Origin of the sequence: Actinomadura rudentiformis, assembly GCF_008923185.1 — a bacterium.
Taxonomy (GTDB): domain Bacteria; phylum Actinomycetota; class Actinomycetes; order Streptosporangiales; family Streptosporangiaceae; genus Spirillospora; species Spirillospora rudentiformis.
In genome coordinates, this window is sequence record NZ_WBMT01000001.1 from 337,837 (window position 1) to 565,280 (window position 227,444).

Here is a 227,444-nt window from a genome sequence, read left to right on the forward strand (position 1 = left end):
AAGGCGACATCCCCGCCTGGTACGTGATCGGGTACCGGGAGGTCAACCACGTCACCGGCAACCCCGGCCTGTTCGCCCGCGACACGCGCCGCTGGAACGCCTGGGACATGGTCCCCGAGAACTGGTCTCTGCTGCCGTTCGTCGGATGGAACCCGTCGGTCCTGCTTGCCGAGGGGGAGGACCACCAGCGGCGCAGCGCGGCGATCAGCGACGCGCTGGACGCCGTCGACCGAACCGAGCTGGGCAACAGCAGCGAGCGCATCGCCGACGAGCTGATCGACGAGTTCGCCGGGGACGGTGAGGCCGACCTGATCGGCCAGTTCGCCGACCGGCTCCCACCGCTGGTGATGGCCGAGCTCTTCGGCGTTCCCGACGCCGAGGTGCCCGACATGATCCGGGACGTCCAGTACGTGGCGGGCTCCGATGAGAACGCCGTCCCGGCGCACCAGCGGCTCCAGGAGCTCTTCCGCGGGCTGGCCGAGGCCCGCAAGGCGCGCCCCGGGCCGGACGTCACATCCCGCCTGATGGAGCACCCCGCCAACTACACCGCTGACGACCTGCGCAACGACCTGCTGATCATGATGAGCGCCGGTCACCTGCCCACCGGCCACTGGATCGGCAACGCGCTGCGGCTGATGCTGATCGACGAGCGGTTCGCCGTGACGCTCCAGGGCGGCCGTGGCAGCGTCGTGCAGGCGCTCAACCAGGTGCTGTGGGAGGACACGCCGTCCCAGAACGTCATCGGCCGGTTCGCCGTGCACTCCTGCGAGCTGGCCGGACGCAAGATCCGTCCCGGCGACATGCTGATCATGGGGTACGCCGCGGCCAACGAAGACCCCCAGGTGCAGCCCTCCGCGCACGACGCCGGCGTCGGCAACCGCGCCCACCTGTCGTTCGGGCACGGCGACCACGGGTGCCCCTTCCCCGCTCCGGAGCTCGCCGAGGTCATCGCCAGGACCGCGGTCGAGGTGCTGCTCGACCGGCTGCCCGACATCGAGCTCGCGGTCAAACCCGACGAGCTCATGTGGCTCCCGTCGTTCTGGGTTCGTCGGCTGGCGGCCCTGCCGGTCACGTTCAGCCCGGCCACCGTCTCCCACCGAGGCGTCTGAACCGCGTCAGCCGAGACAACACAACGGCCTCTCACCAGCAGTGAACTGGTGAGAGGCCGTTGTGCCATCAGGCAGAGATCACTTCTGGCACTCGCGTCCCTTGCAGGTGGTGAGTTCGCGCAGCATGGACTTCAGCTTCCGCAGCTGACCTGGGGAGAGGCGCTGGACGGTGTTGTCGAGCTGGTGCGGGTCACGGCGGATGTCGTAGTACTCGCGCTGGCCGTTGGCATATTCCACGTACAGCTCACGGGAGGTGCGCAGCGCGTTGTAGGTCGGGGGATTGCCGGAGGGCGCGGCCTGGAAGTCCGGGTCGGAGGCGACGTTGTTGGGGCCGTGGTGCTCGATGAGCACGCCGTCCCGCTCGTTCCGCGGGCGCTTGCCCTTGAGATACGGCACCAGCGAGATGCCGTCCACCTGCGCCGGGGGCCGCGCGCGGCCGAGCTCGGTGAAGGTCGGGCACAGGTCGGTGTTCTGCGTGAGCGCGCTGACGGTGCGCCCGGCGGGCACGCCCGGTCCGGTGACGATCAGAGGCACCTTGATGTCGGTGTCGTACGCCGTCTGCTTCCCGCCCATGAGCCGGTGCTCGCCCATGTGGAAGCCGTTGTCGGAGGTGAACACGAAGTAGGTGTTCCGGTCGGCGCCACTGGCCCTGAGCGCGGCCTGCATGTCGCCGATCGCCTTGTCGATCGCCAGCACCGACCGGGCGCGCTTGCGGAACGTGGTGTCGAGCTGCTTGATCTGCTTCTTGGTGAGCTTCGGACGGCCCTTGATCCAGGCGGGCTTGTCCGACATGTCCGCCTCGTTGAAGGCGGGCGTGCGCGGCACCTTGGCCTTGGGGAACTTGCCCTTGTCGCGCGGGGCCGGGGTGGCCGGGCCGTGCGGCGTGAAGACCGAGAGCTCCAGCATGAACGGCTTCTTGGCGGCGACCGACCGCTTGGCGAAGTCGATGCTCTTCTGCGACAGCACGTCGGTGAGGTAGTCGGACGGCTTCTTGCCGTACGAGACGAGGCGGCCGTTCTCGTTCAGCTTGTAGTTGTAGTTCGGGTAGCCGTTGCCCGCGACGTACCACTCGGTCCAGCCGGGCGGAACCGGCATCGTCGGCTGGTAGCCGTTCATGTACTTGCCCAGCAGGGCCGTGTTGTATCCGGCGGCCTTCAGTGAGGTCGCGAAGGTCCGCTTGTGGTTGCCCTTCCGGTTGAACGTCGCGTACCCGCCGTCGGAGCCCTGATTGGTGAAGACCCCGGTGTTGTGCGGGTAACGGCCGGTGAGCATCGTGGCCCGCGAAGGGCAGCACAGCGAATCGGTCAGGAAGAAGTTCGAGAACGTCGTGCCGCGCTGCTGCATTCGCTTGACGTTGGGCATGTAGGGGAGCAGGTTCGAGTGCAGGTCATCGGTGAGGATGAAGACGATGTTCGGCCGGGTCTTCGGTCCTGCCGCACTCGCCTTCTCTGCAGCGGACTGTATGGGCGAACCGGTGCCGCAGGACGCCGCGGCGATGACCGCCGTGGCGGCGGCAGCGGCCACCGTGATTCTCCGAGAGGCCATGATGCGCCTTCCTGGTGTTACGAGGGGATGATCGTCCGGAAGTCTAGACACCAGATTTATGCGTCGCTTATGGCGAAACCTGGGAAAAGCCTGGGAAATCCGGACGTGTGATCATGCCCCGGGTCCTTTCGGGCGTCGTGCACCGTCGGATGGCCGGGATCGGCCGCTCGTCCCAGCGGTGACGCGGTTTCAACCGGTCCGGCGGGGGGCGGTGGAGTCCCGGACGACGAGGCGGCAGGGCATGCGGTGCACGCCGCCTCCTGCGCCGCCGTCGATGGCGGTGAACAGGTGCTGGGCCGCGGCGCGGCCGAGACGTTCGAGGTTCATGTCGACGGTGGTGAGGGGAGGCCGGGCCTCGGTGGCGAAGACGTCCCAGTTGTCGTAGCCGATGACAGCGAGGTCGTCGGGAATCCGGCGGCCGAGCTCGTGCGCGGCCTCGGCGACGCCGTAGGCGATCTGGTCGCTGCCGCAGAACACCGCGTCCAGCTCGGGGACGGTCGTCAGCAGCAGCTCGGCCGCCTGCCTGCCCCAGCGTTGTGACCAGGCGCCGTGCAGCACCTCGCCTCCGGCGAGCGGCAGGCCCGCCTCGTCCAGGACGGCGCGCATGCCGGCGGCGCGGTCCCTGGCAGCCAGGTATTCGACGGGACCTGTCACGTGCGCGATGTGACGGCGGCCCAGGGTGAGGAGATGGTTGACGGCCAGTCCGGCGCCGCCGACGTCGTCGGGTACGAACGACACGTCCGCGGGGTCGGTGGAGGGCCCGTACGCGTACACGACGGGAATGGGCAGATCGTCGGTGATGGACGGGCGGGGGTCGGTACTGTCCGCGACGACGATGAGGCCGTCGACGCGGCGGGCGAGCAGCGTCCGGATGTAGTGCTGCTCGCGGATGGAGTCGCCGCGGCCGTCGCAGAGCAGGACCGACATCTGGCCCGCGCCGAAGGCGTCCTCGGCGCCCAGCAGCACCGGCAGGCTGAACCGGTCGACCCCGTCGGTGAGCAGGCCGGCGGTCTGCGTCCGCCCGCTGAGCAGACCGCGCGCCAGGGCGTTGGGTTGGAATCCGAGCTCCTCGGCGACCTGGAGCACCCGGGCCCGGGTCTCGGCCCGTACCTGCTCGCGCCCGTTGAGCGCTTTGGAAGCGGTGGCGATCGACACTCCGGCGCCGGCCGCGACGTCACTGATCGTGACCGATCGCTTCCGTCCCATTGCAGAAAACCTTTCGTAAAGGCCGACATCGGCCGCACGAGACACGTTCCCGTAACAGGCCGTTGACAGGGTCTCCTACCAGGTTTATAGCTCTAATCAGTGTACCGAAAACCTTTTAGGTGTTTTCGGCACGAGGGTCCGTGTGACGCCTTACACACGTCCGGTCTCCAGAAGGAGGGGCCATGAAGAGCAATCGATGCGCCGTGGGAGTGCTCGCGCTCGGACTTGCGCTGGGCGCCTGCGGTGGCGACGGAGACACGGGGGATTCCGGCAACGGCACCACGATCACCATGTGGACCCGGTCGCCCACGGAGGCGCAGTCCCGCAGGCTGGTCGACGCCTACAACGCCTCGCACAAGAACAAGGTCAAGCTGACCGTCATCCCGGTCGACAACTACCAGCCCCGGATCGCCGCGGCCGCCGGGGCCCGCAACCTGCCCGACGTCTTCGCCGCCGACGTGATCTTCGTTCCGAAGTACACCTCTCAAGGGCTCTTCCTCGACCTCTCCGACCGGATCGCCAAGCTGCCGTACGCCGCGTCCATGGCGCCGTCGCACATGAAGCTCGGCACGCATGAGGGACGCAAGTACACCCTGCCTCACACCCTCGACCTGTCCGTTCTCTTCTACAACAAGGTGCTCTACAAGAAGGCGGGCCTCGACCCGGAGAAACCGCCGAAGACCCTCAAGGAGTTCGCCCAGCACGCCACCACCATCCGCAAGAAGGTCGGCGGCGACACCTACGGCACGTTCTGGGGTGGATCCTGCGGCGGCTGCTACGTCTTCACCTACTGGCCGTCGATCTGGGCCGCGGGCGGCGACGTCATGGACGAGCAGGGCACCCGTTCCACCATCGACAGTCCGCAGGCCCAGCAGGTCTTCCAGACCTACCGGACCTCTGGGCGAATGGCGTCGTCGACCCGGCCGCCAAGGACGAGAAGGGCGCCACCTGGACCGGCGTCTTCCCCAAGGGCAAGGTCGGCCTCCTGCCCATGCCGTCCACCACGCTCGGGACGATGCCGGACGACGACAAGGTGAAGGTGGGCGTCGCGCCCATCCCCGGGCCGGACGGCGGGGAGTCGACGTTCGTCGGCGGGGACTCCGTCGGCATCTCGGCGACCTCCAAGAACGCGGACGCCGCCTGGGACTTCATCGCCTGGACCATGTCCGACCAGGCCCAGACCGAGATCGTGGCCAAGAACAAGGACGTCGTGGCCCGCACCGACCTGGCCAGCAACAAGTACTCCGCCGCCGATCCCCGGGTCGTTCTGATCAACGGCATGGTGGCCAAGGGCAAGACGCCGTTCGCCATGAACTTCGGCCCCACCTACAACGACCCCAACGGACCGTGGTTGCAGGTCGCCAGGGGAGCGGTCTTCGGAAACGACGTCGGCGGCGCGCTGAGAACCGGAGCCGAGAAGCTGACCGCGGCGCTGAAGCAGGAGTGAGGATGAGCGTGACCACCGCCCAATCCCGCGCCGGAACGCCGGCCGGTCGTGCGCGGGATCGGCGGCCGGCGCCGCGGCGGCCGTGGTGGAGGTCGCGCGGCCTGGCGGGATGGGGATACGCCATGCCGACCGCCGTCGTCGTGGCCGTGTTCTTCCTGCTGCCCCTCGTCATGGTCTTCTGGATGTCGCTGCACCGATGGCCGCTGCTGGGCGACCCGACTGCGAACTTCCCGGACGACTACACGCGTGCGCGCGACAACCAGCTGTTCCGCGACTCGGTCTGGTTCACCCTCAAGTACACGGCGATCATCACGGTCCTGCTGTCCGGGGCGGCGCTCGGGCTCGCTCTGCTCGTCCAGGAACGGCGGCGTGGCACCGGCTTCTACCGCACCGCGTTCTTCCTGCCCTGCGCGGTCGGGTTCGCCTCCGCCTCGCTGCTGTTCTACGGGCTGTTCAGCAACAGCATCGGGCCGCTCGACCCCATGCTGCGCAAGCTGGGCGTCATCGACGAGCCGGTCGCCTGGACCGGCACCCCGAACATGGCCCTGTTCTCCACGATCGTCCTGGTCCTGTGGCGGTTCGCCGGGTTCAACATGCTGATCCTGCTCACCGGGCTGCAGGGCATCCCCATGGAGGTGTACGAGGCGGCACGGGTGGACGGCGCGTCCCGATGGGCCACGTTCCGGCACATCACCCTTCCGCTGTTGCGGCCCGCTCTCGCGCTGATGCTCACGCTCAGCGTCACGGGCTCGCTGCTGGCCTTCGACCAGTTCTTCATCCTCACCCAGGGCGGGCCGGACAACAGCACCATGTCGATGGTCATGGTGATCTACCGGGAGGCCTTCGTCCGCTTCGACCTCGGCGCGGCCGCGGCGCTGTCGGTCGTGGTGCTCGCCGTCCTCATCGTGCTGAACGTGGTCCAGCTGGGAGTGCTGCGGCGCCGGACTCGAAAGGAGAACGGATGAGGGCCCGATTCGGCTTCCACGGTGCCGGGGCGTCTCTCGCCATCTTGTTCCTGTTCCCGCTCCTGTGGAGCGGCTACTCCTCGCTCAAGGGCCAGCCGGGAAGCGGCCAGTCGTCCGGCTTCGGCGTGGGCAACTACACCAAGATGGCGGAGTACGGCGAGGGTCTGCCGACGTACCTGTTCAACAGCGTGGCCGTCTCCGCGATGACGGTCGCCGGCACCCTCGTGGTGTCCGGGCTCGGCGGGTACGCGTTCGCCCGGTTCTCCTTCCCCGGCAAGAACCTGCTCTTCCTGACCACCCTGGCAATCCTGATGGTGCCGTACGCGACGATCCTCATCCCGTTGTACGTGCTGCTCGGGTGGCTGCACCTGCAGAACACCCTCGTCGGGCTCAGCCTGGTGCTCATCATGTTCCAGCTGCCGTTCGCGGTGTTCATGATGCGCAACTCGTTCGAGGCCGTGCCCAAGGAACTGGAGGAGGCCGCGCTCGTCGACGGCTGCACCACGTTCACGGCCCTGCTCCGGGTCCTGCTGCACGCGGTCCGCCCAGGGCTGATCACGGTCGGGCTCTTCGCCTTCCTGACCGCGTGGAACGACTTCTTCGCGCCGCTGATCCTGATCAACGACGCCGCCAAGTTCACCTTGCCGGTCGCCACCGTGAGCATGCAGCAGCGCACGTTCGGCGCCATCGACTACGGCGCGCTGGAGGCGGGCGTGGTGGTCATGGCGCTGCAGTGCCTGGTGCTGTTCCTTGTCCTTCAACGCCACTACGTGCGGGGATTCATGTCGGGAGCATTGCGTGGTTAAGGGACCGGTCGTTCCGACCAGGGGCGTGCTGCGCCCGCTCGGTGTCGACGAAGTACGCCTCACCCCCGGATTCTGGGGCGACCGCCAGGAGTTGAACGCCTCGGTCATCCTCGGCCACTGCCGGGAGTGGATGACCCGTACCGGGTGGATCGGCAACTTCCGTGTCGCCGCGGAAGGTCGCCCGCCCAGCGAGCTCAACGGCCGGGAGTTCGCCGACTCGGAGGTCTACAAGCTGCTGGAGGGGCTCGCCTGGGAGTCCGCGCGCGCCGGCAAGGACATCGGCGGGCTGGAGGAGATCACCGGCCTCGTCGCCGCCGCCCAGGAACCGGACGGCTACCTCAACACCCGGTTCGGCCCGCACGGTCCCGGTCATCGTTACCGCGACCTCGAATGGGGCCACGAGCTCTACTGCTACGGGCACCTCATCCAGGCGGCCGTGGCGCGCGCCCGCACGCATGGCGAGGACGAGCTGACCGGGGTCGCACGTCGTGCGGCCGATCACGTGTACCGCGAGTTCGGACCGGACGGCCGGGCGGGGGTCTGCGGCCATCCCGAGATCGAGATGGCCCTGGTGGAGCTGTCCCGGCTGACCGGCGACGACCGCTACCTGGAACAGGCGCGGCTGTTCGTGGAACGGCGCGGCAAGCCGGCGCTGGCAGACATCGAGTTCGGCCGGACCTACTTCCAGGACGACGTCCCGGTCCGCCAGGCCCGCGTCATGCGCGGCCATGCCGTACGCGCCCTCTACCTGGCGAGCGGCGCGGTCGATGTGGCCGTGGAGACCGGCGACGACGAACTGCTCCAGGCCGTGATCGCGCAATGGGAGCGCACGGTGGCCGCCCGCACGTACATCACCGGCGGGATGGGCTCGCGTTACTCCGACGAGTCCTTCGGCGAGGACCACGAGCTGCCCCCGGAGCACGCGTACTCGGAGACCTGCGCGGCCGTCGCCTCGGTCATGCTCGCCTGGCGGCTGCTGCTGGCCACCGGCGAGCCTCGTTACGCCGATCTGGCCGAACGGACGCTCTTCAATGTCGTGGCCGCATCGCCCGCCACGGACGGACGCGCCTTCTTCTACGTGAACACCCTCCAGCAGCGTGTCCTGGGACCGCCGCGTGTCGAGGGACAGTGGCCTTGGGGGCGGCCTCCGGTGGGCCGGCGGGCACCATGGCTCGCCGTCTCGTGCTGCCCGGCCAATCTCGGCCGGACGCTGGCGAGCCTCTCGGCGTACGTGGCCACCGCGGACGACGACGGGGTCCAACTGCACCAGCTCACCTCGTGCGCGATCGAGACCGCCCTGTCCGCCGGTCGCGTGGGGCTCCGCGTCGAGACGGGTTATCCCTGGTCGGGCGCCGTGACCGTACGAGTCGTGGAGGCACCTGGCGGGCCGTGGCGGATCAGCCTGCGCGTCCCGGCGTGGGCCGGCGGCGCGTCGGTGTCGTACGGCGAGACCCGGCAGGCCGCGGATCCAGGGCTCGTCACGATCGAACGCGACTGGCGGCCGGGGGAGGAGCTCCGGCTCGACCTCCCGATGCGTCCCCGCTGGAGCCACCCCGACCCGCGCATCGACGCCGTGCGCGGCTGCGTCGCGGTCGAACGGGGCCCGCTGGTCTACTGCGCCGAATCCCCCGACGCACGGCTGGACTCGCTCGGCGTGGATCCCGCGACCCCTCCCGCCGAGACCACCGCCGCCGATCTCGGTTCGGCGGTGACGCTGACGGTGAACGCCCGCGAGACCCGTCCGAAGGAGACACCCTGGCCCTACGGCACCGAGCCGAGCCCTCCAGCGGGAGAACCAGAGCCCCTCACCCTCATCCCGTACCACCTGTGGGGCAATCGGGGTCCCGCCACCATGCGGGTCTGGCTCCCCGACATCTCCTGACCGCGCGCAAGAGCCAGCGCGCCGCCTTCGCGCTGGCCTTGGCCGTCCTGTGGCAACGCTACAGGCGGATCGCGGCCGCCAGTCGCTGGATGATCTCGGTCTCGGCCGGGCTTGGGTCCTCTGCGGGGGCGTGCTCGGTGATGGCCGCGCCGACCACGCCGTCCACCTGTGACACCAGGTCGATCAGGCGCTCCGCGCTCACCCCGTCCGGATAGGAGTAACACACCGAGCGGAAGTCGGCGGGATCGAGGACGTCCAGATCGACGTGCAGGTAGACAGGGCCGGTGAGGCCGTCGAGCGCCCGCTCGAAGTCGTCGACGCCGTACGTCCGGATGCCCTTCGCCCTGAGGTAGGCGTGCTCGGCCGGTTCGTCCGCCCGTTCTCCCGCGATCACCACCTGCGCGGGCGTCAGCGGCTCGGCCGGATTGAGCGGGGCCGGGCCGTCACCGAGCAGGGCCCGCACCACCATCCCGTGGAACGCCCCCGACGGCAGTTCCTCTGGCGCGAAGACGTCGGGGTTCGCATCGATCCACAGGAGTGTCAGGTCGTCGCCATGCTCAGCGCGGGCGGCGGCGATCGGCGCCAGGTCCACCGCGCAGTCGCCGCCCACGGTCAGCACCGTGTCATCGATCCCGGACAGCACCTTCTCCGTCAGCCGCAAGGTCTCGACGAGCACGTCCAGCGCCCGCACACCTTCACTCCTCGTCCCGATCCGTTCGGGCACGGGCACCGTGACCGTCTCGTCCGCCTCGACCAGCTCGGCAGTGCGAAGCGCGCCCTCCCGCAGATACGGAGCCCTGTCCGAAGCCGATCCCTGCCATTGCGGAACACACAACACCGTTGTCATGCCGCGAAATTACTAGCAGGGATTTTCGCGACGCCAACGGCCGGGACTCGGACCAAGCTTTAACGCTCGCCGGGGGAGGCGGCCGGGCCGTGGTCGAAGCGAGTCCGCGGTGTGGGGAAGGGGCCGCGGCGGGGTGGGTGGAGTTCGCGGCGGGGGGACGTGATGTCCATGATGGTCGCGACCGTGGCGCGCAGGGCCGGGAGCATCGCGTAGAGCTCGTCGCCGGGGCAGGCCGTGGCGACGTAGTCGCGGTGGCCGACGATGGCCTCGTAGGGGTCGAGGTCATAGGTGTCGCACAGCCAGGCGCAGGTGTACGCGAGCTTCCACCACAGGCGCTTGGTGGGTCGCTCGGTCAGGTAGGTGCCCTCGTTCTCGATGCCGATCGTGTGGTCGTTGTGGCCGAGGGTCTGGGCGCCCCTCACGTGCTGGCGGGCGGCGATGGCCTCCAGGCTGCGGTTGCGGCCCTCCATGAGGAAACCGCCGCGGCTGATGGTGAGCTGCTGGCCGGTGTCGTCCCAGCCGTTGTCGTCCATGTGGAAGTTCTGGATGGCTCTGGACAGGCCGAACGCGTGCTCCAGCGAGTAGTCCGTGGAGTTCTGGGAGGCGGTGTGGTGCACGACGATGTGGTCGGGGCCTTGGGGAAGCACGGTGGCCACGGCCTTCGGCGGGCGTGCCTTCCAGTCCGCCCGGGTGTACACGCGGGGAGCTGCCTGCGCCTCGCGAGAGGCGAACGGCAGAGCGCCCAGGACGACGCCGCCGGTCATCGCGGCGGTGCCGAGGAGAAGCCCTCGACGGTGAAGGCGGGGGGCTTGGGGCATGGCGGGGACTCCTTCAGCCGACAGTTGCTGATCTTGCTTAGTTGATCATTGTGGGGCCTCATCGGGAGAAGCGCATCCGGATCACGGTGGTCCCTCACGACAAGGTCGGCGAGGCCGGAACGCCATCGCGACCTGTCCCCCTGAAGTGCAACCTGGCGGTTGCAGTTATGAAGAGCCATGTGCAACCCTGTGGTTGCACTAGTTGGGGATGGTCTCAGCAGTTCACTGGCGCCGCAGCGCCCGCTGAGGCCAGGAAGAGGGAGAACGCCCGAATGGATCTGCAACTGGCAGGCAAGACCGCGGTCGTCACCGGCGGCAGCAAGGGAATCGGCCTGACGCTCGTCCGCACTCTGCTCGCTGAGGGGATGCGCGTCGTCACCGGCTCGCGCACCATCACGGCGGAGCTGAAGGAGACCGAGGCCGTGCCCGTGACGGTCGACCTCTCCACGACCGAGGGGCCGGCCATGCTCATCGACAGGGCCATCGACGAGCTCGGCGGCATCGATGTGCTCGTCAACAACGTGGGGGTCGGTGACACCGACGACTTCGCCAAGGGGGCGGAGCTCAACCTGATCGAGCTGCCGGATGACGCGTGGGAGCACACGTTCAACCTGCACTTCTACAGCGCACTGCGGGTCAGTCGCGCCGCACTCCCCAGCCTGATCGAGCGAAGGGGCACGGTCATCAACATCTCGTCCATCGGGGCGCGCAATGTGGCCGCCGGGCCCGCCGACTACAACGTCTCCAAGGCCGCGCTCAACGCCCTCACCAAGGTGATCGCCGAGCAGTTCGGGAGTCAGGGCGTGCGCGCCGTCACCGTGTCGCCGGGACCGGTCGACACCGGAGTGTGGACCGACCCCGACGGCTTCGTCGGCCGTCTCGCCAAGGAGCAGGGCGTCTCCCACGAGGCGTTCGTGGAGCAGGCGATGGGCGGGCTCGGCGTGACCACCGGCCGCATCAGCACATCGCAGGAGGTGGCGCGGCTGATCGCGTTCCTTGCCTCACCCAGCAACATCACCGGCAACGAGTACTTCATCGACGGAGGACTGATCAAGAGCGTGTGACGTCACTCGGCCCAGGGCCCGGGGGATCCTCGGCCCAGGGTCCGGGGGTCCTTGGCCCAGGGTCCGGGGGTCCTTGGGCCTCCGCCAAGAAAGGTGGGTGTGGAGCGACCAGTTTCCGGGGCTGGTGGTGTCTATCCATATGAGAGAGGTCTGGCCAGGAAGAAGGAGCCAACATGCGAGGGATCCCGCCGGCTGGGGAGTCCGACGTCTCGGCCTCGGCCGAGAGCTCGGCCGAGGATCTGCTGGGGCTGGCGCGGCACGGTGATGGTGAGGCGTTCCGCGAGTTGGTGGAGCCCTACCGGCGCGAGCTGCAGGTGCACTGCTACCGCATTCTCGGCTCGGTGCAGGACGCCGAGGATCTGGTGCAGGAGACGTTGCTGGCGGCGTGGCGGGGCATCGGCGGCTTCGAGGAACGCGCGTCGGTCCGGACGTGGCTGTATCGGATCGCGACCAATCGCTGCTTGAACGCCTTGCGGGCGGGCTCGCGTCGTCCGCAGGAGCAGCCGGCCTACAGACCGGAGGTCGTATTGCCTGAGCCATCGCGTCGCCGGGCGGAGCCCATCTGGCTGGAGCCGTATCCCGACCTGCTGCTGGACGAGATCGTCGATCACGTGCCGGGCCCGGAGGCGCGGTACGAGGCCAGGGAGTCGGTGTCGCTGGCGTTTCTGGCGGCGCTGCAGCAACTGCCGCCCCGGCAACGGGCGGTGCTGGTGCTGCGGGACGTACTGGGATTCCGGGCCGTCGAGGTGGCGGCCATTCTTGAGACGACCGAGAACGCGGTGACCAGCGCGCTGAAACGGGCACGTGAAACGCTGGCGCGCGAGCTGCCCGGGTCCGATTGGAAGAGTGCTCCGCTGCCGGATTCGCCCCAGGAGCGCCGGGTCGTGGATGACTTCGCCCGAGCCTTCCAGGCTGGGGACGTCGACGCGGTCGTGGCGATGCTGACCGACGACGCGTGGCTGTCCATGCCGCCGTTGCCGCTGGAGTACCACGGCTTGGAGGATGTACGGAATTTCCTGGCCACGACCGCGCTGCGCGGTGGTCGACGGCACGTGCTGATCCCGACGCGGGCCAACGGGCAGCCGGCCTTCGGCTGTTACATCCAGGACCCGCGGACATCGATCATGCGCGCGCACGGCGTCCTGGTGCTGACCCTGTCCGGTGCCCGCATCGCCGCGCTGACCCGGTTCGTGGACAACTCCCTTCTGGCGGCATTCGGCCTGCCGCGATCACTGCGCGCCTGAGCAACGCGGACAAGTGATCAAACAATCAGGAGAATCAAGAATGTCCTTGCCCCATCCGATGACTTGGAGAACCCATGACCGCTGATCTGAAGGTCCACGCCGACAGGCTTCGCGAGCTGCATCACGCCGGCGAGATGCTCGTGCTGCCGAACGTGTGGGACGCGGCCAGCGCCAAGATCGTGGCCGAGGCCGGATTTCCAGCGGTCGCCACCGCCAGCGCCGCGATCTCAGAGATGCTCGGCTACCCGGACGGCGAAGGCGCGCCCTGGCGGGAGATGTTCGCCGCGGCCGGGCGGGTCGCTCGGGCGGTGCCGGTCCCGGTGACCGTGGACGCCGAGGCGGGATACGGCATGGAGCCACGGGAACTGGTGGACCGGTTGCTGGAGATCGGCGCGGTCGGCTGCAACCTGGAGGACACCGACCACGGTGCGGGCGGACTGGTCGACGCCGGTGCGCAGGCCGAGCGGCTGGCGGCGATCCGGTCCGCGGCGGACGACGCCGGGGTTCCGATCGTCATCAACGCCCGCGTCGACACCTTCCTCCCGGCATCCGGGGTGTCCGAGGAGGAACGGGTCGCGGTGGCGGTGCGCCGAGGCCGCCTCTATCTGGAGGCAGGGGCCGACTGCATCTACCCGATCGGTGTCGGCGACGAGCGGGACATCGCCCGCCTCGTCGCCGAAGTACCCGGGCCGATCAACGGCAACACCAGGCCCGGAGGCCCGGACCTCGCCAAGCTCCGTGAACTGGGTGTGGCGCGCGTCTCTTATGGCCCGCGCCTCTATCGCGAGGCGCTGGCCAACCTGAAGGCCTCGGTTCATGAACTGCTGACCTGACCGTCTCGCTTGGCCGCCGTCGTGGTGACGGCCGCAGCAGCGGCCGTCACCTCCAGGCACTTGCATGGTAAAAGTGTCGAGTTCTAGGTTACTTGCATGATGCTAGTAACTCGGGAATCGGGAGCCCGCACATGACGGCCACTGGTGGCACAGCGGCGGCGCCCCAGGGTGTGCCAGGCAGATTCGACGGCCGTGTGGCCGTGGTCACGGGCGGCGGGAGCGGCATCGGCCTGGCGACGGCGAGCCGGCTCCACCAGGAGGGCGCCCGGATCGCCATCGCGGGCCGGGACGAGCAGCGACTTCGCCAGGCCGCCGCCTCGATCGGAGAAGACGTCCTCGCGGTACCCACCGACGTCGCCAAGCCGCAGGAGATCGACCAGCTGCTGTCCGCCGTCGCGCAGGCCTACGGCCGGATCGACGTGCTGTTCGTCAACGCCGGTCTCAAGACGTTCCGGCCGTTGCCCGACACCACTGAGGAGTTCTTCGACGAGGTCTTCAGCGTCAATGCCAAAGGTGTCTTCTTCACACTGCAGAAGGCGGCCCCGCACCTCAACGACGGAGCCTCGGTCATCCTGTGCGGTCTTGCGCCTGTGGATCCGGCCTGGCGCAGGCCGGGGACCGGCGTCTACACGGCGTCCAAGGCGGCCCTGCGGTCGTTCGCCCGGACCGCCGCGGCCGAACTCGCCCCCCGCGGCATCCGGGTCAACACCGTCAATCCGGGCCCGATCGACGTGCCGAGTGCCACGCATCTGCCGCCGGACCTGCTGGCCGACCGCATGCGCCGGATGGCCGATGCAGCGCCCATGAAACGCCTCGGCAGACCCGAGGAGGTGGCCGGCGTCGTCGCCTTCCTCGCCTCCAGCGACGCCTCGTACGTCACCGGCCAGGAGATCACCGTGGACGGAGGCATGTCCTGATCGAAGACGATGCGCACCTTCTCGCCCAGCCGTCCCGGCGGCGGATGAACCTCGGACGGCTCACCGGTCGTAGAACCGTGGAGGGATCTTCGTTTGCCCGGTGTGGCCGGGGAGTGGAAGGAGCTGCATCGAGATGGGTCTCTTTGGCGTGAGGGCCGGTGCGATTCCCGCTCGGACGGTGCCGGTGGTGATGGCTGGAGCGCTCGTCCTCTCCGTGGGGACGGCCGCGTCCGCCGGATCGCCGGGCGCCGCGCCACGCGCCGCGCCCGGCGATCCGGCGGACGTCGCACGGCTGACCCGCCAGATCAAGGCGCTGGAAGCGGCGTCCGGCGGAAGGCTGGAGCAGTTGCGCGACGCCCGCTTGGACGCCGCGACCTCACTGCGGCAGATGCAGGCCCTCGAAGCGGACCTCGAGCAGGCACAGGGTGAGGTGGCCTCGTTGGCGGCCTCGCAGTACATCAACAACGGCGTCGATCCGTCCGTCCAGGTGCTGAGCAGCGGTAATCCGCGGGAGATGCTCGACGGTGCGACGCTGGCGGCGCAGTTCGCCGAGCGGCGGGCGGCCAGGGTCAAGCAGATCGAGACCCTGCGCGGGCAGCAGGAACGGACGCGGAGCGAGGCCGAAGCCAAGATGAGGAAGCTGGGGTCGGACATCCGGGAGATCGCCGGCCAGAAGGAGCGGGTGCGCCGTCTTCTCCAGAAGTTCAAGCCGGAGTCTCCGATGGTCGGGTCCGGTGGCATGACCCCGCGGATGGTCCGGGTGCGCAACGAGATCGAGAGGGAGTTCGGGCCGTTCCTGACGATCGGGTGCACCCGGCCCGGCGACCCCCAGGACCACGGCACCGGCCGGGCCTGCGACTTCATGGAGAGCACGGGCGGCAAGGCGCCGTCCGCCGACCGTTCCGCCCACGGTGACCAGGTCGCGGCGTACGCGATCAAGCACGCCGAGCGGCTCGGGATCAAGTACGTCATCTGGAAGCAGCGGATCTACGACATGCGCAACCCCGGCTGGCGGGCGATGTCGGACCGGGGGAGCATCACGCAGAACCACTTCGACCACAACCACATCTCCGTCTTCTGACGACCGCCGCCTGGGCGCGACGTTCAGAAGCCCGCGAGAGAAAGGAGGAGGGACTTGACGTCGGTGGCGTCGTAGTGGTCCCGGTCTAGGCTCTCCGAGCACAGCAGGACCGGACCGCATGACGAGTCGCTGGGCAGCCGGCCGTGACTACCGCGTACCGGGGACGGGTCGAGCGGTACGACGTTGAGGCTGTAACGGAATCCCAGCTCTTTGCGGGCCAGGGCATAGGCCGCGCGGACCTTGACGAGGGAGTCGGCCGGGTCGAGGAACAGTTCCGCCGGGTCGTAGCCGGGCTTTCGGTGGATGTCCACCGTACGGGCGAAGTCCGGGGCGCGGGCGTCGTCCAGCCAGTAGTAGTAGGTGAACCACGCATCGGGCTCCGCGACGGCGACCAGCTCTCCGGCGCGAGGGTGATTCAGTGCGAGTTCGGCCTTCCCCGTGTCGTCGAGAACGTCGGCGACGCCGGGCAACGAGAGCAGAAGTGATCGGGTCTTCGGCAGGTCGGCCGGGTCGCGTACGTACACATGGGCGACTTGGTGGTCGGCCACGGCGAAGGCTCGTGAGGTCCACGGGTCGAGGTACTCCATGCCCGCCTGCCGGTGGACCGCCAGCAGGCCTTCCCTCCGCAGGGCCCGGTTGACGTCCACGGGCCGGGAGACCGGGGAGATGCCGTACTCCGACAACACGACGACGACGGCGTTCCGCGCGACGGCGTCGTCGATCAGCGGTTCGAGGACGTCGTCGACCTGGCCGGCGGCCGCCACCGCCTCGGGCCCGTCCGGTCCGAAACGCTGCAGGTCATAGTCGAGGTGCGGGATGTAGACCAGCGTCAGGTCGGGTCGTTCGCGGTCTTGAAGGATCCGGGAGGCGGCGACGATCCACTGGCTGGAGCTGATCCCGGCTTTCGGGCCCCAATAGTGGAACAGGGGAAAACGGCCCAGCTCGCGGGTGAGGTCGACGCGCAGTGAAGCCGGAGTCGTGTAGCAGTCAGGTGCCTTCCGGCCGTCGGCGTGGTAGATCGGTCGCGGGGTGACGGTCCAGTCGACATCGGCGCCCATCGCGTACCACCAGCAGACGTTGGCCACCGTGTAGCCCGGATGAACGCGGCGGGCGTCCTCCCAGATTTTGGAGCCCCCGACGAGCGCGTTGTGCTGACGCCACAGCAGGACCTCGCCCAGCTCGCGGAAATACCAGCCGTTGCCCACGATGCCGTGCACGGATGGCGGCTCCCCGGTGAGGAATGTGGATTGCACAGGGCAGGTGACCGCGGGCAGGACCGTGCCCAATGTCGCCTGGCCCCGCATGGCCCTGGACAGGGCAGGCATGTGCGCCAGAAGACGAGGGGTCAACCCCACCACGTTGATGACGACGAGAGGTGTGAGTGTCATGTGACGTCCTCTTCCTTGAGGCCGAGGCCGACGAGCCGGTCGCGAGTCCACGCCAGCTCGGCGGCAATGCCTTCGACCAGGTCCCGGCCGGCATGCGGAAGGACCTCCCAGGTGTACGTCTCGACCTCGACGTGGTGCGTCAGTGCACGAGGTCCGCCGAAGAGGGCGGTGAACGCGTCCATGAGCGTGTCCGTGGTGGCCGATAGCGGCGGGGGCGGGGATGCGTGCAGCGGTACGTGGAAGTGCACTCGCCATGAGTGTTCGCCGGGCAGCTCGCCCTCGAGGGCGAGGTCCAGGTCATCGGTCCCCACCGCATGGTCGCCTTCCCGCGTCTGGTGCAGAAAGCGCGGCTCGGCAAAGCGCGCCAGCGCGCGGCGCGCGGCCGGGTCCCGGGGATTCTCGACGTGCAGGGCACAGGACGCCTGCAGTTTGAAGATCTGGAGATCCGCGGCCGCCAGCTTGGCGACGGCGGAGGCCGGCTCCTCGAAGCCGACCGCGAGATGGCAGGCGTCCAGGCAGACACCCAGGTGATCGCCTGTGTCGGTGAGGTGCCGGACGGCCTGGTCCGTCGACTCCACCACGCAGCCCGGCTCGGGTTCGAACGCGACGCGGATGGACCTGCCCGTCTCCGCGGCCAGGTCGGTCAGTCCCTTGTTGAGCTGTTCGAGGTTGCGCGCGACGGAAGCCGCGGCGGCCGGGGTCCATGGTGTACGCCAGGCGAGCGGCAGGGTGGAGATGCTCGCGGCGTGAACGTCGTCCGGCAGAAGCCCCGCGAGAATCCGAGCCAGGTCGAGCGTGTGGCGGAGGCGCTCCCGCGTGGTCCAGTCCGGGTGGTACACCGCGTGTTTGACGACCTCCGAGTGGAATCCCCGATACGGAAACCCGTTGAACGTGACGACCTCCAGCCCGTGGTCGTCGAGAGCGCGCCGCAGTCTCAACGTTCGGCTGCGGTCACCGACCAGAGCGCTCGCGACATCGCGGGCCAGCCACAGGCCCACCCCGAGCCGCGGAACGCCGAGGCGCCTCCGGATCGGGCCCGCGTAACGGCCCAGCTGGGCGATGACGCCGTCGAGGCTCTCAGCAGCGTGCACGTTGGTGCAGTACGCGAGGTGGACGACGGTCCCGTCGGCATGATGGAAGCGCACGTCACGCTCCCCGCATCACGGTGTTTCCGGCGAAGTCACCGGCGGCGGGCGCTTCCGGCTCATCGAGTTGCAGCCGGCCGCTCTGGCCGTAGAACGCCGCCGGGTTGTGCCACAGAAGAGCCTCCACGTCGTGCGAAGAGAAGCCGCTCGCGAGCATCGCGAGGCCGACCTCGCGGGTCTTGAGCGGATCGCTGCGGCCCCAGTCCGCTGCGGAGTTCACCATCATCCGCTCAACGCCGTACTCGAGCAGGAGCGCCACCATCCGGCGCTCATCCATCTTTGTCTCGGGATAGATCGAGAAGCCCGCCCAGTGCCCCGCTTCCACGACCATCGCCACCGTGAGCTCGTTGAGGTGGTCGATCACGACCCGCTCCGGGGGCAGCCCGGCCTCCCTCAGCACGTCGATACTGCGGCGGGTGCCAGCGATCTTGTCGCGATGCGGGGTGTGCACCAGGACCGGCAGGTCGAACTCCCGGGCCAGGTCGAGTTGCCGCTGGAAGGCCTCCTCCTCGGCGGCCGTCATGGAGTCATAGCCGACCTCACCCACCGCCACCACGCCGTCCTTGACCAGATAGCGCGGCAAGAGGTCCAGCACGTCACGGCATCGGGGGTCCTCCGCCTCCTTGGGGTTCAGCGCGAGCGCGCAATGATGCCGGACGCCGAACTGAGACGCCCGGTACGGCTCCCATCCCAGCAGGGAGTCGAAGTAGTCGATGAACGTGGCCGGGGACGTGCGCGGCTGTCCCATCCAGAACGCGGGTTCGACGACGGCGCGGATGCCCGCCTCACGCATGTGCTCGTAGTCATCCGTGGTGCGTGAGGACATGTGGATGTGTGGATCGAAGATACGCATCAGTTCTCCCCTCCCAGCTCCTGGCCGGGGTCCGGTCGATGGTGGAGGCGCAGTGCCGCGGCTGCGACGTCCGGGCGTATCGACCGTCCTGCGGCGCGCCGCTCGCGGACCAGGTCGTTCAACATCCGGCCGAGTTCCTGGTCGGCCCGCCGCCACAGCCCGGCCACGACGTCGAGGGGCACGCCGACGAAGGCGCACTTGAGCACCCCCTGCCGATAGGCGGCGTTCTCCAGATGGTCAGCGGCGTACGGGCCCATCGCCGCCTGGATGATGCGGGTGTCGTTGGTGCGCAGCGCGTTCCGGACGAGCGGGAGACCGGCGGCGCCCAGTCTCCTGTGCCGGTCGAGTGGTGCGAGCGCGCGCAGGACGGCAATGCGCTCGGCGCTGTCCCCGTGGTGGTAGAGGTCGGACAACGTCGTCGCCAGGGCCTCGCCGCTCAGCGGAAGGGCCAGCAGCAGCCGTGTCCGTACGGCCTGGTCCACGCTCCAGTCAGGCCACCCCGGAACGGGGTTTCCGCCGCATGCCCGCCTTGCCGAGGGGAACAGTGTGGTGATCGCGGCATGGTCGGCGGCGCAGCGGGCGATCGCCAGTTCCAGCCAGTGCTCGGCGGGCTCCTCCAGCGCTCGATGGAGCACCGTGTGGAGCGTCTGCACGTCTGACACCAGATCAGGTCCCATGTCCGGCCCTTTTCAGCGAGTTGCTTGGTCCGGCCGCGTCCGGAGTCTGTTGCCGGGCGGTCGCCCAGGCCCGGCGGAGGTGGTCCAGCGATCGGCGGGCGACGTTGGGCGCGTCATGACCGTGCCTGGGCAGCTCCACCCCGACCAATCCGCCGTAGCCGGTCTCGGCCAGCGCGGCGAGGACCGGGGGGAAGTGGATCTCCCCGGCGCCGAACTCCAGATGCTCGTGCACGCCCCGCCGCATGTCCTCGATCTGCACGTTCACCAACTGCGCGCCGGCGCGCCGGACGCACGCGGGGACGGGCTCGGGCTCCAGGCAGCGGCAATGGCCGATGTCGAGCGTCAGGCCGAACAGCCGCGGCCCGTCCAGCAGGTCCCGCAGCCGTTCGAAACCGGCGATGGTCTCGACGAACATGCCGGGCTCCGGCTCGAACCCGAGGGGCACGCCATGCCGTCCGGCCTCATCGAGAACGGTCTCCACACCTGAGAGCAACCGGCCCCAGGCCAGCGGTCCCGGCAGCCCGGCGGGCGCGGCGCCGCTCCAGAACGAGACCGCTTCGGCCCCGAGGTCCGAGGCGATCCGCACCGCGCGCTTGAGCAGGTCGATCCTCCGCGCCGCCTCTTCGGGCGGGCAGAGCAAGGTGGGGTGGTGTTTGCGGCGGGGGTCGAGCAGATACCGGCCGCCGGTCTCCACGACCGTCCGCAGGCCGAGCCGGGACAGCCTGGCGGCCACCCGCTTCACCTCGTGCGCGATACCGGGCGCGTACGGATCCAGATGAACGGTGTCCAGCGTCAGGGCGACTCCGTCGTAGCCGAGATCGGCGAGCACGGCGAGAGCGTCGTCCAGCCGGTGGCTGCCGAATCCGTTCGTCCCGTACGCGAACCTCATGTCGGGGAGACCTTCCGGGTGAGGAGCCGGGCCAGCGGCCATGTCGCAGCCATCGCCATGGCGTGGAACGGGCGTCCCCGCGCCGCGATCAGCGCTGCCTGCAACAGCGGAAGCCCGAGGATGCCCGCGGACACCGCCGTGCGGATCGTGTACGCGTCCGGCGACCTGACGGCTCGTGACTGGGCCCTGCCCACGGCCAGCGAGTAGGCCGCCAGCGGCACCAGCGAGGACGTTCGCCGATCGCTCCGGAACAAGGCTCCGGCGGCGACGGCGGTGGCCACGGCGGTCGAGGCCAGTGCGGTCACCGCGGCCGAGGAACGCCCGCCGGTGACCTCGCCGCGGCTGAGGAGGGCGACGCCGTAGGTGTGCGCGGCGACCGAGACGGCCGCCTGAGGGGCACCCGGCCTGCCGCCGAGCAGAACGTCAAGTCCGCGGGCGGCAGCCATCGCGGCCGGGCCCGCCGTGGTGTCCTTGAGCTTCAGGTCGTACGCCCAGACCACAGCGGCGAGTGGAACGGCCGTCGCCAGCACCTGCCGCCGGCCGGACAGAGCGGCGACCGCCAGCCCGGCGCCGGTGAGGCCGGACGCAATCGCGAGGGCCTGGCGCGGGCGTACCCGCCCGGAGGGAATCGGACGTTCGGGGCGTTCCTCGGCGTCGACTACACGATCGGCGTAGTCGTTGAGCGCCATTCCCGCCCAGTAAAGGCACACCGCGGACACCAGGGGAGCAGCCCCGGTGGCTCCTCCCGCGAGGGCGTCACCCGGAACCGTCAGCGCCGCGGGAGCACGGAGCAGTTCCACGAGGTCCCTGGTGTTCACACGCCTTCTCCCGCCACGCCTTCGTTGAGGCCGTGCACCCAGCTCAGCAGCACCTCGTATTGCGGAAGCAACCGGTGCTCGTTCAGCCCGACCGGATCCTTGAAGAAGAAGCCGAGCTCGGGGAGAGGGCCGGTTCGTCCCGCTTCCTGTGCACGGGCCACAAGGCGCGCCAGGTCGAGCACCAGGGGGGCGGCCAGCGCCGAGTCACAGCCCTGCCAGGTGAACTGCAGCGTCATCGGGACGCCCAGGAATCCCTCGAACTGGATGTGATCCCAGGCCGTCTTCCACTCACCCATTGACGGGACGTTGTCGATATGCGTCTTGCCTTCGACCGGCCTGCCGAGAATCCCGGCCAAGGGCCGGTCCTTGGACAGGCTCTTGCTGCGCCTGGCGCCGGAGTCGGCCAGCGTCGCGCCGTCACCGCCGCCCAGCAGGTTGGTCCCTGACCAGGACCGTATGTGCAGAGCGCGGGCCGCGAACATCGGGGCCAGCGCGGTCTTCACCAGCGTCTCGCCTGTCTTGGCATCGCTGCCCGCATAGGGCACGCGGTGCGCGCGAGCAAGCACGTCCAGCGCTGGGACGCGCGCACCCGGCGATGGGGTGAAATCGACGTAACCGCACCCGGCCCGTAAGGCGGCGTACGCATAGAGGGAACTCGGCGGCAGCGGGCGACCTGGGCGCGCGAGCGCGTGTTCCAACTCCTCCAGGTCCGCGTACTGGCGGTGCTTGTCGAGCGGAGGCTCGCTCGAGGCCACGTTGATCACTACCGTCCTGGCCGTGCGATGGCGTTCACGGAACCGGACGATGTCGTCGACCAGCCGTTCCGCTGTTGCGGCCTGGCAGTCGATCTCGTCGTCAGCGTCGTACCCGGCGCGGATCTCAGTGTCGGCGTCCATGAGCCGGTCATGCACCGCGTCGAGCAGCCGCGGTGGAATGACCCCGCTCCGGGCGAGCTCCTCAGCCCGTTTCGGCAAAGGTGTCCCGACGACGTCGTGTCCGCCGAAGACCAGTTCGTTCAGGGGCGCGAGCGTCGTACCGGAGAAGTCGGCGCTCTCGGTCACACAGGCGGTCGGGTCCACCAGCCCAGCACCGACCGCGGCGGCGCCCACCGCCGTCGTCGTCGCCACGGAGCCGCGCGCGCCGATCAGCCACACACCGGTTCTGCTGTCGCCGCTCATGTCGTCTGCTGGGTCGGCCAGGGGAACCCGCGGAAATCGGTGTCGAGCCGTTCAGGTGTACGGGGCAGCCAGGACCGCGCCAGCCGGCGCACCGTCTCCCGGGGGAGCGGCGGATTGACGTGGTACATGTCCGGTTTCGCGGTGAGCTGGACGGCGCCGGCGAACGCGTTGAGCGGGATCATCGCGCGCCATCGCGACCGATCGATCCCCAGGAACATCATCGCCCTGGAGAAGATGTGCCAGGCGCGGTAGCCCATCGGCGGGTCGCCGTTCATCGTGTGTACTTCCTTACGGCGAGGGTCGTAGAGGACGCCCTGCCCGAACCAGGAGAACGCCGAGACCAGGCGGGAACTGCCCGGCCGGTAGAACGCGTCGAAGACGTCCAGCTGGACCCGGGACAGCACCTGGAGGGGCCAGCGCACAGCGGCCACGTAGTCGGTGAAGTCATCGGGATAGTCGCCCGACTCGAGCACTTCGAGCCACGTGAGGACGATGGCGCGCTGCCAGCGCTCGCCGAGTTCTGCGGCGAGGGCGGCGTAGGCGTCTTTCAGCTCCTGGGGCTGGTTGTAGAGCGTCACCTCGTCGAGCTGGTACCACAGCTCGTTGGCCCGGCGATCGCCGAGCATTCCCGGCACGGGTGGGAGCCGTGTGCCCGCTCGCGCCGGCGTGGCGGTGGTGAGGAGGCCGGTCGTTCCGAGGGCCGCGGCGGCGGTGATGCCGAGAGTGCTCTGGAGGATCTGCCGTCGTCCGAGTTCAGATTCAGGGAGCGACATGGTTCACCTGCCTCCGCCTTGCCGTGTGCTCCAGGGATAGGGGAACGACTGGAGGTCGGTGTCGAGCCGTTCGGGTGTGCGGGGAATCCAGGACGCCTTCAGTCGGCGCACGGTCTCCCGGGGAAGCGGCGGATTGACCTTCGTGACATCCGGCTTCGCGGTCGATTGCGTCGCCCAGGCGAGGGCGATGCGCGGTGCGAGCTCCCGCCACCGCTGCCGGTCGATGTCGTGGAACATCATGGCTCTCAGGTAGGCGTGCCATGTGTGGTAACCGCGTGGTGGGTCGCCGTTCATGGTGTGCGCCTGCTTGCGGCGAGGATCGTAGAGCACGCCCTGTCCGAACCAGGAGAACGCCGAGACGAGGCGGGGGCTGCGCGGGTGGTAGAACGCGTCGAAGACGCCCAGCTGGATGCGGGACACCACCTCAAGAGGCTGCTTGATGGGGGCTGCGAAGGCGGTGAAGTTGCCTGGGTAGGCGTTGGTCTTCACCATCTCCAGCCAGATGTCGGCGATGCTGCCTTTTCCGACCTGGTCGATGTAGGAGTAGATGGCCGCGTAGGCGTCCTTGAGCTCCGGAGGCTGGCTCACAAGGGTGATCTCGTCGAACTGGTACCAGAGCTCGTTGGCCCGGCGATCGCCGTGCATGCCGGGAACGGGCGGGAATTGCCGGCGGCCTCCGCCGTCGGCGGCGAGGGCGCGCGGAGCGTTGAGGAGGCCGGCCGTTCCGAGGGCCGCGGCGGCGGTGATGCCGAGAGTGCTCTGGAGGATCTGCCGTCGTCCAGGGTCAGAAGACGTCATGGTCAACCTTCCTGTCAGCCGTTCCGTTCAGGTCATTTCGCACGTCGTAACGCTGGATCCAGGACACGTCCTCGACGAGCGACCGCACGGCTCCATTCGAGTCGCGGTGCTCTGCCGGGGTCAGGCGCTGCGAGCCGCCGTCGCGGGAGGCTGCTTGGACTCGGGCCGCGTGAGGACGGCGGATCGACTCGTAGCGGCTCAGAGCGGCAGTGATCTGCCGGTGCCTCTCGCTCCCCGGATGCGCGTGGGTTCCGAGATAGGCGCCGTCTCCCGGATGAGTGGTGAAGGCTCTGGACAAGCAGTGAGCGAGCACGACCGCGTCCTCCAGGGCCTGGCTGGCGCCTTGGCCGTGGTGGGGAAGCATGGGATGAGCCGCATCACCCAGCAGGGTGACCCGGCCGGACCCCCAGCTCGGCAGGGGCGCCCGGTCGTAGAGCACCCAGCACCCGACCTCGCCGGCGGCGGCGAGGATCTTCCTGGCCTCGGGCGCCCAGTCGGCGAACGCCGCCCTGACCTCTTCCGGATGAACCGTGTGACTCCACGACTCGCCCCGGCGACCGGGAGCCGCGACGATCGCCACGAACGTCAGGAACCGTCCCCCTCGCACCGGGTAGCCGAGCAGCCGGGACGCAGGTCCAGGCCAGATCAGGATCGTGTCGCACGGCAGTCCGTCCAGGCCGCTGGTCGGGACGAGGCCGCGATATGCGCTCGTTCCCGAGAACACGGGTGTTTCCGGCCCGGCGACCGCCCGGCGGACCACCGAGTGGACGCCGTCCGCGCCCACCAACACATCCGCGTGTGCGGTCTCGCCGCCGGCGAAGGTGAGACGCACCCCGCCGTCTCCGCGCCCGCCATCGGCCTCGTGGTGGAAGCCGGTGACCTGGTGGTTCAGGTGCAGCCGTCCAGGCGGGAGCTGCTCAGCGAGAAGGCGATGCAGGTCCCTTCGATGAACGGTGTAGAAGGGCGCGCCGAAGTGTTCTTCCCAGGCATCGCCCATCGGCTGCCGGGAGAGCGTTCGTCCGCTGTTCCAGTCACGCACCTCCAGAGCGGCCGGTCGGACGGCGGCTTCCGCGAGCGGCTCTGAGAGGCCCCAGCTCTGCAGGATCCGGCTGCCGTTGGAGCCCAGATGAAGACCGACGCCGACTTCGCCGAGCTCCGGTGCCTGCTCGTATATGTCGGCTCTTACACCTTTACGAGCCAGCGCCAGTGCCGCGGCGAGACCGCCGAGTCCGGCGCCGACTATCGCCACCCTGGGGGTATGCATTGTCAGATCTCCCACGTCATGGTGTAAATGAGTCCAATCTAGAACTGAGCGCTTTCACTCCGCTTTCACAAGCACTATTAGGAGGTCAGAGGGGTTCTGAAAGGCGAATGTAAGCAGAGTGAAAGCGGTCGCGCATTAGCGTTTGGCTCAGTTCGGGTTCCGAGGCGTTCGGATCCCGGAGACGAGTCATCGAGGACGGGAAGGAGGCACCGCTATGGAGACGGTCTACACGCCCCCCACGCTGGCCGAGGTCGGAGACTTCGCCGAGGTCACCCTGCGCCAGGGCACCTGGGGCTGGGACGACTACGACCAGTGCTGGATCCTTTGCTGAGCACCGCAGATGACCCCGTGATCTGATCGCGGGGTCGCCGGTCACATCAGCGAGCCGCGCCGGCGCCGTGAAGGCGGTGCCGGCGCGGTGCCAGCGCGGTGCCAGCGCGGTGCCAGCGCGGTGCCGGCCCTTCTCTCGTGGAGCGCGGTCTCTTTGTGGTGCGGTACTCATGCCGCCGGACTGATACGGGATGCGTCGTGGAATTTTTTGTGCTGCCGGACAACGAGGCCGCGGGACCCGTCGTCTCATCCGCGTCCGATGAACGATCTCGATTGCAGGTCATTTCACACGCGTCCGGACGCCCCTGGGTCGTCGGCCGATGGCCGCGGGACGAATTCTCCTTCGTCGCGGCCGGGCAGCGGCGGCTTCTTGTTTTCGGATGCTTCTCCGCGTCCTACGAGATGCTCGAATCCGCATTGAAAAGAATGGACGACCTGAGCGATGTGGACCGGCTGGCCCGCTCCCTGGCCGGCAGCTTTCATCTGGTCGTCGCCATCGACGGATGGGTACGGGCACAGGGCAGCCACTCGACGGCCTGCCAGATCTTCCACACCAGGGTCGGATCGCTGGCTGTGGCGGCCAACCGGCCCGACAGCCTGGCTCGGCTCACCGGGGCCGGTATGGCGGAGGACGTGCTCGCCATCCACATGCTGGCGCCCTCCGCGCCCTATCCGCTGAACGAACGCAGCGTGTGGCAAGGAGTCGAGGCACTGCCCCTCGGTCACTACCTGGAACTGGCGCCGGGCGGCCAGGGCCGTCCGGTCCGCTGGTGGCGGCCGCCCTCACCGGACGTCCCACTGGAGGAAGGCGCCGATCGGGTGCGTGAAGCGCTTGAACAGGCTGTGGGGGCTCGTCTGGTCAGGGGCGGAACGGTCAGCGCAGACCTGTCGGGCGGTCTGGACTCCACCAGCATCTGCTTCCTCGCAGCACCTCGGGCGGAGTCCTTCATGACGATCCATCGGGAGTCCGGGGACACCGGCAACGACGACCGGCTCTGGGCCGACCGGGCCGTAGCGGCCATGCCCCGCGCCGAGCACATCGTTCTGCCCGCGCAAGGGGTACCGCCGATGTTCGCCGGCCTGAGCGGTCCTGACTCCGATGCGGAGGCTCCGTTCAGCAGACTGCACGTACGGGAGAAGATCCGGCATACCGCCCGGGTCATCTCCGACGGCGGCTCCAGCGTGCACATGACCGGCGACGGTGGTGACGAACTGTTCTTCGCCAGTCCGGCTTTCATCCACACGCTCGCGCGCAGGAGACCGCTCAAAGCGGCCCGGAAGATGCGTGTCGACCGTGCCATCTTCCGTTGGAAGCTCGGCGCCACCGTGCGCGAGATGCTGGACAACCGTTCCTATGGAACGTGGCTGGCGGAGTGTGCACGGTCGCTCACCGATCCGCTTCCCAAACCGTTCGAGAGTCCGGAGATCGGCTGGGACGCGTCGGTGCGGATGCCCACCTGGGCGGCACCCGCGGCCGTTGACGCCGTGCGCCGGATGGTGGCTGCGGCGTCCGGCTCCGAGCCGATGTCGCCGCTGCGAAGCGAGCACACCGCGCTTCGGGGCGTGCGCAAGGGGGGCGAGGTCATACGGCGCACCGGCCGCGTCACCTCGTTGTACGGGATCAGCTGGCAGGCACCGTTCCTCGACGATCGGGTCATTGACGCGGCCCTGTCGATCCGGATCGAGGATCGAGCCGGGAGCGGCGGCTACAAGCCCGCGCTCATCCGGGTGATGCGCGGTGCCGTCCCCGAGGAGATCCTCCACCGCGAGACGAAGGCCGAGTTCAGCCAGAGCGCGTACGCCGGACTTCGGAAGAACCGCGGCGAGCTGCTCGATCTGTGCGACGACATGAGGCTGGCCGAACTCGGGCTGATCGACGCTGACGCCTTCCGCGCGGCCGTGCTCGGCCTCTACCCGAACTCTCAGGGCATCCTCTTCCTCCTGCGCACCCTGTCGTGCGAGATGTGGCTCAGGTCCCTTCCCGGAGGAAAGCCGTCCCCCGAAGGAAAGCCGATCACCGAAGGAACCCCGATCATCGAAGGAGCGCCATGAGACTCGGCCTCTCCCCCCACGTCTCCATGACCGAGACGGAGCACGGCATGGTCCTCCTCGACGAGAAGACCGGCCGTTACTGGCAGACCAACGCCACCGGCGCCGCGGTCGTGCGGCTCCTCGCCGGAGGCGCGACCGTCGAGGAGGCGACCGAGGCGCTGGCACACCGGTACCCGTCGGCCGCCGACCGGGTGGCGGCCGACGTCGACACCCTCGTTCGATCACTGAAGGAGACCGGGATGGTGGCGTCATGACCATGCCTGTCGGCCTGGAGCCGTCAGTGCGCCTGTCGTGGCGCCGGCGGATCGCCGCCCGGTTCGCCGTCGCCTCGGCGAGTGTCCTGATGCGCCTGCCTCCTCGCCGGCTCCGGCAGGTGCTGGGCGTCCTGAGCCGTCGCGCGGCTCCCGCCACCAAGGACCAGGCCCTCGCCGCCCGCAACGCCGTGGTCAGCGTGAGCGTCCGCTGCGCGGGACAGGGCTGTCTGCAGCGATCGGTGGCGACGGTGCTGCTGTGCAGGCTCGGAGGCACGTGGCCCGACTGGTGCACAGGCGTGCTCACCGACCCGTTCCGGGCGCACGCATGGGTGGAGGCGGAGGGAATCCCGGTCGGCGAGGGAACAGGGATGCCGCCGTTCAGGAAGCTCATCACCGTCTCGGTTCGCCGCTGACCGCCGGACCGCAAGGAGTCGCTTCAATGAAGGACTACGTTCTGCTGGGTGCACAATGGTCGCTGGCCACCGTCTTCGCCCTGGCTGTGATCACCAAGGTGCGCAGTGCGGCGGGCTTCCGTGCTTACCGGACCACCGTGCGGACGTTGACCAAACTCTCCGAACGGACCGCGCTCGGCGTCGCGGTGGGAGTGCTGGCGTGCGAAGCGGGCGCCGTTCTCCTGCTCGCCCTGCCCGTCATGCCGTTGGCGGGCTTGCTCTTGGCCGCCGGCCTGCTTCTGGTCTTCATGGGTGCGGTCTTCCGTGCCGTACGGAAGGGTGTCTTCGCCGAGTGCGGTTGCTTCGGAGACCGAAGTTCGGTCCTGAGCTATCCCCTTCTCGTGCGGAACGCGCTGTTGCTGATGGTCGCGATGATGGGACTGGCTCTGGAGTCGTCGGCCGCGTCAGGGGACGTGGAGGCACTGCCCGCAGGGATCGCCGTGGCCGTCGGCCTCGCCTTGGGGACCGGCTTCGTCCGTTACTACGACGTCCTGGTCACCAAGGTCCTCATGAGGGTGGATCCCACGGCCGGCGGAGGAGCGGCGTCAGCCGGGGCACGGGCGGCGGACGCCAAATGAACCCGGCGGGCGGCGGCGAACCAATGATCGTGGCGCGGGGGATCGGCAAGCGCTACGGCTCGGTCACCGCGCTCGACGGCGTCGACCTCGATGTTCACCAGGGCTCCGTGCACGGCCTGCTCGGCCACAACGGCGCGGGGAAGACGACCTTGGTGAGGATCCTCACGGCGCAGACCAGACCGAGCGCCGGGCGGGCGACGGTGTCGGGCTTCGACGTGGTCGACCAGCCGGAACGGCTCCGTCGGAAGATCGGCTTGACCGGGCAGTTCGCCAGCGTCGATGAACAGCTGTCCGGCAGGGACAACCTGATCCTGATCGCCCGGCTGCTGGGGGCGGGCCGCCGCCAGGCCCGCGCACGCGCCGACGAACTGCTGGAGTCGTTCGGTCTGGTGGACGCGGCGGGCCGCCTCGCCCGGACGTTCTCAGGAGGCATGCGGCGGCGGCTCGACCTCGCGGCGAGCCTGGTGGGCCGTCCCGCCGTGGTGTTCTTGGACGAACCCACCACGGGCCTGGATCCGGCAGCCAGGTTGAACGTCTGGCAGATCGTGCGTGACCTCGTGCGGGACGGCGCGACGGTTCTGCTGACCTCGCAGTATCTGGACGAGATCGATCGGCTTTCAGAATCACTCACCGTGCTGTCGGACGGCCGGATCCTCGCCGCGGGCTCGCCGATGGAGCTCAAACACCAGGTGGGGAGGCGTACGGCCGTGGTGCGGTTCGAGGCCGTCGCAGATCTCAAGGTGGCCGGCCCGGTGTTGTCCGGGAGCGGCCTGCGTCCCGCGCTCGACGAGGCGCGTACTTCCGTGACCGTTCCGGTGGAGACCTCCCGCGACATCGCGACGATCGTGCGCGCGCTCGACGACGCCGGTCTTGAGCTGAGCGAGTTGCAGGTGGCTGAGCCGACCCTGGACGAGGTCTATCTCTCCTTGATGTCCGCGGCGGCACAGTCGGCCGGGTCAGAACGAGCGGAGGCGGTTAAATGACCATCGCCGGAGGGACGATCGGCGGCGGCCCGCGGGCGGCTGACGCCGGGACCTGGGAGGGAAGCGGTGTCGCGACCCAGATATGGGTACTGGCACTGAGGTCCCTGCGTGCTCTGGTGCTCGATCCGCGGATCCTGGTGAGCAGCCTTCTGGCGCCGTTCCTCATGTTGCTGGTGTTCAGCCAGATATTCGCGGGCATCGCGAACACCCCGCAGTTTCCCGCCGGGGTGGGCTACACCGATTTCCTCGTACCGGCGATCATGGTGAACACCGCGATGCAGTCGGCCATGCAGACCGGCATCGGGCTGACCCAGGAGACGCAGAACGGGATCATCGCAAGGCTCCGTTCCCTGCCGATCTGGCCGGGATCCATCTTGGTGGGGCGCAGCATCGCCGAACTGATCCGGAGCCTGCTCAGGCTGGTCGTCCTGCTGGCGTCGGCGCTCCTCATCTTCGGATTCCGCCCGGCGGGCGGAGCCGGGGGAGTCCTCGCCGGAATCGGGCTCGCCGCCCTCCTGGGCTGGGGACTTGGATGGATCTTCATCGCCCTCACCTGCTGGCTGCGTGAGGTGGAACTGATCCAGAACGTCTCGGGCATCCTGCTGTTTCCGCTGATGTTCGCGTCCAACGCCTTCGTCCCGGTGGAGGCTCTGCCCCGATGGCTTCAGGTCGTCGCGGTGATCAACCCGATGACGCACGGCATCGACGCGGTGCGGGACCTCACCCACAGGGGGGACGCGGGGGGAAGCGCCGCGGTCGCGGTGGCCACCGCCCTGGCGGTCGCGGTCGTCGCCGGATTCACCGCCGTGAAGGGTCTCGAACGCGACAGCTGAAACGCCGAGATCCGGAACCGCAGAGTTCCCTGCGGCCCGATCTGGTTGCCATACGGCCCGATCTGGCCAGCTCCCTTGCCAATCTGTCAGGCGTCAAGCAGCCTTTTGGCACTGAATAACCATGAGTCTGGAGGACTGTCAAGGAGACCATCAACGCGTCCGGGGCCTGGCCTGAGGACGGCGGCGGCGCCCAGGCCCTGCCCGGGACGCGATGGGTCCCTGACGGCGTCACCTGTGGGCATCGGATCGCGTGCAGCTCCCGTTCTTCTAGCGGTCCGCTCTTCATCGAGCAGACGATGCCATCCGCGCTGGGAAACCACACATGTTGCATATCGTTTTCACCACCGAGGACCTCGCCAAGATCCGTATGGCAGCCGAGCCCGATTACCTGTGGGAGGTCGCCAACAGTGTGCAGACCTTACGCCGCCGCGATGGTGTGCGCATGTTCCGAGAGTGGCGACGGTGGGCCCGGTCGCGGATTCCCAAGACATTGACGCGACTGGCACCGCTGTTGCCCCCACAGGGTTACTCGCCTGACTTCCTCACGCCGGCGTCGCCTGATCCCGCAGTACCCGATGTGGCGCTCAACGCCTTGCTCAGCACTCCCCGAACACGGTTGCGGACGGACCTGGCGAGGCTTGCCGAGTCGCAGCGGCGGCTTCCCCGCTGGACCGGCCGGCTGGCCGAAGGGGATCTCGACACCCTCCGGCAGCTGGAGGAGTCCATTCGCCTCTATCACGCCAGGGTGCTCGCGCCGATCTGGCCACGCGTACAGTCGCATGTCTACGCCGACCGGATCATCAGGATGCGGAGCTTCTTAGAGGAGGGAGTGGACGGGCTGCTTTCCGGACTGGGTCCCCAAATCCAGTGGAGCCGCCCAGTGCTGGAAGTCGACTACCCCTTCGACCAAGTCCTGCATCTGGAAGGCCGGGGAATCACCCTTCAGCCGTCCTATTTCTGTTGGCCGACGCCGGTGAAACTCGCGGATCCCCAGCTGCCGCCGGTGCTGGTCTACCCGGTCGAACGCGACGACATCCTCTCCCCATCGCCCCCCGCACTCACCTCCACCCAGCAGGCCGACCCGGTCGGAGCGCTCATCGGGCGCACCCGCGCCGGCGTGCTGCGTGCCGCCGCCACTGGCAGCTCGACCGGCGAGCTCGCCCGCCTTCTGGACATTTCTCCTTCAGCGGTGAGCCAGCACGCCGCGATCCTGCGCGAAAACGGCCTGCTGCAGACGTTCCGCAAGGGTGGACGCACAATGCACACGCTCACGGCACACGGACGTGCTTTCCTGCAGGACACAGAACGAGTCGTTCATTTGTAATGCCGATCTTGGCCGGGCTCACCGGCGGAGAGTCCTGGCACCCTGCCTGACGAGGGGGTTTAAGCTCTGACTGTCGATGCTTGAAAGTCCTTGATGAAACGACGCAAACTGAGATCATCTGTTCGAGTACGTTTGATCGTGTCCGAAATCTGCCCCTCGCCATTCAGATCCGGTGCCACCGCTCGATGCCAGGCTGCAGCGACCCCGGGCGCCGAGGCGGACATGGTCAAGCGCGTCTTTGCCCGGCCATTCCACCGGCCGGACAGAAATTGTTCATTCACCAGAGGTGAGCATATATGAATCGGGAGATGGAGTTTCGCGTTCTGGGAAAATTGGAGGTGATGGCACGAGGCCGGCGGATCAAGATTCCCAGGGGTAACCAGCGCTCCCTGCTCGCCTCGTTGGTGCTCAATGCGAACAAGGACGTTCCGGTCGATGACCTGGTGGAGTACCTATGGTGCGAGAGGACTCCGCGCAGGCCCCGGAGTGCCCTGCACACCTGTGTCACCAGGCTGCGGAACACCTTCGACGCCTATGGCGTGTCGCTGTGCGACACGCTGCACACGACATCGGTCGGCTACATGCTTGAGGCTGATCCGGCCAGCGTCGACCTTCTTCGGTTCAGGGCGTTCATCGTGAAGGCGGAGGCCGCAGCGGACCAAGGTGACACCATGTCGGAGTTCACCTGGCTGGCCAAAGCCCTTTCGCAGTGGCGCGGGCCGGCTCTGCTAGATGTGCAGTCAGACTTACTGCACCGTGACCTGGTGCCGAGGCTGACCGAGGAATGTGGCAATGCCCTGGAGCGCCGCTTCGAAATCGCAATTTCCCTCGGACGTCATGGGGACGTCGTCGGAGAACTGCGCACCCTGACGCACCGGCATAGATTCCGTGAGGGATTCTGGCGGCTGTTGATGACGGCGCTGTACCGGTCAGGCCGCCAAGCCGAGGCGCTGGAAGCCTACGGAGAGATAAGCGCCCAGCTGAATGACGAGCTCGGGATCGATCCAAGTCATGAACTGCAGGACCTGCGGATGACGATTCTGCGCAACGAGACCGTCTGAAAAAGGAGGTGAACGGCTACTGCACGTCGTGGTCGCCGCCGCCTGCGGGCACCTCGTTCAGCAGGGTGCGGGCCGCGTCGGAGATCTGCTGCTCGGTGAGCGGTCCGATCCAGATGTCGAGAGTGTGCTCGCCTCCGTTCTCGGCCGGTGAGGCCGCGCGGGCGAGCAGGTGGTCGCCGTCGAGGGCGAGGTCCAGCCGGTAGCGGTCGGTGTGCACCATCGGGCATGGCCCGGCGCCTGGATTCAGCAGGACGTTGGCGAGAACGCGGACGCTCTCATGGTGGACGGGCGCGGTCAGGAGGCCGGTGATGGTGATCTGCCAGGCGCCGTCGTCTCCGAGCCGTTGCACGAGCAGGGTCTGGCGGGCTCGGAACGAGACGATGGTCTGCGGGACGGCCGGCGCCGGCGGTGGCGTCTCCGGCGGCGTGGTCTCCAGGCGTTCGAGCAGGGCCCGTGCTGACGTCGCGAGGCGTTCCTCGTCGGGAACGGGACCGGAGAGCGGCAGCAGGGACCAGCCCGTGTGGTTCTGGTAGAGCGCCTGGCCCCTGGGGCCGACCCCGGCGAAGTCCTGCTGGCTGTCGTACCAGGCGAAGAGGGTCAGTTCGACCGGGCCGTCCGCGGTGTCGAAGCCGGCACCGGCTTCGACCCGCGCATAACCGTCGTTGGACAGTTCGACGTCCCAGTCGCCTCCGCGGGTCCGCACGGCGGCCAGGATCCCTTCCGCGAACGTGCGCAGGGCCTCGGCGGTGGTGATGTCGCGCTCATAGAGCGCGTCGTACAGCCACTGCCGCCGCCCGGCATGCCAATGGACGGTGAAGGGGACCAGATCCCCCAGCCCGGTGCGCAGCCCCTCGAACTCGGCGACGAGTTCGGCCGCTTGCAGATCCTCATGGCCGATCATGGCGGCAGGCTAGCGATCCGCTCTCCACCGGGTGTTGTCGGGGGTCGGAGACTGTACCGGCATATGCTGGCACGGTTGAGATCCTGTCGATCCCCGGCGTCACGGTCGTGGAACGAGGTGACTTACCGCCGGCGTTCCGGGTGATGCGGCCCGGCGTCGATGTCGACGCCGGGCCCGACTCCGCACCGCGACGGGACATCGCGGTGCGGAGGCTCACCACGTGGTTGCCCTCGGCCTGCTGGTGATCACATCTTCTTGAGCAGGTCCCGCATCGTGCTGATCTCGGCGGTCTGCGAGGTGATGATGGAGCCCGCCATGGTCTTGGCGGCGGGGAACTGCCCGGAGGACTGTTCCTTCTTGGCCATGGTGACGGCGCCCTGGTGATGCTTGATCATCATTTCCAGGAAGGCCTTGTCGTAGGCCATGCCGGACAGCTTGTTGAGCTTGGCCATGTCCTTGGCGGACATCATCCCTTCCGCTCCGCCGTGACCGCCGTGGTCCATGCTCGCCCCCGGGGACGGCACGTTGGCGCCCCAGCTGGTGAGCCACTCGGTCATCTGCTTGATCTCCGGGCCCTGGGCCTTTTCGATGTCGGCGGCCAGTTTCTTGACCTCCGGCATGGAGGCCTTGGTCTTGGCCGGCTTCGCCATTTCCAGCGCCTGCTGGTGATGCGGGATCATCATCTGGGCGAACATGACGTCCTGGTCGTTGTGCTGTCCCGCCTGCTGACCGGTGGTCGGCGTCGCGCTGGTGGACATCGAGTGGCCCGGCTTGGAGCCGCCGGATTCCTTGTCGTCTCCTCCGCATGCGGCGAGCGCCAAGGCAAGGACAGGCGTGATGATGAGCGGGATCGTGCGCTTCATGGTGGAACCTTCCGTGTTGTGGGAGATGACGGGGGGAACGCGGACGCCACAAGGCGCCGCGTGGTCGCCGTCACAGCCGCAACACGGCCGATCGGAATGCCGGCGGAGGGGGTGAGCGGCCCGCGTCCGGAGGCCGCGGCCGCACGTTGCTCCGCGGAATGAGGACCACAGGCCTCCATGCTCGCCACGCGGCTCGGAGGAGCACGGCGAAGGAGGCCAGCACCAGCAGGGCCAAGCAGATCTCGCCACCCGGGTGATGCTCCGGGGCATGGGCGCCGCCGCTCTGCGTCCCGCCGTCGTGGGCCCCGCCGTGGTCGGAGCCGCCCAGGTCGGAGCCGCGGTGCCCGGAGCCGCCGTGTCCGGCGGGAACCTGCTCGACGCCGATGGCCGGCATGCCTGAGGTGTCCCCGGGGCTGTTGGACGCTTGGAGGCCGTGCATGGCCATCACGCCACAGATCACGGCAAGCGCGAGGAGCAACCTCGATGAGCCGCCGAGCCGTCCTGAGATCGGCGTCGGAGCGGGCGCCCCTCGCATGGATCTACTCGCCCTTCCAGAGACATCAGCATGTACCGGGATCAACTAACTATAGAGCTTAGTAGATCAAGGTTCGGCTCTTTTGAGGTAGGTGGTAGCTGGCGTGCCAGATTTTTACTGCACCACTTAGTAGTGCTCAGGGTGGCGTCAGGAGCGACTGGACCGTGGCGGTGACCACGCGGCCGGCTTCGTCCGCCTTCAGACGGTCGCCGCGTGTCTCTTCCGCGGCGGTGACCAGGACCGAGTGGATGACGCTGACGAGCCAGCTCATCGGAAGATCGGTGCGGAACGCTCCTTCGTCCTGGCCGCGGCGGATCAGGGCTTCGACGCGCTCAGCGGGGGCGCCATGGAGTTCGAGGACGCGTCCTGGCGGCAACGTGCCCTGAGCTGCGGTCAGCAACGCCGTGGACTCGGCCGTGAGTGACCAGCTGGAGGCGAGCAGCCTGGAGAGCGCCGCCTGTGCGTTCCCGCCGAGGTCGACGGCGGACAGGACCTTCTCGCCTTCGTTGAGGGCGTCGACCAGGGCGGCTTCGATCAGCTCCGCGCGTGTCCGGAAGTGGCCGTAGAGCGTCATCCGTCCGACGCCGGCGGTCTTGGCGATGTCGTCGGTGCTCGCGTTCGGATCGCCGCTCAGGCACTTGCGAGCTGCGGAGACGATGCGGGCGATGTTGCGTTCGGCGTCGGCGCGCCGCCGCGGGCCAGGAGAGGCGGTAGGCATGCTCCGATCTTAACTCGTACGGGAATATACGTGTTACGCTCGCCGCTAGAAGTCGTATATGCACATACGAGTTATGGCGGGAGCCCCTCGATGACACACACGAACCCCGGCGCATCCGCGCACCACCCCTCACCCCATCCGCTGCGATGGCGCATCCTTGGTTTCCTCGGCATAGCGCAGCTGATGCTGATCCTTGACGTCACCGTCGTCGCCATCGCGCTACCGCACATCGAGACCGATCTGGCCCTCAGCCGCCAGGCCGTGACCTGGACGGTCAGCGCCTACACCTTGGCCTTCGGCGGCCTGATGCTGCTGGGCGGCCGGGCCGCCGACCTGTTCGGGGCCAAACGCGTCGTCCTCACCGGCTTGCTGATCTTCACCGCGGCCTCACTGGCGACCGGCCTCGCCGACACGGCCGGCCTCCTGCTGGGCGGCCGTGTCGCACAAGGAGTCGGCGCGGCGCTGCTGTCTCCGGCGGCCCTGTCGCTCGTGGTCGGCCTCTTCGACGGTGACGAGCGGAACAAGGCGCTCGGTGTCTGGTCCGCGCTCGGCGGTGGCGGCGCGGCGCTCGGTGTCCTCGTAGGAGGCCTGCTCACCGCCGGCCCAGGCTGGCCGTGGGTCTTCTACGTCAACGTGCCGATCGGACTGGTCATCATCGCCGCCCTCGCGCGGATGCTGCCGTACCAGACCGCGCCCGCGCCCCGTCCTCGGCTGGACGTCCTCGGCGCGGTGCTGGCCACCGCCTCGTCCGTCGCCTTGATCTACGCACTCATCCGTGCCGGAGACCACGGATGGCTCACCGCCGTCAGCGGGTGGCTCGTCCTGGCGACCGCGATCGGCTACCTCGCCTTCGTGGTGCGGCAGAAGACCGCAACGTCGCCCATGATGAACGTCGCACTGCTCGTTCGACGACCTGTGGCCACCGGCACGTTCCTCATCCTGATGGCCACCGCCTTGATGATCGCCGTGTTCTTCCTCGGCACGTTCTACTTCCAGCACGGGCGAGACTACGGTGCGCTGCGCACGGGTCTGCTGTTCCTCCCGGTCGCCGTCGCCACGATGGCCGGGGCCAATCTGACCGGCCGGGTCATCGGCAAGCTGGGAGCGCGCGTGCTCGCCGTGGTCGGACTGCTCGTCGCCGCGATCGGCCTGGCCCTGCCCGCACTCGCGATGGAGCCCGCCGTCGTCGCGATCGGCACGGCGATCGCCGGTGCCGGGACCGGCGCCGTCTTCGTGGTCGCGTCGGCGACCGCGCTCGGGCAGGTGGCACCGCACGAAGCCGGGATCGCATCCGGCATCGTCAGCACGTTCCACGAGTTCGGCGCGTCCGCAGGAGCCGCCGTCATCTCCAGCGTCGCAGCGGCCAGCCTCGTCAGCGACACGCTCTCTGGGTTCACAGACGGCTTCATCCTGGCCGCCGTCTCCGCAGCGGTCGCGGCGCTCGTGGCCGCCGTCCTGACCCCGGGCATGCCCGCGAAGACCGACTCATGACGACCATCCTCAAGAATCTCGTAGGCCGCTCCCGTGGGGGAGCGGCCTACGGGTCATGTTCAGTGTGCGTGCGGCATGGCGCTCATCTGGGGCTTGCCTCCCGGGACCAGGACGGCCGAGAGGGCGGCTGCCACGGCGGCGGCGATCGCGGTGGCGGTGTAGGCGTCGGTGAACCCGTTGATGGACGGCGCGGCGGTGAGCCCGGCCGCGGCGAGCGTGGACGCGGTCGCGACGCCGATCGCCCCGCCGAGTTCGTGGAAGGTGTTGACGACACCAGAGGCCAGGCCCTCTTGGCCGTGCTCGATGTGGGCGAGGGCCGAGGTGGTGGCGGTGACGAAGACGGGACCGACTCCGGCGGCGGCGATGACGAGGCCGGGCAGCAGGCTCGTGTAGATGCCGCCCTCTGCCGAGAGCCGGGTCAGGAGTCCCGTGCCCACAGCCACCAGGGCAAGGCCCGTCGCCGCGACGGTCCGGGTGCCGACCACGCTGACGAGCCGTCCCGCCAGATGCGCGCCCACCCCGGTGGCCAGCGCGGCGGGCAGGAACAACAGGCCCGTCTCCAAGGCGCTGATGTGACGCAGGTGCTGAAGGTAGAGCGAGCCGAGGAAGAACAGTGAGATCAACAGGCCCGAGCCGGCGAGCATCAGGAACGCGCCCACGGCGACCGGCCGCCGCGCCAGCATCCCGACATGCATCAGCGGTGTGCGCGTCGCTTGTTCGACGCCCGCGAACACCGCGTACAGCACGACGGCGGCGGCCAGCGGGATCAGCGTCCCGGAGTCGCTCCATCCCTCTTCGCCCGCGGTGACCAGGCCGTAGATGAGCGCGGCGGTCGCGGTGGTCACGGTCACCGCGCCGAGGAAGTCGATGCGCGGCCGGTCCCGGCGGGTGTGGAGAACGGCGGGCACGGTCGCCGGGAGCGCGGCCAGCACGGCGACGCCGACCGGCACGTTCACGAAGAACACCCACCGCCAGCCGGGCCCGGCGGTCAGGACACCGCCGACCAGGACCCCCGCCGCGAACCCGATCCCGCCCAGGCCGGCCCACACGCCGAGTGCCTTGTTGCGCTCCTCGCCGTGGAACGCCGTGGTGATGATCGCCAGGGCGGCGGGGGAGAGGAGTGCCGCGCCGACGCCCTGGGCGACACGTCCGCCGATCAGCAGCGCCTCGTTCTGCGCCAGACCGGTGGCCAGCGAGGCGAGCGTGAAGACCGCGAGGCCGATGAGCGCCATGCGCCTGGCTCCGAAGAGGTCGGCCAGGCGGCCGCCGAGCAACATCAGGCCGCCGAAGAACAGGGTGTACGCGGTGACGGCCCAAGTGAGTGCCGTACGGCCCAGTTCGAGGTCGGCGCCGATGTCGGGCAGCGCGACGTTCACCACCGTGACATCGAGGATCAGCATGAACTGGGCGACGCTGACCAGGGCGAGCGCCGTCCAGCGGCGCGGTGCGCCGTCGCCCGGCTCCTCTGGAGGGGCGGCCGGATGGTGCGTGTGGTGTGAAGGACGAGACATCGACGGCTCCTAACCCGAACATATCTGTTCGGCTTATATAAACCCCTGGCCCGTATTAAGTCAAACAACATTGTTCGTGATACGGCTATGATCGATCGCATGGCACAGAGCAGTGGGCAGGCCGTGGCGCGGCGTGGCGGTGGACGCAAGCGGGCCGACGCCGAGCGCAACATCGCTTTGATCCTCTCGGCGGCGACCGAATGCCTCGCCCGGGACCGCAACGCGTCCATGAGCGACATCGCCAAGGCGGCCGGGCTCGGGCGGGTGACCCTGTACGCGCACTTCGCGTCCCGGGAGGACCTGCTGCGAGCCGTGCTCGCCGAGACCATCGCCGAAGGAACGGAGGTCATCACGGCGGCCGCGCCCGAGGAGGGGCCACCCGCCGAGGCGTTCGCACGTGTGATCCGTTCCTGCTGGCCGTTGCTGAGCCGCTTCGGCAGCCTGCATGCCGCCGCGCAACGCGCGCTGCCGCCCGAGGAGGTGCGCGGCTATCACGATGAGCCGATGGCCCAGGTCGAGCGGCTCATCGCCCGTGGCCGGAAAGAGGGTGCCTTCCGCGCCGACCTGCCGCTCGAGTGGCTGGTCACGTCCGTGTACACACTCCTCCACGCGGCCGCCGACGAGGTCGCCGACGGGCGCCTCACCGGCGAGGACGTCGGAGAGATCCTCGTCAAGACCCTGCTCGGCGTGCTCGAACCCGAATGAACGGCGCCGTGATCGCTCGTCGATCATGGCGATCAACACGCGGAGATCTTGGGCGCGCGGGAGTTCCCGGCGGCAGAATGAGGAGGTGGAGGTGGAGGTGGAGGTGGTGCCGTGGCGGCCTTGAGCGGCTCCCTTGAACGTGCCGTGATGGACGTGCTGTGGTCGGCGTCAAAGCCGCTGCGGGTGCGTGAGGTGCTGAAGACGCTAAACGGCGGAGCGGCCAAACCGCTGGCCTACAACACCGTCCAGACCGTGGCCGAACGACTCGTGGCCAAGGGGATGGTCGAGCGTGCACCCGACGGATTGGCCTTCAAGTACGCGCCGAAGCGGGCCCGCGAGGACTACGTGGTCGAACTGATGCTGGGAGCATTGACCGAGAGCGGCGACCATGGCGCGATCCTCACGCGGTTCGCCGAGAGCATGGCCTCCGAGGACGCCCGCGAGCTGTTGGAGGCGCTGCGCAGGCGCACCAGCGGCAAGCCGGTACCGTGAGCGCATGTCCGCGCTGTTGATCGGCATGATCGCCGCCACCGTCCTGCTGGGCTACCTGGCCGGGCCGATGCTGGTGCGGTTCCGCCCGCTGGCCGGCCATCCCGGTGCCCTGGTCGCATGCTGGGCAGGGCTGCTGCTGAGCACGGTCACCGCGGCCGCCGCCCTGATCGCGGTCGCGCTGCTCGCACCGCCCATGCCGGGGCACGGACTCCTGGAGTGGGTGCGGGACTGCCTGCCCCACCATTCGCCCGTTGCCTTCGTCCTGGGCGGTCTGGCCGGCCTCGCGATCCTGTTCGCATGCGGGGCGCGGCTTGCCCGGGGGGTTCCGCGGCTGTGGCGCGCCGTCCGCAAGCGGCGTGACCACCGTTCGATGCTGCGCCTTGTGGCGCGTGAGGACAGCCGGAACGCCGACGTGCTCCTTCTCGACCATCCCCTGCCCGTCGCGTACTGCCTCCCGTCCCGCTGGCGCCCGATCGTGCTGAGCACGGGAGCCCAGACCCGGCTCACCGGCCTCCAACTCCAGGCCGTCCTCGCACATGAGCGCGCCCACCTGCGCCAGCGTCACCACGCCCTGCTGTTCTTCCTGGACCTGGCGCACACCTTGCTGCCGTGGCTGCCCACCGTCCGGCTCGCGAAGACGATCTTGCCGACGCTTCTGGAAATGTCCGCCGACGACGCCGCGGCGCGCAGGTGGGGACGGCGTACGCTCGCCGACGCTCTGCATAAGGTCGCTTCCGCGCCCGGGCTTGCCGGAGCGCTCGCGGCGGCCGGCACCGGTGACGGCCAGTTGTCGCTTCGCCTTGCCAGGCTCGCGACTTCCACCCCTGTCGGCCAGGCTCACCGCACCTGGCGAGCCTTCGCCTGGACGGTGGCCGCGGCCACCGCCACGGTGCCGATCATCACTGCCGCCGCCACCGTCTCCTCGCTGGCCGGCGTCTGCTGACGCCGCTGCGACAGCAGACGGCCGGGGCCCTCCCGTGGGAAGGGCCCCGGCAATGGACCTTCAGCGATCAACGCGCCCTATCGTGAGCTTCGGACTTCGGCCTCCCTGGGTGCGGAGACTTCGGCGGATGTGGCCTTGGGCGTTCGCAGGGTCAGGCCGGCGACGGCGGCTCCGACCAGGGCGACGAGGGCCGCGCCGATGAAGGCCGCCTGAAATCCGTCGGTCAGAGCGGGGAGGTCGCCGAGCCTGCCGGCACCCTGCGACGTCGCGATGGCGGTCATCGCGGCGAGGCCGATGGCCGAGCCGACCTGGTAGGTGGTGTTGACGATGCCGGACGCCAGCCCGGCCTCCTCCGGTGCGACCCCTCCGACCGCGGCCATCATCGCCGGGATGAAGACCAGGGACATGCCGACGGCGGAGACGAGCGACCCGGGCAGCACGTCGGTGAGGAAGTCACCCGAAGGGCTGATGGCGGAGAGGATGCCCAGACCGCCGGCGAGGACGGCCAGGCCCGTGGCGATGAGCGGCTTGGTGCCGAACCGGCCGATGAGCCGTCCGGTGACGCCGACCATCAGCACCATCATCAGCGCGGTCATCGGCACCAGGGCCGCGCCGCTGGAGAAGGCGCCGTAGCCCAGGACCTGCTGCAGGTAGAGGTTGAGGAAGTACCACATCGGAATCCAGGCGGCTCCCAGCAGGGTCATCGCCAGGTTGGCGGCGGCCAGGTTGGGGGTGCGCCACACGCGCAGCGGCATCAGCGGGCTGCGCAGCGCACGCTGGACACCGACGAACGCGACCAGGAGCAGGACGGCTCCGGCCAGCTCCAGCAGCGTCGACGCCGCCGTCCAGCCCTTCTCGGGGGCCTGGACGATGGCGTAGACCGCCAGGGCGAGTCCGCCGGTCACGGCTGCGGCACCGGCCAGGTCGAGGCCGCTCCGGCGGCCGGGGACGGCGGGCAGCAGGGCGGGGACGACCGCGAGGGTCAGCAGGCCGATGGGCACGTAGATCACGAAGACCCAGGGCCAGCTCAGCCATTCGGTGATGACGCCGCCCAGGAAGACGCCCGCTGTGCCTCCGGCGGGCGCGGCCGCTCCGTAGAAGGCCATCGCCTTGGGGAGTTCCTTGGGCTGCCCGCCGAACAACACCATGAGCAGGGTCATCGAGGACGGTGCGATGAGGGCCGAGCCGACCCCCTGGACGGCGCGTCCGGCGATCTCGGTGCCCGCGCCCGTGGCGGCCGCGGCGATGACGGAACCGGCGATGAGGACGACCCAGCCCGCCGCGAACACGCGGCGGGCGCCGAACAGGTCCGACAGCCGGCCGCCCAGCAGGAGCAGCCCGCCGAGCGCGACGACGTAGGCGTTGAACACCCATTGCAGGCCACCGGGGCTGAAGCCCAGGTCACGCTGCATCTCCGGAAGGGCCACGCCGATGATCGACGTATCCATGATGACCATGAACTGCGCCCCGGCGAGGACCGCGAGGGCCCACCAGCGGCGGGGGAGGGGGGAAGACATGGGGGATTCCTTTCACGCCCGCGGCGCCGGTCCGGCGTAGATGGGTGCCGGTCCGGCACCGCGGGCGACGACGAGCCGCTCGCGCGGCTAGAGAGTCGAAATCTGGTAACCGGCGCCTTCGACGGCCCGGTGGATGTCGGTGTCGGTCGCCGACCCCGAGACGGTGAGCCGGCCGTTCGCGAGGTCCACGTCGACTCCGGTGACGCCGTCGACCTGCGATACGGCGTTCGTCACCTTCGTCGCGCACGCCTGGCACGTCATGCCCGCGACGAGGTAACCGGGGTCGGCGATGTCGGCCTGCACGGCGTCGGCGGTCTTGGCCTGACAGGTGCACATGCGGGAACTCCCTTTCTCGTACCCCAGGGGGGTATGTGTGATGATCGGGAAGGTACCCCATGGGGGTACACGTTTGTCAAGTCCCTCGCCGAGCTGGGCTCGCGCGGCCCTGGGCGCCATACGATGGCTGCATGTCAGAGCGCGATCATCCTTCGCCTCCGGTCGTTCACCGGCACGAGTGGACTCCAGACCGGAAACAGCTGGAGGCGGCGAGCTCGGTGTTCGCTCTTCTGTCCGACCCCACGCGGCTGCACCTGTTGTGGCTGCTGGCCGAGGGTGAGGCCGATGTCTCCGAGCTCACCGCGGCGAGCGGGGCTGCCAGGACAGCGGTCAGCCAGCATCTGGCCAAGCTCCGCCTCGCGGGCCTGGTCGAGTTCCGCAAGGAGGGGCGGCGCGTGGTGTACTCCCTGCGTGACGGCCACTTGCGAGGCCTTGTCATGGAGGCTCTGAACCACGCCGACCACCGCATGACCGGCGAACCCTGGCACTCCTGAATCGATTGCCCTGCCCGCACGGGAATTCCTCTCGGATTCCCGCCGTTCGTCATGTGCGCAAGTGAGCACATATGAACGCGAGTTCTCAGGCGAGAGGGCAGGGTCATGTTCTTCGTACTCCGCAATCGCACCTACCGGCATCTGTTCGCCGCGCAGGCCATCGCCCTGGTGGGCACCGGGCTCGCCACCGTGGCGCTGAGCCTGCTCGCCTACGATCTGGCCGGATCCAGCGCCTCGGCGGTGCTCGGCACCGCGCTGGCCATCAAGATGGTCGCCTACGTCGGCATCGCCCCGGTGATCGGTGCCTACGCCGACCGCCTCCCGCGCCGGGCCCTCCTGGTGTCCACCGACCTCGTCCGCGGCGGCGTCGCCCTGGCTCTGCCGTTCGTGACCGAGGTGTGGCAGGTCTATGTCCTGATCTTCCTGCTGCAGTCGGCCTCGGCGGCCTTCACCCCGACGTTCCAGGCGACCATCCCCGAGGTTCTCCCGGCCGAGCGCGACTACACCCGTGCGTTGTCGATGTCACGGCTGGCCTATGACCTGGAGAGCCTGTTCAGCCCGGTTCTCGCCGCTGGATTGCTCACCCTCATCACCTACAACTGGCTGTTCTTCGGCACGGTCGTCGGCTTCCTCGCCTCAGCGGCCCTCGTCATGTCCGTCGTCCTGCCCAAGCCGGCGCCCGTTCAGCGCAGCGGTGGCGCTTTCGCCAAGGCCACCTATGGGGCCCGGCTCTTTGGTGCCACACCGCAACTGCGAAGCCTCCTCGCGCTGAACGTGGGCATCGCCGCCGCCGGCGCCATGGTCATCGTCAACACCGTCGTCCTCGTCCGTGACCACCTGGAACGCGCCGCCGGGGACGTCTCGCTGGCGTTCGGCGCGTTCGGTGCGGGCTCGATGGTCGTCGCTCTGCTGCTGCCCCGCGTGCTGGACAGGCTCAGCGGCCGCACCGTGATGCTGCCTGCGGCGGTGGTCCTCTTCATGGTCCTGGCCGCTCTCACCCTCGGCATCGCCTTGGACGTCAGGTCCTGGCCGTCGCTGCTGATCGCATGGGCGGTACTGGGCGCGGCCTCGTCCGCCGTGCTGACCCCGACCGGCAGCCTGATCCGCCGTTCGGTCCCCTCGGCTGACCTGCCCGCCGCGTTCGCCGCACAGTTCTCGCTGTCCCACGCCGCCTGGTTGCTCACCTATCCGCTGGCGGGATGGCTGGCCGCCGAGCTCGGCATGACCGCGGCCGCCGGCGCCCTCACCACGATCGCCCTCGTCGCCGCAGCGGCAGCCTGGATCCTGTGGCCGGCCAAGGCGACGGTCCACCCCGTCCCCACCCCGCTGACCGCATCAAGCCACCAGTCCACCCAAGAGGACACCGCCCTCGCGGCCTGACCTCCAATGCCGCCTGGGCGGGCAGTGCACGTCTTCGCGCGTTACGGAGAAGAGGAATCGGCGATGTGAAGGCGACCGCCCAGGCGGTTGCGCAGGGGCTGGAGCAGCTGCGGGGTTGAGACGACGATCCACCGCGTGCCGACCAGGTAGGCGCCTCCGTACATCTGGGAGTGCCGTAGCCAGTCCTGCTGGCCTTTGTCGGTGTCGAACGTGTTGAGCATGTACTTGCCCGTGGCGGTCACGCAGACCGCCTGCCGGTAGTCGGCGGGCCTGCCGCGCAGCGAGGGGGTGCAGCCCATGGTGGCCGCGAGCTGCTCGATGCTCATGAACGGGGCCGGGCCCGACCGGGCGCCGACCGGCCCGGCGGACGTGCTCGACCGTGCGGATGCCGGACGAGGCTCATCGCCGGAGCAGCCGGTCACGAGCGAAGCGGCCAGTCCTGCGGCCACGGTGACGACGACCTTGGAACGCCGCCGGCGGTGAAGCATGGTCCTCCCCATCAGTGCCCTCACCGTCCGGCCTGACGGCCGCGCCGGACCGCCAGGACACCGCCGACCAGCAAGCACACGACGACGGCACCGAGTCCGATCTGCACCCACGTTGTTCCCGATGACGATGGTTCGTTCGACTCAGATGCCCTCAGGCTCGTGGCGCTTCGCATGTCGGCGCCCTGGAGCGGGGACGGCGCGGCAGTGGAGGCGCTGCCTGAAGCCGCAGGCTGGAAGGTGAACGCGCGTGACCCACTGATCACATGGCCGTCCACCGAGACCGTCCGGTACGCCACTTGGTAGCGGCCCGGCCGGGACAGCGGCATGAGTCCCTGGCGGGCCACCTCCTCGCTGACAACGGCACTGCCCGACTCGGCCCGTTCCCCTCCCGGACCGGTCACTCTGATCACGGTGAACCGTTTGTTCACGGACTGGTTGAACGTCAGCACCACCTGCGACGGCGACGATGTCTGCGTTGACCTGTGGTCGGGCGAGATGCTCGTGAGCTCCGCGTGCGAGGCGGCCGGAGCCGCGGCCAGGGCGACCGTCCCGCCGGAGATCGCGAGGACCGTCAGCGCCTTCGCCGTTCCTCGCACCTGACAGCGAATCACTCCATGCCCTCCCGGCCTCGGCGGTCTGCCCTACACCCCAGGTACGGATCCGGCCGGTCCGTTCGTTCGATGAAGATCCCACTTTCTTCTACGCGATGTAGAAGCAGCCGGCCTGGAAGGCGTCGCGTTCCGGCGAGCGTCCGGACGGCCTAGCCGCCTCGGACGGGTCGGTAGGTGAGGTGGGTGATGTCGCCGTCAAGCTCCTGCTTCAGCTTGGAGACTTCGTTCACCACGTCCGTCGAGCGCGACGTTCTCGCTGATGATGATCTTCCCCATGACGGCTCTCCTCGGAGTCGGGTCATGCCCGCCGCCCGGCGGACTCATCCTCAGGTGTTCGGCCCTGGAGGCCGCGGGCCAGATCGGTGAGGGCCGTGATGAGCTCGTCGGCGGAGGTGTCGGTCAGGCTTGCGACGGTCTCGTCCGCGAGTTCCCGCCAAAGCTCCTTCATCCGCAGGATGACCTTCTCGCCCTCGGCTGTCAGCCGGACGACATTGGCGCGTGCGTCTTGGACGGCGGGTGCCCGGCTGACCAACCCCGCGGCCTCCAGCTTGCGCACCATCAGAGTGATGCTGGGTGGTTCGCAGTCCGCTCCGGCGGCAAGCTGCCGCTGAGTCTGCGGGCCTTTGGCGCTGAGCAGGAACAGGACGGCCTCGTGTCCGGGGTGCAGGCCCAGCTCCGCGAGCTTGACGGCTGCCCGCGCCCGATGCTTGAGGGCGATGGTCCGGATCGCTCCGTTCAGCGTGTCAGCCCGTTCGAAGTCCACCAGGCCCCCTCAGCCGCGAGTGATCGTTACGCGCGTGCGTTCAAACGTTATGCGCTTAATCAAGTCTACTGCCGCCAGGCATCCCCCGGTTCGGTGGTCCCTTGCAGGTTGAGTTGAGCTCAACTTAGAATCCGCTCATGGACAATGATGGTGATCGCGGGGAGCGACGGTGGTCCGCGCAGGGCGCGTCAGCCCGGCAACGGATCCTCGCGGCGGCCGCTGAGGAGATGGTCGAGACCGGCGACCTCGAGGTGGCGGCCGTGGCGCGGCGGGCCGGAGTGAGCGTGGGCCTGCCCTATCGCTATTTCGGCACCCGTAGTGGCCTGCTGGCCGCGGTCGTCTCCGGTTTCTACGACCGGCTGGACGAGGCCGCGGTCAACAGGGAGTTCGACGGCGACAGCTGGTACGAGCGGGAGCAGTCGCGCGTCACCGCGTGGGTGGAGCATCTGTACGACGATCCGCTCGCCCCCGTCGTACTCGGCCGGGTGGGCGGCGACGCCGAGACCGCGAGCGTGGAGAGGCAACGCCTGCACGCCGCCATCGAACTGGGTGCCCGGAACATGGCGCGCGGTCAGCGCGACGGCGACCTTCCCTCCGACCGCGACCCGGAGCTGCTCGTGGCGGCGGTCCTGGGCGGAGTGCACATGGCCGTCATGGTGGCCCTGACCCGGACTCCTCGTCCAGACCGCACGCAGGTGGCCGCGCAACTGTGGGCCTTTGTGGCCGGAGCCGCCGGAGCCGCTCGAGACCGACGGAGGACACCATGACCGAGCCGAGCACCAATCCCGAAGTGCACCGGCTGGAGGATCTGGCCGGCGATCTCGCCCGCACCCACCGCGTCACCAGCAAGGACCGTGGTGTCCAGACCGCGCGGATCGAAGCCGACCTGGCGGCCCTGGAACGCGACGGCTACGTCATCCTGAGGGATCTGCTCAGCCAGAAGGAACGCGAGGACCTGCGTGCTGAGCTCACACCGTTGCTCGGGCCGGTGGGCCGCAACAGTTTCGAAGGCCATCACACCCAGCGGATCTACAGCGTGCTCAACAAGACGCGCGCCGTCGACCGCCTGGTCGACCACCCCCGGGTGCTTGCCCTGCTCGACAGGCTCCTGCTGCCCAACTACCTGTTGTCCCAGCTCCAGGTCATCAATATCCAGCCTGGTGAAGACGCCCAGTTGCTCCACCCCGACGACGGTTTCTACCCCGTTCCCCGCCCCCGCGCCGCACTGTCGGTGGCGACGGTCTGGGCGATCGACGAGTTCACCGAAGACAACGGCGCGACGGTGCTGCTACCGGGAAGCCACCGTTGGCCGGACGGCAGAACCCCTACCGACGCGGACCCGCGCGTGACCGGCCTCATGCCCGCCGGTTCCTGCGTGTTGTTCCTGGGCACCCTTTGGCACGGCGGCGGCGCCAACCGCAGCACGGCGCCGCGGTTGGCCGCCACCGCCCAGTACTGCCAGCCCTGGCTACGCACACAAGAAGCGTTCACCCTGTCGACCAGCCCCGAGGTGGCAACGGAGGTCTCCGACGACATCCGGCGCATGCTCGGTTACAGCATCCATCCGCCCTTCCTCGGGATGGTCGACGGCATGCATCCCAAGCGCCTTCTGGACATCAATGACTCCTAGAGGCACTGGTCTTCGGACGGCGCGCAGCCGGATCAGTCGATGATGATCGCTGAGCTCGACAAAGGCCTGGGATCGCGACGATATTCCCGGTGCTTGTCAGCCGCCTTCGGCAGCCGGTGTGCCAGGAGTTCTTTGCCGGCGTTTCCGTTGTGGCCTGCCTGCGGGTGAGGTGCGGTGCCCCGGTCAACGATCCGTGCTGAGGTGATGGTGAGCTCGTAGTGAGCCCACACCATGGCGGCGTTGACCAGGCGGCGCGCCGTGGCGTGGACGAGATGGACGTCGGAGAGAGCGGTGACGATCAGCAGGACGGATCCGTCGTGGTCCAGGTTGGCCGCGGTGGGGTCGGAGGGCCAGACCGCCACGCGCAGGCGCCGATCGTCGATCACGCGCAGCTCTCCCCAGTCCGGCACAAAGACTCGGGACTTCCCGCCGGCAGAGTAGGTGATCATGACGACGGGGTGCTGACGTGCTTGGGAACTGGTGATCGCCTTAACGGCGGTGGAGAGCGTGTCGGGCGAGGTGGTCATCGGCATGTCCGCCTTACGTCGAAGGATCGGCCGGCTCGCGGGGAGTGCCCGAACAGATCACTGCGCCGATCCGCTCGGGGGAGAACCACTCGTGCTCGTGTCGAACATATATTCGATAATAGTCGAGGGGTCTGACATCCGCACCGCCGGGCGCGGTTCATCGCCGCGCCGAAGCCGCCAGTAGGGCGGGCAACGCACAAGAACGCCCCGAGCCGCTGGGCGGGCTCGGGGCGTTATCGGGTTTCCGCGGTTGAGGTGTCCCGGACTATCGGGGCTGGACGTTCGTCCACTCGGTGGTGAGCGTGTACGTGCCGGAGGTGATCCACTCACCGCCGTCGGTCCACACGAGGATGTTGGTCTGGCGCAGCTGCGAGGTCGCGGGATCGATGACCATCCTGACCGTGTCCCCGGTCTCCGAGGGGAATTGCAGGCCCTGCCCGCCGGGCACCTTCCCCGTGCTCTTCACATGGGGGTACGAGGCGATCGCGCGGAAGGCGGCAGCGCGGGTCTTCGACGGTGTCGGCAGCGTGCTGATCAGGGAGACCAGCCCCTGGAAGACGGCTTGCTTCTGCTGGGCCGCGGTGAGCCTCCCGGCGCTGGTCCTGATATCGCTGCGTTTCACGGCGTCGGTGATCCAGCCCTTGAGGTCCTCGGGCTTGGACGGCAGGCGTCGGAGCTGGTCGAGGCTCACATCGAGGGGGCCGATTCCCCATCGCTGATCGCCGATCTGGATGAGCCGGCCGTCGGACTTCCTGCCCTTGAACCAGACCCGGCCGTCACGCTTGATCCAGCTTTCGCTCATGTCCGGCGCCGCGCCCGGGCGCTCCCTCTGCTCCAGCTTGATGTGCCAGTAGACGCCCTTGTCCGGCAGTCTTTCCGCGGTCGTGGCCGCCGCGAGCAGTACCTGCCGCGCGGTCATCTGCGGATCCGGCGGGCTGTTGGGCGCGTGCGGGTCGCCCGTCCCGGCGGAGACCAGCACGACTGCGGCCGCGGTGGTGGCGGTCAGGCCGAATCCGCCGGCCAGCCAGGCCTTCTTGTGCTTGCGGGCCGGGGAGGGATTGAGCATGGCGTTCTGCAGCTTGTGGCGGCCGTTGTCGACCGCCTCGCGGGGTGGTTCGGGCTTGGCCAGCAGAGTGGCGAGATCCTGAAGGTCATTCATTGACTTCCTCCGGGTTGATGGCGTTCTGGAGCTTCTTGCGGGCACGGCTCAGCCGGGAGCCCACCGTTCCGTACGAGATGCCGAGGGCCACGGCCACCTCCTCGTGCGTGAGCTGCGCGAGGGCCACGAGCAGAACGACGTCGCGCTCGCCCTGGGAGAGCTTGGTCAGGGCCATCGCGAGCTGCGGCTGCAGGCGCTGGGCGTTCACCGACGTCAGGACGCGGTTCTCGTGGCTGTCGGACGCGCGCTCGTGCGTCCCCCGCGCGAGCGTCCGGTAGTGGCGGGCCTCCTTGCGCCGATGCCGGGCGACCAGGTTGGTGGCGATGCCGAACAGCCAGGGCCGAAGCCCTCCGCGTCCGGGATCGAACCGGTCGCGCTCGCCGAACGCCGTCAGGAACGTCTCGGCCGCGACGTCGTCCGCCGCCTGAACGTCCAGGCGCCCGGCCACATACAGATAGATGTCGCGGTGATACCGGTCGTAGACCGCGTGGAACTCCTCGGGATTCCGCCGGAACCGGGTGACAAGCTCGGCGTCGGTCGCGGGCTCGTCCACACTGGCCCTCAAGTCCCTGCCTCCGTCATGCGGACGCCTCCAAGGGGATGGAAAGTGGTCGGTTCACACCAACACTTCGCGATTCGCGCGAATCACTTTCCCGGAACGTCTGTGTCGGTGCTGCGCGAGGGTGGAGGCATGCGCGTCGCCGTCCTCTCCAGGCGGGCTGGATCGCCGGGGCTCCACGGGGCTCCCCGCAAGGCGTGCGGGCACGGCCCCGGGAGCGGTGGCCAGAATTAACAAGGAGTCCAGTAAAGGAATTCTCGGTTCTCAGGCGGTTGATGCCGATTCGAGGCGCACATATGTGAAAATTGGACAGATTTACTGTGCGACGGGGGATATGCCGGATGAGCTCGTTTGACGAGAAGTTCGACCCGACGACTCCTGCCGACGCCCGGATCTACGACTACATCATCGGGGGCAAGGACCACTACGGGCCCGACCGCGGTGTGGCCGAGGGGTTGCCGGAGGGCCCTTGGGGCGATGACGCCGAGCGCCGTCCGGCCGTGGAGAACCGGCGATTCCTGCGGCGCGCCGTGCGCTTCCTGCTGGACGAGGGGATCCGGCAGTTCGTCGACATCGGCTGCGGGCTGCCCACCTCCAAGAACGTCCACGACCTCGCCCACGACGCCGACCCGGCGGCCCGGGTCCTGTACGTCGACCACGATCAGGTCGTGGTCAACCACTACCGGGCGCTGCTGTCGAGCTCGTCGACGGCGACGGTGATCAGCGCGGACGCGCGGCACCCGGAGGAGATCCTGGGCCACATCCGGGAGACGTCCTTCCTCGATCTTCAGCGTCCGCTGGGAGTGCTCCTGGTCGGCCTGCTGCACCTGATAGCCGACGAAGACGACCCGGCCGGGATCGTGGCCCGATACCGGGACGCCGTCGCCCCCGGGAGCCACGTGGTGATGTCCCACATGACGGGTGACGGCCAGAACCCGGAGCACGTCGCCCAGTTCGTCGAGATGTTCCAGACCGCACGCGAGCCGATGGTCATGCGCTCGCGTGAGCGGATCCGCTCCTTCTACGACGGCATGGACCTCGTCGAGCCAGGCGTGGTCAATGCACCGGACTGGCGCCCCAACCGTCCCTTTCCCGAGGCCTCCGGATGGCTGGTCGCCGGCGTGGCGCGCAAGAACTGACCCCCGGCCACGTCGTGAGCATGGCGCCGGAGCCGTCATCGGGTGCTCCGGGGATCACCGGCCTCGTCAGGCGGGCTGGAGGCCGGGGTTGCCGTTCTCGGTGACATAGGAGGTGCGGGTGCTGATCGGTGCGCCCGGCCGGGTGACGTACGGCAGGACGCGGAAGTCGGTGCGGAACGCCTCCTCGTCCAAGGTGCAGCGCAGGTAGCCGCGCTGGTAGCTGGTGAACTTGATGTGCTCGTTGGCGGCCAGCAGGTTGCGGCCGCCCTGGTCGAGGTCCTCGCCGTCCATCTTGGTCGAGATGGAGGTCGCGACGAACTCCACGCCGATCGTGCGGGATCCCGGGTCGTCGAAGTCGAGCTTGAGATCGGCGGCCATATGGCGGTGCATGTCACCGGTGAGGACGACCGCATTGCGCACGTCGCGCTCGGCGATCTCGGCGAAGAGCCGGTCGCGGGCGGGCTTGTAGCCGTCCCAGAAGTCCATGACGAACGCGCGCCCGGCACCGGGGACGGTGTCGACCTGCGTCACCGGGATCTGCTGGGGGATGACGTTCCAGGTGGCGCGGGAGTCCCCGAGCCCCTCGTACAGCCACTTCTCCTGCTCGGGGCCCAGCACGGTCCGGCCGGGGGTGAGCCGGTCGGCGCAGTCGCTGGTGCGGTCGCCGCACGCCTGGTCGGCGCGATACTGCCGGGTGTCCAGGACATGGAAGTCGGCGAGCCTGCCGTACCGCAGCCTGCGGTACAGGCGGGTATGCGCGCCCTGTGGCTTGGCGGGCCGGCGCAGCGGCAGGTTCTCGTAGTAGGCCTGGGCGGCGGCGGCCTTGCGCCGCCGGAAGACCTCCGGGTCCACATCGGGCTCGCCGTCGGCCTTGGAGATGTCGCTCACCCAGTTGTCGTCGATCTCGTGGTCGTCCCAGACCATGACGAACGGGTGCGCCTGATGCGCGGCGATGATGTCGGGGTCGTAGCGGTGCAGGGCGTGCCGCAGCCGGTACTGCGTCAAGTCGAAGGGCTTGGCCTGGATCTCCGGGGCGAGGGCGACGTTGCGGATTCCACCGGTGGGGCTGATCTGGTTCTCGTAGATGTAGTCGCCCAGGTGGAACACGACCGCCAGGTCCTCCTCGGCCATGTGGCGGTATGCCGTGTAGAACCCCTCGAACCACGCCTGGCAGGAGGCCACCGCGAAGCTCAACCGACGCGTCCTCGCCCAGGGCGCCGGTGCGGTGCGGGTGCGGCCGACCTGGCTCAACGTGCCTCTGACACGGAAGCGGTAGAAGTACTCGCGGTCGGGTCGCAGTCCGTGCACCTCGACGTGCACGGAGTGAGCCAGCTCCGGGACGGCGAAGGCGCGGCCACGGCGGACGACCGTGCGGAAGCGCTCGTCGGCGGCCACCTCCCAGCCGACCTCGACCTTGCGGGCCGGCATGCCGCCGGAGCCGTCCAGGGCCAGTGGTTCGGGTGCGAGCCTGGTCCACAGCACGACTCCGTCCGGCCACGGATCGCCGGACGCCACCCCGAGTGCGAAGGGGTGGTCCTTGAACGTCGGGGCCGCCCACGCCGGGGCGGCGGACAGGCCGGCCGCCACGGCGCCGACTCCGAAGGCACCTCCGGTGAGGAGCAGATCACGTCTTCCGATCATCGGGCTGTCGAGGGCCGCGCGCTGGGGCATCCGCTCTCCTTGGGGGTCAACGTGGAGCAGCTTCCGGGGAGCAGCCCGTCCCCGGACGTCCGGAGGATCACAGGTCCCAGCAGCCCGGATGTGCGCTGGCCGGAGAAGACGAAGTGGGTGGGGCTGGCCTCGTCGAGGTAGGGGGCCAGGGTGCCGTAGACGACGATCTCGATCTCGTTGCGGTCGCCGTGCAGGGACGTGCCGAGGTCGAAGGTGTACGGGGCGCAGATCCGGATGCCTGCCGGTCTCCCGTTCACCGTCACTTCGGCGGTGCCGCGAACGCGGCCGAGGTCGAGTTCGGCCTTTTCCGGAGCCGACGGCAGGGTCAGGGCCTGCCGGTAGCGGATCCCGCCGCTGTATCCGCCGAGCCCCACGTCCTCCCAGTCGCCCAGCTCGATCACGCCGGTGCCGATGGCGAACGTGACCGGACCGGCCAGAGCGGCGCCTTCCTGGTGTTCCGGCCGGGTCAGCAGGTGCAACTCCGCAGTCCTGGCGGGCCGCTGGCCTTCGGGGAGCTCCACTTCGACGGCCCCCTCCTGCTCGGTGGCCGAGACCGGAACGCCGTCGAGGCGGACGTCGGTGACTTCGGCGCGTGGCGTGAAGCGCATCCGGGTCGCGCCGGGCGGCACCGTGAAACGGAGCCGTTCGGACCGGGGTAGGGCATCGGGGACGGTGAAGAGCGCGGGCATGACGGCGCCGTCTCCGCCGTCGTCCTCCAGCCAATGGGCACCGGGCAGCGGGTGCGGGCGACGCCGCAGGTGGAAGGCGGCGGGATCGCCGGACTGCGCACGCCTGGGCACGACGGGCACCGTGGCGCCGTCACGGGTGGCGTGCCATCCGGTGCCCGACATGAGCGGGCCGTCGACGAGGACCGCCGCGGGGTTCTCGTTCTCGGTGAGGACGAGAGTGAGCCGGGTGCCGGACACCTCGTAGCGGCCGACACGGGGGGACTCCTGCTCGGCGTACGGGTCGAAGCCGCCTTGGCGGCCGATCTCCACTCCGTCGACCAGGATGCGGCACGGGGACGCCGTCGTCACCTGGAGGACGGACGGGCGGGCGGCGCGCGGCAGTTCGGCGCTGAAGGAGACCTGCCCACCGGCACGGGAAGGACCCGCAGCTGTGATCCATTCGGGGCGGGCGCAGCGGGCGGGGTCCGTCACGATCGACAGGTGACCGCGCAGCCGCACGTCCTCGTCGGGCACAAGGCGAAGCTCGAGAGCGTGCTCACCCGGTGGGAGCGGCGTCCTGGCCACCGCCAGATAGCCGCGGTCGTCGAGCGGCACCTCGGTCCCGTCGACCAGAAGCGTCTTGGCGGCGGCGCTGCCGAGCATGACGAAACCGCCCTGGGCGGGAACGGCCACGCGGGTGCGCAGGACCACCTGTCTCCCCGCCGCGACTTCCCCGAAGTCGAGAAACTCCTCCGGGACATGCCCCTTCGGGCCGAGCACGGCTCGGTGGATCGGGTCCTTATGGATGCCACGAGTGTCGGAGTAGACCACCGGACGCCAGCCATCTCCGCCGGGTCCGGACCAGAGGCCGTGGGGACCGAAGGTCGCGTGGACCGGTGTCCATTCTCCACCGTCAACCTGGTGCCACAGCTGCCAGCGCTCCAGGGACGCCATGTCACCAGCCGGGTGGGCGAAGTCGCCCCAGGTGTTGTCGAGTGTCGGCACCAGCTCCATGTCCCACGTCGAACCGAGGTCCATCTCGTCCAGCGGACGCGGCTGTCGCGACGGCTCCTGCGGCGGGCCTTCGCCGCCCGGGAAGACCAGGAGCGCGGCGGGCCCGTCATCGAACGGGACGACGACCTCAGCCGACGCCCCTCGCTCGTCGCTCGCCGAGGCGACCGGCAGTGCTCGGGGCGGGCCGCCGAAGGGGCTCACCAGGAACGCCGGACCCGTGACGCCGTGGACCCGGACCCGCATGTCGCGGTGGTAGCGGCCGGGGTCGAAGTCGTAGGTCACGTCCAGCCAGCCGAGGTCCGCTCCGCGTTCGTCCGGGCGCCCTACCGACACCCGGCTCGCCATGGACTCGGCCGCCGTCAGGAACACCACCGTGGCGCCGTCGATCTCGCGGACCAAGGCGGGGACCGGTGCCTCGACCCGCCGGGAGCCCTCCAGCACAGCACCGAGCGAGCCCGCGTCCGGCACGGTCTCCAGCAGCGCGCCCAGCCTGGCCACCACCTCGTCGGCGTCCGGGGCGCCGACGCCGTGCCGCGGCGGCGGCCCGACGGCGATGACGCGGCCGCCCTGCTCGGCGAGCGAGATCAGCCGCCGGGCGGTCTCCGCTTCGAGAACGGTGCAGGCGGGCAGCAGGACCGTGCCGTACGACTCCTCCGCGACGTTCAGCCGTCCCGCCTCCACCGCGGCCCGGTGAACGGAGTCGTCGTCGATGACGTCGGCGTCGACGCGGAGCCGGTCGAGCTCGCCGGGGACCATCTGGAACCACGCCATGTCGCCCACCAGCGCCCGGTAGGTCTCCTGGGCCAGCGCGGCCGACGGATCCACGCCGTCGAGCCGGGTGCCCGCCTGGGCGGTCGCGGTCGGGAACAGCACGGCCACGTCACAGACGTGACGTCCCAGCGACAGGGCCGCGCACAGCCGCGTGACCGCCTCGGCGAAAATCCGGTGGTGCGCCCAATAGGGCTGACGCCAGTCGGTGGCGGGCGGTGCCCACTCCCACCAGCCGGCCTTTGTCGTGTAGTAGACCGCGTGCGGGTTGTAGAGAGTGGCTCCGGCGCGCAGCCACGGGAGCAGCCAATCGAAGGTCTCCTCCAGCGTGCCGCCCCAGCCGCTGGAGTGGAACGCCTCGATCCACACGCGGTCCCTGCCGTAAAGGTGCGCCAGGGAGGAGTGGATGCGCGCGTCGCCGTGGTGGTCAGAGCCGGGAGCGCCGAACCAGCGGTGGGTGCGGGCGTAGTCGGCGTACAGCCGCACACCGTCGGCCGGATGCCCGGCGCGGGCCGGATCCTGCTGGTCGCAGCCATGCAGGAGCCCGTGCCGGGTGTGCCAGTCGGTCAACGGCCGGAAGAACGCCTCTTCGGCCAGCTCCGCCCGGGTGAGCTGGTAGTCACGCCGGACCCGATAAGCCTCGTCTCCGCCTTTCCACAGATACGAGAGGCGGGGCGTCAGGTCGTAGCCGCGGCGCGCGGCGAACTCCTCCGCGAAGCCCTCCGTCCAGGTCGGCAGCGCGGGCAGCTCATCCTGGAACGAACCGACGATCACATTGCCGAGCCTGTGCCCGAGCCGCCGTTCGAACTCCCCGTGCACACGGTCGAGCAGCCCCGCGCACGCCCGCGCCGACAGGTAGTCGAACCCGCGAGTCGTGGCGCGCCCGTCCGGCTCCAGCCATTGCCCGGCGAACGCGGGGACGTCACGCACCAGCCGCGCCTGGAGGTCGGCCCCGGAGAAGCCGAGCTGGTCGTAGAACCACAGCGACACCCCGAGCCGGGCGGCGTCGTCGCACACCCCGTCGAGCAGTTCCCACCACTCGTCGCTGAAGAACGCCGGCTCGTCGGCGTCCGCCCCGAACATGGGCCCGGACGGCGCGAGGTTGAGGATCACCAGGTTGTAGACGCCGCCCGCCGCGAACCGTTCGAGCTGGTCGCGCAGCCGCCGGCGGTCGAGCCGTTCGCCGCTCCACCACCAGATGGGCGCGGGGGAGTACGCGCGGGGCGGCTCGTCCAGCGCCGCCCGCAGGCGACGGGGGATCATCCCTTCAGCCCGCTCGCGAAGCCCTTGATCACGTACCGCTGCAACACCAGGAACACGGCGAGGATCGGCAGCGCGGCCAGCACCAGCCCGGCGAACACCAGCCCGTTGTCGGAGACGTACTGGCCGACGAAGGCGAAGATCCGCACCGGGACCGTCTCGCGGGTGGAGCCGCCCAGATAGAGCAGGGGCGTGAAGAAGTCGTTCCAGATGAACACCGCGTTGAGGATGAGCACGGTGCCGGTGATCGGCCGCAGCAGCGGGAACACCACCCGGGTGAACGCCTGGAAGTGCCCGGCGCCGTCGATCAGCGCCGCGTTGGCGTAGTCGGCGGGCAGCGCCCTGATGAACCCGGTGTAAAGGAAGATCGTGAAGGGCAGCTGGATGCCGGTGTAGAAAATGATCATCCCCTGCATGGTGCCGAGCAGTCCCGCCTCGTCCACCAGCTTGAACAGCGGGATCATCCCGAGCTGGAACGGCAGCACGATGCCCAGCAGGAACAGCACGTACAGCCCGTAGCCCAGCCGCGAGGCGCGGCGCGACAGGAAGTACGCGGCGAACGAGCCGATCGCGATCAGCGCCACCAGGCTGCCGACCGTGATCACCGTGCTGTTGAACAGCGCCGGGCCGAGCTCGGCGCGCGTCCAGGCGTTGGAGAAGTTGTCGAACGTCGGGCTGGACGGCAGCGCCAGCGGCGACTCGGCGACCTGCTTCTGGTCCTTGAGCGACATTGTGACCAGCGCGTACACCGGGAACAGGAAGGCGACCGCAACCGCGATCATCACCAGTTCCAGTCCCAGCGTGCGCAGACCGTACCTGATGTTCACGCGACCTCCCGCCCACGCAGGTAATGGATCTGAATCATCGACACCGCGGCCACGAACAGCGCCAGCACCAGTGCGATCGCGGTGCTGTAGCCGTAGTTGCCGAACACGAACGCCTGCTTGTAGAGCACCGTGGACAACGTCTCGCTGGCGTGCCCGGGCCCGCCGTTGGTCGCGGCGTAGACCTGGTCGAACAGCTTGAGGCCGCCGATGGTCGACAACATCAGGTTGATGGTGACCGCGGGGGCCAGCAGCGGCCAGGTGACGTGCCGGAAGCGCTGCCACCGGCTCGCGCCGTCGATCATCGCGGCCTCGTGCAGCTCGGCGGGCACCCCCTCCAGCCCGGCCAGGAAGATCACCATCGAGTAGCCGGCGAACTGCCAGACCACCATGCCCGCGATCGACCAGATCGCCAGGTCGGGGTTGCCCAGCCAGTCCTGCCGCAGCCCGCCCAGGCCCACCGCGCCGAGGATGCCGTTGAGCCCGGCGTCCGGCGAGGGGTTGTAGATGTACTTCCACAGGAACGCCACCATCACCGGGCTGACCACGGCCGGGGCGAAGAACACCACCCGCAGCACGGTCCGCGACTTGATCTTGGCGTGCACGCCGAGGGCCAGCAGCAACCCGACGGCGTTCTGCACGAGCACGATCGCCACGGTCAGCAGCAGCGTGTTGACCAGCGAGCCGCGTGCCGCCTCGTCATCGAACAACTTGCTGAAGTTGGCCAGGCCGTTGAAGCTCCGCTCGCCCAGGCCGTTCCAGTCGGTGAAGGCGTACACGATGCCGCTGAGGCTCGGGTACAGCACCACCAGGGCGTAGATGGCCAGAGCCGGGGCGGCGAACCACCACGGCGGCGACAGGAAGCGGGCGCCCCGCCGCCGGCGGCGGGCCGCGGCGCCTGGCGGCGCGGCCCGTTTCGCCGGGGCGGGACGAAGGGTGGAGGTCACGGTCACTTCTTCCGGTAGGTCTCGTCCAGCTTGGCCAGCGCCTTGGCCACCGTCGTCCGCCCGCCCAGCAGCTCCTGCACCACCGCGAAGTGGGCGGGCTGGATTTCGGCGTTCGGCCAGTTCTGGTCCATGAACGGCACGGCCTTGTTGGCGTCGATGAACGGCAGGAACGACTTCAGCACGGGGTCGATCTTGGAGGCGGAGTCACGGGTGAGCGGCACGCAGGCGACGGCCTCGGCCCAGCGGTTCATGTTCTGCTGCTGGCCGAGGAACTCCAGGAACGCCTTGGCCTCGTCGACGTTCTTGCCACGGGCGCTCACGCCCAGTCCGACGACCACGCCCGCCGGGACCCAGACCTGGTTCGCGTCGTCGGCGCCGGGCACCGGGAACATGTCCAGGTCGTCGGCGTTGGAGGCGGCCTTGCGGAAGTCGGGCAGCACCGCCGACACCTGGATCGCCATCGCGGCCTTGCCGGTGGCGACCATCGAGGTCTGCTGCTCCAGCGTGGTGCCGTTGGGGTTGTCGTTGAAGTACCCGCGCTTCTGCAGCTCCAGGTACATGTCGAACGCGTCCTTCCAGCCCGAGTTCGCGAAGCTGGCCGAGCCCGCCCGCATCTGCTCGTCGAACTTGGGGTTCTTGGCGTAGACGGTGGAGGGGACCAGGGCGTACGTGATCAGCTGGGTGACCCACTGGGTCTGGGCGCCGAGGGCGATCGGCACCTTGCCCTTCTTCTTGATCTTCTCGCAGACGTCCAGGAACTCGCTCCAGGTGGTGGGCGGCTCGACGCCGGCCTCCTGGAAGACCTTCTTGTTGTAGATCGCGCCGATGACGCTGGAGCCCGCCGAGTAGAGGAAGGTCTTGCCGTCCTTCTGGAACGCGGGCTTCAGGCCGGGCGGGATGCGCTTCGTCCAGGCCTGGTCGCTCAGATCGGCCAGCAGCCCGGCCTGGGCGATCTGGGCCATGCTCATCGCCGAGCCGTCACCGGGGAACACCACGTGCACGTCGGGGGCGTTGCCCGCGCCGAGCTGGGTGCGCACCGAGGTCTGCACCTGGTCGGTCGGGGCGTACGAGGCGCTGAACTTGCTCTTGGTGTACTCCTTGAGCAGCAGTTCGAGCGGCTTCTGCTGGTCGGCGACGGCGACCAGGCGCAGCGTCGCGCCCCCACCCCCGCCGCCTCCGCTGCTTCCGCCGGACGTCCCGCCGCAGGCCGCGAGCGCGCCCATGGCGGCGACGCCGCCGGTCAGCCCGAGGAATCCGCGGCGGCTGAGGGCTGCCGTTCCGTACGACGATGTCATGAGTCCTCCTCGAAACCGCGGCCCTGCGCCGCGATGATCTATGTGGCTGCGGATACCGCCGCTAGGGGGCGGCAAGCCGCGGATCGGCAGCGGTGAAGCGGTAGTTCCCCGAGGTCACCCGGCACAGGAGCGTCCTGGCCTCGGTGCCGATGACCTGGACCCCGGTGGCGTCGGCCACCGCGACCCCGCTCTCGCGCACACCGCCGGGATCGCCGGTCGGGACGTGCACGATCGCGGTCGCGCCCGGCGGCACGCTCACCTCCAGCCGCAGCACGCCGTCCGCCCGGGTCCAGGACGTCCGGATCATGCCGCGCACCGATTCGTACGAGGCGCGCGCCCAGGTCAGGTCGCCGGGCCTGGGACGGACCAGCAGCTCGCGATAACCGGCGGAGCCGGGTGTCTGGGCGAGCCCGGCGACGCCCTGGTAGAGCCATTCGCCGATCGAGCCCAGCGCGTAGTGGTTGAACGAGTTCATCGCCGCGGCCTGGAAACCGCGCCCGGGGATGTAGCCGTCCCAGCGCTCCCAGATCGTGGTCGCGCCATGCCGCAGCGGGTACAGCCAGGACGGCGGATCGGTCCTGCGCAGCAACGCGTGTGCCAGGTCAGGCCGTCCGCAGGCGTCCAGGACCGGCGCGACCAGGCCCACACCGAGGAACCCGGTGGTGACGCCGGGGCCCGCCGCCTCGACCAGCCCGGCCAGGCGCTCCGCGGCTCGCGGCACCAGGTGCTCCGGCAGCAGGCCGAACGCGAGGGCCAGGAGATATCCGGTCTGGGTGTCGCCGGCGACCACGCCTTCGGGTGTGACGAAGTGCTCGGCGAACGTTTTAACGATGTGCCTGCCGAGTGCCCCGTAGCGCTGCGCCGTCTCGGTCCGGCCGAGGATCTCGGCGGCGCGGGCCGTGAGGTCGGTGCTACGGGCGAAGTAGGCGGTGGCGACGACGTCGCGCGGGGTGGGCGCAGGGGCGAGCCAGTCGGCGAAGTGCGGGCCGACGCGGTGCCGCCACACCAGGTCGGGGTTGTGCCGGTGCACGTGGTCGACCCAGGCGGTCATGGCGTCGAGATTGCGCTCCAGGATCCGTTCGTCCCCGTATGCCTGGTAGAGATGCCAGGGCACCAGCACACCGGCGTCGCCCCAGCCGGGCGCGCCCTCGTCGGCGACGCCGGCCAGCCTCGGTGCCACGTTGGTGAAGCAGCCGTCGGAGGACTGGGCGCCGCGCACCTCGCGCAGCCAGCCCTCGAAGAAGGCCGCGACATCGGCGTTCAGGCAGGCGGTGGGCAGGAACACCTGCGCGTCGGCGAGCCAGCCCAGCCGCTCGTCGCGCTGCGGGCAGTCGGTGGGGACGCTGACGAAGTTGGACCGCTGCCCCCAGCAGATGGCCTGGTACAGGCGCTCGACGTCGGGATCGGAACAGGCGAAGTCGCCGGCCCACGGCGTGTCGTTGTGGAGGACCACGCCGGTGATGTCGGCGGCGTCCAGCGCGGGCAGTCCGGTGACCTCCGCGTAGCGGAAGCCGTGGTAGGTGAAACGCGGTTCGAAGACGGTCTCGGCGTCGCCCCCGGCGATGAGCACGTCGGTCGCGTCGGCGGTGCGCAGGTTGTCGGTGTAGAGCGCGCCGTCGTCGTCCAAGGCCTCGCCGTGCCGGATGGTCACCCGGGCACCCGGTGTGAGACCGCGGGCGACGAGGCGTACCCGGCCGGCGAAGTTCTGGCCGAAATCGACCAGATGACGGTCGCCGCCGATGCGGGTGACGGTACGGGCGGGCAGATCCCGCATGGCGCGGACCGGTGGCGCCACGGCGGCGGTGATCAGGTCGTGGTCGGCACCGGTGACCATGGCGGGCAGCCAGCCGTCCGCGTCGCCGAACCCGGGACGATCCCAGCCGGGCGTGTCGCGGCGCAGGTCGTGACACTCGCCCATCAGCAGGTCGGCGTACCGGATGGGGGAGCGGCGGGTACGCCACGACCCGTCCGTGGCGATGACCTTCCGATCACCGTTCGCGTGGTCGAGGTGCAGCTCCGCCAGCAGCTCCGGGAACGCTCCATAATGTGCACCGGAACGGCGCGGGTCGAAGCCGACGAAACCACTCCACCAGCCGTCGGCGAGCGTGGCGGCCAGGACGTTCTCGCCCTCGCCGATGAGCGCGGTCACGTCGTGGACCTGGTAGTCGATGCGGTCGCGGTAGTCAGTCCAGCCTGGAGCGAGCTCGGCGTCGCCGACGCGGTGGCCGTTCAGCCGCATCTCATAGAGCCCGCGGGCGGTGACGTACAGGCGGGCGCGGACGGGAGAGCCGGGGGCCTTGCGTGAGGCGGTGACCTCGGGCGAGGCGGTGACCTCGGAGGCGGTGACCTCGAACGTGCGGCGCAGCCGGACGGCGGGCTGCAGGCCATGGTCGGTGAGAGCGACCTCGCCCTCTTCCGGCGCGTCCACCACGTCGAGATCACTGGTGTCATGGGTGATCCAGCACGCCTGCCAGGCCGCCGGGGAGAGCTGCCCGGTCTCGAACCATGAACCGGCCTGACCGGTCGTGCCGTCCTCGGCGGTGACGACGACTTCCCAGCGGTAGCGCGTGCGGGGAGTCAGCGGGGCGCCCGAGTAGCGGACGGACACCGCCGCCGGGTCGGCCACCTCGCCGGTGTCCCAGACCTGCTCGCCGGCCTCGGTCCGCACCCGGACCCGGTAGAGGGCGGGCGCGTCGCCCCGGCGGCCTGAGGCGAGCCGCCACGAGAGCAGCGGTGCCCGCTCGTCCACGCCCAGTGGCTCGGCCAGTCGCTCACACCGCAGGGCGTAAGGCGCCAGCCCGGTCGTGTGGTGGCCGGTCATGAGCCGCTCCGATCCCTGCATGTACGTGCTGTGAATTAACACTAAAAAGTGTGAGTTGGAGCGTAGGGATGCCCAAGTTGGGTGTCAAGATGTCAGATACACCACGTTTCGTCGGCCCTCGCTGCTGCGGGGAGGGCGTACGCGGCCTGCCCGGTTCCGCTGTTAGCGTGCGGTGTTCGCACTGCTCAACGGCTATGTTTGGGCGTTCGGACGGCGTCCGTCGAGCCCATGGCGTGGGTGAGTCCGGCACGGCAGGCCGAACGATAGTTCACGTGGGATAAGAACCAGAGTGAACGTTACGAAGTTGTGCCCGCATCGACTCCGGCTTTTGCTCAGGTGGCGGCGACCTCGTAGGTGACCTTGTGCTCGTCCAGCTCGCGCAGCGCCTCGGAGCTCGCGCCGTCATCGACGATGACCCGGTCGAACACCGACAGCGGCGCCACCCTGTGCAGCGCGACCCGGCCGAGCTTGGAGTGGTCCACCAGCAGCACGTTGCGTGCGGCGGCCTCCAGCATGGCCCGCTTGACCGAGACGATGTGCTGCTCCTGGTGGTAGGCGAACCCGCCGGAGACGGCCGAGGTCGACACGAAGCACAGGTCGACCTGCAGCGCCGCGATGGCGTCCACGCACGAGACCCCGAGGAAGGAGTCGTGCAGCGAGTCGTACTCCCCGCCCAGTGCCATCAGCCGGATCCCGGGTTCGCGGGCCAGGAGGGTGGTGGTCTCCAGGAAGTTGGTGATCACGGTCAGCGGGGTGACGTCGCCGAGCCTGCGGGCCAGCGCCAGGGTGGTGGTGGAGTCGTCGAGCATCACCGCCATGCCGGGCTCCACCAGGCGGACTGCCTTCTCGGCGATGGCGTCCTTGGCGGGCTGCATGGACTTCATGCGGTAGGCGACATTGCTCTCGAACACGCCGGACGGTTGCGCGGTCACCCCGCCCCGGTACTTGCGGACGATGCCCTGCCGTTCGAGTTCGTCCAGGTCACGGTGGATCGTCATGATGCTCACGCCGAACCGTTCGGCCAGGTCTCCGGCGGTGACCGATCCCACCGAGAGAACGTGGTCGGTGATGGCCTGGCGGCGCACCTCGGGCCCGCGCCGGCCGCTGAACTCCTTGGTCATGCTGCGATCCTCTCGTGGCCGGGCATGAGCCGGAGGCGGTGAAGAGAGCCCCTGAATGAGCTGACTGGCGTTGAAAGTTAACACTACCAGTTGATAAAACCGCCGTCCGGTGGAGCGGAAGGCCGGGGACGCGTCGTCACCGGCGATCCTCCGCGTCCACTCCTGGCCATCAGCTGTTCGCCCATGGGGATCTTGACGCTGTTCCGGGCCACCCTTACGCTCAACTTCACATTTCTGAAGTTATGTTCACACATTTGCTCGTGATCGGAGATGGTGAGTGGACCCGAGACGTGTTCAGATGTCTTCGGACGACAACAAGGTGTCGCGGCGACGGTTCATCGGGGCCGGCGGGGTCGGCGCCGCGGCGGTCATGCTCGGCACCGGCGCCCTCGGGGCCTCGGCCGCCCACGCTTACACGTTGCGGAAGGCGGGTCTGTTCACGCTCGGCGTCGCCTCCGGCGACCCGTCACCCGACGGCTTCGTGCTGTGGACGAGGCTGGCGCCCGAGCCGTTCGCCGCGGACGGCAAGGGCGGGATGCCCGACCGCCGCATCCGGGTCGAGTACGAGGTCGCGCGGGACGAGAGATTCCGTCACGTGGTCAGGCGGGGTTCGGCGGTGGCGGCGCCGGAGCTCGGCCACTCTGTCCACCCTGAGATCGCCGGGCTGAGGCCGGGCCACGAGTACTACTACCGGTTCCGTGCGGCCGGTGAGATCTCCCCTGTGGGCCGGACCCGCACGATGCCCCCGAGGGGCTCGCAACCGCGGCAGCTGAATTTCGCGGTCGCGTCCTGCCAGGCCTGGCAGGACGGCTTCTATACCGCCTACGACCACATGGCCGAGGAGAACCTCGACCTGGTCGTGCACCTCGGCGACTACATCTACGAGTACGAGATCGCGGCCAACAACAGGCGCGGTGTTCCCGTACCCGGCCCGCAGTTCACCACCGAGACCTTCGACCTGGCGCGCTACCGGCTGCAGTACTCCCTCTACAAGGCCGAGGCGCCGCTGCAGAAGGCGCACGCCGCCTTCCCTTGGATCCACACGCTCGACGACCACGAGGTGGTCAACGACTGGGCCGACGACACGGTCATCATGGGCCGCCACCCGAACCCGGATCCGGCCGCGTTCGCACAGCGCAAGACGGCGGCGTTCCAGGCCTTCTACGAGAACCTGCCGCTGCGCCGGTCGCAGCTGCCGGCGGGTCCCGACATCCGGCTGCACCGCAGGATCTCCTACGGCCGCCTCGCCGACTTCACGATGCTCGACACCCGGAGCCACCGGGACATCCAGGCCTGCTCGTACGGCAACGGCACCGGCCGGACGAAGAACTGCGACGAGCGCTTCGACGCCGCCCGCACCGTGCTGGGCGACCAGCAGCGGCGCTGGCTCCAGGACGGCTTCCGCACCTCGCGCGCCCGCTGGCACATCCTGGGGAACCAGATGCCGATGGCCGAGACCGACTGGGACCCGGGGCCGGGCAAGGACGTCTGGGTGGACCCGTGGGACGGATACGCGGGCGAGCGCAACCGGGTACTGGCGGCCGCACACGATCTCGGCGTGCGCAACCTCGTGGTGATCAGCGGAGACCGGCACCAGAACTACGCCGTCGACCTGAAGCGCGACTATGACGACCCGGACTCGCCCACCGTGGCGTCGGAGTTCGTCGGCACATCGATCACCAGCGGCGGCGACGGGGTGGACGTCGACGCCCTCGGCCGTACGTTCCTGTCGGCCAACGCGCACATGAAGTTCTACAACGCCCAGCGAGGCTACTTCCGGGTCAACGTCGACCGGCAGCGGTGGCGCACCGACTTCCGGGTGCTGCCGTACGTGCAGAAGCCGGGCGCGCCGATCTCCACCCGCGCCAGCTTCGTGGTCGAGGACCGCAGGCCGGGCGTCCAGGAGGCCTAGCACCCGCTCCCGGTGCTCAGCCCGCCTGCGCTTTCACCCCCATCCGAGGAGGACACCATGACCGGACTTCCGCTCGACCGCGTCACTGCGCCGCGCGTCAAGGTCGGCCTCGTCGCCGGCGGCCTGGGCGCGTACTGGCCGCAGTTCCCCGACCTGTTGCCGCAGCTTCGCGCGTCCGCCGAACGGGTGTCGGAACGCATGCGCGGGCTGGGCGCCGACGTGGTCGACGTGGGCTTCATCTCCGACGCCCAGGAGGGAGCGGTGGCCGCGGAGAAGCTGCGCGCGGCGGGCTGCGACCTCATCGTCGGCTTCCTCACCACCTACATGACCGCGACCATGCTGGTCCCGATCGCCCAGCGCAGCGGCGCCCCGGTGCTGCTGATCAACCTTCAGCCGACCGAGTCGATGGACCACGAGTCCTTCGACACCGGGCAGTGGCTCGCCTACTGCGGCGCCTGCCCGCTGCCGGAGATGGCGAACGCGTTTCAGCGGTGCGGCGTCCCGTTCCGCTCGGTCAGCAGTCACCTGGAGGACGAGCGGGCCTGGACGAAGATCGGCCGCTGGGTCCGCGCCGCCGGGGTGCGGGGCGCGCTGCGCCACGGCCGGCACGGCCTGATGGGGCATCTCTACCCGGGGATGCTGGACGTCTCCACCGATCTGACCCTGGTCAGCGCGAACTTCGGCGGCCACGTCGAGGTCCTGGAGTTCGACGACCTGCGGGTCCGGGTGGAAAAGGTCACCGACTCCGAGGTCAAGGCCAAGAAGGACCAGACGACGGAGATCTTCGAGCTGGCCGACTCGGTCAACGACGACGACCTCACCTGGGCGGCCAAGGTATCGGTCGGCCTGGACCGCCTCGTCGAGGACTTCGAGCTCGACAGCCTCGCCTACTACCACCGCGGCCTGGACGGTGAGATGCACGAGCGGCTGGGCGCCGGGATGATCCTCGGCGCCTCGCTGCTCACCGCGCGCGGCATCCCGGCCGCGGGGGAGTACGAGCTGCGCACCTCACTGGCGATGCTCATCGCCGACCGCCTCGGCGCGGGCGGCTCGTTCACCGAACTCCAGGCCCTGGACTTCCACCGCGGCCACGTCGAGATGGGCCACGACGGCCCCGCGCACCTGGCGATCTCCGCTCGCCGCCCCCTCCTGCGCGGGCTGGGCGTCTACCACGGCAAGCGCGGCTACGGCGTGTCGGTGGAGTTCGACGTCAAGCACGGCCCGGTCACCGCGTTCGGCATCATCCAGCGCCGCGACGGCCACTACGCGTTCGTCGCCTCCGAGGGCGAGACCGTCGACGGCCCGCACCTCCAGATCGGCAACACCACCTCCCGGGTCGACTTCGGCTGCGACCCCGGCGAGTGGACCGACGCCTGGAGCGCCACCGGCATCTCCCATCACTGGGCCCTCGGCACGGGCCACCGGATCGCCGACCTGCGTGCTCTGGCCGACCTGATGGAGACCGATCTCGTCGAGGTGCGCCTCTGACGGGAATCCGGAATGTCCTCCGCCGCCAGGCGCGCACGCCGGCCAGGCGCTAAGGCGCCAGGCCTGTTAGCTGCGCCGATCGTTCCCACAGTTGCCGGGCCAGGTTCGGGTCGCGGGCTTGTTCGTTCTTGGGCTCCTCACGGGCGAGCCGGTGGAAGTAGGCGCCGTTCGCCGTCTGCGGGTCGGTAAGGGTGGCCAGGTGAAGCAAGGGCTCGGCGCCCTGCTCGGCGGTGGAGATCATGACCTTGGCCAGCCGGGACTTCATGAACGTGCGTACCAGGGCGCTGTCACGGCCGATGTCGGTTGCGACTGTTCCGGGGTGGAAGGCCGAGGCGGTGACGCTCGTGTCCTGGAGGCGTTGAGCGAGTTCCCGGGTGAACAGGATGGTGGCGAGCTTGGACGTCGCGTACGTCTGCATGCCTCGGTAGCGGCGGCGGGTGCCGTCCAGGTCGTCCAGGTCGAGGTGCGCCGTGCGGTATTTGGCGCTCCCGGTGTTGATCACCTGTGCTCCCTCTGGAGCGGACGCCAGCCGGTCCAGGAGCAGGTTGGTCAGCAGGAACGGCGCGAGGTGGTTGACCTGGAAGGTCAGCTCGTGGCCGTCGGTGCTGGTCTGGCGGCCGGTGAAGATGGCACCGGCGTTGTTGGCCAGAATGTCGATCCGCTCGTGGGCGGCGAGCAGGTCGGCGGCGAGCCTGCGCACGTCGTCCAGCGATCCGTAGTCCGCCAGGTGCGCTTCGCCGCCGACCTGTGCCGCGATCGCCTTGGTCTTCTCTTGCGATCGGCCGACCACCGCCACGGTGGCCCCCAGTTCGCCGAAGCGGCGCGCCGCCGCGGCGCCGATCCCGGCACTGGCACCGGTGATCACCACTGTCCTGCCCTGCAGGTTCCGCGCGTTCATGAGGGCACGGTATCGGACACTTGTCGGAAAACCTACATGTGTAGGGCTTGGGTAGGCTGACAGGCGTGGCCTCGACCAAAGACATTCCTGCGGGCGACCGGCGCGTGCGACGTAGCCAGGCGGCGTTGCAGGGTGCGCTCATCCAGCTGGTCGAGGAACGGGAGCTGGCCCAGGTCAGCGTGGCCGACGTCGCCGAACGGGCCGGAGTGAGCCGCTCGACCTTCTACGACCACTACCGCGACGTCCATGAGCTGGCCGAGGCCGCCTGCACCACGATGATCGACGACTTGATCGGCTCCCTGCCCGCCTTCGGTTCGCCGGACCAGGCGCAGGACCCCACTCGTCCGCTGCGGGCCTTTTTCACCAGCCTCGCCGCCCACGCCGGCCTTTACCGCAGCCTGCTGGGGCCCCAGGGAAGTGCGCGCGTCATCGACCACGTGCGCCGTCGCATCACCGTGGCCATCCACCTTGGCGTGCGCCGGGCGCTGACCGGCGACACGTGCTCGACGGACACCTCGCATGATGTGCCCGCCGCGTTCACCGCCGGCGCGCTCATCGGTGTGGCCGCCGACTGGCTCCAGCGGGGCTGCCCGCGCACGCCGGCCGAGATGGCCGCGCTGACCTGGCCGCTCCTGACCGCGTCCTACCTCAACGCGGGCATGTCGTGTTCGCCGCCGCCGACCTCTTGACAGGTCGTTTGATCCCGAACATTCTTTAGGGCACGCCGGCCGGTTCGACCACATCAGCGACGTCCCGACACTCCTTTTCTCGACGGCCACAGTGGCCTACGACGCTGCCCAGAACGGCCGGCGCGACGCTGCCGTGAGCCGTGACCGATCCCCAGTTCCGTTTCCCACCGCCGAAGGGAATTCCGATGAACGCTGGAATCAACCGCCGTCGCTTTCTGGGTCAGGCGGCCGGGGTGGCGGCCGGTGCGGCAGCCGCTCCGGTACTGTCCGCGGGCCCTGCGTCCGCCGGTGGCCGAGGTCCCGCGGATCTGATCGTCTACAACGGGCGTGTCCAGGTCATGGACAGGCACATGCGCCGCGCGGAGGCGGTCGCCATCCGTGACGGCGTGGTGATGGCGGTCGGGCGGGAGCGTGACGTGCGCCGTCTGGCCGGCCGGGGCACGGAGTCGATCGACGCCGGAGGCGGCACCGTGCTCCCCGGCATCAACGACTCGCATGTCCATCTGGGGGGCTACGGCCTGGACTTCCCGCCGTACACCATCGAGGTGGACGTCGCCACGATCAAGGAGCTGACCGACGCCGTGGCCGCGGCGGTGGCGGCGGCGCCCGCCCCCGGCTCCTGGATTCGCGGGCAGGGGTGGAACGAGAACCGGCTGCCCCACCCGCCGCGCAGGACGGACCTCGATCCCGTCTCAGGAGACCATCCGGTCATCCTCCGGGACTTCTCCGGGCACATGATGGCCGTGAACTCCACGGTCCTGCGGCTGGCGGGCATCACCCGCGACACCCCGGCGCCCCCGGGAGGGGTGATCGAGAAGGACGCCGCCGGGGAGCCCACGGGGGTGTTGCGCGAGAGCGCGCAGGATCTGGTCAACCGGGTCGTGCCGCCGTTCACGGAGGCCGAACTGGAGAGCGCCGTCGACAAGGCGATCATGATGCTGCACGCCCAGGGCATCACCAGCATCACCGATCCGGGGATCCCGCTCGCACAGCTGGCGTTGTACGAGCGCAAGGCCCGCGCCGGCACACTGCCGCTGCGCATCACCGCCCTGATCACCGGCGGCAGGTCCCCGGACCAGGTGCGCACCACGCTCGCCGCCTACAAGCCGCCGCGCGGCGTGGACCCGCGGATCCTGCGGGTCGCCGGGGTCAAGCTCATCATCGACGGGGTGCCGACGGCGGCGCAGACCGCCTGGCTCCACGAGCCCTACGTGGACGGGACCAACGGCAAGCCGGTCATCGAGGGCGACACGATCGAGGAGGCGGTCGCGAACATGCACGCCATGATCGCCCTCGTTCACAACGCCGGGATGCAGGTGGGAACGCACGCCACCGGGGACGCCGGGATCGACGTGGTGGTCGCGGGCTACCTGGCCGCCATGCGCGGCGACCGGCGCCACCGCGATCCGCGCCACTACGTCATCCACGGCGACCTGACGTCGCCCCGCACGCTGCGCACGATGGCGCGCCACGACATCGGCGTCAACATGAACGCGACGATCAAGTACGTGCTGGGCCGGACGCTCGACGCCAACCTCGGCCCCGAGCGCACGGACTACCAGTGGCCCTACCGCACCGCTCTCGACCTGGGCGTGCGGGTGACCAGCGCCTCGGACGCCCCGGTGACCTCCCCCAGCTGGCTGCAGGGCGTGCAGTCGGCGGTGCTCCGCAAGGGCCTGTACGGCGGTGTCGCCGGCGAGGCGGAACGCATCACCGTCAGGGAGGCGCTGGTGACCTACACCAGGACGAGCGCATGGCAGGACCATGCCGAGCGCTGGAAGGGAACTCTGGAGCCCGGCATGACCGGTGACGTGTGCGTCGTCGACGGTGACGTGGTGGGCGCTGATCCCGAGACGCTGGTCGGCATGCCCATAGCCGCGACGATCCTTGGCGGCCGCGTGGTCTACGACGGCAAGCCCGATCCTGCCACGGCCAACGCGATGGCGCCCGCCGCCGTCAAGTCGCGCAACGCCCGTGGAGCCGCGTGCCTGCAGCGCGGCGCCTGCTGCTGCAAGCGGGCCTGAGGAGAACGTCCGGATCCGAAGTCGGGGGCAACCTTCCCATGGGTCGTTTGGGCCCTTATGATCTGCGTCACGCAAGCGCCGTGCGCGGCCGAACGAGAGGCTGTGAGGGTATGACCGAACAAGGCGGAGCGGGTCTGCGGCACGCCGACCCCGCTGACGGGGGCGCGAGCCGTCTCGCCAAGAACAGGCTCGGGGTCACGGGCATCGTCTTCTTTGTCGTCGCCGCGGCCGCCCCCTTGGTCGGCATGACCGGCGCCGTCCCCATCGCCGTCGTCCTCGGCAACGGGTCCGGCGTGCCCGGCGCGTATCTCGCCGTGGGCCTCGTGCTGCTGGTCTTCAGCGTCGGGTACTCCGCGATGAGCCATCGGGTGACGAACACCGGGGCGTTCTTCGCCTACGTCGGAAGGGGGCTCGGTGTCGCCCCCGGCGTCGGGTCGGCCTTCGTCTCGCTGTTCGCCTACATGGTGGTGCAGCTCGCGGTCTTCGGGTTCTTCGGGGCCGTCATGGCACGGCAGATGGACACCGAGCTCGGCATCGATCTGGCCTGGTGGGTGTGGGCCCTGATCGCCTGGGCGCTGGTGCTGGGCCTGTCCGCGCTGAGCGTGGACATCGGGGCCAAGGTGCTGGGCCTGCTCATGGTGCTCGAGGTGCTGTCGCTGGCGGTCGTGGCCGTGGCGGTCCTGCTCCATGGCGGAGGGCCGGACGGCATGTCGCTGGGCGCGTCGTTCTCGCCCGGCAACGTCTTCGCCGGCGGTTTCGCCGGCTCGGCGGGCATCGCGCTGGCCTTCGCCTTCGCCTCCTACATCGGTTTCGAGGCGACCGCCATCTACGGTGAGGAGACCCGGGACCCCAAGCGCAGCGTCCCGCTCGCGACGTACATCGCCGTCTCCCTGATCGCGGTGCTGTTCGCGTTCACCTCCTGGGCGGTGGTCAGCGGACTGGGCAGCAGCGCGGTCGTCGACCGTGTCGCGGAGATCTCGACCGTGGAGGGAACGCCGCTCGCCGATCCCGCGGCGGTCCTCTTCGCCGTCGCTGAGGAGTACGTCGGCGGCTGGCTGGCGACGCTGATGAGCTGGCTGGTGCTCTCCAGCCTCTTCGCGGGGCTGCTCGCCTTCCAGAACAGCGCGGCGCGCTACGTCTTCTCGATGGCCCGCGCGAGAGTGCTGCCCGCCGCTCTCGGCCGGATCAACGGGCGCGGCGCGCCCGTGCTCGGCACCGTCGCCGTCGCGGCGGTGTCGCTGGTCGTCATCGTCGTCTTCCGGGTCACCGGCCGTGACCCGGTGGTGCACCTGTTCACCTGGTTCAGCGGTGTGGCCGTACTGGCAATCGTGCTGGTGGAGATCCTCGTCTCCGTCGCCGTGATCGCGTTCTTCCGCCGGGAGGGCGGCGGTGAGCGTGTGTGGAGCACCCTGGTCGCGCCCGGCATCAGCATCGTCGGTCTCGCTCTCGGGATGTATCTGCTCATGTCCCGCTTCGGCTTGATGGCCGGAACCGCGGCCGAGGGCGTCGACCCCACGAAGGAGTCATGGGGCCTGTCGACGCTGGGATGGTTCCTGGTCGCGCTGCCGTTCGTCGTCCTCGCACTCGGGGTGGTGGTCGGGGTCCTGCGGCGCAACAAGGAGGACGCGCAGGCCATGGCCGACCTGGTGACCTGACCTCTCGAAGGGATGTGGAATGAAGGCTCCGCGTTTCGTGCTCGTGCTCAGCGAGAACTGGACGATGACCAGCGGCCGCGATCTGCCGGCCCTGGTCCGCTGGGCCCGGGAGGCCGAGGACGCCGGCTTCGACGCCGCCATGGTCAGCGAGCACATCGTCCTCGGCCCGGACGCGGGTGCCGGCGGCGTCATGAGCAACCCGCGCGAGTACGCGCTGCCCGGTAACCAGGATCCGCACACCCCCTGGCCGTCGTCGCTCATGCTCCTCGCGTCGATCGCCTCGGTCACCACCCGGCTGCGGCTCGCCGCGGCCGCGGTGATCGCCCCGCTACGGCATCCGCTCGCGCTCGCCCGTGACCTCGGCACGCTCGACTTGATCTCCGAGGGACGTCTGGTGGTGCAGCCCACCGTGAGCTGGAGCAAGGACGAGTACGCCGCCTTGGGGGTGCCCTTCGAGCACCGGGGCGCCCTGCTGGACGAGCATCTGGAGATCTGGAGCAGGCTCTGGCAGGGTTCCCCGGTGTCGTACGAGGGGCGGCACTACGGCTTTGAGGACGTGTACTTCGAGCCGCGCGCCCATCGGCCCGACGGCCCCCGGATGTGGTTCGGAGGCCAACGGCTGCACGCCAGGTTGCTGGACCGCCTGGTGCAGCACGGCCACGGGTTCCACCCGCTGGGGAGACCGACGCCCGAGGAGCTCGACCGCCTGCGCACGGCCCTTGCCGGCGCGGGCCGCGACATGGCAGACCTGGAAATGATCGGCGGAACCCGTCCCACCTTCCCGGACGACCGGTCCTGTGCCCCGCTCCCGCCCGCGCTGGAGAGCATCCCGGACCAGCTCGCCCAGGGATTCACCACGTTCTGCATCAAGCCTTCGCAGTTCATCGACGACCCGGACGGTGTCGGCGCGTTCTGCCGGGAGGTCGTCAAACGCACCGATGCCCTGCTCAGATCCTGATGTGAGCGCTCAGATCCTGATGTGAGCAGGGCGCCGGCTTGCGGCTCAGGCGAGGGTGACGGTGACCGGCATCTCCTTGACGCCGTTCACGAAGTTGGAACGGACCCGCCGGATCTCACCGGCCGGCCGGATGTCGGCCAGCCTTGGCAGCAGCTCCTCGAACATGATCCGCATCTCCAGGCGGGCGAGCGCGTTGCCCAGGCAGAAGTGGGGGCTGCCCTTGCCGAAGGTGATGTGGTCGTTCGGGGTGCGGGTGACGTCGAAGCGGTCAGGGTCGGTGAAGACCTCGTCGTCGCGGTTGCCGGAGGCGAACCACAGCACGACCTTGTCGCCTTCCCTGATCTGCTTGCCGCGCATCTCCACGTCGCGGGTGGCGGTACGGCGGAAGTGGTAGACGGGCGAGGCCCAGCGCAGGAACTCCTCGACCGCGGTGGGCATGAGGTCGAGGTCCTCGCGCAGCCGGGCGGCCTCGGCGGGGTGGTCGATGAGCGCCCGCATGGAGTGGGTGATGGCGTGCCGGGTGGTCTCGTTGCCGGCCACCACCAGCAGCAGGAAGTAGTTGTCGAAGTCGCGGTCGGACAGCGGCTCGCCGTCGCGGGGGACCTGGTTGACCAGCCTGCTGATCAGGTCGGTGCCGTTCCCGCCGCGCCGCCGGGCGGCCAGCTCCCGGCCGTACTCGAACACCTCCAGGGACGCGGGGCTGCGGAAGGGGAGGTCGCGGTACAGTTCGCTCTCCTCGCTGTGCAGCAGGACGTCGGCGTACTCCGGATCGGTGTTGGCGATGATCCGGTTCCCCCAGTCGATGAGCCGCAGGGTGTCCTCGTCCGGGACGTCGAGCATCCGGGCCAGCACATTGATCGGGAAGTCGGCCGCGACCTCCTTGACGAAGTCGAAGGTGCCCTTGGCCAGCGCGGCGTCCAGCGTGCGGGCGGTCAGGCCGCGAAGGAACGTGGCGTAGCCCGCGACCGCCCGGGGAGTGAACTCACGATGCAGCAGGCGCCGCAGCGCCAGATGCCGGGGGCCGTCGGTCTCCAGCATGGAACGCCGGATCTTCGCCTGACGTTCGTCCACCTCCTCCAGGTTGACGAAACGCGTGGAGGTGAACGTCTCCGAGTCCCGGTCCGCGGCCACGATGTCCGCGTGCCTGGTGAGCGACCAGAAGCCGCCGCCGCCGTCGGTCTCGGGGTTCCAGTGGACCGGCTCGTTGCGGCGAAGCTCATCGAACATCCGCCACGGCGTCCGGTCGTCCAGGAAGTTGTCGACGTCGGCGAGGTCCACCGGGAGGGTGTCGGCTGCCAAGGCTGTCTCCTTACAGATGGTGGGCGTACTCGCGGAACTCCCAGTCGGTGACGTGCCGCTGGAATCGTGCGATCTCATCCCGCTTGTAGGCCAGGTAGGAGCCGACGAACCGCTCGCCGAGCACACCGGCCAGTTCCTCGTCGCCGGCCAGGGCGTCGAGTGCGGACGCCAGGTCACCGGGGAGCCGGGCGGCCTTGGCGGTGTCGTAGCCGTAGCCCTCCAGCGGCGGCGGCACGGTGAGCTTGCCGCGGATGCCCAGGTACACGGCGGCCAGCAGGGCCGCGATGCCGAGGTAGGGGTTGGCTCCGGCGTCACCGAGCCGCACTTCCAGCCGGGTGGCGCCGTCGCGCTCCGGCGGGATGCGGATCATCGCGCTGCGGTTGTCCAGCCCCCAGTCGATCAGCCAGGGCGCCAGGGTGTCGGGGCCGAACCGCTTGTAGGAGTTGATCGACGGATTGAAGATCGCGGCGAGCGCGGGGGCGTGCGCGATGACGCCGGCGATCGCCTGGTGTGCGGTCTCCGACAGCCCGTCCGGCCCGGCGTCCGGACCGTCGAAGACGTTGCGGCCGGTCTCGTCCACGCACGACAGGTGGACGTGGAATCCCGAGCCGCCGTCGTCGTTGAACGGCTTGGCCATGAACGTCGCCAGCCGCCCCTCGATGCGCGCGATCTCCTTGACGGCCGACTTCAGCCGGAACGCCCGGTCGGCGGCGTCGAGCGCGCCGGAGTGCTCGAGGTTGATCTCGAACTGGCCGCAGGAGAACTCGTGGTTGCCCATGGTCACGCCGAGCCCCATGTCGCGCAGATGGCGCAGGGCACGGAGCAGGTGGCCGTCGGGGTCGCTCTTGCGGCCGACGGTGTAGACGTTGCCGGGGCCCTCGCCGTAGCGGCGCCAGCCGTTCGGGGCGTCAGGGTCGGGTTCGCACAGGTAGTACTCCAGTTCGGGCCCGGCGACGGGGGTGAGACCGAGCTCGGAGAGCCGGCCTATGGCGTGCCGGAGGACCTCGCGCGGCCCCTCGGCGCACGGCTCGGTGCCGCCCGGTTCGTACGCCTCGCCGAGGCACTGGGCCACGCCCGGCTCCCATGGGATCGCGGCCAGCGTGGACAGGTCGGGCCGGACGCAGATGTCCGGAAGGCCCGCGTCGAGGCCGCCTGCCACGTCCACGACGTCGCCCTGGGGGCTGGTGTGGTAGACCGCGCGGCAGAAGGCCAGGCCGTGTGCCATCACCGAGGGCAGCCGGTCGACGAGCACGTCGCGGCCGCGGTCGACGCCGATCAGGTCGGGGTAGGAGACCCGGACCACGTCGATGCCGTCGGCCGTCAGCCGTTCGACCACGTCATGAACGTCCGCTGGGTGCTGTCCGGGCACGGGGGCTCCCCTCAGAAGGGCGGGTAGCTCGTTTGGGATCAAACAATATGTGCGTCGCCGTGGCCTGGCAAGAGGTCGCCGGGATTGGACGAACATTCGCCTGTCAGGTGACAAGGCCACCCGCCCACGCATATCGTACGGATCCAAACGATATGTTCGAGGAGGCGCGGTGGCACCGGTGCATGGGTTCCTGTACCCCAAGACGGCGACGGGACGCTCGTCGCTGATCCCCAGCCCGCCCTGGCACTACTCCGGTGATCTGCTGACCGTGGAGTACCGGACCGACCCGGCGCGTGTCGCGGAGTTGCTTCCGGCCCCCCTCGAACCCGCCGCCGAGGATCCCGGGGCGGTCGCGATCATCTGGGCGGACTGGCAGTCCTGCTCGGAGTCCGCGGAAGAACTCCTCGACCCGGTGCGCGCCCAGTACAAGGAGTGCTTCGTCGTGGTGCGCTGCTCGTTCGAGGGACGCACGTACAGCCGCTGCGTCTACATCTGGGTCGACAAGGACTTCGCCATCGCCCGGGGGCTCCACCAGGGCTACCCGAAGAAGCTCGGCTCGATCCACCAGACCCGGCCCCACCCCTATGGGCAGGCGGCGCCGCGCATCGGTGCGGGTGGCAGGTTCGGTGCGACCCTGGCCGCCGCAGACAGGAGGCTGGCCGAGGCTGTGGTCACCTTGCGCGAACCGTCCGAGACGAACGGGTTCGTCAACGGCCACCCGATGGCCCACCACCGCTTCCTGCCGTCGATCGAGCCGGACGGCTCCCCGGCGCTCCACGAACTGATCGAGTCGGGCGCGGCCGGCTTCGAGGCCGGGCCCGCCTGGGCGGGCGACGCCGAGTTGAGGCTCTTGGAGTCGCCGGCCGAGGAACTGGCCCGCCTCGAGGTGACCGAAGTGATCGGTGCCTACTTCCGCCAGGTCGGGGTCGTCTGGAACGGCGGCACGCGACTGTGGGACGGGGCCGCGGCAAGGGTAGATTCAGCGTAGCCGCACCCGTCGGGCCGGGATCCGTACCCCGCGCCGGGGTCATCGAGAGGACATCAGTGACCGGCCACCACACACTGCGTGAGACCGAGCAGGCCATCCAGCGCCGGCTGGGAGACGTCGTCCTGCGCCACGACGCGATGATGGCCGTCTCCAACATCTACCGGGCCGCGGCCGCCATCCGCCAGCACTTCGAGAGCTCCGTGCTGCGCTCGGCGGACCTGACCTGGACGGCGTTCGTCGTGCTGTGGGTGGTGTGGATCTGGGACGAGATCGAGACCCGGCATGCCGCCGAGGAGGCCGGCATCTCCAAGGGGACCCTCACCGGCGTGGTCAAGACGCTGGAGGGGCGCGGGCTGATGGAGCGAGGCCCGCACGAGAGCGACGGCCGCCGGGTGGTCCTCCGGCTCACCGGCAAGGGCCAGGAGCTGATGGAGCGGCTGTTCCCGGAGTTCAACGCCGAAGAGGCGTTCGTCGTCGAGCGCTTGGGCCAAGACCAGAACACGGCGCTGGCGCAGGCTCTCGGCACGATCGTCGAGCACCTGGAAAGCGAGGGGGAGCAGCGCCGGGACTCCCTGCGGGCCGGCGCCCCCCTGCCGCCCCGGCGCTCCGGACGCCGCGCGCGGGACTGATAGACGGCCGCAGTCAGCTCGTAGGAACCCTGGTGTCGTCCAACAGCAGCTTCCTGTAGCGGGGCAAGGAGCCGCCGCAGCCCAGCATGACCACACCGACGAGCCTGCCGTCGCGGTGGTATCCCAGCACCGCTTCCTCGCTGAGGTCGCCCTCCAGCAGGCGGATGTCGCCGCCGCCGAGGGCCGGTGCGCCGAACGACTGCAGTCTCAGGTCGTACTGGTCGCTCCAGAACGAGGGAAGGGGCATGAACGGCCGGCCGTTCTCGCCGAGCAGGGACCGTGCCGCGTGTTTCGCCGTGTCAGTGGGAATGCTCCAGTGCTCCACTCGCCGGGGGACGTCGTCGTATCGCGGGTTGGGAAACCGGGCGACGTCGCCGACGGCCACCACATCGGGGCGCCCCTCGACCCGCAGCGCGCCGTCGCACAGCACGCCGTCCGACAGGTCGAGCCCGTTGCCCTCCAGCCACTCGACGCAGGGCACCGACCCGACCGCTTCCACGACCACGTCGGCGTCGACGCTCGTCCCGTCGGACAACTCCAGTCCGGTCCCGGTGAAACGGGCGACTGTACGGCCGAGCAGGAACCGCACGCCGCGCCGCTGGTGACGGCGGCGCAACTCGGCGCCGAAGTCCGCGCCGAGCGGCCGGAGCATGGGCTCGCTCTCCGGCGCCACCACGGTGACGTCCGCGCCGAGGGTACGGGCGGTCGCGGCCACCTCGCATCCGATGAAGCCCGCGCCGACCACGGCCAGCCGCACCTCGGGCTTGAGGCGTGCCCGCAGGGCGGCAGCGTCGTCCAGCGTCCTGACGACGTGCCGCGACGGGCCTGCCCCCGGATCCTGCCCTGGCGCGTCCAACCGTCTGGGCCGCAGTCCTGTGGCGATCACCAGGCCGTCGTAGGACACCTCCGTCCCGTCGGCCAGGCGTACGACGCGCGCGGCGAGATCGGCTCCGGTGACGGCCGTCCCGAGGCGCCAGTCGGCATCGGCGACGCTCGCCCGCGTCCGGAACGCCACCCGGTCGAGGGCGACCTCGGCGGCGAGGACCTCCTTGGACAGGGGCGGCCGGTTGTAGGGCGGATGCGGCTCGTCGCCCACGACCACCAGCTCACCGGCATGGCCGGCGGCCCGCAACTGCTCGGCCGCACGGAGGCCGCCGAGGGACGCGCCGACCACGACGATCCGGCGCACCGCTAGTCCTCGACGGTGATGGCTTGGAGGGGGCAGACGTCGGCCGCTTCCTCGACGGCCTCGCGCAAGGCGTCATCGGGGGCGCTCTCGAACTCCAGCCGTCCCGCCCCGTCGAGCCGGAAGACCTCGGGCGCGGAGAACACGCACTGCCCGTGGTCCTGGCACCTGTCCATGTCGACGATGACCTTCATGCCGATGCTCCTCGCTTCATGTCCCCTACCTCCTCGGGGCGCGGACACCGCGGAACTCCCAGTCACCGCCGAAGGCGGTGGAGATGACCTCTTCGGACTCGGTGGGCTGCGCACCGCAGTCGTCGCGGACCGGCACGGGACCGGCCACGATGTGGTTGCGGAGCCGTCCCAGGCCCTCGGCTTCGACCTCGACCACGTCTCCCGGTTGCACGGGTCGCGAGTTGGCCGGAGTGCCCGACAGCAGTACGTCCCCGGGATCGAGGGTGATGGTGCGGGCGATGTCCGCGACGAGGTAGTGCATGTCCCACTCCATCTCGTCGGTGCCGCCGTCCTGGACCAGTTCGCCGTTGACGTAGGTGCGCAGGTACTTGCCGCGGAAGTCCCAGTCGGTGACCAGGCCGGGGCCGAGCGGGCACAGCGTGTCCGAGCCCTTGACCCGCAACATCGAGCCGGCGTCGGTGTCGCGGAAGTCGTGCAGGCCGTAGTCGTTGGCCACCGTGTATCCGGCGATGTACGCGCCGGCCTCCTTGGGGGAGACGTTGCGGCAGGTCCGGCCGATGACGATCGCGATCTCGCCCTCGTAGTTGAGGTACTTGCACCGTTCCGGGCGGACGACCGCGCCCCCGTGGGCGTTCAGGGCGGAGATCGGCTTGTGGAAGAAGGTCGGCGCGGCGGGCAGGCGGGCCTGGAACTCCTCCACGCGGCTGCGGTGGTTGAGATGCACCGCGACCACCTTGGTCGGCCTGCACGGCGGCAGGTGCACGGCCTCCTCGGCCCGCACCCGCCGCCCGTCGGCGGCGACCAGTTCGTCGCCCTCACGGACGACCTGGACGTCTGCTCCGTCGAGCAGGATCCTGCGGTACTCGGGCATCAGGCGGTCCATCCGTGCTCGGGCCGGTCGAACCAGACATGCACCTGGCCGGTTCCGACGGAGTTCTCGTACGTGCTGTACAGGCGGCCGGGAGCGGTGCAGGCCCCCTCGCCCAGAGCGCCGATCATCATCAGGTAGTGGCCGAACCGGGCCTCCGGCTTGAAGCGCAGGAACTCCGGCATCGTGTCCAGGACGCGCGCGTGGTCGCCGCGCGCCAGCCACTCGATGCGCTCCTCGTCGGCGGCCCGGGCCTCCGGAGTGAAGATGTGCGACGGATCGGCCGCCTCGTGGTCGCGGATCTGGCGCAGCGGCCAAAAGGTGTGCGACAGCGCGCCCGAGGCGATGAGGAGGACGCGCCGGTCGGTGGCCGCGATCGCGTCCCCGAGCGCCCGGCCGAGTCTCAGGAAGTCCTCGGTGTCGGCGGTCTGGCACACGCCGATCGACATCCAGCGCTTGCCCTCCAGGTCGAGGTACGGGTTGTCGCGCACCCCGAGGTAGGTCCACAGGTTGACGGTGGCGTAGTAGATCGGCAGGTAGGGGTCGTCGATCGGCGTGATCCACGTTCCGTGCTTGTCGGCGTAGCGTGCGACGGCGCGGGCCAGCTCGGGATCACCCGGGAAGTCGTAGGGCATCCGGCACATGCCCCGCGGCAGTTCCTCGGAGGTGTAGAGCCCGGCTCGCCGGTCATGGGCGGTGGTCACGAACTCGACCGTGGTGGCCCAGTGGGAGTCGAGGACGACGACGGTGTCGTAGTCGTCCACGCGGTCGAACACCTCGGCCCTCAGCCGCTTCAGGCCGTCGACCAGGGTGGAGTCCTCGCCGCGGTTCAGCTCCCGGCGGGTGACCTCGGGCAGGACGATCGTGGGGACGTGGGCCAGGAGCCCGGCGCCGACTACTTCTCCCATGGGGCCATCACCGTGTTCTTCACGTCGCAGTAGAAGTCGAAGCTCCAGTCGCCGCCCTCGCGGCCGACGCCGGACTGCCGGGACCCGCCGAACGGGGCCCGCAGGTCGCGCACGAAGAAGCAGTTGACCCAAACCGTCCCGGCCACCAGCCGTTCGGTGACGCGGGCGGCGCGCTCGGGGTCCCCGGTGGCGAGGGTCGCGGCGAGACCGAACCGGGTGTCGTTGGCCATCGCGACGGCTTGCTCCTCGGTGTCGAAGGTCTGCAGGGTCAGGACGGGACCGAAGACCTCCTCGCTGAGGATCTCGCTGCCCGCGGGGGCTCCGGTGAAGAGTGTGGGCCGGTAGTACAGGCCGCCGAGGTCGGTGTTGGGCCCGCCGCCGAGCAGCGCCCGGGCACCGTCCTTCGTGGCGCGCCGCACGAGTCCGTCGACCCGCTCGAAGTGCCGGCGGTGGATCTGCGGTCCGATGTCGGTGCTCAGGTCACGGGGATCGCCCTGAACGAGGCGTTCCGCCCGGGCGAGGAAGCGCTCGGTGAACTCGCCGGCGACCGACGCCTCCACCAGCAGGCGCGTCGCGGCCAGGCAGACCTGCCCGGCGTTGTCGTACTGCTCCACGGCCAGGTCGACGGCGAGGTCCAGGTCGGCGTCGGCGAACACCAGCAGCGGGGACTTGCCGCCGAGTTCCAGCGACAGCGGCGTCAGGTTCGGCGCCGCGGCGGCGGCGATGGTGCGCGCCGTCGGCACCGAGCCGGTGAAGCTGATCCGCCGCACGCCGGGATGCGCGACCAGGGCCGCGCCGGCCTCCGCGCCGAACCCCTGGACGACATTGAGCGCGCCGTCGGGCAGTCCGGCCTCGGCGGCGATGTCGGCCAGCAGCGAGGCGGTGAGCGGGGACCATTCGGCGGGCTTGAGAACGACGGTGTTCCCGGCGGCCAGTGCGGGGGCGACCTTCCAGGTGGCGAGCATGAGCGGCGCGTTCCACGGGGTGATCAGGGCGCAGACCCCGGCGGGGTCCCAGCTGACATGGTTGCGGTGGCCGCGGGTCTCGAAGTCGTCATGACCGAGCTGCAGCAGCCAGTCGGCGAAGAAGCGGAAGTTGTGCGCCACGCGCGGCATCACCCCGCGCCGGTGGGATCGGATCAACGCTCCGTTGTCGGCCGTCTCGACCTGCGCGAGCTCCTCGACGCGCTTGTCGACGCCGTCGGCGATCGCGTGCAGCAACCGGGCTCGTTCCTCCCGGCTCGTGCGGGCCCAGGCGGGGAAGGCCCTGGTGGCGGCGGTCACGGCGGCCTCGGCCTCGGCGGCTCCGCCGCGGGCGATCTCGGCGATCGGTTGCTCGTCGATGGGGGAGACATCGGTGAACGCGGCGGCCGAGCCGACCCGTTCACCGCCGATCCAGTGGGCGGTGTCGACGGTGACGCCCGCGACCTCTGCCATAGCGGCACCTCCGGTTCGTTTGGTCCCAAATAAACTAGGAGGGCCGGATGGTCCGGGTCAACAGTCCCGCCGGGCCCTCGTCCGCTATTGTTTGGCCTCAAATGAACTCTACCGGATGGAGAGGCCGTGACCGACATCCTGTATGAGGGCTGGCGCGAGCGGGCCGCCCGGCTGGCACCGCACACCGACCACCACATCGGCGGCGCCTTCGTGCCGAGCCGTGACGGCGCCACGTCGCCGGTCGTCTCTCCCCGGGACGGCCGCACGATCGCCGACGTGGCCGCCGCCGGACCGGAGGACGTCGACCGGGCGGTGGCCGCGGCTCGGCGGGCCTTCGACGAAGGGCCGTGGCCCCGGCTCGCCCCCGCCGAACGCAAAGCCGCCCTCCTCCGCCTGGCCGACCTCGTCGAGCGTGACCGCCAGACCCTCGCCCTGCTGGTCTCGCTGGAGATGGGCAAGCCGATCTCGGAGGCGGACGGCATCGAACTGCGAGCGGTCATCGGCTGCCTGCGCTGGTACGCCGAGGCCGCCGACAAGCTCGTCGACGAGTCGCCCCGGACGGCCGCCGGCTCCCTGGCCCTGGTCACCCGCGAGCCGGTCGGGGTGGTCGCCGCGGTCGTCCCATGGAACTTCCCGCTCACGATGGCGGCGTGGAAGCTCGCCCCGGCGCTGACCGCCGGGTGCACGGTGGTCCTGAAGCCCGCCGAGGAGTCGCCGTTGTCGGCGCTGCGGCTGGCCGCGCTGGCCGCCGAGGCCGGACTGCCGGACGGAGTGCTCAACGTCGTCAACGGCCCCGGCGAGGTCGCAGGGCGGGCGCTCGGCGAACATCCCGGTGTCGACACGCTGGCCTTCACCGGCTCCACCGAGGTCGGCCGCCATTTCCTGCGCTATGCCGCCGGCTCCAACCTCAAGCGCGTGTGGCTGGAGCTGGGGGGCAAGTCGCCCAACATCATCCTGCCGGACGCGCCCGACCTCGACGCCGCCGCCGACACAGCCGCCTGGGGCATCTTCTTCAACGCCGGCGAGATGTGCACGGCCCCGTCCCGATTGCTCGTCCATCGCTCCGTCGCCGGCCGGGTGCTGGACCGGATCGTCTCCCGTGCCGAGAAGCTCGTGGTCGGTGACCCGCTCGACCCGGCCACGGCCATGGGCCCGCTGGTCTCGGCTCGCCAGCGCGACCGCGTCCTGTCGTACGTGCAAGCGGGCAACGCCGAAGGTGCCCGCCTGCGCGCCGGAGGCTCCACGATCGAAGGGGACGGGTACTACCTGCGCCCGACCGTCTTCGACCAGGTCGAGCCCGGGATGCGGATCGCCCGGGAGGAGATCTTCGGGCCGGTGCTGTCGGTGCTGGAGTTCGACGACCTCGACGAGGCCGTGAGGCTGGCCAACGACACCGACTACGGCCTGGCCGCCGCCGTCTGGACCTCCGACCTGTCGACCGCGCACACGGTCTCACGCGCGCTCCGGGCCGGCACGGTCTGGGTCAACTGCTACGAGGAAGGCGACATGAGCGTCCCGTTCGGCGGCGTCAGGCAGTCGGGCCACGGCCGGGACAAGTCGCTGCACGCCCTCGACAAGTACCTCGACCTCAAGACCACCTGGATCGCCCTGTGAGCGTCCGCCCGCTGATCGCGATCCCGGCTCGCTTCTCCGCCGGCGCCTCGGCGCTGCGCTACGCCGCCGAGGTCGCCGCGCGCACGCTGGTCGAGGCGGTCTGGCGGGGCGGCGGCGAACCGTTCATCATGCACCCGGCCGAACCCGCGCGGGTCGCCGGGCGGCTGGCTCGCTGCGACGGCGTGCTGCTGCCGGGCGGCGGCGACCTGCATCCCCGCCACTACGGCGCCGCAAGCGAGCACGAGGCCCTTTATGACGTGGACGAGGAGCAGGACGCCTTCGACCTGGCCGTCGCAGCGCACGCCCTCGCCACCGGGGTGCCGATGCTGGCGATCTGCCGGGGCCTGCAGATCGTCAACGTGGTCCGCGGTGGAACGCTGCGGCAGCACATGGAGACCGACCACCGCCATGTCGTCCACCAGGTAGCCGCCGAGTCCGGCTCATTGCTGGCAAAGACAACCGGCACGCACGGCCTGACCTTGTCCTGCTACCACCATCAGGACATCGACAGGCTCGCCGGCGGTCTGGCCGTGACGGCGCGGGCTGCCGACGGGACGATCGAGGCCGTGGAGCTCCCCGATGCGACCGGCTGGTTCCTCGGCGTCCAGTGGCACCCGGAGGACACGGCTGCGAACGACCCGGCCCAGCAGTCCCTCTTCAGCGCTCTCGTTCGGGCGTCCGCCGGCGCGGACACCCATTCACACGAGCTGGGCGTGGCGTAGGAACGCGTCCATCAGATCGTGCGCGCGGCGTTCGGCGGCGGGCGCCGTCGCCCGGGTGCGGTCGAGGACCGCCTCCGGGTCGAGTCCCAGCCGCCGCATGTCCCTGTCGCCGCCGTACGACAGCCACAGTTGCAGCTCGCGCACGGTGATCTCGGGATGGAACTGGACGCCGAGGCTGCGCCCGATCCGGAAGGCCTGCGGGGCGACCTCGTTGCGAGCGATCTCGATGGCGCCCGGAGGCATCACCCAGCGGTCGAAGTGGTACTGGAACCACGGCCCCGGCCCGACGAGCGCGGGCTCATCGGTCTCGACGTCCACCCAGCCGATCTCGGGGCGCGGCGCGCGCTCCACCCCGCCGCCCAACGCCACCGCCAGGGCCTGACCGCCGAAGCAGATGCCCAGGATCGGCACTCCGATCGCGTGCGCCTTGCGCAGCAGAGCGAGCTCGCCGGGGATCCAGGCGCCGATCGCCGCCTCGTCGTCGACCGACCACGGCGCGCCCATCGCCACGATCAGGTCCCACCCGTCCGGATCGGGGAAGTCGATCTCCACGCCGGGAGCCTGGTGCCGCTCGGCCGGCACGACGACCAGTTCCGTGACCTCGAAGCCGTGCTGGACCAGCCTGTCCCCGACCGGCCCGATCGGGGACACGGCGTCGTGCTCGATCACCAGCGCGCGCATACGGCCCTTCCGTTCCACTCGCCCGCAGTCCATTTGCCCCCAAACGATATCTGATCGTTCGGCGCGCACGGTCTCATTGCATCATTGATGCAAGTGCGAATAGTTTGCAATAGTGGCCGCATGACGTACTCACTTCCCGACCTCCCCTACGACTACGCCGCCCTCGAGCCGGCGATCACCGGGGAGATCCTGGAACTTCACCACTCCAAGCACCACGCCGCATACGTCAAGGGCGCCAACGACACGTTGGAGAAGCTGGCGGAGGCCCGCGACAAGGACCAGCTCGGCGGCCTGGTCGGGCTGGAGAAGACGCTGGCCTTCAACCTGTCGGGCCACGTACTGCACACGATCTTCTGGGACAACCTGTCCCCGGACGGCGGCGATCGCCCCGACGGCGAGCTCGGCTCGGCCATCGACGAGCACTTCGGCTCGTTCGAGGCGTTCAAGAAGCAGCTCACCACCGCCACCGCGACGGTGCAGGGTTCCGGATGGGGTGTGCTCGGCTGGGAGCCGTTGGGCCAGAAGCTGATCGTTCAGCAGGTGTACGACCACCACGGCAACGTCGGCATGGGCTCCGTGCCGCTGCTGGTCTTCGACGCCTGGGAGCACGCCTACTACCTGCAATACCGCAACGTGCGTCCCGACTATGTCCAGAAGCTGTGGGACCTGGTCAACTGGAACGACGTCGCCGCACGCCTCACGGCCGCCAAGGGTGCCTGACCCGGTGAGGGCTCGCTGACCGCGGCGCCCACCGGACCCGGATCATGCTCAGAACACGGTCCCTCGGGGTCCGGCGGGCGCCGCTCAGCGTTCTCCACCCTGTACCGCCGCGCGCGAACGCGGCGCCAAGACCGGGTGACGCTAGAACTCCCAGCCGCCCATGGTGTAGCAGTGGTCGCTGGCTGTGACGTCGTCGGGGTGGCGGCAATAGGGGAAGGACGGGCGCGGCGTTCCCACGCCCCTTTCGACGAAGATGTAGTCGAGGTGCTTGGTGGCCTTGGAGCGGATGCCGTCACCCGTCCAGGTCGGAAAGGTGCCGATCGGATCGCCGTTGGCGTCGGTGCCCGTCTGTACCAGGTCGACCATGTCGCCGTACTCCGGCGGGAGCTGGTCGGGGCCGATGTTGAAGTCGCCCGTGAGGACCAGTCTGCGTCCGGGGCCACCTTCGGCGTTGAAGGCGCGAGCCTCCTGGTGATAGATGCTCGCCTGCTTCGGCGCCACCACCGCATCGGTCTCCAGATGTCCCGTGCAGACGGTCATGGGGCCGGCGTTCGTCTTCGCCCACAGGCACAGCGCCCATCGGCATTCGTCCTTGTCGCACTCCAAGCCGGGGTTGGGCAGCTCGATGCGCTTGATCTTCTCCACGACGCCGCCGGGCGTGAACACGGCGCTGCCGTACGGTCCGCACAGGGGATGGCGGGGAGCGGCCAGCTGGAACACGCCGTCGGTCTTCAGGTCACGGCGCAGCTTGTAGTAGTCAGCCATGCAGATCTCGTTGACCGAGATGAACCAGGGCCGATCCGAGGCGGCGAGGCGGCGCAGCTGGTCGAGCGCCCCCTCGCGGTACTTCGCACCACGCTGAGTGCCGTCTGGCGGGCCGCAGAAAAAGTTGCCCTGGCAGAGATTGTAGTGATGGATCTTCACGGTCGCCGTCGCGGCCTCGGCCGGGAAGATCCGGTCGGGAACACCGCCCCACACGGATGCGGTCAGCGTTCCGATCAAAGCGACCACCACGCCCAGCAAGGCAGCCACGCGTGATCTGCCGTGCTTGCCGCGCATTGACACCTGCTGCCCCACCTTCACCGACGGCAGATTCGCATGACACTGATCTCGGCTCTATAGAGCATTTCCCAGCGGGTCGACGCAAGATACCCCGCTTGGCGATCTTGCGTGGGTGCTGAGGAGGGTGCGGCGCTTGACGACCACCGCCGCTGGTGCGGCGGTGGTCGCCTTGGCTGGATGGTGCGGACGGGTCAGTCGTCGTCTCCGTCGTCGTCGTCTCCGCCGTCATCGTCACCGTCCGACGGGGCGCAGCCGGCGGTCACCGCGACGGTCGTTCCGATGGCCGCCACCACCGCGACCGTTGAGACGGACGCGGGGATGAGGGCCGTGCTGAGGGCCAGCAGGGCCTTGACGAACTTCAACAGCACACTGGTCATCTGGGTCCTCCCCACGTCGCGCGACGCCGATGGCCGCCCGATGGAACTGTGACGCAGCCGGGGGCGCGAAGCAATGGGGCGCGCTTGAAGGACACCTGCTCGTCACGTCGGGGTCACCGGCGGACCTGGCGGTCATGCTCATGCCCGGATGTCGGAAGCGGATCATTTGGTTGAACTTTCATCGGATGTATCAAGCAAAAACCGCCCGTATGGCGTGTCAGTCTCCAGATTTAGCCCCATATTGATCGGATGAATATCTGGACAAGGTAGTGAGGAAGCGCTTTCCTGAGGTATGGCCAGGCACCCCGTACTGCATGCGATCGGCACGTTCCTGCTTCTGACCTCGGCCGTCACGGCACCCGCCCAGGCCGGGGACCGCGCCACGGCCTCGAGCGCCGCCGCCCCCGGCTGTCCCGGCGAACCCTGGATGGACCGAAGGCTCCCCGCCGCGCAACGGACCGCGCAGCTGCTGCCACGCATGACCCTCGACGAGAAGGCATCGATGACCGCGTCGTTGTACGACGACCGGTACGCGCGCGAGACGCTGCCCATCGACCGGCTCTGCATCCCGGCGCTGCGGCTCAACAACGGGCCCGCGGGGGTCGGGTCGGGCGGCCCGGTGCAGCCCCAGACCACGGCCCTGCCCGCACCGCTCGGTCTCGCGGCGACCTTCGACGGCGCCATGGCGCGGGCGTACGGGGAGGTGCTCGGGCGGGAGACCCGCGACACCGGCCGCAACCTGATGGAGGGGCCGGCCGTGGACATCGCACGCGTTCCGCTGAACGGCCGCACGTTCGAGGGGTACGGCGAGGACCCCTACCTCTCGGGCCGCATCGTGACCGGCGCCGTCAAGGGCATCCAGGCGCAGGGCGTCATCGCCGAGCCCAAACACTACGTGGCCAACTCCCAGGAGACCGACCGCAACACCATCGACGAGAGGATCGACGAACGCACGCTCCGGCAGATCTACCTGCGTCCCTACGAGATGTCGGTCAAGCAGGGCCGGACGGGCGCGATCATGTGCGCCAAGAACCTGGTGAACGGCGCGCACGCCTGCGAGCACAAGGACCTCCTGCAGGGCGTGCTCAAGGACGAGTGGGGCTTCGACGGCCTCGTGGTCTCCGACTTCAACTCCTGCTACGACACCGTGCGCTGCGCCGAAGGCGGCCTGGACTTCGAGCTGCCCGTCGGCAAGTACTTCGGCGCGAAGCTGAAGGCCGCGGTGGAGGCCGGCCAGGTGAGCGCGGCCAACCTCGACGACCACGTGCGCCGGATCCTCACCACCATGTTCCGCTTCGGGATCTTCGACCGGCCGCAGGAGACCCGCCCCATCGACGTCGAACGGGACGGCGCGGTCGCACGGCGGGTCGCCGAGGACGCGACCGTCCTGCTCAAGAACGACGACCGCGTCCTGCCGCTGCGCAAGGGCCGTTCGGTCGCGCTGATCGGCCCGTCCTCGCGCACCGCCGTGATCGGCGGCGGTGGCAGCGTCGGCGTCGCTCCGATCTACCAGGTGAACGCGCTCGACGCGGTCAAGCGCAGGGGAATGCGGGTCACGCACGCGCAGGGCATGCCGCCGGTCGAGCTGGGCCCGCAGCCCGCGATCCCCACGTACGCCCTGAGGTCGGAGGACGGCAGGCCGGGCCTGACCGCCCGCTATTACAAGAATCCGACCTGGACGGGCGAACCCGCGCTCACCCGCGTCGATCCGTGGATCGCGATCGATCCCTCGGGCGGGCCGCCGCACGTGCCGGGCTTCCCGCCCGACGGCTGGTCGATCCGCTGGACCGGGACGCTCACCGCCCCGGCCGACGGCGACTACACCCTCCACCTCACCAACTACCGGTCCGCGTCCCTCTACCTCGACGGCGCCAAGCTGATCGAGAACGCGGGCTCCTTTCCCAGTGCCACCAAGTCCGTGACCGTGCGCCTCACCGCAGGGCAGCGGCACACGTTCCAGGTCGACTGGACCAAGCCCGGCGGGCAGGCCATGATCTCGGTCGCATGGACGCCGCCGCCGGGTCTGGCCGACCCGCAGATCGCCGAGGCGGCCAGGGCCGCACGAGCCGCCGACACCGCCGTCGTCTTCGCGGCCAACAAGGACACCGAGGGCCGCGACCGCCCGGGCCTCGGCCTCCCCGGTCACCAGGACGAGCTCATCGAGGCCGTCGCCCGCGCGAACCCCCGTACGGTCGTCGTCCTCAACACCGGCGGCCCGGTGCTCATGCCGTGGGCCGGCAAGGTCGCCGCGATCGTTCAGGCCTGGTACCCCGGCCAGGAGCACGGCAACGCCGCCGCGTCGGTGCTTCTGGGCGAACGAGATCCGTCCGGACGGCTGCCGATCACCTTCCCGAGGAGCCTGGCCGACACCCCGGCGAACACACCCGAGCAGTACCCGGGCGTGAACGGAGTCGCGCTCTTCTCCGAGGGACTGAGGGTCGGCTACCGGCACTTCGACGCCAAGGGCATCGAGCCGCTGTTCCCGTTCGGCCACGGCCTCTCCTACACCACGTTCCGCCTCTCACGTCTCAAAGTGCCCAGTGACCGAGTGAGCATGGACCAGGTGAGCGTGGACGTCGCCAACACCGGCCATCGGCGCGGCAGCCAGGTCGTCCAGATATATGTCGGCGGCGCCGACGGGCACGACGCGGCGGCCCCGCCCCGGCGGCTGGCGGGCTTCGCCAAGATCTCACTTGCCCCCGGCGAACGCCGCCGAGTCACCGTCGAGCTCGACGAGCGCGCCTTCGCCCACTGGGACGTGGACGCGCACGCCTGGATCGTCCCGTCCGGCACGTACACCGTCTCGGCGGGCACCTCGTCCCGCAACCTGCCGCTCACCGTGAAGGTGCACCGATGAAACGAGACCTCGCCGCGACCGCTGCCACACTTCTCGCCACGACCCTTCTCAGCCCGACCCCGACTGCCTCCGCCGCGCCGTCCTCGCCCCGGGCGCAGGCCGCTCCCTTCACCCACCCCGGGGTGCTGGTCAGCCGGAGCCAGCTCGACGTCATGCGCCAGCGCGCGCTGGCCGGGACGCAGCCGCAGAAGTCCGCCTACGACGCGATGCGCGCGAGCTCCTACGCGTCGCTGTCGTGGACGCCGAAGCCGCGGGCCGTCGTCGAGTGCGGCCCCTCGTCCAACCCCAACCTCGGATGCACGGACGAACGGGCGGACGGCATCGCCGCGTACACCCACGCGCTGATCTGGTACGTCACCCGCGACGACCGGTACGCGCGGAAGGCCATCCAGATCATGGACGCCTGGTCGGCGGTGCTGACCGACCACACCGGGCACAACGCGCCGTTGCAGACAGGCTGGGCCGGCGCCTCGTTCGCCCGCGCCGGCGAGATCGTCAAGCACACCTACACCGGCGGCTGGGCGCAGGCGGGCCGTTTCGCCACCATGCTCCGGACCGTCCACTTGCCCGAGGTGGTCAACGGCCGCGGCTGCACGAACGGCAACTGGGAGCTCATCATGATGGGCGCCGCGACCGGGATCGCGGTGTTCCTCGACGACCGGGCCTCGTTCGACAAGGCGGTCGGGATCTGGCGGGGCCGCGTCCCGGCGTACGTCTACCAGACCTCGGACGGCGCGACACCGAAGGCGCCGCCGAACTGCCCGAAGACCGGCTCCGCGCTCATCGCCTACTGGCAGGGCCAGTCGACGTTCGCCGACGGGCTCGCCCAGGAGACCTGCCGCGACTTCGGCCACACCGGCTGGGGTCTCGAAGCCGCCGCCCACGTCGCCGAGACCGCCTGGCACCAGGGCTTGAACCTCTACGGCGAGGTGCAGAAGCGCCTGACCGACGGCTTCTACTTCCACACCCGGTATGAGATGGGTACGGCGGTGCCGTCATGGCTGTGCGGCGGCTCGGTCAAGCCCGGCCTGGGCCCGACCACTGAGGTGCACTTTAACCACTACCGGAACCGCGCCGGGATCGAGATGGCGACCACCCAGCGCTACACCGAAAGCAAGCGGCCCGCAGGTGCCAACTACTTCCTGGCTTGGGAGACCCTCACCCACGCGAACAACCCCTGACTCCGCCCCGAGGCCCCGAGGCCCCAAGGCCTTGACGGCCTCGGGGCCTCGGCAGGCTCCTCTGAACTCATCGGACGTAGTGGGTGCCCAGCCACAGCTCGTCGATGCCGAGCCTCTGGTAGAAGTTCGGGGCGTCGGGCTTGGCCCAGGTGTTGAGCACCTCCAGCTTCACGTAGCGGGCCCCGCGGATGTCGAGGTCGATGAAGCGGACGCCGCGGGCGCTTTCGAGCGTGCCGGTTCTAACCGGCTCGCCCCAGTCGACCCCGTTCTTACTCGCATACACCCGGTAGTCCTTGATACGGGCGGAGTCCTCGGGGCGGCCGAAGGTGTTGCGGTTGTAGGTGGGGGACCACTCGCGCTGGTTGACCGCCAGGTACCTCACCGGCAGCGGCGCATCGAGCTTGAGCGTGATCGAGACCGGCAGCGTCCGTCCGTTGTCCCACCAGGTCAGATAGTCGCCGTCGGTGAGGTTGGCGGCCGGGTACCCCTCGAGCGAGGCGGAGGCCGACGGTATGACCCAGCCGTTCGGATAGAGGCCGTGGCGGCCGAAGGTGTCGACGCGGAAGACGGTGTCGTAGACGTCCCACGCGGTGACACCCCGGATGGTGAACGAGCCGCCGGACTGGGTGAACGCCATGCGGCGGCCGGTCCGGGCGTCGGTGACCCGCAGCACCTTGTAGCCGTTGTCGCGGATCGTGACGTGGTCGGTGGACGGCCGGGTCAGCACGTGAACGTAGTGCAGGTTCCGGTTCCTCTTGCTGATCGTGGTGACGCCGTGCGCGCCGTCGTTCCAGAAGCCGGGCTGGAGGCCGCCGTACATGTAGCCGCCGCCCTCGGTGCCGCGGATCGTGTGCATCACCTTCGGCAGGTAGCCGGCGACGAAGTCGTTGAACGCCTCCTGCTTGCTCGGGAACCGGCCGTTGACCATGGCCGTCTCGGCCATCAGCGACTTCACCGAGGAGCCCGCGTTGGTGAAGATCCGGCCCATGGTGACCGGGTGGTCCACGTCGGCGTCGGTGCCGTCGTACCACCAGGCGCCCCGGGTGGGCAGTTTCCATTCACCCTCGGTGAGCCGCGGCATGGGGGTCAGCACCGCCTGCGGATAGTCGTACGGCGGGGTCATGCCGACCTTCTGCTCATGGCTGACCATGTCCATGATCGGGGTGTCCTCGTTGTTGTTGCTCAACGTCCAGGTCGGGCGCTCAGCGCGGATGCGCTCGTAGAGGCCGTGCTCCTCCCAGTACTCGTTGTCGTTGTCGATCCAGAAGCCCGCCAGGTCCGGGTAGGCGCCCATCACCTCGACGAAGTTGTCATAACTGAACTCCCCGAAGCCCGGCCGGGTGTGCAGGTCGACCGGCTTGCCCTTGTAGGCCGAGTACGCCGCCGAGTCCATCCAGCTCTGGCCGTCGGGCAGTCCCTCCCAGTACCACTTGGGGTCGTCGGTCATGTAGAGGACGGTCTTCAGGCCCTTGCCCTTGGCGGCCGCGACGAGCTCGCCGAGGAAGTCGCGCTCGGTGCTGCACGTGCCGGGCACCTTCGACGGCCAGGCGCGGGCGTACCCGAGGCGGCTGTGGAACGAGGCCAGCACCAGATACTGCACGTTGAGCTTGCGCGCCTCGTTCACCCAGTAGTCGGCGGTCCAGCCGCCGTCGGTGACGGCCTTCTCCCAAGCGGCGCAGTCGGTGTAGCCGGGGGCGGTGCGCATTCCCCAGTGCAGGAACAGGCCGCCGAGGGACGCCCGCAGCCAGTGCTGGCGCGGATGGTAGAGCTCGGCGTGTGCGGCTGCCGGGGAGACCGCGCCGAGTGCGGTCAGGGCGAGGACGAGCGCGGAGACGAACGCGGCGAGCCGGCGTCGTCGATGTCCAGATGGCATGGGGCTCTCACTCCCGATGCGACATACATCCTATGTATTTGTCGCTCGCGACGTTAAGCGTGGGGGGTTCGCCCGTCAATATGTCTTATTCATCCGATGAGTCTGGCGAGCGCGTCAGAGCAGCGGGAGACGGATGGTGGTCGTGAAGCCCTCGCCCGGCGCGGTGTGCACCGTCGCCGTGCCGCCATGGGCTTCGGCCGCCGCCCGTACGATCGCCATCCCCAGACCGCTGCCGCCGTGCCCGCCGCCGCCCGCGCGGAAGAATCGGTCGAACACGCGGTCGGCGTCGTCGGGATCCATGCCGGGACCGTCGTCAGCCACCTCCAGCAGCGCCCAGCCCGTACCCCGCCGCAGGACGACGTGCGCCCTGGTCTCCTCGGGGGTGTGGGCCCGCACGTTGGCCAGCAGGTTTCCGACGATCTGCGTCAGGACGGTCTCATCGCCCTCGATGGCCAGGCCGCCGTCGGGCACGTCCACCCGCACGGGCCGCGCGGGCTGCACGGCACGCAGGTCGGCCACGGCCTCGTGCACGAGGCGTGCCAGGTCGACACGCGCCGGGCGCAACTGCGGGGACTGGTCGAGCCGCGCGAGTGCGAGCAGGTCGTCGACGAGCCGGGCCATCCGGTCGGCCTCGGCGGTCATGCGGGCCATCGCGCGGTCGCGTTCCCGGCCGTGCAGCATGCCCTTGCCAGAAAGCTGGAGGTAGCCGCGGATCGCGGCGAGCGGGGTGCGGAGCTCGTGCGAGGCGTCGGCGACGAACCGGCGCAGCTGCCGATCGCTGCGCTCGCGCATCTCGAAGGCCGCCTCGATCTGGTGCAACATCGCGTTGAGCGCCCCGCGGAGCTCCTCCACCTCGGCGCTGGGCGGGCCGCGGTCGGCGACGCGGCGGGCCAGGTCTCCCTCGGCGATCGCCGACGCGGTGTGCACCATGTCGCCGAGGGGGCGCAGCCTGCGCCGGGACTCGACACGGGAGACCACGGCCAGGACCAGCAGCAGCGCGCCGCCCGCGATCGCGTTCAGCAGCAACAGGCGCCGCACGGCGCGGTCCGCCGGCTCCAGTGAGAGGGCCAGGAGAACGTAGTTCCCGTCGGCCAGCCGCAGGGTGGTGACCCGGTACCGCGTGCCACGGCTCCGGACGGTCTCCGTGCCGCCGTCCGCCAGGGATTGGGGATCACCGGCCGCGCGGGCGAGGGCCTGCTGCCGCTTGTCCGGCGGCAGCGAACGGCGCAGTGGCAGCACCTCGCCGCCGCGTGCCAGCGGGATGAAGATCAGTTCCGAGGCGGCGCCCGGACTGGTCCTCCGTGACCCGGGCACGGCGTCCAACTCCGCGCCGAGATCAGCGAACCCCTGGATGCGTGCCAGGTCGACGTTCAAGCTCTGTACGGTGCTGCGGGCGTCGCTCAGGCTCTCGTCGGCCGCGCCCACCAGAAACCGGTCCAGCCCGTTCACTCCCGCCACGGAGAACAGCGCCAGGCCCAGCGCGAACAGCAGCACGTTGACGGTGGTGAGCTGTGCTCGCAGTGAGCGGGGACGCGACCGGCGCCGCCACCCCGGGCGCCATCCCCGGCGGCTCATTCCACCTCTCGCAGCCGGTAGCCCATCCCGCGCCGGGTCACGATCAGTGGTGGGCCCAGCGGGTCCAGCTTGCGGCGCAGATAGCCGATATAGGTCTCCACCACGGTCGACTCCCCGGCGAAGCCGAACTTCCAGACCTCCCTGAGGATCTGCTCCTTGGTGACGACCCGGCCGGCGTTCACCATCAGGTAGCGCAGCAGCGCGTACTCGGTCGGCGTGAGCTCCACCGGTGTGCCCGCCCGCCGCACGGTGTAGCTCGCCTCGTCCATCTCCACGTCGCCGTGCCGCAGCACCACCGGCGGCGGGCTCTGCCGGCTCGCGCGCCGCAGCACCGCCCGTACCCGCGCCACCACCTCGTCGATGTTGAACGGCTTGGTGATGTAGTCGTCGCCGCCCAGTGCGAGACCGCCGACGATGTCGGCCGGCGAGTCCCGCGCGGTCAGGAAGACCACCGGCACGTCCTCGCGTTCGGCGCGGACCGCGCGGCACACCTGCAGGCCGTTGCCGTCCGGCAACATCACATCGAGCAGCAGCAGATCGGGACGGTGCTTGCGGGCCAGCTCCACCGCCCGCGCCCCGCTCGCGGCGGGCAGCACCCGGAAGCCGTGGAACTCCAGCGTGATCCGGAGAATGTCGGCCAGGCTCGGCTCGTCCTCGACCACGAGCACGGTCGGTCCCGTCGGGCCTTCCATCGCCCCCGCCCCCGTTCCTTGTCCGGATCATGATGCCGCCTCCAGTATCGGGCGGGCAGGGGCTCCGGGAGCTCTGAGCTCCTTCGGAGGAAGTTGAGAATCAGTTGTGAAAAGCCTTCCTGCCATGGCCGAGCGCGCGTGGCCCGTCGAAGCTGAGGCCGATTCCAGCCCCTTCCTCGACAACGACAGGAGCCTCACTGTGAGCCCCATGGCGCGCTGGTGTTTCCGGCATCGCCTCATCGTCCTGCTGCTCTGGGCGGCCGCGCTCGCCGGCGCGTTCCTCGCGAGCGGGTCGGCGGGCACGTCGTTCAGCAACGACTTCAAGCTGCCGGCCTCGGAGTCGGTCCGGGCCGCCGAGCTGATGCGGGCCGCCTTTCCCGAACAATCCGGCGACACCGACGTCGTCGTGTGGCGGGTCGACGGCGGCGGCACCGTGCGGGACGCGATCGTGCGCGACCGGATGCAGGCCGCCCTCGACCGGATCGCCACGCTTCCCGACGTCGGCCAGGTGGTGAGCCCCTACAAGCCCGAGGGCGCAGGGCAGACGAGCTCCGACGGGCGCACCGCCTACGCGCAGGTCACCTTCACCCAGCCGGCCGACGACCTCGCGACGGACCGGATCAAGCGGGTGGTGGACACCGCCAGGTCCACGGCCACCGATGGGCTCCGGGTCGAGGTCGGAGGGCAGGCCGCCGGCCGCACCGACCAGCCACCGCCCCACCTGGCGGAGTTCGTCGGGCTGGTCGCCGCGGCGGTGGTGCTCTTCCTGGCGTTCGGATCGTTCCTGGCGATGCTGCTGCCGCTGGTCACCGCGGTGTTCGGCGTCGGGCTCGGGCTGATGGGGATCGGGCTGCTCAGCCACGCGATGACCGTCCCGGACGCCGCCCTGCTGCTCGGCACCCTCATCGGGCTCGGGGTCGGCATCGACTACGCGCTCTTCATCGTCTCCCGGCATCGCGCCGGCCTGCACGAGGGGCTGTCGCCGGAGGAGGCCGCGGTCACCGCCGCCCGCACCTCGGGCAGGTCCGTGCTGTTCGCCGGGGGCATCGTGTGCATCGCGCTGCTCGGCATGCTCGCCCTCAACCTGCAGTTCCTGAACGGCATCGCGGTGGCCACCTCCCTCACCGTGCTGCTGGGCGTCGCCGCCGCGCTGACCCTGCTGCCCGCGCTGCTCGGCCTGCTGGGGACGCGGGTGTTGAGCCGGCGGGAACGCCGACGGCTCGACGCACCGGAGAGCATCGGCGAGAACGACGGCAGGGGCGTCACAGCGCGCTGGGCCGACGTCCTTCAACGCCGTCCCAGGATCGTTGCCGCCGCCGCACTGGTGCTGGTCACCGTGATATCGCTGCCCGCGTTCTCGCTGCGGCTCGGCACGAGCGACCAGGGCACGCTGCCGGAGTCCAACACCGCACGCCGCGCGTACGACATGCTGGCCGACGGGTTCGGGCCGGGTTTCAACGGACCGCTGCAGCTGGTGGTCCGCGGACGCGGCGGAGACATGCCGCCGGCCGCGCTGCGGCAGCTCGTGAACGACGTCCGTGAGACGCGCGGCGTGGAGCAGGTCGTCGCGGTGCCCCTGGGTCAAGCGGCGGGCGGCACGGGACAGCGGATGGCGGTCGTTCAGGTGGTCCCCACCACCGCGCCACAGGACGCCCAGACCTACGAGCTCATCGACCGGCTCCGTGCGGTACCCGCGGCGGACGCCGGCTCGCTGGAGGTGCTGGTGGGCGGCGGCACGGCCCTCAACAAGGACCTGGCCTCGGCGCTGACCTCCCGGCTGCCGCTGTTCATCGGCACGATCGCCGTGCTGGGTTCGGCCTTGCTGCTGCTGGCCTTCCGCAGCCTGGTCGTGGCGCTGCTGGCCGCGCTGATGAACGTGGCCGCAGCGGGCGCCGCGTTCGGCATCACCGTGGCGCTGTTCCAGTGGGGCTGGGGCACCGACGTCCTCGGCATCGGCAAGCCCGTGCCGATCACCTCGTTCCTGCCGGTCATCATGATCGCGATGTTGTTCGGCCTGTCCATGGACTACCAGGTGTTCCTGGTCGGCCGGATGCGGGAGGAATGGCTGCGGACCCGCGACCCGCGGCGCGCGGTGCGCATCGGGCTGGCCCGCGGCGGCAGGGTGATCACTTCGGCCGCGGTCATCATGATCTCGGTGTTCGGGGCGTTCGTGCTGAGCGGCGATATGGAGGGCGTGCTGGTCGGCGCCGGGCTGGCGGGCGCGGTGGCCGTGGACGCCTTCGTGCTGCGCATGGCACTCGTCCCCGCCGTGATGACCATGCTCGGCAGGACCACGTGGTGGCTGCCGCCACGCCTGGCCGGCGCCCACGGCACGAGCCCGGACACCCTGGTCGCGCCCACTCCCGTCAACGAGTCAAGATCTGCCCACGCTGAGCGGAACGTATCCGCAGGCGAGGGACTGGACCGCTAGACGCGCAATCTGTCGATCGACGCCACCGGCAAGGCCGTACGCCCCGTAGGGCCTTGCCGGTGGCCGTTACAGTGGATCTCGCTCCCAGGTGATCATCGTCGGTGGCACGATGGGCCGTCTCGCGTGCGAAAGGCTGAACCATGGAACGTCCCATGCCCGACGTCGAAGGCGTCAGCCACCGCCGGGTCAGCGCCCGCGGCATGACGTTCCATGTCGCTGAGGCGGGCGCGGGAGACGATGTGGTCGTCCTGCTCCATGGTTTCCCGCAGCACTGGTACGAGTGGCGCCACCTCATCCCGGTGCTCGCCGCCGATCATCGGGTCGTCGCCATCGACCTGCGCGGTCATGGCTGGTCGGACGCTCCGGAACGCGGCTACGCCAAGGAGGAGATGGCCGGCGACGTGCTGGCGGTGATGGACGAGCTCGGCCTGGAACGGGTCAAGCTGGCCGGCCACGACTGGGGCGGCTGGATCGGTTTCCTGCTGTGCCTGTCGGCGCCCGAGCGGTTCGAGCGCTTCCTGGCGCTGAACGTCGTGCATCCCTGGCCGCGGTTCCTCACCGCGCTGCCGCATCTGTGGCGGTTCTGGTACCAGCAGGTCATCATGGCGCCCGGTCTCGGCTATCTGGGCCTGCGCACCGGCCGTTTCACCCGCCTGCTTCTGCGTTTGGGCGTGCACGACCGCTCTGTCTGGGATCGCACGACCCTCGACCACTTCACGGGGGCCTTCGCAGAGCCCGCCCGCGCCCGCGCGGGGGTGCGGCTGTACCGGACGTTCACCCTTCACGAGTTCATCCCGGTCGTCCGCGGCCGCTACAAGCGGCGAAGGCTCACCGTGCCGACGCGCATGGTGTTCGGCACCCGCGACGCCTACCTCAGCCACAAGGTGCTCGGCGGCTACCAGGCCTACGCCGACGACCTCGACATCGCGCTCGTTCCGGACTGCGGACACTTCATCGCCGACGAACGCCCCGGAGTCGTGGCCGGCCACGCCAAGGCCTTCTTCGCCTGACAAGATCGTTCAACCGACCGGTTGTGGAGACTGTCAAGATCATTTCGGTCCACGACCGAGCGGTCCGGGGTCTGACCGTGAACCGGCGACCTGGCGTTCTTGATCCTTTTTCAAGAAGTCGATCTTGACTCTTGTGCCGAAACCCGGCCCGTTTCCATGATCGTCATTACATGCCACATCGGCCGGTGACCCCGGCCGGAGAGGAGACACCATGTCCCGCCTCGCCGACCGCCTGATCTCGCGCCTTGCACCCAAGGCCAACGCTCAGGCGGGTTGCAGCTACTACCGCTACTGCAGGAACGGCGTCAAGTACGTCCGGATCTGCTGCTTGGACCAGGGGTGCCAGACCGTCCGCGAAGGCAGCTGCTGACCCTGACTGACTCATGACGGACGGCGGCGCTCCGCGGCCGCCGTCCGTCCTGCCCGCAGGAGTTCCTGATGGCCTACCTGACCGCCGCCGTCGTCCTCGTCGGCGTCCTCTGCGTCCTCAACCTGACGCTCACTCTCGCCGTCATCCGCCGGCTGCGCGAACGCGGTGACGGGCACAGCCCGAGCCCGAGCCTCCCGGTCGCGCTCAAGCCGGGATCACGCCCCGCCGCGTTCACCGCCACCACGACCGCGGGCGAGCAGGTCTCCGCCGAGAGCCTCACCGGCCTGGTCGGTTTCTTCTCGGCGGGCTGCGAGCCCTGCCACGCCCTGCTGCCGCACTTCGTCGAACGCGCCAAGGAGATGGGACGCGACAACGTCCTCGCGGTCATCGGAGGGGACGGCGACGAAGAACTGGTCGCCGCGCTGGCACCTGCCGCCAGGGTGGTCGTCGAGGATCACGACGGAGCGGTGGCGAACGCGTTCCAGAACACCTGGTCCCCGACCGTCTTCCTGATCGGCCCCGACCACGCCGTCGTGGCGGCGGGCGGCCGCATGGACGACCTGCCTCTCGGCTCGGCGGTGTGAGACACCCGGTACTGCTGTTCGCGACGGGCGGGTTGGCCGGCGGTCTCGCGACCCTCTGGATCCGGCGGCGCTACCTGCTGACGACCGTCTCAGGCCGCAGCATGGAACCGGCCCTGCACGACGCGGACCGCGTCCTGGTGCGGCGGACCCGGCGGATCCGCCCCGGCCAGATCGTCGTCGTGATCGCCCCCGACCCGCCCCTCGTCCACCTTCCGCCGGACGAGGGACCTGCTGTGGACGCACTCCCGGCCGTGGAACCCCTGCCGCAGCCTGGCGAGCGCCTCCTCATCAAACGAGCTGTCGCCGTGCCGGGGGACCCCGTGCCGCGTGAGCGGTTCCCCGCGCTGCGCGATGCACCCCACGCCGTCGTGCCACCCGAGTCCCTCGTCGTCCTGGGCGACAACCCGGACGCCAGCTGGGACTCGCGCGAATTCGGCTTCGTCCGCCCCGGCGAGTGCGTCGGAGTGGTCGTCCGCAAGCTCTGACCTCACACACCCTGCACAGAGCTGAGGCACATGCGGCGGTAGTCGGTGGGGCAGGAGCCCATGGACTTTCGGAAGAGGCGGCCGAAGTGTGCCGGGTCGGTGAAGCCCCAGCGGGATGCGATGGCGCAGACGGGGAGTTCGGCGAACCGAGGGTCGGCGAGGTCGCGGCGGCAGCGCTCCAGGCGATGCTGGCGTATCCATGCGGCCACGCTGAGGCCCCCTTGGGCTTGGAAGAGCTTGTGCAACTGCCGGGTGGAGATGTGGTGCGCGGCGGCGATCGTGTCGGGGGTCAACGCCGGGTCGCCGAGGTGCCGCTCGATGAAGTCCTCGATGCCGGCCAGCAGGGCTTGCTGGCGGGTGGCCATTGGCAGAGCGTCGTCAGCCAGCTGGTGCGCGCACGTTGCCGCGATCAGGTCGATCGTGGCCCTGCCCAGGGCGGCCACATCCGAGGGTCGGTAGGCGCACGCGTTGCGGACGAGTTCCTCGAGATAACGCCATAGCACCGCCCCCGGGCCCTGATGGCCGGAGAAGGGGACCGCGAGCAGTTTCGATATCGACGGAACGAGAGCTTGCAACGGCGCTCTGGGGATTTCCACCAGAAAGAACCGGGCGGGCTGGGTGACCGCCATCTGCTGGACGCGCAGTGGGCGGCTGCTGTCGTAGAGCACGAAGTCACCGGCGCCAAAGGTGTTGTCGTGCTTTCCCTGGGAGACCCTTCCTGAGCCGCTGCAAGACAGGTGAAGGAGGACGACCTCTGGATCGGACTGCCGAATCAACCGCCTCGTGCGTTCTCCTTGAACCGATGGAGTGGTCATCGAGGAAATGAGCACCGTGTCAAGGTCCAAAAGATGGGCTGAGGCGTGGAAATCGTCCGCCGTCTCGGTTTTCACCTCCGACGGGACATGTGACCGGAACATCGCTTCCAGCCAGCTGTCGAACCGTTCAGCAGGCGGCACATGCGCTGTGCTGAACTCCATCACCTGCAACGCGCACCTCCATGTCCGACCGCGGACTGAAGCTTTGCAAGGAGTGATCTGCCTTGTCATGACCCACGTCCGTCTGTCAGCCGCGCGGGGGTCTTGACAGCGCCATTACTTCCGCTTGCGGCGCCCAGTGCGCCATACTGCATTCGCGCGAAAGATCTTTCGGAGCGATGGCTATGTCGAGCCTGCGGTGGGCCACGACCGACACGTCGGGCCCTTCGGGCTACGCGTTGGCCCGCACCGTGCTCCGTTTCGCGATCGCGCTGCGCTGCGGCGGCGTGGCCGCGGCGTGCGTCGCCGCCGTCGTCGGCGACGACACCGAGATCTCCCGCGGGTGGCAGGTGGCGGTGCTCGGCGGGATGGCGGTGTGGGCGGCGTTCTTCAGCGTGGTCGCCGTCCGTCGCGGCCTGGGATTCCCGCTGATCGCCACCGACACCGCGGTGGTGGCGCTGGTGATGCTCGTGCAGTCACGGATCGTTCCGGTGTCGATGGTCTTCCACGAGACCACCTGGGCCATCATGCTGGCGAGCACTGCCATCTACCTGGCACAACTCGCCTTGCGTCCGGTCGCGGGGCTGCCGCTTGCGGCGGTGGTCATCCTCGCCTACATCGCCGGTGTCCCCGAGACGACCAGCCAGATCCGGGTCCTGTTCGTCCAGGCCGCGGTGGTCAGCGCGATGATGTGGCTGCTGCGCCGCGGCGGGCGGCGCGCCGACACCATCGTGGCGGCCCGGGACCGCGAGAGGCAGCAGGCCATGCTGGAGGCGGCGCGGCGGGTCGACGAGCGCCACCATCGACTGCAGATGCACGACTCGGTGCTGGCCACGCTCACGATGGTCGCCTCGGGGGGCGTGGGGGCGGGCGCACCGGGCCTGCGCGAAGGCGCGGCGCAGGCACTGCGGGTCATGGAGTCGTTCTCCCCGTCCGAGCCCGTCGGCGACGTGCCGGAGGTCGACCTGGCGGAACGCCTGGAGGAGCTGGCCGCCCAGATGAGCCCGTCGCTGTCCTGCGATCTCACCGTCGCCGGTGAGCCGCGCGTCGACGTCCCCGAAACGGTCGCCTCGGCGATCGCTGATGCGGTGCGCGAGGCTCTGCGCAACGTCGCCGCACACGCCGGAGTGCACCACGCGTCGGTGTGCGTGGAGCGCCGCGGTGACAGCGTCACGGTGGACGTCGCCGACCGTGGTCGCGGGTTCGACCCTGCCCTCGTTCCCGACGCCCGGTGCGGCATCAGGCATTCGATCGTGGAACGGATGGCGATGGCCGGCGGAATCGCCACCGTCCAGTCCGGGCCAGGGGCCGGCACCACGGTCACGCTGCGGTGGACCCGTGGCTGACAGCGCGCCCGCCGGCCCGTTCGCCGTGCGCTTCAACCGGGCGTTCGACATCGCCACGGTGGTCGCGGTCGCCCTGTGGCAGGTCGTCGCCGTCGGCACGGCGGTCCTGGCCTACTACGACCAGTACCGGTCCCCGGCGTCGGTGGTGGCGATCTGGGGCGCCCAGCTACTGATCATCGTCTGCGGCGCGGCGCTCCTCCTGCGCAGGAAGGAGAGCACCGCGATCACGTGGTCGCTGGTCGCGGTGGACCTCGCCACCGGAGTCGCGATGGCCGTCAACTGTCCCGGCGAACACCAGCTGAGGATCAACTGGGGATGGACGTCCGTCGGGTTGATCGGCGTGCTCCTCGTGCTGCACCGGCCGGTGCGCGAAGTCGTGTCACTGCTGGCGGTCAACGCGGGGATCGTCTTCGTGGCGCTGACGGCCGAGGGCGAGATGGACCGCCACACCGTCGCCGGATTCATCACCCTGCTGTACGCGTCGGCCAGCATCCAGCTGGCTCTCATCGCCGGGGCGCGGGTGTTCCGGTTCAGCGGCGGCATGGCGGCCGAGGCGGCGGCCGAACGCTGGGAGATGGCGACGCGCGAGGCCGTCATCGCCGAGGTCGCGGCGGCGCGGCAGGACCGCTACCGGGAAGTGCGCAGGCTCATCACCGGTGTGCTGCGGGGCCTGGCCGACGGCACCGTCGATCCGGCCGACCCGGCGGTCCGCCACCGGTGCGCCACGGCGGAGGCCATGCTGCGTCAGTTGCTGGCCGAACGGGACGATGTCCCCAATCCGCTGCTGCGCCTCCTGCGCACCGGCATCGACGAGACCATGCGCCGCGGCACCGTCATCGACCTGGCCCAGGTCGGCGAGATGCCGCCGATGAGCGAGGAGGTCGCCGCCGCGATCGCCGAGGTCCCGCTGGCCGTGCTGACCGGCGCCCGTGAGAACGCGCGCGTCACCGTGGTGTCGGCCACGCCGGGACACGTCAGCGTCTCGGTGCTCGTCGACGGTGACGCCCTCGTCCCCGAGACCACCGTGGCGGACGGCGTCACCGTCACCAGCGACCGAGACGGAGATCTTCTTTGGGTGGAGGCCGGATGGAACGAGCCGTGACCATCGCCGTCATCGACGACCAGGACGTCGTGCTGTCCGGCGTCCGGAGCTGGATCGCCGAGGACCCCGGCCGCAGGGTCGAGATCGTGCACATCGGCACGGACCTCGACACCCTGGACACCGGGCCGGCGGCGACGGCCGACGTGCTGGTCATCGACCTGCGCATCGGCGGCGAGCTCGTCTTCGACCAGATCGCCGCACTCGCCCGGGAGGGCCGCCGGATCGTCGTGTTCTCCCAGTACTCCGAACACCACATCGTCCACCGCGCCGTCACGGCAGGGGCCCGCGCCTACATCTCCAAGGAGGCCAACGAAGGACGCCGTCACCTCATCGAGGCCATCCTGGCGGTCGCCGGCGGCGAAACGTACACCACCCCCTCGCAGGCGGGCGCGATGCTCGCCGCCACCGGCCGGCATCGTCCCACCTTCTCCGAGCAGGAACTGCGCAGCATGCGGCTGTGGCTGGGCGGCCTCACCCGTGCCGCGGTCGCCCGCCAGATGGGGATCAGCGAGCACACCGTCAAGCAGTACCTCGAACGGGCCCGGGACAAGTACGCCAAGGCGGGACGTGAGGCATCGACCAGGATCGCCCTGTACAGGGAGGCCCTGCGCGACGGCATCGTGGACGAGTGACGAGCAGGACGGGCATGCGTTCGGTGGCAGGAAAACTGCGGAAGATGGCAGAAACGCAACTCCTGGTGATCCGCGACGACTGGCAGTGTTGACGCTGTAAGTGGCAGATCCTAGGAGGTAACGTGCGACGTCTGATTGCGACACTGATCGCCGCCGGCGCGATCGCTGTCGGTCTCGGCGCTGTCACCGCGGCGCCGAGCGCGGCCGACAGCGTGCGCATCACCGGCGGGGGAGCAGAGACCGACAACCGAGAGTGGTAGCGCTGGCCCTCCTTGAATGAATCACCGCGGACGGTGTGGTCGCGCACGGCGGGCGACCACACCGGCCACGCCAGGTCTGGAGTGACGGCCTGGCTCATGCCGCCGCCAGGCGGTACGGCATCCCGAACCGGGCGAGCAGATCAGGCTCGCTGAACAGGACGATGCCGGTGATGCCGCCGGACGCCACAGCGAGAACGGCGACGCCGAAGGCTTGATAGACCCCGTCCTCCACGCGCCTGTATACGGCTGCCGCTGGTTGTCCGTTCGCCGCTGTAGGCAGCATCCGCCAGGTGCCAGGGGCGCCGATGACGTGTCCGATGTAGCGCAGGCAGGTCTCCACACCAGAGAACCATGTCGTGTGGCCGACCATCTCCAACGCCGCGTCCTTGCGAAGCGCACGCTCCAAGGCGTCCAGGTCAGAGTTCTCGAAGGCGGCCATGTATCTCGCAAGAAGAACGCGGGCGGCCGGGTCGTTCGGCTCCATGGCCTCGTCCACCGCGGTGGCCACCTCCTCCATGCCCGTGCGTGCCCGCTGGAGCAGGCTCTTGCCCGCCACCACGGAGATCCCCAGCATCCCGGCCACCTCGGCCGCCGAGAAGCCCAGCCCCTCCCGGAGGATGTAGACCGCCCGCTGCCGGGGTGTCAGGTGCTGCAGGCTCGCGATCAGCGTGAGCCGGAGCCGCTCCCTCATCGTGACGATGGCGGCCGGGTCCCCGGGGCCGGGAGTGACCATCGCGTCCGGGATCGGCTGCAGCCACACGATCTCGCCATCGGCCGCCTTCGGCGGGAGATCGGGTTCCTTGCTGGGCGGGCCGAGCCCGGAAGGCAGCGGCCGCCGGCTGCGCCGCTCCCGCGCGCTCAGGCACGCATTGGTCGCGATCTTGTAGAGCCAGACGCGCAACGAGGAGCGTCCCTGGAAGGTGGCGTAACCCCGCCAGGCCCGCAGGAAGGTCTCCTGAACGAGGTCCTCGGCCTCGTCCAGCGTCCCCATCATGCGGTAACAGTGCGCCAGAAGCTCACGGCGGAACGGCTCCACCAGACCTGCGAACTCCTCGTCTTTCCCCATGCGCCCCCCATGTCGTTGCGGTCCTCACCTAATGGAGACCCCAGGGAAGGGCGAAAGGCATCGGTCTGCCGCACAGGAATCCCCGGGACCGCCACTCAAGCGAGCACCACGCCGCCATTGTCGTGTCCGATATCGGCCGCGGAGCCGCACGATTGATGTAGCAAGCGCTCGTTAGGATCGGGTGATCTTTACCGGTCGCCGGTCGCCGGTCGGTGACCGGCTGCGCCTTGAAGGGACCGCCTATGTTCGGTGGGGTACTGATCCGCGGGGTACGCCGTGGCCGGCGAATCGGAATCGTCAGTGCGCTCCTCGCGGCCGGCGTCCTGTTCGGAAGTCCCGCCGAGGCGGCCCCTCCGGCCACCGCCGCCACGGCCCCTCCGGCCACTGCAGCCGCCGTCCCGGTCACGCCCTATGCGAGCCTCAACAACCTCTTCCAGAACTACGGCAACAGCTCCGGCCAGTGGAGCGGCGGCGACGGCACCCAGTCGCTCAAGCTGCCGGACGGACGGGTCGTGTGGTTCTTCAACGACAGCTACTACGGTTCGGTGGAGTCCAACGGCACACGCCGCCCTTTCGCGGCCGTGATGCCGCGCAACATGCTGGTCATCCAGAACGGTTCGACCCTGACCTCGGTCGCCGGAAGCGGGTCGGACAGGACCATGGTGCCGCCGGCGGCAGGCGGTGACTGGCTCTGGGGCGGCGACAACATGCTGGTGGGCGGCACTATCTACAAGTTCTACCAGCGCTTCAAATCCCAGCCCGGCGGTGGCGCGTTCGGCTTCTACCCGACCGGTGTCGAGCTGGTCGCGATGCCGGTGTCCACCCTCACCAACCCCGCCACGTTCACCAAGGTCTCCATTCCCTCACCCATCTGTGACGGAAGCCCGAATCAGGGATCCAGGTGCTATCTGTGGGGAACGGCGCTCTACAGCACTGCCGATCACACCTATATCTACGGCACCGAAGGCGTCGTCTCCGGCTCGGACCCGCAGAAGTACCTGCACATTGCCCGCGTTCCGAAGGGGCAATTCACCGCCGCCTGGGAGTACTGGACCGGAAGCGGATGGTCGAGCAGCCAGGCCGCGTCCAAGCGGGTGTTGAACGGTGTCGCCGAGGGCTTCTCGGTCACCCAGCACGGCGGGCAGTACGTGCTCCTGACTCAGGGGCTGGAAGGCGCCCTCGCGGGCAATATGATCGCCTATCACTCCGGTACCCCGACGGGCTTCACCGCCACCGAACGCTCCGTTCTCCACATGACTCCGGAAACGACGACGGACTGGGGCGACTGGACCTACGAATACCGGGTCGTGCCCCACTTGAGCAGCGGTTCGACAGTGGTCGTCAGCTACAACCTCAATTCGCAATACCAGGACGGCGCTTGCCTGGGCAGGAACTACTACACCGCTTCGGTCTACCGCCCACGGTTCATCCAGTTCACGCTCCCGTCCAGCCCGATCGGCGGTTCCTACATCGAACCGACGAAGGCGCCCATCGGCTCACCGTGGACGCTCAATCCACCTGCCTACTGTGCGAATTCGAGTTCGCCCGGCCCGGCGCCGACGGCGCCCACCGCCACGGCGACGTCCGGGGCGAGGATCACCTTCGCCTGGACCGCGCCGACCCCCGCGGGGAAGTACTCCTACGACGTCAGATGGCGTGACGCGACCGCCGGCGCGGCCTGGAACGAATTCCCGCTGTTCGCCCCTGACTCGACGAGCGTTCCCTTCAATGCGCTGACCCATGGTCACCGCTACGAATTCCAGGTCAGAGCGGTCACATGGGCTGGCAACTACAGCTCTTGGACCTCGGTGGTGTCGGCGACGGCCTTCCTGAGCAGACCGACCAACATGACCGCGTTCCGGTGGAGCGCCAGCGAATGCACCGCACAATGGACAGATTCCCAGCCGGATGTGCTGTGGCGGGTGTACTGGCGGGAACTGCCCTCTGGCACGCTTGTCCGCGCCAACCTCCCCACCAGCCAGAAGACCATGACCATCATGCTGCTCGACCCGGCCAAGCGCTACGGGATCTCCGTCGCCGCCGAGAACAGCCATGGAGAGGGGCCGCGCTCCACAGAGGCGACCTGCCCGACCGGCCGGTAGGCACCGGCCGGTGGGTACGGAGGGCAAGCGCTCCTCGCGCAGAGTACGGCTGAAGCACCTTTTGTAGGGTCCCCACAACGCAGGAGCCCAACTCTGCGAGACGCGGGACATTGGTATACCGGGCGGTAACCGAGGAAGGTGTAGATCAAGGTGCTGGCGACGTCCGAGGGACGGACGTCGCCTTCTGCGCGTGGGTAGTCGGGAGGCTCAGCCGGTGTTCAGTCGTGTCGCCATCGTCAACCGTGGAGAGGCCGCGATGCGGCTCATCCACGCCGTCCGTGATCTTTCGGCGGAGACCGGGGCGCGGATCGAGACGGTCGCCCTCTACACCGACGCCGACCGCAACGCGACCTTCGTCCGTGAGGCGGACGTCGCCTATTCGCTGGGCCCCGCCTCGGCCCGCCCGTACCTCGACCACGCCGTGCTGGAGCGGGCGCTGACGGAGACCGGGGCCGACGCCGCATGGGTCGGCTGGGGGTTCGTCGCCGAGGACCCGGCGTTCGCCGAACTCTGCGAGAAGATCGGCGTCGCCTTCGTGGGCCCGAGCGCGGAGGCGATGCGCAAGCTCGGCGACAAGATCGGCGCCAAGCTGATCGCCGAGGAGGTCGGCGTCCCGGTCGCGCCGTGGAGCCGCGGCGAGGTCGCCACCCTCGAGGACGCGCTGCGCGCCGGCGACGAGATCGGCTACCCGCTGATGCTCAAGGCGACCGCGGGCGGAGGCGGGCGCGGCATCCGCATGGTCGCCTCGAAGCAGGACCTGACCGACGCCTACGAACGCACCAGCCAGGAGGCGCTGCGCGCGTTCGGCTCCGGCGTGGTCTTCCTGGAGCGCCTGGTCACCGGCGCCCGGCACGTGGAGGTCCAGGTCATCGCCGACGGGCAGGGCACCGCGTGGGCACTGGGTGTCCGCGACTGCTCGGTGCAGCGGCGCAACCAGAAGATCATCGAGGAGTCCGCCTCGCCGGTCCTGGGGGAGGAGCAGACCGCCGAGCTGAAGGCGTCGGCCGAGCGGCTCGCCGTGGCCGTCGGCTACCGCGGCGCCTGCACCGTCGAGTTCCTCTATCACCCCGGCGACAAGCTCTTCGCGTTCCTCGAGGTCAACACGCGGCTTCAGGTCGAGCACCCCATCACCGAGATCACCACCGGCACCGACCTGGTCCGGCTGCAGCTGCATGTGGCGAACGGCGGGAAGCTCGAGGGGCCACAGCCGGCCGAGTCCGGGCACGCCATCGAGGCCCGGCTCAACGCCGAGGACCCCGACCGTGACTTCGCCCCGGCCCCGGGCCGCATCGCGCGTCTGGTGCTGCCCGCCGGGCCCGGCATCCGCGTGGACACCGGCGTCAGCGAGGGCGACACCATCCCGGCCGACTTCGACTCGATGATCGCGAAGATCATCGCCTATGGCCGTGACCGCCAGCAGGCGCTGGGCCGGCTGCGCCGCGCGATGGCCCAGACCACGGTGATCATCGAGGGCGGCGCCACCAACAAGAGCTTCGTGCTCGATCTGCTCGACCAGCCCGAGGTGATCGACGCGAGCGCCGACACCGGCTGGATCGACCGGGTGCGCGCCGAGGGCCGCCTGGTCGCTCACCGGCATTCCGCGATCGCCCTCGCCGCGGCCGCGATCGAGGCGTACCAGGACGAGGAGGCGGTCAGCCGGCAGCGGCTGCTGGCCACCGCGCACGGCGGGCGCCCGCAGGTGCAGCACGACCCGGGCCGTCCGCTGGATCTCAAGCTCCGCGGCGTCGGCTACCGGGTGAGCGTGGCCCGGGTGGGGCCCAGCCGGTTCCGCGTCGGCGTCTCCGGCGGTGGTGACATGCACCCGGCGGACGTCGAGGTGGAACGGTTCGATGACCACAGCGGCCAGATCGTGGTCAACGGGCGCCGGTTCCGCCTGGTCTCGGCCACGCACGGCCCGATCCATCTGGTCGAGGTGGACGGCGTCACGCACCGGATCAGCCGCGACGAGGGCGGAGTCGTCCGTTCACCCGCGCCCGCGCTGGTGGTCGCGACGCCGTTGTCTGCGGGCGACGAGGTCGAGTCGGGCGCTCCCATCCTGGTGCTGGAGAGCATGAAGATGGAGACGGTGCTGCGCGCGCCGTTCCGCGCCCGCGTCCGCGAGTGCCCGGTGTCGGTGGGCAGCCAGGTCGAGACCGGCGCGCCCCTGATGCGGCTGGAGCCGCTGGCCGACGAGGGCTCGGGGGAGTCGGACACGGCCGCCGAGGCCGTCGAGGTCGACCTGCCCGCCGAGCCGCCGGCCGTGTCCGCGGCCGAACGTGCCGAACGCGGCCTCCAGGACCTGCGCAGCCTGCTTCTCGGTTTCGACGGCGACCCGCACGATGAGAAGCGGGTGTTGCTGGACTACGTGAGCGCGCGCGCCGAGCTGGGCGGGGGACCGCTCGAGGGCGAGCTGGACCTGCTCACCGTGTTCGCCGACCTGTCCGAGCTGAGCCGCAACAAGCCGGGCGGCGAGCTCGACGTCGAACCGGCCAGCCCGGTGCACAGCCCGCGCGAGTTCTTCCACAGCTACCTGCAGAGCCTCGACGTCGAACGCGCCGGGGTCACCGAGGGCTTCCAGGCCAAGCTCACCGAGGTCCTCGGCCACTACGGCGTCACCGACCTCGACCGCACACCGGAGCTGGAGAACGCGGTCTTCCGGATCTTCCTGGCCCAGCAGCACATGAGCACCGGCGTCGCGATCGTGTCGGAGGTGCTGCGCCAGTGGCTGGTCGGCCAGCCGCCGCTCGAGTCGCTCGGCGAGCGCGCCGGGCTCACCCTCGAGCACCTGGTCGAGGCCACGCAGGTGCGGTTCCCCGCGGTGTCCGACCTGGCCCGCGGCGTGGTGTTCCGCTGGTTCACCCAGCCGCTGATGCGCCGCAACCGGGCCAAGGTCTACTCCGCGGTGCGCGACGAGCTGCGCTACCTGGACCGCAATCCCGGCGCCCCCGACCGCGCCGAGCGGATCCAGGCCATGGTGGGCAGCTCCGAGCCGCTGGTCCGGCTCATCGGCCAGCGGATCGGGCGGGCCGGACGCGATCACGCGCCGCTGCTGGAAGTGCTGACCCGCCGCTACTACGGCAACCGCTGGCTGTCGGAGGTCACCGCGCGGGAGACCGCGGGCTGCCAGTTCGTCACCGCCGAGCACAGCGGTTCGAGCGGCGTGGCACGCGTGGTCACCACCGCCGTCGACATCGCCGCCCTGCCCGCCGCCATCGGCGCGATCGGCGCGTTCGCCGACGGCGTCCCCGAGCAGGGGCTGGTCGCCGACCTCTACGTCACCTGGGAGGACCAGCCGGACGCCGACGCGATCGCGGTGCGGCTCGGAGAGCTCCTCGCCGAGCACCCGCAGCCCGCGGGCGTCCGGCGGATCACCACCACCGTCACCGCCGCCAACGGCGCCGTGATGCACCACCACTTCACCTTCCGGCCCGACGGCGACGGTCCCGGCTTCGTCGAGGACAGGCTGATCCGCGGCCTGCACCCGCAGATCGCCCTGCGCCTGCAGTTGCAGCGGCTGCGCGAGTTCGACCTCACACGGCTGCCGTCCGCGGACGAGGAGATCTACCTGTTCAAGGCCGTCGCGAAGAGCAACCCGGCCGACGAGCGGCTCGTCGCGCTGGGCCAGGTCCGCGACCTGACGCCGCTGCGCGACGCCGACGGCAGGCTGCTCGCGCTGCCCGTGGCGGAGGACGTGTTCACCGCGTGCCTGGACGCCATCCGCACCATCCAGGCGCAGCGGCCGCAGAACAAGCGGTTCGACACCAACCGGATCCTGTTGTACGTCTGGCCGCCGACGGACCTGACCGTCGACGAGCTCAAGGCGCTGGTCCAGCGGCTGCTGCCGACCATCGCCGGCGCCGGGCTGGAGGAGGTCCAGTTCGTGGCCCGGCGGCGCACCCCCGCCGGCGCGCTGACCGAGATCGCCGTGCGGATCACCCAGGAACCGGGCCACGGCCCGCGCCTGCACGTCGCCGGGCCGTCGACCGAGCCGGTGCGGCCGCTGGACGACTACCGCCAGAAGGTGCTGCGCGCGGCGCGGCGGGGGAACGTCTACCCCTACGAGCTGACCGGCCTGCTCGCCGGGCCTGACGGCAGCTTCGTCGAGCACGACCTCGACGACGGCGGCGTGCTCGTGCCGGTCGACCGGCCGAAGGGGAAGAACTCCGCGGCGATCGTGGCGGGCGTCGTCACGACGCCCACCGAGCGGCATCCCGAAGGCGTCACCCGCGTGGTGCTGCTCGGCGACCCGACCAAGGCGCTGGGCGCGCTGTCCGAGCCGGAGTGCGCCCGGGTGATCGCCGCGCTCGACCTCGCCGAACGCATGCGCGTGCCCCTCGAATGGTTCGCCCTCTCGGCGGGCGCCCGGATCTCGATGAGCTCCGGCACCGAGAACATGGACTGGGTCGCGGCCGCGCTCAAGCGGATCGTCACGTTCACCCAGGACGGCGGCGAGATCAACATCGTGGTCGCCGGGATCAACGTCGGCGCCCAGCCGTACTGGAACGCCGAGGCGACGATGCTCATGCACACCAAGGGCATCCTGGTGATGACGCCGGACTCGGCGATGGTGCTCACCGGCAAGCAGTCGCTCGACTTCTCCGGCGGTGTGTCGGCCGAGGACAACTACGGCATCGGCGGCTACGACCGCGTCATGGGGCCGAACGGCCAGGCGCAGTACTGGGCGCAGAACCTGCCGGCGGCCCGCGACGTGCTGATGGCGCACTACGACCACACCTACGTCGTGCCCGGCGAGACGGCGCCGCGGAAGGTGAGCACCGCCGACCCGGTCGACCGCGACGTCTCCGACTTCCCGCACGCGATCGTCGGCAGCGACTTCACCACCGTCGGCCAGATCTTCTCCGTGGAGCACAACCCGGACCGCAAGAAGCCGTTCGACATCCGCACGGTCATGCGTGCCCTGTCCGACCAGGACCACCCCGTGCTGGAACGCTGGGCCGGGATGGCCGACGCGGAGACGTCCGCGGTGCAGGACGTGCACATCGGCGGCCGGCCGGTCTGCCTGATCGGCATCGAGTCACGCTCGGTGCCGCGGCGCGGCTTCCCGCCCACCGACGGCCCGGACACCTACACCGCGGGCACGCTGTTCCCGCAGTCGTCGAAGAAGACCGCGCGTGCGATCAACGCGGCGTCCGGCAACCGGCCGCTGGTCGTGCTGGCGAACCTGTCGGGGTTCGACGGCTCACCGGAGTCGATGCGCAAGCTCCAGCTCGAATACGGCGCGGAGATCGGCCGGGCGATCGTCAACTTCGACGGCCCGATCGTGTTCTGCGTCATCTCCCGCTACCACGGCGGCGCGTTCGTGGTGTTCTCCAAGGCGCTCAACCCGAACATGACCGTGCTGGCGCTGGAGGGCTCGTTCGCCTCGGTCCTCGGCGGTGCCCCGGCGGCGGCCGTGGTGTTCTCGGGTGAGGTGAACAACCGCACCACGACCGACCCGCGGGTGACCGGGCTCCAGGCGCAGATCTCCGGCACGAGCGGAGCCGAACGAGCGGCCCTGAACGCCCAGCTGGCCGAGGTCCAGTCGTCGGTCCGGGCGGAGAAGCTCGGCGAGGTCGCCACCGAGTTCGACCGTGTGCACAGCATCCAGCGCGCGGTCGAGGTCGGCTCGGTGGACGCGATCGTCAGCGCCGCCGAGCTGCGGCCCCGGATCATCCAGGCGATCGAGGACGGCTTGAAGCGCTGATGCCTCCGGCGTAGACCCTCTGCCGCACGCTCGGTTCGCCTGTGGCGGCCTCACAGTCCGGTGCGGTGTTCCGTCGGACTGGTGAGAGCAATGCGACCGAGTTGCGCCGAGTTGCGAGCGAGGGGAGCCGGCGGCACCATGACCACCCGATCCGGGCCTGAAGACGGCGGGCCCGACCCCGGCCTGAACGCGATCATGAGCGAGCGGCGTCAGCTGATCAACGTGGCCTACCGGCTTCTCGGCTCGCTGGCCGAGGCCGAGGACGTCGTTCAGGAGACCTACGCCCGCTGGTACGCGATGTCCCGGCAGCAGCAGGACGCCATCGAGTCGCCCGGTGGCTGGCTCACCACGGTCGCCAGCCGGATCTGCCTGGACCTCCTCGGCTCGGCACGGGCCCGGCGGGAGCGCTATGTGGGCGAATGGATCCCCGAGCCGCTGCCCGGACCCGCGGAGTGGACCGGCGGGCGGCCCGGCGCCGCCGCCGATCCGGCCGACCGGGTCACGCTGGACGAGTCGATCAACATGGCGTTCCTCGTCGTGCTCGAATCGATGACCCCGGCCGAGCGCGTCGCGTTCATCCTCCACGACGTCTTCCGCTACCCGTTCGCCGAAGTGGCCGAGATCGTCGGCCGTACTCCGGCGGCCTGCCGCCAGCTGGCCTCCTCGGCCCGCCGCCGCCTCCGCGCCTCGCAGGCCCCCGCGACTCCGGCGGTCCAGCAGGCGGGCATCGTCAAGGCGTTCAAGCAGGCATGGGAGGCCAAGGACATCGACGCCCTCATCGGTCTTCTCGACCCCGACGCCACGGCGATCGCCGACGGCGGCGGCCTGGCCTCCGCCAAGCTCCATCCGGTCGAGGGCGGCGAGCAGATCGCGCAGGCCTTCGTCGAGGTGGTCAGCGGGGTGCCCGGCCTGACGATCATGGAACGCGCGGTCAACGGCCAGCCAGGTCTGGTGGCTCAGCAGGACGGGGCCATCGTGGTGGTGCTGGCGTTCGAGGTCGCAGGCGACCGGGTCAAGCGCATCTGGGCAGTGCGGAACCCCGAGAAGCTCCGGCCCTGGACGGCGGGCTGACGCGCGGTCGAATTCCGCCTCCCGGGCCTGTCGATTCTGGACGGGCCCGTTCGCCGTAGGTGGTGAGGGCGTCCTCGGAGACGCCCGACGGAACGTACGAGCGAAGGAGACAACATGCGGAATCTGATGGTGACCATGTTCGTGTCGCTGGACGGCGTCCTGCAGGCGCCGGGCGGGCCCGAGGACCAGTGGGGCAACCCGTTCGAGCACAGCGGCTGGGGCGTACCGTACTTCGACGAGGCGCTCATCCAGCGGATGCACGACCTGACGAGCAGGGCGGACGCGCTCCTGCTCGGGCGCCGGACCTACGAGATCTTCTCCTCCACCTGGCCGCTGGCCGGGGCCGGCGATCCGATCGGGGCGAAGCTGAACGGCATGCGCAAGTACGTCGCGTCGCGGACCTTGGACAGCGTGTCGTGGCAGAACTCGACGCTGCTCACCGGCGACGTCCCCCAGGCGGTCGCAAAGCTCAAGCAGGAGGAGGGCGGCGAGATCCAGGTCCACGGCAGCGGCGGTCTGATCCAGACGCTCCTGGCGCACGACCTCGTGGACGAGTTCCACGTGGTGGTGTTCCCGGTGCTCGTCGGCTCCGGCCAGCGGCTCTTCGCGGAGGGAACCGCCCCGGCCGCCCTCAAGCTGGTCGACGCCACAACGACGGACACCGGTGTCGTGATCTGCAGATACGAGCGGGCCGGCACGCTCCAATACGGTGAGATGGGACCCGAGACCGGGAACTGGTGAACCGGGGAAGCGAGCAGAGCCGGGAAACGACCAGACAGGCGGAGCCATGCCGCAGTACGCGATTTTGATTTATGAGACGGAAACTCCCGGGGGAGCGGCCGACATCCCGCCCGACGTCATGGAGGCCAATCTGCGCGCCGGCGAGAAGATCGCCGCCATGGGCGCGCGGGTCGTCCACGAGCAGGCGCTGCAGCCCAGCGCGACCACGCGGACGATCCACAAGGACGGACTGGTCACCGACGGCCCGTTCATCGAGAGCAAGGAGGTGATCGCGGGGTTCTTCGTCGTGGAGACCACGGACCTGGAACAGGCGGTCGCCATCGGCAAGCTGCTCCCGATCATGGACGGCGCGGTCGAGGTGCGCCCGCTGCTGGAGGAATGACGTCTGCCAACGGAGCGACCTCTCCTGGCGGAACGGCCTCGGTCCGGCAGGCGGTCGCCGACGCGCACCGTCGCGAATGGGCCTCGGTGCTCGCCGCGACGGTGCGCGTCACGCGCGACCTCGACCTGGCGGAGGAATGTGTCCAGGACGCGTACGCCGAGGCGCTCGACTCCTGGACGCGCCAGGGCATACCGTCCAGACCGGGCGCCTGGCTGATCACTGCGGCTCGCCACAACGCACTGGACACTCTGCGCAGGGCCTCGACCTTGCAGTCGAAGCTGCATCTGCTGGTGGAGCCGGTGGCACCCAGCCCGGCAGTCCCGGACGACCGGCTGAGGCTGGTCTTCCTGTGCTGTCACCCTGCGCTGGCCATCGAGGCACAGGTCGCCCTGACGCTGCGGCTGGTCTGCGGCGTGACGACTCAGGACATCGCCAAGGCGTTCCTGGTCTCCGAGCCGACCATGGCGGCCCGGATCACCCGGGCGAAGAAGAAGATCGCAATGGCGGGCATCCCGTTCCGCATGCCCTCCCCGAACGAGCTGCCGGACCGGCTCGACGCGGCGCTCAACACGATCCACCTGCTCTTCACCACCGGCCACACCGCACCGGCCGGGGCCGTCCTGACCAGGAACGACCTCGCTGAGCAGGCGCTCGATCTGGCACGCATGCTGCGCGGCCTGCTGCCGGACGAACGTGAGGTCCGGGGGTTGCTGGCACTGCTGCTGGCCACCCACGCCCGGCGGGCCACCCGGACCGCGCCGGACGGCCGCCTGCTGCTGTTGGAGGAACAAGACCGTTCGGCCTGGGACCGGCAGGCCATCGCCGAGGCACATGACCTGATCCTGGGAGCGCTCCGCGGCCCCGGCCCCGGCCGTTTCGCCCTGCAGGCCGCCATCGCCGCCCTCCACGCCACCGCACCCACGTGGGACGACACGGACTGGGATCAGATCCTGGTGCTCTACGACGAACTCCTCAAGGCCTGGCCGTCGCCGGTGGTCGCGCTCAACCGGGCCGTGGCCGTCGCGATGGTCAGCGGCCCGGCGGCCGGACTGGCGGAGATCGAGATCCTTGAACGAGACCGGCGGCTCACCGGCTACCGCTACCTGCCGGCGATCAAGGCCGACCTGCTGCGCCGGCTGGACCGCAAGGCCGACGCCGCCGCGGCGTACGAGCAGGCCATCGCCCTGGCCGACAATGAGGCCGAACGTGCCTTCCTCACCGGGCGCCTCGCGGAGATGACCGGTCCGGAAAGCTGCGAGTGAGTAGGGCCTTGTCGAGCAAGACCTCGGCTGTTAGACGGTGCATTATGCATCCCACCAGACGACTCGCCATCGCCCTCGCTGCGGGCACGCTCGCAGTGCCACTGCTGTCCACGCCGACCGCGCATGCGGCAGGTTCTTACGACTGTTTCTTCGGCGACCGCACAACTGCGGCGGACGACTATCAGATCTCGGGCAACAGCTGCGATGGCGCAGGCTACAGCGATGTCGTCATTACGGTGCTGAGCGGTTCGGCCGCGGGTAGCCACCGCTGCAGGACGGCCTTCTCGTGGAACGGCTTCCTGTCCGCGAATGGTTGCCGCCCGGCCTGACTCTGTCGCGACGCGACAAAGAACCCTCCGCTAATTAGCTGCCAGGCGCGGAGCATGGCCGCCTTCGCCGTGCGTACTGTCTGGTGGCTTCCGATATCCCGACCGGTCGGCAGCCCGGATTCGGATTCAGCTTGGGGTGAGTGTTTGATGCGGTTCATGCGGGCTGCCCTCGCACTTTGTGTGGCGGCCGTACTCGTGGGCGGTCTGCCTGTCTCGGCGTCGGCGGCCCCCGGCGACACGGTGACGGTCAAGGACGGTTCCCTGCGCGGCAAGGTCACCGGTGACGGACGGCAGTTCCTGGGCGTGCCGTATGCGGCGCCGCCGACCGGGAATCTGCGCTTCCGTCCGCCGAAGCCGGCGGTCCCCTGGTCGGGAGTCCGGGATGCCACCAAGGCCGGCAACATCTGCCCGCAGATCGGCCTCGGCAACGAGGACTGCCTGGTGCTGAACGTCCACACACCGCCTGCGGCGGAGTCGAAGAACCTGCCGGTGATGGTGTGGATTCCCGGCGGCGCGTACTCGCTGGGGTGGGCCTCGGGATATGACCCGGCGCCGCTGGTGGCCAAGGGCAAAGTGATCGTGGTGACGGTGAACTACCGCCTCGGACCACTTGGCTACATGGCCCTGCCAGGCTTGGCCGAGGAGTCCGGCACGACCGGCAACTACGGCCTGCTGGACCAGCAGGCCGGCTTGCGCTGGGTGCGCGACAACATCGGCGCGTTCGGCGGCGACCCTCGCAACGTCACCCTCTTCGGAGAGTCCGCGGGCGGCCACAGCGTCTGCATGCAGCTCATCTCCCCGCGTGCGGCGGGCCTGTTCCACAAGGCCATCTCCGAAAGCGGCGGTTGCGTCGGCACCGCCCTTGGACCGGTGCCGGCCGAGCGGGCGTACACGACCGGCACGGAGTTCGCCAAGAAGGTCGGCTGCACCGACCCCGGCACCATGGTGGCCTGCCTGCGTGACAAGCCTGCCGGCGACCTGCGTACCGACGCGGGCGGCCTGTTCGGAACCGGCGGGCTGAGCTGGGTACCGGTGATCGACGGCAGCGTGGTCGAGGAGCCGACCCGGCCCGCGCTGGAGTCCGGCAGATACCACAGGGTGCCGCTCATCTCCGGCAGCAACAAGCACGAGGGCCGGTTGTTCCTGGCCTTGGGCCACCACCTTGCCAAGCTGCGCCGCGCCAACGCCGATGAGCTCAAGACCGAGCTCCGGTTCAGGGCCGGCAAGCTCACTCAGGAGTTGCTGGACGCCTACCCGGCGGAGTCCGCCGACAACGCCGACGTCGCCCTGTCGTCGGCGACCACCGACGGCGGCTTCTCCTGCCCCGCCCTGTTCACCGACCGGGCCGCCGCCGCCAACCCCGGGCAGAAGGTGTACGCCTACGAGTTCTCCGACCCCGATCCGCCGCTGGCAGGCCTTGATCCGTTCCTCCACATGGGGGCCTACCACAGCGCGGAGATCTGGTACCTCTTTAAGAGCCTGAACGGCATCCCGCTGTTCCCCGGCCTCAACGCCGACCAGCAGCGACTGTCAGACCAGATGATCAGCTACTGGAGCACCTTCGCCAAGACCGGCGATCCCAACGGTCCCGGTGTCCCGCAGTGGCCCGCCTTCACCTCCCGTTCGCAACAATTGCAGCGACTGACCTCAGCGGGCACAGGACCGTTCAGCACATTCGACACCGACCACAAATGCCGGCTCTGGGACCGATAGCGTCACCGCCTGTCCACGCCGATGACCGCCTGGCCATCCTTGGCTGACTTCGTGAGGAAAGCTCTCAGCGCCTGACCCGTCAGGCTGCGGGCAGGGCGGTCCAGGCTCCGGTCATCGGCGGGCCGATGACGCAGCTTTCGCTGGAGAGAGTCTCCGCCAGTAGCCGGTCGGCCAAAGTGGCCGGGTCCACCTCTGTTCGCGTGGCCACACCGAGCTTCTCCATCAGCGGGACCGCCGTCGCCACCACGTTGGCCCAGCCCCAGGCCGGGGCGTCCGGCCCGCCCTTGGCGAACGCCTCCATCAACAGGTGCGGCCCGGGCAGTCCGGCGGCACGGAACGTGGTGAAAAGGGCCGGGCCCATGCGCTGCTCGATTCCGGCTTTCTCCAGCGTCTCCAGGAACCACGTGCGGATCTGTCCCCACAGGGGCGTTTGCGTGCCGGCCCACAGGTACTGCAGATCGGGCTCGTGCATGCAGAGCAGCCCGCCGGGCCGTACCCGAGCGGCGGCCTGGCGCAGCGCCGCGACGGGGTCCGGCAGATACATCAGGATCAGCCGTCCCACCACGGCGTCGAAGCCGTCCTCGATCCCGTCCAGGGTCTGCGCGTCGCCCACCCGGAACTCGACGTTCGCCGCGTCAGTGCGCCGCTGCGCAAGCTCGACCGCGGCCGGGTCCCGCTCGATGCCCACCACGGCGCCGTCCGGGCCGACCAGGTCGGCGGCGACTCTGGCCACGTTGCCCGCGCCGCTGCCCAGGTCGAGCACGCGCATGCCGGGTGCCAGCCCGGCTTGGCGCAGCAGCCGCCGGGTGAGCGGATCGAAGAGCCTGCCCTGCGCGACCAGGCGTTCGTCCTCGGCGGTTCGATTCGCGAAGGGGTAATTCATGACAGTGCCTCCCGTCCTTTCGCCGTACGGCAAGCGTCGGCGGGAGGAGGCAGGTTGTCGTTGGGTTACCGCGCAGGGTCCTTCACAACGCGTGCAGACCTGCGGTACTCCGAAGGGGGCAGCCCATGGGCGGCGCGGAAGGCCCGGCTGAAGTCGCCCGCGCTCGAGAATCCCCACCTGGCCGCGATGGCCGCGACCGGACGGGATGCCAGCGCCGGGTCGCGGAGGTCACGGCGGCAGCGTTCCAGGCGGCGCCGCCGGATCCAGCCCGCCACCGTCAGGCCTTCGTCGTGGAAGAGCTGCTGCAGGGAGCGCAGCGAGATGTGATGGGCGGCGGCGATCGCCGCAGGTGACAGCTGGGGATCGCCCAAGTGCTGCTCGATGAAACTCTGAACGGTGGTGAGCAGCGCGTGCCGCCGGGTTTCCGGCGTGCCCCAGTCGTGCACGTCCAGCTCGTGGGCCAGCCGCGTCGCCAGAACTTCGAGTGCGGCGGTGGACAGACGCGCGGCCTCGGCCGGGCTGTAGTGGTCGACGTTGCGGGCCAGCTGCAAGAGGAACTGCGACGTGAGGTCGCCCAGCCCGGCCGAGGCCGGGATGCGCACGGCCGTCAGCCATTTGCGCCCGCTGGGGGACAGCGGCAGCAGCGAAGGCGGGAACATGAAGGTCAGCACCCGCGTCGGCCGGTCCCGGCCGACCCCGCAGGCCACCTCGTAGGGGCGCCGGGTGTCGTAGAAGGCGAGCTCGGCGGCCGACAAAAAGGCCTGCTGCCCGTCCTGGTCGACCACGGAGGAGCCGCCGCACACCAGCAACATCTTCAGCAGATCGGGATCGGCCTGGGAGATCAGCTCAGGGGTGCGGCACACCGTGATGGGGAGGATGTCCAGCACGGCCACCTGCATCGCGCCCAGGCCGCTGGCGCGGATCTCTCCCCAGTAGTCGGACCGGTGCTCGGAGCGGCACTCCATCGGCACCCACGTCGTGGCGACGAGTTCCTGGACGAAGTCGAAGCGGTCCGACGCGGGCACCACGTCGGTCCTGATCAGCGTGCTCATCGTTCCCACACTCACGGCGGTGCTTTCCGTGCATTGTCAACCCTCGGGCACGCGCCGTCCAAGGTCCCGGGTGCGCCCGGTACTGGTCACGGAAGGGCGGCGGGGAGGACGGACCGTGGGATGGGTCCCTTGTTGCGGCGTCCCTGGGTGGTCTCTTCCCAGGCGTGGGCCAGGATGCCGATGCTGCGGCTGAGGACGAACAGGCCGCGGGCGAGGGGCGCCGGGAAGCCGAGCTCGGCATAGATGACGGCGGTGCAGCCGTCGATGTTCATGGGGACCGGCTTGGTGCGTCCTGGTCGCGATGGACGACACGGACGGCCGTGAGCTGTGGCAGTGGCAGTGCGGCGCCGGAGTGCACACCAGCCCGGTCAGCTACGAGATCGACGGCGAGCAGTACGTCGCGGTGCTCGCCGGGGGCAACGGCCTGCCCTACCCGGACATCCCGCGCGGCGACCACCTGTGGGCCTTCAAGCTCGGCGGCACGGTCGCGCCCGCGCCCGCCCCTACCCCGCCGTCCAAGCGCAACCAGATCCGGACCGCAGCGGTGGCTGGCGCCGCCGTGCAGAACACCGTCACCCTTGGCCGCGTCTGGGACGCGGCCGCCGGACGCCCTGGCGCGACGGAGAACGTCGTCGCCCAGAACGCCATGGCGCCGCAACATATGACGGTGCCCGTCGGCACTACGGTCACCTTCTCCAACCCCGCCGGCAACGAGCACAGCCACGGCGCCGCGTCGTTCTTCGAGCACGAGTTCGACACCGGCCGCCTCAAGCCGGGGGAGACCTTCAGCCACACCTTCACTCGACGCGGCGAGTACTTCTTCAACGACCCGGTCTTCCCGCAGAGCACCGGGAAGATCGTCGTTCAGTGATGCCGCCTGCTGGGACGCCTACGCCGGTGGAAGTCCGGCCCCGGCCCCGGGCCCCGCGCCGGTGAGGTAGGCGACGACCATCTCGCCGATCATCCGGCGGTGCCGCTCCCGGTGCTCGGGCGCGGTCATGTCGCGTCCGAAGAGCGTGCCGAACGTGTACTGGTTGGCGATCCGGAAGAAGCAGAACGAACTGATCATCATGTGCACGTCGATGGCGTCGGCGTCGGCCACGAAGTCGCCGCTGGCCCGTCCCGCCTGAAGGATCTGCGAGATCAGCTCCACCACCGGGGCGCCCAGGTTGACCAGTGCCTCTGACTTGCGCAGGTGCTCGGCCTGGTGGATGTTCTCGATGCTGACGAGCTTGATGAAGTCCGGGTGGGCCTCGTGGTGGTCGAAGGTCAGCTCGGCCAGCGTACGGATCGCCTCGACCGGAGCCAGGTGCTGGACGTCGATGGTCGACTCCAGTGACCTGACCTCCTGGTAGGCCTTCTCCAGCACGGCGATGTAGAGGTTCTCCTTGCCGCCGAAGTAGTAGTAGATCATCCGCTTGGTCGTGCGCATGAGCGCGGCTATGTCGTCGACCCGGGCACCGGCGTAGCCGTGCCGCGCGAACTCACGCTGGGCGATCTCCAGGATCTCCGCGCGGGTGCGGTCGGCGTCACGCTGCCGCTCTCCGGCGGCGGGCGTTGCGGGCTGCGACGGCATGTGACTCCATGGCATGACTACGGAAGCAGGCTCATCCTACGACGCCGCGGCGGCCGTCCGCCGTCGCAGCGCTCTGGCGCTGCGGCACGGTGGCGCTGCGGGCGCCTAGTCAGAACGGTGGTGCAGGCGGGCGTGCTGGACGGCCAGCCTGACTGGCGCGTTGGCCGCGCCGTAGCCCCGGTAGCCGCCGAGCCGTTGGACGACCTCGAAGAAGACCCGGCCGGTGGTGACGGTGTAGAAGTGCAGGAACTCGCCGTGGTCGTCCCGGTCGTACAGCAGCCGCAGCTCGCGCAGCAGCGCGTGCCGCCGGGCGCCCAGATCGTGCCGCGCCTCAAGGTCGTCGTAGTAGTTGTCCGGGATGGCCAGCGGCGCGGTGCCCGCCGTGTGCAGGCGGCGGGCCGTGGCGACGATGTCGTCGCTCGCCAGGGCGACGTGCTGCCAGGCCACGTCCGGCCGCCCGTCGGCGGCGCCGACGTAGGCGACGTTGAGGGCCATCCGGACCCGGTCGTCCGGTGTGGACACCGCGCGGCTGCGCAGCAGCCCGTACGGATCGGGCAGTTCCAGGCTCTGGTGCGGCGACAGGCCGAGGACGCTCCGGTAGAACAGTGACGCCTCGTCGAAGTGGTGCCACGGCTGCGTCAGCGCCACATGATCGATATGGGTGATCTCGCCCGCCACGTCACCGTTCCCGCCGGCGGCCGCGGGGTCGCGGCGATCCATGCCGAAGTCGTCCAGCCAGCTGGAGTGGTCGGGCTGCGCGGTCCGGCAGAAGAACACCTCGGTGCCGTCCGGGGCCGCCACCGCGTCCAGCTGGGCGTCACGGGGGTCACGTGGCCGCGGCAGGACGGGAGAGAGAAGCGATTCGGCGCGCTTGACCGCCGCCGCGGGGTCGGGGGACTCCAGCCCGATCGCGGTGAGGGCGGGCTCATCCCGCCCTTCGGGGCTGCCCGCGTTCAGCAGGATCCGGGCCTCGCCCTGCTCCCACAGCTCGACCGGTTTGTGGGCGTGCACGCCCGTACGGACGAACCCGAGCGCGCCGAGCACCCCGGCAAGCGGCCCGCCGGCGGTGCCGATGGCCGGGGCGGCCAGCTCGGCGAACGCGAACCCGCTCGGGATCACGGCGGGCGGCGGCACCGCGAGCGAAACCGGGAGCGCCTCCGGGAGCAACACCGGTCCGGGGGAGGGGGATTCACCGATCGTCGTGGCGACGTGTTCCTCCAGCGCGATGAGCGACCGCATGGCGTCCTGGGCGGTGCGCATGGACGCGGCCTGCCGGAAGATGTCGTTGAACACCTCCAGCGACAGCGGCCCGTCGTATCCCGTGCGCAGTACGTGGGAGACCAGGCCCGCCACGTCCAGGTCGCCCTGCCCGGGGAAACAGCGGTAGTGCCTGCTCCAGTACAGGACGTCCATCGGCAGGGACGGGGCGTCGGCCAGTTGCAGGAAGAAGATCTTTTCGCCGGGGATCGTCTCGATCGCGTAGGGATCGACGTCCCGGGCCAGAATGTGGAAGCTGTCCAGGCACAGGCCCAGGTTGGGATGGTCCGCTGCGCGCACGATCCGCCACGAGTGCAGGTAGTCGTGCACGTGCCGGCCCCAGGCGAGGGCCTCGTACGCGATCCGGATGCCGTGCTCGGCGGCGCGTTCGGCCAGCAGGCGCAGCTGCTCGGCGGCCAGGGCGTCGTCGTCCACGGCGGCGGGGGAGACGTTCGAACAGACCAGCAGGCAGGTCGCGCCGAGCCGTTCCATGACGGCGAACTTGTGCTCGGCACGGCGCAACGAGTGCGCGAGAGCGGTGGGCGAGACCGCCTCGAAGTCCCGGAACGGCTGGTAGAGCTCGATCGCCAGCCCGAGATCGGCGGCGCGGTAACGGACGTCCTCGGGGCTCAGATCGGCGGCGATCAGATCGTTCTCGAAGATCTCCACCCCGTCGAATCCGGCCGCGCCGATGGCGGTCAGCTTGTCGGCCAGCGTGCCGCTGAGCGAGACCGTCGCGATGGACCTGCGCATGATGTGCCATGCCTTCCGGTTGGCCGACGAGTGTATGGACGAACTGGTTCGTTAGCTTATTTCACCGCGTCGCGGCGTCCACCGGCGAATATCGCCAAGGTGAGAGGCCTTGACATGTGACGCCCGCCACCGGATTAATGAACTATCTAGTCCGTACGATCCTCGCTCCCCGTCCCCCGCGTCCGAGGAGACCCCGCATGAGCGATCAGCCCGATGTCCCGCCGCCGCCGGAGACCTCGTCCGCTCCGCCCGGCGCCTCGGCTACACCGGGCTCAACATCACCCATCCCTGCAAGCAGACCGTGATTCCCCACCTGGACGAGCTGTCACCCGAAGCCGCGCGACTCGGCGCGGTCAACACGGTGACGTTCGACGGCGACCGCGCCATCGGTCACAACACCGACTGGACGGGCTTCGCCGAGTCGTTCGCCCGGGGGCTGCCGGACGCCAGGACGCGGCGGATCGTCCAGCTCGGCGCGGGCGGCGCCGGGGCCGCCGTCGCGCACGCCCTCCTCACCCTCGGAGCCGGCCAGATCTCCCTGATCGACGTCCACCCGTCCCGCGCCCAGGCCCTCTCAGCGGAGCTGCAACGACGCTTCAGCCACGCCCGCGCTCACGCAGGCGACGCCGCGGACCTGAAGGAACTCCTCAGAGAGGCCGACGGACTGGTGAACGCCACCCCGACAGGCATGGTCGCGCACCCGGGCACGCCCGTCCCCGCCGAACTCCTGCACCCAGGCCTCTGGGTGGCGGACATCATCTACCGCCCTATGCGGACCGAACTGCTCGCCCACGCCGCAGACCTGGGATGCCGAACGCTGAACGGCGGTGGCATGGTCGTCTTCCAAGCGGCCCACGCCTTCCGCCTCTTCACCGGGCTGACTCCGGACCCAGAACGCATGCTCGCTCACCTGGCCACCCTCGTCACCACCTGAGCAACAGCAGTGGATTCCGTTGACTCGGTGGTCTTCAGGCCTTAACTCAGTGGGCTTCACCGATGTACCGAGGCGCACCGTTGGTCAGGCTCGTGAACGTTCTGAGCCAAGCAGCCAAAGGTGGAAGTTTTGTACGACATCAGGATCGTCACCGTACTGACGGCCAACGACAACGGATCGCAGGCGGCGACGCCGTCCCCGAAGAGCATCGCCCGCTCGGTCGAACTGGCCAACGAGATCTACAACCCGCGCGGCATCAACTTCCTGTTCGACGCCGCCACCGACATCTACCGGTTCAACGACGACCTGCTCAACCGCGACTGCCGGCGGCGCGACCATCAGGTCTACACCGACCCCCAGGTGGAGCCCGGCAGCGCCCCTGAGTTCGAGGGCGAGCTGTTCAACAAGCACCGCAACGAGGTGGCCCTGCGCTTCCCCGGCCGCGTCATGGTCTACTTCACCGCTGGGTCCCGCTACGCCTGGTCGTCCACGCAGAAGCGCTGGGTCTACGGGCCGCGCGGCTACAGCTGGTCCAACCACTTCGACGAGTTCGTGTCGATGGCGGCACACGCGGCGGGTGACGACCTCCTGGCCCACGAACTCGGCCATTACCTGCACCTGCCGCATGTGTTCTGGCATACCCCGGCCACGATCGAGGCGGCGGCGAAGCTCATCCGCGACTTCGTCGCGAACGGCGGATCGAAGGACGCGGCGCTGAGCCTGTTCGAAGGCGACGGCATCAGCGACACCCCACCGGACTGCGGGCCCGCCCTGTTCAAGAACCAGTGCGATCCCGCGGAGACATCGGTGACCATCCCGGTGACCTTCGCCGACGGCAGCAAACGTTCCTACACGCTGACGCCGGACCGCGAGAACATCATGAATTACTGGGACAAACGATGCCGAGGCGGCGTACCTCACATCTCGGCTGGTCAGACCGGCCGCGTCCAAGGCGCACTGCATCAGGGCAACCGCCGGCACCTGGTCGAACCCGCAGTGCTGTACTCCGCCACGTTCGGCGCCGGCGACCGAGGACAGACCCGCGCCATCGGCTGGGCGCTGAACGACTTCGCCAAGCGGTTCAACGATGAACTCGCCGCTGGGCGTCGGTGCGTTCACATGCAGGGCTATGACATCGGCGGGGGTCAGATCCGCTACGACGGTGTCTGGGAGAAGAGCAGCGGCGTGGAGCAGACGCGCGCCATCGGCTGGGCGCTGAACGACTTCGCTAAGAGGTTCAACGACGAGCTCGCCGCTGGGCGTCGGTGCGTTCACATGCAGGCCTACGACCTCGGCGGAGGGCAGATCCGCTACGACGGCATCTGGGAAAGCGGCGGCGACCTCGGCCAGACGCGGGCGATCGGCTGGGCGCTCAATGACTTCGCCAAGCGGTTCAACGATGAACTCGCCGCTGGGCGTCGGTGCGTTCACATGCAGGGCTATGACATCGGCGGGGGTCAGATCCGCTACGACGGTGTCTGGGAGAAGAGCAGCGGCGTGGAGCAGACGCGCGCCATCGGCTGGGCGCTGAACGACTTCGCTAAGAGGTTCAACGACGAGCTCGCCGCTGGGCGTCGGTGCGTTCACATGCAGGCCTACGACCTCGGCGGAGGGCAGATCCGCTACGACGGTGTCTGGGAGAGCGGTGGTTCCAACGGGCAGACTCGGGCCATCGGCTGGGCCTTCAACCACTTCGTCGGCCGGTTGGACACCGAAATGGCCCAGGGGCGCCGGCTGGTCCACCTGCAGGCCTACGACCTCGGCGGGGGTCAAATCCGCTACGACGGAGTCTGGGAGAAGAACGGCGGCTCCCAGCAGCGCGTGCTCGCCCTGCCGCTGAGCACGTTCGCGGATCATTTCGACGAGCTCACATCGTCCGGCCACCACGTCGAGCACATGACCGCCTGCCTGCGGTCCTACGGCCTGCCGAAGGCGACCAGCGATCAGCGCGCGGTCTTCTTCGGCTCGGACGCCGGCGCGGAACCAGCCGTCCTGTCGGCCCTGCCGATCCCGCCCCTGACCGAACGGGACCCCGGCTGCGACCTGCAATAGATCGCCCCCCTGCGGTACGCCCCGAGACGGGGTGTACCGCAGGCCATGGGGCCGAGCCTCTCGCTAGTCCCAGTAGCCGGTAGATCGCTCGGCTGCGGCGGCCATCGCGGCGCCGTCGAGTTCGACGATCGTCAAGGGAATGCCGCCGAACGGCCATTCCACGGCGAACTCGAAGGGCTCGTCGGGGGCGCCGGCCACAGCCACAGGCCCAGTTCGTTCGACACGCCCGGACCGGACATCCCGAACGCGAAGGGCAGCGACATCAGCAGCGGTCCTGCGGGCGGGTCGTCCCTGCTGGCGGACGGGTGCCGCTGAAGCGTGGTCGCTTTGGTCCCGTCGCGAAAGCGCACTCCGAAGCGCAGCAGCCGGTCGGGGAGACCGCCTCCGGACACCGGCATGTCCATGCTGAACGTCACGGACGTGTGGAGCTGCCACCAGTCGTCCGCCGACATGTCGCCTCGTTTGCAGGCGATCTCGACGTTGAGCATGCAGCCGGTTCGGTACGCGCGGGCGCCGGGGATGATGACGGCGACGTTGGAGTTTCGTGCGATCACTCGTTCGATCGGCACCACACCGCCGACCTCGTTATCATCCGGGCCGGCCCAGGCGGGCAGCCTGAAATCGCCTGAGGGCTCTTCTTCCAGGACTTCCGGAACTTCGAAGAACATCACCTCACACTACGTTCGTCTGGAACATCGTCAAGGGAATGCATTTTGATCGCGCGGCTCCTGGCGCGATTTTTTGCGATTCTTCGTATCTTGCTTGTCCTGCCCTTCTCGGCCAGGAGGGTGAGTATCGGCAGGGACGTAGATTCGGTGGCGATGAGACGTTGCATCCAGTCTGTCGCGTTTGTCAATTCGGCGTCGGTCGGTTTTCGACCGGCCTTGATTTCCAAGTACATCGTCCAGTCCTGGATGCGGCGCTGAACGAATCTGCGACTTCCCTTCGCCTTGAGCAGCTGTGTCTCTGGACTGATTCCAGCTGCCCACTGCTGGAACTCCGCCGCGTCGGCCGCCTTCATGGCGATGGTGTCCACAAAATGGACGACTGCGGTCTTGGATACGAGTTCAATAGGGTCGCGCAGGATCGTGGCCACGAGCGCACGGTCACCGTCACGGCGTTGCGAAGCGGCGGCCACCGAAATTATCTTGCGATATACGTGCGAACGGACATGCTCGTCCTCGACGGCCTCCTCGATATCCACGTCGAGGATTTCGGCGTCCGCGAGCAATGCGGCCAGGTCGGCGCGTAGCGTCATTCGCTAATCATGCCTGGGGATTGCTGAGGGGAAACGTGTGGGTGTTGAGAGTGGTCCCTCAACACCCACGGGTGGCTCGTTCAGGCGGCGAGGTGGGCGGTCAGGCTGTCGAGGAGGAAGTTGCTGCCCTGCTCGGCCTGGTCCCGGTCTTCGGCGGTGTCGAAGGTCTGGGAGAGGGTGATCTTGGTGGCCTCGCCGTCGGCGGCGAGCTCGAGGTTCATGAGGACGGGCTCGTCGCGGCCGGGGACGTCCATGCCCATGACGAGGCGCTTGTTCTCCACGACCTCGACGTAGCTCCCCGACAGTGGGATGCGCGTGCCGTCGGGGAGGACCATGACGGAACTCCAGGCGCCGCCGGGGCGGACGTCCAGGACGACCTCTTCGGCGCTGGCCCACTTGCCGTAGTCGTCGGCGATGGTCCAGGCCTGCCAGACCTTGTCGGCCGGGGCGTCCAGGGTGCGGGTGATGGCGTAGTCGAAGGTGCTCATAATGATTCTCCTTGAGAGGGCCCCGGTGGGGCGGGTCAACGAGGACCACGATATAGTCAAGATTCGTGACAATCAAGGATCTTGGCTAAATATTCGAGGAGAGACGATCGTGACCTCTGGGGAGCCGGACTTGGGGATGCTGATCGGCGGCCTGGGCCGCTCGCTGCAGGAAGAACTGTTCGCCAAGCTGGCCGAGCGGGGACATCCCTCGGTGCGGCCGCGGCACGGCACCGTGCTGGCCTACCTGCCCGCGTCCGGCGCCCGTGCCACCGAGCTCTCCCAGCGCTCGGGCCAGCACAAACAGATCGTCGGGGTCATCGTCGACGAGCTGGTCGAGCTCGGTTACGTACGCCGGGAACCGGACCCCAGCGACCGGCGCGCCAAACTCGTCGTTCCCACCGAGGCGGGACTCGACGAGATCAGCACGGCCCGCGCCATCCTGGCCGACATCGAGCAGCGTCATCGCCGAGATCTGGGAGACGACACCTACCAGGCGTTCAAGGCCGCGCTCGAACACGTCATGCGCTCCCAGCAGTCCTGGCGGCAGCAATCGGCAGCGGAAGGGTAGGAGTATCCCGGCCACCCTCAGCGGTCGTGTTCGGCCTGGTCCCCGCCTAGCCTCGAGTTCATAGACACCGAGACGGACAACATGCTCGGGCGGTTTCTGCGGGCCCGCCGTGAGCGGCTCCGGCCTGAGGACCTCGGCATGCCGGCCGGGGCCCGCCGCCGGGTGGCGGGGCTGCGGCGTTCGGAGGTCGCGCAGCGTGCCGGTGTGAGCACCGACTACTACGTGAGGCTGGAGCAGGGCCGTGAGCGCCACCCGTCCGTCCAGGTGGTCGACGCGCTGGCCCGCGCGCTGGCGCTGGAGGAGGACGCGGCAGCGCACCTGCACGGGCTGGCTCGCCCGTTCTCCGGTAAGCGTCCGTCCACTCGGCCTGAGCAAGTCAGTCCTCGCCTGCTGCAGATGATGGAGGCCTGGCAGCACACCCCGGCCGTCGTCTGGACCGCTGCCTGACCATGGTGGCCGCCAACGCCCTCGGCAGGGCCCTGTTCGACGGGCACACGTACGACGGTGACGATCCCCGCCTCATCCAGATGGTCGGCGAGCTGACGCTGCACTACGAGTCGTTGACGGTGAACAGCGCCCCCGGCCAGCAGCTCGTCGTCTACCAAGCCGAGCCGGGCAGCGCGTCAGAGGAGGCGCTGTCCCTGCTGGGCAGCCTCACCGCTGATCCCGCCGCCGAGCGGCACCGGCCCGTCCGGCAGGCGCCGCCACACCCGCACGACTCCTGATTCTTCCGTTCGAACGCGCGTCCGCCGCCGGCGCGCCATGTCGCCGTGCCCGCACTCACACTGGAGAAGACCACATGACCACGTCCCAAGCCGTCCTTACCAAAGTCGTTCTGATCACTGGCGCGAGCAGCGGCATCGGCCGGGCGACCGCGCTGCGACTGGCTCGTGAGGGTCACCAGGTGGTCCTCGGCGCCCGCCGCGAGGACCGCCTGGCCATGATCGCGCAGGAGATCGAGGCCGCAGGAGGCAAGGCCGGCGTTCGCCGCCTCGACGTGACCGACCGTGAGGACGTCGCCGCGTTCGCGGACGCCGCCGCCGAACGGCACGGCCGGATCGACGTGATCGTCAACAACGCCGGCGTGATGCCGCTGTCGCGGCTGGACGCCCTGCTGACCGACCAGTGGGACCAGATGATCGGCGCCAACGTGCGCGGCCTCCTGCATGGCATCGCCGCCGCCCTGCCGCACTTCCAGCGGCAAGGCGGCGGCCACTTCGTCACCGTCGCATCGATCGGCGCCCACCAGGTGGTGCCGACAGGCGTGGTCTACTGCGCCACCAAGTACGCCGCCTGGGCCATCACCGAGGGTCTGCGCCAGGAACTCGACCCGAGCATCCGCGTCACCACGGTCTCGCCCGGCGTCGTGGAGTCCGACCTGGCCGACTCGATCAACGACACGCTCGCGCGGGAAGCGATGCGGGCGTACCGGGCGGACGCCGTCCCGCCGGACAGCATCGCCGACGCCATCTCCTACGCGATCGGTCAGCCGCCCGGCGTGGACGTGAACGAGCTCGTCATCCGTCCCGCCCGTCAGCGCTAAGCGGCACCGTGACTTCTGTGGCGGGCGCGATGGCCAGGCCGGGGAGGAACGGCTCCGGGCCGGCGAATGGCCGTCACAGGTGGGGGTAAGCCGACCGCATGGACGCTGAGATTCAGGTCGTCGAGGTCAAGGAGGTACAGAGCCGCTCGGGCAACACCCGGTACGTCGTACGGGACGCGGACGGCACGGAGTACACGACCTTCCGGCCGCAGATAGGGCGCGAGGCCCACCGCTACGAGGGCCGTCGCGCACGGATCAGCTACCACGAGGAAGAACGCGGGGGATTTCACAACGTCTACCTGGACAACATCGCGCCGGCGTCGGCTGAGACGGCTGAGGCAGCTGAGGCGGCTGACGAGCATCACCACGGCAAGAGCCCCGACGAGGTCGGCTGGGACACCGCCGTTGAGGCCGCGGACTGGCTGCTGGGCGCCGGGGAGACCAAGAAGGCGGTCCCGCCCGAGCGCCTCTACGACAAGCTTCGCCCGTTCAAGGACCTGGTCGCGGACGACATCCGGGAGGGCGGGGACGAGGGAGGCGACCACCCCCGGGATCGACCGTCTTGATCAGGGGTCAGCAGGAGAAGGGGCGCACAGAACGGGTCATCGCCACGCCGTCGGACGGGTTGTCGTTCACGTACTTGGTTGCCACGATCTCGGTCGGTGCGGCGCCCCGCTCGACCCAGCGCGTGAGCGGGGTCAGCGCGTCGAAGACGTTCGGGCCCGGGCCGGAGCCGCAGTGCGTCATGCCGGGCATCATGAAGAGCCGGGCGAACTCCCGGGTCTGCCTGAGAGCGTCGCGGCTGTTGCGTGTGGCTGAGGTGGTCCGGACGACCCGGCGGTAGTAGTCGATGGTGTCGTAGGCGGAAACGACCGGATCGGCCCAGCCCGCGTACATGATGAGCTTGCCGCCGTGGCGCTTGAACGGCGCCAGGTCCGGATCGGTGGCGTCGATGATCGACCCGAGCTTCTGCCGTGCGATGCGGACGTCGCGGTGGAAGTCGAACTTCCACCAGTTCCAATCGGGATCGCGGAAAACCCAGTAGCGCCAGAAGTTCGCCCGCGCGGGCTCGGTAGTGCCCCAGTAGCGGCTCCACCCTTGCCGCACGTTCCCGGACGCCTCCACCACGGGGGCTTCGCTGCCGACCGGCCATCCCGGGTAGATCTGTTTGCCGTTGCGCGAATCGCGGGCCCCGGCGTACATCTGCCGCACGGCCTGGACCTGCCGCTTCGTCAGGCACGCGGGGGTGTCGCCCTCCCGGCACTGGAGCACGCCTGGATCGAACGAGCAGCGGCGCGGGTCGGTGAGGAAGCCGTCGGTCGCTTCGCCGCCGTCCCTGCCCCTGCACTGCCTGACGGCCGCGTTGGTCAGGAGCGGCAGCTTGGACGGCGGGATGATCGGATCAGCGTTGTTTCCGGGCGTGTGATTCTGGAGGAACTGCCAGAGGAAGCCGGCGTTGAGGGCTACGCGGTTGCTGCCGGGCGCTCCGGCCACGATGCCGTCGAAGTCGCCGGGGTAGCGCTGCGCCTCCATGAGCCCCTGGTGGCCGCCGGTCGAGCAGCCGACGAAATAGGCGTAGCGCGGCCTGGAGCCGGTGTAGGCCCGCACGATCAGCTTGGCGTTGACGATCGTCTCGTGGACGGCGCGGTGCCCCCAGTCCACGATGATCTCCGGGTTGGCGGCGCCCTGAACGAAGACGTCCGGATCATCGCCGGTATGCCCCGTGTCCGTGCCGACCGTCGCGTAACCGGCCGCCAGCAGCGGCCCTCCCATGGACGGGAAGTCGATGGCCGAGCTGTACCCGCCGTTGCCGAACATCACCACCCGCTGGTTCCATCCCCGCAGCGGCATCCACACTTCGAAGCCGATCCTGGAGCCGGGCACCGGCCGGGCCAGGCCGTGGACCCGGCAGAACGCGGGCACGGACGGCAGGACCCGGCCGTCGGGAGCGGTATACCGCCCTGCGGGCACCTGTTCGGCGATGGTGACGGTCGCGTTGGGCAGCGACGCGGCGGCCAGGCGTTCGCAACTCCGGTCGGCCTCGGGCCGGGCCGCCGCTGGGGGTGTGTGCGTGAGAAGTGCCGTTGACAGCAGGGCGATGACCGCCGCGAGTCTCCTGAACCTGGTCAACTCATGTCCTTCCATGCGTCGCGAAACCCGCAGGGCGCCGGTCAAGGGGCGGGGAGGACGGTCAGTTCCGCGTACGAGCCGCCGGCGCCGACCGTGAGGCCGACCCGGCCGCCCGGCGCGTCGGAGTCGATCTCCGGATGGTCGTCGCTGGAGACGGTGATGCGGAGACGGTGCCCGCTCTTCAGCCGGTAGTGAGTGGGCCATACGTGGACCCGCAGGTCGCTGGTCAGGCCAGGGACGACCGGGACCGGCCGCCGGTGCCCGTGGCGGTGGCTCGCCTTGAGCCAGCCTTCGGTCACCCTGGTCGCGGTGCCGTCGGGGGCGACGTCGGACACGACGATCGCGATGTTGCCGTCCCGGGCGGTGAACGACGCCTTGACGGTGGTCTCGATGTCGCCGGCGAGCACCAGATCGCGCCGCAGGGGGCCGGTCTCGAAGAGGAGCCGCTCATCGGGAGCGGCCGGGGTCTGCTCGGTGTTGACGGTGAACGTGGCCGCGCCGGGACGCCCGGGTGCCCGGTCGAGACCTCCGTTCCGGGTGAAGGCCAGGCGCAGGGCACGGGCCCCGGGCGGTGGCCAGTCGGGATACTGCCGCCACCCCGCGCCCGCGCCGGGGCCCGGGGTCTCGTACGAGGTGATCTTCGCCTTGGGCAGCGGAGCGGCGGGGTCGTCCCGCAGCCACCGATCCCACCAGGCGAGATAGGCGCCGGGGCCGATATCGGCGTACTGCTTCGCGGGATAGCCGTGCCGCCATGGGCCCGACACCAGCCAGACGTTGTCCTTGCCGGCCAGATAGTTCTTGACCATGCCGTCGCGGTAGCGGTCGTACCAGCCGTTGATCTCCAGGGTGGGGGCGGTGAGCCGGTGCTTGCGCGACTTGACGCTGCGGTCCTGCCAGAAGCGGTCATAGAGCGGGTGCTCGGCGTAGGTGGTCAACGTGTCCGGGGCCACGGACTGCTGCCACGGGCGGATCCGGGGAGAGTAGATGCCGCCTCGGTAGATGGTGTTCTCGTACCAGTCATGGAGGCCGTTGACCGGAATGATGGCCTTGAGGTGCGGCGGCTGGTTCACCGCGACCAGCAGGGACGAGTGGCCGCCGTAGCTGACGCCCATCTGGCCGACGCTGCCGGTCGACCACGGCTGGGCGGCGAGCCACTCGATGACGTCGTAGTTGTCGCGCTGCTCCTGCGGGCCGAACGGATCGACGCGGCCGGGTGACTCGCCCGAACCGCGGGTCGCGCACACCAGGCCGTTGTAACCGCGCTGCGCGAAGTACGTCGCCTGCACGCCGAACGACTCGGCCTGGTCGGCGTAGGCGGTGTAGTCGAGGATGAGGCCGGGATGGCGTCCCGCCGCGGGCCCCTCAGAGCCTCCTGGACGGTAGAGATCACAGGCGATGAAGCTGCCGTCGCGCACGGGAACGCGCACGTCCGAGCGGCTGACGCCGTATTGGGCGGGCCGGTCGTAGGTGAAGAACGGGTCGTTGAGGACACCGGCGGACGGGGGAGTGGCCGCACCGGCTGGAGCCGGCCCGGCGGTCACCGCCGCGAGCGCGGCCGTCATGGTGGCCGTCATGGTGGCCGCCAGGACGCCGTGCCTCAGGCGTCGACCCGACCACGTCGTTCGATCGCAGGTCCGGGGGCGCGCTCGCATCGTGTCGGCCTCCTCGCTGATCACGTGTCACCCGGCGTCCGGGTCCGCACGGACCATAGATTCAGCCGACCGCAGGGGGCCAACATCAATGACAAATGCATTGATGTGTTCGTGTCATAACTGCTGGTCACATGCTTGAATGTCGACCGGGCTCCCAGTCTGCGCCTTCGGGAAGGGGCGGCCTCGTTTCCGGACCGGCCTCCAGCAGCTCCATGAAGTGCCTGACCGCCGGGGCCTGCGGCCGCAGCGGGTCGAACATGACGCCGATGGGGCGGGTGAGCGCGGGATGCGCCAGCCGGCGCCGGTCCAGGCGAGCGAACTCGATGAGCGGGAGTACGAGCCCCGGGACGGCCGATACCCCGAGGCCCGCCGCGGCCAGCCCGGCGACGGCCGCGATGTTGCGGGCCTCGGTGATGGGCCCGAGCCGCACCCCCGCCTCGCGCAGCGCACGATCGGCGAAGACCCGCACGCTGCTGGCCTGGTCGAACGCGATGAACGCCTCGCCGGCCAGCTCCGCCCAGTCGATCGGATCCACGTCCGGCCCTTTGTCGGTCCCGGCGAAGCGGTGCCCCTGGGGGAACACGCAGTAGAAGTGGTCGACGGCGATCTGGCGGAAGCCCAGCGTCTCCGGAGGCCCGGTGAGCACGGTCACCGCCAGATCCACCTGGCCGGTACGGACCCGGTCGAGAACCTGGGCGAGCAGGCCGTCCTCGATGTGGATCCGTACATCCGGATGGTCCTGGCGGAACCGGGACACGATCGTCGGCAGGAGCGTGGCGGCCAGGGAGGGCAGGGTCGCGATCCGGACCAGCCCCCGGGTCCCGGCCAGGAAGCCGCTGAAGTGGTTGATGCCGCGGTCGAACTCCGCCACGACCCGTTCGGCGACGTCCGCGAACTCGCGGCCGGCGGGGGTCAGCAGCACCCGGCGGGTGGTGCGTTCGAACAGCGTGATGCCGACCCGGCGTTCCACCTCGGCGACCGTGCGGCTGAGCGAGGACTGGGCGAGCCGCATCCGTTCGCCGGCCGCGGTGAAGCTGCCCTCGCGGGCGACCGACAGCACCACGCGCAGCTGCTGGATGGTCAGATCCATGCGTTCTCCACATTGAACTATGTGGAATTGATGTTGGACACACAAGAGTGTCTCAGCTCACACTCGCTGGCAACCCCTGACCGAGAAGGAGGGCTCATGGTCGCCACGCTGGGCTTCGTCACCGTCGGGCTGTTTCTGGCCCTGACCCTCACGCGGCGGGTCTCGGTCCTGCTGGCGCTCGTCCTGGTGCCGATCGGGACCGCGCTGGCGGGCGGCTTCGCCGGCGACCTCGGCGACATGATCGCCAAGGGCGTGGTGAAGGTCGCGCCGGTGGCGATCATGATCACCTTCGCGGTGCTGTACTTCAGCCTGATGCTGGAGACCGGGCTGTTCGACCCGGTCATCCGGGGCGTCCTGCGCTTTGCCAAGGGCGATCCGATGAAGATCACCGTGGGCACCGCGGTGCTGACGCTGGTGGTCGCCTTGGACGGCGACGGCGCCTCCACGTTCCTCATCACCGTGTCCGCGCTGCTGCCGATCTACCAGCGGCTGGGCATGCGCCCGCTGGTCCTCACCGGCGTGGTGTGCATGGGCGCCGGGGTGATGAACATGGTGCCCTGGGGCGGCCCCACGGCCCGCGCCATGGCCGCCCTCAAGATGGACAGCTCCGACATCTTCCACCCCGTGCTGCCCGCGATGATCGCCGGGATCGCCTGGGTGCTGCTGGCCGCCTACGTCATCGGACGCCGCGAACGAGCCCGGCTGGTGGCGGAGGGCGTCGAGCTGCCCGATCCCGAGGCCGGGGTCCCCGCCTCGGGGCCGGGCACCCCCCGTGCCGACGAGCTCCGGGCGCCCCGCGACCTGCGGTTCTGGATCAACCTGGCGCTGACCGTCGTGCTGATCGTGGCCCTGGTCATCGAACTCATGCCGCTTGAGGTGCTGTTCGCGGTGGCGTTCGCGGTGGCCCTGGTGATCAACCGGCCGAGCTGGACCCAGCAGCAGGAGCTCCTGGAACGGCACGGGGCGAACGTGGTGCTCGTCACCACGATGATCTTCGCGGCCGGTGTCTTCACCGGCATCCTCAGCGGTACCAAGATGGTCACCGAGATGGCCGAGGCGATCGTGTCGATCGTGCCCGACGGCACCGGCGGCGTCCTGCCGGTGGCGACGGCGGTGACGAGCATGCCGCTCAGCCTGGTGTTCACGCCGGACGCCTACTACTACGGCGTCATGCCCGTGGTCGCCGAGACCAGCGCCGGGCTGGGCGGGGATCCGGCCGAGATCGCCCGGGCGGCGGTCCTCGGCCAGATGACCACCGGGTTCCCGCTCAGCCCGCTCACCGCCTCCACGTTCATCCTCGTCGGGATGGCGAAGGTCGACCTCGGGGCGCACCAGCGGTTCATCTTCGGCTGGGCGTTCGGCACCACGCTGGTCATGACGGTGGTCGCCTTGCTCACCGGCGCCATCTCGATCTGACCGACGAAACCTCGGGGGTTCCATGTCAACGCACAACGGCCGGACGGCCATGAGGATCGGCTGCGGCGCGGGCTTCGCCGGCGACCGCATCCCGCCCGCCGTCGACCTGCTCGAACGCGGCGACCTCGGCGTCCTGGTCCTGGAATGCCTGGCCGAACGGACCATCGCCCTCGGCCAGCGGCGGCGCCTGCAAGATCCCGGACACGGTTACGACCCGCGCCTGCGGGCGCGGCTCAGCGCGCTGCTGCCCGCAGCGGCACGCCGGGGTGTGCCGATCCTCAGCAACATGGGCGCGGCCAATCCGCGGGCAGCCGGGGTCGCGGCCAGAACGCTCGCCGATGAGCTCGGGCTGAACGACCTGCGGGTGGCCGTGGTCACCGGTGACGACGTCCTCGACCGGATCGACCTCCAGGCCCCGGCCCTGGAGGACGGCCGGCCGCTCGCAGAGCACGGCCCGATCATCTCCGCCAACGCCTACCTCGGCGCCGACGCCCTGATCCCCGCCCTCGCGGCCGGAGCCGACGTCGTCCTCACCGGCCGGGTCGCCGACCCCTCGCTGTTCCTGGCACCGCTCGCGTACGGGCTGGGCTGGGACCTGGAGGACTGGCCGCGCACGGCCGCCGGCACCCTCGTCGGCCACCTGCTGGAATGCGCCGGCCAGATCACCGGAGGCTACTTCGCCGACCCCGGGCACAAGGACGTCCCCGACCTGGCCGATCTCGGCTTCCCGTACGCCGACGTCGGTGCCGACGGCACGGCCACCATCGGCAAGCCACCCGGCACCGGCGGGATCGTTTCCCGCGCCACCGTGCGCGAGCAGCTGCTGTACGAGGTCACCGACCCCACGGCCTACGTGACCCCCGACGTCGTCCTCGACCTGTCCGGCGTCACCGTCGAGGAGGCCCGCCCGGACACCGTGCTCGTACGCGGCGCCGTGGGCCGCCCACGACCGGGCACGCTCAAGGTCAGCGTCGGCTACCACGCGGGTCACCGCGCCGAGGCCGAGATCTCCTACGCCGGACCGAACGCCCGGCGCCGCGCCGAGCTGGCGGGCGAGATCGTGACCGCCCGGCTCGCCCCGACCGGCCTGCGCCTGCGCGCCGACGTGACCGGGACCGAGGAGTGCCGCCTGCGGGTCGCCGCCCTGACCTCCTCGCCCGAACGCGCCGACGACGTCTGCTTCGAGGTCGAGGCGCTCTACACCAACGGGCCGGCGGGCGGCGGCGGCGTCCGCACGAACGTCACCGACGTCATCGGCATCGTGTCGACCCTGCTGCCCCGCGACGCCGTCACGCCCCGAACCGAGATCCTGGAGACGGCTCATGCGCGCGAGACTGCATGACATCGCCCACGCCCGTACCGGTGACAAGGGCGACACCTCGACCCTGTCGGTCTTCCCCTACCGCGACGAGCATTACCCGGACCTGGTCAGGGAACTCACCTCCGAGGCGGTTCGCCGGCATCTGAGCACCCACATCCGCGGCGAGGTGATCCGCTACGAACTGCCCAACGTGTGCGCACTGCAGTTCGTCTGCCGCCGCTCGCTCGACGGCGGCGTCACCACCTCCCTGGCCCTCGACACCCACGGCAAGAGCTTGAGCTCCCGCCTCCTCTCCCTGGAGATCGACCTCCCCTGACCGATCGATGTCCCCTGACCGATCGATGTCCCCTGACCAGCGCGCCGGGCCCGAGCATGAGGCGGGTCACAGGAACCGCCAGGATGGGGATCGCGTCAGTAAGAACGTTTCGTGATTTCTCTGGGAAGGTCTTTCATGGGTGACGCTCCTCTTCCGCCTGAAGCGATCGAGGCTCACGAGCGGGGACTGGCGGCGGCCCGGCGGAACGACCTCGAAGGCGCCGAGCACTGGTGGCGCATCGCCGCCGAAGCAGGTGTCCCCGATGCCGCCTTCCAGCTCGGCTACCTCGCCGAGACGCGGGACGACCATGCGGAGGCCGAACGCTGGCACCGGCAGGCAGCTGAGGGTGGTCACGACGGCGGAATGCTGGGCGCGGGGGCGGCCCTGGAAAAGCAGGGCCGGAAGGAAGAGGCCCTGACGTTCTACCGTCGCGCGTGGGAGGCGGGCGCCGACGACAAGGCGGCGTTCAACCTGGGCCGCGTCTACGACGACGACGGCAAGGGTGACCTGGCCGCGGCGGCCGAGTGGTACGGCCGCGCGGCTGAGAAAGGCAATGCCGCCGCCGCGTACAACCTCGGGCACGTGCGCAGCGACCAGGGTGACAGGGCGGGGCAGGTGGAGGCGTGGCAGCGTGCCGTCGAGCTCAAGCACCCCCAGGGCGCCTTCAGCCTCGCCTCCGTCCATCTGGAGGACGGCGACGAGGACAAGGCCGTCGAGCTCTGGCGCCAGGCGGTGGCGGAGTTCGGGCATGCCAAGGCCGGCGAGAACATCGCCGTGTATCACACGCGGAAGGGAGAGCCGGAAAAGGGCAGGTTCTGGGACGAGGTGACCAGGGGCCTGACCGCCTACAGCCCGCAGTTCGAGACGTTCGGAGCCTGGACGTCGGCCGCGTCGATCCACCGCCAGGACGTCCTCAACAAAGCCTTGGGCGAGGGCGAGGGCGAGGGCGAGGTTCGGTTCAACCTCGACGACGCGACGCTGACCACGGGTGGCCGGACGTACACCGGAATCACCAATCTGGGCAGCTTCTCGCACCTCGACAACAGCTGGCTGTGGGCATGGGCCAACCCCGCCCTCGGCCAGGACGTGCCCGCCCTGGCCCGCCTGCGCGAACTGCGCGAGTACGGCGAGGAGAACGACATCCCGGAGCTGGTGGTCGGCCGCCTGGACCTGTCCGGGTTTCCGCAGCCGCACCAGGCGGCGACGACGATGGCCATCGCGGCCGCCGCGCTGCTCGGCGGCAACGGCGTCCATTCCTGCCGCATCAACGAGGGGAGGGGGTCGGCGTACTTCCACCTGGACGACCCGCAGCTTCCTCCCGCCGAGTACGACCATCTCGCCGCCGCGCGCCTGCTGATGACGGCCACGGAGGTCTTCCCCTCGGATCACCGGCTGGTCGTGCGCGGCTTCCTGGGGCACTACGGCTTCAGTCTGAAGATGTCGGCCGACGTCCTGGGCGGCGAGTCGCCGCAGGGGCACAGCCTGATGGTCGGCTTCACCGACACCGGTCTCATCAAGGCCATCTCCAGCGGAGCGGGCCGGGAGTAACCGGCTCGGCGGGAGGTCAGCGCTTGGCCGCCATCGCTCGTCCGGCAGTGATGGCGGCCGCGCCCACCACCGATGCGGTCGCCAGCCGCCGGACGGCGGTGCGGCGCTTGCCCTCCCAGCCACCCGTCACCGAACCCGTGTCGGCGGGCGCGACGTGGAGGTTGCCGGACATCGCCGGGGCAGGCTCCTCGCGAGACAGATGGGTACGGTCCACCAGCCGGGCCGCGGTCCGTTCGAGCACGTGCGGGCGTTTGCGGGCCTGCCGCCGCATGACCTGGCCGGAACGGCCGACGATCACCTCGCGCCGGGGGCGGCGCGCCAGCCGGACGATCGTCTTGGCCACGTGCTCGGCCGGGTAGACCGGCGGCATCGCCACCACCCGCCGCCCGGTGTAGTTGGCGGCGTGCTGGAACAGCGGGGTGTCGATGGTGGCCGGCATCACCGTGCACACCTTGATCTTCCGGTCGCCGGTCAGCTGCAGTTCCTGCCGGAGGCTGGCGCTCAGCGCCGAGACGGCGGCCTTGGACATCACGTAGGCGGTCGCGTACGGCTGCGGTACGAAGGAGGTGATCGACGAGACGTTCACCAGCACCCCGCTCCCTTGATCGCGCATATGCCGCAGGGCCACCCGTGCGCCATGGACGTACCCCATGACGTTGACGTCCAGGACGCGGCGGAAGTCGTCCAGCGGCACATCCAGGATGGGGCCGTAGACGCTCACCGCGGCGCCGTTCACCCAGACGTCGATCCGGCCGAAGCGGTCGACCGCCTGGCGGCCCAGCTCCACGACCGCGTCCGGGTCGGACACGTCCGTCGGGACGGCCATGGCCTGGGCGCCGCGCTCCTCGCACTCGGCGGCGACCTTCTCCAGCGCGTCCTCGCGCCGGGCCGCCACCACCACGGCCACCCCCTTCCCGGCGAACGCGAGGGCCGTGGCGCGCCCGATTCCGCTCGAGGCTCCGGTGATGACGACGACTTCCTTGATCTTCATGATCCTTCCTCACCTTTCCGGCGCCGGGTGCCTCCGGTTTCTACCCCGGCCGGACGTGGCAAACAGCTCACGCGCCGACGCGGTGTGAGGGTGTCCGAACTGTGCCACACATGCTTGGCATGGTCATGGAATCCCTGGGTACGGGCGGTTGGCTCGATGTACATCCTTGAGGGGGATGAGCTCATGAATCGGGTAACAGGCACAAAGCGCACCATCTCGGCAAGGCCGCTCGTCTGCCTGGCCGCCCTTACCGTGGGAGCGGTCTTTCTGCTGGTGGGCGTCCTCGGGTTCATTCCGGGGATCACCACCGACTACGACACCATGAAGTTCGCCGGCCACGAGTCGGACGCCAAGCTCATGGGGCTCTTCGACGTGTCGATCCTGCACAACATCGTGCACCTGCTGTTCGGGGTCGCGGGCGTCGTCATGGCGCGCCAGGCGCGCACCGCCCAGTGGTACCTGCTCGGCGGCGGCGTGATCTACCTGATCCTGTGGCTGTACGGCCTCGTGATCGACAAGGATCATTCGGCGAACTTCGTCCCCGTCAACGCCGCCGACGACTGGCTGCACTTCGTCCTCGGCGCGGGGATGATCGCGCTGGGGCTGGTCTTGTCCAGGCGCGTCCCCAAGCGGGAACGCGTGGTCTGACGCTCCGGACAGGGGCCTCGGTCGTCTCGTCGGGTTCCAAGCGGCCGCAGGCCCCTACGGAGTGGGACGCCGGGCGTTGGCGTGCCTGCGGTGATGTCTCAGCCGGTCGAGCCAGGCCAGGGCCGGTGTGGAGGTCAGGCCGTGCAGGAAGACCGACGCCAGCACGGTGAACGCCACCACGGCCCACAACGAACCGGGGTCCACGCCGAAGTCCGCCTGGCCGAGGGCGTAGGCCACGTAGAACAGCGAGCCGATGCCGCGGACGCCGAAGAAGGCGATCACGCGGCGTTCCCGCCGCCCGGCCAGCCCCCGGTGCAGCGAGCACCACCCGAGCAGCGGCCGGATGACCAGGAGGAGCAGCAGGCCGACCGCGGCGCCCCGCCAGGTGAGGTCGCGCAGCCCGCCCGTGGCGACGTAGCCGCCGAGGAGCAGCAGCAGCCATGCGGTGATCAGGCGTTCTATCTGCTCGATGAAACCGTGCAACACGCCGTGATAGCCGTGGGAACGTTCGGCGGCCCGGATCGCGCAGCCCGCGGTGAACACGGCGATGAACCCGTAGCCCCCCACCGCCTCGGCGACCCCGTAGGTCAGCAGGGTGGCGGCCAGCGCCACGAAACCCTCGTTGCGTTCGGCCAGCCGCAGCGAGGTCCGGTCCGCGCGGAAGAACAGGCGGCCCAGCAGCCATCCGACCCCGAGCCCGACGGCGAGCCCGGCGGCGCAGGCGTAGATCAGCTCGACCGCGAACCAGTGGCCGAGCCATTCGCCCGGCCCTCCGGCGCCGGCGAGCGCCATCGCGACGGCCGCGTAGACCAGGGGAAAGGCCAGCCCGTCGTTGAGCCCGGCCTCGGATGTGAGGCTGAAGCGCACCTCGTCGTCATCGTGCTCGGCATCGGTGGGTTCGCCGACCTGGACGTCGGAGGCCAGGACGGGGTCGGTGGGCGCCAGGGCCGCACCCAGCAGCACCGCCGCGGCCGCGGGCCATCCCAGCAGCACATGCGCCGCCACGGCGACGAGCACGGTGGTCACCGGCAGCACGATCACCAGCAGCCGCGCGGTGGAGGACCAGCGGCGGCCGAACGGCCGGTTCAGCGCCAGCCCGGCGCCCATCAACGAAACGATCAAGCAGAGTTCGGTGAGGTGCTCGACCGCGACCCGGTGCGCCACCGGGTCGGGCTCGGGCAGGTTCACCGGCAGCAGGTACAGCAGCACCCCACCGGCCAGGAACAGCACCGGCAACGAGACCGGGAGCCGGTGGATCAGCCCGGGCAACGCGGCGGCGAGCAGGGCACCGGCGCCCGCGATGACGAAGACAAGATCGATATGACCCACCCCCTCCCGCTGCCCGGCATGTGATCGGTCAATCCCCGATCACATGCCGGGCAGCGGGAGGTACGAGCGCGGTGGGATGGGTGAGAGCCCGGGCCGGTGCTCCAGGTCACGTCCTTCGGCTCTACGACCGCGGCCAGGGCGTGAAGGCGTTGGGGACCCGGCGAAGGACGTGGCGCAACGATGGGTGATGGCGCAGCAGCACGGAGGTCATCGTGGCTTCGTTGATCCAGTCCAGGCCGGCGCGGGTGTAGATCTCAGGCGTGTAGTCGGTGGTGAAGAACCGGTCGCTGTTGAGCCGCCTGGAGGCCATGAGGATGAAGATCCGGAACGCGGTGTCGCTGAACGCGAAGCCCTTCGGCCGCTTCTCCGCGTACATGCCGATCATCAGGTCGACCCGCTCGATGTCGCCGTCATAGACCGTGCGGATCCGCTCGGCGAGTTCGGGATCGTCGGTGAGGTCCTCGAACGAGCGTGCCGGCGCCAGTCTCAGCAGTCGCCGGAACTCGTTGTAGCGGGGTACGCCGAGCTCCCTGACACGCAGGATGTCGGTGGCGGCGAGGTCCTGGACGTGACCGTCCGGCCGCTGGAACTCCTGGAGGAACCTCGGGAAGTTGCGCAGGGTCACCAGCCCGGGGTGCTCGGTGCCGAACGAGTAGAGGAGGTCGGTCATCCCGTACTTCCTGGCCGTCTCCACGGCCGGGTCCCCGGTCAGCTCCCGCAACGTGGCGTCCAGGAGCGGGTTGTCGTCGGACGACGAGCGCAGGTGGAACTCGTCGGGGACCAGCGGATGCATGCGGTAGACCGCGACGAACTCCTCGGTGAGTGCGAACGGCACGCCGAAATGATCGGTGTGGCTGCCGGGGATGCCGCTGACGAGCTCACCGTCGCCGATCCGGCCGAACAGTTTGTGGAGGCGCTCGCCCGCGACGCCCCACCAGTTGGCGCGCATGCCGTACCGGGTGGTGGGATGCGCGATCACGGCGGGCGTCCACTCCACGGTATGGATCTTGGCGATGAGGGCGGCGTTGACCAGCCGGGCCCGCTGGTAGAGCTCCTCGTCCGACCAGTTGGGAAACTCGCCGCGCAACCGGTCGCAGATCGCGTTGTGCTCCAGGGTGAACAGCGCGTGCATCATCAGCACGCCCAGCCAGAACCCCGGTACCCGGCGCGGGTCCAGGTTCGGGTCATCGGGCATCACGGGCAGGCCGTCGGAGGCGACGCGCAGCTTCCCGTCCTCCCCGGAGCGGACGATCTTCTGGTGGTCGGGTGTCGAGCCGTAGATCTGCGACGCGTCCCACCAGTGGGTCTCGGTGTTCGCCCAGGTGGGCGGCGTGGACGGGGAGGGATTCCCGGCGGGGTCGGGCCGGGTGCGCATCACCCGCATCGGCCGCTCGGGCCACGGATCGCCGTCGGCGAGGGGGATCTCCCATGGCCGGTCCGTCGGACTGCGGCCGTGGCTGAACCAGTCACGGATCATGAACTGGAGCCAGGCGGCCACCAGGACGTTCACCGAGGTGGCGGGGATGAGGCTCTCGCGCGTCAGCAGCTCCCTGCTCACCTCGCGCGGGCTGGGCGACATGATGCGCGGCGGGACCTCGGGGAACGTCCGGTCGTTGGGGATGTTGCGGCCGAAGCGCGCCCCGGCCATGCCCATCCGGGGGTCGTCCGGGTCGTTGTGACTGCCGTCCGCGGTGCGGGCCATGCGGCTCTCGGCGGTGGGGGAGGGGACGGGCGGGAGGTCGGTGGCGGGCAGCTTGCTCGTGTCGTGGAGGTTCTCGCGGCGCAGGATGTCCCGCAGCCCGACGAGGACGAGCAGGCCGAGCGGCTTCGGCAGGCGATGCCACCCGATGGTGCGGTCCGCCAGGTGAGCCCCGCGGTCGAACAGGGACTTGAGGTTGGCGGCGAGCGGGATCCGGCGGGCCATCGTCATCACCTTGCCTGAGGGTCGGGAGTGTCGAACACGAGGCCGAAGCCCGCCACGCGCCGTCCGCGCAGGAACACCACCCCGAGGTACTGCCCGGATCCCACCATCCGGATCTCGTCCCTGACCCAGCGCGCCACCAGGGACGTGTGCGAGTAGTCCAGGACGATGCACTCCTTGCCGTCGACACGGCTCGGCCCGGGCGCCACCGTCGCGCGGATCGCCCGGATCCGCAGCGGTGTCACCTTGTTGCGCAGATCGCCGGACTCGCGGTCGAAGACCTTGCCCTGCCAGACGGCCAGGCGGGCAGCGCGTGCCAGTGCCTTGCCCGTCCGGGACCCTGACAGGATCAGTACGGTGCCGGCTCCGTCCCCGTCAGGAACCGGCCCTGCGGGAACGGACCTGAACAGCTGATCGAGCTCTTCCCCGTCCTTGTCGAGCAGGTCCATGATGCCAGGTAGGACGCTCATGATCCCTACCTCATTCCCCCATCGAGTGCCTCCACGATGAGCCCGCTTGCAACGCCGGTAAAGCCGCCCGCCGGACCTGACAACAAGTGGCCAGTCCCCGGCGGGGACGTTGATGACGATCACCGGCGGTTCGGAAAAGTCACGCGGACGCGGGGGCACGCTGAACTTTTGCGGTGGCGGCATTCGTTCCATGAGGGCGGTGTTGTTGACCAGCCCGGGCCGGGCGCCGGAGTGTGCCGTGTCGTTCCGGCGTCCGGTGCGCGATGATCAGCATTCCGCTTGTCGTCGTCAGGACGGCGCGTTGCCGAGCGCGCCACCGAACCGCCCGCAGGAGCACCTATGAGTCGCCGCACCGACCGCGGCCCCGTTGCGACCACCTCTCCGGACGGCGAGCGTCCCCAGGAAGGGGAGACGGGCCTGGCGGCCGCGTCCCACCGGCGGGCCGCCGTGAAGCTGCTGGTCTTCGCCGCGGTGCTGGTGGGGCTCGGAGTACTGGTCGCGGCGGGTGGCGGCTCGTTCTGGAAGACCATCAGTGACTGGGTCGATTCGCTGGGGTTCTGGGGGCCGCTGGTCTTCGCGGTGTGCTACTCGCTGGCGGTGATCGCGCTGATACCCGGCTCGGTGCTGAACGCGTCCGCGGGAGCGCTCTTCGGCGTCGCGCTGGGCTCGGTGGCGGTGCTGGCCGGGGCCACGGCGGGTGCGGCGCTCGCGTTCGGCCTGGCCAGGATCCTGGGACGCCCGGCGGTGGCCCGGTACACCGGATCGGGGCGGCTTGCCCGACTGGACTCGTATCTGTCACGCCGGGGCTTCGAGTCGGTCCTGGTGCTGCGCATGGTGTCGCTGTTCCCGTTCGGCGTGGTCAACTACGCGGCCGGGGTGGCCGGCGTGCGGTTCGCGCCCTACATGGCGGGCACGGCGCTCGGGATCGTGCCGGGAACGCTCGTCTACACCGGGCTCGGCGAGGCGTTGCGCGAGCCCGGCTCCCCGGTGGTGTGGATCGCGCCGGTGGGACTGGTGATCTTGAGCGCGGTGGGCTGGTGGGCGGCGAAGGCCGTCCGCTCCCGTCTGGAGGACGACGGGGATTCCTGAGCCGCTCGTCTCGCCTCTAGAGGCGCGTCCACAGCTCCAGCGCCAGGTCGGCTGAGCGGCGGAGTTCGGCGTGGCTCGCACCGGCGGCGGCCTGGACCGCGATGCCGTCGGTGAGCATCATGACGAACCGGGCGAGATCGCCGGGATCGCGATCGGCGGGCAGATCACCGGAGGACTGCGCGAGCTCGATGCGCCGCCGCAGCGCGAGTTCGGCCGTCTTCCTGCGCGCCATGGCGTCCCGGCGCACCGGCTCGGCCTCCTCGCCGCACGCCTGAACGGTGCGCACGGTCAGGCACCCACCCGGGCCCGAGGTCAGCTCGACGGCGCCATGGATCAGGCGCTCCATCACGTCCCGCATCAGGGGAAGGTCGAGGGCTTGGGAGGCGAACCTGCCCGGGCCTTCGAAATAGCGGTCCAGCACCTTGCCGAACAGCTCCTCCTTGTTGCCGAACGCCTCGTACAGGCTGGGCCGGCTCATGCCGACCGCCTCGGTCAGATCCGAGAGCGTGGTGCCCTCGTACCCCTGGCGCCAGAAGACCTCCAGCGCGCGGTCCAGCGCGGCGTCGAGATCGTGGACCCGCGGACGACCGCCCGGCATGGCTCTCCCTCCCTGTTTCCTACCTATCGGTAGGTTACCGCGTTGACAGCCGCATGGCGCATTCTCTAGTTTCCTACCGAGCGATAGGAAACTACCGAGAGGGTGATCATGAGCGATCGGCGGCAGCGGATCAGGGTCGGAATCGTGGGCGCGAGCCCGGGCGGGAGCTGGGCGGCGGCCACCCATCTGCCCGCTCTGGCCCATCTGGAGGAGTTCGCCGTCACCGCAGTGGCCACCTCCAAGCCCGAGACGGCGAGAGAGGCGGCGGCCAAGTTCGGAGCTGCGCACGCCTTCACGGGCGCGGCAGATCTGGCCGCTCACCCCGACGTCGACCTCGTCGTCGTGTCCGTCAAGTCGGCGGGGCACGCCGAAGCGATCCGGGCGGCCCTCGCCGCGGGCAAGCACGTCTACTCCGAATGGCCACTGGGCGTCGACGCGACCGAGACGGCCGAACTCGCCGAGGCCGCGGCCGCCGCCGGAGTCGTCCACGCCATCGGCCTGCAGGGATACCACTCACCCTCGGCTCTCTTCGTCAGAGACCTCATCGCCGAAGGCCGCATCGGCCGTGTCGAGTCGGCCGCGTTCATCACCCCGGGTGACCCGTGGGGCGGTGCCAGGATCCCCGAGGTGCTCGCCTGGGGCACCGACCCGGCGGCGGGCGCGGGCGTGCTGACGATCATGGTGGGACACGCCCTCGCGACGTTCGAGCACCTGGTCGGCGGGCTTGCGCAGGTGTCGGCGGTGGTCGCCAACCTCCACAAGAAGGTCGTCGTCACCGAGACCGGCGAACACATCGCCAACCAGGCACCCGGACAGGTCGCGTTGACGGGACGCCTGAGCGACGGCGCCGTGGCCTCACTGACCGTCCACGGAGGGAGCGGCACCGCGGGGCCCGATGAGTTCCTCCTGAGGATCGCGGGCACCGAGGGGACGCTGACCATCACGCCGGTCCTGGCCGGCGTGTATCCGCACTGGACCGAATGGAACATCAGGCTGCGGTCCGTCGGCGGCGTCACGAACACCCTGGACGTCCCGGCCCGCTATCGCGTCGTTCCCGAAAACGTTCCCGACGGGCCGATCGCCAACGTCGCGGCCCTCTACCGCGAGATCGGTCAGGCGATAGACCAGGGGCGTGACGCGAACCCCGACTTCGCCACCGCCCTGCACTACCACCGGCTGCTGGAAACCCTGGAGCGCGCGTCACAGACCGGCCGGTCCCAGCCCGTCGCCGAATAAGCGTCAAATTCCTTTTGCCGGGAGACTCAACCCCCTTGAGGAGGCCCACCTGTCAGCCGGGTATGGGTGCCGGGAGGGGGAGAAACCATGGCGGAGTCCGGTCACCCGATCCAAGGTGAGCACAAGTACGAACAGCACGTGACGTCGGCGGATCAGAGCGAGGAACGGCCTGGTCGCAGCCTGGTGACGACGGACCACGAAGTGATCCGCAACTGGGCCGAGGAACGCGGGGCCGAGCCCGCCACCGTGCCGGGAAGCGAATACGGCGATCGTCCCGGACGGTTGCTCTTGGACTTCCCGGGTTACGGAGGGGAAGATCTCAAGAAGATCTCCTGGGACGAATGGTTCCGGACGTTCGACGAGCGGAAGCTGAACTTCATCTACCAGGAGCACAAGGCGGACGGCGCGCAGAGCAACTTCTTCCAGCTGGAGAACCCCGAGCGTGACGACCGCTGACCATGGGGTGGTCAGCCGCAGAACACCCTGGTGATGTGGTTGGTGTTGTCAACGAGGACGTTGAGGCGTTCTGCCACGAAGCCCAGCTTCGCTGACTCACCGGGACGCAGGATGCGGATCGTGCGCGTCACACTCAGGCTCTGTATCTCGACCTCGCCGGCGTGCACCGGACCTGGGTCAACTGAGATCACTTTGCCGATCAGCTGGGGGGACAGCCGAAGGGCGTCGCACGCGCCCAGGGGAGGCGCCGCCTCGGCGGTGCCGGTCATGAGGGCCGCGCTGAGGGTGGTGGCCGAGCCGGCGGTCAGCATCATCCGGCGGGCGGGAACGCGCACGGGCGACTCCTTTCGAAGGTGACGCCCGATCCGGACGTCTGACTACAATGAGCAGTCAGAAGATAACAGCTCGTGGCGTGGGAAGCGGTGAAGCCGCTCGGTGACCGCGGCTGTGTCCTAGGCGCTCTCGTCGGGACGGGCTTCCTTCTCCAGGGCCTTGGATGCGCTGAGGATGCCGCGGAGGCCGATCTCCTCGCGTTCGGCGTCGAGTGGATCGAACAACCACTGAGTGGGCGGCAAGCCGGTGGTCTCCTCCGGCCGGCTCGCTTCGGCCAGGGTGAGTTCGGTCTCGACCTCGGCCTCAAGCTCGTGCAGGAAATCGTTGTCGCCGGTCGGGGTGCTCATCTCTCCTCCATGGGCTGGGTGGTCATGGCGGAACCTCCGTTCAGTCAGTTACGACAGGGCAGCCCTCCGCCCTGTGACAGATCCGCCGAGATTTTCTTGGACGGCGCGATCACGGTGGCGATCAGCAGGACGCAGGCGGCGGCGAGAAGGGCGACCACGGCGGTCGCTCCGATCCGCGGCGCCGCGAGCGGCAGCAGCAGCGCGACGGTGACGCAGCCCAGGACCACGGCGGGATGGACGACGGGTTCGGGCACGATCGGCGCGTGGACCAGCCAGAGCAGGGTGATGAACGCGGCGACCGGGATCGCGACGGCGTAGCAGACCGCGAGGGGTGAGGCCGCGAGACCGTGCCCGGTCCGCTCGACCGCGACCTCGATGCCGGCGCCGACGGCCGCCAGGGCCGCGAAGAGGCCGTAGTGGCCATAACCCCACAGGCAGGAGCGGTGGCGGCGGTCGCTGAGGCCGTCGCCTGCCGGTGCCAGGAAGTAGAGCCACCACAGGGCGAGCAGCAGGATGAGGCCGGAGCCGGCGACGATGAGGAAGGGGGCGCTGACCCTGGCCGTCTCGAGTGCTCCTTCGATGCCCCTGGACACGGCGAGGACGCTCTCGCCGAGCAGGATGATCGTGAACAGCCCGTACCGCTCGGCGATGTGGTGCGGATGCCACGTGGTGGCCCCGGGCCGTTCCGCCCACCGGGGCACGGCCAGTTCCAGGACGGCCAGGGCGACGAAGGCCGGCACCTGGGCCGACGACGGCAGGGCGCCGGTCTCGGCGAGCAGGAGGCGAAGCAGCCAGCCCACCTGCAGGGCGGTGATGCCGGTGGCATAGCGCATCGCGGTACGGCGTCTCTTCGGATCCTCGATGCCGGCGCGCACCCACTGGGCGACGAGCCCGATCCTCATGAGGAGATAGCCGAGTGTGACGGCGCGGTAGTCGGCATGGTTCGCGGCCGGAACACCGGCGGCCAGGACGAGGACCCCCGCCATCTGCACCATGGTCAGCAGCCGGTAGGCGATGTCGTCGGTGTCGTAGGCCGACGCGAACCACGTGAAGTTCATCCACGCCCACCAGATCGCGAAGAAGACCTGGAAGAACGGGACCAGCCCGGCCGTGGCGTGGCCGCCGGCGATGTCGTGGGCGAGCTGGGCGGTGACGGCCGCGACCGCGACCACGAAGGTCAGGTCGAACAGCAGTTCCAGCTGGCTCGCGGCGCGGTGCGGCTCGTCGATCGGTCGTGCGCGCATCCGGACCCGGATTCCGCTTCTGGCGCTTTCTGGTGGCACGCCTCTGCTCCTGTCGCTGGGTGGGCTCGTTCTCCAACGACGACAGGGCAGCGTGCCGATCTGTGACACATCGGGTCGCGGGCAGGCCCTCTCAGGCGGCGGGGCCATTCATGAACGCCCCAAGTATCAGTACCATCAGCCCATAACAAACCTTACAGGAGTATCTGTGGCGCTTCCTGAGCCTCCGTACATCGCCGTCTACATCACCTCGATCCTCTCCGACGACCTGGACGGTTACGACGAGCTGAACGACCAGATGGTGAAGTTGTCCGAAGAGCAGCCCGGCTACCTGGGGCGCGAATCACTGCCTGGTGAGGGGAACGAGGAACGAGTGGTCATCTACTGGCGCGACCTGGAGTCCCTCAAGGGATGGCGCCTGCACCCTGAACACCAGGTCGCGATGCGTGCCGGCCGGGAGCGCTACTACACCTCGTACGACATCCGCGTCACCAGGGTCGAACGCGAGTACGGCTTCCGCCGCGACCCGGCCGGCTGAGAACCGGTTCCAGCGGCCGGAGTCCGCGGTCAGAGCCCCGCCTGGTCGAGGATCAGCTTCAGCTCCGCGGCCCGGTGCGGCGTGATGGCGCCTTCCCTTTTCCGGGTTCCGACCTTCTCGCGCAGCTTGGCGACATGGTGGCGGAACAGATCGGGGTCGCCGGATCCGGAGTCGTCGAACGCCCCTCTGATCAGGTTGTGGAGGTCGACGCCGACGTCATCGCGAATCTGGTGAGCGGCCAGGCCCTGGTCGACGGCGAACCGGAACTTGCCGAGCATGTCCCTGAACCGGACCGGCAGCGGGGTCACCGGGATGCTCGGGCGTGACACGGTGGGACGGGGGCTGGTGGGCCGGTCGGGGCTCACGGTCGATGGGGTCGGGGAGGCGGAGCTGACCTCCGGAGGAGATGACGAGGGCGGCACCGGTTCCGGATTCGACGCGCCGGTCATCGCGGGCGGTCTGGGAACGGGCCGGCTCAGCAGGTCGGTGTCGTCGGTGAGCGCGGAGCTGATGGCGATCTGCAGCGTCGTCGCGGCCAGCGCCGCCACCACCAGCACCGCGAACGTCATCCAGGGCAGGCTCAATCGCCGCCGGCGTGGCGGTGTCTGCGTGTCTGCCGGCTGTTCGCCCGGCACCGTGGGCGCGTTCACGTGCGCGCGGTCGCCAGGACTCGGGTCAGGCGGTCGGCGGTGTCCTGGGCGAGCCCCTGCTCGCGCAGCCGGGTGGCGATCTTCTCCCGCAACTGGGTCAGTCGCTCAGGCAGGTCGACCTGCCGTCCCTGGAGGAGTTCGTTCCGCAGGTTGGTGATGACATTGCCGAGGTCGACCGCGACATCGGAACGGATCTTGCCCAGAGTGAACTCCCGGTCCACCATCGGCTTCAGCCGCCCCAGCACGTCCAGCGCCTGCATGCTGCCGGTCACTTCGGGGCGAATGATGGGAGCCGATTCTTCAGGGGACGGAAGGGTGGCCGAGGGCTGGGGGTCGGGCACCATTGGCGCAGAGTACACCGGTGTGGGCGTGGTCGCGGCTCGTTCCTCAGGAAGCGCCGCAGTGGCCGGTGGCCGATTCGCCGCGAGAGCGATGACGGCCCCTATCGCGGCGATGGCGAGAATGCCGAGGCGCGCAAGGGCCCATTCGCGTTTGCTGAGACCGGCGTACGCCGGTCGCGTTCGGACAGGCTCGCGGACCGGTGCCGCGACGAAACCCGTGGTGTCGAACGTGAGGGTGTCGAATGAGGCCGCTTTGGCACGGATGAGGATCTCCGCTGCCTCGTCGGCCGATGGCCTGATCGCAGGATCGGAAGCCCGGCAGCGGGTGGAGAGACGCGCCACCTCTTCCGGAACGTTCGCCGCCGGAAATGCCTCCAGGCATTCGTTCAGAACGGCACCGAAGGCGTAGATGTCGGCTTTTGCTCCGTCGTCGTCCTTGGCTGAGGGCGCCGAATCAGATTCTCGGTCAGAGTTCGCGTCGGATGCTTGGCCGGGCTCCGAGTCCGGTGACTGGCCGGACGCATCGTCAGCTGTCTGGCGCACAGCGGAGGATGTGCCGAAATCCACCAGCTTGACGCCGCCGGGGGCGAGGATCGCCTTGCTCGATCTCAGGTCACCGTGGTTCACGCCGTTCGCATGCGCCGCGGCCAGCGTGCTGGCGATCCGCCCGCACACCTCCAGCGCCTCGGCCAGCGCGAGAGGGGCTCTTTCGAGCCGCGCCTCGAGGTCCTCTCCTTCCAGGAACTCCGTCACGACGTAAGGGACGGGCCGGCCGTCGGCGTCACGCGTGCAGTCGAAGTCGTAGACCGTCGCGATGCCCGCATGGGTGAGACCGGCGGTCTTGCTCATCTGCCGCTGGAACGCCTGATGCCGGCCCGGGGTGATCGACCCCAGTGCCTTGACGATGATGATCCGGTCCAGCAGGTCGTCCCAGGCCCGCCACACCTCTCTGGCGCCGCCGCCGTCATCGAGACGCTCCACCAGCCGATATCGCTCATTGAGCTGCAATCCGGCTCGCACAAGACCCGCTTTCTCCGCAGAGGTAGTCGTCCTACTTGCCGGATCCATGGATCCGCCGACTCCATGGATCCCAGGTCAGGAAGTACGCACCGCGCGGGCCGGAGGTTCGGTGAGAAAGGGGCAGAGAAAGAGGAATTCGCGGACTATCTGCCGGCCGGTTCCATCAACAGCCGGTCCATGAGGAGATGGAGGTAGGCACGGAACGAGCGCGCGGCGCCCGGGTCATCGGCGGGGATCATCCCGCTCTTGGGGGCCATGAGGCCGGAGCCCATGAAGCCGTGCACGCACCACACCAAGGTCCCCAGAAGGTAGTAGGTGTCCACGTCCGGCGGCACCACGTTCCTTATCTCGGTGGCGGCCTGTTCCATCAGGGGACGCGAGAAGCGGTCCTCGAAGTCGGCTATGTCGGCGGCATCGGAGACCCAGCGATGCGTCCACAATGCGCGCATGTTGGGATGGCCCAAGTAGAAATCCAGGTACGCGTCGGCGAGCCGGTGGACGGCTGCGGGCCCGGGTTCGGCGGTCGCCATGGACTCCTGGAGCATGGCCTGCTCGGCCTCGAAGAATCGCTGCATCACCGACAGATAGAGCTCCCGCTTGCCGCCGGTCATCTCGGTGAGCTGGGCGCTGCTCACCCCCACGGCGTCGGCGATGAGCTGGAACGGGGTCCCGTCATAACTGAGCTCAGCGAACAGCCGGGTCGCAACATCGATGACCTGGTCACACGTCACAGGGTTCGCCATGCCATCACGGTATGGGGGACTCGGTAGAGAGCTGCCGTTCCCCCATTAAGGAACACGCAAATCACGTCCGCCACAACGCCCGGGCGCCGCCGATTCGAACCACGGCCCGCCGAAGCGCGTATGTATCGGAGATGTCATGCCCAAGCGGACGACGATGATGGCGGCGCCGTCCCCTGGCCACGAGGAGTGTTTTCCGTGTCGTCGGACTCCATCGATCCGGGCCTGCTGCGAAAGAACGCGCACAGCCCGTCCTTCTTCGCGCTCAAACGGGCCTCGGCGGGGCGAGCGGACCTCGTGGACTTCTGCATTCCGTGCAATCCGTACTTCCCGACGCCTGAGATGTTCGCCCAGCTGTCGGGCACCCTGGAGCAGATCCTCAAGTACTACCCGAGCGACGCGGACACCATCACCGCCGAGCTGTGCGCCACGCTCGGCCTCAACCCGCAGACGGTGGTGATGGGGAACGGCTCGACGGAGCTGATCACCTGGATCGACCACCTGCTGGTGAAGGAGAGCCTGGCCACGCCGATCCCGACCTTCGGGCGGTGGACCGACCAGCCGATGGAGACCGGCAAACGGGTGGACATGTTCCAGCTCCACGAGATGCGCAACTTCGAGTTCGAGGTGGACCACTTCGTGCAGTTCGTCCGGCAGCGCGGATCGCGCGTCGCCGTCATCTGCAACCCCAACAACCCCGACGGCGGGTACGTCCCCCGGCATGAGGTGGTCAGGATGCTCGACTGCCTGATCGACCTGGACCTCGTCGTGGTGGACGAGTCGTTCCTGGACTTCGTGAACGCCGAGGCGTACACGAGCGTCGCGGACGAGGCGCGGATCAGACCCAACGTGATCGTGCTCAAGAGCCTGGGTAAGAACTTCGGCCTGCACGGCATCAGGTTCGGCTACCTGGTGGCGAACCCGGCACTGGCGAAGGTCATCCGGGCGGCCCTGCCCAAGTGGAACCTCAACTCGTTCGCCGAGGTCGTGGTCTTCCTGCTGCGCGAGCACCGTCAGGAGTACGCCGAGAGCCTGCGACTGCTCGCCCGCGACCGGCTGGTGATGTCCCAGCAGCTCGCCTCGCTGCCCGGCCTGAGGGTCTTCCCGTCGCAGGGCAACTTCATCATGGTCAAGCTGCCGGACGGAAGGGACGGCGTCGGGCTGCGCGACTATCTGATCGAGCAGCATGGCGTGTTCGTCCGTGAGTGCGGCAACAAGCTGGGTTCCACCAGCCAGTTCCTGCGGCTGGTCGTCCGGCCGCAGAGCGACGTGCAGCGGCTCCTCGTCGGGCTGGGTTCGTACCTCTATGGCACAGCCTCCCCGTCCACGCTGGCGGGAGCCGTCCCGGACCTGGTCAACAGCACGGAGTTCGGGTCGTTCAACGGTGTCACTGACTCCAACGCCTTCAACGGCGCCCCGGAGCCGAACGCTTTCAGCGGCACGCCGGATCCCAACGCTTTCAGCGGCGTGCCGGAGCCGAACGCCTTCAGCGGCGCACCGGATCCAACCGCCTACAACGGCGTCACAGACCCCAACGCCTACAGCGCCGCCACGGACTCTGCCGCCTATAACGGCACCACGGACTCCCCGGCCTACACCACGGTCGACGAGTTGCGCTCCTACCTCGCCAGCAATCTCTCCAGCAACGCGGTGCCGGGCCAGGCCAATGGGAACGGCGCCGCTCAAGGGCCGGCCTACGAGTCGGACCGGTACGGCCGGTTCGAGCCCCAGGAGGCCCGCCCAGCCTGAAACGGTGAGTCCCAAGAGCGATGAGTTCCGAAGGTGAGGCCGGTCCTATCGGTCAACGGTTTCGCACCTACCGAGGAGGACGGGACAGATGGGCAAGTGGAGACGTCGGATCGGGATGCTGGCGGCCGGGCTCATGCTCGGCGGGCAGGCCGTGGGCGTCGCGGCCGCGGACGCGGCTGAGCGGCGGACGTACGAAGGAGAGATCGACGGCGCGAAGTACAAGGTCGTGGTGCCGGAGCGGTGGAACCGCACGCTGGTGCTCTACAGCCACGGCTACTATCCGGAGGGCTTTCCCGTCCCGGGCGGGGGCATCGCGCTGAGCAACCATCCGGAGACCGCGGAGTGGCTGCTCGATCACGGGTACGCGCTGGCGGCCTCGGAGTACAAGGGCAAGTACGGCTACACGGTCGAGCCGGCGTTGACGGACCAGATCGCGTTGCTGGACTGGTTCGGCGAGAACGTCGCCAAGCCGCGGCGGACCGTCGCGACCGGGCAGTCGATGGGCGGCATCGTCGCGACGTTGCTGGCCGAGCGGAACCCCGGCCGGTTCGCGGGCGTGGTGGACATCTGCGCGGCGTTCGACTTCAGCGGCTATATGAACGTCGCGCTGGATCTCAACTTCGCCGTCAAGACGCTTCTCGCGCCTGGCCAGGACATCGACCTCGTTCACCCCAAGGACCCCCAGGCCAGCGCGCAAGCCCTGTCGAACGCGATCGACGAGGCGCTCAAGACGCGCAAGGGACGGGCCCGGCTGGCGCTGGTGGGGTCGCTCGGCAACATCCCGGCCTGGTACTCCACCTACGACCGGAAGCCGACCAAGCTCGCCGAACAGATCCGGCAGCAGGCGACGTGGGTGCAGGGTGCCTACACCTTGGGCAACGGACCCATCGGTCGCGCGGACATCGAACGCCGCGCGGGCGGTAATCCCTCCTGGAACGTCGGCGTCGACTACGGACGGCAGCTGGCACGTTCAGGGCAGAAAGCCCTGGTCGCCAAGGCGTACAGGGCGGCCCGCCTCAGCGTGAAGGACGACCTGAAGCGGCTCGCCGGCGCTCCCCGCATCGCCGCGGATCCAGGGGCGGTCCCGTACCTCTTCCGCTACGGCGTCGCGCGGGGGACCACGCCCGCTCCCGTTCTCACCATTCACAACACCGGTGACGGCGGCGCCCCCGAGTACGGTCAGCGCTGGTACGCCGAGCAGGTCAAGCGGCACGGCGACCCGGCCAAGCTGCGTCAGACCTTTGTCGACCGGGGCAGCCACTGCGCGTTCACGGCCGCCGAGGAAGTCGTCACGATGCGCAATCTGATCGAACGGCTCGACACGGGCAAGTGGCCGGACCTCAGCCCCAAGCGCCTCAACCGGGCGGCGAGCACCTTCCCGCGGCCGTACCAGATCCCCATCGACTTCCTGACCGGCCAGGAGAAGGTCGTGAAGCCCGCCTTCACGACCTACAGCCCAGGCTTCCCGCTGCGCTCCTCGCGCTGACCACCAGCTTCCTGGACGGGCCACCACCTCCTGGACGGGCCACCTGCGGCCCGTCCAGGAGGCTCTCGCGTTACTGCCGGCAGAACTCGGTCTTGAGGACGGCGTCCTCCAACTTCTGCTCACCCCAGTCGCCGTTGCGGTTCATGGTGAGAACATGCTGGCCGTCGCGGGTGGCCGCCGTGCGGGACGCGGATCCAGGGAGCATGCCGCCGTGGCCCCAGACCCAGCAGCCCTTCCCAAGCCTGAACTTGCGGATGCCCAGGCCATAGCGGTCTTTCGCGCCGCCGTGCCCGTCCGCTCCCTCAACGCGGACGGTGCGGAACATCGCCCGGTGCTGCGCCGGGGGCAGCACGTCTCCGCGCATGAGCCGGGACAAGAAGGTGTTCACGTCCGCGGTGGTCGAGATGATCTCTCCTGCGGACCAGGCGACCGTGGGGCTGAACTCGGTGACATCACGGATCTTCGCGTTCGGGCCGTCCTCGAACAGCGTGGAGTAGTGGACCGCGTGCGGCGGCGGAAGCTGCGGGGAGGTGCCGGGCACGATGGTGTCGCTCAGCTCGAGCGGCTTGATGACCTTCTCCTTGACCTCGTCCGCAAAGCTGTTGCCGGTGACCTTCTCGATCACCATCCCGGCCAGGATGTAGTTGGTGTCGGAGTACTCCCAGCGGCCACGTTCGCCGGGCTGGAACACCGCCGGGTGCGTGAGCGCGATGTTCACCAGCTCGCGCGGGGCGATCCTGGTGTGGCGGTTCTTGTCGAACTCGTCCCCGGCGTATCTGGCACGGAAGCCCTCATCGTTGTTGTAGTTGAAGATCCCGCTGGTGTGGTTCAGCAGCCGCCGGATGGTGATCTTCTCGGGGTGGTAGCCGGTGCCGCGCACCACTCCGGGCAGCCACCGCTCGACGCTGTCGTCGAGCGACAACTCGCCGTCGGCCTCCAGCTTCAGCAGCACGGTCGCGGTGAACGGCTTGGTCATGCTGGCGATCCGGAACCTCTCGCCGGAGGCACGCGGACGACCGCCGATCTCGGCCACCCCCGCCGTCCCGTTCCACCTGTGGTCGCCGTTCTTCACTTCGGCGATCACACCGGGCGTGCCCTGCCGGACGATCGCGTCCAGCGCGGCCTGGGTGCGCGTGTGCGCTCGTGCGGTACCGGGGGAGTCGGCCAGGGCCAGGCCTGTCGCGGCGGCGGCGAGCACGCCCGCCGAGGCGAGGACGATCAATGAGCGGTGTGAATGATCCATGTGCCGAGCCAAGCGGCCGGGGGCCGGACGCACCATCGGGAATGCCCCGGAGACGGTCGTCGGGGTGCCCGGGCGCCCGCCGGCGGCGAGTGCCGACGTGCCTGGCGCCCGGGCCCGTGGCGTCCCATGCTCAGGTCGGAGAATGGCGGCCCGGCGTCATACTGCTCAGTGACGCCTCTGCTTCGCCTCCTGCGAGGGGAGGACCTTCGGCCCTGATCAAACTCAGCGATTGTCGGCGATGTGGTTGGCCGCGATGTACGCGAAGGTCATGGCGGGCCCGATGGTCGAGCCGGCACCGGCATAGCTGTGGCCCATGACGGCGGCGCTGGCGTTGCCCGCCGCGTAGAGGCCGGGGATGACGGCGCGGCCCGTGGTGAGCACGCGGGCGCTGGCGTCGGTCACCATGCCGCCCTTGGTCCCCAGATCACCGGGAACGATTTTGAACGCGTAGTACGGCGGCAACCACAGCGGGGCGAGACAGGAGTTCGGCTTGACGGCGGGGTCGGTGTAGTAGTGGTCGTAAGCGCTGTCACCCCGTTTGAAGTCGAGGTCCTTGCCGCTCGTGGCGAACCCGTTGAACCGGCTGATCGTGCTCTGCAGGGCGGCGCCGGGCACGCCCATGGCCGTGGCCAGCCCCGAGATCGACCAGGACTTGACGACCGCGCCGCTGTCGTACCACGCGCGCGGGAAGTCCAGAGTCGGCGCGATGTCCTTGAAGAGGTAGCGGTTGCGGTAGTTCTGGTCGATGACCATCCAGGAGGGGATGCACGGCGCGGTGGGGTTCTTGTCGTACATGACATGGACGACGTCGCTGTAGGGGGCTGCCTCGTTCACGAAACGCGCGCCCTGCCGGTTGACGATGATGCTGCCCGGCAGGGTGCGTTCGGCCAGGCAGAAGTACGGCTCGCCGGGCAGCGGGATCGCCGGTCCCCACCAGGCGTCGTCCATCAGCGCGACCGCGGCGCCGGCCTCCAGGCCGGCCTCGATGCCGTCGCCGGTGTTGGAGTCGGCGCCGACGGTCCAGTCGGTGCCGATGGGCTGCCGCTGGTACTGCTTGCGCATGCTCGCGTTGTGCTCGAAGCCGCCGGAGCCGACGACGACGCCGTACCGGGCCTTGACCAGGGTCTGCGTGCCGTTGCGGGTCACCAGCACGCCGGTGACGCGACCTGCGTCCACGCGCAGGTCGATGAGCGGGCTGTTCAGCCAGACGGGCACGCCGGCCTGGAGCAGCCCGGCACGCAGGGCCCCGGCCAGCGACTGGCCCATGGTGAGCGGCTTCTTGCCCTGGCTGACGGCCTGTGACCACCGGGTGTACGTCTCCAGCGCGAGCGCGGCTCCCTTGGCGTTGACCAGGGCGAGATTGAGCCACTTGTAGTCGCCGCTGTAAACGACCTGTCCGTTGGGCACCGGGATGTAGGCCGGGTTCAGGTTGGCCAGCTCCGCGCCGAGGAGTTTGCCGTCGAACATGTCCGGCTCGATGGACCGGCCGTTCGGCATGCCGCCGGGCAGCTCGGGATAGTAGTCGGAATAGCCCTCCATGAAGCGGAAGCGCAGCGGGCTGTTCCGCATGACGAAGGAGATCATCGCCGGGCCGTTGCCGAGGAACGCCGCCCGCCGGTCGGCGGGCACCTCGTTCCCCACGACCGCGGCGAGGTACGCGGCGGCCTTGGCCGGGGTGTCCGGTACGCCCGCGGCGAGGATGACCTGGTTGTTGGGGATCCAGATGCCCGCGCCGGACCGGGCCGCCGAGCCGCCGAACTTCGCCGCCTTCTCGACCACGAGCGTGCTCAGCCCGCGCTTCGCCGCGGTCAGCGCGGCGGTCATGCCGGCGGCGCCGGCGCCGACCACCACGACGTCGTACTCCGGCGCGTCGGCGGTGTCGGCGTGGGCCGCGACGCTGCCGAGCACGTGCGAACCGAGGAGGATCCCGGCCCCGCCGGCGGCCGCGCCGCGCAGGACGGCACGGCGGGTGGGGCGAGGGGTCTGGTCAGGCTGAGGAGTCTGGTCATTCTGAGGGGTCTGGTCAGGCACGGCGGTCCCTTTCGCGCGAGGTGACGGTCGGATTCGACGGCGCCTCGCGCCCGGCACCATGTGACGGCGATCACGTGATCGCCGTCACAACGGCAAGCATGCGCTTGGTTGTTATTCCTGTCAACGGAGCGGCGCCCCGGCTCGGACCAAAGCCGGGGCGCCAGAGGGGCAGGGGCCTATCGGCCGCCTCCGATGATGCGCAGGATGGTCGCGCGGAAGTAGGTGACGTCACCGTAGATGGCGGGGGAGATGGCGCACGTGCCGGCCGTGCCGCGGCTGGTCGCGCCGACGAGTTGCCAGCTGCCCGGTCCGCCGATCACAGCGGGACCGCCGGAGTCGCCATAGCAGGCCCCGCGGCCGCCGCCGCCGTTGATGCACAGCTCGCTGGCGCCGCTGATGCCGCTGCAGCGGGAGTCGGCGAGGATGCTGGTGTCGAGCTGGCGCAGGCCGACCGGTGCCGAGCCGCAGCCGCGGGTCGAGCAGGTCTGGCCCCAGCCGATGATCCGGGTGGAGGAGCCGACCGGCGCACTGGTCGCGATCGGCGCGGGCGTCCGGGTGGAGGCGGTGCTCAGCGTCAGCAACGCCACGTCGGCGCCGAGCGTCTGGCGGCCCGAGACCCTGCGGACCTCGCCGCCCGACGTGCGGTTGGTGGTGCCGATCCGCACCTGGTACGGCGTGCCGCAGTGGGAGGCGGTGACGACGTGCCGCGGGCCGACCAGCGTGCCGCCGCAGCTGTGGCTGCCGCTGGAGCTCTGCAGGGAGGCCATCCATGAGTAGGTCTCGGTCGCGGGCACGCCGCCCACGATCATCGGGGTCGGCGGCGGGGTGGGGTTCTCCTGCGCGAGCGACGTCCCGGCGAACGCCACGACCGCGGCCGGGGCGGCAAGCGCGCTTGCCAGTAGAGTCTTCATGCGCATAAGTGCTCCTCGCAATTCCGGCGCGCTGCGCGTCACCGTTCGGGGAAACCGAACGGTAGACGTGCGAGCCGAATCCGTAAATGGGGCCGGGTATGCGAAGAACGCATTGAACGACGTCGTCAGCACTTTTTAAGTGTTTCTATTAATTTAACAGCCTGCCGGCCCGTCATCACGACGCCGTTGAATGCGGCAGCCTAAAGTCCGCCCGCACGCGAAGTCGGGCATTTTCCAGAAGTGTCAGGGCCGGTCGTCGCGGTCAATGCCCGACCGGGCCCGCAGCCAGCCGATGCCCGCCGCCAGAACGGGCGGGACGGTGATCAGCGTGGCCAGGGCGGTTCAAACGACGGGCTTGATCTGGGGCGGACCGGGGTGGGGGCCGTGTGTCATGGTCGATGGGTGGCGGGGTCTTCGATAGGGCGGTCGTTGAACAGGTAGAACGCAGCTGTTGAACGGGTAGAACTCGGTGTCAGGGGGGATCGGGCATGGTGACTGATGAGGTGGTGCTGGACTTCGCGCGAGTCTGGGTGGAGTTTCCCGATCCGGCCGACGGGGAGCAGGTCTTCCGCTGCGACATGACCTGGCTGACCTCACGATGGAACTGCGTGTTCGGCCATGGCTGCCAGGGCATCGTGGCCGGGCGGGCGAGTGACGGATGTTGCTCGCTGGGAGCCCATTTCGCCGACGAGGAGGACGAGGAACGGGTGCTTGAGCAGGCTTCGCGGCTGACCCCCGAGACCTGGCAACACCATCGATCCGGCGACGGCATCGTCAAGAACACCCGGAACGGCGGCCGCCAGACAAGGATCGTCGACGGGGCGTGCGTCTTCCTCAACCGCCCCGGTTTCCCGGGCGGGGAGGGCTGCGCCCTGCACCTGCTGGCCCTCCGCGAAGCCCGCGAGCCGCTGGAGTTCAAACCGGACGTCTGCTGGCAGTTGCCGATCCGCCGTACGTTCGAGTGGGTGGACCGGCCGGACGGCACCCGGGTCCTGGTGGTGACCATCACCGAGTACGACAGGCGCACGTGGGGGAGCGGCGGGCACGACCTGCACTGGTGGTGCACCGGGGCGCGGTCGGCTCACGGAGCCGGCGAGCCCCTCTACCTCTCCTACCGTCCCGAGCTGATCGCCCTGATGGGGCGGCGCGCCTACCGGGAGCTGGCCGGGCGGTGCGAGCGGCATCTGGCCGCCTCGCTTCCGGTGGCACCCCACCCGGCCGATCCCACCTGATCAACGGCGCAAGGTTCCCGCAAGGTCGGCGCCAGAGTCCGTCCGTAGCGTTGTTTTCGTGACGATTCTGGTGACCGGGGCGACCGGCAACATGGGTGTGCCGCTGGTTCGCGAGCTTTGCCGGCTGGGGCGGGAACCGCGGGTGACCACGCGGAACGCACGCAGGGCGAATTCCCTTCTTCCAGAGGGCGTGGAAATTGTCGAAGGTGACCTGAGGGAGCCCGAGTTCCTGGACCGGGCTTTGCGCGGAGTCGACAAGCTCTTCCTTTTTCTCGAAGCCGGTGATCCGTCCCGTGTCCTCAGGGCGGCCGGCCGGTCCGGGGTGCCCTACGTCGTCCTCGTGACGTCCTTGCTGGCCGAGACCCGCCCGCGATCATTCGTGGGCCGGCTCGCGCTGGAGACCGAACGAGTGATGCGGGAGGGCGGGTTCCGAGGGACCGTGCTGAGGCCGTGGGAGTACGCGTCCAACACGTTCGCCTGGGCCCGGGACATCAGGGAGGACGACGTCGTCCGGCAGCCGAGCGGGGGCCTTCCGTCGCCGGTCATAGCCCCGGAGGACGTCGCCGCGGTCGCGGCCCGTGCCCTGGTCGAGAACCACGACGGGCGGACGTACGCGCTCACCGGCCCGGCGGAGGTCACCGCCGGGGACAAGGTCCGTGCCCTCGGGGCGGCCCTGGGGCGCGAGCTGTCGTTCCAGGAGACCGCGGACCCCGATCTGATGGAGAAGATCCGGACCTCTCCCGAGGAGGTCGCCGAGAGCTTCGGCGTGTGCTTCATGGAAAGCCCCGGCGTGCGTTCCACCGTCCGGGACATCACCGGTCGTCCGCCCCGCTCGTTCACCGAATGGGCAGAGGACCACGCCGAATCCTTCAAATAGCCGGGCCGAACGAAAGGTCCCTTTTTCAGGTGAGCGGCGACATTGGTTTCGGGCACGCCAAGGCCTACCCCGAAGAGCGGGTCTGACCGCGCATGCCCAGGACAGGCGAGCCACTCGGTGGTTCGGCGAGCCCTCCCATCGCGGCAATTGGCGGCGTTCATCGCCGATGTGAAGGGATGGGAATGACCGACGAACGGATCCGCGCGTTCCCCAACGCCACGGGGCCGGTGTACTTCGACGAGGAGACGAACGTCTACGTCGTCTCCTCCCACGAGGCCGCGAAGAAGGTCCTGCAGGACTCCGGGTTCAGCAGCGACCGGGCCGACAACCTGGACCTCGTCGCCCGGCTGGGCAACATGGACGAGCTCCCGTCCCTGGTCAGCGCGATGCTGGCGCTCTTCACCGACGGGCCGACGCACGACAGGCTCCGGTACCACGTCGCCCGCAGGTTCACCCCGAAGCGCGTGGCCGCGATGCGGCCGCGGGTCGGGGCCATCATCGACGCGGCGCTGGACGGCGTGGACGGGCTCGACGAGTTCGACGTCATCGCCGACCTGGCGTACCCGATCACGGTCGGCATCATCTCCGAGATGCTCGACATCGGCGTCGACGGCGCGGCGGTCGTGCTGGGGTTCGCGAGCCGGATCGTCGCGTTCATGGAACTGCGGCCGACCGACCGGCAGCTGCTCGACGCCAGCGAGGCGGCGCGGAACTGCTCGCTGTTCCTGCTGCCGATCCTCACCGAACGGCGCGAGTCGCCCGGCGACGACCTGCTCAGCGCGCTCCTGACGATGGAGATCGACGGCGATCGCCTGCTGGTCGAGGAGGTGCTCACCATGGTCGTGCTGCTGATGATCGCCGGCCATGAGGCCCCCGCGCACTTCATCGCGAACGGTGTCATGGCGCTGCTGGCGAACCCGCCGGAACGACGGCGGCTGCAGGAGAACCCCTACCTCTACGGGGCCGCGGTGGAGGAGCTCCTGCGGCTGCACCACCCGGTCAACTACCTGAGCCGGACCGCCACCAAGGACCAGGTGCTGGCCGGGCATCACCTGCCCGCGGGCAGCCAGGTCGTCGTGGACCTGGCCGCGGTCAACCGGGATCCAGCCCGGTACCAGGACCCGGAACGCTTCGACATGCTGCGCAGCGATCCAGGCCATCTCTCGTTCGGCACCGGAGTGCACTACTGCGTCGGCCGCGCGCTCGGCCGGCTGGAGGCCGAGGAGACGCTGCGGCGGCTGTTCGGCCGCTTCCCCGATCTGACCCTGGCGGACACCGATCTCACCAGGCGCGCGTCCGCCACGTTCCACGCCCTCGACCGGCTCCCCGTGAACCCGAAACCACTGGCGTGAGGCCCACGCGGGAGGGGACCACCATGGACACCCAGGCGAGCGTGGCATGGAACCTGTTGGCCACCTACGTTCATCCGGCCACGGCGTAGTGAAGCTCACGCTGACGACCGGGCGCCGGGGGCAGTTCACGGACCAGATCGCCGAGCGAGAGGCGCGGGTCGGCGAGCAGCCGTGCGCTCGCCGCGCGGAGGGCCTGCGGCACGCCCGCGCAGGCGTCCGCCAGTTCCCGGGCGGCCGTGATCTCCGCGCGGACACGGTTCTCACCGAGCATCGCGTTCAACATCGCGAGGGACTCGTCCACGGTGAGGGCGGCCACCGAGTGCCGCCGGGCACCTGGGAGCTCGCCCAGCGCCGACCGGCTGGTGATGAGCACGGCGGCGCTCGGCGTTCCGGGCAGCAGGGCCCTGACCTCCTGGACGTTCCGGGCGCCGTCCAGGACCAGCAGGACACGCCGGTCGGAGATCCGGGCCCGGAGCACCGCGGCGCGCGCCTCGGCGGACCGGGGGAGCGCGTTCGCGGGGACGCCGATCGCGATCAGCAGGTCCGCCAGCACGTCGGCGACCGGCTTGGGCTCGGTGCCCGCCGACGGGCCGTCGCCGTTCAGCGCCACGTACCACTGCCCGTCGGGAAAGGACGGGCGGAGCTCGTGCGCGACGCGGACCGCCAGCTCGGTCTTGCCCACGCCCTCCGGGCCCCACACCACCGTCACTCTCGGCCCGTGCACGTCGGCGAGGCCGTCGACCAGCAGCCTCCGGTCGAGGTCACGGGCGGCGAAGTCGGCCGCCGCCGGCGGCAGCTGGCACATCCGCTCCCAGGCCCGGACGGTCACGGCGGGACGGCTGGGCTCCGAGGCACCCGCCGGATCGAGCGCGGGGTCGGCCCGCAGGATCCTCGTGTGCAGATCGCGCAGCTCGGTGCCGGGTTCGATGCCCAGTTCCTCGTCCAGCAGCCGCCGGACGTCGGTGAACGCGGCCAGTGCCTCCGCCTGCCGGTTGGCGCGGTACAGCGCCAGCATCAGCCGGCTCCAGAAGCACTCCTGGAGCGGGTGGTTCCGGGTCAGATCCCGGAGCTGCCCCACGACCTGCGTGTGGCCGCCGGAGTCCAGGTCGAGGTCGATCTGCCGGCGGATGGTCTCCAGCCGCACCTCCTCCAGCTTGGGGACCAGCGAATGGTGCAGCACCGGCGAGGGCACGTCGGCGAGCGCCGGTCCGCGCCAGAGGGCCAGTGCCTTGCCGAGGCGCGTCCGCTCGGCGAGCCGTTCGCCCCGTTCACGTGCCTGGCCGGCCTCTTTGCGGAGGGCGTGGAACTCGTGCAGGTCCAGCTCGCCGGGAGCGGTCTCGATCAGGTAGCCCGAACTCGTCGTGCGGATGACGTCGGAGTCGCCCAGTGAGAGCCGGAGCCGTTTCACCATCGCGTAGAGCGACGACCTCGCGGTACGGGGAGGTACCTCCCACACATACTCGATGAGCTTGTCCACGGGAACGGTCTCGTTCGCATGGAGCAGGAGCGCCGCCGCTATCGTCCGCTCCTTGCCGGCGGTGACCGTCCGCGGGGAGCCACCCACGTTCAGTTGCAAGCTCCCCAAGACCGAGAATCTCCGGGTGACACGGGCCACCATCGTCTGCCCCCTTGAAACGACGAATCCGGGCTTCCACGAGCTTCCACTCAAAGTGGGCCCTACCTGCGGCGGCAATCGTTCGGACGGAAATGGACGGGATCGGACGATCTTGAACGGGGGCCATGCTGCGGCCTGAATCGGTCCTGCCTTCCGTACAGGTATGAAAGCGTTTGCTCTACCATGGCCGCGGTTAGTCACAACAAGGGCCATGGGGGACATGGACGCCGCCGTAACACCGCCGCCGGGCGATGGCGCCGGACCGTGCCCGTACCAAGGACTGGCGCCGTTCGAGGCCGACAGGACCGAGCTTTTCTTCGGGCGTGCGAGGGCGACTCGCAGCCTCCTCGACCGCCTCGGGCCTCGTGTCCGGGAACGCGGTTCCATCCTGCTGGTCTCCGGCGCGTCGGGTGTGGGCAAGTCGTCGCTCCTGCGCGCGGGGATGATCCCGGCACTGGCGGAGGGGATGCTGCCGGTCGACGGATCGCAGCGCTGGCCGTGCCTGCTCCTCACCCCGACTTCGAATCCGGCACGGGCGCTGGCCGAGGCGTGGGCTGCGACGTACGGCGGATCCGTCGACAAGGTGGAGGAGTGGCTCCGGGATGACCCGGGGTCGGCCCTGGCGGGCCCTCTCACACCGGACGGCCGTCTGGTGCTGGTGGTCGACCAGTTCGAGGAGCTCTTCACCCTGGTGACCGGCGAGCAGGAGCGCCAGTCCTTCGTCAGGATCCTGCACGCCCTCGCCAACGGACCCACGCGGGCCGCGGTGGTCATCGGCCTGCGCGCGGACTACTGGGACAGGTGTGCGGCGTACCCGCAGTTCGCCGAGGCGATCCAGGACGGCCAGGTCATCGTCGAGCCCATGACCGAGGCGGACCTGCGGCTGGCCATCACCGGCCCCGCGTCGGCGGTGAGCCTGAAGATCGAGCCCGGCCTGGTGGAGACCATCCTTGGTGACCTGCGCGCGGACAGGTCACCTGACGACAGGTTCGACCCGGGTGCCCTGCCTCTCCTTTCGCAGGCCTTGCGCAACACCTGGCACAAGCGGGAGAACGGCCGTCTGACCATCCGGAGTTACGAGGAGGCAGGACAGGTCCGCGACTCCGTGCGCCGCACGGCCGACGAGGTCGTGCAGGGGCTCCCGGCGGAGGACCGCAAGATCGCCTTCAAGCTCTTCCGCCGCATGACGGTGATCACTGCGGGGGGCCGGGCGGCGCGGCGGCCGGTCACGCTCGCCGAGCTCCACGCCGCCGCCTTCGCGCCGTCCATACCCGCGGCGGAACGGCGGGACCGGGTCGGCGCGCTGCTGTCGGCGTTCGCCGACCAGCGCCTGATCACCCTGCACGAGGAGACCGTCGAGATCGCGCACGACGCGCTCCTGACCGCCTGGCCCGCCCTCCGGCAGTGGATCGATCCCGACCTGACCGCGCAGACGGTCTACGAAGGCCTCCTCGACGACGCCGGTCAGTGGGCCGAGCACGGCCGCGACCCCGCGTACCTCTACCGGGGAGTCCGGCTGCTGTCGGTCGACGACAGCCGGCCGCGATGGGAGAGCGACCCGGTCAGCTTCCCGCCACCGGGCCCGACGGCGGAGGCGTTCCTCGCGGCGTCCACCCGGGAGGCCCGCCGCGCCGGGCGCCGCCGTCGCGTCATCATGGCCGTCCTCGCGGTGTCGTCGGTCCTCACCCTCATCGCCGCCGTCGCCGCCTTCGCCGCCGCGAACGACGCCGACCGCCAGCGCGACCTGGCGATCTCGCGCCAGCTCGCCGCCCAGAGCGAGGTCGCCGACGATCCGGTCGCCGCGTCGCTGCTGGCCGTGGCGGCATGGCGGATCGCGCCCACCGTCGAGGCCCGCCACCGCCTGCTGGCCGCGGCGGCGCGCCCGGGCAGGGGAACGCTGAAGGGGCACGGCTCGGACGTCCGGACCGTGGTGTTCAGCCCCGACGGCAAGCGCGTGGCCACCGGAAGCGAGGACGGCACCGCACGGCTCTGGGATCCCGTGACGCGCCGTCAGATCGGCGCCCCGTTCGCCCACCCCAAAACGGAGTGTTCGACCTCGGGCGTCAAGGCGGTCCTCGGGCTCCAGGGCCGGATGCTGGCCACGGCCTGCCTCGGGACGGTCCGGTTCTGGGACGTCGCCGCGCACCGGGAGGTGGGCGCCCCGCTGGACGGTGGCGGGGTCGTGTCGGCGCTCGCGTTCGCCCCGGACGGGAGGACTCTCGCGATCGCGACCCTGAAGGGCACTGTCCGGTTGTACGACGTGACCGCGCGCCGCTGGAGCGGAGCTCGCATGGGCCGCGAAGCCCCAGGCCTGATCGGAGTGAACCCCGTCCACGCGGTGGTCTTCACCCCCGACGGGAAGCGCCTGGCCACGGCGAGCGCGGACAAGACCGCGCGGCTCTACGACACCGCGACCTCCAAGCAGATCGGTGAGCCGTTCGAAGGGCACACCCGCGAGGTCAACGACGTGGCCCTGAGCCCGGACGGAACGACCCTCGCGACCGCGGGCGCGGACCGCACCGTCCGGTTGTGGAACATGGACACCCACCGCCAGATCGGCACCCCCCTGATGAACTCCCAGGGCGCGGCGGCCTTCCAGTCGGTCGCCTACGGTCCGGACGGTACGAGGCTCGCCACCGGAGGCAGCGACGGCGCCACCCGCTTCTGGGACGTGACCACCCACCAGCAGGTCGGGGTGGCGCTGGACGAGAGCCACTTCACCGTCCGGCGGGTGGCGTTCAGCCCCGACGGGAGGTTCGTCGCCGCCGCCGGCGCCGACGGGGTGGTGCGGCTGGGAGACCCGGTGACCTACCAGCAGATCGGCGGAGCCCTGCGCGGATCGACCACGGTGGCGCTGAGCCCCGACGGCAGGACGCTGGCGGCGAGCGGCCCCGAGGGCTCCGGGACCGCGATCCGGCTCTGGGACGTGGCCTCCCGGCGTCCGATCGGCAACCCGGAGGACCCCGCGAACGGGCGTCCGGCGAGCGGAGGTCCGGCGGTCAAGCGCGCAGGCATCTACGGCATCGGCTTCAGCAAGGACGGGCGCACCGTCGCCTCCGTCGGCTCGGACGGAGTGCGGACGTGGGACACGGCGAGCGGGCGGCAGACCGGCCCCGTCGCGCAGCTCGGGCGGCGCATGGGCCTGGTGGAGTTCAGCCCGGACGGGAGGCTCCTCGCCGTCCAGCTGAACGACGCCATCCTGTTCTGGGACGTCGGGGCACGCCGCGAGACCCGCCCCCGGATCCGCGTTCCCGGGCACACCGAGGTTCTGTCGGCGATGGCGGTCAGCCCCGACGGCAACACCCTGGCGACCGCCGGCTTCGACCGCAAGGTGCGCGTCTTCGACATCGCGACAGGCCGCCCTCGCGGCGGTCCGCTCGCCGTCACGTCCAACGGCCTCGTCGACGCCCTCGCGTTCAGCCCCAACGGCGTGACATTGGCGATCACCGCCGACGACGAGTCCGTGCGGCTGTGGGACCTGGTGCGCGGCCGCCCGGTCGGGGCCGCCCTGACCGGCTTCGACAGCGCCGTCACCACGATCGCGTTCAGCTCGGACGGCGCGGCGCTGGCCACGGGGGCCATGGACGGCTCCATACGGCTGTGGGATCTGCTGACCTATCGCCAGGTGGGGCATCCGCTGACCAGCCGTGTCCGCGGGGGCGTGAGCGGGATCGCCTACGGCCGGGACGGACGGACCGTGGCCGCGGCCAGCGCCGAGGCCGTGCGGCTCTGGAACGTGGCGCTGCCGGCCGATCTGGCCGCCGCCGCATGCGCGAACGCCGGCCGGTCGTTCACGCGCGAAGAGTGGGAACGCTACGTGCCCCAGGAGGCGTTCCGCGAGATATGTCACTGAGCGTACAGGCCGGCTTGGAGAACGACTCCCACGTGGACGGGCGAGGCAAGGATGTTCCTTCGAGGTTTCCGGCGCCGGACGGGCCGTCCCGTCCCGGAACTGGCCGGGCTGTTCCGCTCGATCGTGGCCGAGAGCCGGGAGATCCACCCGATGGCCGCGGACTTCCTCGACCACTTCATGGACGGCGCCGGCGCCTCCAGGTCGATGTCGCGACGATGGCTGCGCTCGTTCCGTGTGATCAGGAAGGCCGAGCGCAAGAACCAGCGCAGGTTCGAACGGCAGCTCACGCGGGCGGCGCGGCAGCTGCCCGACGGCGAGTCGACCTGGGTGAAGGACCACTGGGACGCACGGATCAACGCGTTCATCGGCACCGAGCTCTTCTACGTCAGCAGGATGAGCCAGCTGCGCTCGCGCGGGTCGTTCGTCCTCACCCGGACCGGACCGGACGTGCGGGTGTCCGGCACGGTCCGCCACCACTGGTTCGACCCCTATGACTGGGATCGCGGCCGCTGGGTCTATATTCCGCGCCACGGGTTCGTCCCCATCGCGGTCGGCAGGGAACTCGTCGAGTCCGACGAGGCGCGCAACTTCCTGATGGAGTCACATCACGTCCAGACGCTGGTGGGCACGTGCCGGGACGGCGGCCGGTGGCCGCGACGGGAGAGGGCGACGTTCGAATGGGCACTGGTGGAGACTGAGCCCCGATGACCGCGAGCACCCCCCGTCCTCCCGATCCCAGCAGGGCCCGTACGACGGCCGACTTCGTCCAGGCGCTGGTGAGCCTCAGGCAATGGGCGGGTGAGCCGTCGCTGAGCAGGCTGCGCTCCCTCGGCGGCCAGACGGTGATTCCGGACGGCACCGCGATCGACGCGCTGCCGAAGAGCACGATCTCGCATGTGCTGCGGCAGACGGGCAAGGTGCCGCGGTGGGACTTCGTCAAGGCCTTCGTCACCGCGTGCCTGCAGTACAGCGACTACCCGGCCGAGCTCATCCCCGTCGAGCTCGAACGCTGGCGTGCCGCGAGGACGGCCTTGGCCGACCCGTCGACCCGCCCGCCCGCCTCAGCGGCCCCTCCAGATGCTCCGGCGGAGGAGGCCGCAGCGCCGGGGACCGCGGAAGCGCCGGCGGCCGTGGCGGTGCCGGAGGCGGTCAAGACCTGGATCATGGCTCAGGTGGAGGCCTCCGACCGCCCCCATGACGACCAGGCCCTCGAGCTCCTGGCGCGGCGCGTGGCGGGCGAGGCGGACAGGGCGCGCAAGGGACTGCTCGGCGGCTACAACATCGCCCCGATCTCCTTCGGCCCGCACGCCGGGCCGCTCCTCCCCGGCGAGGAGGGCGAGGTGACCGACGACCTGCGCTCGATCGGCCGGTACTTCAACGGACTGCGGCCACGGCGCCTGCTCGTCGTGGGGGAGTCGGGGGCGGGCAAGACGGTGCTCGCCATCGAGCTCGTGCTGCAGCTGATGGAGACCTTCAGGGCGGGCGGCGCGCCGCCCGGCGGGCGCCCGATGGTCCCGGTACGCCTCGACGCGGCCCGCTGGACGCTGGGAACCCCGTTCGAACCCTGGATCGCAGGGCAGCTGACGCAGGAATACGGGCTCCCGGCCGACGACGCGGCCCGGCTCGTACGCGATCGCCGGGTGCTGCCGGTGGTGGACGGGCTGGACGAGCTGGACCCCGCGCCCTCCAGCGGTCCGCCGCGCCGCGCCATCGGCCTGCTGGCCGAGCTCAACCGGTACAGCGACCTGTCCGGACGGCACGCGGGGGCGGTGGTCGTGACCTGCCGCGCCGACCGTTACGCCGAGCTGGCCGAAGTCCGGGCCGGTCTCGAGGACGCCGCCCGGATCCACCTGCACTCCCTGACCGCCGAGCAGATCGGCGCCTACCTGCGCGCCCGCTGGCCCGAGGGCCATCCGTGCGGCGAGCAGCGCGACAGCATCGTCACGATGTTGTCCGGACCGGCGGCCGTGCACCTCGCGCTGGCCACGCCGTGGCGGCTGCTGCTGACCGTGACCGCCGTGGAGTCCGGCGCCGACCCGGCCGAGCTGCTGCAGGCCGACCCGGACACCGACCCCGGCAAGGCGGCGGCCCGGATCACCCGGCGGCTGCTCGACGCGTACGTCCCGGCGGCGACCGACCTGACCCCGCGCGGTGCTCACCCGGGGGCGGTGGGGCGTAGCCAAGGGGGCGGAACACGGGCTCCGTACCGTCCCGAACAGGTGCGCACCTGGCTTGTGCATCTCGCCGCGCACCTGCGCTGGCAGGCCGTCCATGCCGTCGAGATCGACCGGCCCCCGCCCGGTCTGACGGCGATCGACGTCGTCCCGCACCTGCTATGGCCGATCGGTGGTCGGCGCCGGGTCCGGGCCCTGCACGGACTGTGCTGCGCGGCGTTCGCGGTCGTCGCCATGCTGGCGTTCTGGACGGGCTCCGCCGTCGACCCACCTGACGGCCCGGGCGCCGGCATCGGTCTCGCCGAGGGTTTCACGTTGGCGCTCATGGCGGGCTGGGTCGCCATCGCGACCGGGCTGGCGTTGTCGCCGTGGCCGTCGGCCGCGGGTGGGCGGGCCAACGTGCCACGCCGCCAGCGGGTGATCGGTGGCCTGCTCGGCGGGCTGGTGGGCGCACCGGCCGGAGTGCTCGGCGGCCTGGGCGGGCTCTGGCTCACCGGTGGCAAGGTCTTCGGTTTCGGCTTCGCCGTCGTCGGGGGCTTCATCGGAGGCTTCGTCCTCGGCGCTGTCATCGGGGTGACCGCCGCGGGGCGGCGCGGGGCCGAGCGCATGACCGTCGCCGAGGCGATCCGGGCCGAGCCCGCCAGCCTCATGGGGTTCGGGCTGTGCGGCGCGCTCACCGGGCTGCCGCCGTTGCGGCTCGCCGGGGCCGGTCCGGTCGCGTTCACCCTCGTGGTCACCGGCGCCTTCGCCGCGGCGTTCGCGCTCGGCGTCGCCTTCAAGATCGCCACAGGCGGCTGGAGCACGGACGCGGAGCTGGCCCACCCCCGCGAGGCCCTGCACCGCAACCCGACGATCGGGCTGGCGTTCGGCCTCACCGGCGGCGTCGCCGCGTTCCTGGTGTTCGTCATGAACCAGGACCTCCTCGTCTCCGTTCTCTGCGCGCTCACCGGCGGTGTGACGTTCGGGCTCGCCTTCGGCGCGATCGCCTGGTCCCGCACCATGATCGGCTTGCTCGTCGCCGCCTCTCGCGGCCTGCTCCCGCTCCGCCTGTGGACGTTCCTGGACTGGGCCTGTGAGGCGCGCCTGCTCCGCGTCAGCGGCGCCACCTACCAGTTCCGTCATCGGGAGCTTCAGGACTTCCTCACTCCCGAGCCCGAGCCCGCCGACGCCCACGACGGTTCCCGCCGGTAGGCCGCAGCGTGATGGCTCAGAACGGGCCGAGCAGGTTCCACTGCCAGAGGAACCACGCGAGGGCCGACAGGCCGGCGAGCAGGCCGACCTGATGGACGCGGGCGACGGGACCGGCGCCCGAACCTCGCCACCCTGCGACGGTGAAGAACGACGCGAAGGCGGCCATCAGGAGCACGGCGACGAGCAGCACTCCCAGGTTGAACGGCAGAGTCTCGGCGGTGCCCATCAGCTGGTACGCGGGGCCGTCGGTCGCGGCATACCGGTGGCCGTCAGGTCCGGCGAGGAACACGAGGTGGTCCCTTCCGCCGCGGTGCGTGTAAAGGCCGTCGGCCCGGGGCGTCCACGTCTCGCCCGTCAGCTTCTCGGCCGTGAACGGCTGAGCTTGCGGCTCGGTCGTTCACACCTCGTTGCGCTCCCCTTCGCGGCTGGCTGCCGTGCCGGGGTCGCATCACCTTTCCCCTGTTCTGGGGTCGGGTCGGGCATGCTGACGAATGCCCACGCCGTGCGCGCCCGTTGGCGGACGTTCACGGCGGCGATGTGGTCGGCGGGGCCAGCGAGCCCGCATCGACGACAGCAGAAGCGGTCCCGATCGGGACGGTTGTTGCGTGCGACGTGCCCGCAGCGCGGGCAGGTCTGCGAGGTGTAGGCCGGATCCACCTCGATGCAGGGCACCCCGGCCCGCTGGGCCTTGTAGGCCAGGAAGGTGCCGAGCTGGTGGAACGGCCAACTGGAGAGCGTGGCCCGCTGGTGCCGCTTGAGCCGTACCCGGTCACGGATCCCGCGCAGTTCTTCGAGCGCGATCCCGCGTCCGGTGCGTTGGGCATCGGCCACGATCTGCTTACTGATCTTGTGGTTCTCGTTCGTGGCGTGGCGGCCCTCGCGGGCCTTTCGCCGTGTCAGTCGGCGGGCCGCTGAGCGTGACCCCGCCGTCTTCTTCTTTTGCAGTTCGGCGCGCCGCCGGGCTTGCGCCCGCCGATACTTCTTCAGGCCCTTGCCCTGGTGATTGGTGCCGTCGCAGGTGGTCGCCAGGTTCACGATCCCCTGTCCACTCCGATCCAGTCGACCGGTTCGTAGGGCTCAGCCTCTTGGATCTGGCAGGTGGCGTACAGGAACCACATGCCGTCCCGCAGCACCAGGTCCGACTCGCCCTTGCGATGCTCGGCCAGAGTCGTCAGGTGGGACGGCTTGCCGGTGAACACGATGCCCTGCATCCGGCCGTGGACGGTCCAGATCGACACCGTACGCGCATCCATCTGCCAGGACAGGCACCGGTCATCGAACGGCTGCGACGCATCAGGCCGGAACGCGACCGGCTTGGATTCCGCCTTGCGGCGGCGTTTGGAGCTCTCTGCGCCCAGCAGCCCGGCGTCGATCTGGGCGTGCAGCGTGGTGTAGGCGTCAGCGGTCTTACGGATCACATGCAACGCCGGCTGCGCCGACAGCCCAAGCGCCTTCACCTGGTGATACAGCAGCTTCTGCAACCCGGTCCGGGTGAATACCCGCTGCCGGTTGGCCACGCCTGACACATGATTGGCAACCGTGTTGCAGGCGTGCAGAGTCGCCTCCAGCGCCGCCGCCTGCTCAAGCGTCGGCAGCAGCTTGACTTGCACCACCAGTTTCACGGCACAAACATAGCGTTCCGCTATGAAGTATTTACTCAGAGTCGCCAAACGATCGCCTATATCACCAAGACTCCACCGGAAGTTTCGCGGCGGGCGCCTTGTCGGGCAATCCGGGGCCTGTGATCGTCGGCCTGTATTCGGGTGGTGCTTACATTCCGCTCCGACACGCGTGGATGCCTCACGCCGGAGAACGCGCTGTGGATGGCCGTCGCCGCCGCACTCGTGACGGCGGCGGGCACGTACGTGGCCACGCGGCGGGCGCTGGCCGAGTCGTGGCGTGAACGGGCGGAGAGCGCGGAGGCCGGCCGAAGGCTGCGCGACGAGCAGGCCCGCGCCGGCGAACGTGCCCGGATCGCCCGGGAGATGCATGACGTGCTGGCCCACAAGGTCTCCCTGATCGCCCTCCACGCCGGCGCGCTCGAACTCACCGCGAGCGAGGGTTCCGCCCGGGTCCAGGAAGGAGCCGCACTGATCCGGGTCACCGCCAGGGAGGCACTCCAGGAGCTCCGCTATGTCCTGGACGCGCTCCGCACGGACGAGCCGCCCCCGGACGAGCCGTTCTCGGATCTGGGATCTCTGGTCGGCGCTGCGATCCAGGCCGGTCAGCGGGTCGAGCTCGACGATCGGGCCGGGCCGCTGCCACCGGTCATGGCCCGCGTCGTCTTCCGCGTCGTTCAGGAAGGACTCACCAACGCCCGCAAGCACGCACCGCACTCCCGGACCACCGTCACCGTGGACCGCGGCGACGGCGGCACGGTGACCGTCACCGTCCACAACACCGCTGGCGACCGGGCCGGCGACCTGCCCGGATCGGGAGCCGGTCTCGTCGGGCTCGCCGAGCGGGTCCGCCTGGTCGGCGGCACGCTGCAGAGCGGCCCGGCCGGCTCCGGTGGCTGGCGGCTGCGCGCCGACCTCCCCTGGCGCGACCACGGGGTGGACGAGACACCGCTGAGCGACGCGTCGTGATCACGGTCCTGCTCGTCGACGACGAGGCCCTCGTGCGCGCGGGCCTGCGCATGATCCTGGAGACGGCGGACGACCTGACGGTGATCGGCGAGGCCGCCACCGGCCGGGAGGCCATCGACCTGGTCGGCCGGGCCGGGCCCGACGTCGTCCTGATGGACATCCGCATGCCCGGCCTCGACGGGCTCACCGCCACCGCGGCGATCCGTGCCCGGAACCGTCCACCGGCGGTGATAGTGCTCACCACGTTCGACACCGACGACGCGGTCTTCCGGGCACTGGAAGCGGGGGCGACGGGCTTCCTCCTCAAGGACACCCCTCCCCGCGACCTCCTGCAAGCCGTACGGCAGGCGGCGGCGGGGGACGCGATGCTCTCGCCCCAGGTGACCCGGCGTGTGATCGACCGTGTCACCGCCCAGGACCGGAGCCGGCGCCGGCGTGAGGCACTGGACCGGCTGCACGCGCTCACCGAACGGGAACGCGAGGTGCTCGTCCAGATCGGCCTCGGTCACGCGAACGCCGCCATCGCCGCCAACCTGCACATGAGCGAGGCCACTGTGAAGAGCCACATCTCCCGGCTTTTCGACAAGCTGGCCGCCACCAACAGGGTGCAGCTGGCCATCGCGGCCTTCCGCGCAGGCATCGTCGAGTGAATCCCGAAATCGGACCTGTATCGCGGGACGGAATCGGCCCTGCCGTGACGTCCGATTCGGGGCGAGGATCGCTACCAGTACCGAGAAAGGATGAAGTCGATGCTGGTTCTCGCCCTCGCCGCCGCCATGCTCTACGGCGCCTCTGATTTCTACGGCGGACTGCTGTCACGCCGCGCCCACTACGCGTTCGTCGGGCTGGTCGGTCAGACCGCCGCCGCGACGACGGCCGTCCTCGCGGCCCTCGCGATCGGGTCGGCCGCACCCGGCGGCGCGGCGACCCTCTGGGGCTTGGCCGCCGGCATCGGGGGTGCCGTGGGGACGCTCGCGCTCTACCGGGGACTGTCACGGGGACGGATGAACGTCGCCGGGCCGCTTTCTGCCGTCGGCGCGGCGGGCGTTCCCGTGCTGGTGGACATCGCGTTCGGGCAACGTCTCACGACCGCCGCCGTGCTCGGCATCGCGCTGGCCATCCCTGGGATCTGGCTCGTGTCGTCGGAATCCGGGCGCCGCGGCCTCAGCTCGGGGGGAGTAGGCGAAGGGTTGCTGGCCGGGCTCGGCTTCGCGGTGCTGTTCGTCTGCCTGGACCGGGCGGGGGACGGCGCGGGACTCTGGCCGGTGGCCGCCGGGCAGGTCACCGCCGTCGTGGTGCTCGGCGTCCTCGCGATCAGCAGCGGTCGCGGTGCGCCGAGGCAGGCGGCTTCCTGGACGGCGGTGTGGCCCGGGATCCTCGGTGCCTCCGCGACGATCCTCTACTTCTTCGCCGCCCGCGAGGGAGCGATGGCGATCGCCGCCGTCATCACCTCGCTCTACCCCGCGTTCACCATCGCCCTCGCGGCGCTGATGCTGCGGGAGCGGACGAGCCTGACGCACGGCGCCGGGCTGGCCCTCTGCGGCGTGTCGGTCGGGGCGTTCGTCGTGGGATGAGCACCCGTGAAAGAGCATTGTGAGCGGGCGGGGGCTAGCCTGCGACCGTGGTCAGGACGACGGTGAACTCCGGGGCGGTGCACGAGCTCCTCGTAGAGCTCGACCGGACCAGGCCGGTTCCGCTCCATCGGCAGATCGAGGCCGCCCTGCGCGAGGGGATTCGCGCGGGGCGGCTTCCGCTCGGCATGTCGGTCCCGCCGTCCCGGCGGCTCGCCGCCGAGCTGGGGGTCTCACGGGGCGTCGTGGTCGAGGCCTACGACCAGCTGGTGGCCGAGGGGTACCTCAGCAGCACGCCCGGCTCGTACACCCGTGTGGCCGCCGGCCCCGGGCAGCCGGTCTCGCGTCCCGCGCCGGCGCCCGCGGCCCCGCCGCGCATCGACTTCGGGTACGGGCGCATGGACGCGGCCGCCTTTCCCCGGGCCGCATGGCTGCGCTCCCTCAAAAGGGTGGTGACCCACGCGCCGCACGACAGGCTCAACTACCTTGACGGGTACGGCATGCCGGAGTTGAGACAGGCGCTGGCCGACTACCTCAACCGGGCGCGCGGAGCCTCGGTGTCCGCGTCGCACATCGTGATCACCAGTGGGTTCGGCCAGGCGGTGGGCCTCATGGTCGACGTCCTCGCGCGGCGCGGCGCGCGGCGGATCGCCGTCGAGGACCCCTCGCCCGACGATGACATCCGTCCGCTCGCCGAGGCGCGGGGGCTCGACGTCGTGGGGCTGCCGGTCTCCGAGGACGGCGTCCGGGTGGACGCCCTGGAGCGCAGCGCGGCCGATCTCGTCGTCCTGACGCCGTCCCACCAATGGCCACTCGGCGGGGTGCTGCCGGCCGAGGCCCGCGCGTCGGTGGTCCGCTGGGCGCGGGACCGCGGCGCGGTGGTCCTGGAGGACGACTACGACGCCGAGTTCCGCTACGACCGGGCGCCGGTCGGCGCGATCCAGGGGCTGGCGCCCGACGTGGTCGCCCACGCGGGCTCGGTGAGCAAGACCCTCGCGCCGGGCCTGCGCCTCGGGTGGCTGGTGCCGCCGCCGCACCTCACCGAGGCGATCGCCGAGGCGAAGCTCCTGGCCGACCGCGGGTCACCCGCGATCGAACAACTCGCCTTCGCCGACTTCCTGCTCCGCGGCGAATTCGACCGGCATCTGCGGCGGATGCGCCCGCTCTACCGGCGCCGCCGCGACGCGCTGCTCGGCGCACTGGAGCAGCACCTGCCCGCCTTCGAGCCCACGGGCATCGCCGCCGGGCTGCACCTGGTCGCGTGGCTCCCCGAAGGGCTGCGGGAGGACGACCTCATCGTGGCCGCCGCCCGCGAGGGCGTGAAGGTCGCGGGCGTGGGGCCGTACCGGATCGGCGGCGAGGGGCGGCAGGGCCTGATCCTGGGTTACTCCGAGTTGAACGAGGCGCGGATCGTCGAAGGCGTGCAGGCCCTCGCCGCCGCCGCCCGGTCTCTGCCAGGGCCGGCCTCTCCTTGTCCTTGAACTGGTGGTAGGGCACGGACCTCCAGACTGGCCGGATTCGGCAGGCCGGGGGCCCGATCAAGGTTGCGGGCCGGTTTTCCGTGCCCGAGGGGCGGGGAGAGGGGAGGTGACCAAGGGGACGGAAGGGCGGGATTCGATGGACGCGGGCCTGCTCGCTGCGGAGACCGGTGCCGATCTGGGTGCGGCCCGGATGCAGATGGCCTTGTCGCTGGGCTGGCACATCATCGTCGCCTGCCTGGGCGTGGGGATGCCCGCCATCACGCTGATCGCGGAGTGGCGTGGGCATCGGACCGGGGACGTGAACTACCGGCTGCTGGCGCGCCGGTGGGCGCGGGCGATGGGTGTGCTCTTCGCGGTCGGTGCGGTCTCCGGGACGATCTTGTCGTTCGAGATGGGGCTGCTCTGGCCGGGTCTGATGGGTACGTACGGGCAGGTCATCGGGCTGCCGTTCTCGCTGGAGGGCATCGCGTTCTTCATCGAGGCGATCTTCCTGGGGATCTACCTGTACGCGTGGGATCGGCTGCCGCCCGTCCAGCACATGCTGGCGGGCATTCCGATCGTGCTCGCGGGCGTGGCGAGCGCGTTCTTCGTGGTCACGGCGAACGCGTGGATGCAGCAGCCGACCGGGTTCGACACCGAGGGCGGCCGCGTCGTGGCCGTTGATCCGTGGGCGGCCATGTTCAACCCGGCCACGCCGCCGCAGACCGTGCACATGATCCTGGCCGCGTTCATGGTCGCGGGATTCCTGATGGCGAGCGTGTACGCGGTGGCGATGTTGCGGGGACGCCGGGACCGCTACCACCGCCTCGGTTTCCTGGTGCCCTTCACGGTGGCCGCCGTCATCACGCCGGTGCAGATCGGGGTCGGGGACTGGGCGGCGCACTTCGTGGCCGGCAACCAGCCGGTGAAGCTGGCGGCGATCGAGGGGGTCTTCGAGACCGAGCGGAACGTGCCGTTGCATCTCGGCGGCATCGCTGTGGACGGGGAGATGCGGTACGCGGTGGAGGTGCCGAGCGGGCTGTCCCTGCTGGCGCACTGGGATCCGAACGCGGAGATCACCGGGCTGAACGAGACGCCGCCGCGCGACCGGCCGCCGGTGAACGTGGTGCACTGGGCGTTCCAGATCATGGTGGGGATGGGCTTCGCCCTGCTCGGACTCGCGGCCTGGGCGGCACTGGGGTGGTGGCGGCGGAGGGAGATACCGCGATCGCGGTGGTTCCTGCGGGCCGCCGCGCTGTCCGGCGTCGCCGCCGTTCTCGCGCTGGAGGCCGGCTGGGTCGTGACGGAGGTCGGGCGGCAGCCATGGATCGTGTACGGGGTGATGCGCACCGAGGACGCCGTCAATCCCGCCCCCGGTCTCGTATGGGGATTCGTTCTGGTCAGCGTGGTCTACGTGATCCTCACCATCGCCACGGTGTACGTGCTGCGGCGGCTGGCGCGGGACAAGCCCGTGCCGGTCGCACCACAGGAGTCCGACGTCACCGAGTACAAGGTCATCTGACCATGACGGCCGCGGAGATCATGCTGACCGTCCTGTGGCTCGGGCTGACGGCCTACGTGTTGTTCGGCGGCGCGGACTTCGGCGCCGGGGTGTGGGACCTGCTCGCGGGCGGCGCGGAACGCGGACGTCCGCAGCGCGGCCTGATCGAGCACTCCATCGGGCCCGTCTGGGAGGCCAACCACGTCTGGCTGATCTTCGTGATCGTGCTGATGTGGACCGGGTTCCCCGAGGTGTTCGCCGCCGTGGCGTCCACGCTCTACATCCCGCTGACGCTGGCCGCCCTCGGCATCATCGCGCGGGGCGCCGCGTTCGCCTTCCGCAAGGTCAGCGAGGAGTTGTGGCAGCGCCGCCTCTTCGGCGCCACGTTCGCCTTCTCGTCGGTGGCCACCCCGTTCTTCCTCGGCACGACCGCCGGTGCGATCGCCTCCGGGCGCGTGCCGCCGGGCATCGCGAAGGGCGAGCTGATCGGCAGCTGGCTCAACCCCACCGCGCTCGTCACCGGCGCGCTCGCCGTGGGCACGGCCGCCTACCTGGCCGCCGTCTACCTCACGCGCGACGCCGAACGCGCCGGCGAGGCGGATCTGGCGGAGGCCTTCCGGCGGCGGGCACTGTGGACCGGGGCCACAGTCGGAGCCCTCTCGGCCATCGGCCTCCTCGTCCTCAACGCCGACGCTCCCCGCCTGTTCGACGGGCTGGTCACGGGCCGCGGGTTCCCCCTGCTGCTGCTGTCGATCGTGGCGGGCATCGCGTCACTGGTCCTGCTGTGGCGCCGCGCCTACCTGGCCGTGCGGATCACCGCCGCGCTGGCCGTGGCCGGGCTGCTGTGGGGCTGGGGAGCCGGTCAGTACCCGTGGCTGCTGCCTGGTGTGCGGGTCCAGGACGCCGCCGCGACCGACGCCGTCCTGACCGCCTCCCTCGGCGCGCTGGCGGTCGGGGCCGTGCTCCTGCTGCCGTCCCTGTGGTGGCTCTACGCCACGTTCCAACGCGAACGAACCGCACAGAAATAGGCTCCCGACATGCTGACGACCGGAACACTGGCCGCGTTCGTGACGGCGACCGTGATACTCAACCTCGTTCCCGGGCCCAGCATGGTGTTCCTGCTGGCCCGCGGCCTCAGCCACGGCCGTCCCGTGGCGGTGCGGTCGGCGCTGGGCCTGATGACCTCGGCATCGATCTTCGTGGCGGCCACCGCGCTCGGCGTGACCGCGATCCTGGCCTCGTCCGCGCTCGCCTTCGCGGTCGTGCGCTGGCTCGGCGTCGCCTACCTGTTGTTCCTGGGCGTCCAGACCCTGCTGAAACAACAGCGGCCCACCGGCCGCCACACTGAACGCGGTGTCTACCGGCAGGCGTTCATCGTCGGCATCAGCAACCCCAAGACCGCGGTCTTCTTCCTCGCCTTCTTCCCCCAGTTCGTCGACCCCGCCCGTGGTCCGGCGGCGGCCCAGATCCTGTTCCTCGGTCTGCTGTTCGTGCTCATCGGAGCGGTCTTCGACCTCTCGTACGCCCTGACGGCCGGGACGCTAAGATCCCGCCTTCTGAACCGTCCCGACGCTCCCACCTGGATGCGCCGGATCTCCGGCTCGCTGTACCTGCTCCTGGGCGGCTGGCTGGCCGCAAGTGGCTCCCGCTGATTCGAGATTCGCGGTCGCGCCCTGGCGACGGCTGACACCTCGGCCGCCCTGAGCGCCAAAAGAAAATCACGGGGCGGCGCTGACGGATGGGGTGAACAACTGTCATCGCACAGTCACTTCCCACCGGGCCATCGGCGGAGTTATTTTCAAGTAATCGCGCTGTGACCTGGCATTTCGCCCGCCCTAGCCCAGAGAGGAGGGGTTGGCCTGGCCACGCAGCGAGGTTGGAGACACGACCGCTGGCCCGTTGTCGGCACGCACGCCCCCGGCCGCGGCGGCCAGCGGCCGTGCCGTGCTCAGGTGAGCCGGACGGAGGCTTCGAGGCGGGCGGGTTCGCGCAGGCGGCCGGCAAGGACCAACGCCATGATCGGGAAGATGGTCAGCACCGCCAACATCGTGCGCAGGGAGGTCGCGTCCGCCAGGGCGCCGAGAGCGGGGGCGAGGACGCCGCCGACGCTCACCGCCAATCCGAGGGTCACCCCGCTCGCCGTGCCCACCCGGTTGGGCAGATAGTCCTGCCCGAGCGTGATGTGCAGCGAGAACGGCACGTACAGCGCGATGCCCGCAACGGCGACGAACCCGTACAGCGCCGGTCCCGGTACGAGCGCGACGCCGGCGATCGCCAGCACCGCCACGCCGTAGGCACCCCGCATCGTACGGACCCGTCCCCAGCGCCTGGCCAGGCGGCCGCCGAGCACCGTGCCGGCGGCTCCGGCGGTGAACAGCACGAACAGCGCGGCGCCGCCTGCCGCCTCGCCGGGGTGGATCCGCTGTTGCACGAAGAGTGCCAGGAACGAGCTGAGCCCGATGTAGGCGACCGAGCGCAGGATGACGACCGCTGACAGCACGCGGAAGGCCGGCCAGTCGTCGCGCCCACTGGACCTCGTCGTCCCGCCCGCGCGACGCCCCAGCAGCGGCAACATGATCAGCGTGCCGAGCACCGCCGGCAGGAGCAGGAACGGCGCGGCGGCGAGTCCGCCGGCGGCCAGCACCGGCGTCGCGAGCACCGGAGCGAGCGCGAAGCCGACGTTGCCGCCGAGCGAGAACCAGCTCATGCCCACGTGGTCGCCGCCGGTCACCGCGCGGGCCAGCCGGGCGGCCTCGGGATGGTACGCGGCGACTCCGAAGCCGGTCAGCGCGATCGCGGCGAGCGCGAGCGGATAGGACTCGGTCAGCCCGATCAGCGCGACGCCCAGCCCGGCCGCCAGCGTGCCGGCCGGGACGAGCCACGGCATCGCCCACCGGTCGGTCAGCACCCCGAACAGCGGCTGGACCACCGACGACAGCAGCGAGGCGGCCAGCACGAACCCCGACACGGCGACGTAGCCGTAGTCCCGCTCGGCGACCAGGAACGGCACGAGCACCGGCACGACGCCCTGATAGAAATCGACGCTCGCATGCCCGGCGGGCAGCAGTCTCTTCGCTCCCATGCCCTCAGCCTCGGGCTCCGGGCGATCTGCTGGCTTCCGATAATCTGCCAAGTAATGTCGATTCCCCGCCACACCCCGGTCGCGCCCACCGGGCTGCGCCGCCTTGCCCCCGGCACCGGGATCGACGCGCACCGCCACGACGAGCACCAGATCGTGTACGCCGCCCGCGGCGTACTGTCGGTCATCACCGACCGGGGCCGCTGGATCGCCCCCGCGACCCAGGCGATCTGGGTGCCCGCCGGCACCGTCCACGAGCATCGCGCCTACGGCCGGACCGACGTGCATCTGGTGGGCCTCCCGGTCAGCGCGAACCCGCTGGGGCTGGAGGCGCCCGCCGTGCTCGCGGTCGGCCCGCTGCTCCGCGAGCTGATCATCGAGTACACCCGTGAGTCCGGGGATTCCGCCGAACGCGCCCGGCTCCGGGCCGTCCTGCTCGACCAGCTCCGGCACTCCCCGCGGCACCCGGTGCACCTGCCCACTCCCAGCGACACGAGGCTGGCCGCCGTATGCGCCCTGCTGAACGACGATCCCGCCGACGGCCGGACGCTGTCCGAGCTCGGCGCCCAGGTCGGCGCCAGTGAGCGCACGCTGTCCCGGCTCTTCCGCGCCGAGCTGCACATGACGTTCCCCCAATGGCGCACCCAGCTGCGGCTGCACCACGCACTGATCTTGCTGGCCGCCGGCACCCCGGTCACCGCCGTCGCGCACCGCTGCGGCTGGGCCTCGCCGAGCGCGTTCATCGACGTCTTCCGCCGCACGTTCGGCCACACCCCCGGCCGCAACGGCTGAAAGCGGCCGCCACCCTCGCTGCCGCTCACCTGGCGTTTCGGGGGACGGGATCTGTTTATTCGGCGAGGTGGGGGTACGGGGTGGTCATGGCTACCTTGTTGTGGATCATCGCGGTGGTACTGGTGATCTCCGGTCTCTACGTGCTGGTCGCTCGCAGAGACATTCTTTGGGGCGCCGTCCTCATCGTCGTCGGGCTGCTGATCGGCCCTGGCGGCGTCAGCATCTTCAGTTGACGCGGGCGGCCCCTCCCAGGATGACCTGGTGACCGGCCCCGCCGTGGCCTTGAGGGGAGAGATCACGGCGGGGCTTCAGCCTGCCCGGATTCACCTGCCGTTCGTCCGGTCCGTCACATCGTCCGTTGCTGTGCCTTGTGCCGCCGGGCGGCGACGGTGGAACCCGACTCGCGGCGCGCCATGCGCCGGAGCATGATCGGCGCCAGCACGAGGCCCGCGAGCGCCCACACGCCCAGCATGGCGGCCGTCTCCAGGTGCCGCCACGAGTCGCCGATCTCGGCGGCGGCCATCGCGTCCGGCAGCATCGCCGAACGCAGGCCGAGGCCCATCCAGTAGAGGGGGAACGCCTGGGCGACCCACTGCAGCCATTCGGGGAACGAGCTGAGCGGGTAGAACACACCCGAGATGCTCATCAGCCCCATGATGGGCACTCCGACGAAGCCGGCCCCCTGCGCGGTGTCGAAGAGCGCGCCGAGGATCGCGCCGATCGGCAGCACCGCGACCAGGCCGAGTGCGACGACCCAGGTGAGCGTCAGCCAGGCCGACGCCTCGCCCAGCCGCAGGCCGTCGAAGAGGAACGCGGCGGGGACGAGGGGCACGAGCAGACCGACGACGGCCGTGCCCGCCCGGCTGAGGACCTTGCCGGTGAGGTAGCCGACCATGCCGTTCGGAGTCGCCTTGGCCCGCAGGAGTGTGCCGTCCTCGCGGTCCATGGTCAGGGAGAGGGCCAGCATCATCATCCCGGCGAACACGACGTTCGCTCCGAGGATGCCGGGAATGGACTGGGTGCCGAGGGAGAACCCGGTGCCCGGCACCGTGTTGTCCCGCAGCATGTACATGACCACCAGCGCGATGACGGGGAAGAACATCACCGACCAGAGATCCTGCGGGCTGGTCGTGGTCTGCCGGAACTCGATCCGGCCGCGCTGCAGGCCCGCGCGGAGGGCGACGGCGTGCGGGCTCATCGGGCCACTTCCGCCAGCTCGCTCGGCGCCTCGGTGCGCCGTCCGGACTCGAACTCCTGCACCAGCGTCATGTAGACGTCCTCCACGTTGCTCCTCCGGATCTCCAGGTCGTGGATGTTCTCGCCGTACTTGGCGAACAGCTCGCGCACGTGGCCGGTCGCGTCCTCGACCGCGTCGACATGCCGCTCGCCGTCCTTGCTGTACCGGACCTCGGCCTTCCCTGAGAGCTGCTCCGTCAGCGCCGCCGGGCTGCCGTCGGCCACGATGCGCCCGCCTGCGAGGATCACTATCCGGTCGGCGAGCCGTTCCGCCTCGTCCAGGTCGTGGGTGGTGAGCAGGATCGACGTGGCCTCCAGACCCGCCAGGCGCCGCACCAGCTCGTGGAACTCGCGCCGGGCCTGCGGGTCGAAGCCGACGGTCGGCTCGTCGAGGAACAGCACGTCCGGCCGGCCGGCGAGGCCGATGGCCACGTCGAGCCGGCGGCGCTGCCCGCCGGAGAGGGTCGCGATGACCGCGTCCGCCCGGTCGGACAGCGCGACGAGTTCCAGCAGCTCGTCCGTGTCATACGGGCGGGGGCGCTGCGGCGTGCCGTACGGGGCGTAGTAGCGGCCGAGGTGGTCGAGGAGCTCGCGGACCCGCCACCTGCCGTGGTCGCGCCATGACTGCAGCACGATGCCCAGGCGGGCGCGCCACGCCTCGTCGCCGTCGTCCGGGTCGACGCCCAGGACGCGAACGTCACCGGATGAACGTCGCCGGAAACCTTCCAGGATCTCGATCGTTGTCGTCTTGCCCGCGCCGTTCGGCCCCAGGAGCGCCACCACCTCGCCTTGGCCCACATGGAGGTCCACTCCGTGGAGCACATCGACGGTTCCGTAGCGCATCCGCAGGTCCCGGGTCGCGATGGCGGGCGTACCGTTTTCACCTGCATTCATACCTTCAAGTTTGTCATTGAACAACGCATTTGAGACTTTGAGTGATCTGCGTCCACGTAGCATGGGCAGGTGGCTTCCAAACCCTCAATTAGCGGCGTGAAAGCCAGAGAAGCGGGCGGGCGGCCGCGGCTGCGCCCGGTGGACCTGGCGCGGATGGCCGGCGTCTCCACCCAGCAGATCCGCAACTACGCCGACGCGGGCATCCTGCCGCCGACCGAGCGGACGGCCGCCGGCTACCGCAGGTTCGATGCCCGGCATCGCGAGGCGATGCTCACCTACCGGGTGCTGGCGAAGGGATTCGGATGGGACGCCGCCCGCTCCATCATGCAGGCCCTGCACGCGGACGGCCTCCCGGCGGCCCTCAGGATCGTCGACGCCCGCCACGCCGGTCTCCATGACCAGCGGCTGTCCCTGCACGCCGCGGCCCAGGCGCTCGAAGCGGTCGCCGGGCAGGCACCGGAGGCGCCGGGCCCGCCGAGTTCCGCCATGCGCATCGGAGAGGTCGCGGCACACCTCGGCGTGCGCACGTCGGCTCTACGGGTGTGGGAGGCCGCGGGATTGCTGATGCCGCAGCGTGAGGCGGGCACAGGCTACCGGCGCTATGGGGCCGCCGACGTCCGGGACGCGCGCATGGTCAGCATGCTCCGGCAGGGCCGCTACCCGCTGCCCCAGATCAGAGCCGTCCTCGATGACCTGCGCCGCACCGGCAGCACGGCTGAGCTGCGCGCCGTCATCGCCGAACGACACGCGGCGCTGGACCGGACGTCGGCCGCCATGCTGGAGGGCACCGCCCACCTGCACCGCTATGTCACCGATCACCTGCACGTCACCGACCTGCACGTCACCGAGAACCGGGCGCTCCCGTCAGATAGCGCGTGAGCATGTCGACCAGCTCGTTCTCGAACCGCTCGGCGTCCTGGAGCCGCCCGCCCGGATGGCCGTTGGCGACGAAACGGTGGACCAACGACTCGATGGCGTTCACGACCAGGCGCGCGGCCATCGGGACGTCGGTGACCGTCACCCGCGGATCGGCGGCGAGCAGATCGCACGCCGCGGCGATGGCCTTCTCCTCGGCCGCGTGGAGGAACTCCAGGAGCTCGGGCGGGCGGGGCGCCTGCTCGAACAGCACCCGGTGCAGGGCGGGATCGCCGCGGTGATTGTCGATGGCCGCGCGGACGAAGAGCCGGATCTTGTCTTCGAGCGCGTCCGGCAGCGGGCCGCCCGCGAGGCGTTGTTCGATGGCGGCGATCCCGTCGCGGGCGTGCGCGGTGGCCAGCTCGACGAGCATGGCGTCCTTGTTCGGGAAGTACTGGTACAGCGAGCCGATCGAGTGCCCCGCCGCCTCGGCGATGCGGTTGGTGGTGCCGGCGGCGTACCCGTGCTCGGAGAAAACGCGAGCAGCCGCCGCCAGCAGCCGTTCCCGGGTCTCGACGGCGCGTTGCTGACCCGGCTCCTTCCTGGGCCGCAGCCGTTTGTCCGGCACGGTCCTGACCTCCCCAAAAGCGAGTAGCCGACAAGCCGAGCAATTGCTCACAATCGTGGCGAGGCAAGCGTAACCGCCGATACCCGATTCCCGCCTTGGAGGTCGTCGTGACCGTGTCCGCGTTGGTGATCTATCTGGTCTGGGCGCTCCTGGCGTTCGGCCTGCGGAGCTGGGTGCAGTGGCGCCGCACCGGCGACGCCGGGTTCCGCGGCGCGGGCCTGGACCCGCGCACGACGCAGTGGCGGGTCCGCGCGTTGTTCGTCGGCGCAGTGCTCCTCGGCTTCGCCGGTCCGGTCGCCGAACTGGCCGGGCTCGCCGCCGTCGGCGTGCTCGACCATCCGGCGGTGCGCGGCGGGGGACTGGCCGTGGCCGTCGCGGGTGTGGCCGCGACGGTGGCGGCCCAGTGGTCGATGGGGGCGTCCTGGCGGATCGGCGTGGACGAACGCGAGCGGACCGAGCTGGTCACGACCGGCGCGTTCACCCTGGCCCGGAACCCCATCTTCACCGCCATGATCGGTACCAGCGCCGGGCTGGCCGCCATGGTGCCCAACCTCGTCGCCCTGCTCGCCCTCACCCTCACGGTCATCGCGATCGAACTCCAGGTCCGGGTGGTCGAAGAGCCCTATCTGGAGCGCGTCCACGGCGACGCCTACGCGCGTTACCGCGCAGACGTCGGCAGGTTCGTCCCCTGGGTGGGGCGCCTCCACAGCTCGCGGCCGTCGGCTTGAGCGGGCGGCGCGGCGCCCAGCAGCGCGCTGATCGTGGGGATCACGTCGATGGTGCGCGGGGCGAACGGCGGCCGCCGGGGGACGCCGGAGCCCGCGACGACGAGCGGCACGCGCATTTCGGCGAGCGTGGCGTGCGCGCCCTTCTCCGTGCCCTCCGGGGGCATCGCCGAGGGCGGCACGAACGACCACGGACGGCGCGCTTCGAGCACGAAGTCACCCTCGCTCGGCGCCGCGTGCAGCCGCCGCAGGTCCGCGCGGTCGTGGACGCGCGCGATCTGGCGCGTACGGGCGAACAGGCGGCGCAGTTCGCCGCGCCGCCCGGTCGCGGAGCCGCGCAGGTAGACGGCGGCGGCCCGTTCGTTCTCGGCGAGGACGACCTCGGTCTCCGGCCGCGGCGACTGGCCCCGGAAGACGATCTCGGCGCGGAAACCCGCCGCGGCGAGGCGGGCGAGCAGCCGGTCGTGCATCGTCTCGCTGAACGCGGTCATGCCGTGGTCGGAGGTGATCACGAACGCGGTCTCGTCGAAGGTCCCCGCGTCGCGGGTTGCCTGGACGATCCCGCCAAGGTAGGTGTCGAACCTCGCCAGGAGCGCGGGGAGCCGCGGTGACCGCGGGCCCCCGGCGTGGCCGAGCGTGTCTGCCTCGGAGCAGTAGACCGCGAGGAAGGCGGGCACCTCGGGGACGGTCACCACGGTGCTCCCGGAACGCACCGGTTGCCGCCGGATGATCCGCGCCGCGTTCTCGGAGTTGCCCTCACACGAGGACTCCTGGGTGTAGAGCCTGGCCGGATCGCCGTAGTAGGCGCCCTTGTTCTCGACGATGTACCAGCCCGCCGACGCGATGGTGCGGCCCTGGCGGGTGAGGCTCTCGGCGATGTTCTCCGCGTCCACGGTGCGGTTCTGGCCGGTGATGACATTGCTCTCGGGGTCGTAGACGTAGGCCGCGTTGTGGTGGGTCGACGGAAAGGCGCCCGTGGCGAGCGAGGCGCGGTTGGGATTGGAGATCGCCCGGTAGGTGCCGGTCGCGAAGGACAGGCTGCCCCGTCTGCGCAGCGCGTCCAGGTTCGGCATCGAAGCGCGGCCCAGGTACGACGGATCGATCCCGTCCCAGTCGACGAGCACCACATGCCGGGCCCGTGGCGTCTCCGCGACCGCGGCGACGGGGGCCAACGGCACCACGGCTGACAACGGCACCACGGCTGACAACGGCATCATGACCGCGGTGGCCGCGCTGAGGCGGGGCGACGCCCAGGACATGGGGGTCCTTTCGAGTGCTCCGGCAGGGTCAGAGGCGGCCGGCCTCGCGTGCCGCCGTCTCGGTGGCGTCGAGCTTGCGTTCCACGAGGTCGAGGCCGCGATCCCAGAAGCCGGGGTCGGCCAGGTCGATGCCGACGATCTCGCCCAGTTCCTGCGGGCTGCGCGACCCGCCCGCGCGGAGCAGTTCGAGGTACCTCGGCACGAACGCCTTCCCCTCCGACTCGTACCGCCCATATATCGCAAGCGCGAGCAACTGCCCGTAGGCGTAGGCGTAAACGTATCCGGGCGTGGCGATGAAGTGAGGCACGTACGACCACCACGTCCGGTAGCCGTCGGTGACCTCGACCGCGTCGCCGAGCATCTCCTCCTGCGACGCCGCCCACAGCTCGCCGAAGTGCTCGACCGACAGCTCGCCCTCCTCACGCCGGTACGTGTGCACGAGGTGTTCGAAGCGGTTCAGCGCGACCTGGCGGAAGACCGTCATGATCGAGCCCTCGACCGATTCCGCCAGCAACGCGAGCCGCGACTCCGGCGTGGGCGCGCGTTCCAGCAGGCGCCCGAAGACCAGTGTCTCGCCGAAGACCGAGGCGGTCTCGGCCAGCGTCAGCGGCGTCGCCATGTGGAAGATGCCCTGCTCCGCGCCCAGCGCCGCGTGGACGCCGTGCCCGAGCTCGTGCGCGAGCGTGAGCACGTCGCGGCGCATGTGCGTGTAGTTGAGGAGCACGTAGGGATGGACGCGCGGCGTGCCGTAGGAGCAGAACGCACCGCCGCGCTTGCCGGGCCGGACGGGTGCGTCGATCCAGCGCTCGTCGTGGAAACGCCTGACGATGGCGCCGAGCTCGGGCGAGAAGTCCGCGTAGGTGTCGTTCACGAGGTCACGGGCCTCGCGCCACGGCACCCGCTCCTCGTCCCGTGTGATCGCGGCCATGCGGTCGTAGTCGGCGAGCCTGCCGAGTCCGAGCAGCCGCGCCTTGAGCCGGTACCAGCGGCGCGGGAGTTCGTAGCGGCCGCGGACGGCTTCGAGCAGCGCCCGCACCGACTCGTCGGTCGCCTCGTTCGCGAGGTTGCGGGAGGCGAGCCAGTGCGGGTACGAGCGCAGGCGGTCGTCGGTCGCCTTGTCGGCGAGCAGCATGTTGAACGCGTAGGCGCGGGTGCGCAGACCGGGCTGGAGCGCGGCGCTCACCCGTTCGGCCGTGTCGCGGCGGATGTCGCGATCGGGCGAGTGGAGGCGCGCGAGCGCGGTCTCGAGTGCGGCCGGCCCCTCCGCCAGCTCGACCTGGATCGCCGACCGCTGCTCCTCGAACAGCCGCACCCACGCGGTGCGCCCCGACACCGCCTTCTCGGTGAGGATCTTCTCCGCCGTCTCGTCCAGCAGATGCGGCCGGTGGCGCCGCGCGGTGACGAGATGGTGGCGAACGAAGCCGAGCCCGTCGGCGGCCAGCAGCTCCTCGGCCTTCGTGTCGGGCAGCGCCGCCCATTCGAGCTGGAAGAACACCAGTGCCGTCTCGATGCCGGTGCGCTTCTCCTCGACGCGTTGCAGCAGCGCGCCGCGTGCGGGATCGGCGGTGTCGATCGAGAACGAGAGGTGCGCGTACGTTCCGGCACGCGTGACGAGTTCCTTGATCTCGCCAAGCTCCGTGGCGGCGCCGGCCAGCCCCGGCCCGTCCAGCTCGCCGACCTTGCCGGCGTGCTGGGCTGCGAACGCGTCGGCGCGGCGCCGGGCCTGCTCGAGCAGGGCCTCGACCGCGGACGCCGGGTCGCCGGCGTCCGCTATCAGATGGCCGAGGTCCCAGGAGACCTCAGCGAGCTCGGGATCATTCGGGCCATGAGGATCATGAACGGTCATGGTTCCTCGACGTCAGCTCGCGAGCCGCGGGAAGGCGACGGGGCTGCGCAGGCCCTGCCGGTCGACGGCGCGCAGGCCGAACTGGACGTTGTCCTTGGCCAGATCGATGGTGGCCGTGGTGACGTCGCCGACGTCGATGCGGTGGGTCCAGTCCGCCGCCGTGGTCTCCCGCCAGACGACCTCGTATCCGGCGAGACCGGGGTCGGTGCCGCGGTCCCAGGTGAGCGTGGTGCTGTTGGTCAGGAGCGCCGAGACGATCTGCACGTTCTTGGGGGTGCCGGGGCCCTGGGCCAGCGACCACAGGGCGGCGCCGTTCACCTTGGCGACGCGCGCCATGTAGTCGAAGTCGACGAACTGCACCAGGTCACCGAACTGGACGCCGTTCTCGACGCGGACGTCCTGGTGTTCGTGGTCGTAGTTCTCCCGGGGCTCGGTGAATCTCGCCGCCGGAAAGCCCTGCCGCAGGAACGAGATGTGGTCACTGCCGCGCAGGTAGCGGTCGCGACGCCAGATCACCCGCACTCTCATGCCGGTCTGCTCGTTCTGCGCGACGCTCTGGACGAACCGCGCGAGCTGGCGCGACGGCCCGTCGTTCTCGCCGCCGATCGACTGCCGGATCGACGCCTCGGCCGGCGTCTCGGTGGTCGGCACGCCCTCCACGAACAGCCGCACCGTGTGGGGATCGGGCCGCGTGCCGTCCCAGGCCCGGCTCGCCCCGACGATGTCGTTGCTGACCATGCCCTGCACGTCCGCGCCGGACTCCTTCATCCGCGCGGCCATGTGGGCGGAGCCGTAGAGGCCCTGTTCCTCACCTGAGACCGCGGCGAAGACCAGGGTGCCCCGCGTGCGGCGCGTCGCGAACAGGCGGGCGAGCTCCATCACGACGGCCACCCCCGACGCGTCGTCATCGGCGCCGGGCGCGTCGCTGGTGGCGTTCATGACGTCGGTGACCCGGGAGTCGAGATGCCCGGTGATCACGTACACCCGTTCGGGTGAGGCGTCACCGCGCAGCGTGGCGATGACATTGGTGATGGTGGTCGGCGCCGGTATCCGCGGCGAGACGGGCTGGACGAACGACTGTTTCTGCACGGTCATGCGGCCGCCCGAGGCCGCGGCGAACTCCTGCATCCGCGCGTACACCCACTCGGTGGCCGCGCCGATGCCGCGCACGGGATCGTCCTGGCTGGACAAGGTGTGCCTGGTGCCGAAGTCGACCAGCCGCTTGACGGTGGCGCTGATCCGGTTGCGGTCCACCTCCCGCAGCAGGTCCCGCAGGTCCTTGCCGGGCCGCTGGGGGGTGATGGGCCGGCCGGGCCCGGGAGCGGGTGCCTGGCCGGCATCCGCGGACGCCTGGTCCGCGAGGAGGGGAGCCGAGGCCGCGGTGACGGCGGTGGCGGAAAGGAACGCACGGCGGCTGGAGCCTGCGCGCCCGCGAGCGTCACGTTTCTCCATGAACCGAACTAATACGACATTCAGTCACAAGTCCACCACCAGATCCCGCGCTCCCCAGCGCTGACCGGATCCGGGCGGCCCGTCGCGGGCGTTCACACCACCCAGGAGACTCCGGCGCGAGCGGTCGCCAGACCGGCGTCGCGGTAGATCCGGCGGGGGGATCCTCCTCGGAATGGGAACCGTCGGGAGTCCACCTGCGATAGCGGGATCATGAGCCTTCCCTTCTGAATTGCCATTTCGAGGCTATCGGCGAAGGCCGCGCCGGCGGAACGGTAAGAAAGGCTTAGGCGGAAGGGTCCAGAAACAGGCAAGGCTCACGCGGAAGGGTCCAGAAACGCACTGCCCAGGCGAACGGGACGACAGGTCCAATGCGTGCGAGACCCGCACGATCGACCATATCTTTGCACGTCACCAGGTTAATTTCGGCCCATCTTGAACATACACTCATCATCCGATGGCCGGGTGCCGGAATATGCGTCATAATGATCACGGAGTGGAACGTGGGCGAAAACCTCTTGCCACTTACGAACGACGACGGCGGAGATCGGGAAACCGCCGAGATGCTGATCATTCGAATGTCGGCCCGCGCGCTCATCCGGGAGGCGGCCGGTCATGTGCGAAGCCTCAACAGCGTCATGGAGAGACTGGAGCGCCTCGTCGGCCCCGACGCCGAGCCGGAGGTCACGGTGCCGTTCCAGCGCCCGGGCGGCTGCGAGCACGAGCATGAGCACGAGCACGAAGCCGCGGTGGCGGCGCGCTCGGAAGCGGTCGGCAAGCTCACCGTGCGGGAGAGGGACGTGCTGGACCTGCTCGTCCAGGGCCTCTCGAACCGGCTCATCGCGCGCGCTCTCCGCATCTCCGAACCCACCGTGAAGAACCACCTCCACGCCATCTTCCTCAAGCTGGAGGTCGCCGACCGCACCCAGGCGATCGCGAAGGTCCTCGGCACCGCCCCGCCGGAGGGCGTGCGCAGAATGAGCGGATGACCCCGTCCCGGCGCTGGGCGCCGCCGGAGGAACTCACCCGGTTCCGGCGAGGTCCTCCATGGCTTCACGGATCATGGCGCGGCTCGCCGGCGGGGGCAGGGCGACCTTCTCGAGAAGGCGCCAGGTGCCGGTGAGGTCGCCATAGGCGAGGTCGATGCCCAGCGCCCCGTGGACCGTCGACACCCGGTCGTCGAGATGGGGGAACTCCATCACGTCGAACGCGCCCTCCAACCCGGCGTGCGCGCCGACGCTCATCGGGATGACGCGCACGGTCGCCCGGGCGTCCTCGGACAGCGTGATCAGGTGGGCGAGCTGGTCCCGCATGACCTCCGGCCGCGGTGCCGGCCGCGTGATCGCGGTCTCGTCCAGGATCACGTCGAGGACCCGCCGCCGCCCGCCGGGCCGGTGCCGCTGCCGGTTGTCCAGCAGGTCCCACTCGCGGTCCACGTCCACGCCGGGGACCTGGTATTCGAGGCACATCCGCGCGTACGCCTCGGTCCGGACCAGCTCGGGCAGCACGAGGATGCCGTAGGTGTGGATGACCGGCGACTCGGACTCCAGCGTGAGCAGGTCGCGGACCAGCGCCTTGATCCGCCCGGCGTGCCCGGCGAGCCAGGGCGGCCCGGCCTGGCGGGTCGCCAGGTCGAGGAGCACGGTCCGGATGCGGTGCTGGGGCACCTCGTACCGATCCAGGGTGAGCCGCACCTGGTCGGGGGTGACCTGCTCGAATCCGGTCTCGAGCCGGATGAGCCAGGTGACCTCGCAGCCCACCACCTCGGCCGCCTCGTCATAGGAGAGCCGGAGCGCCTCCCGGATCTGCCGGAAGTGGCGCCCCAGCCTGCGCGCGTTGATGTTCGGGGCTCGGTAGTCGACCGCCATGACGGACCTCCACCGCCAGTGTCGGTCACGCTGAGCGAGCCCGTCCCGCGAATCCGTGAAGAGGGACCCGCTATCCAGGATGGATCTCGCCTCCGGCCGGGACGAGGTTCTGGCCGGTGTAGTACGACGACAGCTTGTTGCTGGCGAAGAAGACGTAGGAGGGCGCGATCTCGTCGGGCTGGGCCGGCCGTCCCATGGGCGCCTGCTCACCGAAGCCCTCCACCCGGTCCGCCTCGAACGTGGCCGGGATGAGCGGCGTCCAGACCGGGCCCGGCGACACGCAGTTGACCCGGATGCCGCGTTCCAGCAGGGACTGCGCCATCGACTGGCCGAAGGTCATGGCCGCGGCCTTGCTCGCCGAGTAGTCGATGAGGGTCTTGTTGCCGCGCAGCCCGTTGATCGACCCGGTGATGACGATCGACCCGTCGTCGGGCAGGTGGTCCAGCGCGGCCTGCACGGTCCAGAAGAGGCTGTACACGTTGACGCGGAACGTCCGGTCGAGGTCACCGGTGTCGATCTCCCGCACGTCCTTGACGGGTTCCTGGGTCCCGTGGTGGAGGACGAGCACGTCGAGGCCGCCCAGTTCCCGGGCCGTTCGCGTGACGACGTCCCGGCAGTGCCCCTCGTCGGCCATGTCCCCGCCGAGCGTGAGGCACCGGCGCCCCTCGGCCTCGACCAGGCCGGCCGTGTGCCGGGCGTCGGCGTCCTCTTCCAGGTAGGTGATCGCCACGTCGGCCCCCTCCTTGGCGAACGCCGCCGCGACCGCCCGGCCGATCCCCGAATCACCGCCGGTGATCAGGGCTCGTCGGCCCGCGAGGAGCCCGCGCCCTTCGTAGCCGCGCATCTCGTCGTGCGGCTCCGGCTCCATCGCGCCGGTCTCGCCCGGATACCGCTGGCTCTGGCCGGGAGGCCCACCCATGACATCCCCCTCTGGTCGCTGCAGGTTCCGCAGTCGCCCTACCCCGATCACGGTCGTCAAACGTGTTGTCACGCACCATTTGCCCTGCATAAGGGCCAGATGGCCGGGTAGGCGAAGAGAATCCACAAGCGAAAGGGATGATGATCATGCCTAATCCCCAGCAACCGGAGATGCGGCGGTCGGAACAGACGGCGGTGACCGAGGAGGGCGTTCCCGAGGCCACCGATCCGAAGAAGACGGGCGGCAAGGGCCACGCCCACGGCACCGACAAGGGCGACAAGGGCGGCGGCGAGGGCGGAGGCGTCCCGCCTGATCAGCAGCCCCCGCATCCGGCGTAGCCGAGTGACCGAGGTGAGCGCGGTCCGGGCCGGTGACGCAGGCCTGGGCGCCCCGCCGACCTTCGGCGTGGAGGAGGAGTTCCTCCTCGTCGATCCGGAGAGCCGTGAGCCGAGGCTCCGCGCTTCGGAGGTCCTCGGAAGGGCCGGCGACCACCCGTCCCAGGGCGCGGGAGCCGCGTTCCACGCGGAGCTCCTCGGTACGCAAGTGGAGGCCGCGACCGGCGTCTGCACGGGGTGGTCCGGGCTGCGCGGTCAGCTGCGCGAAGGGCGGGAGCGACTGGCCGAGGCGGCACGGGCCGAAGGGCTCCTGCTCGTCTCCGCGGGGACACCCGTGCTGGCGGGGCCCGCCTCCGCACTCACCTCGGGTGGCGACGCGCCGGGTGAACGGTTCGAGCGGATCCGGCGGCTGTACGAGGGAGTGGTCGCGGACTACCAGGCGTGCGGATGCCACGTGCACGTCGGAGTCCCGGACCGCGAGGCGGCGGTGGCCGTGGTCAACCACCTTCGGCCGTGGCTGCCCACGCTGCTCGCATTGTCGGCCAACTCCCCCTTCGACCACGGCCGTGACTCCGGCTACGCCAGCTGGCGGATGGTGGAGCAGTCCCGTTTCCCCGGCTCCGGAGTCCCGCCGAGGTTCACCTCGGCGGCGGACCATGACCGCCAGGTGGACCGGCTCGTCGAGTGCGGCGTGCTGGTGGACAGGTCGATGACGTTCTGGCTGGCGCGCCCGTCGCCGCATTTGCCGACCGTGGAGGTGCGGGCCGCCGACGCCGTCGCCACCCTCACCGAGGCGGCGCTGCAGGCGGCGCTGACGCGGGCGCTGGTGGATGTCGCGCTGGCCGAGTCGGCGGCCGGACGTGAAGCGCCGGAGGTGGACGCCCAGGTATGCGCCGCCGCTGTGTGGAGCGCGGCGCGCTACGGGATGGACGGCCCGGCCGTGCATCCGTTCGACGGGCGCCGGGTGCCCGCGCGAGCCCTTCTCGATGAACTGATCACGGTGGCGCGACCGGCGCTGGAGAAAGCGGGAGACCTGAACGACGTGTCAGCGGCACTGGCCCGGCTGGACCGGGAGGGCGGCGGCGCGCACAGGCAACGGCTGGCGGCCCGTGCCGGGCTCCCGGCGGTCGTGGACATGCTGGCGCGCCGGACGACGGAGGACCGATGACCACTCGCCCGATGGTGAAAGCCCCTCCCCAGCAGGCAGGCGGCGCGGCGCCGAGAACAGAGGCGCCGCCCTTGCCGGAGCCTCGCGGCCCGCTATCGGAGACGCTGCTCGCGGCGCTGCGGGAAGGTCCGCGGAGTCCCCGGGCCGAGTCGGCGCTGCCGGCCACGGCGGCCGGCTCCGACCCTCTGGGGGAAGACCTTCAGCTCGCGCTGTACGCCTGTTACGAGCTGCACTACCGAGGGTTCGCGGGCGTGGCCCCCGAGTGGGAGTGGGAGCCGTCGCTCCTCAGGTTGCGCGCGTCCATGGAACGCGAGTTCCTGATGTCGTTGCGCGAACGGGTGCCCGGCGGTGACGACGTCTCCGGCGTCATCGAGGAACTGCTGGTGGAGCCCGTGGACGCGGACGGCGTGAGCCACCATCTGCGGGACGCCGGGGAGCGGTGGCAACTGCGGGAGTACATCGCGCACCGTTCGATCTACCACCTCAAGGAGGCGGATCCCCACGCCTGGCTGATCCCACGCCTCGACGGCCGGGCCAAGGCCGCCCTGGTCGCGGTGGAGTTCGACGAGTTCGGCGGCGGACGGGCGGAACGCATGCACTCGCGGTTGTTCGCCGACCTGATGGAGGAACTGCACCTCGACCCGGCCTACGGCGCCTACCTGGATGTGGTCCCGGCGGTGATGCTCGCGACGGTCAACATGATGTCGATGTTCGGCCTGCACCGGGCGTCGCGCGGAGCCATGGTCGGCCATTTCGCGGCCGCCGAGATCACCACCGCGCCCAGCGCTCAGCGGTTGGCGCGCGCGCTGGAACGGCTGGATGTGGGCCCGCGGGGTCTCCGCTTCTTCACCGAGCACATCGAGGCGGACGCCGTACACGAGCAGGTGCTGCGCCGGGAGGTGATCGGCGGCCTGCTGGAGTCCGAGCCGGAGCTCGCCTCCGACATCGTGCTGGGGGTCCAGGCCACCGGCCTCCTGGAGGACCGGCTCGGCGATCACCTGCTCGGCTGCTGGCGTTCGGCTCCGGCACGCTCCTCGCTGCGGCGTCCCCTGCGGGACGCCGGGCGCCCCCACCTTGATCACGGAGGTCGTTGAGCCCGATGTTGTTGCTGCGTCCACCAGGCGTGTACCGGCCCCAGAGCGATACCGATCTGCTCAGTGAGACCCTGAGGCGCACCCCCGTGCCGGCGGGGGCGCGGGTATTGGACATCTGCACCGGGACGGGCGCCGTCTCAGTGGCAGCGGCCCGCCTTGGCGGCTGCCGGGTGACCGCTGTCGACGTCTCGACGCGCGCGGTCCTGGCGGCCCGCCTCAACACGATGATCCGCGGGTTGCCGGTCCGGGTCCTGCGGGGAGATCTGTTCGCGCCGGTCCATGGCCAGGTCTTCGACGTCATCCTGGCCAACCCGCCGTACGTGCCGGGACACTCGGCCCTGCCTTCCCTGCACAGCCGCACCCGGGCCTGGAACGCCGGTCTCGACGGCCGGCGCCTGCTGAACCGTATCTGCGCACAGGCCCCGCGGCACCTTGCCCGGGGAGGCACGCTGCTCATCGTGCAGTCGGCGCTGAGCGGGGTGACGCCGACCCTGGAGGCCCTGCGGGACGCCGGGATGACGGCCTCGGTGGTCGCGCGCAGCACAGAACCCTTCGGCCCGGTCATGCGGGCCAGGGCGGGCGTCCTGGAGGAGCGGCGGCTGATCCGCCTCGGGCAGCGTCACGAGGAACTGGTGGTGATCCGTGGTGACCGAGCCGAAGACTGACGCGACCCGGGTGACCGTGGTGCCCGGCGGCCCCGTCCTGGTGGAGGGCCCGGTCGAGGTCACCCTCGAAGACGGCACCGTCGTGCTCTCCGACCGCTTCATGACGGCGCTGTGCGCCTGCCGCCGCAGCCGCGCCTACCCGTTCTGTGACACGAGCCATCGGCGCCGCGTCCGAACGGACAGAGACGGCGACAGCGACAGAGACGGCGACAGAAACAGCGACAGAGACACAGACGGCGCCGAGTCCTGACCGATCCGCTGACCCTTCCTGATCAGGTCCTGAAGAAGAGATCCCGGTTGTCCGCTCTGGAGATGAACCTCCAGGCGGGGTGACGTCCGTACATGGGATGAGCCGGTGCTTCGGTGAACTGACAGGGGAGACGATGCGTGATCAAGACATGAAGCTGACGGAAGTGGCCGAGTCGGGCCTGACGACACGGCGGGGCACGTTCCGCGCCGTCGCGTTCCGGGACCCGATCGACCGGCACGAGCACATGGCCCTTGTCTTCGGTGAGACGAGCGCGCGGCACGACGTCCTGGTGCGGATGCACTCCGAGTGCATGACGGGAGACATCTTCGGCGCGATGCGCTGCGAGTGCGGGGAGCAGCTCAACGCGGCGCTCGACGCGATCGTGAGCGAGGGCGCCGGGGTCCTGGTGTACCTGCGGGGGCACGAGGGCCGCGGCATCGGCCTGGTCGCCAAGGTACGGACCCACATTCTCCAGGACGAGCAGGGCCTCGACACGATCGACTCCGCGACCACGCTCGGGCTGCCCGTGGACGTGCGCGACTACGGCCCGGCGGCCCGCGTGCTCCACTACCTGGGCATCCCCTCGGTGCGCCTGATGTCCAACAACCCGGACAAGGTGAGCGCCCTCGAGTCGCACGGGATCACGGTGGCGGCGCGCGTCCCGATCCTGGCGCCCGCGCACGCGGGCAACATCGCCTACCTCACGGCCAAGCGCGACCGGCTCGGGCACGACCTGCCGCAGATCGCGCGCGACAACGTGGGAGGTGCGTGTGGCTGAGCCGGCCGGCCAGGGACACCTGCTGCCCGTCGCCCGCGCGGCCGCGGCGCTGGGGCGCGACATCGTCCGGGCCCGCGCGCCGTTGTCGGTGACGGCGAAGGGCGACCGCGACATGGTGACCGATGTCGATCTGGCCGTCGAGGACGCGGTCCGCGCCTTCCTGACACGGGAGACCCCGGAGATCGGGATCCTGGGGGAGGAGCACGGCCACTCCGGCGCCGCCGACGGCTCGCTGTGGTGGGCCCTGGACCCGGTGGACGGGACCGCGAACCTCGCGCGCGGCATCCCGCTGTGCGCGGTCTCCCTCGCGCTCGTCGACGGGCTGCGGGGCGTGCTGGCGGCGATCGAGCTGCCGTTCCTGGACGTGGGCTACAGCGCGGCCGAGGGCCGGGGCGCCTACGCCGGGGATGAGCGCATCAAGGTCTCGGAGGTCGCGGACCTGCCCGCCGCCATGATCTCCGTGGGCGACTTCGCGCTGGGTGAGAGCGCGGAGGCCGAGGCGAAGAACCGGGTCCGCCTCGCGCTGCTCGGCAGCCTGGGTGCGCGGGCCCAGCGGATCCGGATGATCGGTACGGCGGCGATCGACCTGGCGTGGGTGGCGCAGGGCCGCCTCGACGCGACGGTCATCCTGTCGAACCAGCCCTGGGACACGATGGCGGGAGTCCTGCTCGTCCGCGAGGCGGGCGGCGTCGTCCTCGACCGTGACGGCACCGACCACACGGCCGGGTCGGCGGCGACGATCGCCATGGCACCCGGGCTGCGGGCCCAGCTCATGGAGAGCCTCGGGAGTTGCCATGCGGTCGCATGACTCCTGGTTGCTCGCGGGTGGCGGCGCGCAGCCGGTCCTTCTGGCGGTTCTCTGGGCCGGCTTCGGCCTGGGCCCGGCGGCGTGGCTGGCCGGAACCGCCTACGCCGTGAGCCTGCCCACCCTGCTCACCCTCGCGCAGCGGCGATCGGGGCGCCGCAGGCTGGGACCGGCTGATCGCGTCACGCTCGCCCGCGCGGTCCTCGTCGGCGGCGTCACCGCCCTCGTCGTGGAGGGCTGCGTGCACGGCGCGGCGGAGGGCGCGGGTCTGGCGATCCTCGTGGTGCTGGCCTCCGTGGCGCTCGTCCTGGACGGGGTCGACGGGCAGGTCGCACGGCGGACCGGGACGGTGTCCCGGCTCGGCGCGAGGTTCGACATGGAGGTCGACGCCTTCCTCATCCTGGTGCTGAGCGTCCACGTGGCCTTCATCGCGGGGCCATGGGTGCTGGCGATCGGAGCCATGCGGTACGTGTTCGTCGTGGCCGCGTGGGCCCTGCCGTGGCTGCGTGCGGAGCTCCCACCGAGCCTCGCCCGCAAGGCCGTCGCCGCGCTCCAGGGGATCGCGCTCGTCGTGGCCGGCGCCGGAGTGCTCCCCGTCCTGGCCGCGAGCGCCCTGGCCGGACTGGCGCTGGCGGCTCTCGTGTGGTCGTTCGGACGCGACGTCGCCTGGCTGTGGCGTGCGTCCCTGGCTCCGGAGGGTGAGGATGGAACGCGTCGCACGCGCCTTCTGGCTGCGGTCTCCTGAGCAGGGCGAGATCCGGGCGACGGGTCTCCCCGAGGCCGGCCCGGACGAGGTACTGGTCCGGACGCTGTATTCCGGGGTGAGCCGGGGCACGGAGACCCTGGTCTTCCAGGGGCGTGTGCCCGAGAGCCAGTACGAGGTGATGCGGGCGCCCTTCCAGGAGGGTACCTTCCCCGCACCCGTCAAGTACGGCTACCTCAACGTCGGTGTGGTCGAGGACGGGCCGCCCGGGCTCCTCGGCCGGACCGTCTTCAGCCTCTACCCGCACCAGACCCGCTTCGTGGTCCCCGCGGACGCGGTGACGATCGTCCCCGACGCGGTGCCACCCGAGAGGGCGGTGCTGGCCGGGACGGTGGAGACGGCCGTGAACGCGCTGTGGGACGCGGCGCCGCTGGTGGGGGACCGGATCGCCGTCGTCGGGGCCGGCATGGTCGGCTGCGCCGTCGCCAGGCTGCTCGCCGGTCTCCCCGGCGCGCGGGTCCAGCTGGTGGACATCGATCCGGAACGCGAGGCCGTCGCCAAGCGGCTCGGCGTCGCGTTCGCCTCACCCGGCCAGGCGGAGGGGGAGTGCGACCTCGTGCTGCACGCCAGCGCCACCGAGGCCGGGCTCGCCCGATCCCTGGAGCTGCTCGCCAGGGAAGGCGAGGTCATCGACCTCAGCTGGTACGGAGACCGGCGGGTGGCCGTGCCGCTGGGGGAGGACTTCCACGCCCGCCGTCTCTCCGTGCGCAGCAGCCAGGTGGGCTCGGTCTCGCCGGCACGGCGCGCCCGGCGGACCCACGCCGACCGCCGGGCACTGGCGCTCGGCCTGCTCACCGACCCCGTGTACGACGTGCTCATCACCGGCGAGAGCGACTTCGAGGATCTGCCGGATGTGCTGTCCAAGCTGGCCTCAGGCGCGCTGCCCGCTCTGTGCCACCGCATCACCTACAGCTGAGAGGAACGCCTGTTGTTCAGCATCACCGTTCGCGACCACGTGATGATCGCCCATAGCTTCCGCGGCGAGGTCTTCGGGCCCGCACAGCGGCTGCACGGCGCGACCTTCGTCGTGGACGCGACGTTCCGGCGTCCCGAGCTCGACGCGGACAACATCGTCGTCGACATCGGGCTCGCCACCCGGGGACTGGGGGAGCTGCTCGGCGAGCTCAACTACCGCAACCTCGACGACGAGCCGGCGTTCGCCGGGGTCAACACCTCGACCGAGTTCCTGGCCAAGGTCATCGCCGACCGGCTCGCGGAGCGCGTGGACCAGGGACTCCTGGGCGAGGGGGCACGCGGCCTGGCGGGGATCACCGTCACGCTGCACGAGTCGCACGTCGCATGGGCGAGTTACGAGCGCACCCTATGAACCTTCCCTACGTCGTCCTGCCGGGCGATATCGACGACACGTCCGCACCCAGTGGCGGGAACGTCTACGACCGGCGCCTGTGCGAGCACCTGGCGACAGCGGGCGAGATCCCGGTGCCGGGAGCCTGGCCGCGGCCGGACGAGGCGGCGAAGACCGACCTGACGCGGGCGCTGTCGGCCCTGCCCGACGGCACGGTCGTGCTCCTCGACGGGCTCGTCGCGTGCGGTATCCCGGACATCGTGGTGCCCCATGCGCGCCGGCTCCGGCTCGCGATCCTGGTGCACCTGCCGCTCGCCGAGGAGACCGGGCTTCCAGCCGAGGTGGCCGCCGAGCTGAACGCGCTGGAGCGCGAGACCCTGCACGCGGTGGACGCCGTCGTGGCCACGAGCTTCTGGGCGGCGCGGCATCTGGTCGACCACCACGGGCTCCCGGCGGAACGTGTTCACGTCGTGCCGCCGGGTGTCGACCCGGCCGCTCCGGCCGAGGGCACGGAGGGCGGGACGCGGCTGCTGTGCGTCGGCTCGCTGACCCCGCGCAAGGGGCACGACGTGCTCGTCGAGGCCCTCGCGGCCGTGGCACACCTGCGGTGGAGCTGCGTGTTCGCCGGTCCGTCAAGCCGCTCCCAGGGCCATGCCGAAGACCTGCGGCGGTCGATCGAGGACCACGATCTCGCTGACCGGATAGAGCTGGCCGGACCGCGCACCGGCGAGTCGCTGGACGCCGCGTACGCTGACGCCGACCTGCTGATCCTGCCGTCCCGCGCCGAGACGTACGGCATGGTGGTGACCGAGGCGCTGGCGCGGGGCATCCCCGTGGTGGCGACGGCGGTCGGCGGCGTACCGGAGGCCCTCGGGAACGCTCCGGACGGCGGGACGCCGGGAATCCTCGTGCCACCGGACGACGTGACGGCGCTCGCCGGCGCCGTGCGGCAGTGGCTGCGTGACGGCGAACTGCGGAGGCGGCTCCGGTCCGCCGCGCAGGAACGGCGGCGCACCCTCGCGGGATGGGAGGAGACCGCGCGCCGCATGGCCGCGGTCCTGGACCGGCTCGCTCCGGGTTTCAGCCCCGAGTGGCTGGCCTTGCGGGAGCCCGCCGACGCCGCGGCTCGTGCCACGCAGCCGCTCGACGTGCTGCCGAGCCTCGACGATCTGCCGGAAAAGGGGGCGCGGTGGGTCATCCGCGATCTCGGCTGCGGCACCGGTTCGATGGGACGCTGGCTCGCCGGGCGGCTCACCGGCCCGCAACACTGGATCCTGCACGATCGTGATCCAGAGCTGCTCCGGCACGCGGTCGGCGGCATGCCGGACCAGGCGGGCGACGGCAGCCCCGTGACCGTCGAGACGCGGGAAGGCGACCTTTCCGATCTTCGTGCCGCCGATTTGGCGGGGACGTCGCTGGTGACCGCCTCCGCGCTGCTCGACGTGCTCACGCCCGCCGGGATGACCGCGCTGGTCGAGGCGATCGTGGCGGCCCGGTGCCCGGCCCTGCTCACGCTCTCGGTCATCGGCATGGTCGAGCTGTCCCCTGCGGATCCCCTCGACGGCGTGATCGAGGCCGCGTTCAACGACCATCAGCGGCGGTCCGGGCTTCTCGGCCCCGCCGCCGCGGCCGCCGCCACCGAGGCGTTCGAGCTTCGCGGCGCCAAGGTGCGCTCCTATCCCAGCCCGTGGCTGCTCGGACAGCCCGACCAGGCCGCGCTGACCGCCGAGTGGCTCCGTGGCTGGGTCGGGGCCGCCTGCGAGCAGCGGCCCGACCTGAAACCCCAGGCCGGCTACTACCTTCGCCGCCGCCTCGACACCTGCGCGCAAGGCGAACTGCGCGTCGCGGTCCACCACACCGACTTGCTCGTGGAGCCAACATGAAGCAGACCCTGTGCGGAGTGGTCATCCTGAGCGTCCTCGTGTGGTGGCAGAGCACGGACGCCTTCGTCGACGCCATCCGCGTGATCGACGCCCGGTCGGTGGTGGCCGCGCTCGCCATCGGCGCGCTGACCACCGTGCTCAGCGCCGCGCGGTGGAACCTGGTGGCCCGAAGCCTCGGGTTGCGGCTGCCGATGGCGAGGGCCGTCGCGGACTACTACCGGGCGCTGTTCCTGAACGCGGTGCTCCCGGCGGGCGTGCTCGGCGACGTCCACCGCGCGGTGAGCCACGGCAAGCAGGAGGGTGACGTCCGCAAGAGCGCGCGGGCGGTGTTCGTGGAACGGGCCGCCGGCCAGGCCGTCCTCGTCGTCGTCGGTCTCGCCGTCATGGTGTCGGCAGGCGGACTGGCGCCGGGCTGGGTCGTCGGGGCAGGGCTGCTGGGCGCGCTCGCCGTGCTCGTCGTGCTGGCCGTGGGGTGGCGGAGCATCTGGCCGGGCGTGCTGCTCCTTTCGGCAGCCACCCTGGCCGGGTATGTCGGGCTCTTCCTCGTGGCGGGACGTCTCGCGGGCGTGACCGCTCCGATCGCCGACCTCGTGCCGCTGGCGCTCGTGGCCCTGGTCGTGATGGCGCTGCCGGTGAACGTCGGCGGCTGGGGACCGCGCGAGGCCGCCTCGACCGTGGCGTTCGGCGCCGCCGGGCTCGGCGCCGCGCAGGGCCTCACCGTCGCCGTGGTCTACGGCGTGCTCGCGCTCATCGCGAGCCTGCCGGGAGCCGCGGTCCTACTGCTCGGGCGCCGCCGCGTCCCGGCCGAGGACGGTGCCCCGGCGGCCGAGGACAGTGTCCTGGTCGAGCACGGCGTTGTGGTCGTGCACGGCGTCCCGGTCGAGCACGGCGTCCCGGTCGAGCACGGCGTCCCGGTCGAGCACGGCGTCCCGGTCCAGGAGTGCGAGGTACTCGCCGAACGCCGCGACGAGGCTCGCGAGAAGGTCCCGGCCCTTGTCGGCGGAGGCCAGTGACGGCCGCCCGACCACGCCCGACTCGGTGTAGGCGGCCATGCCGAGAGTGAGCAGGTGTTTCCGGTCGTCCGCCAGGTGATCGGCGGACTCGTGGCCGGGCCGGACGAGCTCCGGATGGGCGTGCAGGAGGATGGACGTCTCGATCTCTCCCGCGTGCATGTCGCTGTCGAGGGAGGTCCGGATCCCGGCGGCCGCCCGCGCCTCCTCCCAGTCCTGGAGGCCCGGGAAGAGGGCCATCGCGCCACGCGCCTCTTGGACGACGTTGCCGAGCACGTAGTTGCCGCCATGGCCGTTGACCACGACGAGCCGCGTCACGCCTGAGCGGCGGAGCGACTCCGCGATGTCCCGGACGACCGCGTGCAGCGTGCTCGCCGAGATGCTCACGGTCCCCGGCCAGGCGGCGTGCTCGTGCGAACACGAGATCGTCACGGGCGGGAGGTGGAGGACGGGATACGCCGCGGCGATCTCCCGGGCGATCGTGCAGGCGATCACGGTGTCGGTCGCCAGCGGGAGGTACGGGCCGTGCTGCTCGAAACTGCCGACGGGCAGCACCGCGACCCGGGCCTGCCGGTCGCGTTCGTCGGCCGTGCTGCTCTGGGGGAGGAGAGAAGAGATCACGTCGTCCATTGTGGGGTGCCGTCCGTTCCCGCGACATGGAGCGGCACGCCGCGTGCGCGCAGGCCCTCCACCGTTGCCCTTGGCGTCTCGGCGTCCACGATGACCAGGTCGAACGCGGTGAGGGGGGCCAGCTGGTAGAGGCCGTTCTTGGCGAACTTGCTGTGGTCGACGAGCAGCACGCGGCGGTCGGCCGACTCCATCAGCGCGCGCTTGACCGCGACCGTCTCCTGGGACTGGTGATAGCAGTGGCCGTTCGTGATCGCGGTCGTGGACATGAACAGGATGTCCGCGTGCAGTGACCGGATGGCCTCGCTCGTGCGCAGGCCGAGGAAGGCGTCGTAGGCGGGATAGTACGCGCCGCCCAGGGCGATGAGGTCGACCCCGGGTTCGCCCGCCAGGAGGTTGACGGCGGTGAGGAAGTTGGTGATCACCGTGAGCGGGCCGCGGGCGGGCAGCAGACCGGCGACCGCCAGCCCGGTGGTGCTCTCGTCGATCATGACCGAGGCGCCCGTCTCCACGAGGCTCTCCGCGGCCCGGGCCAGCTGCTGCTTCTCGTCCGACATCGCCTGGAGGCGGTGGCGCACGTCGCCGTGGTGCACGGCGGACGGTTCGGCGGTGGCGCCGCCCCGGACCTTGCGGAGCCAGCCGCGGCTCTGCAACTCGTCGAGGTCGCGGTGGATGGTCATGAGGCTGACGCCGTAGGCTTCGGCCAGGTCCTTGGCCTGGACGAATCCGTCGTCCGCCACCCGCCGCCGGATCCCTTCGCGGCGGTCCCGCGCGCCCCCGCCGTCGTTCGCGCCGGGCGTTCTGGCAGTGGATTCGTCGTCTGTCACCGGGCTGCGCCCTCTCGCTCGGCACGATCACGCTGATGTGAAGTAGATGTGAAGATAACACACCCCCTTCGGGGTGGACGGCCCGCTCCTTGCCCAGGTTGGCACGCTCCATCAACTTCACTTCACGTGTTATCACGGCCCTGAGTGTTAAGTTCTCGCCGAATATTGACACTTCTGCCGGGAATCGTGTTGTGTTCATCACCGCAGCTCAGACGCCGCCCCTCTGCCCGGGCGGGACCCCGAGGAGAAGCAGTGAAGATGCCTCACTTCAAAGCGTTCGCCGCGACCGCCGCCGCCCTGGCCGTGCTCGCCCCCGTGGCGGCCTGCTCGTCCGGCGGCTCGGGCGGCTCCGGCGGTGCCAAGGGCGCCAAGATCGCCTTCCTGATGCCCGACATCGCCTCCACCCGGTACGAGCTGTACGACGCGCCGCTGTTCAAGGCCAAGATCAAGCAGCTGTGCGGCGACTGCGAGGTGCTCTACCAGAACGCCAACGCCGACGCAGCCAAGCAGCAGCAACAGGCCAACTCGGTGCTCGCGCAGGGCGTCAAGGCGATCGTCATCGACCCGGTCGACTCCGCCGCGGCGGCCTCCACCGTGCGGATGGCGCAGTCGCGCAAGGTGCCGATCATCGCCTACGACCGGCCGATCCCGGCGGCGAAGGCCGACTACTACATCTCGTTCGACAACGAGAAGATCGGCTCGATGATCGCCCAGTCGCTGGTCGACCACCTGAAGAAGACCAAGGCGCAGGGCGGCCTCCTCCAGGTCAACGGCTCGCCGACCGACGCCGCCGCCGGGCTCATCAAGAAGGGCGTCCACAGCTCGGTCGACACCAGCGGCTTCAAGCTGCTCGCCGAGTACGACACCCCGGGCTGGGAGCCGAGCAAGGCCCAGGACTGGGTGAGCGGCCAGATCAGCAAGTTCCGCGGCCAGATCGCGGGCGTGGTCGCCGCCAACGACGGCACCGGCGGCGGCAGCATCGCCGCGTTCAAGGCGGCCGGGCAGAAGGTCCCGCCGGTCACCGGCAACGACGCCGAGCTCGCCGCCGCCCAGCGGATCATCGCCGGCGACCAGTACAACACGATCTCCAAGCCGATCAAGATCGTGGCCGAGGCGGCCGCCAACGCCGCGTACCAGTTCGTCGAGGGCAAGACGCCGAAGGGCAACACCACGCTCTTCAACACCCCGTCGGAGCTCTTCACGCCGACCGTCGTCACCAAGGACAACATCGCCGAGGTCCTGTTCGCCCCGGGCGGCGCGCTCAAGGTCTCGGACGTGTGCACCGCCAACTACAAGGCCGCCTGCGACAAGCTCGGCCTCAAGTGAGCTCACTCATGACCGCTTCTTCCGTTTCTCCCGCGGCCACCATGACGGCACCGCTGTTGTCGCTGCGCGGGATCACCAAGTCCTTCGGCGCGGTCGCCGCGCTGACCGACGTGGACCTGGACGTGGCGGCCGGCGAGGTCGTCGCCCTGGTGGGCGACAACGGCGCCGGGAAGTCCACCCTGGTCAAGGTGCTCTCGGGCGTGCACGCCCCGGACTCGGGGACCATCACCTTCGAGTCCGAGGAGGTGAGCATCCCCAGCCCGGCGGCCGCCCAGCAGCTCGGCATCGCCACCGTCTTCCAGGACCTGGCGCTCTGCGAGAACCTCAATGTGATCGAGAACCTGTTCCTCGGACGCGAGCTGCGCGGGCACCGCCTCGACGACGTGAGGATGGAGGTCCGGTCGCGGGAACTGCTCCAGCAGCTCTCGGCCAAGATCCCCTCGGTGCGGGCGCCGATCGCCGCGCTCTCGGGCGGCCAGCGGCAGACCGTGGCGATCGCCCGGTCGCTGCTGGGCGACCCGAAGGTCATCATCCTGGACGAGCCCACGGCCGCGCTCGGCGTGGCCCAGACGGCCGAGGTGCTCAACCTGATCGACCGGCTCCGGGAACGCGGCCACGGCGTCATCATGATCAGCCACAACATGGCCGACGTGACGGCCGTCGCCGACCGGGTCGTGGTGCTCCGGCTCGGCCGCAACAACGGCGTGTTCGACGCCGAGACCGTGACCGCCGAGGAGCTGGTCACCGCCATCACCGGAGCGTCCGACAACGCGGTCACCCGGCGCTCGGCGCGCCGCCGCCGTGGGGCCGCGGGCGCGCCGGCCGGAGTCACGAAGGAGGGGACGGACGATGAGTGATCTCGACACGGTGGAGGCGGTCGCCCCGGCGGCGGCCGAGTTCGACCCCGACCGGCCGCGCGGGTTCCGGGGCACGCTGACAGTGCTCGGCGAGCGTTTCCGCGGCGGTGACCTCGGCGTGGCGCCGGTGGTCGCCGGGCTGATCGTGATCTGGACGGTGATGCAGAGCCTCAACCCGATCTTCCTGTCCAGCACCAACCTGGTGAACCTCGCGATCGAGTGCGTGCCGGTCGGCATCATCGCGCTCGGCGTGATGTTCATGCTGCTGGTCGGCCAGATCGATCTGTCCGTCGGCTCGATCAGCGGCCTGAGCGCGGCGGTCACCGCGGTGTTGTTCGTCGACCAGGGCTTGTCGCCATGGCTGGCCGTGGCGGGCGCGGTCCTGCTGGCGTGCCTGATCGGCTGGCTGTACGCGCAGGTGTTCAACCGTCTGGGTGTGCCGAGCTTCGTCATCACGCTGGCCGGTCTGCTCGGATTCCTCGGCGTGCAGTTGTGGATGCTGGGGGCGAAGGGCTCGATCAACCTGCCGTTCGACTCCGGTCTCGTCACCTTCGCCCAGCTGCAGTTCGTGCCGCCGTGGCTCTCGTACGCCCTGGTCGCGGCGGGCGCCGTCGCGCTCTTCGCCAGCGGGTACGCACGCGCCTCGGCCCGCCGCAGCGCGGGCCTCCCGGCGACGTCGACCCAGGCACTGCTGCTGCGGAGCGCCGTGCTGCTGGTCGGTCTGGGGGCGGCGGTCTGGTACCTCAACCGGGACCGCGGCGTAGGCTGGATGTTCGTGCTCTTCCTCGGCCTCGTGCTGGTGACGCACTACGTCCTCTCCCGGACGAAGTACGGCAAGTCGCTGTACGCGGTGGGGGGCAACGTCGAGGCGGCCCGGCGCGCGGGGATCAACGTCAAGGCGATCTACGCCTCGGCCTTCATGTTGTGCACCACCCTCGCCGCGATCGGCGGCGTGCTCGCCGCGGCGCGGCTGGCGGCGGCCAACCAGAGCAGCGGGGGCGGCGACGTCAACCTCAACGCGATCGCGGCCGCGGTCATCGGCGGCACGAGCCTGTTCGGCGGCCGGGGCAGCGCGTTCGCGGCGCTGCTCGGCATCGTCGTCATCCAGTCGATCTCCAGCGGCCTCACGCTGCTGAACCTGGACTCCTCGTACCGGTTCATGGTCACCGGGGCCGTGCTGCTCCTCGCGGTGGCGCTGGACTCGGTCGCCCGCCGTTCCCGTGCCTCCAGCGGGCGGGCGTGATGGCCGTCATCTGTGTCGACGCCGGCACCACGATGATCAAGGTGGTCGGCTATGACGACGCGGGCGCTGAGCTCGCCGTCGTCCGGCAGCCCACCGAGGTCCGGAGCCCGGAGCCGGGCTGGGCCGAGCAGGACATGCCGTCGGTCTGGCAGGCCGTGGTCCGCGGCGTCCGCGAGGTCCTCGACGTGATCGGCACCGACGTGATCGGCACCGGCGTGACGTACGTGGCGCTGACCGCGCAGGGCGACGGGAGCTGGCTGGTCGACGCCAACGGCGAGCCGACCGGGCCGGCGATCCTCTGGAACGACGGCCGGGCCGGCTCGATCGTCGAACGGTGGGTGGAGTCGGGCGTGCTGCGCGAGGCGTTCCGCGTGAACGGGTCGCTGGCGTTCGCGGGCCTGCCGAGCGGGATCCTCACCTGGCTGCGCGAGCACGACCCGGAGCGGCTCGACCGGTCGGCGGCGACGCTGACCTGCGGGGGCTGGATCTTCTCCCGCCTCACCGGTGCGGTGGCCGTGGACGGGTCGGACGCCTCCGTCCCGTTCATGGACATCCGGGCACGCGAGTACTCGGCCGAGCTGTTCCGCGTCTACGACATGGAGTGGGCGCGTCCGCTCCTTCCGAGGCTGCTCGCAGACGACGACAGGGTCGCCGGGCTGACGGCTTCCGCGGCCTCCGAGCTGGGCCTGCCCGCCGGCACGCCCGTCGTCCTGGCGCCGTACGACATCGCCACGACCGCCATCGGTGTCGGCGCGGTGGACGTCGGACAGTCGTGCGTCATCCTGGGGACCACACTGTGCACCGAGATGGTGGTCGACGCGCCGCGGCTTGACGGCGAGCCGTCGGGCCTCACGGTCGCGATGGGCCTTCCGGGGCGCTATCTGCGGGCGTTCCCGACCCTCGCGGGGGGCCAGGTGATCGACTGGGCGTGCCGCCTGCTCGGGCTGGCGGACGATCCCGCCGGCCTCTCCGAACTGGCCGCGCAGGCCCCGGCCGGTGCGAACGGCCTGGTGTTCCTGCCGTACCTGTCGCCCGCCGGCGAACGCGCCCCGTTCCTCGACCCCCAGGCGCGCGGCGCGTTCCACGGGCTCACCGTGGATCATGAACGGGAGGACCTGGCGCGTGCCGTGCTCGAAGGGCTGAGCCTGGTGGTGCGCGACTGCCTGACCGCCACCGGGACCCGGCCCACCGAGCTGCGGGTGAGCGGCGGCGGCTCGGCCAGCCCGGTATGGCTCCAGCTGATGGCCGACGTCACGGGCGTCCCGGTCGTGCGTACGGCCGACGCCGAGGCGGGTGCGCGCGGCGCGTTCCTCATCGGACTGCTCGCCACCGGCCAGGCGGCGAGCGCGCGGGAAGCCGCCGACGCGCATGTCCGCGTCGGTGACGCCTACGAGCCCGACCCGTCCCGTGCCGCCGCGTACAACCGTCTCTACCAGGACTTTCTCGATGTCCGGACGGCCGCGGCGGCGACGTGGCCGATCCTCGCGGCGATGCGGGACCGGAACCGATCCGACGGGGGGAATCGGTGACCCGGCGACGACACCGGGCCGGCGACGTGTGGGTGGGGGTGGACCTCGGGACCCAGAGCGTTCGCGCCCTGGCCGTGACCGCCACCGGCGAGGTCGCCGGATCCGGCAGCCGGAGGCTCACGAGCCTGCGGGACGGCCCCCGCCACGAACAAGACCCGGAGGAATGGTGGCGGGCCGTGGGGGAGGCGTGCCGTGCGGCCTTGCGCGACATCCCCGGAGAGGCCGTCCGCGCGGTCGCCGTGGACGGCACGTCCGGGACCGTCCTCCTCACCGATCCCGATGGCCGTCCGCTGACACCTGCCTTGATGTACGACGACGCCCGTGCCGCCGACCAGGTGCGGCGCGCGGACGCGGCCGGGGGAGAGGTGTGGCGGCGGCTCGGATACCAGCGCATGCAGCCCGCGTGGGCGCTCCCCAAACTGCTGTGGCTGCTGAACGACCAGCCCGGCAGCGCCGAAAAGGCGCGCCTCGCGCACCAGGTCGACTTCGTCAACCGGCGGCTCGCCGGGCACGCCGTCGCCACGGACCTGAGCAACGCGCTCAAGACAGGTGCGGATCTGATCGCCGAGACCTGGCCGGAAGCGGTGTTCGAGGAGCTCGGGGTGCCCGCCGGACTGCTCCCACCCTTGGAACGTTCCGGCTCCGTCCTCGGCACCGTCTGCGCCGAAGCCGCCGACGCGACCGGCCTGCCTGCCGGCATCCCCCTCGTCGCCGGATGCACCGACGGCTGCGCCGCACAGCTCGGCACGGGACGGCTCACCGTCGGCTCCTGGAACTCCGTGCTCGGCACGACCCTGGTGCTCAAGGGCGTCACCACCGAACTGATCCAGGATCCGCTCGGCGTCGTCTACTCGCACAAGGCACCGGACGGGGGATGGCTCCCCGGCGGCGCGTCCAGCACCGGAGCGGGGATCATCAGCCGTGACTTCCCGGATCGCGACCTCGACGAGCTGACCCGCGCGGCGCGTGGCCACGAACCGGCCCGGACGCTCACGTATCCGCTCGTCTCCGCCGGAGAACGATTCCCTTTCGTCGCACCGGAGGCGCGCGGCTTCGTCCTCGACGAGGACGCGGACGAGGGCGACCGGTTCGCGTCGGTGCTCCAAGGCATCGGTTACGTCGAGCGGCTCTGTTTCGACTACCTGGACATGCTGGGCGCGCCGATCGGGGGTGACCTGACGTTGACGGGGGGATCGACGAAGAGCACGTACTGGTGCCGGTTGCGGGCAGACATCCTCGGGCGGCCGGTGCTCCTGCCCGAGCAGGCCGAGCCCGCCCTGGGCGCGGCCGTGCTGGCCGCCGCCGCGTCGACCGGACGGGGGGTCGCCGAGACCGCCGCGTCCATGGTCCGCGTCCGGGAGACCATCGATCCCCGCCCGACCCACACCGCCCGCTTCGACGACGGCTACCTCAGGCTCGTCGCGGAGCTCGAACGGCGCGGCTGGCTGTCGCCGGCCGTCGCCGCACACGCACGGGAAAGGACGCCCCGATGACCCGACTGGTTCTGGTGCGCCACGGCGAGACCACGTGGCATGCGGAGAACCGCTACGCGGGGGTCACAGACGTTCCGCTCACCCCGCGCGGTTTCGACCAGGCACGCCAGCTCGCTGACTGGGCGAGGACGGCCGAGATCGCCGCCATCTGGTCGTCGGACCTGACACGGGCACGGCTGACGGCCGCCCCCTGCGCCGAGGCGGCAGGGCTTCCGCTCCAGATCGACCAACGGCTCCGCGAGCTGAACTTCGGACGCGCGGAGGGCCTCACGCGGGCGGAGATGAGCCAGCGGTTCCCTGAAGCCCTCCAGGCGTTCCACGCCGATCCGGTGAACGACCACCTGCCCGGGGGAGAGGACCCCGCCGCCGCTGCGGCGCGCTTCACCGCCTGCCTGAACGACATCGTCAGCCGGCATCCCGACGACCGGGTGCTCGTGATCGCCCACACCACGGCGATCCGCCTGGCCCTGTGCACCCTCCTGGGGCTGCCCCTGCCGGACTACCGGCGGCTGTTCCCGTCCGTGCGCAACTGTGCCCTGAATGAGGTCCGCGTCGAGGACGGTGAGGTCGCCCTCCTCGCGTTCAACACCCCGATCGAAGCCCTGGAGCCGCAATGACCGTCCGTGTCCTGGCCGCCGGTGATCACTTCGTGCTCAACCGGCTGCTCATCGACGCGATCCGTGCCGAAGCCCCCTCCGCCGACCTGGCCTTCACCGAGCTGACCCTGCCCTGGCCGGTCGAGCCGTTCGGCCGGGTCGCCGAGGTGGACGAGGCGTCCGGCACCGAGGACCAGCTGATCGAGGCCCTCCAGGGAGCGGAGATCTGCGTGACCCAGATGGCCCCGCTCACCCGCCGGATCCTGAAGGCGTCGCCGGACCTCCGCCTCTTCGGCGTGAGCCGGGGCGGCCCGATCAACGCCAACCTGGAGGTCGCGGCCGAGCACGGCGTGGCCGTCTGCAACGCCCCCGGCCGCAACGCCGGCGCGACCGCCGAGCACACCCTGGGCATGATCATGGCCGCCGCCCGCCGCATCCCCCAGACGCACACCGACCTGCACACCGGCCAGTGGCGCAGCGACTACTACCGCTACGAGGCCGTCGGCCCCGAACTGGACGGCAGCACGGTCGGCCTGGTCGGCTGCGGCGCCGTAGGACGCCGCGTGGCCCGCATGCTGAGCGCCCTGGGGGCGCACGTCCTCGTCTACGACCCGTACACCGACCTGGGCGACCTGGCCGAATCGGTCACTCTGGAAGAACTCCTGACCCGCGCGCAGATAGTGACGCTCCACGCCCGCGTAACCCCCGAGACCACCGGCATGATCGGCGCCCCCCAGATCGCGGCGATGCCCCCAGGCGCCATCATCGTGAACTGCGCCCGTGGCGCCCTTCTCGACTACGACGCGGTCTGCGACGCCCTCGACTCCGGCCACCTCTTCGGCGCGGCCTTCGACGTCTTCCCCGAGGAGCCGATCCCGCCGAGCTCCCGCCTCCTCTCGACCCCCAACATCACCCTCACCCCGCACCTGGCGGGCGCGAGCAAGCAAACCGCCGCCAACGCCGCCCGCATCATCGCGCAGGAGGTCGGACGCTACCTGCGCGGCGAACCCCTGGCCCATTCCGCCAACGGCCTGGAAAAGCCCTTTGTTCGCAATTAGCCCGTAAGGCTCACGCTGCCCCTTTGATGTCGTTGCCGCCGGAGAGGCTGACGACCCCTGTGGCGAAGAGGTCTTCCAGGGCCGTCACGTTCCCTCTCTGGGCGGCATCGAGAAAGGTCGCCAGGAGACGCCGGTGCTCGTCGGTGTCGATCGGTTCGCGCCGGGTGGTGGCCAGATGCCTGCGTGCGCGGCTCACCAGCTGGCGGACGTTGGCCGGGGCGAGCCGAATGATCTCGGCGATCCGTTCGTAGGGGTAGTCGAAGGCCTCACGGAGGATGTAGGCGGCCCGCTGGGCCGGGGTGAGCTTCTCGAGCAGCAGGAGCAGAGCGAGTTCGAGCGCCTCGCCCCGCTCGGCTCCGGCGGCGGGGTCGATGCCGGCGTCGATGGGCTCGGGCAGCCAGGGGCCGATGTGGGTCTCCCGGCGGGCCCGGGCGGACTGCACGGAGTTGATGGACAGCCGCGTCGTGATCAGAGCCAGGAACGCCGCCGGGTTGACGATGGTCGAGCGTTCGGCGCTCTGCCAGCGCAGCCAGGTCTCCTGGACGATGTCCTCGGCCTCCGCCGGGCTGGCGAGCATCCGGTAGGCGATGCCGAAAAGGCGCGGGCGCAGTGCGGTAAAGGTGGCGGCGGCCTGGTCGAGGGAACCGGTTCCTTCCCGTCCTTCAGGCTCGCGGCCCCGCAATCCTCGTGCCAGCTCCATGACCGCCATGACCCCTCCGCTCGCCGTGCCGGCGGACGCTCGTCGCCGACACGACAACTGTGGCCAGGCGGGTGCTGCGGTCGCATCAGGGAGACCCTGGCCGGGCTCCCTAGGGAAGAACCAGTGGATAGTGCATTGGAAGGTGAGATATTGCATTTGATGACAGTTCAGACCCGGTACCACCGGTGATCTGCGGTGCGGAAAGCTGGTGGGGATGTCTGAAAAGTCTGATGTTGGGGGTGGGTGGTCCGCGGCCGGGATGGGCGGAGCCCCGCGGCCGGGGCCACCGGTGGGCAGTGCGCCGGTGGGCAGTGCGCCAGTCAGCAGTGCGCCAGTCAGCAGTGCGCTGGTGGGCAGAGAGGCTGAGTGCGAGACGCTCGACCGGCTGCTTGCGGACGTCCGCGGCGGCGAGAGCCGGGTGCTGGTGCTGCGCGGCGAGGCCGGGATCGGCAAGTCGGCGCTGCTGGATCACCTGGTCGCGAGGGCCTCCGGGTGCCGGGTCCTGGCCGCCACAGGCGTCCAGTCGGAGATGGAACTGGCCTTCGCGGCCGTTCACCAGCTGTGCGTGCCGCTGCTGGACCTCCTGGATTCCCTGCCCGAGCCGCAGCGTGACGCGCTCGGCACGGCGTTCGGGGTGCGCGCCGGCCCTCCTCCCGACCAGTTCCTCATCAGCCTCGCCGTGCTCAACCTCCTGGCTCAGGCCGCCGACGAGCGTCCGCTCGTGTGCGTGATCGACGACGCCCAGTGGCTCGACCGCGCCTCGGCGCAGGTCCTGACCTTCGTGGCTCGCCGCCTCATGGCCGAATCCGTGGCCTGCGTCTTCGCCGTCCGTGATTCCGGCGAGGCCGACGTGTTGCCGGGCCTGCCGGTGATGGAGATCGGCGGACTGCGGGACGCCGATGCGCGGACACTCGTCAGCCGGGTGGTCCCCGGGCCACTGGACGAAGAGGTGCGTGACCGCATCCTGTACGAGTCGCGCGGGAACCCGCTCGCCCTGCTCGAACTGCCCAGGGCCGCGTCCGCAGGCGGATTCGTGGCGGCGGCGACCGGGCAGTCGCTGTCAGGCCGCCTCGAGGACGGTTTCCAGCGCCGGCTGAACGGCCTGCCGGCCGACGGGCGGATGATGCTCCTGCTGGCCGCCGCCGAACCCCTCGGCGATACGGCTCTGCTGTGGCGTGCCGCCGGCGTGCTCGGCGTCGACGCCACGGTGGTCGACGACGCCGACGAACTGATCGACTTCAGCGACCGGGTGCGTTTCCGGCATCCGCTGGTGCGCTCCGCGGTGTACAACGCGGCCGTCCCGAGGGAGCGCAGACAGGCCCACCGGGCGCTGGCGGAGGCGACCGACGCCACCACCGACCCCGACCGGCGGGCCTGGCACCGCGCCCACAGCGCCGCTCACCCTGACGAGGGCATCGCCACCGAGCTCGAACGTTCCGCCGGGCGCGCCCTGGCCCGTGGTGGTCTGGCCGCCGCGGCGGCTTTCCTTGAACGGGCGGTCGGGCTCACTCCCGATGCCCGGCGCCGGGCCGAACGCGCGCTGGACGCCGCCCGGGCCAAGCACCTGGCCGGTGCGCCCGAGTCCGCACTGGCGCTGCTGGCGGCGGCCGAGAGCGGGCCACCGGACGAACTGCGCCGGGCCAAGGTCGAATCCCTGCGCGCCGAGATCGCCCTGACCTCGAACCGCGGCACATCCGCTCCGGCGATCCTGCTCAAGGCCGCCAAGCAGCTCGAACCACTCGACGTCGACCTGTCCCGCGACACCTATCTGCAGGCGCTGCAGGTGGCGATCGGGGTCCTGCCCAGCTGGGACGGCATCACCGAGGTCGCGGCGGCCGCCCGTGAGGCGCCTCCCGCACCCGGCGTCCCCCGCGTCACGGATCTCGTCCTCGACGCCCTGTCCCTCCTCTACACGCGGGACACTCTGACAGCCGAGCCGGCCCTGCGGCGTGCCGTGGACGCGGCCATGAGCGAGGAGATCGCCCCCGGCGAACAACTCCGCTGGCTCTGGTTCCTCAACTTCTTCACCATGGCCCTGTGGGACGACGAGGCCTGCCGCGAACTGACCCGGCACTCCCTGCGCCTGGTCCGCGACTCTGGCGCCTTCGCCCTGTTGCCCTTGGTGCTCAGCATGTCCACGATGATGCGGCTTTTCGAGGGGGACCTGGCTGAGGCCGAGACCCTGAATGAGGAGGCGAAGGCGAACGCGGTCGCCGCCGACGTCTGGACCACCTCCGGAGCCATGGTCCAGAGGGGCGGCGACCTCGGCCTCGCGGCATGGCGGGGGGACGCGGAGGAGGCCGAGCAACTCGCCGAGATCATCGCGAAGGAAGGAGCGGTCCGCGGGGAGGGGAGGACGCTGGAGATCAGCCACTGGGTCCGGTCCGTCCTCTACAACGGGCTCGGCCAGTACGAGAAGGCCTTGGAAGCCGTCCTGCAGGCCAGCGTGGACCACCGGGCGCCGAGCGGCTGCGGAGTCCTCTGGGCGCCCCTCGAACTCATCGAGGCCGCCGCGCGCACCGGCCGGCACGAACTGGCGTCCCGAACGCTGGAACGGCTCTCCCTGTCCACCCGGGCGGGCGGCATGGACTGGGGTCTCGGCCTCGAGGCCCGCTGCCGGGCGCTGCTCAGCGAAGGCGAGGAGGCCGACCGCCTCCACCGCGAGGCGATCGACCGGCTCGGCCGTACCCGGATGCGCGTCGACCTCGCCCGCGCCCACCTGCTCTACGGCGAATGGCTCCGCCGCGAACGCCGCCGCGTCGAGGCCCGCGACAACCTCCGCACCGCCTTCGACCTGTTCACCGAGATCGGCATGAAGGCCTTCGCCGGCCGCGCCGCACGCGAGCTCCAGGCCACCGGGGAGACCGCCCGGAAGCGGAACGTCGAGACCACCGAGCAGCTCACCCCGCAGGAGGCGCAGATCGCCAGGCTGGCCCGCACCGGCCTGACCAACAAGGAGATCGCCGAACGCCTGTACGTCAGCCCCCGCACCGTCGAATACCACCTGCGCAAGGTCTTCACGAAACTCGGCATCACCTCACGCCACCAGCTCTGAAAGCCCCATCACGTCGCCGTGCGGCGGACGGTTCGATCAGGTCGTCCATCGCACAGTCGAGGATGTCCAGCAACGCCATCAGCGTGCGCAGGTTCAGCCGTTCCGGCTTGTCGACCACGAGCCGGTACACCTGGCTGGGCGACAGGTCGACACCGCGAGCGGCCAGCAGGGGCCGCAGCTCCGTCGTGGAGAACATGCCGTGCTCCGCCATGACCTCGCGAAGACGCCACCTGTAGTCCAGATCGGCCATTGCCCGCCGGCCCCTTCCTCTTCTGCCCACACGGAGAGGTGCGGGCGCATGCGGACAGGGTCCACGTGCCGCGCCGCGTTCGCATCCGTGATGTCCCTAGTGGGACCCGGGGACGAGGTGAGCGACCGCGTCCGTCAGATCGCGTCGAGAATGGCGGCGGCGACGGCGTCGGGCTGGGACGACGCGATCGCGTGAGAGGCACCGGCGATCTCGCGGGTCCCTCGCGAGGAGGCTCGTTCGGCCATGAACCGCAGCGCGGCGACCGGGATGTTGAGATCGCTCTCCCCGAAGACGAACCACGACGGTGTGGTGCGCCATGCGGCCTCGTTCACGCTCAGCTCGTCGGTCAGCGCCCGCTCGGTCACAGGCCGCTGGGTCGCGGCCATCAGGGCGGCCTCGCCGGCGTCCAGGTCGGCGCAGAACTGGTGATGGTACTTCTCCTCGGCGATGCGGAACTCGTTGCCACCGGAGGCGACCGGATAGGCGACCAGCGCGCCGCCCAGTGTGCTGCCTTCGAACTTGCCGGACAGGAGCAGCGCGCTCTCGCCGGGTTCCGGGGCGAAGGCGGCGACGTAGACCAGGGAACGGACGGCCGGGTTGCCGGCCGCCGCCTGGCTGATCACCATCCCGCCGTAGGAGTGGCCGACGAGGACGACCGGCCGGCCGATGCCGTTGATCACGTCGCGGACGTACGCGGCGTCGTCCGCCAGGCTGCGCAGAGGGTTCGCCACGGCGACCGCGGGGAGTCCGCGGGCGCGCAGGCGCTGGATGACGCGGTTCCAGCTCGCCGATTCGGCGAAGGCACCGTGGACGAGGACGACGACGGGCTGTTCGGTGGTGCTCATCGGTGTGCCTTTCAGGTGTGCAGGGCGGCCAGATGCGGGCCGTCGGCGAACTCCTGCGCCGCAGGCTCCAGGATGGGCGTGCTCATGGTGTCCTTTCCTTCTCCGTGGTGATCCCGTCATCGACCGGGCCGGTTGCGAGGCCCGGCTCGTCTTCGCGGAAGTTGATCTTTCGGTGGGTTCCGTCGCACAGCGGTTTGCCGGACGAGTGGCCGCAGCGGCAGAGCGTCATCCGGTTGCGGGTCTCCAGCGGCTGGCCGTCCGCGCGCAGCACCGGCACGCCGCCGGTGACCCACAGCGCGCTGGCCAGGCCGTTCTCTTCCTCGAGGACCGAGATGGCCTGCGGGAGGTCGGGCTCGATCGGGTCGCCGCCACGTTCCAGGGCGTAGCTGTACGACCCGGAGGGGCAGTGGTCGATCCGTCCCATGACGTTGGAGCGCACGTCGCTGTCGCCGGTGTCGGCGAGCATGCCGGCGATCGGCCTGGTGCGTCCGATGCAGAAGGCCGCGTGGATGCACAGCTCGCCGACCCGCTGGGCTGAGATGCCCACCCCGTCGTGGACGTGCTGCAGTTCCTTGTACGGCCGGAGGTCGGCGGACTCGGTGCCGTCGAATCCGGCGACGGCGTGCGTACCGTCGCAGAACGGCTTCGTGCCCGACCGGCCGCAGCGGCACAGCGCGTAGGTGTCCTCGGTCGCCAGGGTGTCGCCGGTCTGCCAGGTCAGGGCATTGTCCTCCGCAGAGACGATCTTGCGTTTGCGCTTGAGCGGGACCCCTCCGTACACGAGGTAGGGGCCGTCGGGGAGCACGGCGATCCGGCGCCCATCGCCGGCGCTCCACCGGCGGAGCTCGGGCGGGACGTACTCGAAGGTGGGGCCGGCCGTCGTGCCGTCTTCGTCGGGCATCCGCATGAGGGCCTGAGCTTGCGCCTTGAGCCCGTACATGGTGCCGGTGGCGACCGCGAGCAACCTCGGGCTGCCGTTGAACGCCTGCTCGAGCAGATGCAGGACGGCGCAGTAGGAGTGGTTGAACTCTTCCTGGGCCGTGCGGATCGCGCTGCCCGGAGCATGATCGGCGAGTCGCGGGTTGCGCCTCATCGGGCGGACGCCGGCGGGGTCCACGCGGATGGCCTCGCCCGTGGGCCCGGACTTCGGGGTGTCACCGCGCTGGTAGCGCCGTCCAGCCCTCAGCTCCTGGAAGCGGTAGAAGTGCGCGACCTCGTCACGACCAGGATGGTGGACGTCCCGGTCCCCGTCCCAGACCTCGCCACGGCTCAGGCCCTCGCCCTGCTCGACGATCTCCTCCAGCGCCTGCAGCGCCGACGCAAGGTCGTCGACCGCGATCAACCGGCCGGCGGTGTTCCGGAAGTGGCCGGCGTGCACCTGTCGAGCCGGATCGCCGCGGAAGACCGCCCGCTCGCCGAGCCGGTCGCACAGGTGGCGCAGTCCGTCCTCGATCGCGGCGTAGAACTGCCCGATCGTCTCGTAGCCGTCGCCCTCCGCCGGAGCGCCCGCCGGCGCCGGTCGTTCGAGCCGGAGGAACATGTCGAGTGCCTCCGCGCCGAACGGGAGCAGCGACAACTCCAGGGAGGGGTCACCGTGAGGCAGCCGCCGAGGATGCGGCGGCAACATCCGTGGCGTGTCCAGCCGCGGCCGCCCGCCGACGGCGTTGAGCAGGTTCGCGGCCAGCGCCAGGTGGATCATCTCTTCGACGAAGACACCGGCCACCACCTCAACGGCTTCGGGATTGCGTTCCGGAACGAGCGAATAGAGCGCGCACAGGTACGGCGGCAGGGTCGCGTGCTCCAGCTCGACCGCCCACTGCAGGTGCTCCCGGAGATCGTCGACCGTGGCGATCCGCGCCGGCGCGGCGGGCCCCTGGGCATGCTGCTGCTGAGCTGGGTGATTCATTGGTGTCTCACTTCGACTTTCGAAGAGGGCGCTGTTCGCCGGCGCCGCTCGCCAGCCAGTCGGCGTACTTGATCTCGCCGAGAATCGCGCCATCGCCCGGCACGAGGTTGCGCTCCTGCAGCTCGGCTCCGAAATAGTGCGCGTGCGGGTCGGTGACCACCTCGCGCGGGTCACCCCAGGCCGTCAGGGCGTCGCGGAAGAACTCGTCCATCCGGAACCGCTCGGGGCCGGCGATCTCGACCGGCCCGTTCAGCGGCGACCCCACCGCGGTCCTGCCGACCACCTGGGCGACCTCGTCGCCCGCGATGGGCTGGAACAGCACCGGAGGCATCCGCACCGTGTCGCCGTCCGTGGCTCCGTCGGCGATCCTCCGGGCGAACTCGAAGAACTGCGTCGCGTGCACGATCGAGAACGGGATCGACGAGTCCTTGATCAGCCTCTCCTGAGCGATCTTCGCCCGGAAGTAGCCGATGTCGGGCCGCCCCTCGGTCCCCACCACCGACAGCGCGACGTGGTGGTTCACCCCGGCCGCCTTCCCCGCGGCCAGCAGATTGCGCGTGGAGGTCTCGAAGAAGTCCAGCACCGCCGCGTCCTCGAAGGACGGGGAGTTGGACACGTCGATCACCACGGACGCGCCGGCCAGGACCTCGGCCAGTCCTTCCCCGGTGAGCGTGTTGACCCCGGTGTTTGGCGCCGCCGCCACCGCCTCGTGGCCGTGCTCGCCGAGCCCGGTCACGAGCTTCGACCCGATCAGGCCGGTACCGCCGATAACCACGATCTTCATGACAGGCCTTCCTGTTCGCCGGGGCATCGGTGGCCGCCCGGTCGCCAGCTAAGACCGGACACCCCTCAACTCTGTGACAGCCCCGACGAAAGCGGCCTGGAAAACCCTTTGTCCCCAACCAGCCCGATGAGCTTCCATGGAGTCACCGATGGGGAATGGTGCAACGGCAGCACACCGCGCTCTGGACGCGGCGATTCAGGTTCGAATCCTGGTTCCTCAGCGATGGCCCTTTAGCTCAGGCGGAAGAGCGCTTGGTCGAAGCCCAGGAGGCCGAGGTTCGATTCCTCGAGGGGCCACTCCGCCTTCGTAGCTCAGCAGGCCAGAGCACCCCTCTCGTAAAGGGGAGGCCGCCGGTTCGACCCCGGCCGAAGGCTCCAGAACCCCCGCGCGGCTGTCCGCGTGTACCAGCGGAGTTGCTCTGGAAGGTCTCCGGGAGGCGCTCCGCGTCGCCATCGGCCCTACCGCGACGGAGTATCGGTCGTGTGGGGAGGGGGCCAAGGTCCCTACGGTTCGGGGACGTTCGCCTGGTGATCGGTGAGTGGGCGGCATGGAGGCTGGAGGCACAGCCCCGGTGAGCCGCAGGACGCCGGACGACTCAGGGACGGAACGTGACTGAACCGATCATTGTCGGCGCCGACGGTTCGCGGCATGCCGATCGCGCGGTCGAGTGGGCCGCGGACGAGGCCGCTCGCCGCAACCGTTCTTTGCACATCGTGCACACCGTGGCGCGCAGGCCGTATGACATCCCGCTGTATCCGCCGCGGGACGAGCGTGAGGCGGAGGCTCGGGCGGGACAGCAGGTCATCGACGCTGCGGAGAAACTCGCCGGTGCCAGGCAGCCCGGTGTGCACGTGACCTCCGAAGTGGTCGCTGCCGGGACCGTGCCGGTGCTGTGTGATCGTTCCGCGCGGGCGTTCGAGACCGTGGTCGGGCACCGCGGGCTGGGTGGTTTCGCGAGCCTCCTGCTCGGCTCGGTCGGGCTGCGGATGGCCGAACGGGCGGCTGGGCCGGTGGTGATCGTCCGCGGTGAGACCGGCCGTTCGGAGGTCGCGGTCGGCATTGGTGATGCCGGCGACTCAGCGGCCCTGGAGTACGCGTTCGAGGCGGCCTCGCTGCGGGGAGCCAGGCTCCGGGTCGTTCGTGCCTACCAGATTCCCGACCGGCTGCAACGGAGCGGTGAGCCCATCAGTCTGCGCGAGCTGGAGGAAAGCGTGCGGTGGCAGGTCATCGAGGCTCACGCTCCATGGCGCAGGCGCTTTCCCGACGTCGACGTCGTCGAGGAGATCATCCGGGACCATCCGGTGGCGGCGTTGGCGGAGGTCTCACGGCAGGTGGGTCTCCTCGTCGTCGGCAGTCACGCCGGCCTGCACGCCCCTCGGCTCGGCTCCGTGAGCCACGGCATCGTGCATCACAGCCACTGCCCCGTCGCCGTCGCCCGCGCGCCGCGTTCAACCGACCGCTGACCCGAGAGGAACCAGATCACATGACCGCCCCGATCGTCGTCGGCACCGACGGCTCAACCTGCGCCGACCGCGCCGTCGAATGGGCCTGCGACGAGGCCGCGCTCCGCGACAGGCCCCTGCACATCGTGCACGCTGTCGAGCCCGCGCCCTACAGCTATCCCTTGCTCGTCGCGCCCGAGATGGGCAAGTCCCTGGCGGAGGCCGGGCAGAGAATCCTCACTGCGGCGGAGAAGACGGCCAATGCCCGGCAGGCGGGCATTGCCGTGACCACCGAACTGGTCGCGAACACCACGGGCCCCGCACTGGTCGACCAATCCGCGCGAGCGTTCGAACTCGTCCTCGGCCACCGTGGCTTGGGCGGCTTCAAGAGCCTGCTGCTCGGCTCAGTGGGGTTGTGGATGGCCGGCCACGCGGATGGACCGGTCGTGGTCGTACGGGGTGACGCGGTACCGGAGGCCGGCGAGATCGTTGTTGGTCTCGGCTTCGCCGAGGATCCAGCGGAGGTGCTCGGCTATGCGTTCGAGGTCGCGTCTCTGCGCGGAGCGACCCTCCGCATCGTGCACGCCTGGCAGGAGCCAGCCATCCTCGTGGCCACCGGCTACTCGCTCGACTTCGACAAGGTGGCTGAAGAGGTTCGTGAACGGTCGGCACGAGCCCAGGCGCCCTGGCGCGAGC

212 protein-coding genes, 3 tRNA genes and 1 pseudogene (2 of these 216 only partly in view) are annotated in these 227,444 nt (G+C 70.1%); 121 read left to right on the plus strand and 95 right to left on the minus strand.

The annotated features are described in order from the left end of the window. Positions 1–1,109 carry the 3' portion of a cytochrome P450 gene (locus F8566_RS01675; RefSeq protein ID WP_151557214.1) on the plus strand. Its footprint begins 136 nt before the window's first position, so only the last 1,109 of its 1,245 coding nucleotides appear in the window; its start codon lies off the left edge, out of view; the stop codon is at positions 1,107–1,109. Between the two features lie 78 nt (positions 1,110–1,187). Here F8566_RS01675 and F8566_RS01680 read toward each other — a convergent pair whose 3' ends face one another. Both F8566_RS01680 and F8566_RS01685 read right to left on the minus strand, forming a co-directional pair. Next, a complete protein-coding gene (locus F8566_RS01680; RefSeq protein WP_151557216.1) occupies positions 1,188–2,654 on the minus strand; it encodes a sulfatase-like hydrolase/transferase in 1,467 nt (488 codons plus the stop codon). A gap of 189 nt (positions 2,655–2,843) precedes the next feature. Continuing rightward, the gene (locus tag F8566_RS01685; RefSeq protein ID WP_151557218.1) at positions 2,844–3,860 is read right to left on the minus strand and encodes a LacI family DNA-binding transcriptional regulator; all 1,017 of its coding nucleotides are present in this window, start codon (positions 3,858–3,860) and stop codon (positions 2,844–2,846) included. Positions 3,861–4,042: 182 nt separating this feature from the next. Here F8566_RS01685 and F8566_RS52790 point away from each other — a divergent pair, with 182 nt between their 5' ends. From F8566_RS52790 to F8566_RS01705, 5 genes are read left to right on the plus strand one after another with little or no spacing between them, the layout of a single operon-like run. Then, a complete protein-coding gene (locus tag F8566_RS52790; RefSeq protein WP_404800251.1) occupies positions 4,043–4,897 on the plus strand; it encodes an ABC transporter substrate-binding protein in 855 nt (284 codons plus the stop codon). Next, the gene (locus F8566_RS52150) at positions 4,852–5,307 is read left to right on the plus strand and encodes an extracellular solute-binding protein (protein WP_404800252.1); all 456 of its coding nucleotides are present in this window, start codon (positions 4,852–4,854) and stop codon (positions 5,305–5,307) included. The genes F8566_RS52790 and F8566_RS52150 overlap by 46 nt, the downstream gene beginning before the upstream one ends. Positions 5,308–5,309: 2 nt before the next feature. Beyond that, positions 5,310–6,272, plus strand: coding sequence for a carbohydrate ABC transporter permease (locus F8566_RS01695; protein WP_151557220.1), 963 nt, complete (start codon positions 5,310–5,312; stop codon positions 6,270–6,272). After that, positions 6,269–7,078, plus strand: a complete 810-nt coding sequence (locus F8566_RS01700; protein ID WP_151557222.1) for a carbohydrate ABC transporter permease — start codon at positions 6,269–6,271, stop codon at positions 7,076–7,078. The genes F8566_RS01695 and F8566_RS01700 overlap by 4 nt, the downstream gene beginning before the upstream one ends. Beyond that, the gene (locus tag F8566_RS01705) at positions 7,071–8,960 is read left to right on the plus strand and encodes a glycoside hydrolase family 127 protein (RefSeq protein ID WP_151557224.1); all 1,890 of its coding nucleotides are present in this window, start codon (positions 7,071–7,073) and stop codon (positions 8,958–8,960) included. Before F8566_RS01700 ends, F8566_RS01705 begins: the two co-directional genes overlap by 8 nt. Positions 8,961–9,018: 58 nt before the next feature. Here the strand turns inward: F8566_RS01705 and F8566_RS01710 are convergent, their stop codons facing one another. Both F8566_RS01710 and F8566_RS01715 read right to left on the minus strand, forming a co-directional pair. Then, complete coding sequence (locus tag F8566_RS01710; protein WP_151557226.1) at positions 9,019–9,807, minus strand: arginase family protein; 789 nt, start codon at positions 9,805–9,807, stop codon at positions 9,019–9,021. A 59-nt stretch (positions 9,808–9,866) separates the two neighbouring features. Further along, a complete protein-coding gene (locus tag F8566_RS01715) occupies positions 9,867–10,625 on the minus strand; it encodes a peptidoglycan recognition protein family protein (protein WP_151557228.1) in 759 nt (252 codons plus the stop codon). A 272-nt stretch (positions 10,626–10,897) separates the two neighbouring features. On the opposite strand from F8566_RS01715, the gene F8566_RS01720 reads away from it, so the two are divergent. The 5 genes from F8566_RS01720 to F8566_RS01740 all read left to right on the plus strand — a co-directional run bounded on the left by F8566_RS01720 (position 10,898) and on the right by F8566_RS01740 (position 15,764). Then, the gene (locus tag F8566_RS01720) at positions 10,898–11,689 is read left to right on the plus strand and encodes an SDR family oxidoreductase (protein ID WP_151557230.1); all 792 of its coding nucleotides are present in this window, start codon (positions 10,898–10,900) and stop codon (positions 11,687–11,689) included. 173 nt (positions 11,690–11,862) lie between these two features. Next, complete coding sequence (locus tag F8566_RS01725; protein WP_151557232.1) at positions 11,863–12,933, plus strand: sigma-70 family RNA polymerase sigma factor; 1,071 nt, start codon at positions 11,863–11,865, stop codon at positions 12,931–12,933. A gap of 74 nt (positions 12,934–13,007) precedes the next feature. After that, on the plus strand, positions 13,008–13,766 hold the full coding sequence (locus tag F8566_RS01730; RefSeq protein ID WP_151557234.1) for an isocitrate lyase/PEP mutase family protein: 759 nt from the start codon (positions 13,008–13,010) through the stop codon (positions 13,764–13,766). A 131-nt stretch (positions 13,767–13,897) separates the two neighbouring features. Further along, positions 13,898–14,683: an SDR family NAD(P)-dependent oxidoreductase gene (locus F8566_RS01735; protein WP_151557236.1), complete on the plus strand. Its 786-nt coding sequence runs from the start codon at positions 13,898–13,900 to the stop codon at positions 14,681–14,683. Between the two features lie 133 nt (positions 14,684–14,816). Continuing rightward, the gene (locus F8566_RS01740; RefSeq protein WP_151557238.1) at positions 14,817–15,764 is read left to right on the plus strand and encodes a coiled-coil domain-containing protein; all 948 of its coding nucleotides are present in this window, start codon (positions 14,817–14,819) and stop codon (positions 15,762–15,764) included. A 23-nt stretch (positions 15,765–15,787) separates the two neighbouring features. Here the strand turns inward: F8566_RS01740 and F8566_RS01745 are convergent, their stop codons facing one another. Genes F8566_RS01745 through F8566_RS01790 form a run of 10 tightly spaced genes read right to left on the minus strand, consistent with a single transcriptional unit; the run spans position 15,788 to position 25,547 of the window. Continuing rightward, complete coding sequence (locus F8566_RS01745; protein WP_151557240.1) at positions 15,788–17,152, minus strand: nucleotide pyrophosphatase/phosphodiesterase family protein; 1,365 nt, start codon at positions 17,150–17,152, stop codon at positions 15,788–15,790. Beyond that, positions 17,149–18,297 (minus strand): metabolite traffic protein EboE, encoded by a 1,149-nt coding sequence (gene eboE, locus F8566_RS01750; protein WP_151557242.1) that lies wholly within the window; start codon positions 18,295–18,297, stop codon positions 17,149–17,151. The genes F8566_RS01745 and eboE overlap by 4 nt, the downstream gene beginning before the upstream one ends. 1 nt (position 18,298) lies before the next feature. Next, positions 18,299–19,150 (minus strand): TatD family hydrolase, encoded by an 852-nt coding sequence (locus F8566_RS01755; protein WP_151557244.1) that lies wholly within the window; start codon positions 19,148–19,150, stop codon positions 18,299–18,301. Continuing rightward, a complete protein-coding gene (locus F8566_RS01760) occupies positions 19,150–19,827 on the minus strand; it encodes an EboA domain-containing protein (RefSeq protein ID WP_192809458.1) in 678 nt (225 codons plus the stop codon). Before F8566_RS01760 ends, F8566_RS01755 begins: the two co-directional genes overlap by 1 nt. Then, positions 19,817–20,716 carry a sugar phosphate isomerase/epimerase family protein gene (locus F8566_RS01765; protein ID WP_151557246.1) on the minus strand — a complete coding sequence of 300 codons (900 nt, stop codon included), beginning with the start codon at positions 20,714–20,716 and terminating at the stop codon, positions 19,817–19,819. The genes F8566_RS01760 and F8566_RS01765 overlap by 11 nt, the downstream gene beginning before the upstream one ends. Next, positions 20,713–21,534 (minus strand): SCO3242 family prenyltransferase, encoded by an 822-nt coding sequence (locus tag F8566_RS01770; protein ID WP_151557248.1) that lies wholly within the window; start codon positions 21,532–21,534, stop codon positions 20,713–20,715. The genes F8566_RS01765 and F8566_RS01770 overlap by 4 nt, the downstream gene beginning before the upstream one ends. Further along, positions 21,531–22,712 carry an inositol-3-phosphate synthase gene (locus tag F8566_RS01775; RefSeq protein WP_151557250.1) on the minus strand — a complete coding sequence of 394 codons (1,182 nt, stop codon included), beginning with the start codon at positions 22,710–22,712 and terminating at the stop codon, positions 21,531–21,533. The genes F8566_RS01770 and F8566_RS01775 overlap by 4 nt, the downstream gene beginning before the upstream one ends. Beyond that, positions 22,709–23,485, minus strand: coding sequence for a hypothetical protein (locus F8566_RS01780; protein ID WP_151557251.1), 777 nt, complete (start codon positions 23,483–23,485; stop codon positions 22,709–22,711). Before F8566_RS01780 ends, F8566_RS01775 begins: the two co-directional genes overlap by 4 nt. 3 nt (positions 23,486–23,488) lie before the next feature. Then, positions 23,489–24,283 (minus strand): hypothetical protein, encoded by a 795-nt coding sequence (locus tag F8566_RS01785; RefSeq protein WP_151557253.1) that lies wholly within the window; start codon positions 24,281–24,283, stop codon positions 23,489–23,491. Next, complete coding sequence (locus F8566_RS01790) at positions 24,270–25,547, minus strand: FAD-dependent monooxygenase (RefSeq protein ID WP_151557255.1); 1,278 nt, start codon at positions 25,545–25,547, stop codon at positions 24,270–24,272. Before F8566_RS01790 ends, F8566_RS01785 begins: the two co-directional genes overlap by 14 nt. 214 nt (positions 25,548–25,761) lie before the next feature. Between F8566_RS01790 and F8566_RS01795 the strand changes: the two genes are divergently transcribed. The 9 genes from F8566_RS01795 (at position 25,762) to F8566_RS01835 (ending at position 33,414) form a co-directional block, all read left to right on the plus strand. Further along, positions 25,762–25,878 carry a lasso RiPP family leader peptide-containing protein gene (locus tag F8566_RS01795; RefSeq protein ID WP_151557257.1) on the plus strand — a complete coding sequence of 39 codons (117 nt, stop codon included), beginning with the start codon at positions 25,762–25,764 and terminating at the stop codon, positions 25,876–25,878. Positions 25,879–26,303: 425 nt separating this feature from the next. Next, positions 26,304–27,929 (plus strand): asparagine synthase-related protein, encoded by a 1,626-nt coding sequence (locus F8566_RS01800; RefSeq protein ID WP_192809459.1) that lies wholly within the window; start codon positions 26,304–26,306, stop codon positions 27,927–27,929. Continuing rightward, complete coding sequence (locus tag F8566_RS01805) at positions 27,926–28,183, plus strand: lasso peptide biosynthesis PqqD family chaperone (RefSeq protein ID WP_151557261.1); 258 nt, start codon at positions 27,926–27,928, stop codon at positions 28,181–28,183. Before F8566_RS01800 ends, F8566_RS01805 begins: the two co-directional genes overlap by 4 nt. Then, entirely contained in the window at positions 28,180–28,596 is a 417-nt protein-coding gene (locus tag F8566_RS01810) for a lasso peptide biosynthesis B2 protein (RefSeq protein ID WP_151557263.1), read from the plus strand. The genes F8566_RS01805 and F8566_RS01810 overlap by 4 nt, the downstream gene beginning before the upstream one ends. Before the next feature lie 26 nt (positions 28,597–28,622). After that, positions 28,623–29,213, plus strand: a complete 591-nt coding sequence (locus tag F8566_RS01815) for a MauE/DoxX family redox-associated membrane protein (protein ID WP_151557265.1) — start codon at positions 28,623–28,625, stop codon at positions 29,211–29,213. Further along, entirely contained in the window at positions 29,210–30,196 is a 987-nt protein-coding gene (locus F8566_RS01820) for an ATP-binding cassette domain-containing protein (RefSeq protein ID WP_225992763.1), read from the plus strand. Before F8566_RS01815 ends, F8566_RS01820 begins: the two co-directional genes overlap by 4 nt. Then, positions 30,193–31,029 carry an ABC transporter permease gene (locus F8566_RS01825; RefSeq protein WP_151557267.1) on the plus strand — a complete coding sequence of 279 codons (837 nt, stop codon included), beginning with the start codon at positions 30,193–30,195 and terminating at the stop codon, positions 31,027–31,029. The genes F8566_RS01820 and F8566_RS01825 overlap by 4 nt, the downstream gene beginning before the upstream one ends. Before the next feature lie 322 nt (positions 31,030–31,351). After that, on the plus strand, positions 31,352–32,353 hold the full coding sequence (locus F8566_RS01830; RefSeq protein WP_151557269.1) for an ArsR/SmtB family transcription factor: 1,002 nt from the start codon (positions 31,352–31,354) through the stop codon (positions 32,351–32,353). Positions 32,354–32,649: 296 nt separating this feature from the next. Then, positions 32,650–33,414: an AfsR/SARP family transcriptional regulator gene (locus tag F8566_RS01835; RefSeq protein WP_151557271.1), complete on the plus strand. Its 765-nt coding sequence runs from the start codon at positions 32,650–32,652 to the stop codon at positions 33,412–33,414. Between the two features lie 16 nt (positions 33,415–33,430). Here F8566_RS01835 and F8566_RS01840 read toward each other — a convergent pair whose 3' ends face one another. The 4 genes from F8566_RS01840 to F8566_RS01850 all read right to left on the minus strand — a co-directional run bounded on the left by F8566_RS01840 (position 33,431) and on the right by F8566_RS01850 (position 36,431). Then, positions 33,431–34,315 (minus strand): hypothetical protein, encoded by an 885-nt coding sequence (locus tag F8566_RS01840; protein WP_151557273.1) that lies wholly within the window; start codon positions 34,313–34,315, stop codon positions 33,431–33,433. 245 nt (positions 34,316–34,560) lie between these two features. After that, entirely contained in the window at positions 34,561–35,178 is a 618-nt protein-coding gene (locus F8566_RS01845; RefSeq protein ID WP_151557275.1) for a DUF305 domain-containing protein, read from the minus strand. Positions 35,179–35,248: 70 nt separating this feature from the next. Continuing rightward, positions 35,249–35,713 (minus strand): DUF6153 family protein, encoded by a 465-nt coding sequence (locus tag F8566_RS52795; RefSeq protein WP_225992764.1) that lies wholly within the window; start codon positions 35,711–35,713, stop codon positions 35,249–35,251. A 136-nt stretch (positions 35,714–35,849) separates the two neighbouring features. Beyond that, positions 35,850–36,431, minus strand: coding sequence for a TetR/AcrR family transcriptional regulator (locus F8566_RS01850; protein WP_151557276.1), 582 nt, complete (start codon positions 36,429–36,431; stop codon positions 35,850–35,852). 90 nt (positions 36,432–36,521) lie between these two features. Here F8566_RS01850 and F8566_RS01855 point away from each other — a divergent pair, with 90 nt between their 5' ends. Continuing rightward, positions 36,522–37,922, plus strand: a complete 1,401-nt coding sequence (locus F8566_RS01855) for an MFS transporter (RefSeq protein WP_151557278.1) — start codon at positions 36,522–36,524, stop codon at positions 37,920–37,922. Between the two features lie 59 nt (positions 37,923–37,981). Here the strand turns inward: F8566_RS01855 and F8566_RS01860 are convergent, their stop codons facing one another. Beyond that, on the minus strand, positions 37,982–39,433 hold the full coding sequence (locus tag F8566_RS01860; protein ID WP_151557279.1) for an MFS transporter: 1,452 nt from the start codon (positions 39,431–39,433) through the stop codon (positions 37,982–37,984). A 99-nt stretch (positions 39,434–39,532) separates the two neighbouring features. Between F8566_RS01860 and F8566_RS01865 the strand changes: the two genes are divergently transcribed. The 3 genes from F8566_RS01865 (at position 39,533) to F8566_RS01875 (ending at position 41,573) form a co-directional block, all read left to right on the plus strand. Continuing rightward, positions 39,533–40,138, plus strand: coding sequence for a TetR/AcrR family transcriptional regulator (locus F8566_RS01865; RefSeq protein WP_151557281.1), 606 nt, complete (start codon positions 39,533–39,535; stop codon positions 40,136–40,138). Between the two features lie 111 nt (positions 40,139–40,249). Beyond that, on the plus strand, positions 40,250–40,630 hold the full coding sequence (locus F8566_RS01870; RefSeq protein WP_225992765.1) for a BlaI/MecI/CopY family transcriptional regulator: 381 nt from the start codon (positions 40,250–40,252) through the stop codon (positions 40,628–40,630). A gap of 4 nt (positions 40,631–40,634) precedes the next feature. Then, positions 40,635–41,573: a M56 family metallopeptidase gene (locus F8566_RS01875; protein WP_192809460.1), complete on the plus strand. Its 939-nt coding sequence runs from the start codon at positions 40,635–40,637 to the stop codon at positions 41,571–41,573. 77 nt (positions 41,574–41,650) lie between these two features. Here F8566_RS01875 and F8566_RS01880 read toward each other — a convergent pair whose 3' ends face one another. Both F8566_RS01880 and F8566_RS01885 read right to left on the minus strand, forming a co-directional pair. Beyond that, positions 41,651–43,090, minus strand: a complete 1,440-nt coding sequence (locus F8566_RS01880; RefSeq protein ID WP_151557288.1) for an MFS transporter — start codon at positions 43,088–43,090, stop codon at positions 41,651–41,653. An 87-nt stretch (positions 43,091–43,177) separates the two neighbouring features. Beyond that, positions 43,178–43,426: a heavy-metal-associated domain-containing protein gene (locus F8566_RS01885; RefSeq protein ID WP_225992766.1), complete on the minus strand. Its 249-nt coding sequence runs from the start codon at positions 43,424–43,426 to the stop codon at positions 43,178–43,180. A 131-nt stretch (positions 43,427–43,557) separates the two neighbouring features. Here F8566_RS01885 and F8566_RS01890 point away from each other — a divergent pair, with 131 nt between their 5' ends. Both F8566_RS01890 and F8566_RS01895 read left to right on the plus strand, forming a co-directional pair. Next, entirely contained in the window at positions 43,558–43,920 is a 363-nt protein-coding gene (locus tag F8566_RS01890) for an ArsR/SmtB family transcription factor (RefSeq protein WP_151557290.1), read from the plus strand. 105 nt (positions 43,921–44,025) lie between these two features. Then, the gene (locus F8566_RS01895) at positions 44,026–45,300 is read left to right on the plus strand and encodes an MFS transporter (RefSeq protein ID WP_151557292.1); all 1,275 of its coding nucleotides are present in this window, start codon (positions 44,026–44,028) and stop codon (positions 45,298–45,300) included. Positions 45,301–45,341: 41 nt separating this feature from the next. Here F8566_RS01895 and F8566_RS01900 read toward each other — a convergent pair whose 3' ends face one another. The 3 genes from F8566_RS01900 to F8566_RS01910 form a co-directional block, all read right to left on the minus strand. Further along, positions 45,342–45,788 (minus strand): hypothetical protein, encoded by a 447-nt coding sequence (locus tag F8566_RS01900; RefSeq protein ID WP_151557294.1) that lies wholly within the window; start codon positions 45,786–45,788, stop codon positions 45,342–45,344. Between the two features lie 20 nt (positions 45,789–45,808). Further along, entirely contained in the window at positions 45,809–46,384 is a 576-nt protein-coding gene (locus F8566_RS01905; RefSeq protein WP_192809461.1) for a copper resistance CopC family protein, read from the minus strand. A gap of 313 nt (positions 46,385–46,697) precedes the next feature. Continuing rightward, positions 46,698–47,162: a MarR family winged helix-turn-helix transcriptional regulator gene (locus tag F8566_RS01910; protein ID WP_192809462.1), complete on the minus strand. Its 465-nt coding sequence runs from the start codon at positions 47,160–47,162 to the stop codon at positions 46,698–46,700. 137 nt (positions 47,163–47,299) lie between these two features. Between F8566_RS01910 and F8566_RS01915 the strand changes: the two genes are divergently transcribed. Then, positions 47,300–47,929, plus strand: coding sequence for a TetR/AcrR family transcriptional regulator (locus F8566_RS01915; RefSeq protein ID WP_151557300.1), 630 nt, complete (start codon positions 47,300–47,302; stop codon positions 47,927–47,929). Next, positions 47,926–48,792 (plus strand): phytanoyl-CoA dioxygenase family protein, encoded by an 867-nt coding sequence (locus F8566_RS01920; RefSeq protein WP_151557302.1) that lies wholly within the window; start codon positions 47,926–47,928, stop codon positions 48,790–48,792. The genes F8566_RS01915 and F8566_RS01920 overlap by 4 nt, the downstream gene beginning before the upstream one ends. A 32-nt stretch (positions 48,793–48,824) precedes the next feature. Here F8566_RS01920 and F8566_RS01925 read toward each other — a convergent pair whose 3' ends face one another. From F8566_RS01925 to F8566_RS01935, 3 genes are all read right to left on the minus strand, one after another. After that, a complete protein-coding gene (locus F8566_RS01925; RefSeq protein WP_151557304.1) occupies positions 48,825–49,319 on the minus strand; it encodes a hypothetical protein in 495 nt (164 codons plus the stop codon). Positions 49,320–49,584: 265 nt separating this feature from the next. Then, complete coding sequence (locus tag F8566_RS01930) at positions 49,585–50,478, minus strand: CU044_5270 family protein (RefSeq protein ID WP_151557306.1); 894 nt, start codon at positions 50,476–50,478, stop codon at positions 49,585–49,587. Then, positions 50,471–51,043, minus strand: coding sequence for an RNA polymerase sigma factor (locus F8566_RS01935; protein ID WP_151557308.1), 573 nt, complete (start codon positions 51,041–51,043; stop codon positions 50,471–50,473). Before F8566_RS01935 ends, F8566_RS01930 begins: the two co-directional genes overlap by 8 nt. A 335-nt stretch (positions 51,044–51,378) precedes the next feature. On the opposite strand from F8566_RS01935, the gene F8566_RS01940 reads away from it, so the two are divergent. Further along, positions 51,379–52,176, plus strand: a complete 798-nt coding sequence (locus F8566_RS01940; RefSeq protein ID WP_151557310.1) for an SAM-dependent methyltransferase — start codon at positions 51,379–51,381, stop codon at positions 52,174–52,176. Positions 52,177–52,242: 66 nt separating this feature from the next. On the opposite strand, the gene F8566_RS01945 is transcribed toward F8566_RS01940, so the two are convergent. From F8566_RS01945 to F8566_RS01975, 7 genes are all read right to left on the minus strand, one after another. Then, on the minus strand, positions 52,243–53,847 hold the full coding sequence (locus tag F8566_RS01945) for an alkaline phosphatase D family protein (protein ID WP_151557312.1): 1,605 nt from the start codon (positions 53,845–53,847) through the stop codon (positions 52,243–52,245). Beyond that, positions 53,814–57,560 (minus strand): glycosyl hydrolase, encoded by a 3,747-nt coding sequence (locus tag F8566_RS01950; RefSeq protein WP_151557314.1) that lies wholly within the window; start codon positions 57,558–57,560, stop codon positions 53,814–53,816. Before F8566_RS01950 ends, F8566_RS01945 begins: the two co-directional genes overlap by 34 nt. Then, positions 57,557–58,384 (minus strand): carbohydrate ABC transporter permease, encoded by an 828-nt coding sequence (locus F8566_RS01955; RefSeq protein WP_225992767.1) that lies wholly within the window; start codon positions 58,382–58,384, stop codon positions 57,557–57,559. The genes F8566_RS01950 and F8566_RS01955 overlap by 4 nt, the downstream gene beginning before the upstream one ends. After that, positions 58,381–59,328: a carbohydrate ABC transporter permease gene (locus F8566_RS01960; protein WP_151557316.1), complete on the minus strand. Its 948-nt coding sequence runs from the start codon at positions 59,326–59,328 to the stop codon at positions 58,381–58,383. Before F8566_RS01960 ends, F8566_RS01955 begins: the two co-directional genes overlap by 4 nt. A 2-nt stretch (positions 59,329–59,330) precedes the next feature. Next, complete coding sequence (locus tag F8566_RS01965) at positions 59,331–60,623, minus strand: ABC transporter substrate-binding protein (protein WP_151557318.1); 1,293 nt, start codon at positions 60,621–60,623, stop codon at positions 59,331–59,333. Between the two features lie 61 nt (positions 60,624–60,684). Next, entirely contained in the window at positions 60,685–63,444 is a 2,760-nt protein-coding gene (locus tag F8566_RS01970; protein ID WP_225992768.1) for a glycoside hydrolase family 78 protein, read from the minus strand. Between the two features lie 332 nt (positions 63,445–63,776). Beyond that, on the minus strand, positions 63,777–64,565 hold the full coding sequence (locus F8566_RS01975; RefSeq protein ID WP_151557322.1) for a DeoR/GlpR family DNA-binding transcription regulator: 789 nt from the start codon (positions 64,563–64,565) through the stop codon (positions 63,777–63,779). 298 nt (positions 64,566–64,863) lie between these two features. Here F8566_RS01975 and F8566_RS01980 point away from each other — a divergent pair, with 298 nt between their 5' ends. Together F8566_RS01980 and F8566_RS01985 are read left to right on the plus strand one after the other, a co-directional pair. Beyond that, positions 64,864–66,477, plus strand: coding sequence for an alkaline phosphatase D family protein (locus tag F8566_RS01980; RefSeq protein ID WP_151557324.1), 1,614 nt, complete (start codon positions 64,864–64,866; stop codon positions 66,475–66,477). A 57-nt stretch (positions 66,478–66,534) separates the two neighbouring features. Beyond that, positions 66,535–67,965, plus strand: a complete 1,431-nt coding sequence (locus F8566_RS01985) for an L-fucose/L-arabinose isomerase family protein (RefSeq protein ID WP_151557326.1) — start codon at positions 66,535–66,537, stop codon at positions 67,963–67,965. Between the two features lie 49 nt (positions 67,966–68,014). Here the strand turns inward: F8566_RS01985 and F8566_RS01990 are convergent, their stop codons facing one another. Next, positions 68,015–68,863 carry an SDR family NAD(P)-dependent oxidoreductase gene (locus F8566_RS01990; protein ID WP_151557328.1) on the minus strand — a complete coding sequence of 283 codons (849 nt, stop codon included), beginning with the start codon at positions 68,861–68,863 and terminating at the stop codon, positions 68,015–68,017. Positions 68,864–68,928: 65 nt separating this feature from the next. On the opposite strand from F8566_RS01990, the gene F8566_RS01995 reads away from it, so the two are divergent. The 4 genes from F8566_RS01995 (at position 68,929) to F8566_RS02010 (ending at position 74,189) form a co-directional block, all read left to right on the plus strand. Beyond that, on the plus strand, positions 68,929–69,552 hold the full coding sequence (locus F8566_RS01995) for a TetR/AcrR family transcriptional regulator (protein WP_225992769.1): 624 nt from the start codon (positions 68,929–68,931) through the stop codon (positions 69,550–69,552). A gap of 185 nt (positions 69,553–69,737) precedes the next feature. Further along, positions 69,738–71,576, plus strand: a complete 1,839-nt coding sequence (locus tag F8566_RS02000; protein WP_151557330.1) for an amidohydrolase — start codon at positions 69,738–69,740, stop codon at positions 71,574–71,576. 110 nt (positions 71,577–71,686) lie between these two features. Continuing rightward, complete coding sequence (locus tag F8566_RS02005) at positions 71,687–73,231, plus strand: APC family permease (protein WP_151557332.1); 1,545 nt, start codon at positions 71,687–71,689, stop codon at positions 73,229–73,231. A 19-nt stretch (positions 73,232–73,250) separates the two neighbouring features. Beyond that, complete coding sequence (locus F8566_RS02010) at positions 73,251–74,189, plus strand: LLM class flavin-dependent oxidoreductase (RefSeq protein ID WP_151557334.1); 939 nt, start codon at positions 73,251–73,253, stop codon at positions 74,187–74,189. A 45-nt stretch (positions 74,190–74,234) separates the two neighbouring features. Here F8566_RS02010 and F8566_RS02015 read toward each other — a convergent pair whose 3' ends face one another. Then, a complete protein-coding gene (locus tag F8566_RS02015; protein WP_225992770.1) occupies positions 74,235–75,488 on the minus strand; it encodes a cytochrome P450 in 1,254 nt (417 codons plus the stop codon). Positions 75,489–75,498: 10 nt separating this feature from the next. Then, entirely contained in the window at positions 75,499–76,857 is a 1,359-nt protein-coding gene (locus tag F8566_RS02020) for a glutamine synthetase family protein (protein ID WP_225992771.1), read from the minus strand. Positions 76,858–77,026: 169 nt separating this feature from the next. Between F8566_RS02020 and F8566_RS02025 the strand changes: the two genes are divergently transcribed. Both F8566_RS02025 and F8566_RS02030 read left to right on the plus strand, forming a co-directional pair. Further along, the gene (locus F8566_RS02025; RefSeq protein WP_151557340.1) at positions 77,027–77,845 is read left to right on the plus strand and encodes an acetoacetate decarboxylase family protein; all 819 of its coding nucleotides are present in this window, start codon (positions 77,027–77,029) and stop codon (positions 77,843–77,845) included. A gap of 56 nt (positions 77,846–77,901) precedes the next feature. Next, complete coding sequence (locus F8566_RS02030; RefSeq protein WP_151557342.1) at positions 77,902–78,474, plus strand: MarR family winged helix-turn-helix transcriptional regulator; 573 nt, start codon at positions 77,902–77,904, stop codon at positions 78,472–78,474. 13 nt (positions 78,475–78,487) lie between these two features. On the opposite strand, the gene F8566_RS02035 is transcribed toward F8566_RS02030, so the two are convergent. From F8566_RS02035 to F8566_RS02055, 5 genes are read right to left on the minus strand one after another with little or no spacing between them, the layout of a single operon-like run. Further along, positions 78,488–79,663, minus strand: coding sequence for an NAD(P)/FAD-dependent oxidoreductase (locus tag F8566_RS02035; RefSeq protein ID WP_225992772.1), 1,176 nt, complete (start codon positions 79,661–79,663; stop codon positions 78,488–78,490). 2 nt (positions 79,664–79,665) lie between these two features. Then, entirely contained in the window at positions 79,666–79,854 is a 189-nt protein-coding gene (locus F8566_RS02040) for a ferredoxin (RefSeq protein ID WP_151557344.1), read from the minus strand. Positions 79,855–79,879: 25 nt separating this feature from the next. Next, the gene (locus F8566_RS02045) at positions 79,880–80,725 is read right to left on the minus strand and encodes a fumarylacetoacetate hydrolase family protein (RefSeq protein WP_151557346.1); all 846 of its coding nucleotides are present in this window, start codon (positions 80,723–80,725) and stop codon (positions 79,880–79,882) included. Continuing rightward, a complete protein-coding gene (locus F8566_RS02050; protein WP_151557348.1) occupies positions 80,725–81,630 on the minus strand; it encodes a 3,4-dihydroxyphenylacetate 2,3-dioxygenase in 906 nt (301 codons plus the stop codon). Before F8566_RS02050 ends, F8566_RS02045 begins: the two co-directional genes overlap by 1 nt. Continuing rightward, positions 81,618–83,066 carry an aldehyde dehydrogenase gene (locus F8566_RS02055; protein WP_151557350.1) on the minus strand — a complete coding sequence of 483 codons (1,449 nt, stop codon included), beginning with the start codon at positions 83,064–83,066 and terminating at the stop codon, positions 81,618–81,620. The genes F8566_RS02050 and F8566_RS02055 overlap by 13 nt, the downstream gene beginning before the upstream one ends. A 126-nt stretch (positions 83,067–83,192) precedes the next feature. Between F8566_RS02055 and F8566_RS02060 the strand changes: the two genes are divergently transcribed. Next, positions 83,193–84,680 carry an aldehyde dehydrogenase family protein gene (locus tag F8566_RS02060; RefSeq protein WP_151557352.1) on the plus strand — a complete coding sequence of 496 codons (1,488 nt, stop codon included), beginning with the start codon at positions 83,193–83,195 and terminating at the stop codon, positions 84,678–84,680. After that, entirely contained in the window at positions 84,677–85,402 is a 726-nt protein-coding gene (locus tag F8566_RS02065; RefSeq protein WP_151557354.1) for a gamma-glutamyl-gamma-aminobutyrate hydrolase family protein, read from the plus strand. The genes F8566_RS02060 and F8566_RS02065 overlap by 4 nt, the downstream gene beginning before the upstream one ends. Here the strand turns inward: F8566_RS02065 and F8566_RS02070 are convergent. Beyond that, positions 85,379–86,083: a type 1 glutamine amidotransferase gene (locus F8566_RS02070; RefSeq protein ID WP_151557357.1), complete on the minus strand. Its 705-nt coding sequence runs from the start codon at positions 86,081–86,083 to the stop codon at positions 85,379–85,381. The genes F8566_RS02065 and F8566_RS02070 overlap by 24 nt on opposite strands. A gap of 120 nt (positions 86,084–86,203) precedes the next feature. Between F8566_RS02070 and F8566_RS02075 the strand changes: the two genes are divergently transcribed. After that, a complete protein-coding gene (locus F8566_RS02075) occupies positions 86,204–86,803 on the plus strand; it encodes a superoxide dismutase (RefSeq protein WP_151557359.1) in 600 nt (199 codons plus the stop codon). 141 nt (positions 86,804–86,944) lie between these two features. On the opposite strand, the gene F8566_RS02080 is transcribed toward F8566_RS02075, so the two are convergent. Both F8566_RS02080 and F8566_RS02085 read right to left on the minus strand, forming a co-directional pair. After that, positions 86,945–87,835, minus strand: coding sequence for an endonuclease/exonuclease/phosphatase family protein (locus F8566_RS02080; RefSeq protein WP_151557361.1), 891 nt, complete (start codon positions 87,833–87,835; stop codon positions 86,945–86,947). A gap of 221 nt (positions 87,836–88,056) precedes the next feature. After that, a complete protein-coding gene (locus tag F8566_RS02085) occupies positions 88,057–88,242 on the minus strand; it encodes a hypothetical protein (RefSeq protein ID WP_151557363.1) in 186 nt (61 codons plus the stop codon). Positions 88,243–88,534: 292 nt separating this feature from the next. Between F8566_RS02085 and F8566_RS02090 the strand changes: the two genes are divergently transcribed. Together F8566_RS02090 and F8566_RS02095 are read left to right on the plus strand one after the other, a co-directional pair. Continuing rightward, positions 88,535–91,099, plus strand: a complete 2,565-nt coding sequence (locus F8566_RS02090) for a glycoside hydrolase family 3 protein (RefSeq protein ID WP_151557365.1) — start codon at positions 88,535–88,537, stop codon at positions 91,097–91,099. After that, positions 91,096–92,280 carry an alginate lyase family protein gene (locus F8566_RS02095; protein WP_151557367.1) on the plus strand — a complete coding sequence of 395 codons (1,185 nt, stop codon included), beginning with the start codon at positions 91,096–91,098 and terminating at the stop codon, positions 92,278–92,280. The genes F8566_RS02090 and F8566_RS02095 overlap by 4 nt, the downstream gene beginning before the upstream one ends. Positions 92,281–92,347: 67 nt before the next feature. Here the strand turns inward: F8566_RS02095 and F8566_RS02100 are convergent, their stop codons facing one another. The 3 genes from F8566_RS02100 to F8566_RS02110 all read right to left on the minus strand — a co-directional run bounded on the left by F8566_RS02100 (position 92,348) and on the right by F8566_RS02110 (position 96,420). Continuing rightward, positions 92,348–94,153 (minus strand): alpha-L-fucosidase, encoded by a 1,806-nt coding sequence (locus tag F8566_RS02100; protein ID WP_151557369.1) that lies wholly within the window; start codon positions 94,151–94,153, stop codon positions 92,348–92,350. 114 nt (positions 94,154–94,267) lie between these two features. Next, a complete protein-coding gene (locus F8566_RS02105; RefSeq protein WP_151557371.1) occupies positions 94,268–95,728 on the minus strand; it encodes a sensor histidine kinase in 1,461 nt (486 codons plus the stop codon). Next, positions 95,725–96,420, minus strand: a complete 696-nt coding sequence (locus F8566_RS02110) for a response regulator transcription factor (RefSeq protein ID WP_192809463.1) — start codon at positions 96,418–96,420, stop codon at positions 95,725–95,727. Before F8566_RS02110 ends, F8566_RS02105 begins: the two co-directional genes overlap by 4 nt. A 124-nt stretch (positions 96,421–96,544) precedes the next feature. On the opposite strand from F8566_RS02110, the gene F8566_RS02115 reads away from it, so the two are divergent. The 5 genes from F8566_RS02115 to F8566_RS02130 all read left to right on the plus strand — a co-directional run bounded on the left by F8566_RS02115 (position 96,545) and on the right by F8566_RS02130 (position 101,300). Continuing rightward, positions 96,545–98,851 (plus strand): MMPL family transporter, encoded by a 2,307-nt coding sequence (locus tag F8566_RS02115; protein WP_225992773.1) that lies wholly within the window; start codon positions 96,545–96,547, stop codon positions 98,849–98,851. A 152-nt stretch (positions 98,852–99,003) separates the two neighbouring features. Further along, entirely contained in the window at positions 99,004–99,861 is an 858-nt protein-coding gene (locus F8566_RS02120; protein ID WP_192809464.1) for an alpha/beta fold hydrolase, read from the plus strand. 211 nt (positions 99,862–100,072) lie between these two features. Then, positions 100,073–100,231: a hypothetical protein gene (locus F8566_RS49600; protein ID WP_192809465.1), complete on the plus strand. Its 159-nt coding sequence runs from the start codon at positions 100,073–100,075 to the stop codon at positions 100,229–100,231. 68 nt (positions 100,232–100,299) lie between these two features. Then, positions 100,300–100,815: a TlpA disulfide reductase family protein gene (locus F8566_RS02125; RefSeq protein WP_151557375.1), complete on the plus strand. Its 516-nt coding sequence runs from the start codon at positions 100,300–100,302 to the stop codon at positions 100,813–100,815. Then, positions 100,812–101,300: a S26 family signal peptidase gene (locus tag F8566_RS02130; RefSeq protein WP_225992774.1), complete on the plus strand. Its 489-nt coding sequence runs from the start codon at positions 100,812–100,814 to the stop codon at positions 101,298–101,300. Before F8566_RS02125 ends, F8566_RS02130 begins: the two co-directional genes overlap by 4 nt. Before the next feature lie 2 nt (positions 101,301–101,302). Here F8566_RS02130 and F8566_RS02135 read toward each other — a convergent pair whose 3' ends face one another. Continuing rightward, the gene (locus F8566_RS02135; RefSeq protein ID WP_225992839.1) at positions 101,303–102,277 is read right to left on the minus strand and encodes an AraC-like ligand-binding domain-containing protein; all 975 of its coding nucleotides are present in this window, start codon (positions 102,275–102,277) and stop codon (positions 101,303–101,305) included. 176 nt (positions 102,278–102,453) lie between these two features. Here F8566_RS02135 and F8566_RS02140 point away from each other — a divergent pair, with 176 nt between their 5' ends. The 4 genes from F8566_RS02140 to F8566_RS49605 all read left to right on the plus strand — a co-directional run bounded on the left by F8566_RS02140 (position 102,454) and on the right by F8566_RS49605 (position 105,614). After that, positions 102,454–103,620: a sensor histidine kinase gene (locus F8566_RS02140; protein WP_151557379.1), complete on the plus strand. Its 1,167-nt coding sequence runs from the start codon at positions 102,454–102,456 to the stop codon at positions 103,618–103,620. Beyond that, the gene (locus F8566_RS02145; protein WP_151557381.1) at positions 103,613–104,722 is read left to right on the plus strand and encodes a hypothetical protein; all 1,110 of its coding nucleotides are present in this window, start codon (positions 103,613–103,615) and stop codon (positions 104,720–104,722) included. Before F8566_RS02140 ends, F8566_RS02145 begins: the two co-directional genes overlap by 8 nt. Next, positions 104,707–105,354 carry a response regulator gene (locus F8566_RS02150; RefSeq protein ID WP_151557383.1) on the plus strand — a complete coding sequence of 216 codons (648 nt, stop codon included), beginning with the start codon at positions 104,707–104,709 and terminating at the stop codon, positions 105,352–105,354. The genes F8566_RS02145 and F8566_RS02150 overlap by 16 nt, the downstream gene beginning before the upstream one ends. Before the next feature lie 122 nt (positions 105,355–105,476). After that, positions 105,477–105,614 carry a hypothetical protein gene (locus tag F8566_RS49605; protein ID WP_192809467.1) on the plus strand — a complete coding sequence of 46 codons (138 nt, stop codon included), beginning with the start codon at positions 105,477–105,479 and terminating at the stop codon, positions 105,612–105,614. A gap of 94 nt (positions 105,615–105,708) precedes the next feature. Here the strand turns inward: F8566_RS49605 and F8566_RS02155 are convergent, their stop codons facing one another. Then, entirely contained in the window at positions 105,709–106,680 is a 972-nt protein-coding gene (locus F8566_RS02155; RefSeq protein WP_151557385.1) for a sigma-70 family RNA polymerase sigma factor, read from the minus strand. Between the two features lie 242 nt (positions 106,681–106,922). On the opposite strand from F8566_RS02155, the gene F8566_RS02160 reads away from it, so the two are divergent. The 8 genes from F8566_RS02160 (at position 106,923) to F8566_RS02195 (ending at position 119,984) form a co-directional block, all read left to right on the plus strand. Further along, positions 106,923–108,782, plus strand: a complete 1,860-nt coding sequence (locus tag F8566_RS02160; RefSeq protein WP_151557387.1) for a DUF5005 domain-containing protein — start codon at positions 106,923–106,925, stop codon at positions 108,780–108,782. 214 nt (positions 108,783–108,996) lie between these two features. Next, positions 108,997–114,486 (plus strand): ATP-binding protein, encoded by a 5,490-nt coding sequence (locus F8566_RS02165; RefSeq protein ID WP_151557389.1) that lies wholly within the window; start codon positions 108,997–108,999, stop codon positions 114,484–114,486. A 138-nt stretch (positions 114,487–114,624) separates the two neighbouring features. After that, positions 114,625–115,557: an RNA polymerase sigma factor SigJ gene (gene sigJ / locus F8566_RS02170; RefSeq protein ID WP_151557391.1), complete on the plus strand. Its 933-nt coding sequence runs from the start codon at positions 114,625–114,627 to the stop codon at positions 115,555–115,557. Between the two features lie 114 nt (positions 115,558–115,671). Further along, positions 115,672–116,298, plus strand: coding sequence for a dihydrofolate reductase family protein (locus F8566_RS02175; protein WP_151557393.1), 627 nt, complete (start codon positions 115,672–115,674; stop codon positions 116,296–116,298). A gap of 46 nt (positions 116,299–116,344) precedes the next feature. After that, positions 116,345–116,680 (plus strand): YciI family protein, encoded by a 336-nt coding sequence (locus F8566_RS02180; RefSeq protein WP_151557395.1) that lies wholly within the window; start codon positions 116,345–116,347, stop codon positions 116,678–116,680. After that, positions 116,677–117,942: an RNA polymerase sigma factor gene (locus F8566_RS02185; protein WP_151557397.1), complete on the plus strand. Its 1,266-nt coding sequence runs from the start codon at positions 116,677–116,679 to the stop codon at positions 117,940–117,942. The genes F8566_RS02180 and F8566_RS02185 overlap by 4 nt, the downstream gene beginning before the upstream one ends. A gap of 44 nt (positions 117,943–117,986) precedes the next feature. After that, positions 117,987–118,271, plus strand: a complete 285-nt coding sequence (locus F8566_RS02190; RefSeq protein ID WP_151557399.1) for a hypothetical protein — start codon at positions 117,987–117,989, stop codon at positions 118,269–118,271. A gap of 156 nt (positions 118,272–118,427) precedes the next feature. Continuing rightward, on the plus strand, positions 118,428–119,984 hold the full coding sequence (locus F8566_RS02195) for a carboxylesterase/lipase family protein (protein ID WP_192809468.1): 1,557 nt from the start codon (positions 118,428–118,430) through the stop codon (positions 119,982–119,984). Between the two features lie 79 nt (positions 119,985–120,063). Here the strand turns inward: F8566_RS02195 and F8566_RS02200 are convergent, their stop codons facing one another. The 3 genes from F8566_RS02200 to F8566_RS02210 all read right to left on the minus strand — a co-directional run bounded on the left by F8566_RS02200 (position 120,064) and on the right by F8566_RS02210 (position 122,191). Beyond that, positions 120,064–120,867, minus strand: a complete 804-nt coding sequence (locus tag F8566_RS02200) for a class I SAM-dependent methyltransferase (RefSeq protein WP_151557403.1) — start codon at positions 120,865–120,867, stop codon at positions 120,064–120,066. A 65-nt stretch (positions 120,868–120,932) separates the two neighbouring features. Further along, the gene (locus F8566_RS02205) at positions 120,933–121,919 is read right to left on the minus strand and encodes a helix-turn-helix domain-containing protein (RefSeq protein WP_151557405.1); all 987 of its coding nucleotides are present in this window, start codon (positions 121,917–121,919) and stop codon (positions 120,933–120,935) included. 86 nt (positions 121,920–122,005) lie between these two features. Next, complete coding sequence (locus F8566_RS02210; protein ID WP_225992775.1) at positions 122,006–122,191, minus strand: citrate/2-methylcitrate synthase; 186 nt, start codon at positions 122,189–122,191, stop codon at positions 122,006–122,008. 29 nt (positions 122,192–122,220) lie between these two features. Here F8566_RS02210 and F8566_RS02215 point away from each other — a divergent pair, with 29 nt between their 5' ends. Then, positions 122,221–122,790 (plus strand): cupredoxin domain-containing protein, encoded by a 570-nt coding sequence (locus F8566_RS02215; RefSeq protein ID WP_151557407.1) that lies wholly within the window; start codon positions 122,221–122,223, stop codon positions 122,788–122,790. Positions 122,791–122,808: 18 nt separating this feature from the next. On the opposite strand, the gene F8566_RS02220 is transcribed toward F8566_RS02215, so the two are convergent. Both F8566_RS02220 and F8566_RS02225 read right to left on the minus strand, forming a co-directional pair. Then, a complete protein-coding gene (locus F8566_RS02220) occupies positions 122,809–123,495 on the minus strand; it encodes a TetR family transcriptional regulator (RefSeq protein ID WP_151557409.1) in 687 nt (228 codons plus the stop codon). Positions 123,496–123,600: 105 nt separating this feature from the next. After that, entirely contained in the window at positions 123,601–125,505 is a 1,905-nt protein-coding gene (locus F8566_RS02225; protein WP_151557411.1) for a bifunctional sugar phosphate isomerase/epimerase/4-hydroxyphenylpyruvate dioxygenase family protein, read from the minus strand. Between the two features lie 109 nt (positions 125,506–125,614). On the opposite strand from F8566_RS02225, the gene F8566_RS02230 reads away from it, so the two are divergent. Next, complete coding sequence (locus tag F8566_RS02230) at positions 125,615–126,439, plus strand: shikimate dehydrogenase (protein WP_151557413.1); 825 nt, start codon at positions 125,615–125,617, stop codon at positions 126,437–126,439. A 129-nt stretch (positions 126,440–126,568) separates the two neighbouring features. Beyond that, entirely contained in the window at positions 126,569–128,491 is a 1,923-nt protein-coding gene (locus F8566_RS02235; RefSeq protein WP_151557415.1) for a hypothetical protein, read from the plus strand. A gap of 131 nt (positions 128,492–128,622) precedes the next feature. On the opposite strand, the gene F8566_RS02240 is transcribed toward F8566_RS02235, so the two are convergent. The 3 genes from F8566_RS02240 to F8566_RS02250 all read right to left on the minus strand — a co-directional run bounded on the left by F8566_RS02240 (position 128,623) and on the right by F8566_RS02250 (position 130,237). Next, positions 128,623–129,159 (minus strand): hypothetical protein, encoded by a 537-nt coding sequence (locus F8566_RS02240; protein ID WP_151557417.1) that lies wholly within the window; start codon positions 129,157–129,159, stop codon positions 128,623–128,625. Next, positions 129,159–129,749 (minus strand): hypothetical protein, encoded by a 591-nt coding sequence (locus tag F8566_RS02245; protein ID WP_151557418.1) that lies wholly within the window; start codon positions 129,747–129,749, stop codon positions 129,159–129,161. The genes F8566_RS02240 and F8566_RS02245 overlap by 1 nt, the downstream gene beginning before the upstream one ends. An 80-nt stretch (positions 129,750–129,829) precedes the next feature. After that, positions 129,830–130,237, minus strand: coding sequence for an SRPBCC family protein (locus F8566_RS02250; RefSeq protein WP_151557420.1), 408 nt, complete (start codon positions 130,235–130,237; stop codon positions 129,830–129,832). Between the two features lie 109 nt (positions 130,238–130,346). Here F8566_RS02250 and F8566_RS02255 point away from each other — a divergent pair, with 109 nt between their 5' ends. The 5 genes from F8566_RS02255 to F8566_RS02270 all read left to right on the plus strand — a co-directional run bounded on the left by F8566_RS02255 (position 130,347) and on the right by F8566_RS02270 (position 132,914). Then, positions 130,347–130,805: a MarR family winged helix-turn-helix transcriptional regulator gene (locus F8566_RS02255; protein WP_225992776.1), complete on the plus strand. Its 459-nt coding sequence runs from the start codon at positions 130,347–130,349 to the stop codon at positions 130,803–130,805. Between the two features lie 81 nt (positions 130,806–130,886). After that, positions 130,887–131,252: a helix-turn-helix domain-containing protein gene (locus F8566_RS52570; RefSeq protein WP_318836381.1), complete on the plus strand. Its 366-nt coding sequence runs from the start codon at positions 130,887–130,889 to the stop codon at positions 131,250–131,252. Positions 131,253–131,254: 2 nt separating this feature from the next. Then, on the plus strand, positions 131,255–131,530 hold the full coding sequence (locus F8566_RS52575) for an MmyB family transcriptional regulator (RefSeq protein WP_318836382.1): 276 nt from the start codon (positions 131,255–131,257) through the stop codon (positions 131,528–131,530). 74 nt (positions 131,531–131,604) lie between these two features. Beyond that, on the plus strand, positions 131,605–132,348 hold the full coding sequence (locus F8566_RS02265) for an SDR family oxidoreductase (protein WP_151557422.1): 744 nt from the start codon (positions 131,605–131,607) through the stop codon (positions 132,346–132,348). Between the two features lie 98 nt (positions 132,349–132,446). Further along, positions 132,447–132,914 carry a hypothetical protein gene (locus F8566_RS02270; RefSeq protein ID WP_151557424.1) on the plus strand — a complete coding sequence of 156 codons (468 nt, stop codon included), beginning with the start codon at positions 132,447–132,449 and terminating at the stop codon, positions 132,912–132,914. Between the two features lie 7 nt (positions 132,915–132,921). Here the strand turns inward: F8566_RS02270 and F8566_RS02275 are convergent, their stop codons facing one another. From F8566_RS02275 to F8566_RS02285, 3 genes are all read right to left on the minus strand, one after another. Beyond that, positions 132,922–134,478 carry a tannase/feruloyl esterase family alpha/beta hydrolase gene (locus F8566_RS02275; RefSeq protein WP_192809469.1) on the minus strand — a complete coding sequence of 519 codons (1,557 nt, stop codon included), beginning with the start codon at positions 134,476–134,478 and terminating at the stop codon, positions 132,922–132,924. Positions 134,479–134,519: 41 nt separating this feature from the next. Then, the gene (locus F8566_RS02280) at positions 134,520–136,052 is read right to left on the minus strand and encodes a CocE/NonD family hydrolase (RefSeq protein ID WP_151557433.1); all 1,533 of its coding nucleotides are present in this window, start codon (positions 136,050–136,052) and stop codon (positions 134,520–134,522) included. Positions 136,053–136,257: 205 nt separating this feature from the next. Beyond that, positions 136,258–137,220: a LysR family transcriptional regulator gene (locus tag F8566_RS02285; protein ID WP_151557435.1), complete on the minus strand. Its 963-nt coding sequence runs from the start codon at positions 137,218–137,220 to the stop codon at positions 136,258–136,260. Between the two features lie 96 nt (positions 137,221–137,316). Here F8566_RS02285 and F8566_RS02290 point away from each other — a divergent pair, with 96 nt between their 5' ends. The 4 genes from F8566_RS02290 (at position 137,317) to F8566_RS02305 (ending at position 141,821) form a co-directional block, all read left to right on the plus strand. After that, positions 137,317–138,636 (plus strand): CitMHS family transporter, encoded by a 1,320-nt coding sequence (locus F8566_RS02290; RefSeq protein WP_151557437.1) that lies wholly within the window; start codon positions 137,317–137,319, stop codon positions 138,634–138,636. A gap of 22 nt (positions 138,637–138,658) precedes the next feature. Next, the gene (locus F8566_RS02295; RefSeq protein WP_225992777.1) at positions 138,659–139,978 is read left to right on the plus strand and encodes an acyclic terpene utilization AtuA family protein; all 1,320 of its coding nucleotides are present in this window, start codon (positions 138,659–138,661) and stop codon (positions 139,976–139,978) included. Further along, entirely contained in the window at positions 139,959–140,273 is a 315-nt protein-coding gene (locus F8566_RS02300) for an AtuA-related protein (RefSeq protein WP_151557439.1), read from the plus strand. Before F8566_RS02295 ends, F8566_RS02300 begins: the two co-directional genes overlap by 20 nt. Positions 140,274–140,408: 135 nt before the next feature. Then, positions 140,409–141,821: a tetratricopeptide repeat protein gene (locus F8566_RS02305; protein ID WP_151557441.1), complete on the plus strand. Its 1,413-nt coding sequence runs from the start codon at positions 140,409–140,411 to the stop codon at positions 141,819–141,821. Between the two features lie 16 nt (positions 141,822–141,837). On the opposite strand, the gene F8566_RS02310 is transcribed toward F8566_RS02305, so the two are convergent. After that, positions 141,838–142,812: an SDR family oxidoreductase gene (locus tag F8566_RS02310; RefSeq protein WP_151557443.1), complete on the minus strand. Its 975-nt coding sequence runs from the start codon at positions 142,810–142,812 to the stop codon at positions 141,838–141,840. Between the two features lie 183 nt (positions 142,813–142,995). On the opposite strand from F8566_RS02310, the gene F8566_RS02315 reads away from it, so the two are divergent. Next, positions 142,996–143,460: a DUF4383 domain-containing protein gene (locus F8566_RS02315; RefSeq protein WP_151557445.1), complete on the plus strand. Its 465-nt coding sequence runs from the start codon at positions 142,996–142,998 to the stop codon at positions 143,458–143,460. Positions 143,461–143,514: 54 nt separating this feature from the next. Here the strand turns inward: F8566_RS02315 and F8566_RS02320 are convergent, their stop codons facing one another. The 3 genes from F8566_RS02320 to F8566_RS02330 all read right to left on the minus strand — a co-directional run bounded on the left by F8566_RS02320 (position 143,515) and on the right by F8566_RS02330 (position 147,180). Continuing rightward, a complete protein-coding gene (locus F8566_RS02320) occupies positions 143,515–144,789 on the minus strand; it encodes a cation:proton antiporter (protein ID WP_151557447.1) in 1,275 nt (424 codons plus the stop codon). A gap of 121 nt (positions 144,790–144,910) precedes the next feature. After that, a complete protein-coding gene (locus tag F8566_RS02325) occupies positions 144,911–146,713 on the minus strand; it encodes a peroxidase family protein (RefSeq protein ID WP_151557449.1) in 1,803 nt (600 codons plus the stop codon). Between the two features lie 5 nt (positions 146,714–146,718). Continuing rightward, on the minus strand, positions 146,719–147,180 hold the full coding sequence (locus tag F8566_RS02330; RefSeq protein ID WP_225992778.1) for a hypothetical protein: 462 nt from the start codon (positions 147,178–147,180) through the stop codon (positions 146,719–146,721). 339 nt (positions 147,181–147,519) lie between these two features. Here F8566_RS02330 and F8566_RS02335 point away from each other — a divergent pair, with 339 nt between their 5' ends. After that, positions 147,520–148,269, plus strand: coding sequence for a TVP38/TMEM64 family protein (locus F8566_RS02335; RefSeq protein WP_151557450.1), 750 nt, complete (start codon positions 147,520–147,522; stop codon positions 148,267–148,269). A gap of 16 nt (positions 148,270–148,285) precedes the next feature. On the opposite strand, the gene F8566_RS02340 is transcribed toward F8566_RS02335, so the two are convergent. Next, on the minus strand, positions 148,286–148,867 hold the full coding sequence (locus F8566_RS02340) for a TetR/AcrR family transcriptional regulator (RefSeq protein ID WP_151557452.1): 582 nt from the start codon (positions 148,865–148,867) through the stop codon (positions 148,286–148,288). A 108-nt stretch (positions 148,868–148,975) separates the two neighbouring features. On the opposite strand from F8566_RS02340, the gene F8566_RS02345 reads away from it, so the two are divergent. Further along, the gene (locus tag F8566_RS02345) at positions 148,976–150,103 is read left to right on the plus strand and encodes a Gfo/Idh/MocA family protein (RefSeq protein WP_151557453.1); all 1,128 of its coding nucleotides are present in this window, start codon (positions 148,976–148,978) and stop codon (positions 150,101–150,103) included. An 87-nt stretch (positions 150,104–150,190) separates the two neighbouring features. Continuing rightward, positions 150,191–150,559 carry a hypothetical protein gene (locus F8566_RS02350; protein WP_151557455.1) on the plus strand — a complete coding sequence of 123 codons (369 nt, stop codon included), beginning with the start codon at positions 150,191–150,193 and terminating at the stop codon, positions 150,557–150,559. 11 nt (positions 150,560–150,570) lie between these two features. On the opposite strand, the gene F8566_RS02355 is transcribed toward F8566_RS02350, so the two are convergent. The 3 genes from F8566_RS02355 to F8566_RS02365 all read right to left on the minus strand — a co-directional run bounded on the left by F8566_RS02355 (position 150,571) and on the right by F8566_RS02365 (position 152,483). After that, on the minus strand, positions 150,571–150,894 hold the full coding sequence (locus F8566_RS02355; protein ID WP_151557457.1) for an I78 family peptidase inhibitor: 324 nt from the start codon (positions 150,892–150,894) through the stop codon (positions 150,571–150,573). A 117-nt stretch (positions 150,895–151,011) separates the two neighbouring features. After that, positions 151,012–151,239, minus strand: coding sequence for a hypothetical protein (locus F8566_RS02360; RefSeq protein ID WP_151557459.1), 228 nt, complete (start codon positions 151,237–151,239; stop codon positions 151,012–151,014). Positions 151,240–151,283: 44 nt separating this feature from the next. Further along, entirely contained in the window at positions 151,284–152,483 is a 1,200-nt protein-coding gene (locus tag F8566_RS02365; RefSeq protein WP_151557461.1) for a low temperature requirement protein A, read from the minus strand. 205 nt (positions 152,484–152,688) lie between these two features. Here F8566_RS02365 and F8566_RS02370 point away from each other — a divergent pair, with 205 nt between their 5' ends. Continuing rightward, a complete protein-coding gene (locus tag F8566_RS02370; protein WP_151557463.1) occupies positions 152,689–153,018 on the plus strand; it encodes an antibiotic biosynthesis monooxygenase family protein in 330 nt (109 codons plus the stop codon). 29 nt (positions 153,019–153,047) lie between these two features. Here F8566_RS02370 and F8566_RS02375 read toward each other — a convergent pair whose 3' ends face one another. The 3 genes from F8566_RS02375 to F8566_RS02385 form a co-directional block, all read right to left on the minus strand. After that, positions 153,048–153,587, minus strand: a complete 540-nt coding sequence (locus F8566_RS02375; protein ID WP_151557465.1) for a hypothetical protein — start codon at positions 153,585–153,587, stop codon at positions 153,048–153,050. A 77-nt stretch (positions 153,588–153,664) separates the two neighbouring features. Next, positions 153,665–154,990, minus strand: a complete 1,326-nt coding sequence (locus F8566_RS02380; protein ID WP_192809470.1) for a protein kinase — start codon at positions 154,988–154,990, stop codon at positions 153,665–153,667. 182 nt (positions 154,991–155,172) lie between these two features. Further along, positions 155,173–155,772, minus strand: a complete 600-nt coding sequence (locus F8566_RS02385) for a TetR/AcrR family transcriptional regulator (RefSeq protein ID WP_151557469.1) — start codon at positions 155,770–155,772, stop codon at positions 155,173–155,175. 195 nt (positions 155,773–155,967) lie between these two features. Between F8566_RS02385 and F8566_RS02390 the strand changes: the two genes are divergently transcribed. Together F8566_RS02390 and F8566_RS02395 are read left to right on the plus strand one after the other, a co-directional pair. Further along, positions 155,968–157,518 carry a pyridoxal phosphate-dependent aminotransferase gene (locus F8566_RS02390; RefSeq protein WP_225992779.1) on the plus strand — a complete coding sequence of 517 codons (1,551 nt, stop codon included), beginning with the start codon at positions 155,968–155,970 and terminating at the stop codon, positions 157,516–157,518. Positions 157,519–157,606: 88 nt separating this feature from the next. Next, positions 157,607–159,004 (plus strand): alpha/beta hydrolase family protein, encoded by a 1,398-nt coding sequence (locus tag F8566_RS02395; protein ID WP_225992780.1) that lies wholly within the window; start codon positions 157,607–157,609, stop codon positions 159,002–159,004. 70 nt (positions 159,005–159,074) lie between these two features. Here F8566_RS02395 and F8566_RS02400 read toward each other — a convergent pair whose 3' ends face one another. From F8566_RS02400 to F8566_RS02410, 3 genes are all read right to left on the minus strand, one after another. Then, the gene (locus tag F8566_RS02400; RefSeq protein WP_151557473.1) at positions 159,075–160,247 is read right to left on the minus strand and encodes a serine hydrolase domain-containing protein; all 1,173 of its coding nucleotides are present in this window, start codon (positions 160,245–160,247) and stop codon (positions 159,075–159,077) included. A 222-nt stretch (positions 160,248–160,469) separates the two neighbouring features. Next, positions 160,470–162,278, minus strand: a complete 1,809-nt coding sequence (gene kstD / locus F8566_RS02405; protein ID WP_318836383.1) for a 3-oxosteroid 1-dehydrogenase — start codon at positions 162,276–162,278, stop codon at positions 160,470–160,472. Positions 162,279–162,454: 176 nt separating this feature from the next. After that, positions 162,455–163,189, minus strand: coding sequence for a S1 family peptidase (locus tag F8566_RS02410; protein WP_225992781.1), 735 nt, complete (start codon positions 163,187–163,189; stop codon positions 162,455–162,457). Positions 163,190–163,677: 488 nt separating this feature from the next. Between F8566_RS02410 and F8566_RS02415 the strand changes: the two genes are divergently transcribed. From F8566_RS02415 to F8566_RS02425, 3 genes are all read left to right on the plus strand, one after another. After that, entirely contained in the window at positions 163,678–164,421 is a 744-nt protein-coding gene (locus tag F8566_RS02415) for a hypothetical protein (RefSeq protein WP_225992782.1), read from the plus strand. Positions 164,422–164,479: 58 nt separating this feature from the next. Beyond that, a complete protein-coding gene (locus F8566_RS02420; protein WP_151557478.1) occupies positions 164,480–165,298 on the plus strand; it encodes an SDR family oxidoreductase in 819 nt (272 codons plus the stop codon). Between the two features lie 182 nt (positions 165,299–165,480). Continuing rightward, positions 165,481–166,650: a cytochrome P450 gene (locus F8566_RS02425; protein WP_192809471.1), complete on the plus strand. Its 1,170-nt coding sequence runs from the start codon at positions 165,481–165,483 to the stop codon at positions 166,648–166,650. A gap of 70 nt (positions 166,651–166,720) precedes the next feature. Here F8566_RS02425 and F8566_RS49610 read toward each other — a convergent pair whose 3' ends face one another. Further along, entirely contained in the window at positions 166,721–168,235 is a 1,515-nt protein-coding gene (locus F8566_RS49610; protein ID WP_192809472.1) for an AfsR/SARP family transcriptional regulator, read from the minus strand. A gap of 250 nt (positions 168,236–168,485) precedes the next feature. Here F8566_RS49610 and F8566_RS02440 point away from each other — a divergent pair, with 250 nt between their 5' ends. Genes F8566_RS02440 through F8566_RS02450 form a run of 3 tightly spaced genes read left to right on the plus strand, consistent with a single transcriptional unit; the run spans position 168,486 to position 175,483 of the window. Next, positions 168,486–172,118 carry an NACHT and WD repeat domain-containing protein gene (locus F8566_RS02440; RefSeq protein WP_192809473.1) on the plus strand — a complete coding sequence of 1,211 codons (3,633 nt, stop codon included), beginning with the start codon at positions 168,486–168,488 and terminating at the stop codon, positions 172,116–172,118. A gap of 51 nt (positions 172,119–172,169) precedes the next feature. Continuing rightward, a complete protein-coding gene (locus tag F8566_RS02445) occupies positions 172,170–172,826 on the plus strand; it encodes a hypothetical protein (protein WP_151557484.1) in 657 nt (218 codons plus the stop codon). After that, positions 172,823–175,483: an NACHT domain-containing protein gene (locus F8566_RS02450; protein WP_151557486.1), complete on the plus strand. Its 2,661-nt coding sequence runs from the start codon at positions 172,823–172,825 to the stop codon at positions 175,481–175,483. The genes F8566_RS02445 and F8566_RS02450 overlap by 4 nt, the downstream gene beginning before the upstream one ends. 16 nt (positions 175,484–175,499) lie before the next feature. Here the strand turns inward: F8566_RS02450 and F8566_RS02455 are convergent, their stop codons facing one another. From F8566_RS02455 to F8566_RS50810, 3 genes are all read right to left on the minus strand, one after another. After that, positions 175,500–175,772: a hypothetical protein gene (locus F8566_RS02455; RefSeq protein WP_151557488.1), complete on the minus strand. Its 273-nt coding sequence runs from the start codon at positions 175,770–175,772 to the stop codon at positions 175,500–175,502. A 65-nt stretch (positions 175,773–175,837) separates the two neighbouring features. After that, the gene (locus F8566_RS50805; RefSeq protein ID WP_225992783.1) at positions 175,838–176,518 is read right to left on the minus strand and encodes an RNA-guided endonuclease InsQ/TnpB family protein; all 681 of its coding nucleotides are present in this window, start codon (positions 176,516–176,518) and stop codon (positions 175,838–175,840) included. Further along, entirely contained in the window at positions 176,515–177,105 is a 591-nt protein-coding gene (locus tag F8566_RS50810) for a hypothetical protein (protein WP_225992784.1), read from the minus strand. The genes F8566_RS50805 and F8566_RS50810 overlap by 4 nt, the downstream gene beginning before the upstream one ends. A 144-nt stretch (positions 177,106–177,249) precedes the next feature. Between F8566_RS50810 and F8566_RS02465 the strand changes: the two genes are divergently transcribed. The 7 genes from F8566_RS02465 to F8566_RS02495 all read left to right on the plus strand — a co-directional run bounded on the left by F8566_RS02465 (position 177,250) and on the right by F8566_RS02495 (position 184,255). Then, complete coding sequence (locus tag F8566_RS02465) at positions 177,250–178,071, plus strand: sensor histidine kinase (RefSeq protein ID WP_151557490.1); 822 nt, start codon at positions 177,250–177,252, stop codon at positions 178,069–178,071. Next, entirely contained in the window at positions 178,068–178,721 is a 654-nt protein-coding gene (locus F8566_RS02470) for a response regulator (protein WP_151557492.1), read from the plus strand. Before F8566_RS02465 ends, F8566_RS02470 begins: the two co-directional genes overlap by 4 nt. A 99-nt stretch (positions 178,722–178,820) precedes the next feature. Further along, on the plus strand, positions 178,821–179,645 hold the full coding sequence (locus tag F8566_RS02475; RefSeq protein WP_151557494.1) for a DMT family transporter: 825 nt from the start codon (positions 178,821–178,823) through the stop codon (positions 179,643–179,645). A 47-nt stretch (positions 179,646–179,692) separates the two neighbouring features. Then, positions 179,693–181,123: a MocR-like pyridoxine biosynthesis transcription factor PdxR gene (gene pdxR, locus F8566_RS02480; protein ID WP_192809474.1), complete on the plus strand. Its 1,431-nt coding sequence runs from the start codon at positions 179,693–179,695 to the stop codon at positions 181,121–181,123. Positions 181,124–181,229: 106 nt separating this feature from the next. After that, positions 181,230–182,624, plus strand: coding sequence for a cytochrome ubiquinol oxidase subunit I (locus F8566_RS02485; RefSeq protein ID WP_225992785.1), 1,395 nt, complete (start codon positions 181,230–181,232; stop codon positions 182,622–182,624). Between the two features lie 2 nt (positions 182,625–182,626). Further along, positions 182,627–183,631, plus strand: coding sequence for a cytochrome d ubiquinol oxidase subunit II (locus F8566_RS02490; RefSeq protein ID WP_151557496.1), 1,005 nt, complete (start codon positions 182,627–182,629; stop codon positions 183,629–183,631). 9 nt (positions 183,632–183,640) lie between these two features. After that, positions 183,641–184,255: a LysE family translocator gene (locus tag F8566_RS02495; RefSeq protein WP_151557498.1), complete on the plus strand. Its 615-nt coding sequence runs from the start codon at positions 183,641–183,643 to the stop codon at positions 184,253–184,255. A gap of 296 nt (positions 184,256–184,551) precedes the next feature. On the opposite strand, the gene F8566_RS02500 is transcribed toward F8566_RS02495, so the two are convergent. Then, entirely contained in the window at positions 184,552–185,685 is a 1,134-nt protein-coding gene (locus F8566_RS02500; protein WP_151557500.1) for an MFS transporter, read from the minus strand. A gap of 54 nt (positions 185,686–185,739) precedes the next feature. On the opposite strand from F8566_RS02500, the gene F8566_RS02505 reads away from it, so the two are divergent. Together F8566_RS02505 and F8566_RS49615 are read left to right on the plus strand one after the other, a co-directional pair. After that, complete coding sequence (locus tag F8566_RS02505; protein WP_151557502.1) at positions 185,740–186,474, plus strand: AraC family transcriptional regulator; 735 nt, start codon at positions 185,740–185,742, stop codon at positions 186,472–186,474. An 86-nt stretch (positions 186,475–186,560) separates the two neighbouring features. Then, entirely contained in the window at positions 186,561–186,707 is a 147-nt protein-coding gene (locus F8566_RS49615) for a GPGG-motif small membrane protein (protein ID WP_192809475.1), read from the plus strand. Between the two features lie 113 nt (positions 186,708–186,820). Here the strand turns inward: F8566_RS49615 and F8566_RS02510 are convergent, their stop codons facing one another. Further along, complete coding sequence (locus tag F8566_RS02510) at positions 186,821–187,672, minus strand: ABC transporter permease (RefSeq protein ID WP_151557504.1); 852 nt, start codon at positions 187,670–187,672, stop codon at positions 186,821–186,823. Then, entirely contained in the window at positions 187,669–188,604 is a 936-nt protein-coding gene (locus tag F8566_RS02515; protein WP_151557506.1) for an ABC transporter ATP-binding protein, read from the minus strand. The genes F8566_RS02510 and F8566_RS02515 overlap by 4 nt, the downstream gene beginning before the upstream one ends. A 96-nt stretch (positions 188,605–188,700) precedes the next feature. Between F8566_RS02515 and F8566_RS02520 the strand changes: the two genes are divergently transcribed. Continuing rightward, positions 188,701–189,483, plus strand: a complete 783-nt coding sequence (locus F8566_RS02520; protein ID WP_225992786.1) for a MerR family transcriptional regulator — start codon at positions 188,701–188,703, stop codon at positions 189,481–189,483. Here F8566_RS02520 and F8566_RS02525 read toward each other — a convergent pair. After that, positions 189,446–190,087, minus strand: coding sequence for a TetR/AcrR family transcriptional regulator (locus F8566_RS02525; protein ID WP_151557508.1), 642 nt, complete (start codon positions 190,085–190,087; stop codon positions 189,446–189,448). The two genes, F8566_RS02520 and F8566_RS02525, sit on opposite strands and share 38 nt — an antisense overlap. Before the next feature lie 107 nt (positions 190,088–190,194). Between F8566_RS02525 and F8566_RS02530 the strand changes: the two genes are divergently transcribed. Beyond that, positions 190,195–190,815: a methyltransferase family protein gene (locus tag F8566_RS02530; protein ID WP_151557510.1), complete on the plus strand. Its 621-nt coding sequence runs from the start codon at positions 190,195–190,197 to the stop codon at positions 190,813–190,815. Here the strand turns inward: F8566_RS02530 and F8566_RS02535 are convergent. Genes F8566_RS02535 through F8566_RS02545 form a run of 3 tightly spaced genes read right to left on the minus strand, consistent with a single transcriptional unit; the run spans position 190,746 to position 195,369 of the window. Further along, a complete protein-coding gene (locus tag F8566_RS02535) occupies positions 190,746–192,071 on the minus strand; it encodes an alkaline phosphatase family protein (protein WP_151557512.1) in 1,326 nt (441 codons plus the stop codon). The two genes, F8566_RS02530 and F8566_RS02535, sit on opposite strands and share 70 nt — an antisense overlap. 28 nt (positions 192,072–192,099) lie before the next feature. Next, a complete protein-coding gene (locus tag F8566_RS02540; protein WP_151557514.1) occupies positions 192,100–193,917 on the minus strand; it encodes a M3 family oligoendopeptidase in 1,818 nt (605 codons plus the stop codon). Positions 193,918–193,929: 12 nt separating this feature from the next. Next, positions 193,930–195,369 carry a M28 family metallopeptidase gene (locus F8566_RS02545; protein ID WP_151557516.1) on the minus strand — a complete coding sequence of 480 codons (1,440 nt, stop codon included), beginning with the start codon at positions 195,367–195,369 and terminating at the stop codon, positions 193,930–193,932. A gap of 500 nt (positions 195,370–195,869) precedes the next feature. On the opposite strand from F8566_RS02545, the gene F8566_RS02550 reads away from it, so the two are divergent. Continuing rightward, positions 195,870–196,355, plus strand: a complete 486-nt coding sequence (locus F8566_RS02550) for a helix-turn-helix transcriptional regulator (RefSeq protein WP_225992787.1) — start codon at positions 195,870–195,872, stop codon at positions 196,353–196,355. 33 nt (positions 196,356–196,388) lie between these two features. Here the strand turns inward: F8566_RS02550 and F8566_RS02555 are convergent, their stop codons facing one another. Next, positions 196,389–197,234, minus strand: coding sequence for a helix-turn-helix domain-containing protein (locus F8566_RS02555; protein WP_151557520.1), 846 nt, complete (start codon positions 197,232–197,234; stop codon positions 196,389–196,391). A 70-nt stretch (positions 197,235–197,304) separates the two neighbouring features. Then, complete coding sequence (locus F8566_RS02560) at positions 197,305–198,153, minus strand: SDR family oxidoreductase (RefSeq protein WP_151557522.1); 849 nt, start codon at positions 198,151–198,153, stop codon at positions 197,305–197,307. 146 nt (positions 198,154–198,299) lie between these two features. On the opposite strand from F8566_RS02560, the gene F8566_RS02565 reads away from it, so the two are divergent. The 12 genes and pseudogenes from F8566_RS02565 to F8566_RS52800 form a co-directional block, all read left to right on the plus strand. After that, complete coding sequence (locus tag F8566_RS02565; protein ID WP_151557524.1) at positions 198,300–198,491, plus strand: hypothetical protein; 192 nt, start codon at positions 198,300–198,302, stop codon at positions 198,489–198,491. Between the two features lie 4 nt (positions 198,492–198,495). Continuing rightward, positions 198,496–199,656, plus strand: a complete 1,161-nt coding sequence (locus F8566_RS02570; RefSeq protein ID WP_225992788.1) for a carboxylate-amine ligase — start codon at positions 198,496–198,498, stop codon at positions 199,654–199,656. A gap of 11 nt (positions 199,657–199,667) precedes the next feature. Next, positions 199,668–200,750 carry an iron-containing redox enzyme family protein gene (locus F8566_RS02575; RefSeq protein WP_151557939.1) on the plus strand — a complete coding sequence of 361 codons (1,083 nt, stop codon included), beginning with the start codon at positions 199,668–199,670 and terminating at the stop codon, positions 200,748–200,750. A 5-nt stretch (positions 200,751–200,755) separates the two neighbouring features. Then, positions 200,756–201,415, plus strand: coding sequence for a HemK2/MTQ2 family protein methyltransferase (locus tag F8566_RS02580; RefSeq protein WP_151557937.1), 660 nt, complete (start codon positions 200,756–200,758; stop codon positions 201,413–201,415). Then, complete coding sequence (locus tag F8566_RS02585) at positions 201,396–201,665, plus strand: CDGSH iron-sulfur domain-containing protein (RefSeq protein WP_318836384.1); 270 nt, start codon at positions 201,396–201,398, stop codon at positions 201,663–201,665. Before F8566_RS02580 ends, F8566_RS02585 begins: the two co-directional genes overlap by 20 nt. Positions 201,666–201,813: 148 nt before the next feature. After that, positions 201,814–202,443, plus strand: a complete 630-nt coding sequence (locus tag F8566_RS02590; protein ID WP_404800255.1) for a GTP cyclohydrolase II — start codon at positions 201,814–201,816, stop codon at positions 202,441–202,443. Next, entirely contained in the window at positions 202,436–203,251 is an 816-nt protein-coding gene (locus F8566_RS02595; protein ID WP_192809476.1) for an inositol monophosphatase family protein, read from the plus strand. Before F8566_RS02590 ends, F8566_RS02595 begins: the two co-directional genes overlap by 8 nt. Then, positions 203,238–203,993 (plus strand): CDP-alcohol phosphatidyltransferase family protein, encoded by a 756-nt coding sequence (locus F8566_RS02600; RefSeq protein ID WP_151557527.1) that lies wholly within the window; start codon positions 203,238–203,240, stop codon positions 203,991–203,993. Before F8566_RS02595 ends, F8566_RS02600 begins: the two co-directional genes overlap by 14 nt. Next, positions 203,953–204,927, plus strand: a complete 975-nt coding sequence (locus F8566_RS02605) for a zinc-dependent alcohol dehydrogenase (RefSeq protein WP_151557529.1) — start codon at positions 203,953–203,955, stop codon at positions 204,925–204,927. Before F8566_RS02600 ends, F8566_RS02605 begins: the two co-directional genes overlap by 41 nt. A gap of 12 nt (positions 204,928–204,939) precedes the next feature. Further along, on the plus strand, positions 204,940–205,338 hold the full coding sequence (locus F8566_RS02610) for a 6-pyruvoyl trahydropterin synthase family protein (RefSeq protein ID WP_151557531.1): 399 nt from the start codon (positions 204,940–204,942) through the stop codon (positions 205,336–205,338). Beyond that, positions 205,335–207,200 carry a glycosyltransferase gene (locus F8566_RS52580; protein ID WP_151557533.1) on the plus strand — a complete coding sequence of 622 codons (1,866 nt, stop codon included), beginning with the start codon at positions 205,335–205,337 and terminating at the stop codon, positions 207,198–207,200. Before F8566_RS02610 ends, F8566_RS52580 begins: the two co-directional genes overlap by 4 nt. Beyond that, a pseudogene (locus F8566_RS52800) lies at positions 207,197–207,610 on the plus strand (lysylphosphatidylglycerol synthase transmembrane domain-containing protein); the annotation flags it as partial. The gene F8566_RS52580 and the pseudogene F8566_RS52800, both read left to right, overlap by 4 nt. A 366-nt stretch (positions 207,611–207,976) precedes the next feature. Here the strand turns inward: F8566_RS52800 and F8566_RS02625 are convergent. After that, on the minus strand, positions 207,977–208,840 hold the full coding sequence (locus F8566_RS02625; RefSeq protein ID WP_192809477.1) for a creatininase family protein: 864 nt from the start codon (positions 208,838–208,840) through the stop codon (positions 207,977–207,979). Then, the gene (locus tag F8566_RS02630; protein ID WP_151557537.1) at positions 208,828–209,664 is read right to left on the minus strand and encodes a DeoR/GlpR family DNA-binding transcription regulator; all 837 of its coding nucleotides are present in this window, start codon (positions 209,662–209,664) and stop codon (positions 208,828–208,830) included. Before F8566_RS02630 ends, F8566_RS02625 begins: the two co-directional genes overlap by 13 nt. A gap of 258 nt (positions 209,665–209,922) precedes the next feature. On the opposite strand from F8566_RS02630, the gene F8566_RS02635 reads away from it, so the two are divergent. The 7 genes from F8566_RS02635 to F8566_RS02665 are packed head-to-tail and all read left to right on the plus strand — an operon-like array spanning position 209,923 to position 217,766. Next, positions 209,923–210,990 (plus strand): substrate-binding domain-containing protein, encoded by a 1,068-nt coding sequence (locus tag F8566_RS02635; protein ID WP_151557539.1) that lies wholly within the window; start codon positions 209,923–209,925, stop codon positions 210,988–210,990. A gap of 41 nt (positions 210,991–211,031) precedes the next feature. After that, on the plus strand, positions 211,032–211,847 hold the full coding sequence (locus F8566_RS02640; RefSeq protein WP_151557948.1) for an ATP-binding cassette domain-containing protein: 816 nt from the start codon (positions 211,032–211,034) through the stop codon (positions 211,845–211,847). Continuing rightward, a complete protein-coding gene (locus F8566_RS02645; RefSeq protein ID WP_151557541.1) occupies positions 211,840–213,090 on the plus strand; it encodes a sugar ABC transporter permease in 1,251 nt (416 codons plus the stop codon). The genes F8566_RS02640 and F8566_RS02645 overlap by 8 nt, the downstream gene beginning before the upstream one ends. Then, entirely contained in the window at positions 213,090–214,619 is a 1,530-nt protein-coding gene (locus F8566_RS02650) for an FGGY-family carbohydrate kinase (protein WP_151557543.1), read from the plus strand. The genes F8566_RS02645 and F8566_RS02650 overlap by 1 nt, the downstream gene beginning before the upstream one ends. Next, positions 214,616–216,112, plus strand: a complete 1,497-nt coding sequence (locus F8566_RS02655; protein ID WP_225992789.1) for an FGGY-family carbohydrate kinase — start codon at positions 214,616–214,618, stop codon at positions 216,110–216,112. Before F8566_RS02650 ends, F8566_RS02655 begins: the two co-directional genes overlap by 4 nt. After that, the gene (locus F8566_RS02660; protein ID WP_151557545.1) at positions 216,109–216,729 is read left to right on the plus strand and encodes a histidine phosphatase family protein; all 621 of its coding nucleotides are present in this window, start codon (positions 216,109–216,111) and stop codon (positions 216,727–216,729) included. The genes F8566_RS02655 and F8566_RS02660 overlap by 4 nt, the downstream gene beginning before the upstream one ends. Beyond that, on the plus strand, positions 216,726–217,766 hold the full coding sequence (locus F8566_RS02665; protein WP_151557547.1) for a 2-hydroxyacid dehydrogenase: 1,041 nt from the start codon (positions 216,726–216,728) through the stop codon (positions 217,764–217,766). The genes F8566_RS02660 and F8566_RS02665 overlap by 4 nt, the downstream gene beginning before the upstream one ends. Positions 217,767–217,776: 10 nt before the next feature. On the opposite strand, the gene F8566_RS02670 is transcribed toward F8566_RS02665, so the two are convergent. Beyond that, positions 217,777–218,475, minus strand: a complete 699-nt coding sequence (locus F8566_RS02670; RefSeq protein WP_225992790.1) for a sigma-70 family RNA polymerase sigma factor — start codon at positions 218,473–218,475, stop codon at positions 217,777–217,779. 340 nt (positions 218,476–218,815) lie between these two features. Here F8566_RS02670 and F8566_RS02675 point away from each other — a divergent pair, with 340 nt between their 5' ends. Beyond that, positions 218,816–221,521 (plus strand): helix-turn-helix transcriptional regulator, encoded by a 2,706-nt coding sequence (locus F8566_RS02675; protein WP_264159279.1) that lies wholly within the window; start codon positions 218,816–218,818, stop codon positions 221,519–221,521. Here the strand turns inward: F8566_RS02675 and F8566_RS02680 are convergent. The 4 genes from F8566_RS02680 to F8566_RS02695 all read right to left on the minus strand — a co-directional run bounded on the left by F8566_RS02680 (position 221,499) and on the right by F8566_RS02695 (position 225,306). Then, complete coding sequence (locus F8566_RS02680; protein ID WP_151557548.1) at positions 221,499–221,771, minus strand: helix-turn-helix domain-containing protein; 273 nt, start codon at positions 221,769–221,771, stop codon at positions 221,499–221,501. The genes F8566_RS02675 and F8566_RS02680 overlap by 23 nt on opposite strands. Positions 221,772–221,905: 134 nt before the next feature. Next, complete coding sequence (locus F8566_RS02685) at positions 221,906–222,616, minus strand: alpha/beta fold hydrolase (protein ID WP_151557550.1); 711 nt, start codon at positions 222,614–222,616, stop codon at positions 221,906–221,908. A gap of 82 nt (positions 222,617–222,698) precedes the next feature. Further along, complete coding sequence (locus tag F8566_RS02690) at positions 222,699–224,522, minus strand: ferritin-like domain-containing protein (protein WP_151557552.1); 1,824 nt, start codon at positions 224,520–224,522, stop codon at positions 222,699–222,701. Positions 224,523–224,529: 7 nt separating this feature from the next. Further along, positions 224,530–225,306 carry an SDR family oxidoreductase gene (locus F8566_RS02695; protein ID WP_151557554.1) on the minus strand — a complete coding sequence of 259 codons (777 nt, stop codon included), beginning with the start codon at positions 225,304–225,306 and terminating at the stop codon, positions 224,530–224,532. 149 nt (positions 225,307–225,455) lie between these two features. Between F8566_RS02695 and F8566_RS02700 the strand changes: the two genes are divergently transcribed. From F8566_RS02700 to F8566_RS02720, 5 genes are all read left to right on the plus strand, one after another. Continuing rightward, positions 225,456–225,526, plus strand: a tRNA-Gln gene (locus F8566_RS02700). A gap of 4 nt (positions 225,527–225,530) precedes the next feature. Beyond that, a tRNA-Phe gene (locus F8566_RS02705) sits at positions 225,531–225,602 on the plus strand. A 4-nt stretch (positions 225,603–225,606) separates the two neighbouring features. Beyond that, a tRNA-Thr gene (locus F8566_RS02710) sits at positions 225,607–225,683 on the plus strand. A gap of 231 nt (positions 225,684–225,914) precedes the next feature. Further along, the gene (locus F8566_RS02715) at positions 225,915–226,769 is read left to right on the plus strand and encodes a universal stress protein (RefSeq protein WP_151557556.1); all 855 of its coding nucleotides are present in this window, start codon (positions 225,915–225,917) and stop codon (positions 226,767–226,769) included. Between the two features lie 20 nt (positions 226,770–226,789). Beyond that, on the plus strand, positions 226,790–227,444 hold the 5' portion of the coding sequence (locus F8566_RS02720; protein WP_151557558.1) for a universal stress protein. The gene runs 209 nt beyond the window's last position; 655 of the gene's 864 nt are visible here — the first part of the coding sequence; its start codon is at positions 226,790–226,792; the stop codon falls past the right edge of the window.

Coding starts and splice junctions, on each gene's coding strand:
- F8566_RS01680 (WP_151557216.1), bottom strand. CDS start 2,654: ATGGCCTCTCGGAGAATCACGGTGGCCGCTGCCGCCGCCACGGCGGTC.
- F8566_RS01685 (WP_151557218.1), bottom strand. CDS start 3,860: ATGGGACGGAAGCGATCGGTCACGATCAGTGACGTCGCGGCCGGCGCC.
- F8566_RS52790 (WP_404800251.1), top strand. CDS start 4,043: ATGAAGAGCAATCGATGCGCCGTGGGAGTGCTCGCGCTCGGACTTGCG.
- F8566_RS52150 (WP_404800252.1), top strand. CDS start 4,852: ATGCCGTCCACCACGCTCGGGACGATGCCGGACGACGACAAGGTGAAG.
- F8566_RS01695 (WP_151557220.1), top strand. CDS start 5,310: ATGAGCGTGACCACCGCCCAATCCCGCGCCGGAACGCCGGCCGGTCGT.
- F8566_RS01700 (WP_151557222.1), top strand. CDS start 6,269: ATGAGGGCCCGATTCGGCTTCCACGGTGCCGGGGCGTCTCTCGCCATC.
- F8566_RS01710 (WP_151557226.1), bottom strand. CDS start 9,807: ATGACAACGGTGTTGTGTGTTCCGCAATGGCAGGGATCGGCTTCGGAC.
- F8566_RS01715 (WP_151557228.1), bottom strand. CDS start 10,625: ATGCCCCAAGCCCCCCGCCTTCACCGTCGAGGGCTTCTCCTCGGCACC.
- F8566_RS01720 (WP_151557230.1), top strand. CDS start 10,898: ATGGATCTGCAACTGGCAGGCAAGACCGCGGTCGTCACCGGCGGCAGC.
- F8566_RS01725 (WP_151557232.1), top strand. CDS start 11,863: ATGCGAGGGATCCCGCCGGCTGGGGAGTCCGACGTCTCGGCCTCGGCC.
- F8566_RS01730 (WP_151557234.1), top strand. CDS start 13,008: ATGACCGCTGATCTGAAGGTCCACGCCGACAGGCTTCGCGAGCTGCAT.
- F8566_RS01735 (WP_151557236.1), top strand. CDS start 13,898: ATGACGGCCACTGGTGGCACAGCGGCGGCGCCCCAGGGTGTGCCAGGC.
- F8566_RS01740 (WP_151557238.1), top strand. CDS start 14,817: ATGGGTCTCTTTGGCGTGAGGGCCGGTGCGATTCCCGCTCGGACGGTG.
- F8566_RS01745 (WP_151557240.1), bottom strand. CDS start 17,152: ATGACACTCACACCTCTCGTCGTCATCAACGTGGTGGGGTTGACCCCT.
- F8566_RS01755 (WP_151557244.1), bottom strand. CDS start 19,150: ATGCGTATCTTCGATCCACACATCCACATGTCCTCACGCACCACGGAT.
- F8566_RS01760 (WP_192809458.1), bottom strand. CDS start 19,827: ATGGGACCTGATCTGGTGTCAGACGTGCAGACGCTCCACACGGTGCTC.
- F8566_RS01765 (WP_151557246.1), bottom strand. CDS start 20,716: ATGAGGTTCGCGTACGGGACGAACGGATTCGGCAGCCACCGGCTGGAC.
- F8566_RS01775 (WP_151557250.1), bottom strand. CDS start 22,712: ATGAGCGGCGACAGCAGAACCGGTGTGTGGCTGATCGGCGCGCGCGGC.
- F8566_RS01780 (WP_151557251.1), bottom strand. CDS start 23,485: ATGTCGCTCCCTGAATCTGAACTCGGACGACGGCAGATCCTCCAGAGC.
- F8566_RS01785 (WP_151557253.1), bottom strand. CDS start 24,283: ATGACGTCTTCTGACCCTGGACGACGGCAGATCCTCCAGAGCACTCTC.
- F8566_RS01790 (WP_151557255.1), bottom strand. CDS start 25,547: ATGCATACCCCCAGGGTGGCGATAGTCGGCGCCGGACTCGGCGGTCTC.
- F8566_RS01795 (WP_151557257.1), top strand. CDS start 25,762: ATGGAGACGGTCTACACGCCCCCCACGCTGGCCGAGGTCGGAGACTTC.
- F8566_RS01800 (WP_192809459.1), top strand. CDS start 26,304: ATGGACGACCTGAGCGATGTGGACCGGCTGGCCCGCTCCCTGGCCGGC.
- F8566_RS01805 (WP_151557261.1), top strand. CDS start 27,926: ATGAGACTCGGCCTCTCCCCCCACGTCTCCATGACCGAGACGGAGCAC.
- F8566_RS01810 (WP_151557263.1), top strand. CDS start 28,180: ATGACCATGCCTGTCGGCCTGGAGCCGTCAGTGCGCCTGTCGTGGCGC.
- F8566_RS01815 (WP_151557265.1), top strand. CDS start 28,623: ATGAAGGACTACGTTCTGCTGGGTGCACAATGGTCGCTGGCCACCGTC.
- F8566_RS01820 (WP_225992763.1), top strand. CDS start 29,210: ATGAACCCGGCGGGCGGCGGCGAACCAATGATCGTGGCGCGGGGGATC.
- F8566_RS01825 (WP_151557267.1), top strand. CDS start 30,193: ATGACCATCGCCGGAGGGACGATCGGCGGCGGCCCGCGGGCGGCTGAC.
- F8566_RS01830 (WP_151557269.1), top strand. CDS start 31,352: ATGTTGCATATCGTTTTCACCACCGAGGACCTCGCCAAGATCCGTATG.
- F8566_RS01835 (WP_151557271.1), top strand. CDS start 32,650: ATGAATCGGGAGATGGAGTTTCGCGTTCTGGGAAAATTGGAGGTGATG.
- F8566_RS01840 (WP_151557273.1), bottom strand. CDS start 34,315: ATGATCGGCCATGAGGATCTGCAAGCGGCCGAACTCGTCGCCGAGTTC.
- F8566_RS01845 (WP_151557275.1), bottom strand. CDS start 35,178: ATGAAGCGCACGATCCCGCTCATCATCACGCCTGTCCTTGCCTTGGCG.
- F8566_RS52795 (WP_225992764.1), bottom strand. CDS start 35,713: ATGCGAGGGGCGCCCGCTCCGACGCCGATCTCAGGACGGCTCGGCGGC.
- F8566_RS01850 (WP_151557276.1), bottom strand. CDS start 36,431: ATGCCTACCGCCTCTCCTGGCCCGCGGCGGCGCGCCGACGCCGAACGC.
- F8566_RS01855 (WP_151557278.1), top strand. CDS start 36,522: ATGACACACACGAACCCCGGCGCATCCGCGCACCACCCCTCACCCCAT.
- F8566_RS01860 (WP_151557279.1), bottom strand. CDS start 39,433: ATGTCTCGTCCTTCACACCACACGCACCATCCGGCCGCCCCTCCAGAG.
- F8566_RS01865 (WP_151557281.1), top strand. CDS start 39,533: ATGGCACAGAGCAGTGGGCAGGCCGTGGCGCGGCGTGGCGGTGGACGC.
- F8566_RS01875 (WP_192809460.1), top strand. CDS start 40,635: ATGTCCGCGCTGTTGATCGGCATGATCGCCGCCACCGTCCTGCTGGGC.
- F8566_RS01880 (WP_151557288.1), bottom strand. CDS start 43,090: ATGTCTTCCCCCCTCCCCCGCCGCTGGTGGGCCCTCGCGGTCCTCGCC.
- F8566_RS01885 (WP_225992766.1), bottom strand. CDS start 43,426: ATGTGCACCTGTCAGGCCAAGACCGCCGACGCCGTGCAGGCCGACATC.
- F8566_RS01890 (WP_151557290.1), top strand. CDS start 43,558: ATGTCAGAGCGCGATCATCCTTCGCCTCCGGTCGTTCACCGGCACGAG.
- F8566_RS01895 (WP_151557292.1), top strand. CDS start 44,026: ATGTTCTTCGTACTCCGCAATCGCACCTACCGGCATCTGTTCGCCGCG.
- F8566_RS01900 (WP_151557294.1), bottom strand. CDS start 45,788: ATGCTTCACCGCCGGCGGCGTTCCAAGGTCGTCGTCACCGTGGCCGCA.
- F8566_RS01915 (WP_151557300.1), top strand. CDS start 47,300: ATGGACAATGATGGTGATCGCGGGGAGCGACGGTGGTCCGCGCAGGGC.
- F8566_RS01920 (WP_151557302.1), top strand. CDS start 47,926: ATGACCGAGCCGAGCACCAATCCCGAAGTGCACCGGCTGGAGGATCTG.
- F8566_RS01925 (WP_151557304.1), bottom strand. CDS start 49,319: ATGACCACCTCGCCCGACACGCTCTCCACCGCCGTTAAGGCGATCACC.
- F8566_RS01930 (WP_151557306.1), bottom strand. CDS start 50,478: ATGAATGACCTTCAGGATCTCGCCACTCTGCTGGCCAAGCCCGAACCA.
- F8566_RS01940 (WP_151557310.1), top strand. CDS start 51,379: ATGAGCTCGTTTGACGAGAAGTTCGACCCGACGACTCCTGCCGACGCC.
- F8566_RS01945 (WP_151557312.1), bottom strand. CDS start 53,847: ATGCCCCAGCGCGCGGCCCTCGACAGCCCGATGATCGGAAGACGTGAT.
- F8566_RS01950 (WP_151557314.1), bottom strand. CDS start 57,560: ATGATCCCCCGTCGCCTGCGGGCGGCGCTGGACGAGCCGCCCCGCGCG.
- F8566_RS01965 (WP_151557318.1), bottom strand. CDS start 60,623: ATGACATCGTCGTACGGAACGGCAGCCCTCAGCCGCCGCGGATTCCTC.
- F8566_RS01970 (WP_225992768.1), bottom strand. CDS start 63,444: ATGACCGGCCACCACACGACCGGGCTGGCGCCTTACGCCCTGCGGTGT.
- F8566_RS01975 (WP_151557322.1), bottom strand. CDS start 64,565: ATGACCAAGGAGTTCAGCGGCCGGCGCGGGCCCGAGGTGCGCCGCCAG.
- F8566_RS01980 (WP_151557324.1), top strand. CDS start 64,864: ATGTCTTCGGACGACAACAAGGTGTCGCGGCGACGGTTCATCGGGGCC.
- F8566_RS01985 (WP_151557326.1), top strand. CDS start 66,535: ATGACCGGACTTCCGCTCGACCGCGTCACTGCGCCGCGCGTCAAGGTC.
- F8566_RS01990 (WP_151557328.1), bottom strand. CDS start 68,863: ATGAACGCGCGGAACCTGCAGGGCAGGACAGTGGTGATCACCGGTGCC.
- F8566_RS02000 (WP_151557330.1), top strand. CDS start 69,738: ATGAACGCTGGAATCAACCGCCGTCGCTTTCTGGGTCAGGCGGCCGGG.
- F8566_RS02005 (WP_151557332.1), top strand. CDS start 71,687: ATGACCGAACAAGGCGGAGCGGGTCTGCGGCACGCCGACCCCGCTGAC.
- F8566_RS02010 (WP_151557334.1), top strand. CDS start 73,251: ATGAAGGCTCCGCGTTTCGTGCTCGTGCTCAGCGAGAACTGGACGATG.
- F8566_RS02040 (WP_151557344.1), bottom strand. CDS start 79,854: ATGAAGGTCATCGTCGACATGGACAGGTGCCAGGACCACGGGCAGTGC.
- F8566_RS02045 (WP_151557346.1), bottom strand. CDS start 80,725: ATGCCCGAGTACCGCAGGATCCTGCTCGACGGAGCAGACGTCCAGGTC.
- F8566_RS02050 (WP_151557348.1), bottom strand. CDS start 81,630: ATGGGAGAAGTAGTCGGCGCCGGGCTCCTGGCCCACGTCCCCACGATC.
- F8566_RS02055 (WP_151557350.1), bottom strand. CDS start 83,066: ATGGCAGAGGTCGCGGGCGTCACCGTCGACACCGCCCACTGGATCGGC.
- F8566_RS02070 (WP_151557357.1), bottom strand. CDS start 86,083: ATGCGCGCGCTGGTGATCGAGCACGACGCCGTGTCCCCGATCGGGCCG.
- F8566_RS02075 (WP_151557359.1), top strand. CDS start 86,204: ATGACGTACTCACTTCCCGACCTCCCCTACGACTACGCCGCCCTCGAG.
- F8566_RS02085 (WP_151557363.1), bottom strand. CDS start 88,242: ATGACCAGTGTGCTGTTGAAGTTCGTCAAGGCCCTGCTGGCCCTCAGC.
- F8566_RS02090 (WP_151557365.1), top strand. CDS start 88,535: ATGGCCAGGCACCCCGTACTGCATGCGATCGGCACGTTCCTGCTTCTG.
- F8566_RS02095 (WP_151557367.1), top strand. CDS start 91,096: ATGAAACGAGACCTCGCCGCGACCGCTGCCACACTTCTCGCCACGACC.
- F8566_RS02100 (WP_151557369.1), bottom strand. CDS start 94,153: ATGCCATCTGGACATCGACGACGCCGGCTCGCCGCGTTCGTCTCCGCG.
- F8566_RS02105 (WP_151557371.1), bottom strand. CDS start 95,728: ATGAGCCGCCGGGGATGGCGCCCGGGGTGGCGGCGCCGGTCGCGTCCC.
- F8566_RS02110 (WP_192809463.1), bottom strand. CDS start 96,420: ATGGAAGGCCCGACGGGACCGACCGTGCTCGTGGTCGAGGACGAGCCG.
- F8566_RS02115 (WP_225992773.1), top strand. CDS start 96,545: ATGGCCGAGCGCGCGTGGCCCGTCGAAGCTGAGGCCGATTCCAGCCCC.
- F8566_RS02120 (WP_192809464.1), top strand. CDS start 99,004: ATGCCCGACGTCGAAGGCGTCAGCCACCGCCGGGTCAGCGCCCGCGGC.
- F8566_RS49600 (WP_192809465.1), top strand. CDS start 100,073: ATGTCCCGCCTCGCCGACCGCCTGATCTCGCGCCTTGCACCCAAGGCC.
- F8566_RS02125 (WP_151557375.1), top strand. CDS start 100,300: ATGGCCTACCTGACCGCCGCCGTCGTCCTCGTCGGCGTCCTCTGCGTC.
- F8566_RS02135 (WP_225992839.1), bottom strand. CDS start 102,277: ATGGAGTTCAGCACAGCGCATGTGCCGCCTGCTGAACGGTTCGACAGC.
- F8566_RS02140 (WP_151557379.1), top strand. CDS start 102,454: ATGGCTATGTCGAGCCTGCGGTGGGCCACGACCGACACGTCGGGCCCT.
- F8566_RS02150 (WP_151557383.1), top strand. CDS start 104,707: ATGGAACGAGCCGTGACCATCGCCGTCATCGACGACCAGGACGTCGTG.
- F8566_RS02155 (WP_151557385.1), bottom strand. CDS start 106,680: ATGGGGAAAGACGAGGAGTTCGCAGGTCTGGTGGAGCCGTTCCGCCGT.
- F8566_RS02160 (WP_151557387.1), top strand. CDS start 106,923: ATGTTCGGTGGGGTACTGATCCGCGGGGTACGCCGTGGCCGGCGAATC.
- sigJ (WP_151557391.1), top strand. CDS start 114,625: ATGACCACCCGATCCGGGCCTGAAGACGGCGGGCCCGACCCCGGCCTG.
- F8566_RS02175 (WP_151557393.1), top strand. CDS start 115,672: ATGCGGAATCTGATGGTGACCATGTTCGTGTCGCTGGACGGCGTCCTG.
- F8566_RS02180 (WP_151557395.1), top strand. CDS start 116,345: ATGCCGCAGTACGCGATTTTGATTTATGAGACGGAAACTCCCGGGGGA.
- F8566_RS02185 (WP_151557397.1), top strand. CDS start 116,677: ATGACGTCTGCCAACGGAGCGACCTCTCCTGGCGGAACGGCCTCGGTC.
- F8566_RS02190 (WP_151557399.1), top strand. CDS start 117,987: ATGCATCCCACCAGACGACTCGCCATCGCCCTCGCTGCGGGCACGCTC.
- F8566_RS02195 (WP_192809468.1), top strand. CDS start 118,428: ATGCGGGCTGCCCTCGCACTTTGTGTGGCGGCCGTACTCGTGGGCGGT.
- F8566_RS02200 (WP_151557403.1), bottom strand. CDS start 120,867: ATGAATTACCCCTTCGCGAATCGAACCGCCGAGGACGAACGCCTGGTC.
- F8566_RS02205 (WP_151557405.1), bottom strand. CDS start 121,919: ATGAGCACGCTGATCAGGACCGACGTGGTGCCCGCGTCGGACCGCTTC.
- F8566_RS02210 (WP_225992775.1), bottom strand. CDS start 122,191: ATGAACATCGACGGCTGCACCGCCGTCATCTATGCCGAGCTCGGCTTC.
- F8566_RS02215 (WP_151557407.1), top strand. CDS start 122,221: ATGGACGACACGGACGGCCGTGAGCTGTGGCAGTGGCAGTGCGGCGCC.
- F8566_RS02220 (WP_151557409.1), bottom strand. CDS start 123,495: ATGCCGTCGCAGCCCGCAACGCCCGCCGCCGGAGAGCGGCAGCGTGAC.
- F8566_RS02225 (WP_151557411.1), bottom strand. CDS start 125,505: ATGCGCAGGTCCATCGCGACGGTCTCGCTCAGCGGCACGCTGGCCGAC.
- F8566_RS02240 (WP_151557417.1), bottom strand. CDS start 129,159: ATGTTCTTCGAAGTTCCGGAAGTCCTGGAAGAAGAGCCCTCAGGCGAT.
- F8566_RS02245 (WP_151557418.1), bottom strand. CDS start 129,749: ATGACGCTACGCGCCGACCTGGCCGCATTGCTCGCGGACGCCGAAATC.
- F8566_RS02250 (WP_151557420.1), bottom strand. CDS start 130,237: ATGAGCACCTTCGACTACGCCATCACCCGCACCCTGGACGCCCCGGCC.
- F8566_RS52570 (WP_318836381.1), top strand. CDS start 130,887: ATGCTCGGGCGGTTTCTGCGGGCCCGCCGTGAGCGGCTCCGGCCTGAG.
- F8566_RS52575 (WP_318836382.1), top strand. CDS start 131,255: ATGGTGGCCGCCAACGCCCTCGGCAGGGCCCTGTTCGACGGGCACACG.
- F8566_RS02265 (WP_151557422.1), top strand. CDS start 131,605: ATGACCACGTCCCAAGCCGTCCTTACCAAAGTCGTTCTGATCACTGGC.
- F8566_RS02270 (WP_151557424.1), top strand. CDS start 132,447: ATGGACGCTGAGATTCAGGTCGTCGAGGTCAAGGAGGTACAGAGCCGC.
- F8566_RS02280 (WP_151557433.1), bottom strand. CDS start 136,052: ATGACGGCCACCATGACGGCCGCGCTCGCGGCGGTGACCGCCGGGCCG.
- F8566_RS02285 (WP_151557435.1), bottom strand. CDS start 137,220: ATGGATCTGACCATCCAGCAGCTGCGCGTGGTGCTGTCGGTCGCCCGC.
- F8566_RS02290 (WP_151557437.1), top strand. CDS start 137,317: ATGGTCGCCACGCTGGGCTTCGTCACCGTCGGGCTGTTTCTGGCCCTG.
- F8566_RS02295 (WP_225992777.1), top strand. CDS start 138,659: ATGTCAACGCACAACGGCCGGACGGCCATGAGGATCGGCTGCGGCGCG.
- F8566_RS02300 (WP_151557439.1), top strand. CDS start 139,959: ATGCGCGCGAGACTGCATGACATCGCCCACGCCCGTACCGGTGACAAG.
- F8566_RS02305 (WP_151557441.1), top strand. CDS start 140,409: ATGGGTGACGCTCCTCTTCCGCCTGAAGCGATCGAGGCTCACGAGCGG.
- F8566_RS02310 (WP_151557443.1), bottom strand. CDS start 142,812: ATGAAGATCAAGGAAGTCGTCGTCATCACCGGAGCCTCGAGCGGAATC.
- F8566_RS02315 (WP_151557445.1), top strand. CDS start 142,996: ATGAATCGGGTAACAGGCACAAAGCGCACCATCTCGGCAAGGCCGCTC.
- F8566_RS02325 (WP_151557449.1), bottom strand. CDS start 146,713: ATGGCCCGCCGGATCCCGCTCGCCGCCAACCTCAAGTCCCTGTTCGAC.
- F8566_RS02330 (WP_225992778.1), bottom strand. CDS start 147,180: ATGAGCGTCCTACCTGGCATCATGGACCTGCTCGACAAGGACGGGGAA.
- F8566_RS02335 (WP_151557450.1), top strand. CDS start 147,520: ATGAGTCGCCGCACCGACCGCGGCCCCGTTGCGACCACCTCTCCGGAC.
- F8566_RS02340 (WP_151557452.1), bottom strand. CDS start 148,867: ATGCCGGGCGGTCGTCCGCGGGTCCACGATCTCGACGCCGCGCTGGAC.
- F8566_RS02345 (WP_151557453.1), top strand. CDS start 148,976: ATGAGCGATCGGCGGCAGCGGATCAGGGTCGGAATCGTGGGCGCGAGC.
- F8566_RS02350 (WP_151557455.1), top strand. CDS start 150,191: ATGGCGGAGTCCGGTCACCCGATCCAAGGTGAGCACAAGTACGAACAG.
- F8566_RS02360 (WP_151557459.1), bottom strand. CDS start 151,239: ATGAGCACCCCGACCGGCGACAACGATTTCCTGCACGAGCTTGAGGCC.
- F8566_RS02365 (WP_151557461.1), bottom strand. CDS start 152,483: ATGCGCGCACGACCGATCGACGAGCCGCACCGCGCCGCGAGCCAGCTG.
- F8566_RS02375 (WP_151557465.1), bottom strand. CDS start 153,587: ATGACGTTCGCGGTGCTGGTGGTGGCGGCGCTGGCCGCGACGACGCTG.
- F8566_RS02385 (WP_151557469.1), bottom strand. CDS start 155,772: ATGGCGAACCCTGTGACGTGTGACCAGGTCATCGATGTTGCGACCCGG.
- F8566_RS02395 (WP_225992780.1), top strand. CDS start 157,607: ATGGGCAAGTGGAGACGTCGGATCGGGATGCTGGCGGCCGGGCTCATG.
- F8566_RS02400 (WP_151557473.1), bottom strand. CDS start 160,247: ATGGATCATTCACACCGCTCATTGATCGTCCTCGCCTCGGCGGGCGTG.
- F8566_RS02410 (WP_225992781.1), bottom strand. CDS start 163,189: ATGAAGACTCTACTGGCAAGCGCGCTTGCCGCCCCGGCCGCGGTCGTG.
- F8566_RS02415 (WP_225992782.1), top strand. CDS start 163,678: ATGGTGACTGATGAGGTGGTGCTGGACTTCGCGCGAGTCTGGGTGGAG.
- F8566_RS02425 (WP_192809471.1), top strand. CDS start 165,481: ATGACCGACGAACGGATCCGCGCGTTCCCCAACGCCACGGGGCCGGTG.
- F8566_RS02440 (WP_192809473.1), top strand. CDS start 168,486: ATGGACGCCGCCGTAACACCGCCGCCGGGCGATGGCGCCGGACCGTGC.
- F8566_RS02445 (WP_151557484.1), top strand. CDS start 172,170: ATGTTCCTTCGAGGTTTCCGGCGCCGGACGGGCCGTCCCGTCCCGGAA.
- F8566_RS02450 (WP_151557486.1), top strand. CDS start 172,823: ATGACCGCGAGCACCCCCCGTCCTCCCGATCCCAGCAGGGCCCGTACG.
- F8566_RS02475 (WP_151557494.1), top strand. CDS start 178,821: ATGCTGGTTCTCGCCCTCGCCGCCGCCATGCTCTACGGCGCCTCTGAT.
- F8566_RS02490 (WP_151557496.1), top strand. CDS start 182,627: ATGACGGCCGCGGAGATCATGCTGACCGTCCTGTGGCTCGGGCTGACG.
- F8566_RS02495 (WP_151557498.1), top strand. CDS start 183,641: ATGCTGACGACCGGAACACTGGCCGCGTTCGTGACGGCGACCGTGATA.
- F8566_RS02500 (WP_151557500.1), bottom strand. CDS start 185,685: ATGGGAGCGAAGAGACTGCTGCCCGCCGGGCATGCGAGCGTCGATTTC.
- F8566_RS02505 (WP_151557502.1), top strand. CDS start 185,740: ATGTCGATTCCCCGCCACACCCCGGTCGCGCCCACCGGGCTGCGCCGC.
- F8566_RS49615 (WP_192809475.1), top strand. CDS start 186,561: ATGGCTACCTTGTTGTGGATCATCGCGGTGGTACTGGTGATCTCCGGT.
- F8566_RS02510 (WP_151557504.1), bottom strand. CDS start 187,672: ATGAGCCCGCACGCCGTCGCCCTCCGCGCGGGCCTGCAGCGCGGCCGG.
- F8566_RS02515 (WP_151557506.1), bottom strand. CDS start 188,604: ATGAATGCAGGTGAAAACGGTACGCCCGCCATCGCGACCCGGGACCTG.
- F8566_RS02535 (WP_151557512.1), bottom strand. CDS start 192,071: ATGTCCTGGGCGTCGCCCCGCCTCAGCGCGGCCACCGCGGTCATGATG.
- F8566_RS02540 (WP_151557514.1), bottom strand. CDS start 193,917: ATGACCGTTCATGATCCTCATGGCCCGAATGATCCCGAGCTCGCTGAG.
- F8566_RS02545 (WP_151557516.1), bottom strand. CDS start 195,369: ATGGAGAAACGTGACGCTCGCGGGCGCGCAGGCTCCAGCCGCCGTGCG.
- F8566_RS02555 (WP_151557520.1), bottom strand. CDS start 197,234: ATGGCGGTCGACTACCGAGCCCCGAACATCAACGCGCGCAGGCTGGGG.
- F8566_RS02560 (WP_151557522.1), bottom strand. CDS start 198,153: ATGGGTGGGCCTCCCGGCCAGAGCCAGCGGTATCCGGGCGAGACCGGC.
- F8566_RS02565 (WP_151557524.1), top strand. CDS start 198,300: ATGCCTAATCCCCAGCAACCGGAGATGCGGCGGTCGGAACAGACGGCG.
- F8566_RS02575 (WP_151557939.1), top strand. CDS start 199,668: ATGGTGAAAGCCCCTCCCCAGCAGGCAGGCGGCGCGGCGCCGAGAACA.
- F8566_RS02580 (WP_151557937.1), top strand. CDS start 200,756: ATGTTGTTGCTGCGTCCACCAGGCGTGTACCGGCCCCAGAGCGATACC.
- F8566_RS02590 (WP_404800255.1), top strand. CDS start 201,814: ATGAAGCTGACGGAAGTGGCCGAGTCGGGCCTGACGACACGGCGGGGC.
- F8566_RS02600 (WP_151557527.1), top strand. CDS start 203,238: ATGCGGTCGCATGACTCCTGGTTGCTCGCGGGTGGCGGCGCGCAGCCG.
- F8566_RS02605 (WP_151557529.1), top strand. CDS start 203,953: ATGGAACGCGTCGCACGCGCCTTCTGGCTGCGGTCTCCTGAGCAGGGC.
- F8566_RS52580 (WP_151557533.1), top strand. CDS start 205,335: ATGAACCTTCCCTACGTCGTCCTGCCGGGCGATATCGACGACACGTCC.
- F8566_RS02625 (WP_192809477.1), bottom strand. CDS start 208,840: ATGGACGACGTGATCTCTTCTCTCCTCCCCCAGAGCAGCACGGCCGAC.
- F8566_RS02635 (WP_151557539.1), top strand. CDS start 209,923: ATGCCTCACTTCAAAGCGTTCGCCGCGACCGCCGCCGCCCTGGCCGTG.
- F8566_RS02640 (WP_151557948.1), top strand. CDS start 211,032: ATGACGGCACCGCTGTTGTCGCTGCGCGGGATCACCAAGTCCTTCGGC.
- F8566_RS02645 (WP_151557541.1), top strand. CDS start 211,840: ATGAGTGATCTCGACACGGTGGAGGCGGTCGCCCCGGCGGCGGCCGAG.
- F8566_RS02650 (WP_151557543.1), top strand. CDS start 213,090: ATGGCCGTCATCTGTGTCGACGCCGGCACCACGATGATCAAGGTGGTC.
- F8566_RS02660 (WP_151557545.1), top strand. CDS start 216,109: ATGACCCGACTGGTTCTGGTGCGCCACGGCGAGACCACGTGGCATGCG.
- F8566_RS02665 (WP_151557547.1), top strand. CDS start 216,726: ATGACCGTCCGTGTCCTGGCCGCCGGTGATCACTTCGTGCTCAACCGG.
- F8566_RS02670 (WP_225992790.1), bottom strand. CDS start 218,475: ATGGCGGTCATGGAGCTGGCACGAGGATTGCGGGGCCGCGAGCCTGAA.
- F8566_RS02680 (WP_151557548.1), bottom strand. CDS start 221,771: ATGGCCGATCTGGACTACAGGTGGCGTCTTCGCGAGGTCATGGCGGAG.
- F8566_RS02685 (WP_151557550.1), bottom strand. CDS start 222,616: ATGAGCACCACCGAACAGCCCGTCGTCGTCCTCGTCCACGGTGCCTTC.
- F8566_RS02690 (WP_151557552.1), bottom strand. CDS start 224,522: ATGAATCACCCAGCTCAGCAGCAGCATGCCCAGGGGCCCGCCGCGCCG.
- F8566_RS02695 (WP_151557554.1), bottom strand. CDS start 225,306: ATGAAGATCGTGGTTATCGGCGGTACCGGCCTGATCGGGTCGAAGCTC.